Origin of the sequence: Priestia sp. HNGD-A6 (assembly GCF_045784335.1) — a bacterium.
In the GTDB taxonomy this organism is placed as follows: Bacteria; Bacillota; Bacilli; order Bacillales; family Bacillaceae_H; genus Priestia; species Priestia zanthoxyli.
Genome location: NZ_CP138621.1, coordinates 3884729 through 4115414, shown reverse-complemented (window position 1 = coordinate 4115414; position 230686 = coordinate 3884729). Strand labels below are relative to the sequence as shown.

General features: G+C 38.7%; 228 protein-coding genes, 1 tRNA gene, 3 riboswitches and 1 other annotated feature (2 of these 233 cut by a window edge). Of the genes, 51 read left to right on the top strand and 178 right to left on the bottom strand.

Going from position 1 to position 230686, the window contains the following annotated elements:
• A protein-coding gene (locus SCI76_RS21000) for a D-cysteine desulfhydrase (RefSeq protein WP_048019951.1) crosses the window boundary here: on the bottom strand, nucleotides 1–391 show its 5' end (the start). 602 nt of this gene lie to the left of the window's left edge; the window shows 391 of its 993 coding nt (coding positions 1–391); the start codon lies at nucleotides 389–391; its stop codon lies beyond the left edge, outside the window.
• Between the two features lie 150 nt (nucleotides 392–541).
• Here SCI76_RS21000 and SCI76_RS20995 point away from each other — a divergent pair, with 150 nt between their 5' ends.
• The 3 genes from SCI76_RS20995 (at nucleotide 542) to SCI76_RS20985 (ending at nucleotide 2753) form a co-directional block, all read left to right on the top strand.
• Nucleotides 542–1060 carry an acyl-CoA thioesterase gene (locus SCI76_RS20995; protein ID WP_028415022.1) on the top strand — a complete coding sequence of 173 codons (519 nt, stop codon included), beginning with the start codon at nucleotides 542–544 and terminating at the stop codon, nucleotides 1058–1060.
• Nucleotides 1061–1134: 74 nt separating this feature from the next.
• Nucleotides 1135–1815, top strand: coding sequence for a GntR family transcriptional regulator (locus SCI76_RS20990; RefSeq protein WP_255902948.1), 681 nt, complete (start codon nucleotides 1135–1137; stop codon nucleotides 1813–1815).
• Nucleotides 1812–2753: a multidrug resistance efflux transporter family protein gene (locus SCI76_RS20985; RefSeq protein WP_394554113.1), complete on the top strand. Its 942-nt coding sequence runs from the start codon at nucleotides 1812–1814 to the stop codon at nucleotides 2751–2753. Before SCI76_RS20990 ends, SCI76_RS20985 begins: the two co-directional genes overlap by 4 nt.
• Nucleotides 2754–2794: 41 nt before the next feature.
• Here SCI76_RS20985 and SCI76_RS20980 read toward each other — a convergent pair whose 3' ends face one another.
• The 3 genes from SCI76_RS20980 to SCI76_RS20970 form a co-directional block, all read right to left on the bottom strand.
• A complete protein-coding gene (locus tag SCI76_RS20980) occupies nucleotides 2795–3373 on the bottom strand; it encodes a suppressor of fused domain protein (protein ID WP_013084584.1) in 579 nt (192 codons plus the stop codon).
• A 225-nt stretch (nucleotides 3374–3598) separates the two neighbouring features.
• The gene (locus tag SCI76_RS20975; RefSeq protein WP_243495076.1) at nucleotides 3599–4699 is read right to left on the bottom strand and encodes a Xaa-Pro peptidase family protein; all 1101 of its coding nucleotides are present in this window, start codon (nucleotides 4697–4699) and stop codon (nucleotides 3599–3601) included.
• 75 nt (nucleotides 4700–4774) lie between these two features.
• Nucleotides 4775–5449, bottom strand: coding sequence for a hypothetical protein (locus SCI76_RS20970; RefSeq protein ID WP_394554117.1), 675 nt, complete (start codon nucleotides 5447–5449; stop codon nucleotides 4775–4777).
• A 312-nt stretch (nucleotides 5450–5761) separates the two neighbouring features.
• On the opposite strand from SCI76_RS20970, the gene SCI76_RS20965 reads away from it, so the two are divergent.
• Nucleotides 5762–6718, top strand: coding sequence for an LCP family protein (locus SCI76_RS20965; protein WP_372454540.1), 957 nt, complete (start codon nucleotides 5762–5764; stop codon nucleotides 6716–6718).
• A 222-nt stretch (nucleotides 6719–6940) separates the two neighbouring features.
• Complete coding sequence (locus SCI76_RS20960; RefSeq protein ID WP_407544250.1) at nucleotides 6941–7309, top strand: cupin; 369 nt, start codon at nucleotides 6941–6943, stop codon at nucleotides 7307–7309.
• Between the two features lie 27 nt (nucleotides 7310–7336).
• On the opposite strand, the gene SCI76_RS20955 is transcribed toward SCI76_RS20960, so the two are convergent.
• From SCI76_RS20955 to SCI76_RS20935, 5 genes are all read right to left on the bottom strand, one after another.
• Nucleotides 7337–7855, bottom strand: coding sequence for an NAD(P)H-dependent oxidoreductase (locus tag SCI76_RS20955; RefSeq protein ID WP_033579910.1), 519 nt, complete (start codon nucleotides 7853–7855; stop codon nucleotides 7337–7339).
• Between the two features lie 140 nt (nucleotides 7856–7995).
• Nucleotides 7996–8742 carry a TIGR02206 family membrane protein gene (locus SCI76_RS20950; RefSeq protein ID WP_243495079.1) on the bottom strand — a complete coding sequence of 249 codons (747 nt, stop codon included), beginning with the start codon at nucleotides 8740–8742 and terminating at the stop codon, nucleotides 7996–7998.
• Nucleotides 8743–8910: 168 nt separating this feature from the next.
• Nucleotides 8911–10434 (bottom strand): ABC transporter permease/substrate-binding protein, encoded by a 1524-nt coding sequence (locus SCI76_RS20945; RefSeq protein ID WP_048019949.1) that lies wholly within the window; start codon nucleotides 10432–10434, stop codon nucleotides 8911–8913.
• Entirely contained in the window at nucleotides 10434–11384 is a 951-nt protein-coding gene (locus SCI76_RS20940) for an ABC transporter ATP-binding protein (RefSeq protein ID WP_028410979.1), read from the bottom strand. The genes SCI76_RS20945 and SCI76_RS20940 overlap by 1 nt, the downstream gene beginning before the upstream one ends.
• 265 nt (nucleotides 11385–11649) lie before the next feature.
• A tRNA-Thr gene (locus tag SCI76_RS20935) sits at nucleotides 11650–11722 on the bottom strand.
• Between the two features lie 210 nt (nucleotides 11723–11932).
• Here SCI76_RS20935 and SCI76_RS20930 point away from each other — a divergent pair.
• Nucleotides 11933–12985, top strand: a complete 1053-nt coding sequence (locus SCI76_RS20930) for an aromatic ring-hydroxylating dioxygenase subunit alpha (protein WP_048019948.1) — start codon at nucleotides 11933–11935, stop codon at nucleotides 12983–12985.
• 34 nt (nucleotides 12986–13019) lie between these two features.
• Here the strand turns inward: SCI76_RS20930 and SCI76_RS20925 are convergent, their stop codons facing one another.
• Nucleotides 13020–14543, bottom strand: a complete 1524-nt coding sequence (locus SCI76_RS20925) for a DHA2 family efflux MFS transporter permease subunit (RefSeq protein WP_048019947.1) — start codon at nucleotides 14541–14543, stop codon at nucleotides 13020–13022.
• 265 nt (nucleotides 14544–14808) lie between these two features.
• Here SCI76_RS20925 and SCI76_RS20920 point away from each other — a divergent pair, with 265 nt between their 5' ends.
• The gene (locus SCI76_RS20920) at nucleotides 14809–15729 is read left to right on the top strand and encodes a TetR/AcrR family transcriptional regulator (protein WP_048019946.1); all 921 of its coding nucleotides are present in this window, start codon (nucleotides 14809–14811) and stop codon (nucleotides 15727–15729) included.
• 113 nt (nucleotides 15730–15842) lie between these two features.
• On the opposite strand, the gene SCI76_RS20915 is transcribed toward SCI76_RS20920, so the two are convergent.
• The 6 genes from SCI76_RS20915 to SCI76_RS20890 form a co-directional block, all read right to left on the bottom strand.
• Complete coding sequence (locus SCI76_RS20915) at nucleotides 15843–16664, bottom strand: carbohydrate ABC transporter permease (protein WP_048019945.1); 822 nt, start codon at nucleotides 16662–16664, stop codon at nucleotides 15843–15845.
• Between the two features lie 15 nt (nucleotides 16665–16679).
• Nucleotides 16680–17582 carry a carbohydrate ABC transporter permease gene (locus SCI76_RS20910; RefSeq protein WP_048019944.1) on the bottom strand — a complete coding sequence of 301 codons (903 nt, stop codon included), beginning with the start codon at nucleotides 17580–17582 and terminating at the stop codon, nucleotides 16680–16682.
• 23 nt (nucleotides 17583–17605) lie between these two features.
• Entirely contained in the window at nucleotides 17606–18847 is a 1242-nt protein-coding gene (locus tag SCI76_RS20905) for an ABC transporter substrate-binding protein (RefSeq protein ID WP_048019943.1), read from the bottom strand.
• A 72-nt stretch (nucleotides 18848–18919) separates the two neighbouring features.
• Nucleotides 18920–21040, bottom strand: a complete 2121-nt coding sequence (locus tag SCI76_RS20900; protein WP_048019942.1) for an amylo-alpha-1,6-glucosidase — start codon at nucleotides 21038–21040, stop codon at nucleotides 18920–18922.
• A gap of 87 nt (nucleotides 21041–21127) precedes the next feature.
• Nucleotides 21128–22144: a LacI family DNA-binding transcriptional regulator gene (locus tag SCI76_RS20895; protein ID WP_048019941.1), complete on the bottom strand. Its 1017-nt coding sequence runs from the start codon at nucleotides 22142–22144 to the stop codon at nucleotides 21128–21130.
• A gap of 146 nt (nucleotides 22145–22290) precedes the next feature.
• Nucleotides 22291–23565 carry an ATP-binding protein gene (locus SCI76_RS20890; protein WP_048019940.1) on the bottom strand — a complete coding sequence of 425 codons (1275 nt, stop codon included), beginning with the start codon at nucleotides 23563–23565 and terminating at the stop codon, nucleotides 22291–22293.
• 271 nt (nucleotides 23566–23836) lie between these two features.
• Between SCI76_RS20890 and SCI76_RS20885 the strand changes: the two genes are divergently transcribed.
• Both SCI76_RS20885 and SCI76_RS20880 read left to right on the top strand, forming a co-directional pair.
• Entirely contained in the window at nucleotides 23837–24601 is a 765-nt protein-coding gene (locus SCI76_RS20885) for a sulfite exporter TauE/SafE family protein (protein ID WP_028415040.1), read from the top strand.
• 233 nt (nucleotides 24602–24834) lie between these two features.
• Nucleotides 24835–26187, top strand: coding sequence for a cation:dicarboxylate symporter family transporter (locus tag SCI76_RS20880; RefSeq protein ID WP_048019939.1), 1353 nt, complete (start codon nucleotides 24835–24837; stop codon nucleotides 26185–26187).
• A 27-nt stretch (nucleotides 26188–26214) separates the two neighbouring features.
• On the opposite strand, the gene SCI76_RS20875 is transcribed toward SCI76_RS20880, so the two are convergent.
• Both SCI76_RS20875 and SCI76_RS20870 read right to left on the bottom strand, forming a co-directional pair.
• Nucleotides 26215–26610, bottom strand: a complete 396-nt coding sequence (locus SCI76_RS20875; RefSeq protein WP_048019938.1) for a hypothetical protein — start codon at nucleotides 26608–26610, stop codon at nucleotides 26215–26217.
• 70 nt (nucleotides 26611–26680) lie between these two features.
• Nucleotides 26681–27652, bottom strand: a complete 972-nt coding sequence (locus tag SCI76_RS20870) for a nitronate monooxygenase family protein (protein WP_328179562.1) — start codon at nucleotides 27650–27652, stop codon at nucleotides 26681–26683.
• Nucleotides 27653–27821: 169 nt separating this feature from the next.
• On the opposite strand from SCI76_RS20870, the gene SCI76_RS20865 reads away from it, so the two are divergent.
• The gene (locus tag SCI76_RS20865) at nucleotides 27822–29864 is read left to right on the top strand and encodes a catalase (RefSeq protein WP_063248326.1); all 2043 of its coding nucleotides are present in this window, start codon (nucleotides 27822–27824) and stop codon (nucleotides 29862–29864) included.
• 123 nt (nucleotides 29865–29987) lie between these two features.
• The gene (locus SCI76_RS20860; protein ID WP_063248327.1) at nucleotides 29988–30701 is read left to right on the top strand and encodes a YoaK family protein; all 714 of its coding nucleotides are present in this window, start codon (nucleotides 29988–29990) and stop codon (nucleotides 30699–30701) included.
• A 26-nt stretch (nucleotides 30702–30727) separates the two neighbouring features.
• On the opposite strand, the gene SCI76_RS20855 is transcribed toward SCI76_RS20860, so the two are convergent.
• Nucleotides 30728–31225 carry a GNAT family N-acetyltransferase gene (locus tag SCI76_RS20855; RefSeq protein ID WP_028415046.1) on the bottom strand — a complete coding sequence of 166 codons (498 nt, stop codon included), beginning with the start codon at nucleotides 31223–31225 and terminating at the stop codon, nucleotides 30728–30730.
• A 200-nt stretch (nucleotides 31226–31425) separates the two neighbouring features.
• On the opposite strand from SCI76_RS20855, the gene SCI76_RS20850 reads away from it, so the two are divergent.
• On the top strand, nucleotides 31426–32007 hold the full coding sequence (locus SCI76_RS20850; protein WP_033579900.1) for a YitT family protein: 582 nt from the start codon (nucleotides 31426–31428) through the stop codon (nucleotides 32005–32007).
• Nucleotides 32008–32043: 36 nt separating this feature from the next.
• Here SCI76_RS20850 and SCI76_RS20845 read toward each other — a convergent pair whose 3' ends face one another.
• The 7 genes from SCI76_RS20845 to SCI76_RS20815 form a co-directional block, all read right to left on the bottom strand.
• Nucleotides 32044–33012: an LCP family protein gene (locus tag SCI76_RS20845; protein WP_028415047.1), complete on the bottom strand. Its 969-nt coding sequence runs from the start codon at nucleotides 33010–33012 to the stop codon at nucleotides 32044–32046.
• Nucleotides 33013–33099: 87 nt separating this feature from the next.
• Entirely contained in the window at nucleotides 33100–35022 is a 1923-nt protein-coding gene (locus SCI76_RS20840) for an LTA synthase family protein (protein WP_407544241.1), read from the bottom strand.
• Between the two features lie 406 nt (nucleotides 35023–35428).
• Nucleotides 35429–35782: a cupin domain-containing protein gene (locus tag SCI76_RS20835; RefSeq protein ID WP_028415049.1), complete on the bottom strand. Its 354-nt coding sequence runs from the start codon at nucleotides 35780–35782 to the stop codon at nucleotides 35429–35431.
• A gap of 52 nt (nucleotides 35783–35834) precedes the next feature.
• Nucleotides 35835–36734: a DMT family transporter gene (locus SCI76_RS20830; RefSeq protein ID WP_063248328.1), complete on the bottom strand. Its 900-nt coding sequence runs from the start codon at nucleotides 36732–36734 to the stop codon at nucleotides 35835–35837.
• A 151-nt stretch (nucleotides 36735–36885) separates the two neighbouring features.
• Entirely contained in the window at nucleotides 36886–38013 is a 1128-nt protein-coding gene (locus tag SCI76_RS20825) for an NADH-dependent flavin oxidoreductase (protein WP_033579898.1), read from the bottom strand.
• A 195-nt stretch (nucleotides 38014–38208) separates the two neighbouring features.
• Nucleotides 38209–38394, bottom strand: coding sequence for a Fur-regulated basic protein FbpA (locus SCI76_RS20820; RefSeq protein ID WP_033580328.1), 186 nt, complete (start codon nucleotides 38392–38394; stop codon nucleotides 38209–38211).
• A 109-nt stretch (nucleotides 38395–38503) separates the two neighbouring features.
• Nucleotides 38504–39379 (bottom strand): DUF4405 domain-containing protein, encoded by an 876-nt coding sequence (locus tag SCI76_RS20815; RefSeq protein ID WP_328179779.1) that lies wholly within the window; start codon nucleotides 39377–39379, stop codon nucleotides 38504–38506.
• Nucleotides 39380–39625: 246 nt separating this feature from the next.
• Nucleotides 39626–39857 (top strand) — a binding site (T-box leader).
• 67 nt (nucleotides 39858–39924) lie between these two features.
• Between SCI76_RS20815 and SCI76_RS20810 the strand changes: the two genes are divergently transcribed.
• Nucleotides 39925–41295 (top strand): amino acid permease, encoded by a 1371-nt coding sequence (locus tag SCI76_RS20810; RefSeq protein WP_063248330.1) that lies wholly within the window; start codon nucleotides 39925–39927, stop codon nucleotides 41293–41295.
• 42 nt (nucleotides 41296–41337) lie between these two features.
• Here the strand turns inward: SCI76_RS20810 and SCI76_RS20805 are convergent, their stop codons facing one another.
• From SCI76_RS20805 to SCI76_RS20790, 4 genes are all read right to left on the bottom strand, one after another.
• Nucleotides 41338–42564: a DUF819 domain-containing protein gene (locus tag SCI76_RS20805; RefSeq protein WP_063248331.1), complete on the bottom strand. Its 1227-nt coding sequence runs from the start codon at nucleotides 42562–42564 to the stop codon at nucleotides 41338–41340.
• A 130-nt stretch (nucleotides 42565–42694) separates the two neighbouring features.
• Nucleotides 42695–43261: a TetR/AcrR family transcriptional regulator gene (locus SCI76_RS20800; RefSeq protein WP_033579894.1), complete on the bottom strand. Its 567-nt coding sequence runs from the start codon at nucleotides 43259–43261 to the stop codon at nucleotides 42695–42697.
• A gap of 121 nt (nucleotides 43262–43382) precedes the next feature.
• Complete coding sequence (locus SCI76_RS20795) at nucleotides 43383–44021, bottom strand: hypothetical protein (RefSeq protein ID WP_063248332.1); 639 nt, start codon at nucleotides 44019–44021, stop codon at nucleotides 43383–43385.
• Entirely contained in the window at nucleotides 44018–44917 is a 900-nt protein-coding gene (locus SCI76_RS20790) for a LysR family transcriptional regulator (protein WP_328175182.1), read from the bottom strand. The genes SCI76_RS20795 and SCI76_RS20790 overlap by 4 nt, the downstream gene beginning before the upstream one ends.
• Before the next feature lie 156 nt (nucleotides 44918–45073).
• On the opposite strand from SCI76_RS20790, the gene SCI76_RS20785 reads away from it, so the two are divergent.
• Entirely contained in the window at nucleotides 45074–45823 is a 750-nt protein-coding gene (locus SCI76_RS20785; protein ID WP_328175183.1) for a sulfite exporter TauE/SafE family protein, read from the top strand.
• A gap of 21 nt (nucleotides 45824–45844) precedes the next feature.
• On the opposite strand, the gene SCI76_RS20780 is transcribed toward SCI76_RS20785, so the two are convergent.
• From SCI76_RS20780 to SCI76_RS20770, 3 genes are all read right to left on the bottom strand, one after another.
• Nucleotides 45845–46300, bottom strand: coding sequence for a GNAT family N-acetyltransferase (locus SCI76_RS20780; protein WP_407544237.1), 456 nt, complete (start codon nucleotides 46298–46300; stop codon nucleotides 45845–45847).
• Between the two features lie 109 nt (nucleotides 46301–46409).
• Nucleotides 46410–47051, bottom strand: coding sequence for an NAD(P)-dependent oxidoreductase (locus tag SCI76_RS20775; RefSeq protein WP_063248334.1), 642 nt, complete (start codon nucleotides 47049–47051; stop codon nucleotides 46410–46412).
• Nucleotides 47052–47326: 275 nt separating this feature from the next.
• Nucleotides 47327–47989, bottom strand: a complete 663-nt coding sequence (locus SCI76_RS20770; protein ID WP_028415061.1) for an MgtC/SapB family protein — start codon at nucleotides 47987–47989, stop codon at nucleotides 47327–47329.
• 104 nt (nucleotides 47990–48093) lie between these two features.
• Here SCI76_RS20770 and SCI76_RS20765 point away from each other — a divergent pair, with 104 nt between their 5' ends.
• A complete protein-coding gene (locus tag SCI76_RS20765) occupies nucleotides 48094–48903 on the top strand; it encodes a class I SAM-dependent methyltransferase (RefSeq protein WP_063248335.1) in 810 nt (269 codons plus the stop codon).
• Between the two features lie 43 nt (nucleotides 48904–48946).
• Nucleotides 48947–49666 carry a poly-gamma-glutamate hydrolase family protein gene (locus SCI76_RS20760; RefSeq protein WP_063248336.1) on the top strand — a complete coding sequence of 240 codons (720 nt, stop codon included), beginning with the start codon at nucleotides 48947–48949 and terminating at the stop codon, nucleotides 49664–49666.
• Nucleotides 49667–49717: 51 nt separating this feature from the next.
• Here the strand turns inward: SCI76_RS20760 and SCI76_RS20755 are convergent, their stop codons facing one another.
• Both SCI76_RS20755 and SCI76_RS20750 read right to left on the bottom strand, forming a co-directional pair.
• Complete coding sequence (locus tag SCI76_RS20755) at nucleotides 49718–50227, bottom strand: hypothetical protein (RefSeq protein WP_034270643.1); 510 nt, start codon at nucleotides 50225–50227, stop codon at nucleotides 49718–49720.
• A 22-nt stretch (nucleotides 50228–50249) separates the two neighbouring features.
• Entirely contained in the window at nucleotides 50250–51659 is a 1410-nt protein-coding gene (locus SCI76_RS20750) for a PLP-dependent aminotransferase family protein (RefSeq protein WP_063248338.1), read from the bottom strand.
• A gap of 112 nt (nucleotides 51660–51771) precedes the next feature.
• Here SCI76_RS20750 and SCI76_RS20745 point away from each other — a divergent pair, with 112 nt between their 5' ends.
• Nucleotides 51772–52170 (top strand): GNAT family N-acetyltransferase, encoded by a 399-nt coding sequence (locus tag SCI76_RS20745; protein ID WP_048019923.1) that lies wholly within the window; start codon nucleotides 51772–51774, stop codon nucleotides 52168–52170.
• A gap of 233 nt (nucleotides 52171–52403) precedes the next feature.
• Nucleotides 52404–54497 (top strand): TerD family protein, encoded by a 2094-nt coding sequence (locus SCI76_RS20740; RefSeq protein ID WP_028415067.1) that lies wholly within the window; start codon nucleotides 52404–52406, stop codon nucleotides 54495–54497.
• Nucleotides 54498–54562: 65 nt separating this feature from the next.
• On the opposite strand, the gene alaP is transcribed toward SCI76_RS20740, so the two are convergent.
• From alaP to SCI76_RS20725, 3 genes are all read right to left on the bottom strand, one after another.
• Nucleotides 54563–55966: an alanine permease AlaP gene (gene alaP / locus SCI76_RS20735; protein ID WP_028415068.1), complete on the bottom strand. Its 1404-nt coding sequence runs from the start codon at nucleotides 55964–55966 to the stop codon at nucleotides 54563–54565.
• A gap of 316 nt (nucleotides 55967–56282) precedes the next feature.
• Nucleotides 56283–56441 (bottom strand): DUF1540 domain-containing protein, encoded by a 159-nt coding sequence (locus SCI76_RS20730; protein ID WP_016765258.1) that lies wholly within the window; start codon nucleotides 56439–56441, stop codon nucleotides 56283–56285.
• Between the two features lie 100 nt (nucleotides 56442–56541).
• Entirely contained in the window at nucleotides 56542–56886 is a 345-nt protein-coding gene (locus SCI76_RS20725; protein WP_407544236.1) for a hypothetical protein, read from the bottom strand.
• Nucleotides 56887–56949: 63 nt separating this feature from the next.
• Nucleotides 56950–57051: riboswitch (SAM riboswitch) on the bottom strand.
• Between the two features lie 121 nt (nucleotides 57052–57172).
• On the opposite strand from SCI76_RS20725, the gene SCI76_RS20720 reads away from it, so the two are divergent.
• Nucleotides 57173–57469 carry a hypothetical protein gene (locus SCI76_RS20720; RefSeq protein ID WP_155007701.1) on the top strand — a complete coding sequence of 99 codons (297 nt, stop codon included), beginning with the start codon at nucleotides 57173–57175 and terminating at the stop codon, nucleotides 57467–57469.
• A gap of 12 nt (nucleotides 57470–57481) precedes the next feature.
• Here the strand turns inward: SCI76_RS20720 and SCI76_RS20715 are convergent, their stop codons facing one another.
• From SCI76_RS20715 to SCI76_RS20690, 6 genes are all read right to left on the bottom strand, one after another.
• On the bottom strand, nucleotides 57482–57928 hold the full coding sequence (locus SCI76_RS20715; protein ID WP_028415070.1) for a GNAT family N-acetyltransferase: 447 nt from the start codon (nucleotides 57926–57928) through the stop codon (nucleotides 57482–57484).
• An 81-nt stretch (nucleotides 57929–58009) separates the two neighbouring features.
• Complete coding sequence (locus SCI76_RS20710; protein ID WP_028415071.1) at nucleotides 58010–58450, bottom strand: hypothetical protein; 441 nt, start codon at nucleotides 58448–58450, stop codon at nucleotides 58010–58012.
• Nucleotides 58451–58557: 107 nt separating this feature from the next.
• Nucleotides 58558–59547 (bottom strand): glycosyltransferase family 2 protein, encoded by a 990-nt coding sequence (locus tag SCI76_RS20705; protein ID WP_155007700.1) that lies wholly within the window; start codon nucleotides 59545–59547, stop codon nucleotides 58558–58560.
• A 12-nt stretch (nucleotides 59548–59559) separates the two neighbouring features.
• Nucleotides 59560–61245: a DUF6044 family protein gene (locus tag SCI76_RS20700; protein WP_047749965.1), complete on the bottom strand. Its 1686-nt coding sequence runs from the start codon at nucleotides 61243–61245 to the stop codon at nucleotides 59560–59562.
• Between the two features lie 37 nt (nucleotides 61246–61282).
• Nucleotides 61283–61702, bottom strand: a complete 420-nt coding sequence (locus SCI76_RS20695; RefSeq protein ID WP_048019919.1) for a GtrA family protein — start codon at nucleotides 61700–61702, stop codon at nucleotides 61283–61285.
• Between the two features lie 158 nt (nucleotides 61703–61860).
• Nucleotides 61861–63186 (bottom strand): metallophosphoesterase, encoded by a 1326-nt coding sequence (locus SCI76_RS20690; protein ID WP_033579882.1) that lies wholly within the window; start codon nucleotides 63184–63186, stop codon nucleotides 61861–61863.
• 221 nt (nucleotides 63187–63407) lie between these two features.
• Here SCI76_RS20690 and SCI76_RS20685 point away from each other — a divergent pair, with 221 nt between their 5' ends.
• Nucleotides 63408–64793: a protoporphyrinogen oxidase gene (locus SCI76_RS20685; RefSeq protein WP_048019918.1), complete on the top strand. Its 1386-nt coding sequence runs from the start codon at nucleotides 63408–63410 to the stop codon at nucleotides 64791–64793.
• Between the two features lie 474 nt (nucleotides 64794–65267).
• On the opposite strand, the gene SCI76_RS20680 is transcribed toward SCI76_RS20685, so the two are convergent.
• From SCI76_RS20680 to SCI76_RS20665, 4 genes are all read right to left on the bottom strand, one after another.
• Nucleotides 65268–66119, bottom strand: a complete 852-nt coding sequence (locus tag SCI76_RS20680) for a VOC family protein (protein WP_033579880.1) — start codon at nucleotides 66117–66119, stop codon at nucleotides 65268–65270.
• A 207-nt stretch (nucleotides 66120–66326) separates the two neighbouring features.
• Nucleotides 66327–67265 (bottom strand): MBL fold metallo-hydrolase, encoded by a 939-nt coding sequence (locus SCI76_RS20675; protein ID WP_048019917.1) that lies wholly within the window; start codon nucleotides 67263–67265, stop codon nucleotides 66327–66329.
• A 24-nt stretch (nucleotides 67266–67289) separates the two neighbouring features.
• Nucleotides 67290–68216 (bottom strand): DMT family transporter, encoded by a 927-nt coding sequence (locus SCI76_RS20670; RefSeq protein ID WP_033579879.1) that lies wholly within the window; start codon nucleotides 68214–68216, stop codon nucleotides 67290–67292.
• Nucleotides 68213–68695 (bottom strand): N-acetyltransferase, encoded by a 483-nt coding sequence (locus SCI76_RS20665; protein WP_063248345.1) that lies wholly within the window; start codon nucleotides 68693–68695, stop codon nucleotides 68213–68215. Before SCI76_RS20665 ends, SCI76_RS20670 begins: the two co-directional genes overlap by 4 nt.
• 220 nt (nucleotides 68696–68915) lie before the next feature.
• Between SCI76_RS20665 and SCI76_RS20660 the strand changes: the two genes are divergently transcribed.
• Complete coding sequence (locus tag SCI76_RS20660; protein WP_028415080.1) at nucleotides 68916–69536, top strand: LysE family translocator; 621 nt, start codon at nucleotides 68916–68918, stop codon at nucleotides 69534–69536.
• Nucleotides 69537–69813: 277 nt separating this feature from the next.
• Nucleotides 69814–71247, top strand: a complete 1434-nt coding sequence (locus SCI76_RS20655) for a sodium:alanine symporter family protein (protein ID WP_048019914.1) — start codon at nucleotides 69814–69816, stop codon at nucleotides 71245–71247.
• Between the two features lie 60 nt (nucleotides 71248–71307).
• Here the strand turns inward: SCI76_RS20655 and SCI76_RS20650 are convergent, their stop codons facing one another.
• On the bottom strand, nucleotides 71308–71760 hold the full coding sequence (locus SCI76_RS20650; RefSeq protein WP_048019913.1) for a CBO0543 family protein: 453 nt from the start codon (nucleotides 71758–71760) through the stop codon (nucleotides 71308–71310).
• Nucleotides 71761–71917: 157 nt separating this feature from the next.
• Nucleotides 71918–72883, bottom strand: coding sequence for a bile acid:sodium symporter family protein (locus SCI76_RS20645; RefSeq protein WP_048019912.1), 966 nt, complete (start codon nucleotides 72881–72883; stop codon nucleotides 71918–71920).
• 292 nt (nucleotides 72884–73175) lie between these two features.
• Here SCI76_RS20645 and SCI76_RS20640 point away from each other — a divergent pair, with 292 nt between their 5' ends.
• Nucleotides 73176–74282 (top strand): mechanosensitive ion channel family protein, encoded by a 1107-nt coding sequence (locus SCI76_RS20640; protein WP_025750169.1) that lies wholly within the window; start codon nucleotides 73176–73178, stop codon nucleotides 74280–74282.
• Between the two features lie 40 nt (nucleotides 74283–74322).
• Here SCI76_RS20640 and safA read toward each other — a convergent pair whose 3' ends face one another.
• The 5 genes from safA to SCI76_RS20615 all read right to left on the bottom strand — a co-directional run bounded on the left by safA (nucleotide 74323) and on the right by SCI76_RS20615 (nucleotide 78536).
• Nucleotides 74323–74946 (bottom strand): SafA/ExsA family spore coat assembly protein, encoded by a 624-nt coding sequence (gene safA, locus SCI76_RS20635; protein WP_074677042.1) that lies wholly within the window; start codon nucleotides 74944–74946, stop codon nucleotides 74323–74325.
• A gap of 137 nt (nucleotides 74947–75083) precedes the next feature.
• Nucleotides 75084–76448, bottom strand: coding sequence for a hemolysin family protein (locus SCI76_RS20630; RefSeq protein WP_048019911.1), 1365 nt, complete (start codon nucleotides 76446–76448; stop codon nucleotides 75084–75086).
• Nucleotides 76449–77060: 612 nt separating this feature from the next.
• On the bottom strand, nucleotides 77061–77291 hold the full coding sequence (locus SCI76_RS20625; protein WP_016765278.1) for a hypothetical protein: 231 nt from the start codon (nucleotides 77289–77291) through the stop codon (nucleotides 77061–77063).
• Nucleotides 77292–77405: 114 nt separating this feature from the next.
• Nucleotides 77406–78125: an NAD-dependent protein deacylase gene (locus SCI76_RS20620; protein ID WP_048019910.1), complete on the bottom strand. Its 720-nt coding sequence runs from the start codon at nucleotides 78123–78125 to the stop codon at nucleotides 77406–77408.
• A 12-nt stretch (nucleotides 78126–78137) separates the two neighbouring features.
• Entirely contained in the window at nucleotides 78138–78536 is a 399-nt protein-coding gene (locus SCI76_RS20615) for a universal stress protein (RefSeq protein WP_013058676.1), read from the bottom strand.
• A gap of 158 nt (nucleotides 78537–78694) precedes the next feature.
• On the opposite strand from SCI76_RS20615, the gene SCI76_RS20610 reads away from it, so the two are divergent.
• Nucleotides 78695–78838 carry a hypothetical protein gene (locus tag SCI76_RS20610; RefSeq protein ID WP_013058677.1) on the top strand — a complete coding sequence of 48 codons (144 nt, stop codon included), beginning with the start codon at nucleotides 78695–78697 and terminating at the stop codon, nucleotides 78836–78838.
• Nucleotides 78839–78864: 26 nt separating this feature from the next.
• Here SCI76_RS20610 and pfkA read toward each other — a convergent pair whose 3' ends face one another.
• The gene (gene pfkA, locus SCI76_RS20605; protein WP_028415086.1) at nucleotides 78865–79824 is read right to left on the bottom strand and encodes a 6-phosphofructokinase; all 960 of its coding nucleotides are present in this window, start codon (nucleotides 79822–79824) and stop codon (nucleotides 78865–78867) included.
• A gap of 345 nt (nucleotides 79825–80169) precedes the next feature.
• Between pfkA and SCI76_RS20600 the strand changes: the two genes are divergently transcribed.
• Both SCI76_RS20600 and SCI76_RS20595 read left to right on the top strand, forming a co-directional pair.
• Nucleotides 80170–80847: a C40 family peptidase gene (locus SCI76_RS20600; RefSeq protein ID WP_016765281.1), complete on the top strand. Its 678-nt coding sequence runs from the start codon at nucleotides 80170–80172 to the stop codon at nucleotides 80845–80847.
• 134 nt (nucleotides 80848–80981) lie between these two features.
• Nucleotides 80982–81524, top strand: coding sequence for a 5' nucleotidase, NT5C type (locus tag SCI76_RS20595; RefSeq protein WP_028415087.1), 543 nt, complete (start codon nucleotides 80982–80984; stop codon nucleotides 81522–81524).
• Nucleotides 81525–81674: 150 nt separating this feature from the next.
• Here SCI76_RS20595 and SCI76_RS20590 read toward each other — a convergent pair whose 3' ends face one another.
• The 3 genes from SCI76_RS20590 to SCI76_RS20580 all read right to left on the bottom strand — a co-directional run bounded on the left by SCI76_RS20590 (nucleotide 81675) and on the right by SCI76_RS20580 (nucleotide 83016).
• Nucleotides 81675–81800 (bottom strand): hypothetical protein, encoded by a 126-nt coding sequence (locus tag SCI76_RS20590; RefSeq protein WP_013058681.1) that lies wholly within the window; start codon nucleotides 81798–81800, stop codon nucleotides 81675–81677.
• A gap of 583 nt (nucleotides 81801–82383) precedes the next feature.
• Nucleotides 82384–82509, bottom strand: coding sequence for a hypothetical protein (locus tag SCI76_RS20585; protein WP_016765283.1), 126 nt, complete (start codon nucleotides 82507–82509; stop codon nucleotides 82384–82386).
• Between the two features lie 102 nt (nucleotides 82510–82611).
• Complete coding sequence (locus tag SCI76_RS20580) at nucleotides 82612–83016, bottom strand: secondary thiamine-phosphate synthase enzyme YjbQ (RefSeq protein WP_048019909.1); 405 nt, start codon at nucleotides 83014–83016, stop codon at nucleotides 82612–82614.
• 118 nt (nucleotides 83017–83134) lie between these two features.
• On the opposite strand from SCI76_RS20580, the gene SCI76_RS20575 reads away from it, so the two are divergent.
• From SCI76_RS20575 to SCI76_RS20565, 3 genes are read left to right on the top strand one after another with little or no spacing between them, the layout of a single operon-like run.
• Complete coding sequence (locus tag SCI76_RS20575; RefSeq protein WP_048019908.1) at nucleotides 83135–84571, top strand: spore germination protein; 1437 nt, start codon at nucleotides 83135–83137, stop codon at nucleotides 84569–84571.
• A gap of 15 nt (nucleotides 84572–84586) precedes the next feature.
• Nucleotides 84587–85684, top strand: coding sequence for a GerAB/ArcD/ProY family transporter (locus tag SCI76_RS20570; protein WP_048019907.1), 1098 nt, complete (start codon nucleotides 84587–84589; stop codon nucleotides 85682–85684).
• A complete protein-coding gene (locus tag SCI76_RS20565; RefSeq protein WP_048019906.1) occupies nucleotides 85681–86808 on the top strand; it encodes a Ger(x)C family spore germination protein in 1128 nt (375 codons plus the stop codon). Before SCI76_RS20570 ends, SCI76_RS20565 begins: the two co-directional genes overlap by 4 nt.
• A 5-nt stretch (nucleotides 86809–86813) precedes the next feature.
• On the opposite strand, the gene SCI76_RS20560 is transcribed toward SCI76_RS20565, so the two are convergent.
• On the bottom strand, nucleotides 86814–87182 hold the full coding sequence (locus tag SCI76_RS20560) for a hypothetical protein (RefSeq protein ID WP_033579870.1): 369 nt from the start codon (nucleotides 87180–87182) through the stop codon (nucleotides 86814–86816).
• A 230-nt stretch (nucleotides 87183–87412) separates the two neighbouring features.
• On the opposite strand from SCI76_RS20560, the gene SCI76_RS20555 reads away from it, so the two are divergent.
• Nucleotides 87413–88015 carry a DUF3885 domain-containing protein gene (locus SCI76_RS20555; RefSeq protein ID WP_013058688.1) on the top strand — a complete coding sequence of 201 codons (603 nt, stop codon included), beginning with the start codon at nucleotides 87413–87415 and terminating at the stop codon, nucleotides 88013–88015.
• Between the two features lie 38 nt (nucleotides 88016–88053).
• Here SCI76_RS20555 and SCI76_RS20550 read toward each other — a convergent pair whose 3' ends face one another.
• From SCI76_RS20550 to SCI76_RS20530, 5 genes are all read right to left on the bottom strand, one after another.
• The gene (locus SCI76_RS20550; protein WP_033579869.1) at nucleotides 88054–88749 is read right to left on the bottom strand and encodes a hypothetical protein; all 696 of its coding nucleotides are present in this window, start codon (nucleotides 88747–88749) and stop codon (nucleotides 88054–88056) included.
• Nucleotides 88749–89618, bottom strand: coding sequence for an ABC transporter ATP-binding protein (locus SCI76_RS20545; protein ID WP_028415094.1), 870 nt, complete (start codon nucleotides 89616–89618; stop codon nucleotides 88749–88751). The genes SCI76_RS20550 and SCI76_RS20545 overlap by 1 nt, the downstream gene beginning before the upstream one ends.
• Nucleotides 89615–89983: a GntR family transcriptional regulator gene (locus SCI76_RS20540; RefSeq protein WP_328179558.1), complete on the bottom strand. Its 369-nt coding sequence runs from the start codon at nucleotides 89981–89983 to the stop codon at nucleotides 89615–89617. Before SCI76_RS20540 ends, SCI76_RS20545 begins: the two co-directional genes overlap by 4 nt.
• Before the next feature lie 105 nt (nucleotides 89984–90088).
• The gene (locus SCI76_RS20535; protein WP_328179557.1) at nucleotides 90089–90844 is read right to left on the bottom strand and encodes an alpha/beta family hydrolase; all 756 of its coding nucleotides are present in this window, start codon (nucleotides 90842–90844) and stop codon (nucleotides 90089–90091) included.
• Nucleotides 90845–91058: 214 nt separating this feature from the next.
• Entirely contained in the window at nucleotides 91059–91949 is an 891-nt protein-coding gene (locus SCI76_RS20530; protein ID WP_013058693.1) for a YitT family protein, read from the bottom strand.
• A 260-nt stretch (nucleotides 91950–92209) separates the two neighbouring features.
• Between SCI76_RS20530 and SCI76_RS20525 the strand changes: the two genes are divergently transcribed.
• The 3 genes from SCI76_RS20525 (at nucleotide 92210) to SCI76_RS20515 (ending at nucleotide 94586) form a co-directional block, all read left to right on the top strand.
• Nucleotides 92210–93019 (top strand): DUF4397 domain-containing protein, encoded by an 810-nt coding sequence (locus SCI76_RS20525; protein ID WP_048019902.1) that lies wholly within the window; start codon nucleotides 92210–92212, stop codon nucleotides 93017–93019.
• Nucleotides 93016–93639 carry a class F sortase gene (locus SCI76_RS20520; protein WP_048019901.1) on the top strand — a complete coding sequence of 208 codons (624 nt, stop codon included), beginning with the start codon at nucleotides 93016–93018 and terminating at the stop codon, nucleotides 93637–93639. Before SCI76_RS20525 ends, SCI76_RS20520 begins: the two co-directional genes overlap by 4 nt.
• A 128-nt stretch (nucleotides 93640–93767) precedes the next feature.
• Nucleotides 93768–94586 (top strand): glycerophosphodiester phosphodiesterase family protein, encoded by an 819-nt coding sequence (locus SCI76_RS20515; RefSeq protein ID WP_048019900.1) that lies wholly within the window; start codon nucleotides 93768–93770, stop codon nucleotides 94584–94586.
• Nucleotides 94587–94613: 27 nt separating this feature from the next.
• Here SCI76_RS20515 and SCI76_RS20510 read toward each other — a convergent pair whose 3' ends face one another.
• The 12 genes from SCI76_RS20510 to SCI76_RS20455 all read right to left on the bottom strand — a co-directional run bounded on the left by SCI76_RS20510 (nucleotide 94614) and on the right by SCI76_RS20455 (nucleotide 104817).
• Nucleotides 94614–95300: a hypothetical protein gene (locus SCI76_RS20510; protein WP_028415100.1), complete on the bottom strand. Its 687-nt coding sequence runs from the start codon at nucleotides 95298–95300 to the stop codon at nucleotides 94614–94616.
• 1 nt (nucleotide 95301) lies between these two features.
• Complete coding sequence (locus SCI76_RS20505; protein WP_028415101.1) at nucleotides 95302–96144, bottom strand: ATP-binding cassette domain-containing protein; 843 nt, start codon at nucleotides 96142–96144, stop codon at nucleotides 95302–95304.
• Nucleotides 96145–96263: 119 nt separating this feature from the next.
• On the bottom strand, nucleotides 96264–96773 hold the full coding sequence (locus SCI76_RS20500) for a GNAT family N-acetyltransferase (RefSeq protein ID WP_033579864.1): 510 nt from the start codon (nucleotides 96771–96773) through the stop codon (nucleotides 96264–96266).
• Between the two features lie 35 nt (nucleotides 96774–96808).
• Nucleotides 96809–98014, bottom strand: a complete 1206-nt coding sequence (locus tag SCI76_RS20495) for a hypothetical protein (protein WP_034328202.1) — start codon at nucleotides 98012–98014, stop codon at nucleotides 96809–96811.
• Nucleotides 98015–98115: 101 nt separating this feature from the next.
• Complete coding sequence (gene yidC, locus SCI76_RS20490) at nucleotides 98116–98934, bottom strand: membrane protein insertase YidC (protein ID WP_048019899.1); 819 nt, start codon at nucleotides 98932–98934, stop codon at nucleotides 98116–98118.
• Nucleotides 98935–99439: 505 nt separating this feature from the next.
• Nucleotides 99440–100819, bottom strand: coding sequence for a sucrose-specific PTS transporter subunit IIBC (locus SCI76_RS20485; RefSeq protein ID WP_028415103.1), 1380 nt, complete (start codon nucleotides 100817–100819; stop codon nucleotides 99440–99442).
• Between the two features lie 178 nt (nucleotides 100820–100997).
• Nucleotides 100998–101825: a PRD domain-containing protein gene (locus SCI76_RS20480; RefSeq protein ID WP_048019898.1), complete on the bottom strand. Its 828-nt coding sequence runs from the start codon at nucleotides 101823–101825 to the stop codon at nucleotides 100998–101000.
• Nucleotides 101826–101862: 37 nt separating this feature from the next.
• Nucleotides 101863–102360, bottom strand: coding sequence for a PTS glucose transporter subunit IIA (locus SCI76_RS20475; RefSeq protein ID WP_028415105.1), 498 nt, complete (start codon nucleotides 102358–102360; stop codon nucleotides 101863–101865).
• Nucleotides 102361–102594: 234 nt separating this feature from the next.
• Nucleotides 102595–102792 (bottom strand): hypothetical protein, encoded by a 198-nt coding sequence (locus SCI76_RS20470; RefSeq protein ID WP_372452798.1) that lies wholly within the window; start codon nucleotides 102790–102792, stop codon nucleotides 102595–102597.
• A 134-nt stretch (nucleotides 102793–102926) separates the two neighbouring features.
• Nucleotides 102927–103553: an FMN-dependent NADH-azoreductase gene (locus tag SCI76_RS20465; protein ID WP_014458563.1), complete on the bottom strand. Its 627-nt coding sequence runs from the start codon at nucleotides 103551–103553 to the stop codon at nucleotides 102927–102929.
• A gap of 140 nt (nucleotides 103554–103693) precedes the next feature.
• Nucleotides 103694–104113 (bottom strand): transporter, encoded by a 420-nt coding sequence (locus SCI76_RS20460; protein ID WP_328132242.1) that lies wholly within the window; start codon nucleotides 104111–104113, stop codon nucleotides 103694–103696.
• Nucleotides 104114–104271: 158 nt separating this feature from the next.
• Nucleotides 104272–104817, bottom strand: a complete 546-nt coding sequence (locus SCI76_RS20455; RefSeq protein ID WP_048019897.1) for a hypothetical protein — start codon at nucleotides 104815–104817, stop codon at nucleotides 104272–104274.
• Nucleotides 104818–105483: 666 nt separating this feature from the next.
• Between SCI76_RS20455 and SCI76_RS20450 the strand changes: the two genes are divergently transcribed.
• On the top strand, nucleotides 105484–106650 hold the full coding sequence (locus SCI76_RS20450; RefSeq protein WP_014458560.1) for an FtsW/RodA/SpoVE family cell cycle protein: 1167 nt from the start codon (nucleotides 105484–105486) through the stop codon (nucleotides 106648–106650).
• A gap of 243 nt (nucleotides 106651–106893) precedes the next feature.
• Here the strand turns inward: SCI76_RS20450 and SCI76_RS20445 are convergent, their stop codons facing one another.
• The gene (locus tag SCI76_RS20445; protein ID WP_048019896.1) at nucleotides 106894–108342 is read right to left on the bottom strand and encodes a SulP family inorganic anion transporter; all 1449 of its coding nucleotides are present in this window, start codon (nucleotides 108340–108342) and stop codon (nucleotides 106894–106896) included.
• A 214-nt stretch (nucleotides 108343–108556) separates the two neighbouring features.
• Complete coding sequence (gene deoD, locus SCI76_RS20440; RefSeq protein ID WP_013058711.1) at nucleotides 108557–109261, bottom strand: purine-nucleoside phosphorylase; 705 nt, start codon at nucleotides 109259–109261, stop codon at nucleotides 108557–108559.
• A 194-nt stretch (nucleotides 109262–109455) separates the two neighbouring features.
• Here deoD and SCI76_RS20435 point away from each other — a divergent pair, with 194 nt between their 5' ends.
• Complete coding sequence (locus SCI76_RS20435; protein ID WP_013058712.1) at nucleotides 109456–109608, top strand: hypothetical protein; 153 nt, start codon at nucleotides 109456–109458, stop codon at nucleotides 109606–109608.
• Between the two features lie 51 nt (nucleotides 109609–109659).
• Here SCI76_RS20435 and SCI76_RS20430 read toward each other — a convergent pair whose 3' ends face one another.
• From SCI76_RS20430 to SCI76_RS20410, 5 genes are all read right to left on the bottom strand, one after another.
• Nucleotides 109660–109983: a hypothetical protein gene (locus tag SCI76_RS20430; protein ID WP_221832105.1), complete on the bottom strand. Its 324-nt coding sequence runs from the start codon at nucleotides 109981–109983 to the stop codon at nucleotides 109660–109662.
• Nucleotides 109984–110229: 246 nt separating this feature from the next.
• Nucleotides 110230–110856 (bottom strand): phosphatase PAP2 family protein, encoded by a 627-nt coding sequence (locus tag SCI76_RS20425; protein ID WP_028415110.1) that lies wholly within the window; start codon nucleotides 110854–110856, stop codon nucleotides 110230–110232.
• Between the two features lie 235 nt (nucleotides 110857–111091).
• The gene (locus SCI76_RS20420; protein WP_028415111.1) at nucleotides 111092–111862 is read right to left on the bottom strand and encodes a sporulation protein; all 771 of its coding nucleotides are present in this window, start codon (nucleotides 111860–111862) and stop codon (nucleotides 111092–111094) included.
• Entirely contained in the window at nucleotides 111849–112682 is an 834-nt protein-coding gene (locus SCI76_RS20415; RefSeq protein WP_047749946.1) for a serine/threonine-protein kinase, read from the bottom strand. Before SCI76_RS20415 ends, SCI76_RS20420 begins: the two co-directional genes overlap by 14 nt.
• A 6-nt stretch (nucleotides 112683–112688) precedes the next feature.
• Nucleotides 112689–112904 carry a hypothetical protein gene (locus SCI76_RS20410; protein ID WP_221832103.1) on the bottom strand — a complete coding sequence of 72 codons (216 nt, stop codon included), beginning with the start codon at nucleotides 112902–112904 and terminating at the stop codon, nucleotides 112689–112691.
• A gap of 117 nt (nucleotides 112905–113021) precedes the next feature.
• Between SCI76_RS20410 and SCI76_RS20405 the strand changes: the two genes are divergently transcribed.
• On the top strand, nucleotides 113022–114083 hold the full coding sequence (locus SCI76_RS20405; protein WP_033579858.1) for a DUF2515 family protein: 1062 nt from the start codon (nucleotides 113022–113024) through the stop codon (nucleotides 114081–114083).
• A gap of 58 nt (nucleotides 114084–114141) precedes the next feature.
• On the opposite strand, the gene SCI76_RS20400 is transcribed toward SCI76_RS20405, so the two are convergent.
• The 3 genes from SCI76_RS20400 to SCI76_RS20390 form a co-directional block, all read right to left on the bottom strand.
• Entirely contained in the window at nucleotides 114142–114312 is a 171-nt protein-coding gene (locus SCI76_RS20400; protein WP_013058720.1) for a YozD family protein, read from the bottom strand.
• A gap of 265 nt (nucleotides 114313–114577) precedes the next feature.
• Nucleotides 114578–115264, bottom strand: coding sequence for a hypothetical protein (locus tag SCI76_RS20395; protein WP_013058721.1), 687 nt, complete (start codon nucleotides 115262–115264; stop codon nucleotides 114578–114580).
• 230 nt (nucleotides 115265–115494) lie between these two features.
• Nucleotides 115495–115710 carry a YozE family protein gene (locus SCI76_RS20390; protein WP_013058722.1) on the bottom strand — a complete coding sequence of 72 codons (216 nt, stop codon included), beginning with the start codon at nucleotides 115708–115710 and terminating at the stop codon, nucleotides 115495–115497.
• A 408-nt stretch (nucleotides 115711–116118) separates the two neighbouring features.
• On the opposite strand from SCI76_RS20390, the gene SCI76_RS20385 reads away from it, so the two are divergent.
• Together SCI76_RS20385 and dat are read left to right on the top strand one after the other, a co-directional pair.
• A complete protein-coding gene (locus tag SCI76_RS20385; RefSeq protein ID WP_013058723.1) occupies nucleotides 116119–117156 on the top strand; it encodes an acyltransferase family protein in 1038 nt (345 codons plus the stop codon).
• Nucleotides 117157–117277: 121 nt separating this feature from the next.
• A complete protein-coding gene (dat, locus tag SCI76_RS20380) occupies nucleotides 117278–118123 on the top strand; it encodes a D-amino-acid transaminase (protein ID WP_028415114.1) in 846 nt (281 codons plus the stop codon).
• Nucleotides 118124–118158: 35 nt separating this feature from the next.
• Here dat and SCI76_RS20375 read toward each other — a convergent pair whose 3' ends face one another.
• The 13 genes from SCI76_RS20375 to SCI76_RS20315 form a co-directional block, all read right to left on the bottom strand.
• The gene (locus tag SCI76_RS20375; protein WP_013058725.1) at nucleotides 118159–118437 is read right to left on the bottom strand and encodes a YokU family protein; all 279 of its coding nucleotides are present in this window, start codon (nucleotides 118435–118437) and stop codon (nucleotides 118159–118161) included.
• Between the two features lie 14 nt (nucleotides 118438–118451).
• Nucleotides 118452–119864, bottom strand: coding sequence for a lysine 2,3-aminomutase (gene ablA / locus SCI76_RS20370; protein ID WP_028415115.1), 1413 nt, complete (start codon nucleotides 119862–119864; stop codon nucleotides 118452–118454).
• A 67-nt stretch (nucleotides 119865–119931) separates the two neighbouring features.
• The gene (ablB, locus tag SCI76_RS20365; RefSeq protein WP_063248363.1) at nucleotides 119932–120780 is read right to left on the bottom strand and encodes a putative beta-lysine N-acetyltransferase; all 849 of its coding nucleotides are present in this window, start codon (nucleotides 120778–120780) and stop codon (nucleotides 119932–119934) included.
• A gap of 26 nt (nucleotides 120781–120806) precedes the next feature.
• The gene (locus SCI76_RS20360) at nucleotides 120807–122072 is read right to left on the bottom strand and encodes a peptidase (RefSeq protein ID WP_221832101.1); all 1266 of its coding nucleotides are present in this window, start codon (nucleotides 122070–122072) and stop codon (nucleotides 120807–120809) included.
• 13 nt (nucleotides 122073–122085) lie between these two features.
• Entirely contained in the window at nucleotides 122086–122748 is a 663-nt protein-coding gene (locus tag SCI76_RS20355) for a 3-oxoacid CoA-transferase subunit B (RefSeq protein ID WP_029715086.1), read from the bottom strand.
• Nucleotides 122733–123434 carry a CoA transferase subunit A gene (locus SCI76_RS20350; RefSeq protein ID WP_028415119.1) on the bottom strand — a complete coding sequence of 234 codons (702 nt, stop codon included), beginning with the start codon at nucleotides 123432–123434 and terminating at the stop codon, nucleotides 122733–122735. The genes SCI76_RS20355 and SCI76_RS20350 overlap by 16 nt, the downstream gene beginning before the upstream one ends.
• Nucleotides 123435–124784, bottom strand: coding sequence for an aspartate aminotransferase family protein (locus tag SCI76_RS20345; RefSeq protein WP_048019888.1), 1350 nt, complete (start codon nucleotides 124782–124784; stop codon nucleotides 123435–123437). It abuts the gene before it with no gap.
• A gap of 108 nt (nucleotides 124785–124892) precedes the next feature.
• The gene (locus tag SCI76_RS20340) at nucleotides 124893–126128 is read right to left on the bottom strand and encodes a dicarboxylate/amino acid:cation symporter (RefSeq protein WP_063248364.1); all 1236 of its coding nucleotides are present in this window, start codon (nucleotides 126126–126128) and stop codon (nucleotides 124893–124895) included.
• A 180-nt stretch (nucleotides 126129–126308) separates the two neighbouring features.
• A riboswitch (cyclic di-AMP (ydaO/yuaA leader) is annotated at nucleotides 126309–126463 on the bottom strand.
• A gap of 602 nt (nucleotides 126464–127065) precedes the next feature.
• Complete coding sequence (locus SCI76_RS20335) at nucleotides 127066–128535, bottom strand: NAD(P)/FAD-dependent oxidoreductase (RefSeq protein ID WP_221832099.1); 1470 nt, start codon at nucleotides 128533–128535, stop codon at nucleotides 127066–127068.
• A 280-nt stretch (nucleotides 128536–128815) separates the two neighbouring features.
• The gene (locus SCI76_RS20330; RefSeq protein ID WP_407544216.1) at nucleotides 128816–130153 is read right to left on the bottom strand and encodes a PAS domain S-box protein; all 1338 of its coding nucleotides are present in this window, start codon (nucleotides 130151–130153) and stop codon (nucleotides 128816–128818) included.
• A 153-nt stretch (nucleotides 130154–130306) separates the two neighbouring features.
• Complete coding sequence (locus SCI76_RS20325; RefSeq protein ID WP_080518349.1) at nucleotides 130307–130480, bottom strand: YjcZ family sporulation protein; 174 nt, start codon at nucleotides 130478–130480, stop codon at nucleotides 130307–130309.
• An 87-nt stretch (nucleotides 130481–130567) separates the two neighbouring features.
• Nucleotides 130568–130993: a hypothetical protein gene (locus SCI76_RS20320; protein WP_230624675.1), complete on the bottom strand. Its 426-nt coding sequence runs from the start codon at nucleotides 130991–130993 to the stop codon at nucleotides 130568–130570.
• A complete protein-coding gene (locus SCI76_RS20315) occupies nucleotides 130983–131144 on the bottom strand; it encodes a hypothetical protein (RefSeq protein ID WP_168761226.1) in 162 nt (53 codons plus the stop codon). Before SCI76_RS20315 ends, SCI76_RS20320 begins: the two co-directional genes overlap by 11 nt.
• A gap of 214 nt (nucleotides 131145–131358) precedes the next feature.
• Between SCI76_RS20315 and SCI76_RS20310 the strand changes: the two genes are divergently transcribed.
• The gene (locus SCI76_RS20310) at nucleotides 131359–132114 is read left to right on the top strand and encodes a DUF4397 domain-containing protein (RefSeq protein WP_014458542.1); all 756 of its coding nucleotides are present in this window, start codon (nucleotides 131359–131361) and stop codon (nucleotides 132112–132114) included.
• Between the two features lie 32 nt (nucleotides 132115–132146).
• Here the strand turns inward: SCI76_RS20310 and SCI76_RS20305 are convergent, their stop codons facing one another.
• The 7 genes from SCI76_RS20305 to ilvA form a co-directional block, all read right to left on the bottom strand.
• A complete protein-coding gene (locus tag SCI76_RS20305) occupies nucleotides 132147–132719 on the bottom strand; it encodes a YpmS family protein (RefSeq protein ID WP_028415126.1) in 573 nt (190 codons plus the stop codon).
• Between the two features lie 12 nt (nucleotides 132720–132731).
• Nucleotides 132732–133616, bottom strand: a complete 885-nt coding sequence (locus SCI76_RS20300; protein WP_048019887.1) for an SGNH/GDSL hydrolase family protein — start codon at nucleotides 133614–133616, stop codon at nucleotides 132732–132734.
• 236 nt (nucleotides 133617–133852) lie between these two features.
• On the bottom strand, nucleotides 133853–134431 hold the full coding sequence (locus SCI76_RS20295) for an SCO family protein (RefSeq protein ID WP_028415127.1): 579 nt from the start codon (nucleotides 134429–134431) through the stop codon (nucleotides 133853–133855).
• 24 nt (nucleotides 134432–134455) lie between these two features.
• Nucleotides 134456–136072 (bottom strand): ATP-binding protein, encoded by a 1617-nt coding sequence (locus tag SCI76_RS20290; protein ID WP_328179556.1) that lies wholly within the window; start codon nucleotides 136070–136072, stop codon nucleotides 134456–134458.
• A gap of 150 nt (nucleotides 136073–136222) precedes the next feature.
• The gene (locus SCI76_RS20285; protein ID WP_048019885.1) at nucleotides 136223–137065 is read right to left on the bottom strand and encodes a DegV family protein; all 843 of its coding nucleotides are present in this window, start codon (nucleotides 137063–137065) and stop codon (nucleotides 136223–136225) included.
• Nucleotides 137066–137234: 169 nt separating this feature from the next.
• Nucleotides 137235–137486, bottom strand: coding sequence for a YpmP family protein (locus SCI76_RS20280; RefSeq protein ID WP_013058743.1), 252 nt, complete (start codon nucleotides 137484–137486; stop codon nucleotides 137235–137237).
• 161 nt (nucleotides 137487–137647) lie between these two features.
• The gene (gene ilvA / locus SCI76_RS20275; protein WP_013084697.1) at nucleotides 137648–138919 is read right to left on the bottom strand and encodes a threonine ammonia-lyase IlvA; all 1272 of its coding nucleotides are present in this window, start codon (nucleotides 138917–138919) and stop codon (nucleotides 137648–137650) included.
• Nucleotides 138920–139150: 231 nt separating this feature from the next.
• Between ilvA and SCI76_RS20270 the strand changes: the two genes are divergently transcribed.
• Nucleotides 139151–139369 (top strand): hypothetical protein, encoded by a 219-nt coding sequence (locus tag SCI76_RS20270; RefSeq protein WP_048019884.1) that lies wholly within the window; start codon nucleotides 139151–139153, stop codon nucleotides 139367–139369.
• A gap of 294 nt (nucleotides 139370–139663) precedes the next feature.
• On the opposite strand, the gene SCI76_RS20265 is transcribed toward SCI76_RS20270, so the two are convergent.
• The 12 genes from SCI76_RS20265 to SCI76_RS20210 all read right to left on the bottom strand — a co-directional run bounded on the left by SCI76_RS20265 (nucleotide 139664) and on the right by SCI76_RS20210 (nucleotide 153923).
• Complete coding sequence (locus SCI76_RS20265; RefSeq protein ID WP_016765324.1) at nucleotides 139664–140149, bottom strand: dihydrofolate reductase; 486 nt, start codon at nucleotides 140147–140149, stop codon at nucleotides 139664–139666.
• Entirely contained in the window at nucleotides 140146–140940 is a 795-nt protein-coding gene (locus SCI76_RS20260) for a thymidylate synthase (RefSeq protein ID WP_013058746.1), read from the bottom strand. Before SCI76_RS20260 ends, SCI76_RS20265 begins: the two co-directional genes overlap by 4 nt.
• Before the next feature lie 268 nt (nucleotides 140941–141208).
• Nucleotides 141209–142111, bottom strand: coding sequence for a formyltetrahydrofolate deformylase (gene purU, locus SCI76_RS20255; RefSeq protein WP_063248368.1), 903 nt, complete (start codon nucleotides 142109–142111; stop codon nucleotides 141209–141211).
• Between the two features lie 284 nt (nucleotides 142112–142395).
• On the bottom strand, nucleotides 142396–144201 hold the full coding sequence (locus SCI76_RS20250; RefSeq protein ID WP_221832097.1) for an IucA/IucC family siderophore biosynthesis protein: 1806 nt from the start codon (nucleotides 144199–144201) through the stop codon (nucleotides 142396–142398).
• Nucleotides 144198–145352, bottom strand: coding sequence for an MFS transporter (locus tag SCI76_RS20245; protein ID WP_221832095.1), 1155 nt, complete (start codon nucleotides 145350–145352; stop codon nucleotides 144198–144200). Before SCI76_RS20245 ends, SCI76_RS20250 begins: the two co-directional genes overlap by 4 nt.
• 3 nt (nucleotides 145353–145355) lie before the next feature.
• Nucleotides 145356–146645, bottom strand: coding sequence for a lysine N(6)-hydroxylase/L-ornithine N(5)-oxygenase family protein (locus SCI76_RS20240; protein ID WP_407544208.1), 1290 nt, complete (start codon nucleotides 146643–146645; stop codon nucleotides 145356–145358).
• Nucleotides 146624–147217, bottom strand: coding sequence for a GNAT family N-acetyltransferase (locus tag SCI76_RS20235; protein WP_063248372.1), 594 nt, complete (start codon nucleotides 147215–147217; stop codon nucleotides 146624–146626). The genes SCI76_RS20240 and SCI76_RS20235 overlap by 22 nt, the downstream gene beginning before the upstream one ends.
• Nucleotides 147214–148968: an IucA/IucC family siderophore biosynthesis protein gene (locus tag SCI76_RS20230; protein ID WP_063248373.1), complete on the bottom strand. Its 1755-nt coding sequence runs from the start codon at nucleotides 148966–148968 to the stop codon at nucleotides 147214–147216. The genes SCI76_RS20235 and SCI76_RS20230 overlap by 4 nt, the downstream gene beginning before the upstream one ends.
• Nucleotides 148946–150466 (bottom strand): aspartate aminotransferase family protein, encoded by a 1521-nt coding sequence (locus SCI76_RS20225; protein ID WP_063248374.1) that lies wholly within the window; start codon nucleotides 150464–150466, stop codon nucleotides 148946–148948. The genes SCI76_RS20230 and SCI76_RS20225 overlap by 23 nt, the downstream gene beginning before the upstream one ends.
• 1 nt (nucleotide 150467) lies before the next feature.
• Nucleotides 150468–151832, bottom strand: a complete 1365-nt coding sequence (locus SCI76_RS20220; protein WP_063248375.1) for an aspartate aminotransferase family protein — start codon at nucleotides 151830–151832, stop codon at nucleotides 150468–150470.
• Nucleotides 151833–152094: 262 nt separating this feature from the next.
• Nucleotides 152095–152787 (bottom strand): copper homeostasis protein CutC, encoded by a 693-nt coding sequence (locus tag SCI76_RS20215; RefSeq protein ID WP_014458532.1) that lies wholly within the window; start codon nucleotides 152785–152787, stop codon nucleotides 152095–152097.
• Nucleotides 152788–153038: 251 nt separating this feature from the next.
• Nucleotides 153039–153923 carry a hypothetical protein gene (locus tag SCI76_RS20210; RefSeq protein ID WP_168761230.1) on the bottom strand — a complete coding sequence of 295 codons (885 nt, stop codon included), beginning with the start codon at nucleotides 153921–153923 and terminating at the stop codon, nucleotides 153039–153041.
• A 165-nt stretch (nucleotides 153924–154088) separates the two neighbouring features.
• Between SCI76_RS20210 and SCI76_RS20205 the strand changes: the two genes are divergently transcribed.
• On the top strand, nucleotides 154089–155516 hold the full coding sequence (locus SCI76_RS20205) for a deoxyribodipyrimidine photo-lyase (protein WP_168761231.1): 1428 nt from the start codon (nucleotides 154089–154091) through the stop codon (nucleotides 155514–155516).
• Between the two features lie 239 nt (nucleotides 155517–155755).
• Complete coding sequence (locus SCI76_RS20200; RefSeq protein ID WP_048019872.1) at nucleotides 155756–156961, top strand: ATP-binding protein; 1206 nt, start codon at nucleotides 155756–155758, stop codon at nucleotides 156959–156961.
• Nucleotides 156962–156997: 36 nt separating this feature from the next.
• Here the strand turns inward: SCI76_RS20200 and SCI76_RS20195 are convergent, their stop codons facing one another.
• Nucleotides 156998–157492, bottom strand: coding sequence for a metal-dependent hydrolase (locus tag SCI76_RS20195; RefSeq protein WP_407544204.1), 495 nt, complete (start codon nucleotides 157490–157492; stop codon nucleotides 156998–157000).
• A 107-nt stretch (nucleotides 157493–157599) separates the two neighbouring features.
• Nucleotides 157600–157767 (bottom strand): hypothetical protein, encoded by a 168-nt coding sequence (locus SCI76_RS20190; RefSeq protein ID WP_165573659.1) that lies wholly within the window; start codon nucleotides 157765–157767, stop codon nucleotides 157600–157602.
• Between the two features lie 123 nt (nucleotides 157768–157890).
• Here SCI76_RS20190 and SCI76_RS20185 point away from each other — a divergent pair, with 123 nt between their 5' ends.
• Nucleotides 157891–158133, top strand: coding sequence for a hypothetical protein (locus SCI76_RS20185; protein ID WP_028411356.1), 243 nt, complete (start codon nucleotides 157891–157893; stop codon nucleotides 158131–158133).
• A 36-nt stretch (nucleotides 158134–158169) separates the two neighbouring features.
• On the opposite strand, the gene SCI76_RS20180 is transcribed toward SCI76_RS20185, so the two are convergent.
• The 3 genes from SCI76_RS20180 to gabT form a co-directional block, all read right to left on the bottom strand.
• The gene (locus SCI76_RS20180) at nucleotides 158170–159594 is read right to left on the bottom strand and encodes an NAD-dependent succinate-semialdehyde dehydrogenase (RefSeq protein WP_028411357.1); all 1425 of its coding nucleotides are present in this window, start codon (nucleotides 159592–159594) and stop codon (nucleotides 158170–158172) included.
• 31 nt (nucleotides 159595–159625) lie between these two features.
• The gene (locus tag SCI76_RS20175; RefSeq protein ID WP_028411358.1) at nucleotides 159626–160996 is read right to left on the bottom strand and encodes a sigma-54-dependent Fis family transcriptional regulator; all 1371 of its coding nucleotides are present in this window, start codon (nucleotides 160994–160996) and stop codon (nucleotides 159626–159628) included.
• Nucleotides 160997–161144: 148 nt separating this feature from the next.
• Nucleotides 161145–162500 (bottom strand): 4-aminobutyrate--2-oxoglutarate transaminase, encoded by a 1356-nt coding sequence (gene gabT, locus SCI76_RS20170; protein ID WP_028411359.1) that lies wholly within the window; start codon nucleotides 162498–162500, stop codon nucleotides 161145–161147.
• Between the two features lie 276 nt (nucleotides 162501–162776).
• Here gabT and SCI76_RS20165 point away from each other — a divergent pair, with 276 nt between their 5' ends.
• Nucleotides 162777–163202 (top strand): DUF2621 domain-containing protein, encoded by a 426-nt coding sequence (locus SCI76_RS20165; RefSeq protein ID WP_028411360.1) that lies wholly within the window; start codon nucleotides 162777–162779, stop codon nucleotides 163200–163202.
• A gap of 31 nt (nucleotides 163203–163233) precedes the next feature.
• Here SCI76_RS20165 and SCI76_RS20160 read toward each other — a convergent pair whose 3' ends face one another.
• From SCI76_RS20160 to SCI76_RS20150, 3 genes are all read right to left on the bottom strand, one after another.
• On the bottom strand, nucleotides 163234–163725 hold the full coding sequence (locus SCI76_RS20160) for a CcdC family protein (protein WP_013084715.1): 492 nt from the start codon (nucleotides 163723–163725) through the stop codon (nucleotides 163234–163236).
• A 103-nt stretch (nucleotides 163726–163828) separates the two neighbouring features.
• Nucleotides 163829–164386 carry a DUF2179 domain-containing protein gene (locus tag SCI76_RS20155; RefSeq protein ID WP_013058767.1) on the bottom strand — a complete coding sequence of 186 codons (558 nt, stop codon included), beginning with the start codon at nucleotides 164384–164386 and terminating at the stop codon, nucleotides 163829–163831.
• A gap of 211 nt (nucleotides 164387–164597) precedes the next feature.
• Entirely contained in the window at nucleotides 164598–165305 is a 708-nt protein-coding gene (locus SCI76_RS20150) for a cytochrome c biogenesis CcdA family protein (protein WP_033579815.1), read from the bottom strand.
• A gap of 139 nt (nucleotides 165306–165444) precedes the next feature.
• Here SCI76_RS20150 and SCI76_RS20145 point away from each other — a divergent pair, with 139 nt between their 5' ends.
• Nucleotides 165445–165621: an aspartyl-phosphate phosphatase Spo0E family protein gene (locus SCI76_RS20145; protein ID WP_013084718.1), complete on the top strand. Its 177-nt coding sequence runs from the start codon at nucleotides 165445–165447 to the stop codon at nucleotides 165619–165621.
• A 22-nt stretch (nucleotides 165622–165643) separates the two neighbouring features.
• Here SCI76_RS20145 and SCI76_RS20140 read toward each other — a convergent pair whose 3' ends face one another.
• From SCI76_RS20140 to yneA, 8 genes are all read right to left on the bottom strand, one after another.
• Nucleotides 165644–167449: an ABC transporter ATP-binding protein gene (locus tag SCI76_RS20140; protein ID WP_048019871.1), complete on the bottom strand. Its 1806-nt coding sequence runs from the start codon at nucleotides 167447–167449 to the stop codon at nucleotides 165644–165646.
• A complete protein-coding gene (locus SCI76_RS20135; RefSeq protein ID WP_048019870.1) occupies nucleotides 167439–169202 on the bottom strand; it encodes an ABC transporter transmembrane domain-containing protein in 1764 nt (587 codons plus the stop codon). Before SCI76_RS20135 ends, SCI76_RS20140 begins: the two co-directional genes overlap by 11 nt.
• A 90-nt stretch (nucleotides 169203–169292) precedes the next feature.
• Nucleotides 169293–169505, bottom strand: a complete 213-nt coding sequence (locus SCI76_RS20130) for a YneF family protein (protein ID WP_013058772.1) — start codon at nucleotides 169503–169505, stop codon at nucleotides 169293–169295.
• Nucleotides 169506–169595: 90 nt separating this feature from the next.
• On the bottom strand, nucleotides 169596–170036 hold the full coding sequence (sirA, locus tag SCI76_RS20125) for a sporulation inhibitor of replication protein SirA (protein WP_028411364.1): 441 nt from the start codon (nucleotides 170034–170036) through the stop codon (nucleotides 169596–169598).
• A 149-nt stretch (nucleotides 170037–170185) separates the two neighbouring features.
• The gene (gene tkt / locus SCI76_RS20120) at nucleotides 170186–172192 is read right to left on the bottom strand and encodes a transketolase (protein WP_013058774.1); all 2007 of its coding nucleotides are present in this window, start codon (nucleotides 172190–172192) and stop codon (nucleotides 170186–170188) included.
• A gap of 167 nt (nucleotides 172193–172359) precedes the next feature.
• On the bottom strand, nucleotides 172360–172590 hold the full coding sequence (locus SCI76_RS20115; RefSeq protein ID WP_013058775.1) for a DUF896 domain-containing protein: 231 nt from the start codon (nucleotides 172588–172590) through the stop codon (nucleotides 172360–172362).
• A 69-nt stretch (nucleotides 172591–172659) separates the two neighbouring features.
• Nucleotides 172660–173328, bottom strand: coding sequence for a recombinase family protein (locus SCI76_RS20110; RefSeq protein WP_028411365.1), 669 nt, complete (start codon nucleotides 173326–173328; stop codon nucleotides 172660–172662).
• 53 nt (nucleotides 173329–173381) lie between these two features.
• A complete protein-coding gene (yneA, locus tag SCI76_RS20105) occupies nucleotides 173382–173711 on the bottom strand; it encodes a cell division suppressor protein YneA (RefSeq protein ID WP_028411366.1) in 330 nt (109 codons plus the stop codon).
• Between the two features lie 146 nt (nucleotides 173712–173857).
• Here yneA and lexA point away from each other — a divergent pair, with 146 nt between their 5' ends.
• Nucleotides 173858–174475, top strand: coding sequence for a transcriptional repressor LexA (gene lexA, locus SCI76_RS20100; RefSeq protein WP_013058778.1), 618 nt, complete (start codon nucleotides 173858–173860; stop codon nucleotides 174473–174475).
• Nucleotides 174476–174684: 209 nt separating this feature from the next.
• Entirely contained in the window at nucleotides 174685–176130 is a 1446-nt protein-coding gene (locus SCI76_RS20095) for a hypothetical protein (RefSeq protein ID WP_034270839.1), read from the top strand.
• 67 nt (nucleotides 176131–176197) lie between these two features.
• Here SCI76_RS20095 and SCI76_RS20090 read toward each other — a convergent pair whose 3' ends face one another.
• A complete protein-coding gene (locus SCI76_RS20090) occupies nucleotides 176198–176398 on the bottom strand; it encodes a hypothetical protein (protein ID WP_168761232.1) in 201 nt (66 codons plus the stop codon).
• 278 nt (nucleotides 176399–176676) lie between these two features.
• On the opposite strand from SCI76_RS20090, the gene SCI76_RS20085 reads away from it, so the two are divergent.
• The 3 genes from SCI76_RS20085 to SCI76_RS20075 are packed head-to-tail and all read left to right on the top strand — an operon-like array spanning nucleotide 176677 to nucleotide 179569.
• Nucleotides 176677–178182, top strand: a complete 1506-nt coding sequence (locus SCI76_RS20085) for a glycosyltransferase family 39 protein (RefSeq protein ID WP_240962118.1) — start codon at nucleotides 176677–176679, stop codon at nucleotides 178180–178182.
• 20 nt (nucleotides 178183–178202) lie between these two features.
• The gene (locus SCI76_RS20080) at nucleotides 178203–178595 is read left to right on the top strand and encodes a GtrA family protein (RefSeq protein ID WP_028411369.1); all 393 of its coding nucleotides are present in this window, start codon (nucleotides 178203–178205) and stop codon (nucleotides 178593–178595) included.
• Nucleotides 178592–179569 carry a glycosyltransferase family 2 protein gene (locus tag SCI76_RS20075; RefSeq protein ID WP_028411370.1) on the top strand — a complete coding sequence of 326 codons (978 nt, stop codon included), beginning with the start codon at nucleotides 178592–178594 and terminating at the stop codon, nucleotides 179567–179569. The genes SCI76_RS20080 and SCI76_RS20075 overlap by 4 nt, the downstream gene beginning before the upstream one ends.
• A 39-nt stretch (nucleotides 179570–179608) precedes the next feature.
• Here SCI76_RS20075 and SCI76_RS20070 read toward each other — a convergent pair whose 3' ends face one another.
• The 7 genes from SCI76_RS20070 to hflX form a co-directional block, all read right to left on the bottom strand.
• Complete coding sequence (locus tag SCI76_RS20070) at nucleotides 179609–180586, bottom strand: cation diffusion facilitator family transporter (protein WP_028411371.1); 978 nt, start codon at nucleotides 180584–180586, stop codon at nucleotides 179609–179611.
• A 109-nt stretch (nucleotides 180587–180695) separates the two neighbouring features.
• Entirely contained in the window at nucleotides 180696–182522 is a 1827-nt protein-coding gene (locus SCI76_RS20065) for an APC family permease (RefSeq protein WP_028411372.1), read from the bottom strand.
• A gap of 162 nt (nucleotides 182523–182684) precedes the next feature.
• Nucleotides 182685–182826, bottom strand: a riboswitch (cyclic di-AMP (ydaO/yuaA leader).
• Between the two features lie 191 nt (nucleotides 182827–183017).
• On the bottom strand, nucleotides 183018–184070 hold the full coding sequence (locus tag SCI76_RS20060) for an N-acetylmuramoyl-L-alanine amidase (protein ID WP_048019868.1): 1053 nt from the start codon (nucleotides 184068–184070) through the stop codon (nucleotides 183018–183020).
• A gap of 859 nt (nucleotides 184071–184929) precedes the next feature.
• Entirely contained in the window at nucleotides 184930–186264 is a 1335-nt protein-coding gene (gene glnA, locus SCI76_RS20055; protein ID WP_013084732.1) for a type I glutamate--ammonia ligase, read from the bottom strand.
• 83 nt (nucleotides 186265–186347) lie between these two features.
• Nucleotides 186348–186755 (bottom strand): MerR family transcriptional regulator, encoded by a 408-nt coding sequence (locus tag SCI76_RS20050; protein ID WP_014458504.1) that lies wholly within the window; start codon nucleotides 186753–186755, stop codon nucleotides 186348–186350.
• Nucleotides 186756–186936: 181 nt separating this feature from the next.
• Entirely contained in the window at nucleotides 186937–188199 is a 1263-nt protein-coding gene (locus SCI76_RS20045; protein WP_033579808.1) for a methionine gamma-lyase family protein, read from the bottom strand.
• 14 nt (nucleotides 188200–188213) lie between these two features.
• Nucleotides 188214–189476: a GTPase HflX gene (hflX, locus tag SCI76_RS20040; RefSeq protein WP_080968623.1), complete on the bottom strand. Its 1263-nt coding sequence runs from the start codon at nucleotides 189474–189476 to the stop codon at nucleotides 188214–188216.
• A 277-nt stretch (nucleotides 189477–189753) separates the two neighbouring features.
• Between hflX and SCI76_RS20035 the strand changes: the two genes are divergently transcribed.
• Entirely contained in the window at nucleotides 189754–190365 is a 612-nt protein-coding gene (locus SCI76_RS20035; RefSeq protein WP_013058789.1) for a trimeric intracellular cation channel family protein, read from the top strand.
• Nucleotides 190366–190396: 31 nt separating this feature from the next.
• On the opposite strand, the gene spoVK is transcribed toward SCI76_RS20035, so the two are convergent.
• The 35 genes from spoVK to dapA all read right to left on the bottom strand — a co-directional run.
• Entirely contained in the window at nucleotides 190397–191353 is a 957-nt protein-coding gene (gene spoVK, locus SCI76_RS20030; RefSeq protein ID WP_016765353.1) for a stage V sporulation protein K, read from the bottom strand.
• Between the two features lie 187 nt (nucleotides 191354–191540).
• Entirely contained in the window at nucleotides 191541–191765 is a 225-nt protein-coding gene (gene hfq / locus SCI76_RS20025) for an RNA chaperone Hfq (RefSeq protein WP_013058791.1), read from the bottom strand.
• Between the two features lie 32 nt (nucleotides 191766–191797).
• Entirely contained in the window at nucleotides 191798–192748 is a 951-nt protein-coding gene (miaA, locus tag SCI76_RS20020; protein WP_048019986.1) for a tRNA (adenosine(37)-N6)-dimethylallyltransferase MiaA, read from the bottom strand.
• Between the two features lie 100 nt (nucleotides 192749–192848).
• Entirely contained in the window at nucleotides 192849–194726 is a 1878-nt protein-coding gene (gene mutL, locus SCI76_RS20015; RefSeq protein ID WP_028411376.1) for a DNA mismatch repair endonuclease MutL, read from the bottom strand.
• Nucleotides 194727–194744: 18 nt separating this feature from the next.
• Nucleotides 194745–197402, bottom strand: a complete 2658-nt coding sequence (gene mutS, locus SCI76_RS20010) for a DNA mismatch repair protein MutS (protein WP_028411377.1) — start codon at nucleotides 197400–197402, stop codon at nucleotides 194745–194747.
• A 163-nt stretch (nucleotides 197403–197565) separates the two neighbouring features.
• Nucleotides 197566–198963, bottom strand: coding sequence for an amino acid permease (locus SCI76_RS20005; protein ID WP_048019867.1), 1398 nt, complete (start codon nucleotides 198961–198963; stop codon nucleotides 197566–197568).
• Between the two features lie 177 nt (nucleotides 198964–199140).
• Entirely contained in the window at nucleotides 199141–199686 is a 546-nt protein-coding gene (locus SCI76_RS20000) for an outer spore coat protein CotE (protein ID WP_013058796.1), read from the bottom strand.
• Nucleotides 199687–199922: 236 nt separating this feature from the next.
• Nucleotides 199923–200354 (bottom strand): RicAFT regulatory complex protein RicA family protein, encoded by a 432-nt coding sequence (locus SCI76_RS19995; RefSeq protein ID WP_013058797.1) that lies wholly within the window; start codon nucleotides 200352–200354, stop codon nucleotides 199923–199925.
• A gap of 1 nt (nucleotide 200355) precedes the next feature.
• Entirely contained in the window at nucleotides 200356–201885 is a 1530-nt protein-coding gene (gene miaB, locus SCI76_RS19990; protein ID WP_025601388.1) for a tRNA (N6-isopentenyl adenosine(37)-C2)-methylthiotransferase MiaB, read from the bottom strand.
• A 254-nt stretch (nucleotides 201886–202139) separates the two neighbouring features.
• Nucleotides 202140–203006, bottom strand: a complete 867-nt coding sequence (locus tag SCI76_RS19985; protein ID WP_013058799.1) for a 2-oxoacid:ferredoxin oxidoreductase subunit beta — start codon at nucleotides 203004–203006, stop codon at nucleotides 202140–202142.
• Nucleotides 202993–204750, bottom strand: a complete 1758-nt coding sequence (locus SCI76_RS19980; RefSeq protein ID WP_048019866.1) for a 2-oxoacid:acceptor oxidoreductase subunit alpha — start codon at nucleotides 204748–204750, stop codon at nucleotides 202993–202995. Before SCI76_RS19980 ends, SCI76_RS19985 begins: the two co-directional genes overlap by 14 nt.
• Nucleotides 204751–204767: 17 nt before the next feature.
• On the bottom strand, nucleotides 204768–204944 hold the full coding sequence (locus SCI76_RS19975; protein WP_014458494.1) for a hypothetical protein: 177 nt from the start codon (nucleotides 204942–204944) through the stop codon (nucleotides 204768–204770).
• Between the two features lie 185 nt (nucleotides 204945–205129).
• Complete coding sequence (locus SCI76_RS19970; RefSeq protein ID WP_048019865.1) at nucleotides 205130–206047, bottom strand: dipeptidase; 918 nt, start codon at nucleotides 206045–206047, stop codon at nucleotides 205130–205132.
• Nucleotides 206048–206122: 75 nt separating this feature from the next.
• Nucleotides 206123–206383 (bottom strand): stage V sporulation protein SpoVS, encoded by a 261-nt coding sequence (gene spoVS / locus SCI76_RS19965; RefSeq protein WP_003181955.1) that lies wholly within the window; start codon nucleotides 206381–206383, stop codon nucleotides 206123–206125.
• Nucleotides 206384–206606: 223 nt separating this feature from the next.
• Complete coding sequence (locus SCI76_RS19960) at nucleotides 206607–207404, bottom strand: TIGR00282 family metallophosphoesterase (RefSeq protein WP_028411380.1); 798 nt, start codon at nucleotides 207402–207404, stop codon at nucleotides 206607–206609.
• A gap of 81 nt (nucleotides 207405–207485) precedes the next feature.
• Nucleotides 207486–209045, bottom strand: coding sequence for a ribonuclease Y (gene rny, locus SCI76_RS19955; protein WP_013058803.1), 1560 nt, complete (start codon nucleotides 209043–209045; stop codon nucleotides 207486–207488).
• 281 nt (nucleotides 209046–209326) lie between these two features.
• Nucleotides 209327–210364, bottom strand: coding sequence for a recombinase RecA (gene recA, locus SCI76_RS19950; RefSeq protein ID WP_013058804.1), 1038 nt, complete (start codon nucleotides 210362–210364; stop codon nucleotides 209327–209329).
• A gap of 199 nt (nucleotides 210365–210563) precedes the next feature.
• Nucleotides 210564–211805 (bottom strand): competence/damage-inducible protein A, encoded by a 1242-nt coding sequence (locus tag SCI76_RS19945; RefSeq protein ID WP_048019864.1) that lies wholly within the window; start codon nucleotides 211803–211805, stop codon nucleotides 210564–210566.
• A gap of 16 nt (nucleotides 211806–211821) precedes the next feature.
• Nucleotides 211822–212406, bottom strand: coding sequence for a CDP-diacylglycerol--glycerol-3-phosphate 3-phosphatidyltransferase (gene pgsA / locus SCI76_RS19940; RefSeq protein ID WP_028411382.1), 585 nt, complete (start codon nucleotides 212404–212406; stop codon nucleotides 211822–211824).
• A 144-nt stretch (nucleotides 212407–212550) separates the two neighbouring features.
• Nucleotides 212551–213543 carry a RodZ domain-containing protein gene (locus SCI76_RS19935; protein WP_234419915.1) on the bottom strand — a complete coding sequence of 331 codons (993 nt, stop codon included), beginning with the start codon at nucleotides 213541–213543 and terminating at the stop codon, nucleotides 212551–212553.
• Nucleotides 213544–213555: 12 nt separating this feature from the next.
• Nucleotides 213556–214347: a DUF3388 domain-containing protein gene (locus SCI76_RS19930; RefSeq protein ID WP_013058808.1), complete on the bottom strand. Its 792-nt coding sequence runs from the start codon at nucleotides 214345–214347 to the stop codon at nucleotides 213556–213558.
• A 213-nt stretch (nucleotides 214348–214560) separates the two neighbouring features.
• Nucleotides 214561–214821 carry a DUF3243 domain-containing protein gene (locus SCI76_RS19925; protein ID WP_013058809.1) on the bottom strand — a complete coding sequence of 87 codons (261 nt, stop codon included), beginning with the start codon at nucleotides 214819–214821 and terminating at the stop codon, nucleotides 214561–214563.
• 65 nt (nucleotides 214822–214886) lie between these two features.
• On the bottom strand, nucleotides 214887–215612 hold the full coding sequence (gene ymfI, locus SCI76_RS19920; protein WP_048019862.1) for an elongation factor P 5-aminopentanone reductase: 726 nt from the start codon (nucleotides 215610–215612) through the stop codon (nucleotides 214887–214889).
• 63 nt (nucleotides 215613–215675) lie between these two features.
• A complete protein-coding gene (gene yfmH, locus SCI76_RS19915) occupies nucleotides 215676–216959 on the bottom strand; it encodes an EF-P 5-aminopentanol modification-associated protein YfmH (protein WP_025750276.1) in 1284 nt (427 codons plus the stop codon).
• Nucleotides 216946–218241: an EF-P 5-aminopentanol modification-associated protein YfmF gene (gene yfmF, locus SCI76_RS19910; protein ID WP_028411385.1), complete on the bottom strand. Its 1296-nt coding sequence runs from the start codon at nucleotides 218239–218241 to the stop codon at nucleotides 216946–216948. Before yfmF ends, yfmH begins: the two co-directional genes overlap by 14 nt.
• Before the next feature lie 258 nt (nucleotides 218242–218499).
• Nucleotides 218500–219459 carry an ABC transporter permease gene (locus SCI76_RS19905; RefSeq protein WP_048019861.1) on the bottom strand — a complete coding sequence of 320 codons (960 nt, stop codon included), beginning with the start codon at nucleotides 219457–219459 and terminating at the stop codon, nucleotides 218500–218502.
• A complete protein-coding gene (locus tag SCI76_RS19900; RefSeq protein ID WP_014458483.1) occupies nucleotides 219456–220517 on the bottom strand; it encodes an ABC transporter permease in 1062 nt (353 codons plus the stop codon). Before SCI76_RS19900 ends, SCI76_RS19905 begins: the two co-directional genes overlap by 4 nt.
• On the bottom strand, nucleotides 220514–222043 hold the full coding sequence (locus SCI76_RS19895) for an ABC transporter ATP-binding protein (RefSeq protein WP_048019860.1): 1530 nt from the start codon (nucleotides 222041–222043) through the stop codon (nucleotides 220514–220516). Before SCI76_RS19895 ends, SCI76_RS19900 begins: the two co-directional genes overlap by 4 nt.
• Before the next feature lie 119 nt (nucleotides 222044–222162).
• A complete protein-coding gene (locus SCI76_RS19890) occupies nucleotides 222163–223251 on the bottom strand; it encodes a BMP family protein (protein WP_028411388.1) in 1089 nt (362 codons plus the stop codon).
• A gap of 133 nt (nucleotides 223252–223384) precedes the next feature.
• Nucleotides 223385–224110 carry a GntR family transcriptional regulator gene (locus SCI76_RS19885; protein ID WP_028411389.1) on the bottom strand — a complete coding sequence of 242 codons (726 nt, stop codon included), beginning with the start codon at nucleotides 224108–224110 and terminating at the stop codon, nucleotides 223385–223387.
• Nucleotides 224111–224750: 640 nt separating this feature from the next.
• The gene (locus SCI76_RS19880) at nucleotides 224751–227108 is read right to left on the bottom strand and encodes a DNA translocase FtsK (RefSeq protein ID WP_310884073.1); all 2358 of its coding nucleotides are present in this window, start codon (nucleotides 227106–227108) and stop codon (nucleotides 224751–224753) included.
• A gap of 138 nt (nucleotides 227109–227246) precedes the next feature.
• The gene (locus SCI76_RS19875; RefSeq protein ID WP_028411391.1) at nucleotides 227247–227456 is read right to left on the bottom strand and encodes a YlzJ-like family protein; all 210 of its coding nucleotides are present in this window, start codon (nucleotides 227454–227456) and stop codon (nucleotides 227247–227249) included.
• Nucleotides 227453–228205: a ClpP family protease gene (locus SCI76_RS19870; RefSeq protein ID WP_013058820.1), complete on the bottom strand. Its 753-nt coding sequence runs from the start codon at nucleotides 228203–228205 to the stop codon at nucleotides 227453–227455. Before SCI76_RS19870 ends, SCI76_RS19875 begins: the two co-directional genes overlap by 4 nt.
• 105 nt (nucleotides 228206–228310) lie before the next feature.
• The gene (locus SCI76_RS19865; RefSeq protein ID WP_047749913.1) at nucleotides 228311–229978 is read right to left on the bottom strand and encodes a ribonuclease J; all 1668 of its coding nucleotides are present in this window, start codon (nucleotides 229976–229978) and stop codon (nucleotides 228311–228313) included.
• Between the two features lie 194 nt (nucleotides 229979–230172).
• Nucleotides 230173–230686: the 3' portion of a 4-hydroxy-tetrahydrodipicolinate synthase gene (dapA, locus tag SCI76_RS19860; protein ID WP_407544176.1), read on the bottom strand. It continues 359 nt past the right edge of the window; only the last 514 of its 873 coding nucleotides appear in the window; the start codon falls outside the window, past its right edge; it ends in the stop codon at nucleotides 230173–230175.

Genomic DNA, 230686 nt, shown 5'->3' with positions numbered 1-230686 from the left:
CCGAACCTTCAGCGACAAACCGCATGTCATGAGCGCCTAATAAATGATAAAGAAAATAGTTTCCCGTCGGCTGATCACTTGCTTTATTTTCCCCTTCTTCTAATACGAGCACGCATTTCATTTGCTCTTTTACGGCAGCAGCAAGCGTCAAACGACAGTGATTGGATTGTATCGCACCGCACGTTACAAGCACGTCTGCCCCTTTTGCTTTTGCATCAGCTACTAGATATTCAAGCTTACGCGTCTTATTTCCGCCCCCTGTCAGTCCAAGCATATCATCGCGCTTCATATAAATTGAAGGTCCGTTTAACTGCTGAGATAAAACCGATAGCTTTTCTAAAGGTGTAGGGGAATCCGTATATTTTCTTCTAGAAAATTGCGTTAAGTTCATGCTCTCATCCTCTCTTTCATATTTGTTCTATTTTACCATATAGAAGCTTTTGAAGAGCTTTTTACGAAAGGGCTTTCTATAACTTGTATACATAAGAACAAGTAGTCAACATACATTAAACCATATAAACAGTTTGAAGGAGTGTTTTCAATGAGTGAAAAAGCAGTACTTTGCAGCGTCTCACGAGTAGTCAAATCACAGCACATTTTTCCAAATGACCTAAACAATCACCACACCCTTTTTGGCGGCAAAATTGTCGCTGACATGGACATGACGGCTTCTCTTTCAGCAGCTAAACATTCCAGAAAGTCGTGTGTTACAGCTTCCATTGATCATGTTGACTTTATCGAGCCCGTCACAGAAGAAGATTTTATTTCATATGAGGCATTCGTTGTTGTCACAGGAAAAAGTTCCATGATTATTTTTGTTAAAGTCATTGCCGAAAATTTGTTAACGGGCATTAAACGTATTGCTGCTACTTCTTTTCTTACCTTCGTCGCATTAGAAAATGGGAAGCCTGCTCCCGTTCCCCAAGTTATTGCTCAAACTGAAGAAGAAAAAAGCCTTCAAAAAGTAGCTCTTGAACGAAAAGAGTCCAAAAAAACGCAGGTTGAGCACAGCAAAGCAATTGCGCGCATCTTATCTAAATCTTTGCGCAGCAGTAATTAAGCTCTTCATCTAAAAAGCAGCTGTCTGCTTTTTAGACGAAGTTTTTTAGATTTCACATTGTTATTTAATATGATATGCGATATATTGGTTTTATGAAAAATAACATTCAACCTCTCAAACGACTTTCCCTACGGGAGGAAGTCTATCAAACACTTAAACACAATATCGTTATGCTTGAATTTCAGCCGGAACAAAAGCTTCAGGATAAAGAACTGGCTGAGCAATTTGGAGTTAGCCGCACTCCTGTTCGAGAAGCATTAAAAAGGCTCGAAGATGAAGGCCTTGTACAAACGACACCTGGTTCTTCTACAAAAGTGGCTCCATTAAACCTTGAGGAGGCAAAACAATCCTTTATTGTCGTCGCAGCTCTTCATGCACTTGCTGCTAAGCTGGCTTGTACTTCATTGCAAGAAGAAGATATGGGCGAACTAATCAAACATAATCAATCTCTAGAACATGCAATCAAAACACGAAATGTACTGAAAGCAATCGAAGCGGATGAAGCATTTCATTCCGTTTTTTTAAACCGGGCGAATAATTTAGAGCTAGAACGTGTTGTAAAACAAACAAGCGCCAAAATTCAACGTCTGGAAATCGCTCGCTTTTCTTCTCTTGCTAGCCTTTCTTCCGTTGATCAGCACAAAGAAATCATAAATGCTTGCCGTCAAAAAGATTCCGCACTGACATCACAGCTTGTCGAAACAAACTGGCTGACACTAGGTGAAGCGCTGACAAGTGAGGAGGAAGCAAAGTGAAGCCTCTTTTATTAGGCGTTGCTGCATCATTCTTTTTTGCTTTTACATTCGTTTTAAATCGAGCGATGGATTTATCTGGAGGCAGCTGGGCGTGGAGCGCATCTCTGCGCTATTTTTTTATGGTACCTCTTTTGCTTATGCTTGTTTATTTTTGGGGTGGCATCAAACCTGTGGTGGCAGAAATAAAAGCCCAGCCGCAAAAATGGCTGCTATGGAGCACGGTCGGATTTGGCTTATTTTACGCTCCTCTTTGTTTTGCTTCCGCCTACGGTCCCGGCTGGCTTATTGCAGGAACTTGGCAAATCACGATTTTATCGGGGTCTCTCCTAGCTCCTTTGTTTTACAAGGAAGGAAAAAAGCGAGGAGCCATTCCTTTCAAGCAGCTAGGTTTTTCGTTTATTATTTTAATAGGAGTTGTGCTCATGCAGCTTGAGCATGCGACTGAACTGTCGGCGGCTACTGCCTTGCTTTGTACGATTCCCATTTTAATTGCGTCTTTTGCGTATCCGCTTGGCAACCGTAAGATGATGGAGCTGTCGTCGCTTAATACGTTTCAGCGCGTGCTTGGAATGACGCTTTCAAGCCTGCCGTTTTGGATTATTCTTTCTGTCTATGCCTACTTGGCCGATGGACTACCAAAACCAACTCAGATGTATCAAAGCAGTTTAGTTGCTTTACTTTCAGGAGTGTGTGCAACGATTTTATTTTTTGCGGCAACTGACCTTGTGAAAAAAGATTCTCACAAGTTAGGTGCAGTTGAAGCTACACAATCGATGGAAGTTTTATTTGCCCTGCTAGGAGAGGTCTTCCTTCTATCAAGTCCTTTGCCATCGATTCTTTCTTGGGTTGGAATGGGAGTTATCGTAGCAGGCATGGTGCTTCACAGCTACCAAACGAGTCATAAAAAAGCTATACCTCAAAAAGAATTGACCTACTAATTAATAACAAAAAAGAGCGTCTCAGTCGGCGCTCTTTTTGTTTATACAACAGATCTTCTTTCTAAATTGAAGACATTAACCTGCTCAGCATCAAAGCGGCTTAGCAACGAATCTACTCCGTACTCAAGTGCAAAAGCACGTTCATTTTCTGAAATCGGAACGGCCTGCAGGAACGTTACTTTTTTATCAGATAGTTCAATCGTTGAAAAATTATCCCATAAAAACGGCGGAATCAGCAAAATGTGCTGCATATGAAAGCTGTCATCAAGGACTGCAATAACGTCTTTATAAATAGCTCCTGGGAAAATGGAGACATGAGATTTCATCATATGGAAAATACAGTTTGCTAAAATAGCAGAATAAATACCGAACTCCTCATGACAAGCCCCAACGATTTCAATTCGAAGCGGGATCCCTCCAACTGTATAACCTGTCGGACATTGATGTCCACCGAGCGTTGCATACGCGGTTACGTCTTGACGCGGATGATTTTCACATGCCACAACGTGAATACCATGCTTTTTTCGTTCATCTGAATAATCTTCAATTCGGTCCTTTTGACCAAATACATCTATTGCTTTATGTATAATTAATTCTTCATCTTTTGTAAAATTACTCATAAAAAACCTCCTTGCTTGCGACCTTAAAAAGTCCCCTACTGTACAGCATATACTACCGCACTCGCTTACGATATAGTTTTTAGAAAATGTGATAGAAATGTTATCGTTTCGTAACATACTATGAAATTGTCTCAAGAAGCAAACAAGAAACCTTAACCAATTTTTTCTTTTCCCATAAAAAAAATAGAGCCTGCACCATGGCAGCCTCTATTTTTTATGACATTATTATGAAATAATTTGTAATTCTTTTTGGTACTTCGTTAACGTTTCGTATCCATCTTTTGTGATGATCACATCATCTTCAATACGCACGCCTCCGAGTCCTGGAATATAGATACCCGGTTCAATCGTATACACCATGCCTTCTTGAAGCACATCATCATTGTTGCGGCTCATTGAAGGAAACTCATGCACGCTGATACCAAGGCCATGACCAAGACGATGCAAGAAATACTCTCCATACCCTGCTTCTGTAATAATATTGCGTGCTACCATGTCCAAGTCGCCAATGCGAGTGCCAGGCTTGGAAGCTTCAAGAGCTGCCTGCTCGGCGCGCTGTACCGTTTCATAGATTTCTTTTTGCTTATCATTAATCGACTTGTACGCGACTGTACGCGTAATATCTGAACAGTATCCATCTAGCACTACACCTAAATCGAAGAGAACCATATCTCCTGGCTTTAACGTGCGAAGACCTGGGTTCCCGTGCGCTTCTCCCGTTTTTTCACCAAATAACACCATCGTTGAAAACGACATCTCACGAATTCCTTTTCGCTTTAGCTCGTATTCAATTTTAGCCAGAACATCCATTTCCGTAACGCCTTCTTTTAAGGCAGCTACGCCTACTTCCACGCCAAAATCAGCTAATGCAGCTGCCTTTTGCAGAATCTCAACTTCACGCTCATCTTTAATTAAACGCAGCTGATTTAATTTCTCTTCTGCTCCGACTAGCTCAGCATTTGGATATAAATTAAGCAGTTCTTCAGCTCTCGCATACAGCAGCTGCTCTTTCTCTACAGCAACTTTTTTCACATCCATTACGTTTCGTTTATGTAAAGCTTCTTTAATAAGTTCCCAAGGATTTTGATGGTCTTCATATCCGATCACATCAAATTTCCAGCCGGCTTCTTTTGCTTGACCCACTTCCATTGATGGACAAACAAGCATCGGCTCCGCTTCATTAAATAAAAATAAACCAAGCAGACGCTCATGCGGATCCGTGTGAAATCCAGTTAAATAAAATACGTTTTCAGTTGACGAAATAAAGGCCGTTTCTACATTCTTTTCCTTCAGCCATGATACGACTTTTTGCAAACGTGCTTCCATTAAAAAAACCCCTTTCATTGTGCAATATTACTATTATAACATAGTTATTTAGCAATATTGTACAATGAATAGAGGTTAAGACAAAGCCGCGTGAAGAGTAGTAAGCTGCTCTTTAATCGCTTTTCGCTGAATACTTACTTTCATCAGCCAGCCATTTTCTCCGTATCTATAAATAAATTCGTACGTACCTTTAGAAAAATATTCTTTTACCAGCATGTCTCGGTTTTCAACAAATCCCGGATCTCCAATAAAATAGCTACCTTCTTCAAGCGGGAGCTCATGAACTTTTTTTTCTAGCTGCTTCTCTTCGTCTTCGTCATCATCTATCACAATGTGAAGACCACCTTCATCACGTACAACGTCAAATTCACCGTTTTGTTCAAGCTCAAGCACCGGTACCACTTGTCCATTTACCGTTAGCAGCTGCTTGGTTCCTTCAAGGACCTGGGACCAATGATCATCGTATAAAGTAGAAGAATAAAAAATATAGCCCTGAGATTTATATAATAAAAGCAGCTGTTCAAAATGATTTTTCACTTGTTCTTTATCAAATAGAATAACAAAATGCTTTCGATAGAAAAAACTTGTAAAAGGCAGAATAGACGATTGATTAAGCTCTCTAATTATTTCAGCACTATCCTTACCTGAAATAATAGCTCCGGTCAATTCCCCCGCGCCATAAGGTTTCCAATGACTTAACGCCGCTTCTGGAATCAGCACAAGGTTCGAAGATGACACATATATACTCATTCGCTTCACTCCTTTTTTCTGCACTTAGACCTATATTTAATTCTCAACAAACAGAGACTTTTCTCTTATACCCTTCTTAAAAGACAGAACTTTTTCCCTAACTATGATAGATTATAACAAATATCCTCGAAAAAAATAACCTTTATTTCCTCTTTCTTCTATTTGTACACTTCTCTTATTTTAGCTGTCTTCGCAGATTTACTAGTGAACGTACTTGCTAATCTAATTCCTTAGTGTTAATTTTATTATGTCGTTTTATAATTTTTTGCATAATTGGTTTTAGACAAAAAAGTATTAATATTTTTGAATGCGATGGTGAGACATTTGGAAGAACGTACAGAACGTAAACAACATAAAAGAAAAAAGCAAAGAAAAAAGAAACGCTTTAGAAAGCTACTTCTTTTCTTTCTCATTCTTGTAATCGCCGCTGGTGCATATGTGTATTATCAATACCAACAAGGATTAGCAGAAGCAGACGGAGCTTTTGGGAAAGATGGACAGTTTGATTTTAATGGTGCAAGTGCCAATTTAGATAGCATGAATGTGCTGCTTCTCGGAATTGACTCTCGCGGTGAAGAACATTCGCGTGCCGATACAATCATGATTGCTCATTATGACAAAGACAGCAATCAGCCTAAAATTGTTTCTTTGATGCGTGATTCATATGTGGATATTCCTGGACATGGCAAAAACAAATTAAATTCAGCCTATGCATTTGGCGGGCCCGAATTAATGCGTAAGACAATTAAAGAAAATTTCGGCGTAGATGTAAACTATTATGCCGTTGTTGATTTTAAAGGTTTTTCTAAAGTTGCCGATACGATTGCCCCTGAGGGAATTACGGTTACCGTGCCACACGAAATGTCGTCAGGAATTGGCATGACGCTAAAACCTGGAAAACAAACTCTTCACGGAGATAAATTACTAGGATACGTGCGATTCCGCCATGATAGCCAAAGTGATTTCGGGCGCGTGAAGCGTCAACAAGAAGTGATTGGTAAATTAATGGATGAAGCTCTTCAAGTAAAGACACTGGCGAAAGCTCCTAAGCTGTGGGGTGTCATTGATCCATATGTGGATACAAATATTCCGCCAAAAACATTTATTGTGATAGGAAAAGATTTTTTAGTTGGAAATCAGCCAGATTTAAAATCTCTTCGTTTACCGGTTGAAGGTTCCTATTCAAATGAACGAATATCCGGTATTGGTGCTGTTTTAAGCATCGACCTTGAAGAAAACAAACAAGCGTTACAGTCATTTTTAAATTAGGAAAAGGTGTCCATTAGAGGACACCTTTTTTTATACTATTCAAAAAAACTTCTGTTTTTCCTCCCTATCCTTCAAAAAATTTTCAGATTCGACAAAAAATGGAGATAAAATGGAGTTGTTTTCTAGAAAACAGCTGTTTCTTTGGAGTTCTATTTTTTCTCCTGTATGCGTATATGAAAAGAGAAGGACTTCTTTTTTATATTTTTTAGTCAAGGAGATGAAATGATGAAATTATATGGTTTTCAATCTGAAGAAGAGCGTTCCTTTCTTCATTCTACCTATAAAGTAAACCCATTGCTTTCTCATACTGGAGATGTCAAAATCAGCTTTTTATCTTTTCAAGAAAATGATTATACCCCCCGTCAAGAAGCTACGATTCCACAGCTTCTTTTAGTCGTTCACGGGGAAGGCTGGGTAGATGGCGATAACGGACTGAAAATTTATATCAAACAAGGTGAATCAGCATTTTGGAGAGCTGGGGAATCTTTTGAAGTCGGGAGTCTAACGGCTATGACAGGACTACTGATTGAAGGATTAGATATTGCTCCTCAAAAGCTGCTTACTTCTTTCTCACGAACAAACGCAAATTAAAAAGCCGCTTTGACGCGGCTTTTTTTATTATCTTAGTAATTGAGCGTAGCTTTCTGCGCTATCTTGAATAACTTTGTCACTCAGGTCACCGCCTGCTCCTTGAAATAAAAATGGAGTTTGGAACTTCATACCTGTTAAATTTGCCATAGCTTGGAAAGGAAGAAGCAGATGATTCATTGGGTAACGGTTGTATCCCCCTTCTTGATAAGCTTCTGCAGGGCCTCCTGTCGAAGTAGCTACGACAAACTCTTTTCCCTGAAGTTTAGTACCTTTGCTTCCATAAGCCCATCCGTATGTTAAAACAACATCTTGCCACTCTTTTAAGAGTGCTGGTGAGCTGTACCAGTAAAATGGAAATTGAAAAACAATACGATCGAATTGAACAGCTAACTCCTGCTCTTTTTCTACATCAATTTTGAAATCGGGATAGTTTGCGTATAAATCATGAACGTACACATCCTCCTCTTTTTTTACTCGCTCTGCCCACGCTTTATTAATACGAGAAGATGCTAGATTTGGATGCGCTAAAATAACCAGTGTTTTCATTTGGATACTCTCCTTCTGATGTCTGTGCTTGCTTTTTTCTTTTCTATTTTTTACGCTTGCCTCTCACGTCTTGTTCACTCATTCTTTCCTTTTCCTTCAGGAAATCCGAGTTCGTTTACACTTATAAATTACCAGTATTATCATTCTGCTTCAATAAAATTGACTTTGCTTTTATCACCTTTAATTTTTTTATGTACCCAAAACGGAAGATAAAGGACAAGAAAGCTAAGAATCATGATTCCTTCAATCCATACTAAATACCAAGGATGAGGTCCAAGAACATCTAGCAAGGAAGCGTGCTCTGGCTTTTTCATCATGTATAAATAATTCGCACCGAGTAAACGATTCATGACATAGATAAAACCTCCGTACAGATTAACAAATACTACGCTTACCCATAAAGAACGAAGCGTCGGCTCATATCTGCAGGCAGCAATTAGCATACAGCAAGCAAGTACCACACCGCCATGCGATACATAGAACTGCACATAGCGAAACTGGGCATACGCATAGCCGCCAAGGTCTGGGGTAATCATCGCTTGAACAGAGCTGCTGATTCCTGCGAAGTACACAAAATAAAAAAGAAATCTGCTTTTGGTTATCAGCATAACAGCAGCCAGCAGCACGACTATATCACTCAGCTGAAGAGGCAAAGAAGTTTCAACGGACCACTGATGACATCCGATTTCCCAAGCCTGGTAGGCCGTTTCTGAAGCAATTAGAACGAGTGAAAGCAAAACGAACGCAAACCTCTTTTTTCGCAGCTGCTTTCGACACAAAAAAATAACTGTTCCTATGATCACGATAATGGCTAAAGTTACAAGGTGTTCAACTGAAAAAAGCTGAAAAGAATGTTGTACAGGATGACACGCAAAAAATGAATTCATAACGGCGCCTCCTCTCCATCAGAAAACAAATTTGGTACCTTTAGCTTGTTCATAAGACCTCATTTTCATTAACGCTTCTCTCACATTAAAAAGAGATTGAAACATAACGAAATCACGCCTAAAAAAAGATCCGAACGATAAATCGTTCGGATCTTTTTGTCTTCATTTTTATTTTTTAATTAATCCTTTTTTCACTAAGAATTGATGAGCGACTTCTTCAGCCGTTTTTCCTTTTGCGTTTACTTGATAGTTCATTTCACGCATTTCGTCGTCACTGATTTTACCACCCAGTTGATTTAAGATTTTTTTCAGTTCAGGGTGCTCTTTTAGCGTATCTTCACGAAGCACAGGCGCTCCTTGATACGGTGGGAAGAACTGCTGGTCGTCTTTTAAGACTTTTAAACCAAACTGTTTGATTTCAGGATCCGTTGCATAAGCATCAAGCATGTTAATATCGCCTTTTTCTACAGCGCGATAGCGAAGCTTCGGCTCCATCGTCTTAATATTCGGGAAGGTAAGGCCATATTCTTTTTGAAGGCCTACGTAGCCGTCTTCACGATCTTTAAACTCAAGCGTAAATCCTGCTTTTACTTTATCTGTTGCATTTGCCAAATCTGAAATGGTCGTTAGATTATTTTCTTTAGCAAATTCTTTTGTAACGGTCAATGTGTACGTATTATTAAACTTCATTGGATCTAAATAGACAAGCCCGAATTTCTTTTGAAATCCTTCTTTTGCCTGCTTGTACACCTGTGTTTCATCTTTGCTGTCCGGCTGTTCCTTTAGATGCGTCACAATGGCTGTCCCCGTATATTCAGGGTACAAATCAATTTCCTTGTTACGCAGAGCCTCAAATACAAATACTGTTTTTCCAAGCGACGAACGAAGATTTACTTTCATATCGGTTTGATCTTCAATTAATTCTTTGTACATATTAATTAAAATATCTTGTTCTGCGCCAATTTTCCCTCCGATAACAAGGTCTGGTTTTGTTGCGCTCATTGCTGCAAACGGAGAAACAAGAATAAGTATTAATACGATGATCATGATGAACGAGCGTTTTTTGGACCCTTTTTTAGCAGAGTGTTCAATCGTTCGCAGAATTCCATCAAAAATAAGCGCTAATAATGCTGCTGGAACGGCTCCTAATAAAATCAAACTATTATCGCTTCGGTCAATACCAAGCAAAATTAAGCTTCCGAGTCCGCCTGCTCCGATAAGAGCCACGATTGTCGCTGTACCAATAATGAGTACCATCGCTGTGCGAATTCCGGCCATAATGACAGGAAGCGCTAGAGGAAGTTCTACTTTGATTAATCGTCTCCACGAGTTCATCCCCATGGCTTTGGATGCTTCAATTAAAGATGGGTCCACTTCTTTAATTCCGGTATATGTATTTCGTACAATAGGAAGAAGCGAATATAAAAACAGTGCAATAACCGCGGGAAAGGTTCCAATTCCGACAAGAGGAATCAGTAATCCTAATAAAGCGAGTGAGGGAATGGTTTGCAGTACGGCTGTTACGCCAATGATCGGTTCAGCAATGCGGTCATGCCTCGTTAAGTACAGTCCAAGCGGCACTGAAATTAATACGGCGATCACAAGAGCCAGTACTGAAATTTGAATGTGTTCAAGAAGAGCTTGAAACAGGGCATCTCCTCGTTGATCTAATAATGTGCTTAGTGCATTCATTACAGCGTTCCTCCTTCTTTCGTTTTATCAGAAAGAAACGCTAATAGAGTTTTGCGCGTTACAACGCCAATGCGTTTGCTCCCTTTTTTCACAGCTATTGCTTCATGGTCGTAAAGGGCGTCCATTGCCTGCTGAACAGTGGCGGTTGAAGCTAGCTCTTCAGTAGGTTCTACGTCTGGCTGTTCACTTTCTTTGACAAACATATCCAATGTCTCAAATAAAGTATTTCCTTGATTTCCAATAAATGTTTTTACAAACTCATTTTTAGGCTTTTGAATGAATTCCTCCGGGGTGCCAACTTGAACAATTTCCCCATCTTTCATCAGGCAGATACGATCTCCAAGCGTCATGGCTTCGCTCATATCATGCGTAACAAACACAAATGTTTTTTTGATTTTTTCTTTTAAGCTAATAACATCTTGTTGAAGCTGTTCGCGGCTTAACGGATCGAGGGCGCTAAAGGGTTCGTCCATTAAAATAACGGGGGGATCAGCTGCGAGGGCACGTGCTACACCTACACGTTGCTGCTGGCCACCTGAGAGCTCAGACGGCTTTCGGTTTCGATATTGCTTTGGGTCTAGTCCTACCAAGGTAAGCAGTTCATCAATACGCGTTTTGATTTTGTTTTTCTTCCAATGCTTCATCTCCGGTACAATGGCTATATTCTCAGCAATGGTCATGTGAGGAAAAAGAGCAATCTGCTGTAGCACATAACCAATGTTCCAGCGTAGCTCATGTATGTTGTGGTCCGATACGAGCTTATCTTTTATGTATAGTTCTCCTTCGGTAATATCATGAAGACGGTTAATCATTTTTAAGGTGGTTGTTTTCCCACATCCACTCGGACCAATTAAAACGAAAAACTCTCCTTCTTTTATTTCTAGATTAATATTTTTCACGGCGGTCGTACCGTCTGGATATTGCTTTGACACATTCTTAAACGTAATCAAATTATCGTTCACACTCCCTGTTGAAATTTAACCCCTAGTTTCGTGTACCCAATACTTAGAGGCAATAAACATTCTTTTAAGAATATTTCTAAATATGATTCATAAGACATAGTGGAAAAGATACACATGTTTTCTAACAGCCTCCTAATAAGGCTATCAAACTGTTAAAGTTTTCACAAGGCGGGGAAGAATAATTCGGAGAATAAATTTAAAGCCAATTCAAATAAAAAAACCTTCTTTCAACAAGAAAGAAGGTTTTTGAGTATGCTAGCGACAGGGATCGAACCTGCGACCTCTTGCTTACCATGCAAGTGCTCTACCTACTGAGCTACACCAGCGTCTTGGAAAATTATATCACGTTTAAATTTATTTAGGAAGCGCTTTTTTAAATTTTTTTATTGGTATATTCTCTAATTGGCGTCTTCTGAAATTCGCACTTTCTACAAAGTTCCATATTTTATGTTAGAACTTCTCACATAAATTGTGTGAATTTTCTTTTTTTATATTACCCTTAGTAAAAGAGCTTACAAAAGAAAGGAAGAAAATAGATGGAACAACAACCAACCATGACCAAATCAAAAACGGCAACTCCCTACCCAAGAGACTGCACGTTCAGCCTGGAAGATTGGACGACGCTCGCTAAGTATTGGTACCCCGTCGCACGCTGCAGTGATGTAACTGAGAAACCAACGTCTGTAAAACTGCTAGATGTAAATCTAGTTCTATACCGCACCACACACAAAGTTGTAGCGGCACGCGATTTATGCGTTCACCGAGGGACCCCGCTTAGCATGGGCTGGGTGGAAGATGATGAAATTGTCTGTCCTTACCACGGCTTCCGCTACGCAACGGACGGCGCATGCACGTCGATTCCAGCTCACCCTGACGCCAACATTTCTCCCCGCCTCTGTATGGCCGTCTATCCAGTTATTGAACGATTTGGATTAGTTTGGACTTCCCTGACAGGAGAACAAGATAACCTGCCTTACTTCAATGCGTGGGAAGACCCTGATTTTCAGCAAATTGTTTGTCCGAGCTTTGATATCATGGGTTCAGCCGGTCGTCAAATGGAAGGCTTTTTAGACGTAGCTCATTTTGCTTGGGTTCACACGGACACATTTGGTGATCGAAACAACGCCTTTGTGCCTAAATATAAAGTAAGCGATACAGACTATGGGCTTCATGTAGAATATACGAGCACCGTGAGCAATTATTCCAAAGAACAGCAGCATTTAAATCCACCTGATTTTAAATGGCTTCGCGTCTTTGATGTTTATCCGCCGTTTACAGCTACGCTAAAAGTATACTTCCCAGAAGGCGCAGAGCTGTGGATTATGAATGCAGTCTCTCCTATTTCAGCCCGCGAAACACGTTTATTCGCGCCAATCGCTCGAAACTTTGACAAAGATTCTCCCGTTGAAGGTGTGTATGACTTTAACCTTCGCGTCTTTGACGAAGACCGTGAAATGGTTGAAAATCAAAAACCTGAAGACTTGCCTTTAGACCTGCAGATGGAAGCGCATATTATGGCTGATCAAACGTCTATCGGCTACCGGAAATTATTAAAGAAAATGGGCTTAAGCTTTAGATATACAAGCTGAAAAAATCCCCGCTGTCTCAGCGGGGATTTCTTTTTTATTTAGCAAACTGCTCGCGTCCTGCTTTTTCCTTTATCATTTCATCTTCACTTGCCGGCGTTGCTCGTTTCATAAACAATGAAAGAATTAAGGCAACCACCACTAGGACTACAGAGATAGCAAACGCATCGTTAATCCCTTGTACCATTGCCTGCATCCCAATCTGCTCTTTCATTTGAGCTGCCCCGGCTGCGGTTGCATTAGCTGCTCCTGCTCCGCTCATTGCATCTTGAGCGAGCTCTTTTGCATGAGTAGCTGTACGGTTTGACATCACCGTTACTAAAAGAGCCGAACCAATAGCTCCCGATACTTGTTGAAGCGTATTGTTCATGGCAGTACCATGCGGATTAAAGCGCTGCGGCAGCTGATTTAATCCGTTTGTCATAACCGGCATCATCACCATAGACATTCCGAACATGCGAAGCGTGTAAAGCGTAATGAGCGTTGTATACGTCGTATCAAGCTCTAAGTTACTGAAGAAATACGTCGTAACAGCTGTAATCGTTAGACCCGTTACAGCCAATGCACGCGCTCCGAATTTATCAAATAATTTTCCGGTAATCGGTGACATTACACCCATTAGCAGCGCACCTGGAAGCATTAGTAATCCTGAATGAAGCGGAGAGATGCCTCGTACCGTTTGAACATAAATTGGCATTAGCAGCATGGCTGAGAATAATGCCATTGTGATCACCATCGAAATCGTTGATGATAAAGCAAACATTGGATATTTAAAAATGCGGAATTCAAGCATCGGTGTTTTAAGCTTGAACTGACGTGTAATAAATAAAATCAGCGCCACAGCTCCTACGATAATGGTACCGTATACTTCCACAGAATCCCAGCCTTTATCCCCTGCTGAGCTAAACCCGTATAGAAGTCCGCCAAATCCAATTGTAGATAGCAAAAGGGATAAAAAATCCAAATTGATTTCCACTTTTTCTTTTTTGTCTTTTAATAGGAAGAAAGCGCCTATTAATACAATGGCTGCGATTGGCGTAACAAGGTGGAACAGCATTCTCCACTCATAGTGTTCAATTAGCCATCCTGATAATGTAGGACCAATTGCCGGAGCAAAAATCATAACTAAACCGAAAATCCCCATCGCAGCTCCGCGTTTTTCTAATGGAAAACTTGTGAGCAATACGTTCATTAAAAGCGGCATCATAATAGCTGCGCCTGACGCTTGAATAATACGAGCGGTTAACAACACAGAAAATACGGGCGAAGCACCTGCAAGTATTGTTCCTGCTGTAAATAAAGTCATCGCCGTTAAAAATAAGCCTCTGACAGAATAGCGCTGAATTAAAAAAGCGGTAGTTGGAATCATAATACCATTCACTAACATATAACCAGTAGAAAGCCACTGGACAGTTGACGTTGTCACATCTAAGTCTTTCATAATAGACGGCAGCGCCACATTTAATAACGTTTCATTCAATAATGAGATAAAAGCGCCAATTAACAAAATAGCAATTATGCCATAAGGCGGCTTTTCCATTTGATTTATCGATCGACTCATTATTGTACCTCCTTATACTTTAGGTTCATTTTTTTAGACACGTGTTCTACATAGAGTATATTATACTGTGAGTTCAATTTATGCAAGTGAAAAATCTTACGTTCACGTTCTTTACTTTCTCAACTTTTTTAGTCCTATAATCCTTTTATACCAATATATTGTCGTGATATCGTTCAGTTTTCTGAAAAGAACATTTGTGTAAACGCTTTAAATCATGTATCATAAAGTTGGACCATGAGTCTAATTTTATATTTAGGTGATAATAATGAATAACCGAAAACAGCAAGTTGTAAAAAATGCACACCATCTCTTCGTTGAAAAAGGATTTCAAGCTACGTCTATTCAAGACATCATTGATTATAGCGGCATTTCAAAAGGAACATTCTACAACTATTTTTCTTCAAAAAATGAATTATTAATCGCTGTTTTTACATGGCTTCATACGACCATTGAACAAGAGCGGAATCAGCTGCTGGTTGGTAAAAGTCTGACCGATGTAGATGTATTTATTAAACAGATCGATGCACAGATGAAAAACCATCACAAACATAAATTTTTTACATTACTTGAAGAAGTATTTGTTTCCAATGACCCTGATTTAAAAGCATACATAAAAAAAACCCAGTTTATTGAAGTAAACTGGTTCTACAAACGGTTCATTGATTTATTTGGTCAAGAAAAGAAACCTTACCTGCTAGATTGTGCAATTATGTTTCTTGGCATGCTTCATCGCAACTTTCACTATAACTTTATGGTCAATGGTACAAAGACTGATCCCCATGAGATTATAACTTACAGCGTTAAGCGTCTGCTTCCTCTTGTAGACGAAGTAGCAAGTTCAGGAGACATTTTGCTCGATCCGCAAACGATCAAAGAATGGCTTCCATCTTGCCCAAATACTAAAAATCAAATAGAACAGGATATTTCCGCAGCACTTATCGATTTAAAAAAGCAAGTTCACAAACAATTTACGGATGAATTCGAACGTCAAAAATGCACAGAGCTTATTAGTTTTATTGAAGAAGAGCTGTTTAAACAATCAAATCCCCGCAAGTTTGTTGTGGATAGTGCCCTTCATTCATTAAAGCAGCTGCCTGTTAACAACAGTAAAACGAACCTAGAGGAACTGCAAACGATGATTGATCAGTATGTGAGTGAACTTCAATCAACAGCTAGAAGCAACTAAACATATGAAATTCACGCTCACCATAACAACAAAAAACGAACGATTATGATTTTTTAATTAATCGTTCGTTTTTTTGTAATTCCAACTAAAATACTTTTATCCCAGCCTCTTTTTTATTTTCCTCCAGTAAACGAAATTCCTTTAATGAAATATTTGTTAAAAAACGCATAAATGAGCAAAATTGGAAGTGTAAAAACCATGGAAGCTGCCATAATATAGTTCCAATAACTGATATACTGACCTTTAAATGTGTTAAGGCCTAAAGTCAACGTGAACATATTTTCATCAGACATCACAATTAAAGGCTTCATAAAATCATTCCAAAACCCCATAAATACAAAAATCGTTTGTGCTGCTAAGGCAGGTTTTGCAAGTGGAAGGACTATTTTGAAGAATGTTCCAAACTTCGATAACCCATCCAACTCCGCTGCTTCTTCAAGCTCTTTTGGGAAATTAATAAAAAATTGACGCATCATAAATATAAAAGTCGCATTTACCATTCCCGGTACAATCATTCCCTGATAGGTATTTAACCAGCCTAACTCTTTTAAAATTAAAAAATTAGGAATCATCGTTACTTGTCCAGGAATCATAAGCACCGCTAAAATAATAATAAATAAACTTTTCTTTCCCGGGAAACTGAGGCGTGCAAGGGCATAACCAGCCATTGAGTTAAATAGCAAATTCAGAGCTGTTCCTACTACGGCAATAAATAAGCTATTAAACATCCAGCGAGGGAACAGCTTTTGTTCCACAAAAATTTGTTTATAGTTGTCTAGCTTAAAGTGTTTCGGAATAAAGTTCACCGTACCTGACACAATTTCTTCTAGCGTTTTAAAAGAAGCGGACAGCGCCCAAATAAATGGAATCAGAGTAATCAGCGCGTATATGCTTAAAATCGTATATAAAATGAGGACTCCTGTTTTTTTCTTCATCTTTTTCTCCCCCCCTTAGTACATACTTTCTTCTTTTGAAAACTTTCTCTGAATAACCGTTGCCACCAAAATCACGAGCGCCAGCATAAAGGCTAGTGCTGCAGCATACCCCATAGTACCTAAATTTTTAAATGCATATTGATAAATAAGCAGAACAACAGTCAGAGTCGAGTTATTAGGACCTCCTGAACCTCCTGAGAAAATAAACGATTGATCAAATAACTGAAACGTACCAATCAGTCCCATGATCACTACGAATGATGTAACCGGTCGCAGATTCGGAACTGTAATATGCCAAAATCGTTGAAATACATTAGCCCCATCTAACTGAGCTGCTTCATAAAGCGAATCTGGTACGTCTTGCAAAGCTGCCAAATAAATAACCATAAAAAATGGAGCTGTTGCCCAGATGTTCATAATCATAATGGCAATCAAAGCGACCTGAGGATCTCCAAGCCAATTGTAAGTTGGAAGACCAACAAACTTTAAAAACTCGTTCACAATTCCATTTTGATTGTACATCCACATAAAAATAAGCGTTAATACAGCCGATGATGTAAGTGTAGGTAAAAAATAAATAATGCGAAAAACTTTTTCTGCTTTTAGCCCTGCATTTAATGTGGCAGCCAGTATAAGTGCCAATGCGGTTTGTACCGGTACAACAATTACTACATACTTCACCGTATTCCAAAGAGCAATTTTAGCTTTCTCATCTTCAAGAACCTTCATGTAGTTCTCAAGCCCTCGAAAATGGAACTCAGTTCCTCCCAGCAATTGAACTTTATGTAAAGACAAAAAGATGGCATAAAAAATAGGTGCAATAACAAACAGCAATAGTACAAACAGTGTAGGCGTCATAAAAGCATATCCTTGCCCTACATCACGAGGTTTGTACGTTCGTATTTTTCCGTTTTTCATTTCCTCCACTCCCCCGCCGAGCCTTATTCGTAAATACTAATCTCTTGATTTGCCTGCTTTTGTGCTTTTTTCAAAGCTGTCTCTAAATCACTTTGTCCCAAAAAGGCGCTTAAAAACTGGTTATTAAAGTTATTCATGATAATAGGCAAATACGGACCATCTTGCCAGACAGTTGCATAAGCAGCTCCTTTTACTAATGGACCTCGTTTTTCGTCTTCAGCAAAACCAAGCTTATCCGCTACGGATTTTCTTGTTGGCAATGCATAACCCTTGCTTGTCCAAGTTTCCATTCCTTCTTTCCCGGTTAAGTACTGAATGAGCTCCCAAGATGCTTTTTTCTTTTTTGAGTCAGCATTCATTACATACGCGACCGTAAATGCCATCGTATTTTTATGACCGTTTATTGTCGGAACTTCCGCTGTACCGTAATCAAGTTTTGGGAAGGACTCCTGTAAAAATGGAATCATCCAATTCCCTTCAATCACCATAGCTACTTTTTGTTGTGCAAACATGTCCGTACCTGAATTTGCGCCTACATCAGAGGGCTGTACAGACGTTTTATCTTTTAAATGCTGATCGATGAGCGGCTGAAGAGAATCCACGACTTCTTTCGTAGCAAAGTTTGCCTTATTGCTCTTTACAATGTCTCCTCCGTTTGCCTGCGCCATGTAGAAGATACGCGCTAATTCCGGCGTAACACCAAACGCTTGAATCCCTTTCTTTTTAAATACTTTTGAAACTTCTTTAAACTCATCCCATGTTTTTGGTACTTCTACTCCTGCTTCTTTAAATAGCTTTTTGTTGTAAAATAAGCCTAATGTGGAGTAATCTTTTGGAAAACCATAAGTCTCTCCATTTTTTTGAAACGCTTTCAATAATGGTTTCTCAAAATCCTGAACATCAAAATCAGATTTTACATAAGAATTTAAAGGTTCTAAAACCCCTGTATTAATAAGACCCGGCGCTTCAAGTGCATCAAGATAAAAAACATCTGGACCATTTCCACCTATTAAACGCGTTTTTAGAATATCCATGTATTGATCAGTGATTACTTCATGCTTCACATGAATTGATGGATGGAGTTTTTCAAAGTCTTGAATAGTTTGATTAAGCAGCTTCGTCTCTGTTGGGTTGCCTCCCCAGCCGGCTAATACAATTTCGACTTGACCATTTTCCCCGGAAACTTCTTGTACATTTGAACATCCAGTTAAAGCTGCTCCAGCCACTGCCAGAACCAAACTTAAAGCGAGTATCCACTTCTTCATTAGCTGTCTCCTTTCATTTCATTGACCTGCGGCTTATTAATTGACGCTTAATAAGCCGCGGTCGAAGTAACATTAACCTACATAATTTCTTACCTTACATTGAGATAGAAGCTCGTATTTTGTCGTATTTTCTTTCACGTAAATAATAGTTTCGCTTTCTTCTTTTTTAACCGTTAATGAAAGTTTCCCACTGCCAATCACAAGGTTTTCTACAGAGATTTCATTCATATCGTCTATGAGCAAAGGATTTATCTGTATAGTACCTGCTGTACTATCAGGAAACAGTCTTAGCATCGCCTGTACGAAAGCTAAAGGCGTTCCGGCTGCCCAAGCTTGAGGTGAGCAGGCAACGGGATATTTGACAGGCTTGCCAAGGTTACTTGAATAGCCGCAGAATAACTCTGGAAGGCGGTCGTATTCAAAATGCTCAGCTGCATCAACCAGCCCTTTTATCACTTTATTGACTTCTGTTTGCTTGTTCGCTTTACTCAAACCGAGAACAATTAAACTATTATCGTGCGGCCAAATGCTCCCGTCATGATAACTCATTGGATTATAACCCGCTTCTCCTTCTGCCATTGTACGAATTCCATATCCCGAAAACATAGATTCTGATACTAGCCTTTCCGCTACTTTGTTCAGCTTCTCCTCATCCATCATCTCGGCTAAAAGTACATGACCTGGATTTGACGTAATCGTTCCTACTTGATGTTTATGTTCATCAAGTGCAATGGCATAGAATGACACGTCTTCCATCCAAAAGGCTTCATTGAACTTTTTACGCAGCAGCTCAGCTTCTTCACGTAAACTATTTGCTTCATTTGTTTTGTTTAACTGATCATACAAAGAAGCAATACCCATTTTCGCTTGATATACGTAGCCTTGTACTTCCACTAAAGCAATAGGAGTTTTTGCATATTCACCGCTGCGATGGACAACAGAATCCCCTGAGTCTTTCCATCCTTGGTTAGCAATTCCTTTACTTGATTCTTGATGGTATTCAAGAAATAAATCACCGTCTCGATCTCCATATTCATTGATCCATGTCAAAGCTCCATCGACAGTCATTTGCATTTCTTTTACAAACTCGAAGTCTCCCGTCCACTTCACATATTCCGTTAACAAAATCAAAAATAATGGTGTCGCGTCAACTGTTCCGTAATATGGAGTAAAAGGTATTTGATTTGTGTTGGCTAGTTCTCCGTAACGTATTTCATGCATAATTTTACCCGGCTGTTCATCACGCCATGGATCATTTGCCGTTCCTTGATATGCTGCCATAGTACGTAGCGTTCCTTTTGCTACTTCCGGATTAAAAGCCAGCATTTGAAGCGCTGCAATTAGACTATCCCTTCCAAATGGCACACCAAACCAAGGCAATCCAGCTACAGGAAAAGCACCGAATCCTACATCCGTTAGCAGTACGCGCAGGTCGTTAAGTCCTCTTGTAATAAGGCGCTGCATTGTCGGATGATCGGTTGTCACTTTTGTAGAAGATTTTTCCCACTTTTTATATGACTGCGTTAGTAAACTAAATGCTTCACCAGCTGATAAAATATTTTCATTGATGTCTTCGCCCATTTGCGGCTGAACCATTAATGTAATTTCTTCTTCTTCCTGATGGTTCAGTTCGAAAGAAAACATAACCTCTCCTTGTTCATACACGTGTGAGGCTTTTTTATCCCAAGAAATCCATGTCGAACGCTTGATATCATCTGATCCTTCGTATGTATATATTAAACTGCTTTCCCCTTTTATTTGCCCTGTTCGTTTTCCGACATTTCCAGTTTGAAAACCTCTTACGATAAACATATCGTTAAAATCGACATCTGCTTGGATACTTAATGTAAAAGCAATTTTTTTAGGAAAATAACTTTTCAATTTTATTTTTTCATAGAAAACACCCTCATATATAAAGCGTTTTCTTTCTATTTCTACAGACTCTCGCCACAGCGATAGTTCTCCTTCTTTTTCCATATGCGGATTAGTAAGAAGAATTGTGGCTAACAGGTTTTCGTCGGCACTTGAGGACAATAACACAGGATCTGTACCGTTAATTTTCAAATGAAATTTGCTCAAAAAACGCGTATCTTTCATATATAGCCCTAAACCATACTGATGGTTTTCAGTGATATTTCCTGCTTGATCTGTTAGTAAAAATAAGTCATTTTCTTTAATCACACGGTAATCCATTTCCATCCCCCTAAATTTTACCGAAACGTTTTGGAAAAACGAAGCACAAAACCGAAACGTTTCGGTTTTTACATTATATAAAAACCACTAGCCGTGGTTTTTAGCTGTTGATTCTCGAATAATCAGCTGTGTATCAAGATAACGCTTCATATTTGTTTCTTTCCCTTCTAGCATCTCAATTAGTAAATCTGCAGCTTCATAGCCAATCTGATATACTTCCTGCCCTACAGTCGTCAAATTTGGAGACGAGTAAGAAGCAAGAACAATATTATCATATCCGACAATCGAAACGTCTTTTGGTACATCAAGGCCAAGTTCTTTGCATGCTTTTAATGCTCCCAGTGCCATTAAATCACTTGCACAAAAAATAGCGGTGAGCTCTTTATACTTATTTAAAAGCTCACTGGCAGCTTTCTCTGCTTTCTTTTCTTCAAACTTTCCGCTTACAACCCATTCAGACCGAAACGACAAACCGCATTCTTTGAGGGCTTGTCTGTATCCATTGAGACGTTCTTGGCTGACAAATGCGTCTTCATGTCCGTTAATCATCCCAATATTCTGATGGCCAAGACTCGCTAAATGTTCAACCGCTTTTTTAGCTCCCAAAGCATTATCGGTGGTGACATAGCCTACTGAACTAGAATGGACGGGAATATCAACTAAAACACAAGGAATATCGCTTTCTACTACTTCTTTTAAATAAGGATCTTCTTTTTTGATGCCCTGAATAATTGCCCCGTCCACTCTTCGCTCTCGACAAAGCTGAGTATACGTTTTTTCTCGCTGCATCATCGTGTTTGTATTAAATAAAATCAAGTCATACCCCAAAGTAGATGCACGCTCATTTACACCGCACAATACTTCAAACGTGAAATTATCTTTTACGCTCTCTCTGCTGATGCCTGAAACTAGTAGTCCAATTGTCTTTGACTTTTGCATAACCAATCCTCGAGCTAACGTATTGGGGCTATAGTCCAGCTCTCTTGCTACGGCTGCAATCTTTTGCCTTGTTTTTTCATTTACATCTGAATAACCATTTAAAGCCCGAGACACCGTTGTTACAGATACGCCGGCAACTCGCGCTATATCTTTAATCGTTGTCAATCAAAATTCCTCCAAAACGTTTCGGATAACTTTAAATAGATTGTAACGCTTTCATTTCTTAAATTCAATACTTTTTTAATAATCAGTTTACTTTTATCTATTTTTAAAATTTTTGCATATAAAAAGAGCAGCCCTAAAGCTGCTCTTTACTCACAAAGGGGAAATTGAAGTGAAAAGCACGTTTCTTTTCCTTTTACGCTAGACACACTTACTTTTCCCTTCATATAATGAATAATACTGAAAGATACCATCGTTCCAAGCCCCGTACCTTTTTCTTTTGTTGTAAAATACGGTTCGCCTAACCGGTTGATTTGTTCTTGCGTCATACCGCAGCCTGTATCCATAATATCAACGATCACAACTCCGCCTTCTTTTCCTACTTTAATAGTTAACGTGCCTCCGTTTTGCATGGCTTCAATACTATTTTTAAATAAGTTGATTAGACACTGCTGAAGCTTTCTTCTTTCTCCCATTACGAAGAACTTCACTTCTTCATCGAATGTAAAATCAATCGCGACTCCGTTCATATTGGCAAGAGGCGTCATAATATGGGTGACGTGATGAATTTCTTCTGACATATTCATTTTTTCATTTCGTTCTGGAGCGGAATTGGCAAATAGCAAGTAATCATCAATGATTTCTTTTGCGCGGTCTAGTTCATTAATAGCAATCGAAATGTAGCGTTTTTTAGCAGGTTCTTTTTCATCTTCTTGCAGCATTTGCATAAATCCTCTGCTTGCAGTTAGAGGATTTCGCACCTCATGAGAGATGCTGGCGGCTAAATGACTGACAATTTCTAGCTTTTCTGCTTTCATCAGGCGCTGCAGCACTAATAAATTTGCCCGTATCGCTTCCCACAGTATGGTAATCACAAACATGCCTGCCACATCTAAAACAGCGAACTGAACCCACACGCTAATAGGAATGCTTGTTACGTGTAAGATGAAAATAGATACAAGCATAGCTAATAAAGAACCAATTACACTAAGACAGGTGCTCACGATAATTCTATTTTTTAATGAGAAATGTAAAAAGTATTTTGTTATGAAAAATAAAGGAATGGATAAAATCGGAAGAGCAATTAATGTTGATAAAAACCCTACATCGTACCCGCCAATTAGCAAGCGCAGCAGTAAAATAAAGACAAAAAGCAAGCTTCCTAGCGGCCAGCCTCCATATAACGTTCCTAAAATATAAGGAATTCTTCGTAAATCCATTCGATAGTCATCCGGGACATAAGCTCCGTTAACCGGAAACAAAAGGCAAAAGGTAATAGCTAAAATCGGAAATACCGCGATATAGTGATCTTTCCACCAATGAACTTTTTTAGCATACTTGATCAAATAAAACATCTGCACTAAAAACAGCGCCAATAAAATAAATAAAAAATTAATTAACAAATCTTTCGTAACAAAACTCATGCATTCACCGGTCTTTCAAATGAGATAAAAATAAACTCTTTTATTGCATTTACATTTGTAACACAAATTAGAGCGTAATCATAGATAAATAAACGTATTCTATTTACTTTTTTATAACTTCCTATGACTTTATCGTCCGTTCCCTAAAATAGTGAAGACTAAGAAAACCTTTTCAACTTCACTAAAAATATTCAGAATTTTATTTACATATGAGTTACAATGCTCTATAATCAGATCAATGTACTTGGTTTTGAGAGTAGGAGGACAAAATATGGAACTATCAATTACCTTAATGGGATTATTCGTTGGAACCCTTGTAGGCTTAACGGGGGTTGGAGGTGCCGCTTTATTAACACCTTTACTGATTGTACTCGGCATTAACCCTTCCATTGCCGTAGGAACAGATCTTGTCTACAATTCTATCACAAAATTATTCGGAGTCGCTCAGCACTACAAACAGCGAACCATTAACTTTAAATTAGCAAAATATTTAGCTTTCGGAAGTATTCCGAGCGCTGTGCTGGCTATTGTCACACTTCATGCATTCCCATCTTTTCACGAGCATCAAGAAACGATTATTAAGCACGCTCTCGGGTACGTCATGACGCTGGTTGCCATCTCAATTATCTTTCGCGTCTTTTTTGATAAATTAATTCGCCCAAATCGGTTTCAGGAAATGGACTTAAATCAGAAAAAAGGATTAACAATCGGAATTGGCGTAGTCTTTGGGTTCATTGTCGGACTAACATCGATTGGTTCTGGCTCATTATTTGCCATTGCAATGCTGTACTTATTTAAGTTAAAAACATCTGAGCTGGTTGGTACTGATATTGCACATGCGTTTCTTCTCGTTACGGTGGCTGGTATTTTAAATGCAAGCTTTGGAAGCGTTGATTATATGTTGACTGCTAACCTATTAACTGGATCTATTCCGGGTGTGTTACTCGGAAGCCGTTTATCAACGAAAGTGCCTTCAAGACCGCTTCAAGCCATTATGGCGACCATCATTTTAATTAGCGGAATTAAACTAATTTAATAAATAAAAAGCACATGCCTTTGCATGTGCTTTTTATTAGTTTTTTTAAAGATCTACATTAAAAATAATAATGTTTTAAACCACCCTCTTCCCTTCTTATACACTTCAACTAATATCTTTATTGAATTTTAGTCAAAGAGACCAATGACACCTCAAACAACCTTACGTTAAAATGTAAAAAAACATAACATCTATTGTAACATCAAAAAAATTGTACGACGAAGGGAGAACACATGACACAAACAGCGGCAAAAAGTAAGAAAAAACCTTTTTATAAAGGTCTTTTCTTTCAAATTATGATGGCAATTGTACTTGGCGTAGCCGTAGGATATCTATGGCCAAGCTTTGGAAATGCTGTGAAACCGATTGGAGACGGTTTTATTAAGCTCATCAAAATGCTGATTGCTCCTCTTATCTTTGGGGTAGTCGTTGTCGGAATTGCCAAGGTTGGAAACATTAAAACAGTTGGGCGTATCGGTGGAAAAACCATTCTTTACTTCGAAATTGTCACAACATTCGCTCTACTTATCGGTCTATTAGTAGCAAACGTAATGAACCCCGGCGCCGGTATGAATGTTGATCCTTCAAGCTTAAGCACAACTGAAGTGGACGCGAAGACAAACGGCTCCGAACTTCCGAGCGAAGGTGATTTTTTTCTTAATATGATTCCAGACAGTGCAGTTGGTGCTTTTTCAAACAACTCCATGCTTCAAGTGCTTTTAATTTCGTGTTTGTTCGGAATCGCTCTTGTCCATATAGGTGGAAAAACAGCGGAGACCCTTCTACACGTATTAGAAAAAGTAAATGATGTGTTATTTAAAATTATGGGATACATCATGAAGTTAACGGCTCTTGCCACGTTTAGCGCCATGGCATTTGCGGTTAGTCAGTACGGTCTTGGAACACTTGCTGCATTTGGAAAGCTATTTATCGCTATGACAATTGCTTGTCTAGCATTTGTTCTTGTTTTAGCTGTTATTTTACGAACCTATTTAAAATTAAGCTTGTGGAAAGTTATTCTATATATACGAGAAGAAATTATGCTGGCATTTGCTACGGGTTCTACTGAAGCCGTTATGCCGCAGCTCATGGATAAATTTGAACAAGCAGGATGCAACAAAGCAGTCGTTGGCCTTGTTGTGCCTACGGGCTATTCGTTTAATCTAGACGGTGCTTCTATCTACCTGTCTCTTGCTCTCGTCTTTTTAGCACAAGCAACGGGCGTGGACTTGAGCCTCACTGATCAGCTTTTAATGCTTGGTGTTCTTCTTCTTACGTCTAAAGGAATGGCTGGCATTCCAGGATCAGCTTTTGTTGCTCTTTCTGCTACCGCAGCAGCAACTGGATCCATTCCGGTAGCTGCCGTTGCTCTGATGCTTGCTCCTGATCGCTTTATGGGTAATTACCGGACCACAGTTAATATTATTGGTTATGCGGTAGCTGCTTTTATTATCGCACGATGGGAAAATTTATTGGACCTACAAAAAGCCAATGATGTGCTGGACGGAAAAATTACGTATCAGCCCAAAAATGCTGAAATTCCTCTCCCTGAGAGTATTCCAGCAGCCAATGAAAAAGCATTTTAATAAAAAAAATTCCTGGCCGAGACAAGTCTATTTTGCTTGTTTTTCGGGCAGGAATTTAATTGTTACATGAAAGGCCTTTTGCTGAAATTTATTTTCTTCCAGTATTTTATATACCATTTGTTTAATCGTTTCTTGCGTTTTGGCATCAGCTGAAACGGAAGGCTCCATATACACATCCAGCTCTACTCTGTCTTTTGAATAAAGGGAAGAATTCACACCCCTTGATTCATAGCCCGCTTCAGTTAAACCGCTGCTGATTTTATGCCAAATATCCAGTTTGTCCATTTGTTTAATAACAGGCTTTGCTTCTTCGTACACTTGTGCTTGCTGAGTCTTGGAAACTTCTTCTTTTTTAATAAAAACTGCATATCCTGAACCTACTACTAAAAACGTCATGATAGCAAATGCTCGCATTCTTTTCATTCTCTCACCTCATTTAGAGATATAGATTATAAATATGCGAATAATTGCTACAGTATGACGGCTTGTATCTCTACTTCTTTTCCATTATACTCAGCAGTCGTTTAGAACCGGCGTGCACTTCTTCTATCATACTGTCAAACAGCTCTTGCACCGTTGGAATACTATCAATCAGTCCAACGACTTGGCCTGCCCATCCATAGCCTTCATCGATTTTATTTTCATAAATATACCGGCAGTTTGCCCCTCCGCTAATGACGTCTTTTAACTCTTCGTACCTCTCTCCTTGCTCCTCACGCTTAATAATGTCAAGAGTATAGTGGGACTTCAATACGCGTCCAGGTGCCCCGAACGAACGTTTAATAACCACGGTATCCGTTTCTTTTGCTTCCACAATAGCTTGTTTATACGCATCATGGGCATCTACACATTCTTTTGTCGCGATAAAACGTGTTCCCATTTCTATCCCTTCAGCGCTTAATGATAACGCTGCCAATAATCCTTGTCCGTTTCCAATCCCTCCGCTTGCCAAGACCGGAATTGACACAGCCGCAGCTACTCGAGGAATTAATACCATTGTGCCTAGATCCTCACGTCCAATATGCCCTCCGGCTTCTTGCCCTACTGCCATGACAGCATCTGCTCCTAGCTTCTCAGCTTTTTGAGCTTGACGTACGTTGGCTACCAGCACGAGCGTTTTAATTCCCGTTCCTTTTAATCTTTCAAAAATAGGTGCGGGATTTGCTCCTGTTATGGAAATAACCGGAACACCTTCTTCTACTGCTGCGTCGAGAAGTTCTTTATAAGAACCTTCTGTTTGACCTCCAACAGCAAAATTAACGCCAAAAGGACGCTCAGTTAAAGAACGTACTTTCTTAACTTCAGCTCGAAGTTTCTCAGGTGTTCGGAGCGTCATAGCTGTAATTTGTCCAAGCCCGCCTGCATTTGAGACAGCAGCCGCAAGTTCTGCGTACGCTAGATACGCAAGACCTCCTTGTACAATTGGATATTGAATTCCTAATAAATCTGTTACCCGTGTTTTCATCTATGTATCCCCTCTCCTTTTTTTGTATTTATGAATACTTATTCATAATCATAACAAGAAAATAACGGATTTCCTACGAAAAAATTCCAACATTTCTGTTTGCTTCAACTTTTGATAGGGTACACATTTTGTAATGATTATTAACTGAAGATCAAGGAGGAAGACAAGTATGACAAAAAAGCACCCTGTAAATGAAAAAAGCAAGCAAGAACAGCTCGAGCAGTTTAAAACAGACGATCGAAACCAAGCACTCACAACCAATCAAGGGTTAAAGCTTTCCGAAGATGAATTTTCTTTAAAAGCAGGCGAACGTGGTCCAACCCTTATGGAAGACTTTCATTTCCGTGAAAAAATGACGCATTTTGACCACGAGCGCATTCCTGAACGCATCGTTCATGCACGAGGCTTCGCTGCTCACGGAGAATTTGAGCTGTATGACTCGCTCAGTGAATATACAAAAGCTAAATTTTTACAGAATCCGTCTGTAAAAACACCTGTATTTGTCCGTTTTTCTACTGTAGCAGGTTCTAAAGGTTCAGCTGAAACGGTTCGCGACGCACGTGGTTTTGCAACAAAATTTTATACAGAAGAAGGAAACTATGACTTAGTTGGAAATAACATTCCCGTGTTCTTTATCCAAGATGCGATTAAATTCCCGGATTTAATTCACGCTGTTAAGCCTGAGCCACACAACGAAATGCCTCAGGCGGCTTCAGCACATGATACGTTTTGGGATTTTGTCGCTAATAACCAAGAGTCTGCCCACATGGTCATGTGGACAATGTCAGACCGTGCAATTCCTCGCAGCTTGCGTATGATGGAAGGCTTCGGCGTACATACTTTTCGCTTAGTTAATGCAGAAGGAAAAGCTCATTTTGTCAAATTCCACTGGAAGCCTGTGCTCGGCACGCATTCCCTTGTTTGGGACGAGGCTCAAACAATTTCTGGGAAAGACCCTGATTTTCATCGCCGCGATTTATGGGAGTCAATTGAAAACGGAGACTATCCTGAATATGAGCTAGGGCTTCAAATCATAGCTGAGGAAGATGAATTTAAATTCGACTTTGACATTCTCGATCCAACTAAGCTTTGGCCAGAAGAAGACATTCCCGTCAAATTGGTTGGAAAAATGACCTTAAATCGAAATGTAGACAACGTATTTGCGGAAACAGAACAAGTCGCATTCCATCCGGGGCATGTAGTACCGGGAATTGATTTTTCCAATGATCCTCTCTTACAAGGAAGATTGTTTTCATACACGGATACCCAGCTTATTCGTCTTGGCGGTCCGAATTTTCACGAACTTCCAATCAACCGTCCAGTATGCCCGTTTCATAACAATCAACGCGACGGTTACGGACGTCAAACGATTAACAAAGGGCCTGTCAGCTATCACAGAAACTCTCTTGCAGCCAATACCCCGGCTCCTGTACCAGAGTCAGAGGGCGGTTATGCTCACTATCAAGAAAAAGTGGAAGGAAGAAAAGTTCGAAGCCGAAGCGAAAGTTTTAAAGACCACTTTTCACAGGCAACGCTATTTTGGAATAGCATGAGCGACCCTGAAAAAGAGCATATTATCAGTGCTTTCAGCTTTGAGCTTGGAAAAGTGAAAAGCAAGTCTGTTCAGCAACAGGTTGTTGATATGTTTGCCAACGTCAGTACAGTGCTAGCTAAACAAGTGGCACAAGCGATTGGTGCAACGCCTCCATCAGGAGAAGACGCGCTAGTGACCAAGTCATCTCCAGCTCTTAGTCAGGAACAGACGATTAAAAAGCCAAATACGCGTAAAGTAGCTGTCATTGTAGCTAATGACTTTAGCGGTGACCTACCACAAGTGTTAAACAGTTTAAAACAACAGGGCATTCAGCCTGAAATTGTAAGCACAACCCTCCAAAACGTAAAAGGAACAGACGGGTCAGAACTTGAAGTACAGCACACGTTCTTAACAAGTGATTCTGTCTTATTCGATGCGGTTTATGTTGTCGGAAGTTCGTCAGCTGATGAGAAGTTTCGTAAAGAAGCACTGACGTTTGCTCAAGAAGCATTCGAGCATTTTAAACCAATTGGCGCCACAGATGAAGGTGTTAAGTGGCTAAAAGCTGCTGGCTTAGATAGTAGTCCCGGTGTCGTAACTGGAGATTCTACACGTTTTACAGATGAATTTGTTGAAGCTGTTTCAGCTCACCGCCACTGGAATCGTCACGTTATATAAATGACACAAAAGATAGGGATCTTCCCTATCTTTTTTACATGGAGTCACAGCAATTGAAGAAAAGCCGATTTTTTGCTTATACTAGATAATGCACCTTAGATTTTCAGGAGGCAGAAAAAAGACATGCTCACAAACAAATCATCTTACTTTTTACAATTAACGAAACGATTCAAAAAAGCTGCAACGGCAAATTCAGTTATCCTTGGAATTTTGTTAGCTATTGTGGGAGGTTTTCTTGATGCTTATACGTATATAAGCAGAAACGGAGTATTTGCAAATGCACAAAGTGGAAATATCGTTTTATTAGGTGTAAAGGCAGCACAAGGTCAATGGACAGAAGCTTTTCTTCATATTCCGCCTATTTTAGCCTTTATCCTAGGCGTTGCTGTAACCGAAACATTTAAGCAGCCGCGATTTGTATCTGTACTCCCTGATACTTCTCGTATCGTATTGCTTTTAGAAATTGTCGTACTCATTATTGTTGGGTTTTTACCACCTAGTGTTCCTAATATGTTGGTTACAGTAACAATTTCATTTGTTGCTGCTCTTCAAGTTTCTTCATTTAGAACTTTGATAAAATGGTCATATAATACAACAATGACAACTGGAAACCTTCGTACTGCTTCTCAAGCAGCATACTATGCTATATTCAAACGCGACGAAAATGCTGCTTATCAGTGCCTTCGTTTTACGGCCATTATCCTCTCTTTTTTAAGTGGTGCATTGTTAGGCTCTATTTCTACTTTCACCCTCGGAACAAAAGCAATTTGGCTAGCTTCTGCTATTCTTTTTCTCGCTTTTGTCATTTTAAATTCAGAATCTCAAAAAAGCCTTTGAAGTCAATGATTTCAAAGGCTTTTTTATTAAACTGATTTTCTAAATGCCATAACATGCAAATCTTTTACCGGATAAAAATCGTTATCAGGAAAACGAACGTAACCTCTTTTAGTGTATAGCTTAATGGCATGTTCCATTGAATGATCTGTATGTAAACCTAAATAAGAACACCCTAGCTCCCGAGATTTTTTTTCACACGCTTCAAGAAGCGCATTGGCGACTCCTTTTCGGCGATGAGATGGAGCAACTGCCAGCAGACGAATTTCAGCCCATGGAAATGGTTTTAATAACCCTCCATATACATCCGTATTCGGCGGATAAAACAAAACGCTTCCTGCCATTTCTCCATCGATTTCAGCTACCATGCATTCAAATTTCTTTTCTTCACTCAGGGTATGTAAAATTCCCTTTCGATATCTTTTCCAGTGTGCTTCCGATTTTACAGCTGCATATTGCTCATAAGCAGCAAGCGTTACTGTTTCAATAGATGATGTTTCTTCTTCTCTAGCTTTTCGAACGATCAATTTTTTCTCCTCCATTTACCTTCTTCGTTAATTCTTATTGTCTATGGTGAAGAATGTTTATGCAACACATTTGCATTACGAAACAGCTTCCTTTGCATATATTTAATCCGTGTATTATCGTTTCTGAAGCAGTCTTTGTGCTGAAACTCTGCTTGTCTTCATATACATATAAAGAGATTCATAGACAAGGATGAGACAGCATGTACAAAAAATTAATTGCAATTGGAATTGGCAGTGTGTTTGTTAGTATCGGAATTAACGTTTTTATTCTTCCGCTTCAGCTTGTAACAGGAGGCATTACGGGAATTAGCTTAATCATTAATTATTTACTTGGCTATAAAGTAGGCGTGATGATTTTTTGCTTAAACTTGCCGATTTACCTTCTCGCTCTAGGTTTTAACCGCTCTTATTTTTTAAATGCTATCTATGGCATGGTTCTCTCAGCCGTTATGATTGATTTGCTGTTTCCGCTTCACGGGATTTTTCATCTTCCCATTATCTTAAGCGCTTGCCTTGGAGGCATTTTTAACGGAATCGGAACCGGCATCATGCTCCGGCAGCACGCAAGTCAAGGCGGGGTCGACTTATTTTCTCTGATACTTGCGAAATGGTTATCGTTAAACCCTGGCATCATCATTTTAGTGATTGACGCATCTATTATTATTTCAGGTATTTTACTGCTTCAAAACGATACAGCTATTTATTCATTATTCATTGTTGTATGCTCTGGTATAGTGACCAGTTTAATCACGTCATTCAAACGCATCATCGTCTATGTATAAAGAAAAGCCTCGAGACATGCGTCTCGAGGCTTTTCTTTATTTGTCATTTAAGAATTCTTGCAGCGCTTCTTTATTTTTATCTAAATCAATATCAAGCACCATACCAACGCCGCTATACGTTTTGTTTTCAAATGATCCGTCTAAAGGCAGTCGCAGGCTTTGAACGTCTTTCATGTTTCCTGTTACCACATCTTTAGCTAGAAGCATCATGCTTTTTGTATCTAAATTTGTATCGATGTAAGGATCCATTACGCCGAGAAGCTTCGGTATTTTAAACACGCTGTTTAGGCTTGCTACTTCATCTTTGAGCTTTAAAACGACTTCTTGCTGACGCTGAACGCGTCCAAAATCACTCATGTTATCATGGCGAAAACGTACGTAGCCAAGCAGCTGTTCACCGTGTAAAACTTGGGTACCTTTGTGAAGCGTCATACCAATTCCCGAAGACATATCGTGAGGCACGGTTACTTCAATGCCATCAGGCGCAATCGTATCTACAATTTTTGAAAATCCTTCGAAGTCCACAACTGCATAATAGTTAATATCAATATCAAAATTTTGTTTGATCGTTTGACGCAGCAGCTCAGGACCTCCGAACGCGTAAGCAGCATTCAGCTTTTGCTTGCCGTGTCCTGGAATATCCACGTACATATCCCTCATAAGAGAAACAATTTTCGGGTGTTTGCTTTTAGAATCGTAGTGAGCAATTAAAATAGAGTCTGTACGAGAATGCTTTTCACCGCGCGAGTCACTTCCTAACAGCAGCATATTTACTTCTCCGTTATTCGGGAGACTGCCTTGAAACTGTTCAAATGTCGTGCCGTCATCCGCAAATTTACCATCGCTTGCTATCGATAGCCCTTGCTTATATTGGAAATAGCTGTATATGCCCCCAACGATAATAAAAAGGAACAACAAAGCAAAGAACACTCTGCCCCATCGAACTCTTCTTCTTCTTTTGCGTCTTGTTCGCTCCACGTTTCTGTCACCAGCTTTCTTTTTCAATGAAGTTCTCATAAAACAAGCAAGTAGCTAAGCTTTTAAAAAGCTCCTCTACTTGCTTGTTTGGATTGTATGGTGTGAAAGCTTACATTATTTTTCTGTTTCTTGGTCTTTTCCATACATGTATTTTGATGGATCGACCGGTTTAAAGTCATCTAATTTATTAAATCGTAATAAATCACCGTATAACACTTTATCAGAAAGTTCTAGCTCTCTTCCAACTTTCTTTTTATAAGCTTTCGCTTCATCTGTTGCTGTGATTCTTTCTCCTGTGTTTGTATCGTAATACTTGCCGTCAATTGACGTGTATTTCGGAGAAACATAATCACCGTTTCTAAATGCTACTACCTGATCATGGTCTTTTGATAATAAATCTGTACCGAATTGAACATACTCTTTACTATCAATTCCCACTAGGTGAAGAAGCGTAGGCACTACGTCAATTTCACCGCCGTACGTATGGTTCACTCCACCTTTTACACCTGGTATGTGAAGGAAGAACGGTACGCGTTGAAGCTGAGCGTTTTTATATGGCGTGATTTTCTCGCCAAGAACTTTTTCCATTGCTTTGTTATGATTTTCAGAAATACCGTAGTGGTCACCGTAAATCATAATAACTGAGTTGTCATATAAACCTGAAGCTTTTAGCTCTGTAAAGAATTCTTGTAGTGATTCATCCAAATAACGAGCCGTTTGGAAATAACGGTCTACCGTTCCATCTCCTGTGTTCGCCGGTTCAATACTAGCATCACCTTTATCAAGAACGAATGGGAAATGGTTTGTTAATGTAATCATATGCGCATAGAACGGCTGCTTCAATGACTGCAGCATTGGCATAGATTCTTTGAAGAATGGCTTATCTTTTAATCCATAGTTTACTTTGTTATCACCAGTCATATTGTAATAACTTGCATCAAAGAATTTATCCACACCGAACTGTTTGTAAATTTCATTACGGTTCCAGAATGTTTTATAATCTCCGTGTAACACAGCACTTGTATAGCCGCCCTCTTGATCTAAGATCGCTGGTGCTGCTTGGTACGTGTTGCGGCCTTTTAAGCTAAATGCTGATCCTTGAGGCAAGCCATATAATGACGTATCCATCATAAGCTCTGCATCAGCTGTTTTACCTTGTCCTGTTTGATGGAAGAAGTTATCAAAATACATAAATTCATTTCCATTTGCTAATGAATTTAAAAACGGCGTTACTTCTTGTCCGTTTAACTTGTAATTAATTAGGAATGACTGAAATGATTCTAGATGAATTTTAATAATATTTTTTCCTTTTGCTTTACCCGCATACTCAATATTCGGAGCTGCATAGTGACTTGTACTGAAGTTTTTCACTGTTGTTAAGTCATCACTGCTTGCGAATGCTCGTTGCTTTGAGTTTTGAAACGTTTGAACTGCATCATACACCGTGTAGTTGTATGCTCCTAAATATTTCACTAGGTAGTTGCGATCAAATGTTCTTGTTAATAATTCAGGGCGATCTTTTTCAGCATAGTGCAAGTTAATTGCAAATGCGACAGCTCCTGCCGCTAACACCATGAACGTATAGCGGAATTTAAGACGTGCTTTTGGCCATTCGATTTTTCTAACAAACAATAGCGCAATCAGTAAAATGATATCTACAAAGTAAAAAATATCGTGAGCTTTTACTAAATCAGCGATACTGCCTCCCAAATGACCCACATTGCTTGTTTGCGTTAAAGTAGGCAATGTCACAAAGTCATTGAAGAATCGATAATATAAAATATTGCTGTACAAAATGACCGTCATGATTGTACTAAGGATAAGCGTCCAAACGATGGCTCTTTTTCCTTTTGCAAACAATGCTAACCCTAAAAAGATCAAAGTTGAACTAATTGGATTAATAAACAATAACGTTTTTTGCATTGAGTCACTTATATCTAAGTTGAACTCCACTTTGTAAGACATGTAAGACTTGATCCACATGAATAAAACCGCTATAAAAAAGTAAAACAACGGCTTTGAAAATAGTTTTTTCATTTTCAAATTCCTTTCACTAAAAAGTAGAGATTTCATGTTCAGCTAACCTCAGGAAAGTCCCCTACATTAAATCGTAACGGTTACGTCCTGCAAAAGATTACCTGAAAATGATTCAATTTGTCAAACAATATCATCTTCATCTCTTTTTTTAGTCATCTACAAAATTTACATTTTAACTTGCAATCTCTTATTTTTTATCGTGATGTTAATATTACACAATTGTTAATTTGTAAATTTTGTTCTCCCTATATTGCATACATATTAATTTACCACATTTCTGCTCTGCAATAAAAGTATTTTTATTTTATTAGGCATAATATTTCACTTGCTGAATGAAAAGGTACTATTGTACTGGATGGCATTCTTCGCTTACTGTTAGGACTAGTAAAAATAGACCTATCTATGCTTAGTCTTTATCTTCATCAACAGCTATGCGGTCTCCTTGTGCAAAAGGCTGTGAAATCACAAGAAACTCGATCTCCTCACTCGAACGATTCATCATTTGATGAAGAATCGAAGGAAATACTTCTACTCCTTCGTGTGCTTTTACATCGTAAATAACTCCGTCTATTTCTAGAGCAGCTGTTCCTTTTAGTACAAAGAAAAATTGATGTGCTTTCAAGTGATAATGCCTTACCTCTTCCGTATAAGGGGGCATGCGCTCATGAATAATACTTACGTCTTTATTTTTCACTAGGTGCCACCCATCGCATTTTCCTCCCCACACGTAGTGTTCTGCGTTTTGCTTACTAACTTTCATGACTAGCTCCCCTTTTTCTAATAAATGAACACCTGCAGATGAAATAGAAATTCTATGTGATCTTTTTAATCTTGCTATTGGAAATATTTTTTTCAGATGAAGGCTTTGGCTTCAAAGTAAAAAGCATTCCTAAAAAGATCAAAACAATGCCTGCAAGCTGCAAAAGCGTAGGACGAAATCCCGTGAATGCTGTATCTAATAAAATGGCAACGGCTGGATCTAAAAACACCAGAACCGAAATCACCTGAGTTTTTAAATAGCGCAGGCTGTCGAAAAACAAATAATACACTAAACCAGTATGTACAAAGCCTGTTACTAAAATAGATGTCCAGTTGGTCGTTGTTAGGAAATGAAAATCAGTAAAATGAACAAACGGCAATAATAGAAAAATTCCTAAAAAAGTCTGAAGAAATGTAACAGCATAAGCACTCGTATGAATAATGCCTTTACCAAGCAGCGTCGTGCATGCATAAAACAAAGCGGCTAAAAGCGCCCAGAGTATTCCTGAAGACATGAAGCCGTCAATCGTAAGTTGCTCCACTCCAATAATTAGAAGTGTTCCTCCAAAACAAATGAAGATAGACATCACGCCAAGAACCGTTAATTTCTCCTTAAACATAAAGCTCCCCAGAAGCAATACTAAAACGGGTGCAAGATGATAAATAGAAATAGCAACCGTAACGGACATCATTTCAAATGCTTTAAATAGAAACACCCAGTTAAACACAAGAAATATCCCACACAGTAAAATCTGCTTTATTTCTTTGGCATTCCATTTTTCTCTTTTATATTCACCTGTTACAAACCAGCATATTCCGAGAAAAAGCGTTGCACAAATACAGCGAACAAATACTAAATCAAAAGAAGGCAGTCCAGTTTGTGTGGAGAAAAAGCCAATTGAACCAAAAATACTCATTGAAATCATCATTTTCACCATTGGCCCTGCTTTCATTCTCTCACCTCACTTTCAGAAAACTATTACTATTCAAACATAAAGAAGCCCATTTGTAAATTAATGGTTCAAAAGCGCTATTCCATGAAAAAGCAAAAAGCGCAAAGACATGGGATCAGTCCCATCGTCTTTGCGCTTTTCTGCCTTTCTTTTAATCTTCAACCGGGAACCAGCCTGGTGTGTTAATAACGGCTTGCCACAGCGGGTCAGGAATCACAAGCTTTTCCTGATCTTTTTTGCTTAATGTTGTCACAATTTCATTTTCACGGCCTTCTTTTACTTTTTGAACCCAGTCTGGATCCATAATTAATTCGCGGCCAATCGCAAGCAGTGGAATGCCCGTTTCAAGAGCGGCTGCTGCTTCGTCTGCTGTATGAATAGAACCTACGCCCATCACAGGTACGCGGCTTCCTACTCGCTCTTGAATAATTTCAATACGTGAACGAGTATCTTCCACGCCTCGGCGCGGTTTTGACCAGAATTCCATTAGCGATACGTGAAGGTAATCAAGGTCTTTTTCTGCTAGTGCATCGACTAACTTCAACGTATCAGCCATTGTAATTCCTGGCGTTTCAGGCTCTTCTGGCGAGAAGCGATAGCCTACTAAAAATGATTCTTTTGCATGCTTAGAAACGGCTTGCTTTACTTCGTCTACGATTGCAAGCGGGAATGTTAAGCGTTTTTCTACGCTGCCGCCCCATTTATCTTCGCGGCGATTAGAATGCGGAGAAAAGAACTGCTGAATTAAATAGTTATTTGCTCCGTGAATTTCAACTCCGTCAAATCCTGCTTCAATGGCACGGCGCGTCATTTCACCAAAATCGTGAATAATGCCTTCAATTTCTTCATTTGTTAACTCTCGAGGTACCGGAGCTCCTTCTTGTTCTGCAGCAACAGCACTTGCGCTAACAACCTCTCCATTCGGAACAAGCTCAGGCGGACACATGCGGCCTCCGTGAAAAATTTGAAGAACTGCTTTTGCTCCTTGATCTTTAATGGCTGTTGCTAATCGACGCAGGCTAGGAATCATTTCATCGCTGTCTGCAGCAAACTCTCCGTGAAATCCTTTTCCGTTCGCCGTTCCGTATGTACATGCTGTAATGACCATGCTAACACCTTTTGAACGTCGTACGTAGTAGTCTACTTCTGCATTTGATACTGTCCCATCTTCATTTGATGAAAAATTTGTCATAGGAGCAAGAATAACGCGGTTATCTAATTTGATGCCATTTGAAAAAGTAAATGGCTGTAAAAGCGGCTCATACTTTTTATTTGTCATTTTATTTCCCTCCAAAAATGATACGGTCAAAAATAGTGGCATATTATAGGTAGAGACTGTTTTCCTTCCTAATAATATGTGTCATTTAAAACTGTAACTTTAAAATATACTGTGATTTTAATCTGTACAGTTTTACCTGTCAAAGAATAAGACTTTCTAACACAAAAAAGCACTCATATACTGAGTGCCTTTTTATCATTGCGAAAGAGGTTCCTGATTATACATGAATGATTTTACTTTTACGTATTGAGCTTCTAACTCTTGAAGTGTCAGTTCGTATAGATGCCGATTTCCTTTTTTATAAATACCAAAATTCAATAGCGCATTAATAAACCAATTTTTCTTATGTTCCGTTTCAGGCTGTGTATGTTGTTTCACGATCTCCACCACCTAAGGTTCTCTCATTTTAATTTTGCAAAGCATTCGCTTTTACATAAATGATTTTACTTCTATACGATGAAAAAACGGTGAAATAGAAAGCTTTTTCATTTTAAATTTCCGCAGCAGGACCCGTTATTTTTTTACGTCTCTTCACACCTGCTAATATTTTTTCAATATAATAAATAACAATAATAAAAACTGACATAATAGCAAAATAAGTACCGATTACAACAAAAGGATTTGGACTTTCAAAACCGCTTTCTTTTCCTTTCATTCCTCTTTCCGGATCTCCGCCATCGTGATCAAAGTTTGGAAGTTCGTGACCAGCAGATGCCGTCGCAGAAGATTTGTTCTCGCTAAATGAATGGCGATCAAAATCCGGCTTCCCACCGCCTTTTTGCGGCATATCTGAGGAACTTACATTCAGTACTCTCGCTACTCCTCCAAGTTTTCCAAGAAAACCCGTTTCATTTATTTCGTATATGCCAATGACTAACAGCGCAGCGGTTGTGAGCTTAGCTGCTATGCTCAAGCTTTTCTTTGACTTTTTGAATTTCGTCATATTTTTACATACGTTTATAACCCATTGCCAATGAAGACCTATGTGAGCGGCTACTAAAATTAACACTAAAAATGATACGGAAATATGCGAAACCTTAAACCACTGTTCGTTCCCAACATTAATATTTGGAAATACTACTCTTGAAATAAAAATACCGCTAATCATAATAAATGACATCGTAATCAACAGCATGATATTTAAAAAGTAACCGAACTTTGTTCTGCGCGGAAGCCTGCGGTCAAATAATTTAACCGTAACTTTCTTTACCCACTGCCAGTTTAGCAGCACGTGGGTAAAAAAGGCGACGGCAATCGCCAACCCCGCAATTTCATGAAATGTTAACCCTCCCAATACTTGCTTGTTAAAAAACAAAACAAACGTAACGGCCATTAAAAGATCCAGTCCAAACCGGACGTACATCATCTTTTTCACTCTATTCATTCTCCTCACCTATGTATTTGTCAAAACAACTCCTTTTTTATATTTCTTAATGTAAGCAGAGTTGGTGAAAATTAGGTGAAACGACTGATTTTTTTACCAAAATAACCAGTCCTGAGTTCTATAAAAGTAGAATGGAATCATTTTTACTTTTTCGAAAATAGCTGTTGACAAAGAAAAAAGAAGCACGTATAGTAATGGTTATTCATCAAGAACTTTCAGATTTTAATCAAAAACACAGCGATTGGGAGTAGTAAAAGCTTATTATTCGGTCAAGAGAGCTACGGGTTGGTGTGACGTAGTCCAATAATACTTTGAACTCGCCCAGGAGTGGTAATTCAGAAAGAATGCAGAAGTGTTCTCTAAGTTTTAACGTCTAACCTTCGTTATCAGGTTTTAAGCAGGGTTCTTTAAGAGCCAACAAGAGTGGTACCGCGGTTAGCTAAAGCTTATCGTCTCTTCTCTCATTTGATAATGAGGTAGGAGACGATAAGCTTTTTTTATTTTATAAAAAAGTGGAGGGAAAAGTCATGAAGAAGGACAACCAAGGTTTGCAGCGAACAATGACTTCACGTCACATTATGATGATGGCGCTAGGTGGAGCAATTGGCGCTGGTTTATTTAAAGGAAGCAGCTCGGCTATTGATATGGCAGGACCATCAGTTATTATTGCCTATTTAATTGGCGGAATTATTTTACTATTCATCATGCAAGGTCTTGCTGAAATGGCGGTTCGAAATAGTGAAGCACGAACGTTTCGTGATTTAGTTCAGTCGATTTTAGGAAGCTATCCCGCTTACTTTTTGGACTGGATTTACTGGAAAATGTGGGTGTTAAACATTGCAGCTGAAGCCGTTGTAGCCGCTATTTTTATTCAGTACTGGCTTCCTGATTACCCAATTTGGATGCTTGCTTTAGGCGTATCCGTTATTGTTACAGCCATTAACTTGCTTTCAGTTAAAACATTTGCTGAAACGGAATACTGGTTAGCTTTAATTAAAATCACGGTCATTGTGATCTTTATTATCGCTGGACTTTTATTATTGTTTGTATCATTCGGTCATCATACCGCAGCGGGTTTTTCAAATTTAAGCGATCACGGCGGTTTTTTCCCAAAGGGACCAACCGGGCTAATTACGGCGATGTTAGTTGTCATCTACTCATACGGTGGAACTGAAATCATCGGAGTAACGCTAGCTGAAACAAAAAACCCTGAAAAAGTAGTACCTAAGGCTGTGCGCAGTACATTAACGCGTATCATTGCTTTTTATCTGTTCCCGTTTTTTATCATCGTGAGCTTGATTCCTTGGAATGAAGTGAACGGCGTTTCTCAAAGTCCTTTTGTAATGGTATTTAAAATGATTGGCATTCCCGGAGCAGATCATATTATGAATGCCGTGATCTTGTTAGCCGTTATTTCTTCTATGAACTCAGGACTTTACGGTTCATCACGTATTTTGTATACGCAAGCAGTAGACGGTCGAGTGCCGAAGATATTTTCGAAACTTTCTGTTAACAAAGTTCCTGTCTATGCAATTTTAATGTGTACATCATCCCTTTATGTCGGCGTATTGATTTCCTTATTTGCAGGAAGTAAGACATTTGATTATTTGATGGGATCTTTAGGGTATACGGTATTGTTTATTTGGTTGATTATTGCGATTGCACACTTAAAGTCCCGCAAAGTTCAGCCAGAAGCATCGAGCAGCTACTCTGTTAAATGGTTTCCTTATACAACGTGGGCTGCCCTTATTGCACTAAGCGCTATTTTAATTGGTGTTATCTGCACAACATCCGTTGTTATTACGACTATTACATTAGCTATCTATTTATTTATTACAGCTACGTATATCTTTAAAGGTCGCTTTTATCAATCTTCAGCAGTCAAGCACGCTAAATAAAAAAACGCCTCCTTTGAGTCATCAGAGGAGGCGTTTTTTTATTTAAAATGTTAAGTACCAATAGCCAAGTGCAAAGCCGATATAGTTACCAATAATATAGCCAAGCGTTCCTACTACCAAGATAGGACCAACCAAACTTCCCCATCCTTTAGCAATCGCCATCGCGCTTGCTGTCGTAGGTCCCCCTACCGTTGCATTGCTCGCCAGTAAAATATGTTCTAAATCAATTTTAAATACTTTTCCTAAAAGCAGTCCCACTATCAAATTACTCATCCCCACAATGAGCACAAATAGAATCAAAAGAGGTGCTTTTTCAACAATTAATGGAATGGACGCCGGCACTCCAATGACAACAAAGAAAATATAAATGAAGTATGTGCCGATTTCTTGGCTTCCGCTAATGTTTTTAAAATAAGAAGGAAACAGATAAATGACAAGAAACGTAAGTGTGGAAAGCAATAAGTATTTTTCGCTCAAAATAGTATGTAATAACGTTTGAACTACGGAAGCATTTGGACCGGCTGGAACGATTGTTCCAAACCATTCGGCTAATTTAAAAGATGCAACCACTAGAAAAAATGATGTACCAATGGAAGCCGCCACGTCTTTTAACGAAATTTCTTTTTTTGCCCAATATTTTTCTGCAAGCGTATGACGATCATTTTCTCCATATTGCCCCGCCTCTACTTCTTGAATATGAGGTGTCTTAAAATGTTTCCTAAAAAACTTCATAGAAGGAACAAACATATACACGGCAAACAGTAAAGCCATGACCATATTATCAGCAACCACCGTCGCGGAAACCATTTGACTTGATGGTTCAAATTTGGCCGTAACGGTAGCAAAGTTAACCCCTCCGCCTACATAAGAAGCGCCAATAGCAGCTGCAATTTTTGCTAGTTCAGGAATATAATCTTTTAACAACAAGAAGCCTGCTGTGCTCCCTATGACCGTTCCTACCGCACAGATTAAGAAAATAAAAAGCAGTTTCCGGCTTTCTTGAAATAATTCTTTCATATTGACTTGAAATAACAATAATGGAATGGCAAGCGGTACTAGATACGCCCAAACCGCATCATAGACCGGAGACTCTGTTGGAATAATTTTTAAATTTGATAGGATAAGCGCTCCTGCTAGCGCAATAATAGCTCCTGACAGAAAAGAAGCCCACTTATACTTTTGTTCGAGAAAAATACTAACAGAAGCCCAAATCGCTAGAATTCCCCATAGTGCCCACGTATCATCAGCTTGAATAATAGTAAAAATCACGAGCTACTCCTTTCTTTCTTTTTAAAGAAATATAATTTTCAGAAAATATACCTTTAAATTTTATCAATATATGCCAAATTCCGTCAATCCATAAAAAAAGCTTTCCACTCTAAAAGTGAAAAGCTTTTTTTTATTTGCGAATCAAAACCGGAATTTGCTGCTGAATCTGCTGCAAAGGAGCACCTGTTTTCTCTGTTAACGAACGCAAGATTCCTCCTTCGATCATACAGTTAATCACAACTGCAAGCTCTCCTGCCTGCTTATCTTGAAATCCGCTCTCTATCATTTTTTCTCTAAAAAGTTTTTCCCAATCTTGAAACGCTGCATAGCAGACTTCGCGAAGCGGTTCATTAATAAGCGCCGTTTCTCCAGCCATCAGCCCAACAGGCATACCAGCAATACTTTCTTCGTGTTCAAACTGCTTGGACAATTCTTCAATAAAATACTGAATAGCCTGTGCCGCGTCAGAAGATTTATTTAAACTTTCTTTAATTTGAACTTGGACGTATTTATTCGTATATTGAACAGCGTGAATCGCCAGTTCTTCTTTCCCTTTTGGAAAATAATAATAAAGAGACCCTTTTGGTGATCCGCTCTCTTTAATAATTTGATTTAATCCCGTTGCATGATAGCCTTGCAGCTGAAAAAGCCGCGATGCTGTTTCTAAAATCTTATCGCGTGCATTTGCTTTCTTCACAAAACGATGCCTCCCCTATATAATAAGTGGTTTCTATAACACTACTTATCATATAAGGAAATGAAATTTTTGTCAAAATAAAGTGAATATTTTACCATTTATTTTTCCTTATTTTCATTTCTTATGACCTAATAATTGTTTTTCTTACTTCTTCCGCTAACGGTTGAAGAGGCGTAATAATACGGTCGCTTACCTCCTCAGCCGCTTCTACCATCGAGAGCTGCGCCACTGAAACAACAGTGTTGTGGTCTTTTACTAGCTCATCTAAGACATGTTTCACCTTCTGTTTATACTTCTCTAGGTTTCCAGTCATTACTAGTTCAAAAGCACCTTCTATCACAACAGGGTGAACTTTTATCTTTACATTTTGATAAAATGCAAATTCGTCTAGACGCTTCATCGTTCCTTCTACGGTCTCCGGATTTGTAAACACGATAAGCTGCGGTTCTTCTATTTCACATATTCGGCGAAAATAAGGCTCATCGATTTTAATAATTGGAACATCACTTGTAAATGCTTCTGGTAAAAGAGCAATGTAATTCGTACACGTAAGTAAAATGGCATCCGCTGAACATTCTTCCATCCACTTTAACTGCTTCTCTACTTTTGCACCTGCTGACTCCGCTGCAAATTTAGGATCGGTTTTTACCCGATGTACAAGTCCAGGGTCTACGAAATGCATACAGCTCGCAAACGGCAGCGCTTTTTCTATATAAGAGATGTTCGAATGATGAGCGTGCAGGCAAGCAATTTTCTTCATCGTTTTCCTCCTGTATGATGGTCTTTGAAATACTGAATTAAAAATTCCTGGAACTTTTTCGCAACAGGAGTTAAGTATTTATCCTTGTTCCACGCAATCCCAATTATCCTTGAAGCTGTGTCTTCTTTGAGCTTTATTTTTTTAATGCCTCGCAAGTCCACTCCCTTTATTTCAGGAAGCAAGGCAACCCCTAAATGAGCCGCTACAAAACCAATCACCGTCAAAAATTCTTCTCCTTCAAACGTAATATTTGGGACAATTTCAGCTTCTTCGAACAGCTGATCAAAAATTGTTCGGCTTCCGTATCCTTTTTTTAACGCGATAAACGATTCATGAGCCAACTCTGAAATCGAAAGCACTTGTCTTGAGGCAAAAGAATGCGTATCAGGGACATACGCGTACAGCTCGTCTTTCCATAAATATTCCCACTGAATTCCTGCCCTAGATTCCGTTACGGAAGACATACAAAAATCAATTTCTCCCGTTTGAAGCTGATCGAGCATGATGTTCGTAGCGTTCTCAAAAATTTGAAATTGAACGTTCGGATACTCTTGTAAAAAAGCATGAACTAGTTTCGGGACGGACGAAGCGCCTAATGATTTTAAAAAAGCAAACGAAATGCTGCCGCGATGAGGATGAATCAAATCTGAAAGCTCACGTTTCGCTTCTTCCATTTCTTTTAATACTTTAGCCGTTCGTTCATAAAAAAGCCTTCCGTATCGATTTAAAATAACTTGCCTTCCTTTTCGTTCAAATAGCGGTACGCCAAGCTCTGATTCTAATTTAGAAATTGAGCGGCTGAGCGTAGGCTGCGCGATTGATAATTTTTCTGCGGCCTTTGTGAAATGTTCCGTTTGAGCTACAACATTAAAATATTCGAGCTGCTGCCATTCCATTTTTTTCACATCCTTTACTTATTACATAATACTATCGATTTCATATAAATTATACATTGGACGTCATAAAAAATTCATGTTTAAATGAAGAACGTAGCACTTGCCGAAAATGTTATGTGTCTGCATAGAATAAGTGTTGAAAGAAGGAATTCGTTTATGGATGTTTCAATTGTTTTAACGATGTTAGCCGTCGGACTGATCTTAGGATTTGTCGGAGCAGGCGGATCAGGTTTTATTATTTCAATTTTAACGCTGCTGTACGGCGTATCTGTACACGTTGCACTCGCAACGGCTCTTACCGCAATGATTTTCTCTTCTTTATCTGGCGCCGTCAGTCATTACCGTGAAGGTAACGTATCTTTAAAATCCGGTATCTCTGTTGGTATCCTCGGTGCATTAGGCGCTTGGATTGGGTCTAACCTTTCATCCTTCATCCCAGAAGGCGAGCTAAAATGGCTCACAGCCGGCATGCTTTTATTATCTGGTGTTTTACTTTGGCTGCGAATGTTTTTATTTTCCCGTCAGCAAAAAGAACGTACTGTTCCAACAGGAGCTAAATTTGTCGTCTACTCTTTACTAATCGGCTTAATTACGGGCGCTCTGTCCGGAATGTTTGGAATTGGCTCAACTCCATTTATCCAGCTTGGCCTTATGATGGTGTTAGGCTTGTCTATTCGCCAGTCCGCCGGAACGACGATGCTCGTTATTATTCCGATTGCAATTGGCGGAGGAATGGGCTATTATCAGCAGGGCTTTTTAGATATCCCGCTGTTGATTCAAGTAGTTATCGGCACAATGGTCGGTTCATATATTGGAGCAAAATTTACAAATCGTGTACCTGCTCCCGTATTAAAAACGTCCCTTGTAGCGCTGCCTATTTGCTCTAGCTTTCTCCTTGTTATATAAGAAAAAAGCTTGAACTCTTGTTCAAGCTTTTTTTATGTTCATCTGATAAACAAACTGCTTTCCTTGGCTTCCAAAAACATGCCGGTCTGTATCGACAAAGCCGCATCGTTTGTATAGGTGCTGCGCCGCCGTGTTTTTATGGTTCACGCCTAGCACCACTTTATTTTTAGTGCGAAAGTGATGGTTGATAAAAGAAGGAAGAAGTTTCAATGACTTTTTGCCAACTCCCTTTCCTTGATAATCAGGATGAATGGAATAAGACCGTATTAAAAGCGCGCCGGATCCCTCGGTATATTCTTTAACGGCTTCCCCTGCGTCGAGCACGAAAAAGCCGGCTAGTTTGTTTTCTGCCAAAATCAAAACGGGCGTTCTATCTCTTTCCTGCTTACACTTAGCTATAGCTTCAGCGGGAAGTGCCGTGTAAATGAGCTGCTCTTCAGGCAGCGTATAGCTATATAGGTGACTCGTAGGCTTCACTATAAAACGTTAAGGCTACGTTTTCTTTATTCTCCATTTTCTGCTGGACTCCTTTTCTTTTTCCATAGTATAACATGCACAAAAAAAGCCGCATAAAGCGGCTTTTCCTTTATCTAGCGTCGGATACAACGGTAAAGCGTTCGTTTACATGCTCTCCTCGCTCAATTTCATCAATAACTGCAATGGCGTAATCCGCATAGCTGACATGGCTGTTTCCTTCTGAGTTTAAAATAACATGATCTTTCCCTGTTTTATAAGCATCCGTTCGTTTTCCTGAAGGATTAAAAAATGCTGCTGGGCTAATGAACGTCCAATTAATATCGCTTGTACTTTCTAAGTCTTTTAAATTTTGGGCTTGGTTGTCAGCTGTCGCTTTGTACTCTTTTGGAAAATCAGGCGTATCTGCTAGACGCGTCGTTTTCTCTTCATCTACAAACAAACTTCCTGCTCCTCCTACAACAAGAAGACGAACGTCCGGAGCTTGTTTAAATACATGAATTAACGATTGCCCCGCTTCTACATGCAGATGTTCCTTTCCTTCAGGAGCTCCAAACGCATTCACTACCGCATCGAAACCTTCAATATCGTTTGCCGTAATATCGAAGATGTCCTTTTCCAGTGTACGAACATCCTTTTCTTCTACTTTGCCCGCATTACGTACAATTGCCGTCACGTCATGCCCGCGATTTAAGGCTTCTTTCACGATAAAACTTCCTGCTTTTCCTGTAGCACCTACAACTCCAATTTTCATTTTATAACCTCCAGTAAAATTCTCTATATTTAGGTAATAGCCTTTTTTTGCTATGATAAAACACAGCAAAACGGTTTAAGCAAGATAGAGAGAACAAATTGGATAAATGAGTTAGTATGGATTACTTTTAACACCGAGGTTAATTCCCGTGCAAGGCTTCGCTTTCCGCGGGCGGCCGCTGAGCCTCTTCGTCACTTACGCTCCTGCGGGGTCTCACCTGTTCCGCCAACTAACATACGTTTCTTCCAGTCTCTTTTGAAAAAATAAATGAGTGCTTATTCAATTTCAATAAATAACACGTGAGCCATAGAGTGAATCGATTTAATCAATTCTACTTTATTCCCTTTCTTTTTTGCCTTTCCTTTTATTTCAACAAAATAGAGCAGCTCACCTTGATGATGATCTTGGTGAATTTCGTAAGACGAAATCATAATATTTTCTTTTTCAATCTTATCAAGCAGCTCATAAATATCCTCTTGATTTGCTGCACGAAACTTAATTAAAATGGAATGAGTAGAAAGAGATGTAAACATTACGTTCAATATTTCTAAGCCAATCAGCACTAATATAGTTGCGCTAATGCCGACTGTATACATACCGGCCCCAATGGTTAAACCAATTCCCGACGTTGCCCATACGCCTGCGGCTGTTGTGAGCCCTCTAATATGCTGCTTTTGAATAATAATCATACCTGCTCCTAAAAAACCAATACCGCTTACTACTTGTGCGGCCACCCGGCTCGGATCAAGAGCCATATGATCTTGATGAAGCACATCTGAAAAGCCATATTTCGAAATTAGCATAATCAGCGTGCTACCGACAGCAACTAAAAAATGAGTGCGAAACCCCGCTTCTTTTGCTCTAAACTCTCTTTCTAAACCAACCAAAGCCCCTAACAAACCTGATAGGGCTAGACGACTAATAAAAGCTGCGGTCATTTTTTCCCTCCTTTCTCTTCACTTTTTCACAAATGCACCTATTAACTATTTCTATTTTTGTTATAATTTACTATAACTAATTTTTAAAGTGGAGGCTAATCAAAGTGGATAAAGTTATCGATTATTACAGCAGATTTGATGAGTGGGGACGGTTAGAACGAGAACCTATTGAGTTTCAAGTAAACTGGCATTTTATAAAAAAACACCTTCCTCCTAGGGGCCATATTTTAGATAACGGTGCCGGACCGGGAAGATATGCCTTGAAACTAGCAGAAAACGGCTATGAAGTAACTTTAACTGATTTGACACCGCAGTTGGTTGAAAAAGCCAAAGAAAAAGCTTTAGAACAGCAAGTATATAATGTATTTCGTAATTTTCACGTGGCAGATGCACGAAACCTTCACTATTGTTCAGATGAACAATTTCATGCGGCATTAATGCTTGGACCAATGTATCATTTACAGAAGAAACAAGACCGTATTCAAGCCGTTCGAGAGCTGTATCGGGTAACAAAGCCAGGCGGAACTGTTTTTATTTCATTTATGCCGCGCGTTCAGCACCTCATTTCTTCTTTAACATCGCCGGAGCGTTTAAAACCAAACAACACGGCAAAAGCGCTTCATGATTTTTATGAATCAGGCTGCTTTAATCATGCAGAAGAAAGGCGATTTACTCACGCTTATTACACTAAAATTGAGGATATTATTCCGTTTTTAAAGAAGCATGGATTTCGATGCATCGAGCTGATTGCCTCTAACGTTGCCTCGTCAGTTAATTCAAAAGAGTGGACGTACTGGCAGGAAACTTCTTCTGAAGAAATGAACAACATCGTTCAGCTCCTTATTCAACAAGCATCGAACCCTTATCACCTTGGACTGTCTTCTCACTTACTTTATATCGGGCGAAAAAATTAATAATCACCTCTATTTATCATAGAATAAATAGAGGTGATTATTAATGAACCGTTTATTCAAATGGAGTACAAGCATTTTGCTATGTTTTATGTACTGCTTTTTGATTCCCCCTCCTTCTTATGCAAGCGGTGACTATTACTCTTCCTATGCAGAACTGCAGCAGCACGAAATTCTTCACCAAGACTACGACATTCGCTACGAGCAGCGCTTTAGCTATTTATCCATTATGGCCATTCACGGCGGCGGAATTGAACCAGGTACATCAGAAGTTGCCAAAGAACTCGCTGATCGCTTTTCTGCTTCTTATTATTTATTCGAAGGCATCAAGTCCACTAACAATGGAGTTCTGCACATAACCTCAGAAAACTTTGACGAACCGATTGCTAGAGGAATGGCTCAGCAAAGCATGTCCGTTTTGACGATTCACGGCTACAGCGGCAGTCAGCCTATCGTGTATATAGGTGGAAAAAATCAGCTTTATAAAGAGCTGATGAAGCAATCACTGCGCAAAAACGGCTTTACCGTCCGTGACGCTCCTTCTAACATAGCGGGAACAAGCGAACAAAACATTGTGAACGATAACCTGTTAAAAGCCGGCGTGCAGCTTGAACTCACAGCCGAACTAAGAAAATCATTTTTCGCAAACCATGACTGGTCAAGAAACAACCGCATGAATGTAACACCTCTTTTTTATACATTCGTATCTTCCTTACAAGAAGCATCCTCTTCCTATCAAACTTTCCTTTACCTACAGATCCACTAATTTTCAAAAATTCTCGATTTCCAGACAAAAAAACCAGCGCAGTCTGTGTAATCAAACGCGCTGGTTTTTATCTATTTCTCTCGCTAAAATAGATCGTTTAAAGCCTTTTTGCTCAAAAAATTCTTTGATTTCACTTGGACTTTGATAAGAAAGTCTAATCACATAGTAGTTAATATATTCAATCCAAGCAAACGCGTAAAGGCCTAGAAAAAAAGCAAGTCCCTTAACCCCTAACTGCATATAGTGGTAAATGAGTACACCTAAACCTAACGTAAGAAGAATTTTATTCATTTTTTTAAAAAGCAGAAACAACTGAATGTAGCTGGAGGGCAAATGAGAATCTTCTTTTCGGCTCACCCGCCTCCATTTCATAAACCAGTACAAGCTTCCTTGAAACAGGATAAACTCAAGTATAATAAAAGCATACACACTTGAAAACGTTGTTAAATAAAAAGCCAGATGAGAAAACTCATTTAAGTACCCTATCCACAGCGCAGCAAACAGTAAAGCTGCCGTAAGCTCCCCTGTCCATAAACCAAACAATTTCCGCTTTACTTTCATAGAAATCCCCCCAGCGTACCTCTCAATCCTTCTGTTCAAACCAAGCTTTAAACAGCAGGTTTACACCTGTTTTTATTTCTCCATCAGACAGTCCTGCAAATCCAAGCAATACATAGGGCGTGTTGCTTTCACCCGCACTATGATAATAAATAGATGTTGGATAAATCGTTACCCCTTGTTTGGCAGCTGCTTCAATTAGTTTCTGTTCACTCATTCCTTTTTTTACCTTAAGAAGAATATGCAAGCCAGAATGTTCTCCAATAACATCTACACGTTCTCCCATAATAGTAGTCAAACAATCTAGCAGCAGCGCTTGTTTTTTACGGTATGCTGTTCTCATTTTATTCAAGTGACGTTCCCAGTGCCCTTCTTTCATAAACAGAAAAAGCGTATGCTGATGAAGCCTTGAAACAGGCTGTTTAAAAAGTCCACAGTGTTTCATATAACTTGTAAGAAGACGGTGTGGCAGCACGGCATAACTTATTCGAAGAGAAGGCATCAACGATTTTGAAAACGTACCCGTATAAATAACGCGATCGTCTTGATCTAATCCTTGAAGGGCCGGAATCGGTTTTCCTTTATAGCGAAATTCCCCGTCATAGTCATCCTCTATGATATAGCCATTCGTTTCTGCCGCCCACTCTAATAGTTCAAGTCTTCTTGCTATCGGCATGACCATCCCAACAGGAAATTGATGAGACGGCGTAATGTACACCGCATCCGCTCCGCTTTCTTTCAGTTCCTTCACTTTCAAGCCAGAACTATCAAGAGAAATAGGGACGACCGACATGCCTTGTTCTTGAAAAACGTGCCTCGTTCGGTGAAAGCCTGGGTTTTCGAACCCAATTATCTTTTCTTTTCCTAGAATGACAGAAAGCAGCCACATGAGGTACTGTGTACCTGCACCTATCACAATTTGCTCCGCTGTGCAGCGCACTCCTCTTGAATGATAAAGATACGCTGCAATTTCTTGACGAAGAAGCAGTTCGCCCTGTGGATGTCCGCTATAAAAAAGCTGGCTTTCATCATGATAAATTGTTTGAACCGTTAGCTTTTTCCACGTGTTATACGGAAATTTTTCTACGTCTACCTTTCCATGGCTAAAGTCAATGACAGTTGATTTCCCTTCTTCTTGCGGTAAAGAGACATAGGCGGGAGGCTGTTTTTGAAGCACGACTTCATTTTTTATCTCTTTTACAAATGCTCCTTTCCTGGCTAGTATCTCGATATAGCCTTCAGCTTCTAACTGTACATAAGCCGCTTCAACCGTATTTTGGCTAATGCTTAAATGAAGAGCTAACTTTCGTTTAGAAGGCAGTTTTTCATGAGGCGGAATGGTGCCTTTTTGAATTTGTTTTTTTATGTAAGTATAAAGCTGCATGTATAAGGGATCTGCTTTTCTTTTATCGAGCAAAGGCATTAACTCTAACATGATGTTCTTTCCTTTCTAACTGACACTATTAAATTTACTGTTTCTGACACTTATTCTCAGTTCAGATTCTTCATATACTGGACTATATCTTATAAATCAAGGAGATGACACAATGACCATTACTTACAAAACCAACGTCTCAATCCGTGCCGAACAAGCTGCTGAAGTGTTTGTATATTCAGGTATTAAACGTCCGGCACAAGATCTTGATCGGATTCAAAGAATGCTTGATCATGCTTCCCTTACCATTACCGCTTGGAAAGACAGCGAACTCATTGGCATAGCCAGAGCGTTAACAGATTTTAGCTACTGCTGCTATTTATCGGATTTAGCTGTCGTAAAAGACTATCAAAATCAAGGAATTGGCACACAGCTCATCAAGCACGTTCAATCAGAAATCGGTGAAGAAGCCGCGCTCATTTTACTTTCCGCTCCTTCTGCTATGAACTACTATCCAAAAGTCGGCTTTCATCAGATTGATAATGGGTTTAAAATTGGGAGAATTCAATAGATAAAAAAGATAAAAAATTCCTTTTATTACTAAACTATTATTATTTTACATCTTTTTGATATGATGTTACAATATTCAAAGATTAAGGCTATGATACTTCTTCCTTCTCATCCAACTCTTAGAATTTAGAGGTATCGCTTTCCTTAATCTATTAACTTAACTATACATATATTCAAAGTCAGGAAGCACAGCGCCTGGCTTTTTCTGTGCAAATCATACATGGTGGTGTTTGAATGAAAAACGATATTTTTTTAAGAAGACAGTCTAAAGTAATTGTGAAGCAAGGATCAGATATATTACCCCCTGCTTATGTAGCTTCCATGTTAAAAAACATTGAGGCATTAGGATTTACAGCTTCAACTTCTTTAATTGATCGGTTACTCACTCTTCCGTTCTACGAATTTATGTCTTTTTATGAGCAGCTTCTCTTATCTTTAAAAAGACTTGTTGGCGCTCATGTCAAATATAAACCGATGTATCCTAACTTTCCAAACGAAGTCATGCAAGCTTCCGAAGCAGAACTATACATAAATGCCGTACTTCACTATCTGACTGGGGTTTTACCAAACAGTGAAAAACAAGATGTTTTTCCACTGTTAGATACTACAGATTTACGGATTATTGACCTCGGAACAGATGAAGAATTTGACCTTATGATATGCCAATTAATTGGTGCAAATACCTCATTATCGCAAACGGATCGAGCAGACATCGAATGGTCTCTTATCAATTTACCGGCATTAGATCTACTTCCAGCAGTCATTCCTCAAAAAGAAAATGCTGCATTTGTTAGCTCAGTGTTAATTAAGACAAAAAAACTACCTATTGATGTCTTGTCTTCTTATTTTAAAACAGCAACAGATGTCTTACGTTTGGCAACCGCTTTATCTGATGGCGATATTAGTCTTTCATCACCCACTTTATTTAAGAAGTTTAGTCGTTTTGAACGCCGAAGCTTGTTGCAGCTGCTAGAAAGCACTCCAAACGTAGAAGAAGATATGTTTCGTTATAAAGTAAAGTGGATTCGTTTAGGTGAAATTTTACATCCTGGAGAATACAAACATCGATTTCCTCATGCTGCTAAAGGATTCGATACTGTTCGGAATCATAAAAGACCATTGACGTTCTATAGTAAATTAGAGAAAGCACTCGAGCAACAAGACGTCTCAAAAGCAGTTTCACTTTTAGAAAAACGTCCAGGTGACTTTGCTAGACGAATTGACCATTTGCTGCGCTTATCTACTGGGGAACAAGAAGCTGCTTCTATTATTACAGCATTTGCAGCGGTCGCTCATCACGTCTCTACGCCAGTACTGCTTCAGCTCTATTCACATATGAAACATCGACATCATAGACAAGATATGCGCGTAGTGTTTCCAAAAGGGAATGTGTCCAAAGTAATGGCGCTTGATAATCCCTTACCCTCTCTTCGTAAAAATCTTTGTGATGGTGTAATAGATGCATGCAAAGATGCTTTACATGACCGTTTTGCTAAGTTGCCACCTCTTGGAAATGTATGGCTTGATGAACGTTTGCGTGAACAAACTATACCGTTTTCACAGCGTTCAAGCAGCAAAACATTAAAAACGATTAGCAGGGGAAGTAAATTAACAATTCCTGAAGGCGATACGCTTCGTTTTTTCATTTGGTGGAAAGAAGGCTTTGCAAATGGTGAACATACCGGTAGTGTAGATATTGATTTATCTGCCGGAATTTACGATGAAAACTGGCAGTATAAAGAGCATATTTCTTATACAAACTTATCTTCAAAAAGCTTCAAAGCTTTTCACAGCGGAGATATTACATCTGCTCCTAACGGGGCATGTGAATTTATTGACTTGCATATCCCTACGATTCTAAAAAAAGGCGGCCGTTATATATTGATGAACGTTTATTCATTTTCTGTCCAGCCTTTTGTTATGCTTCCCGAATGTTTTGGAGGATGGATGATGAGACAGCACATAGAGTCCGGCGAGATATTCGAACCTTCTACCGTACAAAATAAAGTAGATCTTGCTAGTGATTCCACCATCTCCATCCCTTTAATTTTTGATTTACAAGAGCGAAAATTAATCTGGACGGATATTTCGCTGCATCACCATGTTGAATTTGAAAATAATCTTGAACAAAACAATGGTTCGGTCTCTCTTATGGGAAAAGCCATGACAAAGCTGTTAAAGCCAACGCTTTATGATCTTTTTTCATTTCACGCACAAGCTAGAGGAACACTTGTCCATGACAAACAAAAAGCTGACACTATTTATTCGCTTGATGAAGGTGTTACTCCTTATGATATTGAAACAATTATTGAAACCTACCTAAACTAATTATTTATAGGAAAGTAAGAACAAATAAACGAAAAGACCTCTTTCCAAGAAAGAGGTCTTTTCGTTTACTTCACTAGCTTTTGCTCAGTCCCAGCTGAACCTTGACTTCGTTTATGAAATCCTTTTGCGTAGTACGCGATAATAAGACCGATAAACCATAGTGGTCCGATAACAACTGCAATTCTTGTATCTGGATTGTACGCCATAAGAACAACCACCAGCGCTAGGAACGCAAGTGACACATAAGACGTTAACGGAAATAAAGGCATTTTGTATTTTAACTTTGCCTCTTCACCTTTTTTTAGCGTTTTGCGATACTTAATTTGAGAAAGCAAAATAATTCCCCATGTCCAAATCGCACCGAATGTTGCAATGCTTGTTACCCACGTAAATACTTTGGCAGGCACAATGTAGTTTAACGCTACTCCGACTAATAACGCACCCGCTGATGCTAAAACAGCTTTTCCAGGTACGCCGCCTTTTGTCAGCTGACCGTATCCTTTTGGAGCTTCTCCGTGCTCTGCTAAGTTAAACAGCATACGGCCTGTACTAAAAATACCGCTGTTACAAGAAGAAAGAGCTGCTGTTAGCACCACAAAGTTAATAATGCCTGCCGCTGCTGGAATCCCGATTTTTTCAAATGTTAATACAAACGGGCTTCCCTGTGAACCAATTTCTTGCCAAGGATAAATTGACATAATGACAAATAATGCACCAACGTAGAAAATAAGAATACGCCAAAAGACCGAATCAATCGCTCTTGCTAGAGATTTTTCTGGATTTTTCACTTCTCCCGCGGTAACGCCGATCATTTCAATTCCTAAATATGCAAACATAACCATTTGCAGCGACAGTAAAATACCTTTGAATCCGTTCGGGAACAGCCCGCCGTTGTCCCATAAGTTTTTAATACCCGTCGCAACGCCGCCGTTCCCGATTCCAAACACAATCATTAATAATCCAACGGCAATCATTAACACAATCGCTAAAATTTTAATAAGTGCAAACCAAAATTCCAGTTCACCATATGCCTTAACAGCTAAGAAGTTAACTGTTGTCATGATGACAAGCGCCGATAACGCCCAAATCCAGTTTGGTACATCCGGATACCAATATCCCATATAAATACCAACGGCTGTAATTTCAGCCATACATGTTACAACCCATAAAAACCAGTAGTTCCAACCTGTTAGATAACCAGCAAGGGGCCCTAAATAGTCGCGCGCGTACTTGCTGAATGAACCTGCAACAGGTTTTTGAATCGCCATTTCTCCAAGTGCTCTCATAATAAAAAACATAATCATTCCGCTAAATCCGTACGCCAATAATATTCCCGGCCCTGCTAATTTAATAGCAGATGCAGATCCAAGAAACAGCCCTACCCCTATGGCTGCTCCTAAGGACATCAGCGTCACATGTCTTTCTTCTAACCCGCGTTTCAATTCTTTCCCCTGAGTTTTCCCCTGCATAAACGTCTCCCCTTTTTCCAATCTGTCAAAACGAGATGAATACAGCTTTTTGTTAGCGCTTTCATATAAATTTATGCTAAAAGTCAGCTAGGCTGTATATTTGTATTCTATCACCTTTCTCTCCCTTTTCTTTTGTCGAAAAACAAAAAAATTATCGTATCATTTTGTTTAAACGCACAATTAGACGTAGACACTGCTTTTTTACTATGTATTTATTATCGCACCTAAGTAATAGTATTTTTTTTAAAAATAGAAAAACGCCGACTCAACTCCGTCAGCGCATCGTTCATTTTATGCTTTTTTATAAAACTAGCATTTATCTCGCGGGTTCAAAAGTTTTACAGCCAGGTTCTTCCGTTTCAGAAACATGGTGACTACTTTCAGGACTCACAACGTAAATGGACTCTGCACTGCATTTATTTCCCGATTTCCAATACATGCACTCATTCACTTCACATAATACACCTTGGGCCACTGTTATCCCTCCTTTTTTTGTCTTATCTATTTACTACCCGAAATAGAACGCTTCTAACATTCACATGCAAAAAAACCGCTTGTTTATCAAGCGGATCCTTTTACTGCGTGTGTTCAACATACTGTTTTTTAGCTAAATATAATTCACGACTCAGCGTGATCCGCCGTTCTCTCAAGTTCCTTAATTTAACTTGAAACTGTTCATTAGTTGGCTCTTCTTGAATTAAGCGATACGTAAAAGAAATATCTTCATTTAACTGTTTAAAATCTTCCCATATTTCTTGAACGAGTGCGGATTGTTTGTCTTCAAATGAACGATTTTGCTTCTTTTTTAGCGCGGCTAAAATTTCCTGCTGCCACGTTTCGTCTTTTAGTTCTTTTGCTAACAAGTATAGATCTAAATAATCATCAACGCTTAGCGCCTGTTGTGTATTTTTCAATGTCATCACCTTTTCTATACGAAATGTTTCTTCCTAAGAAGAGGATTTCATCATAGAAAAAGATTCCTCTTCTTATCTGTCAGAGCTAGGCTATGCTGGAATTAGCACCATTCAATAATTGTGGTTGCTGAGGCTTCAAAGGGCCAGTCCCTCCACCTCTCTAGATAAGAATATTTCGTTTTTAAATTATTTCTGACTATTCTAATATGTTTTATATGTTATGTCAATAGCTTTTCAATAAAAAGAAAAAAGAAGTAAAATATGGTATGCTTTCATAAAGGATGGTGAGCACATGAAACGATATATGTTATCTGCTTTTTTGGGAAGCTTGCTGCTGCTTCTTAGCATTGCTTTTTCATCTACTTTCCATATTGCAATTGTCAAAACAACCGGAAGCATTGGAGGGATTATTTTAGCAGCGGCGGCTCTGATTATGAACGCACTTGAAGATCCCCCCGCCTCAGATCATACAGGTAGAGGAGCTGTTGAAGTACTAGATAAAGGCGCCGTTTGGGCTACTTATTTACTTTTACTTTCATTACCGAACCTCATCGCATGTATAACATCTTATGTTTTATGGACTCGCTGACATTCACCAACATTACGGACGTTTTGCCACCTGTAGGCTCATTGATATTTGTTTATCTACAAATCCAAGTTCACGGTACACATGCTGTGCAAAATTCCCAGCATGAACGCTGAGTCTGATTTCAGGGTATCCTTTGATAGACAATTCATCAATTGCTTTTTGCATTAACGGCTTGGCTAGACCTTGCCCGCGGTATTCTGGTAAAACATATAACTCGTAGATAAAGCCAATTTCTGCTTTTGAAAAGAAGTCGGCAGATGGACCGACAAAAACCCAGCCTGCAAGTTTATTTTCTTGTCTAGATACTAAATAATAACACCCTTTTTCAAGGGCATTATCAATTAGTTCATTTACGCGTTCAGTTGACGGTTGAAACTGATGCGTTGTTCCTTCAAACAGCGCATCAGCAGATTTCGTCCGAATTTCCTGTATTTCTTCTTCAGTAGCTTTTGCAATCATCACAATCTCTCCTTTCGTGTTCGTTTTCCACATACAGAGATAAATTCCTGCAAAAAAAAGTCTTCGCCTAAGCGAAGACTTTTATTTAAATTCAAAATGTTCTTGATGGTTGCCTTGTTCATCCGTCCAGTTAATCATGATGTCTAAGCCTGCCGCTTTTCCAGGAACAGCAAAATTGGCATAGCGAAAACGCTGACCGCTTTTGCTTAAGTTAGACCTTTCAATAGGAGAAAACAAGCTGTATTTCGCCTTATTTTTTCCTTCGTGCCGAAAAGCTTGGACCTGCACACGCTCTACGTCTTTTCCAATGTTTTCAACGGTTAATCCATATGTATGATAGACGTTATTTTTCCACTTTAGCTGATTATCTCCCGTCATGCTCGCTTTTGTCAGTTCGACCGACCATTGTTCAGATGATTTCTTCATTGGAAGTTTCTCAATCGAAAGAGCGCTGACATGAATGGTTGCAAAAGCAAGCCAAACAAAACAAAAAGTGCTGACTGTATAAAGTAGTCTTTTCATAGATTTTGATCTCCTTAGAAATTTTAGTAGTAGCATCTCCTATTACCTTAAAAATTATGATAAACACTTTAACAAAAAAGCCTCTCCATTCAGGAGAAGCTTCTTAATTAATGCATCAGCAAATCTTTTTGTGTGTCTAACGAGTGTTTTGTATATAAATCTCTTTCAATCGCATATTTAGGACGCTGTTTCACTTCGTTGAAAATCTTGCCAATGTATTCTCCGACAAGACCTATTCCCATTAGCTGCAGGCCGCCTACAAGCCAAATTGATAAAATAAGAGACGTCCAGCCAATTTGCGTATGATCTAAATATTTTTGAATCAGCGCATAAATGCCAAACAAAATACTAAAGAGAAACGAAGCTCCTCCAAGCAGCGTCAGTAAGCGTATAGGTGCTACGCTAAAAGACGTAATCCCGTCAAATGCAAAAGCGAGCATTTTCTTTAGCGGATATTTTGACTCACCCGCCGTCCGTTCTTTGCGGTCATATGTGACTTCCGTGGAGCGAAATCCTACTAATGGTACAAGGCCCCGCAAAAAGACGTTTCCTTCTTTATATTTCATGAGTTCACCAAGAGCACGTTTGCTCATAAGGCGAAAATCAGCGTGATTTTGAACGAGCTGAATTCCTAGCTTGTTCATAAAACGATAAAACCCTACTGCCGTGGTTCGTTTGAAAAATGTATCGGTTTCTCTGCTGTCTCGAACGCCATATACAACTTCATACCCAAGCCAATATTTCTCTACAAAAGTACGAATGACGCTGCTATCATCTTGCAAATCCGCGTCAATGGAAATGACGCAGTCAGATTGCTTATGAGCTACTTCTAGTCCTGCAAGCAAAGCATTTTGATGTCCTACATTTCGCGCTAACTTTAACCCTTTTACAAACAAATTGCTGCAGCTTTCTTTTTCAATAAGCGACCACGTGCTGTCTTTACTTCCATCGTCTACAAATAAAATGGTACTTTCACTTGATACAAGTCGTTCATTAATTAGTTCTTTTACTACAGTAGTTAATTGAAAAGACGTCTCTGTGAATACTTCTTCTTCGTTGTAGCATGGAACCACGATCGTTAAAATAGGTCTGTTCATGTTATTGCCCCCTTACTTTGCTTCATATACATACACTTTCCAAGCGGACTGTTTATCGTTAAATGCTTTTAAAAAGTGCAAACCGTCGCTTTCAGCATTTTCAATTGGCACAGCTGAAAAAATATAGCGACCGCCCATTTTCTTAAATTGGCTGATATTAAGCTGCAAATGACGGATTTTTTTCGTTGAGTCTTTTCGGTAATCATATTTTTTCCCTAGCTCACTAACAAACACATAGCAGCGATTGCCCCAATGATCATAGTAGCTTTCTAGTTTTTTATTTTTATCAAGCTCTTTGGCAATAATTTTGCGAAACTCATGTTTATATGTTAACGGATAGAAGTTGTTATACGTATCTAGCGTATAAAAGCCGTTATACTGAGCAATTGATGGATGAAGCCCTATGCTCGCTACGCGATAAGATGATTTAGGTTTTCCAATATATCTGCTTATTTCATCAAATTGATGCACAGCATAAAATTCTTTGACTGAAGGCTCGTGATTGTAGCGATAGTAAAGTTCAGGATTTGCTATAAATAACACAAGCAGCTGTAAAATCAAACATACCCACACAAACTTTTTCCACGCCTTGCTCCTTTTCCATAAAACATAGCTGCCAACGGCAAACATCAAATAAATAATGAGCGGGCGTAAAAAGTGAAATCTAGCAAAGTTGAACGTATTAAAAAGCTGATATTTTTCTTTTAGCGGCTCCCATCCTTTATAAAACCAAAACGCATACCAAATCGACAGTAGTAGATTAAGAATAAATAACTGCAAAAACGTTTTTTCAAGCTTTTCCTTGCGATTTCGAGCAACAAACCACAATACGACAAAAGAAAGCGGTAAAATGACAAAAGTATGAAGCGTCATTACATGCGTATGCCCGAGCGTATAGTTCTTCAAAGCAAGGCGAACGGAATGTCCAAAGCTTAGAGTAGAGCTTAAAAATTCATTTCGACTCGTCGGGGCCTCCGGAAATAAAAGCGAATCAACAAGCCGGTATTCAATGAGCAGAAAGACAGCAGTCATCGCTGCAATACTGCTTAAAAAAGGAATATTCCACGCTCGTTTTTTTACTACGTCTCTTAGCCATAGCAGCCCCATCGCTGCTAAAAAGAAGAAAAACCCGAGCACAAAGCTCGCGTAAAACGGGAGCAGTAAAAGTGTAAGCCATTCCTTCCACGTTCCTTCGCGGTTTCGAATGGTTAAAAACGCCCACAGCGCCAGCGGCTGTCCTAATGTACTCAGCATGCCCGAAGGCCAAAATGGCGTAAGTGCAAAAGCAAGCGATACAAGCACTCGAATCGCATACGCATCCTTGCTTTTAATAAAATGCTTTTTTAATAATAAATACATTCCAATTAAAGCAAATACGCGCGTGATCGTTTGACTCAGGCTGTATGCAAGCATGGTCGGGAATACACCATACAGCCACTGAATACCGCTAAATTCTGTTCCAAACGTATTCCTCGGCAATCCGTTAATAATTTGAGGTAATACGGCATGACTGGAGCCAAACAGCTCTCCGCTTCGATGCAGAACTTTATACCACGTAATATTTGAGTCTAAATTATCATGCACGCGTATATGTGAATTTTCCCCAAGCAAAAACATAGGAGATACATACGCAAGCAGCAAAAGGAAAGCGATAATAAGCAATGTTTTTTCTTTATTCATAGCTGTTTCTTTCTTCATCTGTTAACACCTATTTCCATTTCATAATGACTAAAAGCTAATCGTGGACGACTGCTTCTTTTTTTGTATTAAATACAAAGTATTTTTGACCCGTATAATTTAAAAGCGTATACAGACCTGTTCCAATTAATATACCGACGTCTTTTTTGAACGGACGCACCGCAACAGGAAGTTGATGCAATAACCAGCTGGAGAACTGCAGTCCAATATAGTAAGACAAGCCGTAGCAAATACCAATAACTAAAATAAAACGCAGTATGCTTTTTGATAAATGAACTCCGCTTTTAAACGTAAATATTCGATTTAACACGTAGCTGACGACTGCCCCCGCTGCATTGCCGACGAACGTCGCTATCCAGTAATGATGAAAGATATGAAGCAGCACATACATAATGGAGAGACCTACTGTTGTATTGACCAGTCCCACTACTAAAAAACGTACAAAAGATCCTTTCATATAAACTCCTTTTGATTTTGATACTTTCATAAAAATTACATATTATGACTTTAAATACAGTTTCAGTGTAGCAACTCCACTTAAAAATCTAATGAAAATAACATTAAAAACAGATGAAAAAAAGCTAAAAGAATCAATAAAAATCAGGATTCTTTCAGCTATTTAGTAGAGCCTTCAATCATTAATTTTTGATCGCTTTGATTATCAAACGCATCCACTGCCGCTACTTCTATTTGATACGCAGTATGAGGCTGCAAACCGGATAACGGAAGACTTAAAACATCCGGAACAGGATCGCTGTAATATTGAGAAAATGCATTATATGTTTTGACCACTTTTCCAGTTTCTTTATTTTTGACGGTAATGCGATAAGAATGAACCATCAGATTATCCACCGCTTGCGTAAACTGGATATAAAGCTGATTTGCTGAAGCTTTTTCTTGTATAACAGAAATAGTAGAGCTTGGAAGAAAAATCGGTTTTACTAAATCTCGCTCATTCGTGTAGTGAAATTTTTTTGTATCTGCAGGTATGTCAATTTCCCACGCTTCTCCCGTCCACTTATTTGCGTGAAAATCCCGCCTTTTAACGACTACTTTTCGATTATAAACCTCTACAAGAAGACCTTGACTCACATCTCGGTAGCCAGGAGGAAGTTCACCTTGTAAATATCCAGCACCAGGCCATATATACCGAACAGAAGACGTTGCAAGAGAAGTGAAATCTCTTTGAAAAATAGTACGAGGGTCGTCCAACGGATGGTGGGTATGACCAGAAAACGTAATGACCTGCGGATAAGGTTTTAACGTATTGTAAAGAAGCTGTTCATTCACTTCTATCCCCCATCTGTTTTTCCCGTACAATGTATTGTTAATAGGCTGATGAATAAAGACAAAAATCGGTTTTTTAGGATCATCTCGCTTTGCTATCTTCAACTGTTCAGCAAGCCAGTTAATTTGTTTGATTGAATAATCACCGGCGGTCAGACGGCTTTCTGTTCCAAGCATGATAAAATGATATCCTTTTATCACTTGATGAAAGTAAAGAGACTTCATTTTGGTTTTAGATAAAAAACGCTGCTGCGCTTGCTGATTGGTTACACTGTCCCGGTATTCATGGTTGCCAATTGTAAAAAGAGACACGGCCTGCGACTGTTTATTTTGATTATAAATAGAAAAAAAGCGATCGTATTCTTTTAACGCGCCTGTGTCGGCCAAATCTCCTACGACTACAAATGCATCTTGTTTCGGTGCCTGTTCATTTAATTGCGTTAATGCATGTTGAAAAGTACGCAAATCAAGCGTTCCTGTTTCCTTAATATGAACATCACTGATCACAGGAAAAACTAGCTTTGGTTCGATGTATCCGCTTCGTCCGCTCTTCTCTTCAGCTCGTACATTTAAGGTAATCCCGCATATAAGAACACTTATTAATACTAAAGCGAGCCAGTCTTTTTTCAGCGTTTCCATAAAACCGCCGAGCATGATGCTTCCTCCTTCCTTCACTGCTGCGTCTCAGTCATTTTCTCTACGTGTATGAGCTTTTATTTTATGTAATTTCAAAATATCTAATCGTATAGTTTCAATATTTCTTTTCGTGTTTGCATACACTATGTTCACAATCAATTCATTACACTTTTCCTAGTCATAGTGGTATGATTTTCGTATATTACAGACTAATTGTTGAAAATGTAGGAGTGAATATTTTGAAAACGGTCGCTGTTATTGGAGGAGGAATTACGGGCTTAACCACTCTGTACTATTTGCAGAAACTAAAACGAGAACGTAATCTTCCGCTTAAATTATTATTACTAGAGAAACATCCCCATCTAGGAGGGAAAATCAATACGCGTGAAGCTGGGGAATTTATTATGGAAACAGGGGCGGATTCTATTGTGGCTCGAAAAGAAAACGTTATGCCTCTGCTAGAAGAGCTGTACTTAACAAACGATTTAGTCTATAACGAAACGGGCAAATCATTTATTTACTCTGCTAATGAGCTGCTTCCAATTCCTGAAGATACCATGTTCGGTATTCCAACAAGCGTGGAATCTCTTTTTAAAAGCGAGCTGATTTCTTCAAAAGCTAAAATTACAGCTTTAAAAGACTTAATTACTAAAAATACAACGTTTACGAAAGACAGCTCGATTGGACTCTTTTTAAAACATTTTTTAGGAGAAGAGCTAGTAGAAAAGCAAATTGCACCTATTTTATCGGGCGTCTACTCTGGCGATTTAGACAAGCTCACGATTTCTTCGACTCTCCCGTATCTGCTCGACTACAAAAACACGTACGGCAGCATCATCAAAGGAATGGGCGCCAATGAAAAAAAATTTAAAACGGCAGGAAATAAAAAATTCATTTCGTTTAAACAAGGTTTATCAACGATTATTCACCGCTTAGAAGAAGAGCTTTCTGATGTAACGATTTTAAAAGATACGCCAACCACCAGCATAAAACAGTACGATGAGCGCTATCAAATCACTACGCCGGGGCAAGCCTATTCAGCGGATTACGTGGTGTTAGCTACACCGCACACGGCTGCTCAGCATCTGTTGAACGATCCCGAACTAAACGAAGACTTTGAGCAGTTAAAAGATTCTTCTCTCATTAGCGTGTACATCGGCTATGACGTTCCAGACGAATACCTTCCCGCTGAAGGCACCGGGTTTATTACCTCTCAATCAAGCAACTTAATTGCCAATGCCTGCACGTGGACGAGCAAAAAATGGGCTCACACCTCTAAGCGAGGGAATTTGTTAGTTCGCCTGTTTTATAAAAGCACGAGTCACCACTTTGACAGCCTGCGGACGATGTCAAAAGAAGAGCTGCTAGCAGTGGCACAAAAGGACATTAAAAACAGCTTAGGGATCAAAGAGCAGCCCATTGAAAGCGACGTAACAAATTGGGATAAATTGATGCCTACCTATCACCTTAAACACGGTGAACTCGTACGCAGCTTGACTCAAAAATTGTATGACAAGCACCCCGCTATTACATTAGCCGGCTGTTCTTACTATGGAGTGGGGATTGCAGCGTGTATAACAAACGGCAAACAAACGGCCGAAGCTATCTCTCAACAGTTGACTTAAACAAGGTTTGAAAACAATAAAAGGCCTGAAAATAAATATATTATTTTCAGGCCTTTTATTACCTTTTCGTTAGCATATAAAGCTACTTTCCTTACTATTAACAACTCTTTTATCGCTTTTCTTTTTGCAAAGCAGCAGTAGCAAACAATACAAGATAGCGCTCGTCTGAAGTTAATCTAAGCCAATGTTTCACTTTATATCTCACAGGTTTCCGCTCCCTTCCTTCAAGGTTTTATATGGAAAGACTTTATATAAAGATTCAATAATGATAAGAAATGATGCTTGATATGTATTTTATTCCCACGCACGCTTGTTTACAAACTTTTTTAAGCATAAGACTCTTCGTTTATTTCCCTGAAAATAACACTATTTTCGCCATTATCATCTTACTATTTGAGAAAAAAGTGTACATTTCTTGCCTATTTTGACGAACATTGCGATAAATAAAAGCTGCCAACTGCGGCAGCTTTTATGTTAAAGGACTAATCTAATTATATTTCCTGATGGATCTTTTGTGATGAAATCTTGGTTTTCTTTAGACACAGCTGCTCCGATTTCACGAAGCTGATTTATTGCCTGTTCCCTTGCTTCTTCAGCTGGAAAAACAAGTGTAAATGAGTCCAAACCAACGCTGTTTTCAAGAGGACTAGGCGCTCCAATTCCATTCCAAACGTTTAGTCCGATGTGATGATGATAGCGCCCAGTTGAAATAAACAAGGCTTGATTATGGTAATTGCTCACAACCTCAAAACCTAATCCATTTCGATAAAAGTTTTCCGTTTGCTCTAATTCAGAAACGTGAAGGTGAATATGTCCCATTAAGGTAGCTGAAGGTAATCCTGTCCATGGTTTACCGTTTCCTTCAGATAATATCGCTTCTGCGTCTAAAGGTTTTGTAGCCATTACTACTTCACTGTCATTCCATTCCCATGTACTTGACGGACGATCTCGATAAATCTCTATGCCGTTTCCATCTGGATCTGCCAAGTACAGCGCTTCACTCACTAGATGATCAGACGCCCCTTGAAGCGGATAACCGCTATTTAACAGATGCTGCAGAATACTTCCTAAATCAGAACGAGTCGGCAACAATAGAGCAAAATGATATAAGCCTGTTGTACGAGGCTGTTTTGCTGTAACGCTTTCCGGCTGTTCAATCGATAAAAGCGCCGTGCGTCCATCAGCTGTTAACAAGGCTTTGTTCTCTTTTCTCCCTAAAAGTTTAAACCCGATTATTTGCTGATAAAAAGCAAGTGAACGCTCTAAATTTTCTACTTTTAAATTTACTTTCCCAACAAATACATGGGGTGCACGGTGAAAGTTCATGATTATTTCTCCTTTTAAATAGATCATTTTTTAATTAACTTACTTTATGTAACTTATTATATTTTTATAACTTTGTTTCGTCAAGTTATTTATTTTAGTATCATAACTTAAAACTCATATTACAGCATAACCAATTAAATAAGCCCGCCTGCTCATAATATAGTATGAACAGGCGGGCTTATTTACCATTAGGCTATGCATAAACTATCAAAACAGTTCTCTGCTTTTACGTTTTGCATTTCCATTAACAAAATACTGTATTCTCTCTTTTTGCTCATTTGTTGGCTTCTTATACGTTTCACATTCAAACTGAAAACATGCTTTTTCTAAATCGACTTCATTTCCTACAATTTCTCCAATCGCACTCAATTGGTTTAAATCTCTCCAAAGTTCCTCAGAAGTTTCAGGGTCAAAATGAGATGAAAGATAATACTGCGCATCATATTTTTTAAGTTCTCTCTGAATCCGCTCAAGGTCTTCTTTATCATAACTCCAGTCACCGCTATAAAAATCTGGACATAGACAATCACCTAAAAACAGTACTTTTTCTTTGGGGACGTAGACAACGGACGAGTCCTGCGCGTGTACCCCTCCAATATGCTGAATGCAACAAGTGATTCCACCTAGGTCAACTTCCATATGATGATGAAACGTTACGTCCGGCTCCCGTAAAATTAACGTCTCTCGACACGGCATTTCTTTCTTTATCATATCCCGGCAAAATTCGATTTCCTCCCCTTCCTGGACGCGTTTATCCAAGGAATCATCGTCCCAGCGCAGTGTCTTTAAATAGGCCAGCTTTTTCTTCGTCAAATGATGGCTGATTGTATATTTGTTCATTGCATGAATGCCAAATGTATGATCCCAGTGCCAATGCGTAATAGCTACTCCTTTGATTGGAGGGGCTCCCATTTTTTCCACTTCTTCTAAAAATGATGATGCATGCGCAGGAGAATTCCCAGCATCTACGACGAAACTATACTTTTCCCCGCATATAAGCCCGAGCACCGGCCGATCCGTTTCTTCAGAATGAGGAAAGTAATAAACGTGGTCCGTTAGTTTTTTCAGCATATTTACACCTGCTTTATGTAGTTTAATAAAAACCTCTTTACTAAATGGTAAATAATGATAAATAAACTGTATCATACTCGGTGCTGCTTGCCTATCCCACTAGCTGATATTCGACTTTTCTTGAAAAGCTATAACTTTTTCGGGCTCTGCTGCTTTGTACTTTAAGAAGATCATCACACTAATCATCACAATCATGCCTCCCGCTAGCTGAGAAATGGTTGTCATTTCTCCAAGCAAGAAATAGGCGAGAATGATGGCACCAATTGGCTCGCCTAAAATAGCCATCGAAATCGTTGTAGCACCTACATACTTTAACAGCCAGTTAAATAAGGCGTGACCAAAAATATTAGGAATAAGCGCTAAAAGCAAAAAGATCCACCAATCCTTTGTGTCATACTGAGTCAGCGATACGTTTGTACAAATATTGTAGACAAATAGAACCAGTCCACCGATTAAAAAAACGGCGAAGCTATAGATGATTGGAGGCATTTTCCTGCATAGATCTTGCCCCGCCAGCATATGAACAGAAACGGCCACTGTACCTAAAACAGAAAGTAAGTCTCCGTAAAGAGCCGTTTTAGATACTCCGATATCGCCTGATGCGATAATCACCGAGCCGCTAACAGCCATTAAAATACTGATGACTCCTACTTTGCTTGTTTTTTCTTTAAATAAAAAATAAGCTCCAATCACTACGAAGACCGGCTCGAGCGCAGTCAAAATCATCGCGCTAGCAACTGTTGTATGTGAAAAAGATTCCATCCAAAACAGAAAGTGAAGCCCTAAAAACACGCCTGATACAGCTAGCATTAGCCATTCTTTTACCGTGCTGTTTTTAAAAAGAATTTTCATTTTTCTCCATGGTAAAAACGGTAAAAATAAAAGGACGGTAAACAGCAGTCTATACATTCCTAAAATAGAAGCAGGCGCATCCGACCATTTAATTAAAATAGAAGAAAAGGAAACGGCTAATACACCAATTAAAAGAAAGACAGGAGGCGGTAAAGGAAGAGTTGATTTATTCATGCCATTACTCCTTTTAAAATCTCTTTTTTCATATTTACTACGGGAATATTCACTCCCCCTCTATGTACGATTTCTTTTTTCTCTATGTAAAAGCCGATTGATTCATACAAAGCTATATTACGAGAAACACTCATTCTCACCTTGCATGATAAACTTTCCTTACCACACTCTTTGGCGTATGTTTCTAACCATTGAATAAGCCGTTTAGCCAGTCCTTTTCCTTGAAAAGCAGGAATAACAGACAGACGGTAAAAATATAAGCTCGTTTCTTCTAGCGTAAAACGCGCCATCGCTACGGGCTTATTTTCAACGTATAAAATGACAGCTTCTTTTCCATGCTTTAACGATTGCATAATAGATTCCGTTGTTTCATCAAGAGCACTGGAAGGTGGGACAGAATCGCGATAGACGGAGAAGGCTTGCAGCATAAGATCGTGAACTGTAGCAGCGTCCTCCAGCTGTGCTAAACAGTAGTTCATAAATTTTACCTTCTTTCTATAAAAATTAAGTATATCGAATTATTATACAACACCACCTATTTTTTTCCTACACCTTTTATTGATTTTTATTAAGGAGAGTAACCTCTTTTTACGCCCTTATATCCTCTTAGCTTTACTCCATTAAACTATTAATTCATTAGCACACACTCTTGAGAACTTTTTGTCGAAATTGTTAAAATTCTGTTGGGAGGGAATCATCATGACATTTTCTTGGCTTATACCTTACATAGCCGTGTCACTTATCATTGTCTTAATACCAGGACAAGACATGATTTTTGTAATGACACAAAGTATTGCTTCAGGCGTCAAAGCAGGCATCAAAACCGTACTGGGATCCATTACGGGAACATTTGTACATACTCTTTTAGCCGCAGTGGGGCTATCTATTATCTTTCAAAAATCAATTATTGCCTTTACGATTCTAAAGGTTGTAGGTGTTCTGTACCTGCTGTTTTTAGCCTACCAATCGTTTCGCGAAAAAAGCGGTCCGTTGGAATTAACAGAAAACGTTCAGCACCACCATCACTTTAGAAAAGGATTTGTTAGCAACTTAACCAATCCAAAAGTAGCTATTTTCTTCATTACGTTCTTACCGCAGTTTGTTAATTCGTCTCTTGGACATGTAAGTTTGCAGATGATTTTGTTTGGGATCATCTTTATCGCCGAAACGCTCATCATCTTTTCACTTATTGCGCTATTTGCTTCTGGCCTTGGGAAGAAAGTCAAAAAAAGCCGTATCTTTCAGCACACATTAAAATATGTAAAAGGAACCGTTTTTGGGGTACTTGGCCTAAAACTTTTATTTTCTAGCAACAATTAATTAAAACAAAATGAAATTTCTTTCATCCCTGCTGTTATCACCTTTTCATACCCGCTTCATTTGTCATATCACCCTATTTTTCCATGTGAGGTTAGTTGACAAAAGACCAAAATTATTATTTTATATATATATAAGGTTCAGATTTAGCAACAAGATTCGACAAGGATAATGAAGAAAAACAGCGGGGAAATAGGGAGATCTATCTAAATAGAGGGAAAATTCTATAAATTCACGTTTTTTATTATTATTCTACTATAATTTATGAAGAGGTGAAACTATGCAAGAAGTAGTTCAAGGTTTTGTTAGTTCAATCAACGAATTTCTTTGGTCCTACTTACTGATTGCGATGCTGATTGCATTTGGTTTGTTTTTTACATTCAGGTCAAAGTTTTTACAAATTCGGTTATTAAAAGAAATGGTTCGTGTATTAAAAGAAGGTGCGGATAGCTCTTCTAAAGACGGAATTTCGCCATTCCAAGCGTTTTGTATCAGTATGGCAGCCCGCGTTGGTACGGGGAACATTACAGGTATTGCGATTGCGATCGCTTTAGGGGGACCTGGTGCTGTATTTTGGATGTGGGTGCTTGCCGTTATCGGTTCAGCTTCAGCATTTATCGAAAGTACGTTAGCACAAATATACAAAGTAAAAGACAAAGACGGCGGCTTCCGAGGCGGACCGGCTTACTATATGGAAAAAGGGTTAAAAAAGCGCTGGATGGGCGGACTGTTTGCTGTCTTAATCACTTTATCATTCGGCTTAATTTTTAATGCTGTACAATCAAACACGATTACTCTTGCGTTTGAAAATGCGTTTGGAACAAATCGTTTAGTGTTAGGAATTATTATGACAGTGGCTTTCGCTGCCATTATTTTTGGCGGAGTTAAGCGTATTGCAAAAATGTCAGAATACATTGTTGTGGTACTAGCTGTTGCCTATATTGCAGTAGCACTTTTCATTATTATCATGAACATTCAAGAAATGCCTTCTCTTATTGCGTTAATCGTTAAAAATGCATTTGGTTTCGATCAAATTGCCGGAGGTTCTCTTGGAGCAGCTCTTATGCAAGGAATTAAACGCGGATTATTCTCAAACGAAGCGGGTATGGGTAGTGCGCCAAACGCAGCCGCAGCTGCAACAACAAGCCACCCGGTAAAACAAGGATTAATTCAAGCCTTTGGTGTATTAACGGATACGCTTATTATTTGTAGTAGTACTGCCTTTATCATTTTACTTTCAGGTACTTATACAAATAAAAATTTAAGCGGTATTGAATTAACACAAGCTGCTTTAAGCACTCATATTGGTTCTTGGGCAACAGGTGCTCTTGCAATTATGATTTTCCTATTTGCGTTTAGTACATTAATTGGTAACTACTACTACGGAGAAACAAATATTGAGTTCTTGAACACGAATAAAGCTTGGCTGATGACTTATCGTGTTGCTGTGCTTGCAATGATCGTGTTCGGTTCTATTTCTCAAATTCAGCTTGTATGGGACTTAGCAGACCTGTTTATGGGCTTTATGGTAGTAGTCAACTTAATCGCAATTCTCCTGCTCTCGAAAGTGGCCTTTGCCGCACTCAAAGATTATCTTGCCCAAAAGAAAGCTGGAAAAGACCCTGTCTTCTATCAAGACAGCATTTCTGGACTTGATGATATTGATGCATGGGATCATTCAAAAGATAAATCTAGCTCGAAAGAAGCGATCTAATAAAAAAAGCCGTGAATATTCACGGCTTTTTTATTGTGCAAATTTACTTCTTTTTTTCTTCTAGTGAAGCAGTCTAAGACTAACCAAATACCTATAGTATAAATAAATTACGCTGTACGGAATCCAGTAGGAAAAAAATGTCCAGCCGAGATTCCATCCGTTTCCGTATATAACTCTTTCCATATACATATACGTTCCTTCTAAAAATGTTGTAAACAGCGCTATAAGAAAAATAAAAAAATGAGGCTTTCCAATTCGCTGGATTAAAAAAATCATATAGCTGGCCAATACAGGATAAACACCTAAATTAAAAGGCAGCGCTTCTAATGCTTCATTTTCTAAAGAAGTCCGGAGTTTCCAAAAGCCATAATAGCTCCCTAATTCATTGATAACGATTGCTAAAATGCAAAAAGCAGTTCCTACTAAAGGCAGTAAACGACGATTTCTAGGATGTAAATAGAGGATGCCAAAAATCCAAGGTAAAACAAACGCCAGCGCTATATTGATAAGCAAGAATATCCGACCTTTTTCTTTCTAGTATGCCACACCGCAGCTTTTTCTAATCATCTCATTATCTTGAACGCAGCAAGTGTAAAAGTATCTTATCTCTGATCGTTAAACCAGAGTGCTTACTTTATGATTACTGTGGTTCGTCCCTTGCTTTTTTCATTTATTTTAATGAAGCAAATTCAGCGTCTTTTTTCTGGTAATAGTTTTGAACTAAACGCCCTGATAAAGCAGCTAATACCTGCTGAAATAACATCCCTAATACGACCGGTACAGCAACGGGAGCTGGAAAATAAGATACGGCTAATACGGCTCCGGCGCTAATATTTCTCATGCCTCCGCAAAACGTAAGCGTCACAACTTTTGCTCGGTCCCATCTTAGCCATTTGCCAATCATCCAGCTGAAGAAATAACCAGCTGAACTCATTAAAAAGACAATCACGATAATAAACAGCAGTTTTTTATCAATATGTTTTAAATAAGGTGCAATCACTCCCCCGTTTACCATAACCATCACACTTAACCCTATTTTCGAAACAGGTGCCAGCTTTGGTCCTAAGGTCTGCTTAATTGTTCCTTTTGTATATTGATTTAAGCACATGCCTAACAGAGATGGAAGGACAATCATAAAACATAAATCTTTGACTAACTTTAGCGCTTCCAAATGTACGGTGTCTCCAACCACCAATAAAAGCGTATAAGGAACGATAAGCGGTGCTAAAAGAGTATCAATTAAAATAATGGATAGTGCAAGAGGAATGCTTCCTTTGTAAATCGAGACCCATATAAAACTAGTCACTCCCGTTGGAATAATTGCTGCTAGCAAAAGACCCGTGCTTGTAAATACATCATGTGGAAAAATCACTTGGCCAACGCTCCAAGCCCATGCCGGCATAAAAATATGTAAAACAAACAGAGCCATAATGATTGGAAATGGACGGTGTATCGTGGCATTTAACTGGTGAAAGTTTGAATTCAAACTTCCGGCAAACGTCATTAATGCAAAAAGCCATGGAATTAAGAAGGTATACTGACTTAATGATGAACCGATAAGAACTCCTATGAGCAAGCTGACCGGCGTAATAAACGGCATCAATTTTTCTAGCATTCTATTTAATTGACTTAACAAAGCTTTCTCCCTCCAACGAACGTTTTAAATAAATAATAAGATAAATTAATGGTTATAATATCACCTATTTATTATACAACTTATTTTCAGACTATTGTCTGTCTCTTTTACTAAAAAGAGATATATTCATAATTATCACTTAAATAGATTTACAGGTATTTTTGTGCTATTTTAATAGGGAAGAAGCTTTTAAAAAGCATGAATTTAGGGTAAAGAACACTCTACATAGGAATGCTTTCAATTGACGGATATAAATGGACTGTAGCACAGTTTTGGTAACTAGGAGGATTGTATGGATTTTTTGAAATCTCTATCATCATTAGATGATTGGAAAAAAATCGTGATTGCGATTGGGATCTTTTTGATCTTTTTAATTCTTCGCAAACTTTTCACGACTTATTTGTTTAAGTTTATTATTGGTTTTGTCAAAAATAAAAAAATCAATTTAATTACGAGCGTTTTAGAAGCTTTTGAAAAGCCGCTGCGCTGGATTTTTGTGATTATTGGTTTCAAGCTTGCTCTTCCCTATCTTCCCTTTGATGTTTTAACAGCCGATACGGAAAGACATTTAGTTCGTTCAGCTTCTGTTGGCCTTGCAGGATGGGGCTTGTATAATTTAGCTGCTTCTACCAATTTATTTTTTGCAACGTTTGCCAAAAATTTTGATATCCAAGTGGATCGAATCATTATTCCTTTTATTGAAAAGTTTATCCGCATCGTTGTTGTTATGCTTTCTATCTCCATTATCGCAGAAGAATGGGGTTTTAACGTAAATGGCTTTGTAGCGGGTCTTGGCTTAGGTGGTCTTGCTTTTGCCTTAGCCGCAAAAGACACCGTTAGTAATTTATTCGGCGGAATCGTAATTATTACTGAAAAGCCTTTTACCATTGGAGATTGGATTAAAACACCAAGTGTTGAAGGCGTTGTAGAAGATATTACGTTTCGAAGCACCAAAGTTCGAACGTTCGCTCAAGCAGTCGTAACGGTTCCAAATGCTACTCTTTCTAATGAACCTATTATTAACTGGGCTAAAATGGGGAAACGTCAAATTGCCTTTCATTTAAACTTGAATTATAATACACCAAAAGAAAAGTTAGAAACCGTAGTGGCAAGAATTAAAAAGATGCTGACTGAGCACGAAGAAATTCACAATGAAACGATTCTTGTAAATTTTGACGGTTTCTATGAATCTAGTTTAAATATCTATCTGTATTTCTTTACAAATACAACCGTTTTTGCTGATTACTTAGATGTAAAAGAAAATATAAACTTCGAAATTATGGACATTCTTGAAGAAGAAGGCGTAGAATTTGCTTTCCCTACGCGCACACTCATCGTTGAGCAGGACGGAAAGCTTTCTGGCAATCCAAAAGAATTTCTAGAAAGTGCTCGAAGCTAAAAAAAGCTGACTTAGTAGTCAGCTTTTTTTCCTTTCTTCTTTAGTTTGAAATGAACATTTGAGTCCAGTAATGACCGTAGCTTCCGCCTTTAGCGTAACCTACTCCGATTTCGGTAAATTGACTTGATAGTATGTTTTTACGGTGACCTTCGCTATTCATCCATGCGTTAACCACTTCTTTTGGAGTTGCTTGTCCAGCAGCGATATTTTCACCTGCTGTACTGTATGTAATACCAAATTTTTTCATCATGTCGAACGGACTTCCATATGTAGGCGATGTATGACTGAAATAGTTTTTATCAATCATATCCTGCGATTTATAGCGAGCAACGCGAGCTACTTCCCAATTAGATTTTAAAGGTTTAAGCCCTACTTTAGCACGTTCTTGATTCACTAGCTGAACCACTTGCTCTTCGTATGAACTTCCCGCTTTATCTGTTGGTATGGTAATTTTTTGTCCCGGGTAGATAGAATTAGGATTTTTAATAGCAGAGTTCGCTTCAATCAGCTCGGAAACGCCAACCTGATATTTTACTGCTATTTTCCACATCGTATCGCCCGATTGAACGGTATGTACGGTTGCTGCTTGCGCAGTGTTATTAAGACCAAAAGCTAGAGTGACAGACAACAATGTTACTAATAAAAGTTTTGATAGAGTTTTCATACTTTTATTAAAGCAAATTGATTTCAAGATTCATAGCGGTAATATTATCCCATAGTTCCATCATATTACTTTGTCATCTTCCCTCCACATTTTCTTTATAAAAAAGGCGCACTGCTCTTTCGCAATGCGCCTTCTTATTATGAAGATAAAGCCTGTGACTGGTTCATGTCCGACACATTAACCGCTTCATCCGTACTTTGATGCACCTGACGTTTTTTGATCACATCAATATATTGAATGTGATGGCCTTCCATTTTCGTAACAGTAAAGTCATACTGATCAAAGCTAAGGCTTTCTCCTTGCTTGACGTCATATTTTTCCGTCAAGACCCAGCCTCCAATTGTATCAACATCCGTATCATCAATTGTTGTGCCAAGGAGCTCGTTAAGCTCACTTACTAATAGCTTTCCATCTACAATATAATGATCGGGTTTGACTTTCTGAATTAATGGAAGTTCATCCGCATCAAATTCATCCCGAATTTCACCGACAATTTCCTCTAAAATATCCTCTACTGTTACAATCCCTGCAGTTCCTCCGTATTCATCGATTAAAATAGCCATATGGATGCGTTCACGCTGCATCTTAAGCAATAAATCATGAATAGGAATCGATTCAATTACTTCAATAACAGGACGGATATACTGTTTTAAATTTATTTTTTCCTTGCTGTTGTTCATAACAATCTCGGTTAAAATCTCTTTCATATTGACCATTCCAATAATATGGTCTTTATCTCCATCAATGACCGGATAGCGGGTAAACCGCTCTTCTTGGACCATCTCAAGGATGTATTCGACCGTATCTTCCTGGTCAATTGAAACGACTTCCGTACGCGGCACCATAATCTCCTTGGCAACGCGATCATCAAAGTCAAAAATTTTACTTACATATTTAAACTCCGATTGATTGATTTCACCGCTTTTATAGCTTTCTGATAACAAGATGCGAAGCTCTTCTTCACTGTGTGCAAGCTCATTTTCTGAAGCAGGCTTTAGACCAAATAACCCTGTTATTAAACGAGAAGAACTGTTTAATAGCCAAATGAAAGGATAGGTTACTTTATAAAAAAGTATAAGCGGACGAACAAATAATAAAGTGACTTTCTCTGCTTTTTGAATTGCAAATGTTTTCGGAGCAAGCTCTCCGACCACAACATTTATAAATGTAACAACCGCAAAAGAAATCGCAACAGATAGTACTTTTGTTAAAGCTCCGCTTATCCCTAGTTGATCAAGTAATGGTGACAGGAGATGCGAAATTGTAGGCTCTCCTAACCAACCAATTCCCAGCGCAGTAATCGTAATACCAAGCTGACACGCAGATAAGTATTCATCTAAATTTGAAATAACTTGCTTCGCAGCTTTTGCATTGCTGCTCCCTTCTGCTATAAGCTGATCCACTTTGGAACTCCTCACGCGAATAATCGCAAACTCGGTAGCAACGAAAAAAGCAGTTAATGCAATCAGTACCGCTAGTAAAATCAAGTTAAATATGTCCAATCAAGTTCCTTAGCTCGTTTAAAAACGAGTAAGGACTCACCTCCTAAAAAATAAAAAATTTGGATAAAGAACTCTATCCCTGTACTGATCACATGGAAAAGTGCATATAAGGAGGAATCACATGATAAATGTATAAACATCTTTATATGGAGCAAAACTGCCAGCCTTTCTTCCTTATCTCACGTTTCACTCGTTAATGTAGCAGGTCATTCTTTATTCAGCTGTTCTAGATGTGAAGCAATGGCTCACATCGCTTCATTTCATGATGTTGCTTCAGCGCTGATTCTCTCTTCCATTCATTTATAAAAAATTTAGTAGTTTCCAATCTTTATAAAGTTAAAGTCTGTTAACGCCTTAAAAGAGCGATTATGTGATAAAGAGCGATATGCGTGAAGCAAATGTAGGTTTATATAATAATGTATTGTACGCTTTGACACTGGTGCATATAATGCTACTTCGCCAACGTGGTACACTGCCCCATCCAATCACCTCTATTTCCGTATATCTAAAAAGATTCAGGAATAATTATCCTATTTCTTTTTAAACTTATTGACTTTATTTTAAATGTTAAAAACTTTGCAGTCAAACGTTTTAGTTAGTCTCCTGCCCTTGCTATTTACTGGTGCGGCGATTTTTAGCAGGCAAATAAAAGCTTGCTGCTACACAAAAAAAACCAAGGACAAAACAGATAATGGGGAGTTTCATACCTATCGCTTCAGCATAATAAGTGAGACTCCTTCCGTGAATAGGGACAAGATTCATTTCAAAAATCAAAGTCAAAACAGCTGTCACTTTGAGTGCAATACCAACAATGAAAAGACAAACTCTCAGGCCTCCACTCATATGCAAAAACATCCCTTCTATCCATTAGCGAATGGATGATGTACTACACCATATGATACATCCCTACACTTTATCACTAAATGCTAAAAAAGCGCTATGTCCATGCATAGACGCTTATAAATTTGCAACCACTTGTCCAATGGAATCATAGATAACCAAATCAAACAAATAATCGTAATGCGTAGGTTCTTTATTAATGATCACCATATTTGTACGATTGTACCGGCTCACAAGCAGCGGAATCTGATTAATCGGTGCTACTTCAAGCGATGAACCAAGCACGATGAATAAATCAGATGACAGCGCTGCTGTAACTGCTTCATCGAACTGATGAATGGCATCTCCAAAGAGAACGACATTTGGCTTTAAAAGGCGCTCACACGCTGTACATTGTGGGAGAGCTGACTGATTTAAATACGCTAAGTCATACTCTTTTTTACACCTCGGACAATGAGCTCTCTTAATGGACCCATGAATTTCAAAAACGTTCGTGCTTCCTGCATCTTGGTGCAGCCCATCGATATTTTGCGTAATCACATGCACGGTTTTGCCGTCTTCTAGTTCAGCAATAAAGCGATGGCCCTTATTTGCTTTATACTGATGCAGCATTTTAATATGAAAAATCTCTTTAAACAGCGGCCAAAATTCATGAGGATACTGTTCATAGAAGTCAGCGGCTACTATGTCCACAAAGCTTTTGTTTTGGCGATATAAGCCATTTTGAGAGCGAAAGTCGGGTATGCCCGACTCTGTGCTCATTCCTGCTCCCGTAAAAAAACAAATGTGTTTAGCATCATCAATGAGCTGTTTTAATTCTTTGTACTGGTTTGACATTGCATTTCTCTCCTATTTAACAATTAGCACAGGAATTGTTACTTGCTGTGCTATCTTAGAACTAACGCTTCCAAGCAGCATGCCTTTTACAGGATTTAACCCTCTGCTTCCTATTACTACAAGGTCAAATGAATTTTGATTAGCAAATTGAATCACTGTTTTAGCCGCGTCTCCGTGCATAAAGGTAATCTCATACTCCACGTTTCCTTGCTTTAAAATTTCATCCGTTGTATGTATCCGACTTTCCCGTTCCTCGTCGCGGCTAAGTGATTTTAATCTTGAATCACCTTCTACTGCATAAATAACTTGAATAAAACTGTTTTCCGTAAGCTGAGCCAACTGAACGGCTTTTTCTGTTGCTTTAGCTGCATGCTCTGAGCCATCTGAGGCAAGTAAAATTCGTTTAAACATCACGCTTCCTCTCCTCTTTTATAAAATGGTCTTCTCTCTTTACTATATCACTCGCTGTTCAAATGTAATCATTTTTTTGATTATTTCTATAATTTTTAAAATTATTTGTCTACTTTTATGATAAACTGAAAGAAAACGTGTACAGAGGGGATGAACCAATGTTTGGTTTTGAATTAATTTGCACTTTTTGCAAAGGGCTCGGAAAGCTAGCTGTTATTCCTGGTATCGGTTACATGAAAACATGCAAACACTGTGAAGGGACAGGCATGCAATCAAAAAAAGACGAAACTCCTTCTATATAAGAAGCTTCGCCTCAGAAACACTGGGATTAAATTGAAAGTTCTTTAGATAAACGGTACATATCAGCATTGATATGATGAGGTTCACCTAAAATTTCCATAATATCATAATCTACAATTTCATTTTTACGGATACCGATTGCACGGCCGCCCTTACCTTCTAGTAGAAGTTCGACTGCGCGACCGCCGAAACGGCTTCCTAGCACACGATCTTGAGCAGTTGGAGAACCACCGCGCTGAATGTGTCCTAATACTGTTACACGCGTTTCAATACCTGCAGCTTCATGAAGCTGCTTCGCTACTTCATTACCATTAGCTACACCTTCAGCTACTACGATAATGCTGTGCTTTTTACCGCGCTCTTGTCCTTTTCTCAAACGATCAACCATTTCTTGGAACTCATCTTTTGCTTCTGGGATAAGGATTGTTTCCGCACCTCCAGCAAGACCTGACCAAAGAGCAATGTCTCCTGCATTACGCCCCATAACTTCAATAATGAACGTACGCTCATGAGAAGTCGCCGTATCACGGATTTTATCAATTGCATCGATAACCGTATGAAGAGCCGTATCAAATCCTAATGTAAAATCTGTTCCTGGAATGTCGTTATCAATCGTTCCTGGGATGCCGATACAAGGGAAACCAAGCTCTGTTAGTTTTACAGCTCCCATATATGATCCGTCTCCACCAATAACTACTAAGCCTTCAATACCGTGCTTCTTAAGGTTTTCAATACCTTTTAAACGCCCTTCTTCTGTTTTGAATTCTGGACATCTTGCAGAATAAAGCATCGTTCCGCCGCGTTGAATGATGTCACCAACATCTCCAACTTCTAGCTTTTTAATATTTCCTTCTATTAATCCTTGATATCCTTGGAAGATACCATAAACTTCCATACCTTCATGAATTGCTTTACGCACAACAGCACGAACCGCAGGATTCATACCTGGAGAATCTCCGCCGCTTGTTAATACACCTATTCTTTTCATTACTTTCACCTCATCAAAGTCACATATATGACTACTATATTATAGTTCTACATTTTACCCGAGTTCGAACTTTTTGTGTAGTAATTCACAACATATTTCTTTGTTAAATTTTAAATGTACATACTTTTTCATATCTTTTAGTTATTTACCGTCAAATATTCAAAGTTTTTCTAGCAATATTACACATCTAAAGAACCCTTTTAATTACAGCTTTTATAAGACTATATTCACCTTTATATTTCATTTTTTTCATATATGTAATGAAATTGTAACGTAGAACACTGTCGAAAGATGATATGATGAATTTACTCAAATCAGGAAAAATTTTCAGGGGGTACTAGTTTTATGAAAAAAGTAATAGCAGCTCTTACGCTTGCTGGCGTTATTGTTTCTACTAGCCCGATTGTCAGCCAAGCGGCTCTAGGCGACCAAACGCTTCGCCAAGGCATGAATCACCAAGATGTTAAACAACTACAACAAACGTTGAAAAATAAAGGTTATTTTAAAGGGAATACGACTACATACTTTGGGACTGTTACAACTTCTGCTGTAAAATCATTTCAGCGCAAAAATGGACTAGCAGCAGATGGTATTGTCGGAAAAGGAACGTACGCTAAACTAGGCGTTTCAGCAAAGGGCAAATCGCCTTCTAGCTCAGCGCGCTATAACCCTAACGCAGTGATTAACAAAGGAAAACAGTACATGGGCGTTCGCTATCGCTGGGGCGGAACAACGCCAAGCGGCTTTGACTGCAGCGGTTTTATTGGCTATGCGTTCAAACATGGCGGCGGGGTCCAGCTCCCTCGGACAGTAGCTCAGATTTATCAAAAAGGAACGCGCGTCTCAAGTCCAAAAGCTGGAGATATTGTGTTCTTCCAAACCTATACAAAAGGGCCTTCCCATGCAGGAATTTATTTAGGAAACAACCAGTTTCTTCACTGTTCTTCATCTAAAGGTGTGAGCATCTCTTCTCTAAAAGAGAGCTATTGGAGCAAACGCTATTTAGGTGCTAAAAGAATGTAGTTTCGATAAAAAGGGCAAGCTGTGCGATTTTGATGCGGCTTGCTCTTTTTCTGCATGTAAAAGATTTGGTATAGTAGAAGCAGCGCATTGCAAAACCAAGCGTGTAGATGAATACTGTAAAGGAAGTTGAATAAATGCACACCCTTTTAATTGACATGGATTCTGTCATTTGTGATCTTATGACGGATTGGCATAACCAATATAACAAAGATTATTGCGACAGCTTATCGGTTGAAAAGTTAAAATGCTGGGAATCAGAAAAGTATGTAAAGCCGGAATGCGGCACAAAGATTTATGACTACCTCGATCAGCCGGGGCTTTTTTTACATTTACAACCTCTGCCTCATGCTGTTGAGGTTCTCAAACGACTTTATGAAAGGTTTTCCATTTTAATTGTCACAAGCAGCCGTACCTATGCTTATACAGAAAAAGAGCAGTGGGTTGAAAAACATCTTCCGTTTATCGGAAAGTACAATATCGTGTTTACACACCAAAAAGATAAAATATACGGAGACTTGCTATTTGATGATGCACCTCATAATTTGAAGGCTTTTCAAGCTACAGGTCGCCATGCTGTTGCCATGAGCTACCCGTATAACGAAGAAGTAAATGTCCCTCGCGTGGACGATTGGCTTCAGTTTGAACAGTACGTAAATACTTATTTTAACGAATGTTAATCAAAAAAACACGTAGACTTTGTTATCAGAGAATGAATGCAGTGCGTTTGTGAGCACAGCTATAAGCATAAAAAAACCGCCTTTTGGGCGGTTTTTGACGGATAGCCCCCTAAGGGTTATCCGCTTTTTATTTAAAAAAGATATCGTTTTTTAGTACTTATCAGCTGATGAAAAAAAGTCCATAATTGCATGGATAATTTCAACGGACTGAAAAGAAAACAATGATATGGCTGTTAGTGAAAAGAAACCAATCATGGCCATACGTACAAGTAACATAGACTAATCGCCTCCCTGTTTTGAACTAAATGAACGCACCCAAAACAATTCGCTATCTGTCTTTGTTTGTACGACGTTTTCGCCAAGCAAAGGCAGCTCATTCACTGCGTGTAACAATGACAATGAATCTTCATCTTTCTCTTAAAGACTAAGCGTATAGTTAGTATATCAAATGAAACTTTTTCTTCAAGGCTATACTAGCGGTAAAAAAGGAAATAGTATGAAACGATGCGTTTTATCTTTATTTCATACAATTCAGTACCCTAATATTTATTATATTAAACCTTTTAGAAAAATTGCTACTATTATATCTTTTTTATAAAAAAGATATTAAGACCTAACTAAATTATTCCAAAAAGACGAACAAACGGGATAAATAATCTCAACTGCTTGCTACGTTGCTGTTGATTTCCTTGTAAGACTTCGCTTTCCCCAGGCGGCTGATGAGCCTCCTCGTCTACATACATAAAATCTACGTTCACTATATCAATGAAAAAATCCGAATGCGTTGGATTCTCCAGCAGGAATCAAACGCGTTCGGATCTTCCTTCAACTAAAATAATTTTGCCCCAGATTCTTCACATTATCGACACGTACTGTAATACTCATTAACAATGTCTAAAATAGTTGGGTATTCTTCCACCCATGTAAAGTTTGTTTTTTCGTTTTCTTTTTTTACTGTTTCTTGTTCTGCACCGATCTTTTCCATTGTTCAATCTCTCCCTTTAACTGTTATATAACATTTATATTAACTAAACTTTGTTTTATAACAACTTTAAAAAGAAAGTTGGACAATGAGTATGAAAAAAAGTTATTGCAGGGATAAAATTTTCACATAATACGTACGGTTCCTCGGTCCATCAAACTCACAAAAATAAATTCCTTGCCACGTTCCTAGCAGCAGCTGCCCATCGTGAATGATTATATGCTGAGAGGAGCCGACCGTGCTCGATTTGAGATGAGCCGCCGTATTTCCTTCCATATGAAGATCTAACTGATGTTCCCAAGGATATACTTCATCGAAGCGTCGGATCATATCCGTTTTTACATCCGGATCCGCATTTTCATTAATTGTTATACCAGCGGTTGTATGAGGACAGTAAACAACTACAGCCCCTTCTTTTAATCCTTCTGTTCTTATTACTGCTTGTACCTGACTCGTAACGTCGATCATTTCGTCACGCTTATTCGTTTTTAACGTAAATGAATGTAGCATACCATCACCTCTTTTCTTTACCATAACATATCTTTTCTATTCTTCCACATTTTTCGTATAACTCGTTTTTACATCGCAAACACTAAGCTCATTAACACAACAGGCGGTGAGTTTATTTATGCTCGATTCAAAATTTCAGCCCAATGCAGACTACACCGTTCAAACGTTTCTAGATTTGGTGGGTCAAAATACAGATGTTGGTTCCAAAAAATTATGGCTGTCCCCCACAAAATATATATGCATTATTTACCTCCAAGGATTAGTAGACGGAGAAAAGCTTGATAATCTTACTCAGCATGTTGTTGAGACCAAAGCAAAAAGTGAAACGCAAACACTCGATGACATCGATTCATTTATTTCTGTCATTAAAGACAAAGAAGTTTATACATACAAGCAAGCAATCTCGTGTTTTTTTAAAGGTCAGCCCTTGCTGTTTATTAGCGAAAGCACCACGGCATATTCGCTGAATATGTCTATGACCAAACAGCGCTCTTTAAGTGAACCTACCACAGAAAAAGTAGTGCGTGGCCCTAAAATTGCGCTTATCGAAAACTTAGATGAAAACCTTGGTCTTTTAAGGCAGCGTTCTACCGAAGAAGAAATGGTTATTGAAGACATTTACATTGGAAATGCAAAGGAACATCGAACAAGTATCGTTTTTCATAATAAACACTGTCAAACTCACATCGTGAATCAAGTCCGAGAGAAATTATTAGATATTCCTTTAGATAACATTCAAGACTCAGGAATGATTGAAGAATTTTTAGAAGAAGCACCCTACTCACCGTTCCCTCAAGTACAAAATACAGAAAGACCGGATCGCGTTCTCGCTGCGGTGAATGAAGGGCGAGTAGCCATTTTAGTAGATGGTTCTCCTTTTGCTCTTTTAGTGCCTACTACTTTCGATATGATTATGAAATCACCCGATGATTATTACGAAAGATGGATAGCGGGTTCATTGCTAAGATTGCTGAGATACTTGTCTATTTTTATTACGTTGTTCTTTTCAGCTATTTATATTTCACTCGTTTCGTTTAACCAAGGTCTGCTTCCGACAGAGCTGGCTATTACTATTGCAGCCACACGAGAAAACGTTCCTTTTTCTCCTTTTATCGAAGCAGTGGTCATGGAAGTGACGCTTGAATTGTTGCGCGAAGCCGGGCTGCGTCTCCCTACTCCTGTTGGACAAACAGTTGGACTTGTAGGAGGCGTTGTGATTGGTCAAGCAGCGGTAGAAGCACATATCGTTAGTTCCGTGATGATTATTGTTGTATCCGTGTCGGCAATCGCGTCCTTTACCGTTCCTCAGTACGGAATTGGCCTTTCGTTTCGAATTTTGCGTTTCGTATCTATGATGATTGCAGCAATTTTTGGATTATACGGAGTTTCCATGTTTTTCCTTGTGCTCGTCATCCATTTAACCAAACTCGAAAGTTTTGGTATAGCCTACTTTAAACCGTTTTTTGCGTTAAATAAAAAAGCGTGGAAAGACTCTTATGTTCGTCTTCCAAACAAAAGCCTAAAACAGTCTAAAAATAAATCAAAACAAAACTAACAAAAGGAGGACCATATGCAACAATCACAATCAAGCAAGCTTCTTTCAGATTTTTACGCCATTTCAATTATTTCTTCAACTATGCTTGGCGTCGGTTTATTAACACTGCCAAGCAGTATTACAAACCAGACAAATAATGCAGACGGATGGATTGTACTGATTATGGACGGTCTTTTGTTTATTGGAATTGTTCTTTTTTTAGCCTGGATGGTTAAGTATTTTACAATCAGCTGTATGTTTGATTTTACACAGGAAGTAACCGGCAAGATAATTGGAAATATCTTCAACTTTGCTATGGTCGTTTATTTTACATCTGTAGCAAGTTTTGAAGTAAGAGCTATGGCAGAAATGATTCATTTTTATTTACTGGAAACGATGCCCATTGAATTAATTATTCTTTCGTTTATTTTGACAGGCGTTTATTTAATCACGGGAGGTATTGATTCTATTGGAAAAGTAATGGCACTATGTTTTCCTGTAACGGTCATCATTCTTCTTACCTTATACGCTCTTAGCATCGGTATGGTGGATTTAAAAAACTTGCAGCCTGTATTAGCTGACGGATTCAGCCCGCTTCTTGCTGCCTTTACAACCGTCTCTGTTTCTTTTTTAGGGATTGAAACCATTGTATTTCTTCCGAAGCATATGAAAAATAAAAATCACTTACGAAAAGTTTCGATCATCGGATTTTCTATTCCTTTACTTTTATATATTATCACTTACGTATTAGTTGTCGGCGCGTTATCCGTTCCGGAAGTAAAAACGACCGTCTGGCCTACGATTGAATTTGTTCAGACGCATGAAGTAAAAGGAATTTTCTTTGAGAGGCTTGAATTATTTTTACTTATTGTCTGGCTTCTTCAGTTTTTTTTAACCTTTGTAATGTATTTCTTTTTGGCTGTTTCAGGATTTAAAAAGATTTTCAAAAACCGATCAACTACCAATATTATCTTTCTTGTGCCCATTTTATTTATGAGCTCGTTAGCCCCCAAAACAGCAAGCGACGTGTCCCATTTTTCAACGGTATTAGGCTGGGCATTTTTAGTGACATTTTTAGTTATCCCTCTTTTTTTCAGCACGTTAATGAAAATAAAAAAGGTTGTGTTCAAATGACGAAAAAATGTCTTCCTGTCATGATGACCGTTTTTTTATTATGCGGCTGTATGAGCCATCGGAATATTGAACAACTTGCTCTTGTTATAGGAGTGGCAATGGATATTACACCAAAAATCGAACCAAAAACAGGAAAAAATCAGCTTGTGCTGACTCATCAAACGTTGACCGAAACGGAATCCGGAAATATGTCTTCTTCCATTCCATACAAGAACATTACAACAGCTGGTCCTACCATTCATGAAATCACGCGAAATATTTCGCTGAAATCTGACCCTATATACAGCCAGCATCAGCGAGCGCTTTTAATAGGAGAAAAAGCAAGCAAGACGATCCCTCTGGATGCGCTTATCAATCAGTTTGTCCGTGATAATGAAATACGGCGCAGCAGCCTTGCGTTTGTTACAAAAGGCGATGCTAAAAACGTTTTAACGATTCAAGGAATGTCTGTGCCTCCAGTCAACTTAATTTATGAGCTTGTTTACAATAAATTCAAGACGAATAAAATTCTAAATCCCTTAACCATGGGAGAGCTATCGGCTAAGTTAAAAACCGATCAAAGCTTTTTAATACAGCGGCTTTCTAAAATAAAAAACAGCGTTGAACTAGACGGTGCGGCGATCATCAAAGATAAAAAAGCAAAATTCATCTTAACTCAGCACCAAGTAGAGGCTTTAACGTGGTTAACGGGGAATATTAAAGGCGGAATTATTTACGGCAAACACGGTCCATATCCCTTTTCCTATGAAATTGGAGATGTTCAGCAAGATGTGAAGGCCCGCATTGATTCAAATCACTCCGTTCATTTTGACATCAACGTCCAAACAAGAGGCAGACTATCAGAAGATTGGGAGACTTCAAAACAGTCTCTTGCCGCCTCTAATGTAAAAAAGATCGAAAAAAAAATAGAAAAAATCATTCGAAAAGATGCGAAAAAAACACTCGGCTTACTGCAAAATAACTACAAAGCTGATGTGATTGACCTGCATGATTACGTACGAATTCATTATCCTCGTTTTTGGAAAAAACATCAGCATGAATGGGATGAAATATTTAGCCAGTCGACCATCGACTATCATGTTCATGTTCAAATTAAAGATTTTGGGACACAGGGCAGAGATTAGTCTTATTACTCAACGCCAGCTTCAGTCAGCTCTTTTTTCTTTAGTTCCATAATCGTGAACTTATCGGTATAGTTTTTGCTGACGAACAGCTGGCGTTCATCGTCGTTATTAAAATAAAACTTTTTATCGTCTTGATATTGAAAATTCACTTTTTTCTTTTTCATTTGTTTAATAAACGTTAAATAGTCATTTGAATGAATGAGGTACCTCTTAGGCTTATCGGATATTTGAACAACATCTTCACCTGAAGACTTTAGTTTTACAATACTCCATGCAATGGGAAGAGGATTACCTTCTTGAAAGATCGTTTTGTGAAAAATAAGCACAAAGAAAGCAGCTGTAACAATTGAAATAAGAACAAGCTGTTTTTTCACCGTCTATCATCCTTTCTTCACGTCGTTACTACGTTAAGTAATACGACAGCCGTATGAAAAAACCTGTTCATCCGCAAAGGTTGTGTAAAGAAATAATGCAAAATCAACAAAATATAACAGTTTGGTTACCTTTTGATTAAATAACATTACTTCTTTACAAATTTAGCTAATCACGTGATAGACTAAATTCAACATATTAAGTCAGGACTAAACTAAATGAGGTGTTGCGTATGACCACAATGCGGCTTCAATCATACTTAACAACAATGTTTCCAAATGTTCAAATGAAGAGACCTCTTTTTTATAACGCGCCGGCAGGCATCCGTTTTACGCTTACCAATCAAAAAGGCGTATGGGAACGAGAATACATGAAAAATGTGTACGCACGCGCTTACGAAATTTTTGAGACACTCCATGAAAAAAATGATGAGCTGCTGCTTGTTTTCAAAGCGAATGCTGCACAGGATGATTTACTTTTAAAAAAGAAAAAAGAAACAGCTATTAAAAAATTCATCCGCTCTCGCCTGAAGAAACAAGAAGTTCAATCCGTAGCATTATTAAATAACGCTGAGTATATTATTGCTTGTAAAACAAATGATGTGAAAGAAAAACTTCTTTTACAATCAATTGCCAACCGTGATCTTCATATTCATCCGGCTATTGAAGAAGAGTGTTACATTGTGAATTTGAATAAAGAAACCATCTTCCACCTATACGATGAGCGCGGACTGGACATTGTATCGAACAATCAGTCTTCTCTTCAACTTCTTCAGCAAAAGTTTCACGACTGGATTCTAGATATTGATGCAGCTTGTTCAAAAAAAGTACAGTAAAAAAGCAATCATTCAGTAAAGGAATGATTGCTTTTTTATTAGGCTTGATGGACAGGAGACGCTTTTTTTAAAAACAGCCAGTTGATAAGAAAGAGTAGGAAGCTTACGATAACCATTGTTCCGAATGTAAGCAATAACGACCCGCTCGAAAAGCTTTTTATAAAATGAATAATCGGTTCTTTTGTTACTGGAATTGTGAACAGTAACACCAGAACAGCACCGCTGATCATCCCTCCTGTTTGCCCGAATTTGTAGACAATGCTGCCAAGCAAACACGCGGCTGCTGTAATAAAAAAGATAAAGACAGCGTCCGTTAAAAAGTGAACAGCGAGAGTAGGATCATGGAAGATAAAATCACTTGCATAATAAAGCTGAACATTCATTAAATTTAAACTATTAATCACCTTCATTGAAATGCTCATGATGACAACATTGATAAAAGACATTACAATTGCAAATAGAGCAAAAACACAGGTCATCGTTGAAAGATATGCTTTACGAGTAGCCCCTAACTTTAAGCAAAAGGAAAAACTTTTTCGAATGATAATAAAACTTACAATACCTGAAAAGATATACTGCGGCATACTTGTTACTAACAGAAGATGCTCATTCACCTGACTGAACACTAAAATATCTACTGCAACAAAAGCTAGCAGAATCGTCCAAAAGCGAATCATTAAATACTTTAGTTCAACGTAGAGCGAATAACTAATGGCTGCAAACTGTCCTTTCATTACGCTACACCTCCACGATTGGCTGTAAGATAAATCATAATATCCTGTATGTGAACGGCTTCTACATGAAACGAACTGTCGACAAGTTCTTCAGCATAAATATCTTCATTAAACAGCACTATTTTTTTCTCTCCCCCGAATACTTGTTCATGGATGACTTGCTTTCCTTTTTCATACTCTTCAATTTGACTTTTAGGTCCTTTCACACTTACACAGCGCTGCTGCAAATTTTCTGCCGTGTCCTGAAGAATCAGCTTTCCTTTTTGCATAATAAGTACTTCTTCAAATAAATTACTTACTTCATCAATTAAGTGCGTTGAAATAATGAACGTGCGAGGATACTCTTCATATTCATCCAATAAAAGCTCATAAAAGCGCGCTCGCATCGCAGCATCAAGTCCAATATAAGGTTCATCAAAAATTGTGATGCTTGTGCGAGAAGATAACCCAACAATAATTCCTAACGCTGATTCCATACCTTTAGACAATGCTTTCACTTTCCTATTACAATCTAAATCGAACTCTTCCATAAGCCTCTCAGCAGCTTCCTGGCTCCAATAAGGATAAAAAAAGGAGGCAATTTTTAGCACGTCTTTGACTTTTAATGTTTTTTTGAAATTTCCGCTTTCGTTAATTAAGCAGATGTTTTGTAGAACAGAGCGGTTTTCAAACGGAGATTGATTTCCCACTTTTACCTCTCCTGTTGTAACTGGAATATGTCCGGCTACAATTTGCATCAGAGTCGTTTTACCCGCTCCGTTTCTACCTAGCAGTCCGTATATTTTATTTTGTGCTAGCGTAAGTGAAATATCCTTTAACACTTGCTTAGATCCGTAGCATTTATTTAACAGCTGCGCTTCTATATTCATTCTATTTCCCCCTTGTCTAACAGCTCTTTTAACTCGGTTACCGTAATTCCTAAATGCTGTGCTTCTTTTTTCAGCGGAACGATAAAACGGTTATAAAATTCTTCTTTTCTTTGTGTAAGCAACACTTCTTTGGCACCCGCACATACAAACATCCCGATCCCTCTCTTTTTATACAATATTCCGTGGTCAACTAGCTGATTAATTCCTTTAGCTGCCGTTGCAGGGTTAATGCGATACATTTTGGCAAAGTCATTCGTAGACGGTACTCTTTCTTCTTCTGGAAAAGCATCATTCAAAATATTCTCTTCGATGGTTTCTTTGATTTGTTGAAAAATTGGTCGCTGATGATCTAATGATTGTTTCATTTTGACTACCTCACTTAAGTGGTTCATTACTCATGTAACTAACTATATAACTAACTGGTTATTTTTTCAAGTATTATTTCCAAAAAAAGAAAAAAAGTCCGTCAGTTAGTTACTGACGGACTTTTTCATTTGACTGTTTAACCACTTGACCGTTCTTTTTACTAGCTCATCCTGCTGCTCTTTAGGAGAAATACTGGCTTTGTTGTCGCCTTTTTGTTTCCCGTACATTCCAAACTGTGCGTGATTAGCTCCTTTTACTTGGACCAGCTCCGTATTTTTTGAAAGTAAATGCTTGGTTTCTTTAATTTTTTCAGGCGTCGACAAACCATCTTTCTCACCGGTTAAAGACAAAATAGGGTAAGTGGAGGTTGAAAAATCATTTTTATTCATCGGATACGATGCTAAAAGAACTAAGCCTTTTATTGAGTTTTGATGATCATACGCATAAGACGCTGCACTCACTCCTCCAAGGGAATGCCCTCCGATAAACCATGCGGCAATCTTCGGGTAGCTCTTCACAATATCCGTCGCTTTATTTTGACTAAAGAAGCTCATATTAAACGGAGAATCTACAACAGCAACAAGATATCCTTCATTTGCAATTTGCTGAGCATAATAGCCATATGCTAACGGCTCTACTTTAGCACCTTGATAAATAATATAGCCGGCCTTTATCTCTTTGTTCGTTTGAGGCTTAAATACGTAATAATCGTCTTTTTTCACTACTTTTTTCTCATCTATCAGTGAGTGAAGCTGTTTTGAAGGTTCATAATCAAAACCCGACCATATAACAAAAAAAGCCGCGGTTACTGCAACAAGAACGGCAAGACTGACTCCTAGTATTTTTAACGTTTTTTTCATGTCACTCCCTCTTTCTGTTTTTTTACTATGTACTCTTTTTATATCTTTTAGACATTTTACATGTTTGTTTCAAAGACATACAAGAAAAAAGAGGGGCTCAATATGCATGAAGCAGCAAAAGTAACGTAAACCATTACAAACAATCAAGCAGAGAAAGCTAAAAATTCGGCTGTAAGCTATAATAAGGGGCAGTCTCATTAGCAGACAACCTTCATTAATGAATATCTCGTTTCTTAAACCTTCCTCCCCTGACTTCAGCAATAGCTGCTACAGCAAAAAAAGCAGATGGATCTATCTCATCGATAATCGCTTTTAACTTTGCTTCTTCAAGCCTGGTAATAACACAAAAAATCACTTTTTTATCATCTCCCGTATACGCACCTTCCCCGTTTAAATACGTGACGCCTCTCCCTAAACGAGCAAGAATTGCTTCACCAATTTGTTCATATTGTTCGCTAATAATCCAAGCTGACTTGGACTCATCTAAACCTTGAATCACAATGTCAATCGTTTTAAAAGCAATGAAGTAAGCCATTAAAGAATACATAGCGCGATCCCAGCCAAATACAAAACCGGCACTTCCCAAAATAAATAAATTAAAAAACATAATCGTCTCACCTACGGAGAACGGCGTACGCTTATTAAATAAAATAGCTAATATCTCGGTGCCGTCTAAAGAACCTCCGTATCGAATAACAATTCCTACTCCCACACCAAGAACAATTCCGCCAAACACAGTTGCTAAAAGAGGGTCGCCTGTTAAGACCGGCAAGTCGTGAAAAATAGAGGTAGCAATGGATAGAATGATAACACCTAATAGCGTAGATAGCGCAAATGTTTTTCCAATTTGCTTGTATCCAATAAAAAAGAATGGAAGATTTAATACGAAGATATAAAAGCCGATTTGAACATCCGTTAAGTGGGATAAAATAATAGATATACCTACAATTCCACCGTCAATAACCTCATTAGGGACAAGAAAAAATTCTAGCCCGACGGCCATTAAAAGGGCCCCCACTAAAATAAATAGCATACGCTTTACAATCATTTTAGCTGATAGCGAACGATGAACAACCTTTTTTATTTCATGATTCGTTTGCAGCACATAACTTCCCCTCCTTTTTGTGATAGAGACATCAATTACTAACTAAACGCTCTATTTTAATATTATCACAAAATTCAAACTATTTATCTGCTCTTTTACAAAAATTTCATCTAATGAAATAAATTATGCATATATTGGATAAAATTGTAGATGATAACAAGTGAATAAATGCCCGAGTACGTTCAAAAGTGAATGCACCCCGACCACTTTTCATACGGGATTAACAGGACAAACTTAGATTAAAAGGAGAGTAAAACGTTATGAACCGTGTAAAGATTATTGCTGCTTCTTTACTCGCAGTTTTATTGCTAGCTTTTTCAGATAATTTCACTTCTGCAGCTGTGCAGGAGGCAATGATACGAGTTGTGCATGCATCACCTGATGCACCTGAAGTAGATATATATGTGGACAATCAAAGCATCGTAGTCGGCGCATCGTTTAAAGATGTGACAGATTACCTTAAGGTACCTGCGGGGTCTCATAAAGTAGAGGTATATGCTATAGGTACAAAAGGAAAAGAAAAACCTGTCATTTCCACTAATGTAACCGTCGAAGCAAACAAAGCCTATACCCTTGCTGCTATTAACCAAGTTGCACACTTAGAATTAAAAGTAGCTCAAGATGATATGAACGTAGCTAAAGGAAAGAGTAAAATCCGAATTGCTCACTTTTCTCCAGATGCTCCCGCTGTTAATGTAGGTATTAATCACGGCCCTACTTTGTTTAAAGACACTGCTTTTAAACAAATGACAAATTATTCTGAAGTAGATGCCGGAACTTATGATTTAACCATCGCAACTAGTCAAGACAACAAAAAAATACTGGAAATTCCAAAGCTTAATTTAGAAGCCAACACGGTCTACACGGTGCTCGCTATTAACAAAGCCGACAGCCTTGAAACACTGTTATTAAAAGATAATACCGCTATGCCTTCCGAAATGCCAAAAACAGGTATGGGCGGTGCTTCAGAGGATAATTATAATTCAATTGTGCCGGTTCTTACTTTATTGGGAATTGGAGCGGTCGCTATATTTGTTGTTCGTCGTCACAGAGGATACGAAAGCGAATGAAATGGATAGGAGGGGTTTTCACCTTTTCTTTTATACTATTCATGAGCAGCTGGTTTGCCCAATCAGCATTTGCAAACAGCTCGACGGATTTTGTTGTGAAGATGGCTGAAACAAAATCGGCTCAATCCTTGAATTCTTCAGGGACCGCTTCTACACCTCTTCCATCTCAGCTTATTATTCCGAAGCTTCATATCAAGGCTTTTATAAAAGGAATGGGCCTTACTAATCAAGGTGAAATGAGCGTTCCTGATAACGGTCATGATGTAGCATGGTTTAAGCTTGGAGCAAGACCCGGAGAGGAAGGAAATGCGGTCATTGCAGGACATGTTGATGACCAAAAAGGACCCGCTATCTTCTATCATCTCGACAAGCTCACAAAAGGAGATGAAATTTTTGTAACCGATCAGCAAGGTCAGCAGCTGGCCTTTGTTGTTACCAATAAAGCTTCTTACCCCCGAGAGTCTGCTCCTATCAGAGAGATTTTCGGTCCAACTTTTCAACACCAGCTTAATTTAATCACCTGTACGGGAACATTTGATCATAGACAGAAAACTCATGAGCGCAGACTCGTTATTTATACAAGCCTCCGCCCGGAAAAAACAGCCGATGTTTCTCACTAAACATCGGCCTTTATTACTTTTAATTACACACTGGTTCGTTTTATTTAAATATTTACACAGCCTTAATATGAACACAACATCTCGCTGGTAAACTAATGCACGACCCCTCAATAAAAAGGAGTTTTGATATGAGACGAAAATGGTGGTTTGTAAGCTCAATCACTTTTTGTTTATGCGGTATTTTTATGTTTATACATACGCAGGCAGCTTCTACTCAAGCAGAAAAAGTAGCCATTATTGCTCATCGAGGCGCATCAGGATATGAGCCAGAGCATACGATGCAATCTTATCTCACGGCCGTCCAGCAAAAAGCGGATTACATTGAACTTGATCTTCACATGTCTAAAGATCAGCAGCTTGTAGCCATTCATGACTACAAAGTTGACCGCACGACAAATGGAACAGGATATGTAAAACAGTATACAGTGAAGCAACTTCAGCGTTTGAACGCAGGAAAAGGTCCTAAAAAAGCGGTCATTCCAACTTTAGAAGAAATATTCCGTACGTTTGGCAATCGAACAAACTATTATATTGAAACAAAATCTCCTCATGAATATCCAGGTATGGAAAAAGAATTGTTAACGCTGATGGCTAAGTACAACATTCATACCAGTCACGTCATTGTACAATCATTTAGTCCTGAAAGCTTAAAAACCGTCCATCGATACCGACCTACTATGAAACTAATTCAACTGATTCGTTCCAAGCAAACCAATATGTTAACAGATCAGCAGTTCAGACAAATTAAAACATACGCGAACGGCATCGGTCCTAACGCAAGCACGCTGACAAAACCATATGTACAAAAAGCTCGCTCGTATGATTTAGACGTCCACCCGTATACAGTAAATGATGAAAAACAAATGAGAACACTTATCGAGTGGGGCGTAACCGGCATGTTTACTAATTACCCGGATCGTCTTTATAACGTGCTTCATAAAAAATAAACACTTGCCGCGGCAAGTGTTTATTCTTTATACATCTCTTCTATTCGCTCGCCACAAGTACAGGCTAATTAATGCTATGGCATAAAGCAAAGCCCAGCCAAACACCAAAAATTTATTTAATCCTTCGTTAATAAATTGAATGATTGCAGATACGGGCGGCAGTACATACAGCAGCAGTCCGCCTCCTTGATACGGAAATGAAACGCCTGCCGCTGCAAGCGTAATGATTAAAATAAATAGAGGTCCAAACCATGATAAGCTGCCTTCTCTTACAACATCTCTTGTAAAAACAAGACCTATGCTCATACCAAGCAAACTAAACGTCCAGTGAATAATAAACCCAAACACCATTTGCTTAGTGGATATATCCACTTCAAACATATCAAGCAGCACGGGATAGGCAATTGAAACCGCTGATAAAAATGTAAACAGCAGAACACAGCTAATAAGTTTGCTCGTAAAGTACTTATTCTTTTTCCCTACGTGAAGTTTTGTAATAACTTCTTGACTGGAATCTTCCGCGTGAAACAGCGACATTGTAAACCAAGTGGTTAGAAAAAAGAGGAAAAGCGCCGTATTAAAAAAGCTATCAAGCACCGGGTTCGGTCTATATGTATAGTTCATACACAGCGAAATAATATAAAGTGCAAGCGGCGGAATATATCGATACGATTTAATATATGTAATAAAATGATAGCGAATCAATGCACCCATCTTAAATTTCTTCCCTTTCCATATGATATAGCTTTACAACTTCACCTTGAACAGCAAGTAATTCTGCAAGAAACTCGTTTACATATTTTTTATCTATATAAAAAATCCAGTAGTTTCCGTGCTGTTCAATTTTCGTGCACTTTTCTTTTAATAAACGAAGTGGCTTATTAAGAATCACATTTGCCTCAATAACCGTTAAATGCTCAATGAGTTGAACGCGCTCATTTTTTAAAATGCGCTGTGACCCAATGGTGATAACACGATCTGCTACAGCATGTATGAGCCTTTCTTCATGACACGTAAATACAATGGTCATCCCTCGTTCTTTTAGCTTTGTAAAAATTCGTTCTACTTCTAGCTGAGCACGCGCATCTAATCCTGATAGAGGTTCATCAAGTAATAGCAGCTTAGAAGAACTCAGCAGTGCTTGCATCATGTTGACTTTTTGCTTCATTCCTTTTGAAAAAGAAACGATTTCTTCATGTCTAAACTCTACCATTTCGAAAGTTTCGAGCAGCTCTTCAATTCTAGAGCTGCGCTTTTTCTTAGACAATCCTTGAATTCGTCCCATGTGCTGCAAATAACCTACTAGGGTAAAACGCAGCTCCTGAGGAAATTGCTCTACCACAAATCCAGGCGTACCGGTTTCTTTATCAAGGTGAATTGTTCCTTTAGTCGGTTTAGATAATCCGCCAATTAGCTTTAAAAACGTACTTTTTCCCGCCCCGTTTTTTCCAACAATCGCAACAGTCTCTCCTTTATAAAGGGTCGTATGAATGTTTTCTAATACGGTATGTTTTTTGTATACTTTTGCAACATTTTTTAATTCAATCAGTTTTTCCATCCGCTGCCTCGCCTCTCCATAATCCTATATGTTAAATCATAGCATATTTATGGGGAATGTGCTTCCATCTCTATACGTTTCAGCTAAATTTTTCCCGTACAAAAAAGCCTTTGATATGGTCAAAGGCTTTTTATAGACAATACCATATGCTCTTCATCAATAAATTCACCATCTACTTGAAGAGCTCTTTTTTCATACGCATAAGAAGTAAAACCGAGGCTTTTGTATAGGGCTTTTGCCCCTTCATTTTTAGCAGCGACAGCTAGGTAGATTTGCAAAACATTCGTTTTGGAAAAAGCTTGTTCAACAGCGGCTTTTAACAGCTTCTTCCCAAGACCTTTCCCCCTTGCTTCAGGGGCTACGTACATGCCCCAAATATCTCCTTTATGCTGAACTTTTAAAGGCTTTTGCTGCTGAAACCCTACAATCCCTACAAGCTGGCTTTCCATAAAAGCTCCTACTACAAATTCTGATTGGCTGCTTGGAAAATAATTTCTGATATCAGCAATTTCTTTTTCATATTCTTCTTCATAACTTAAAATAAAACTTTCGGGATGATCTTTTAAAGCACGAAGACGGAGTTCAAAGTACACGTCAGCGTCTTCTTTTGCCAACAATCGTATATTCATCTTTTCACCTTAGTTTCTTATGTTTTAATTAGCTATTAAGGACTGTACACGCTAAATACTTCATTCCACCGATACAGCTCATAATAATTTCCAGGCAGGTCTAAATCTGAAATGAGTACCTTGTCATTTTTCGTATCTTTTACGCGTGTTAAAAGATTTGCTTGTTTTCGATTTGTACGAATCCACATCGTTTGATTCGTTGCTTTATGATAAACAGGCGCGTAATCGCCTAAGCCTTTTTGCGGAAATGTGAACTGACTTTGCTTATTGGTCTTTACATTCATGCTATATAAAAAAGGCAGCGGCCTCTTTTTTTCATCATTCGACCACCCTGCTTCGGGCACACGTGAAATGATGATGTTATCTTTTTCTGTCCAAGTGAAATCCCAATCTGCGAAGCCTTTTGGCGTAAACACATGTTCTTTAAAAACGGGCATCTCTTTTAAAGTGAACTTTTTATTTTCGGTGGCAAATCTTCCTTCTCCATTAATAAATGCCAGTACTTGCTCTTCATTACTCCACTTAAACCAATTGGGTACATTAAGCATATCTCCCACCACTTGAAAAGCTTTTCCTTCTTTTGTAATGATGCACAGCTTATTTGCATCTGCAGACATCGAAGCCGTTGGAATAGCGATAAAACTAATCCATTGACCGTTAGGAGACCATTTAAAGCTGCTTGTTGTATACGCAAAAAATGAATCATTCTCTGCTGGCAGCGTCGTAAAAGCCTCTACTTTTTTCACGTCTAACCCTGCATATTTGCTCACTGTATATAGCTTTACCGGTCCCCATCCCGTGGGCGCCAGCGCAGCAGCTGACGTAATTAAAAATCGATCTCCTTCCGGAAACCATGAAAACTGATCAACTCCTATGGCTACACGCTTCTTTTCATGCGTTTTAACGTTGTAATATACTAAGATTCCATTCGAAATATACGCAAGCTCCTCGGCAACCGGTGACCATTGATAATGAGTCACATCATGTTCAACAAGCAGCGGTTTTCCTTTTAACGGTGCAATCATTAAAGAATCATTTTCTGCATACGCAACTATATCTCCATGTGATGACCATTGAGGCATAGAGGCATGACGGGCATAGGATAACTGCCTTTCGGTACCGTTATCATATACCCATAGGTTTCCTTGCCGTATAAAACTGACCTTCACTGTATTGGCAGCATTTATTTGCATAGGGAACAACATAAGAAAAAGCAGACATAACGCTATTTTTTTCACCATGTTCACTCCTGTCTTTTTTTATAGCGTTACACAAATCTCCTCATCTCATCACATTTTTGAAAAAATAAAAAAGCGCAGCGGATAGCTGCGCTTTTTGTATATTATGATTTTGACTTAGATTTTGGTGATGGCTTTGTTTTAGCTTGTGCTGCATTATTAGCCGCATCTTTTTCTTTTAATAAACTCATACGTTTTTTCAAGTAGTAACCTTGTCCAATTCCGAATAAGTTACCAATTACCCAATATAGTGCAAGAGCAGATGGAAGTGAAATTCCCGCTACTAAGATGAAGATTGGCATAATGTTCATCATCATTTTCATTGGAGGTTGAATTTCATCCGTCATACTTACACGAATTTGTAAGAATGTCGTAATCGCTGCAACTACCGGTAAAATGAAGTAAGGATCTGGCTTTCCTAAACTTACCCATAAGAATGAATGCTGCGCAATTTCATGCGTTCGTGCAATGGCATTATAAAATGCGATAATAATAGGCATTTGAATAAAGATTGGCAAACATCCGCCAACCGGATTAATTTTATGCGTTTGGTAAAGCTGCATCATTTCTTTTTGCTGCTTTTGCTGTGTTTCCGGATCTTTTTTACCAGCATATTTCTTTTGAATCTTTTCCATCTCTGGACGAAGTGCTTGCATAGCCATCGTGCTCTTTTGCTGTTTTAAAATAAGTGGCAATAGAACTAAACGAATGATAATCGTTGCAATAATAATAGACAGACCATAGCTTCCGCCTGCCCACTCGGCAATTTTCGTTAATGCCATAGATAAAGGGTAAACAAAATAATGATCCCAGAATCCGCCACTTGTAGCCGTAACCGGTGTTTTTGTACTGCTACAGCCGGCTAGAGCTAAAAGAAGCGCTCCCATTAAACCAAGCAATAATAATTTTTTATTTCTTTTCATATTCTTTCCTCCTAATAATGACTAAATGTATGAAGTGTTTTTCAGAAGGAAAGGATCTTCTTCATCATTATTCTTCTCTTTAACTGGTGTTTTTCTATACACATGTATAAATACATTTCGTCTTTTCCATATCGTTAATACTGAAGGATCGATCCCTGCATTCACATGGTCAGTGACAGGTTCCGCATGAAAAGCCGTAAACCTAGCTTCACGAAGCATATAATAACAAAGGATGTATAAAACGAAAGCAGATAAATACGGCGCATATAGAAAAAGATCGTGATAAAATTCCATGTGCCAGCTCTCTTTCTGACTATAATAGTACAATCCAATATATGTAGTGTAGCATTTACGTTCCTGTTACACAACATCAACTTATCTCTTTGACTGTTCTACGTATTACTTTTTAAAAAGTTTCATATTTACGACACAAAATTTGCTCATCATAAAATATGATGAGCAAATCTAATCCCATTCTCTATTCTCGTATGCTTAGCGCTGGTTCTCAGTCTTCTTTTAGTTTCATGAACCACGTAACGCCGAATGCTACACCCACAGAAATAATCATACCGATGATATAGTGAATTAAATTGCTCATACCAAGCGGTGCGGCGATTGCCATCATTGGAATACCTGTGAGTCCGTAGGCGTTAGCTACTACGTGCATAAGTACCACGTAGCCTCCCCCCGCTGCTCCGCCTATAGCTGCAGCAATAAATGGCTTGCGAAGTCGTAAGTTGACCCCAAAAATAATCGGTTCTGTAATTCCTAAGAAGGAAGAAATAGCAGCTGGAATCGCAATTTTTTTCGTTTTGGCATTTTTCGTTTTAAAATAAACAGCCAGCCCTGCTCCTCCTTGCGCCACATTCGCACAGGCCCAAATAGGAAGTAAGAAGTTAACGCCAATCTTCGGATTAGCAAGCAGTCCTGCTTCAATAGCATGAAAACTATGCTGCAAGCCTGTTAATACAATGGTTGAATATAAGCCACCAAACAAAATTCCTGCAAACACTCCGGCTACATCGTATAGAGACTGAAGGCTAATGGAAATTAAATCTCCAATATAGCGACCGAAAGGACCAATAAACACAAGTGACACAAAGCCTGTAATAATAACAGTTAAAAAAGGCGTAACAAGTAAATCAACCGAATTCGGCACAATTTTCCGGAGTCCCTTTTCAATTTTGCTCATGACGTATATAGCCAATAAAATCGGAACGACCGTACCTTGATAGCCAATCAGCGGAATACTTAAGCCAAACAAATCCATATATTCTGGCTTAGCATCTGCTAATGTCCATGGATTTAATAACATCGGATGCGTCAAAATTCCTCCGATAACCGCTCCAAGATAAGGGTTTGAACCAAATTCTTTTGCAGCTGAAAACCCGATTAAAATCGGTAAAATGATAAATGCTGCGCCTGAGAACATGTCCAATAAAACAAATAACGCACTATCTTCTGAGACCCAGTGGAACGCTTTCATCATACCGAGCAATCCCATTAATAAACCGCTTGCTACAATGGCTGGAATAATCGGAACAAAAATATTGGAAAGCATGCGAGCAAAACGGGCAAATGGGTTCATCTTCTTCTTCATTTCTTCTTGGTGATCTACTGGGGCAGCAGCCTCTTCAGCGCCTAATTCTTTAACAAAAGCAGCGTGGATTTTATTAACGAGACCGGTTCCAAAAATGATTTGAAACTGTCCTGAATTTGAAAAAGCCCCTTTTACATCCTCTATTTCATCCAAACCTTTTTGATCGATTTTGCTTTCATCTCGAATAACGAGGCGCAAACGCGTAGCACAGTGCTGGGCACTAGCAATATTTTCTTTTCCTCCCAAAAGCGGAACAAGCTTTTTAGCAATTTCTTTTACGTCCATCTTACTTCCTCCTTGTTGTATGTCATAAAAAAAGCAAGACCTAAAACACGCTTATAAAAGACACACTTGTCCTTTATGCGCATTCTAGGTCTTGCCTGCTTTACCAGTCACAATCCCGATTATTCAATTAATACGCTTTCATTGTACTCAATGCAACAATATTCGTCAATGCTTTTTTCTATATTCTTTGCTCTATTCGGCAAATGTGAAGCGTGATGTAGCCTAACTCCGCTTCTGGAAAATTAATGTCGTACTCCTCTTTGACAAATTGCTTTATCGTTTCAGCACACTGATACGATTTTTTATATTTGACTTTTAATACGTCGAGCATCTCTTCATCCATCTCATGAAAAGGTTCATTTTGCGCTAAACGATTTAACGCAAAGCGCAAGTGAGTCAGCAGACGCTGATAGGACATGCTGTTTTCATCAATCTCCATATTCAGCTCTTTTTTTATAATCGTAACCATTTCATTAATAATCGTTGTATTCATCATGAGCTGCTGCATTCCTGGTGAATTCAGTTTCGCCGTATGAATATGAAGCGCAATATATCCCGCTTCATCGATCGGCATCGTGATGTCTAACCTCTTTTTGATATGCTGAAGAGCCCACACTCCTATTTCATACTCAGGCTGATAGAGTGATTTAATTTCATTAAGCAATTTATTTTGGATAGAAATTCCGCGGGCTATCCTTTCGACAGCAAAGGATAAATGATCGCTCAAAGCAATATGCACATGATGACTTAGCGTAGCAGAAAGCTGCTGCTCAGCATACGAAATGATTTCTTCCGCCACTTGAATATGCTCTTCAGGAAGATTTTTTAATAGTTCTTGAAACTTTTCCTGTTCTTCTTTCATGACAAAGACTTTCTCCACTTTTGCAGCATTAATAAGATCATTTTTACCTTTTTGAAAAGCGATGCCGGGACCCATCGCAATCTTTTCAACTCCGCCTTCCTTAAAGACAACGGCGTTGTTATTTAACACTTTTAAAATCTTCAAATGCGCTCTCCTTTCTTAAAGGAAAAGGCCTTGCTTATTACTTCATCGTTACTTTTGCACAAGCAGTTTCGCCTTTTTGAACCGTCCCTTGAGCCAAAATTTCGAAACTTTCACTTGCATCACTATTTGTAATAACAATTGGTGTGATAATGCTTTTCGCTTTTTCTTGAATAAGCGCTAAATCAAATGTAATAAGAGGTGTTCCTACACTTACTTTGTCACCTTGTGTTACGTGAGCTTCGAATCCTTCGCCTTCCATTGCCACTGTTTCAAGGCCGATATGTATTAATACTTCTGTACCGGCTTCTGTTTTTAAGCCTACCGCATGTTTTGTATGAAAAAGCTGAACGACTTCCCCAGCAACGGGTGAAACAACTTGTCCTTCTGAAGGTTCGATTGCAAAACCGTCTCCCATCATCTTCTGTGCGAACACTGGATCTGGCACTTCGCTGATTGGCAGGATATTACCTGAAAGCGGAGCTAGAACGGTTGTTTCTTTTGATTTTGTCTTATTACCAAATAATTTTTTAAACATCTCAATCACCCTTTTTTAGATTGTACTTGTAGCATACCCCAATGATTCTGCAGAAAAACTTCCCCTATCCTGATGGTACATTAACATGGTCATTATTTAACCATGCTTTTTTTATCTTGTAAATAAAAATGTATAAGCGCTTTTATAAGAAGCACGTTCCCTATGCTGCACTTTATGTAACCCTTTCTACATCTTCTGAAGGGTGGATATTGAATTTCAACCCTAAAAAAGAGGTTAAGACATAAACAAATGAATCCAATCTAAAGACGAATAACTCGTATACATGAGCCGAACCGCTTTTGACACCGCAGTTGATTTCCGTGCAAGACTTCGCTTTCCGCGGGCGGATGCTGAGCCTCCTCGTCGCATACGCTCCTGTGGGGTCTCACCTATTCCGCTTTTCCCGCAGGAGTCTTCGGCTTGCCCTCCCATCAACTGCTAGAAAGACTTACAAACATGAAACCTACGTTCACCGTAACAAAAAAAAACGAACCACTAATCAAACATCTTGATCAGTGGTTCGTTTTTCACTTCGCCTAAAATCCTTTTGTCCCAGCCTCTTGAGATTAGAACGTTGACGCAACTTCTTTTGCTTTTTCAGATGCTTTTGCTAGAATATTGTCTGCTTCTGCTGGCGTGTAAGCCATGCCTTCTGCAACAACCAGTTGGAAATCTTGAACACCAATGAATCCCATTACTGTACGTAAATAGCTTTGAGTAAATTCGAGCTCTGCCGCAGGGCCTTCTGAATACACGCCTCCACGAGCTTCTAGTAATACTACCTTTTTATCTGAAGCTAATCCTACTGGACCATTTTCAGTATATTTAAACGTTTTTCCTGCAATTAAAATGTTATCAATATATGCTTTCATTAGTGGAGGGAAGCTTAAGTTCCACATTGGAGCTGAGAAAATAACTTTGTCAGCTTGTAAAAACTGCTCTACTAATTCACCCATACGCGTTACTTTTTCTAACTCAACAGCTGATAATTCTTCACCAGCTCCAGCTTTTCCCCATGCTGCTAAAACATCTCCATCAATGAATGGAACTGTTTCTTTATACAGATCAAGCGTTGTCACTGTATCAGTCGGGTTTGCTGTTTTATACTCATCCAAGAAAACCTGTGCTAAACGAGTTGAAAATGATGCTTCATCAACCTGCGGATTTACTTTTACATATAATACATTTGCCATAAATGTCATCTCCTAAAAAGTGTCTATTATCATCAATTCGAGATATTACTAAACAAATTATCTTTAATTCGAGATTTATTATATAACGCCATTTTTTATGCGTCAACCCTTTCGCACAAAAAAACTCCGCAAGCGGAGTTTTATACACATTGAAATTCTCGAATTTGATTTACATCTACCCCAGCATACACCCAGAAAGATCCTGTCCAGCGATATCCTGCAACTGAGCGTCTGCCCACAAAGGTTGGGTAAAACCAGTAAGGTCGACCATTTCTCGGCCATATATAGGTGTATCGGTATAAGCATCCTGAAATAGCGCCTGGATCAACAGCATAAAGCGATGGACCTCCTGAACCTAGCTTTGGTGCAGGTGTAAAACCTGGCGGCGGACTTGAAGGTGGCTGCGCTCCTCCCTGCGGCGGAAACCCTTGACCTCCTCCTCCAGGTGGTGGCGGCGGAAAGCCCTGACCTCCTCCTCCAGGTGGAAACGATGGAAAGCCTTGGCCTCCTCCAGGTGGAAACAAATTTTGAAAACGTGGATCGTATTGATATGGATACATACGCACTCCCCCTTTATAATGCTTGCTACGTTACAATATGCATCATAATGAAGATAGGTGAATGTCTACTTTTACCTTCTATAGACTAATGGAACGATGTCAAACTTGGTGAGCTTAAAGGAGGCTTACCCGAAGAAATAATAAATCCAACACGGAAACTACTTGCGTGTTGGATCTGCTTGCGGAAAATATTTTTCAATAAAATTATACAGCCAAAATACGGTAATCAAAATAGGCGCTATCAGAAAAGGATGTTGAACCCACATTTTCACCAGTACCTTTTCAAATGACGGAATCGATTTTAACACTTGAAATAACGAGCTTCCGCTAAAAATAACGCTCGTTCCTATCAATAAAAAAGACAGCGAGTTAAATTGATCTATCCACATACTCATAGAGATATAAAAACTAACACCGGTTCCTATGCCCCCCATTATTCCGCTTAAAATACTTTTTACCGAAAAAGGAATCCCCACAAACCATCCGGCTCCTAGTCCTGCACACCCTGCTAAAATGCTAGAAAAAAGCAGCGGCTGCTCAAGCCAGAGACATGCATTCACTCCAACCACTAAGGTAACATGTATTCCTACGTGAAGGGAAATTCTTTTGCCAACAGGCTCTGAAACATAATGATGGTAGCGCCCGATATAAAAAATTGTCCACCATAATAATAAAAATGCTGTCAAACTTGCCCCTATAATCATAAACACACCTCTCTACGTTATGATTCTATTAATCTCTATCTATTATTTTCCTAATATCCTGTGTCTCTTATTCGGTAATCTACCCTATGCCTTCCATACGTTCATCAGTAAGAAAGTAGACTATGACTGTTTACTTGTAGGGAGCTAAGAAGTTGAATGTCTGCATGTAGAAAAAGATAGTGTAGAACACTTTCTCTTACCTTTACTATTATTCATATGTATAGCTTGCTAGATTTAGTCCTTGCAGTTTAGAATTTTTCAGTCGTTCATATGAAACTATTTGCCCCTTTCTTTCGTTATATATATACATGTTTCTTTATCTTTTCACGTGCAAAAAAAGATAAATTCCTATAATATGTTTTCATATTAACCTTTAAGGAGATAAAGAAGATGAATTGAATAAATCCTTACAAATAGAGTTTTTAGAAAAAAGAAATTGTTATCATTTCTCCTATTTATGTTATAGAATAATTCATGTATAATAAAAGGCTGTATGGTAACGCAGCTTGCGACATATCTTTTCTTACTTTTAGCAAGTCTATATTCAAAGCAAAAACTGCAAAGCGGGGTTAGTGCGACTCTTCATTAATCGACTTTGCATTAAAAACCAGCATTTTTCTTTTATCATAAAGAAAGAATGAGATTTAATAGTGACAGGTGAATAATATGGGTGAAAATCAAAGAAATGTTAGTAGATTTGACTGGAACTTGGCTTTCCTAATCTTCCTATTGTTTTGCGTAAGCGTTGTGGCAATCCATAGTGCTGAAAAAATTGGGCAGTATGATAAGAACTTCGTAGCGCAACAAGTTGTTTTTTATATTATTGGAATGGTGATTATAGGATTTGTCATGCGTTTTGACTCCGATCAGCTTCAAAAGCTAACGTGGGTTTTTTATGGATTTGGGAACTTTTTATTGCTTCTTTTACTAGTGGCTCCTTCAAGTATTGCCAGAGAAATTAACGGGGCAAAAAGTTGGTTCACACTTCCCGGCTTCTCGTTGCAGCCATCAGAGTTTATGAAAGTGTTTTTGATTATCACACTGAGTACGGTCATTGTTAAACACAATGAAAAATATCGTATCCGAACAGTAAGAGAAGACTTTTTACTGCTTGGTAAACTAGGCGCTGTACTTGCTTTACCTTTATTGTTAATCATGCAGCAGCCTGACTTAGGTACCGCTCTTGTGTTCTTAGCAATCACAGTTGGACTTGTATTTGTTTCAGGCGTAAGCTGGAAAATCATCGCGCCTGCATTTTTAGGTATTACAGCGGTTGGTTCTGTTATTTTGGGACTTGTTGTTTATGCACCTAACTTATTAGAAAAGTATCTAGGGGTTAAGCAATACCAATTTGGACGTATTTATTCTTGGCTTGATCCTGAGTCGTATAGTTCGGGAGAGGGCTATCATTTAAAGAAATCGTTAGATGCGATTGGGTCAGGAATGGTAAACGGTAAAGGGATCGGAAATGGAGTTGTCTATTTGCCAGAAGGACAGACCGACTTTATTTTTGCGGTTATTGGAGAAGAGTTTGGCTTTATAGGCGCCAGCATTGTTATTAGTCTTTTCTTCGTACTCGTTTATTACTTGATCAAGCTAGGGCTTGAAACAAAAAATGAATTCAATTCTTACTTATGTGTAGGCGTTATTTCAATGCTTACGTTCCACGTATTTCAAAATATCGGTATGACCATTCAAGTCTTGCCTATTACCGGAATTCCACTTCCTTTTATTTCATATGGAGGTAGTTCACTGATGGGGAACATGTTTGCAATGGGTCTGATGTTTGGAATCTCATGGCATCACAAACGCTATATGTTTGGAAATGATTAAAGAGAGACAATGGTCTCTCTTTTTTCTTTTATCTCCCTATTAAGCATGCTACAATAAAGAGAACGCTTTCAAAATCTGTTTTAAAAGGAGTAGATATGCATGCTTGATTACCAATATCGGCGCAAAGCCTATGCTATTTTGTTAAAACAGACATCCGCACCTTCATCTACAACTTCTTTTTCCACCTGGCTCATACAGCTACTAAAACGAAACAAGTAAAAAAGGTGTGCTACTGCACACCTTTTATTTGTTCGACAGCGACGTTAAGCCAATCTGCCTAACGATTTTTTTACTCTCTTCATTTAATCCTTTTACAATAACCTTTTTATTCAATCGCTCGTACTTATCGATAATTTTCGAGATGCCAATCACGGCCGATTGATCCCATATATGAGAAGAACTAAAATCAATAATGATGGTATCTGGGTCTGTTTCATACTGAAATTCATCCATAAAGAAACTGATGGTAGCAAAAAATAATTGCCCTGAAACTCTGTATTGCTTCGTATTACCTTCTGTTTGTGAAGTTGTTTTGATTTTAGCCATCTTCCAGCCAAATACAATCGTACTTAAAACAATACCTACCATTACTCCTAATGCTAAGTTATGTGTAAACAATACGATAACCACCGTAACAACCATTACAATGGCATCCGATAGCGGATATTTCGTTAAGTCTTTAAGGGACTGCCAATCAAATGTACCGGCAGCTACCATAAACATAACGCCTACAAGAGCAGCCATTGGAATTTGTTTAACAACATCGCCAAGCACCATAATTAAGAACAATAAAAAGACTCCGGCGACTAAGGTAGATAACCTTCCACGTCCCCCTGATTTTACATTAATCATAGATTGTCCAATCATGGCACAGCCAGCCATTCCTCCAAAGAAACCTGTTACAATATTAGCAATGCCTTGACCGCGCGCTTCTTTATTTTTATTCGAAGGCGTATCTGTAATTTCGTCCAGTACCGTTGCCGTTAGCATAGATTCAAGTAGGCCTACAATCGCCAAAGGAAGCGAATAAGGTAAAATGATGAGCAGTGTCTCCACTGATAAATCAACCTTTGGAAAGTGAAGAACCGGCAATGAACGCGTAATATTCCCCATATCTCCTACCGTTTTTAAATCTAAATGAAAGACAATCGCTACAATCGTCATCAAGACAATCGCAACAAGCGGAGATGGTATTGCCTTGGTCATGAGCGGAAATAAATAGACGATGAGCAGCGTTCCGGCTACCATGGCGTACATCATCCAATTTGCTCCTTCAAAATGCGGAAGCTGTGCGGTAAAAATCAAAATACCGAGCGCATTTACAAAGCCAATCATCACTGTTTGAGGAAGAAACGATAAAAACCTTCCTACTTTCAAAACACCAAGTAAAATTTGAATAATTCCGGTTAAAACAGTAGCTGCAAATAAATACTCAATGCCGTGATCTTTGACTAAGTTAATCATCAATAAAGACATTGCTCCTGTTGCAGCTGAAATCATAGCTGGTCTTCCACCTGTAAAAGCAATCACAATTGCCATACAAAAAGATGCATACAGACCAACCATAGGATCGACACCGGCGATAATGGAAAAAGCAAGGGCTTCTGGAATAAGCGCAAGAGCAACTGTCATCCCTGACAAAATGTCTGCTCGAACATTTGAAAACCACTGCTGCTTAATACTTGCCATCATGATGGTTTATCACCTCTTATGAATTTTTTATACGATTTTCGACTTTCACGAAAATCAAGGCCGTTTTTAACGTATCAAATCGTACCATACAATTTCCTATTTGGAAACAATTAATTTTCGCAAATAAAAAGACGAGAAGCTTGATTGCTTCTCGTCTTTTTATTTGTTACGCGGCAGCATTTCGCTTCCATTCAGCAAATAAATGAAATTATGTTCATTCATTAATTGCTGCTTCAAGCGCAACAACAATCATATCGTTGAACGTCGTTTGACGTTCTTCTGACGTTGTTTCTTCACCAGTGAAGATGTGATCACTTACTGTTAAAACCGACAAAGCATTACGGCCGTATTTAGCGGCTAGCGTATACAGAGCCGTCGTTTCCATTTCAACTGCCAATACGCCGTGAGCTGCTAATTTTTCTAGCTGGCCGTCTTCATTGTAAAATTGATCAGATGTAAATACACTTCCTACTTTTAACTGAAGGCCTTTTTCAACACCTGCATCATAAGCGCGCTTTAATAAATCAAAGTTAGCTGTCGGTGCATAGTCAATAGGACCAAATTTAACGCGGTTCATTTGTGAATCACTTGACGAAGACATGGCTAAAATAACGTCACGTACTTTTACATCTTTTTGGATTGCTCCGCATGTACCCACGCGAATTAGGTTTTGAACACCATATTCATTCATTAGTTCATTTACATAAATAGCAATCGATGGTACACCCATTCCCGTTCCTTGAACAGAAACGCGCTTTCCTTTATATGTTCCTGTAAATCCAAGCATACCGCGCACTTCGTTATAGCAAGTTACGTCTTCTAAAAACGTTTCTGCAATGTATTTTGCACGAAGTGGATCACCTGGAAGTAAAATCGTTTCTGCAATATCACCTTGTTTTGCCCCAATATGTACGCTCATTTCGTACCTCCTATATGTAAAAAATCTTACGCTTTCACTATACCATATTGTATCCCTTGCATGTCTATTTACTTCTAAAATTATGCGTCAAAAATAAAAAGACATACTGCCCAAAAAATGGCGTAGTATGTCTTTTTATATAAGGGTACGCTAATAGCGCAAGGGATTTACTAACTTTAGCTGAGGTGATATGTATGGGAAAAAAACATCGCAACCGAATTAATTCGCCTAAAAAGAATAATCACATTCCAAAAGAAGCAATTATAGCAGAACATGAAGCCCATGGAGATGAATATTCAGCAACAAACCGAAAAAATGGCCCTGGTCATCATACTCGTGATTACTAAGAGTCAACATATAAATAAAAAGCGGCCAGATAGGTCGCTTTTACCTTATGTTTAACGTACATGCAGGCGATTCACTTTTTGCCATCCGTCTGTCCATAGCTTGTAGTAATATTTCCCTCGAGTACCTTCATCAATTAACAAAATATCGCCTGTGCTAATAAATCTCGCATCACAATCTTTTGGCAAATTATCAGCAATATTAAACATCTGAAATACTTGTGTTGCAGCGTCTTGATGATCGAGTGCTGTAATCGTTAGACGATGGACAGGCTTATATCCACGCTTTTCGCCTTTTTCTTCTGTTTGCATAATGGTTACATCATATTCTGTGCTAATATTAAATTGTTTTTTTATTGTGGTCCACACACTCAACATTCTTCCCTCCACCCAAAAGCAAGTATTTACTCTTTTACGTCATGTATTCTTATATAATTAGTGATAAAATCCGAAAACCCTTTATCGAATCAAAACGTTTTTTGTCGAAATTACTAGTTTTTTCTTATTAAACATGTACATAAAATATTTGTTTCCCATTTTATCATTAGTTGTTTTTGAATGGATGAATCAATAGGCCTACTTAAACAAAATGAAATATTAACGAAAAAAATGTAACCATTGCTCCTATTTTTGGTTATATAGGCGCTTAGAAAGGAGGTAGACTCCTAATGACCAAGCAAGTCCTACACAATATCCTGCTAGTATATCCGTTAAAAAGTGTACGCCTAAATACAAACGGCTAAATCCAATTAATAAAATAATAATAGCAATTACGCATGCAGCTGCCGTTTTAATAGCCCTGCTTCTTGTATACATCCATATTAACAAAAGCACTCCGCTGTAAAACGCCATTGAGTTCATGGCATGTCCGCTCGGAAAACTATAGTGAGAGGCGGGAACGACTTGACTCCAATCAGGTCTTGGTCTTGCAAAAATCTCCTTCAATCCCCAATTTAAAGCGCGAACTCCCCAAAAAACAAGCGTGATATATAAAGCGAGCAATCCTTTTCGTTTATAAAGAAGAAATACTATAATGGCAAACCATATTGGCGCAGTGACATACCAAGATCCTACAGTTGTTATAAATATGATGATGGGTGTTAACGTATCCGTCCTCCATCCTTCAATGGTATGAAGTACATTAAAGTCAAGCTGTTTCACCCAAGGTGTATTAAACGTAAATAAAATGAGTAAAAAGAAAGCTAAAAGCGATACAATAAATAGAGAATATTTTGTAGTGCGATTTACCATTTTTTATTTCCTCCAACCTATTAAAAGAAAAAGCATGTAGCGTGCTACATGCTTTACTTATTCACACGTTTTGGCTGAATATAGTCTTCCGGCTTGGGAGCTTGATGAACGACAAATTCAGCCGAAAATTCCTCTTTTGCATTTATTTTTTTCGTTTGTTTTGATTGCGGCATATACCTCTCTCCTTTCTTTTTACTGTCTTTAATATACGAAAAATAAAGGAGAGCTATGCACGTTAGCTATAGCGTGAAATAATATTGGTTAATCTATTTTTTAACTGAGGAATTTCTTTTTCAGAAACATGAACATGAACGAGCGACTCATCTGCATCCAGCATTTCAGATAAAAACCCCCCAAACCCTCTGGCCCGTCGATCTACTTCTATAAATAAATCGTAGTCATGTAAGCCGCTCGGCTGCACGATGATTTCAATTTCATCTACTTTCCCAGCGTACACTCCACCGCTTGGAACAAATTCAAATTCTTGAACAAAAGGAAGTCTTTTTCTCATCCTGCGAGGAGCTTCTTCGCACTCGACTTGGCGCAAGCGAAAGCCAAGCTGTTCCATCGCTTCAATTGTGCTTGTTACCATAAGGTTAGGGAGCACTTTTACATGATCAATATCCGACGGATCAACCGCATCTTTAATATCGAGGCTCGTCGCCACCCACACTCGGGTTCTCCCTAATGTAACAGGCGTATCATCAGGTAGCTGAAAGGTAAAAGGAATAGACTTGGTTTCAGATGGTTGGATCGTAAACGGGTCGTTAATCTTAAACGTATTAAGTTCAATGTCCTGCTTGTATTTTTTATCGTCTCTTTCTTTTACATAGGTTGTGAATAGACGCAGATAGATGCTGTCAATTTTCTGCTCAACATTTCCGCCGTACACTTCAACAATCCCTTCAATCGTTTCACCAGCACGAAATTCATCATTGACAAGCTTAGCATCCACTCGCGCTGCACCAATTCCAATGCGGGCTAACGCTTTATTAAATAGCGCCATGCTTTTCCCTCCCCGAGTTCTTACTATTTATATAGTCATAAATGTCTTTTTGTAAACTTTTAATACTTTCATACGCTTCATCTGCTCTCAGCATTTTTTGAATGATGGTTTTAATGGGCGCCGACAAGCTTAGCTCTTGTTCCCAGCTTTTTTCTTGTTTATCCGTCGGCTCATAACCAGAATACAATAAAAATAAAAGAAAATGACCAAGCGCATAGATATCGCTTGCAACCGATGTTTGTCTCATAAACTGCTGTTCTTCTATAAGGCTGCTTGTTTCTTCATGAGCTCCCAAAAATCTTGCAAGACCAAAGTCAATAACATAAATGGTCCCGTTAACATCAATAATGTTTGGAATACGAAGATCACGGTGAACGATTCCTTGCTCATGAATAACGGAAACTACTTTTAGAATATCAAGTAAAATGTCAAGCGCTTTTTCTTCTGTATATACGCGCTTCTCTTCAAAAATTAAATCTTCAAACGTTTTTCCTTGAATCAACTCCATCACTAGAAAACACCCTTCATCTATTTCAACAGCTTCATACAGCGAAGGAATTTGAGGATGATCTAGTTGAGACAGCAGTTTTGCTTCATAATGAAAAGACTTCAGCCCCTGAGGCGTGCGCTGCTTCGTTTTGCGGAGTTGCTTTATTACTACCTCTTTTTGTTGCACAATGTCACTAGCAACATATGTTATACCATAGCTCCCCATTCCCAGTACATTTATGATTTCATAGCGCTCACAAATGACTGTTCCTTTTTTAAAAGGACGGTCAACTAGCCAGCGATGAAAGTGTTTGAACATTCGATTTTTCATTCCAAATCAACTTGAGAAAAAGCTTGAGAAGAAGCTTCCGCTTTTGCGTTTACGCTTGTAATGGTGATGGCCATATTTTGAATGACTGTGGCTGTCATAATATTTGCTTCGTTTATAATCGCTACTGCTGCTATGGTGACGCGGACGTCTGTGATGATGATCACTGCTGCTGTAGCGGCGATGTTTAGATCCAGTTAATGATTCAAATATTTTTCTGAACATAAAGAAAACCTCTTTTCTTAACATTTGTTACCCTTTATACGTACGAAATGTTATAAAGGTTTCAAAAAGTCCCTTACCCTTTTTTAAAATAGTTAAACGTTTCAAAGGAGGCTTAACATGACTTCTACTGACACAAATCCCCTCATTAGATTGGAGGATGTTCTTCGTCTGCAGCAGATGATGCAGCACAAACCTCCTGCTATTCTCCCGCTCTCTTTTATTGGAGAAGATGTAAAATGGATTAAAGAAATTCGAAGAAAAGTGAAAAAAGCTAATCAAAACAATGTTACACGTACACAAGCTTATTTGGACTATTATCAAAAACACCCTGAAATTCACTGGGCTCTTTTAGCACACTTAGTTTCACGAAACGGCGGCTATTATATGACAGATCTCTCCACTACCTTAATAAAATCCCTGCTTTCATCAGAGAAACAGCACGCATACTTCTTGTTTTTAGAACATTCCAACTCAGCGATATTTCATGATGCTTACGCTCAGCTGTTACTCTATGAAAAAAGCAAAGAGCAAAACAGCAATCTGTTTCATTTACTCCCCGCCTTTCACATATCTTCTTTTATGAAAGCTGTTTGGAATGACTTTTGGCAGCATAGAAACAAAACGCTCTTATCAATAGCCCTGATTGTGAACGAACAGTATCATATCGAAAAAAATGTTCTCTTTAAAAAAGAGTTTCAGCGTAATGTTCTTCACTCTTGGCAGTTTCACACTCAAAATTTTCTCGGTATGACTCAAATCGTCTTTCCCTATTATTCAGGTAATAAAATTGATTTATGTGGAACGAAAGTGTACCATTTTGAGTCTGTGATAAGACGGATTGAAGTGGGAAAAACCCTATACGTTCTTCTTTTTTATTCAAACTTGCATGATGCTATTTATACCTTTAGCCTTAAACACCCTCATACAGGGTCTCGAAGCGATTATAATTCAGATATATTTACAAATGACAGAACTCATTCCAAAAAGCTCTATAGCCCGACTTTAACTATGAGCTGGGGAGACCGCGTACATCTTTTTTTAAGAAAAGAAGAATGGTTTGAAGACGAAAGCATATTTTCTCTTCTTGACTCTATTCCCGCTTCTTCAGTTAAAAAAATTCCCCTTCAGCATCATATAAAAGTGCAATCCGCTATAAAAGCTGCTAATCCTTTTTCATAACCGCTGTCTCATAAACAAAACGACGAGTTTCCCCGTCGTTACAGATGTATCTATCTTTTTATTCTTCATCTTGCTCATCAATAATACATTTATCAATGAGATAATCAAAAGTTATATCCGCTAATTCGCCTAGCTCTTCTTCAGCGGGAACATAGCCTCGCTTGACTAGTTCATTGTAAAAGAACTCCGCAATTTCTTCCGTATCAATGACCACTTCGATTTCTTTCACAATATCACTCCTTATCCCGTTTGAACGGATTAGCGTACCTTATTTTTCTTAAAAATAGGTTCACTCCATCTTCTGCTTGAAGTTTTACCTTATACACATTTATGAACAATTTGGCAATAGTATGTCTAAAATTTCAGCAGTTTAAATAGAAAGGTAATTATACCCATTCTTTTTTCATTACCATCGCCGTATACACAATAAAAGATAGCTAAGAGAGATGTGATGATCTATCTCGGCTATCTTTTATTTATTAGGCATCTACCTGCTATTTTCCTTGTTCGGATTTTGCTATCTTTTTTAAATGTTTCAGCACTAAGTTCATGACTTCAGCGTATTCTTCATCTTCAAAAAGCTCATACAAAAATTTATAATCATTGTACACATCTAAAAGACCGTTTATAATCTCATGCTTTTCTTTAGTTAACCTCACTTCTTCTTTTTCAGAACCGTTTTGTTTTTTCATCTTTGGTAGCAACTCCGTCTTTTTAATTTCTTTACCTAAATACAACATATCAACACTTTGAGCGTAATTTTCTGTTTCCTCATGAGGAGTTACGAGAATGAGTTCTTCTTCACTAGCCTCAAGCCATTCTCCATCTGTTACACGTGACAATTCATAGACAATATCTTCCCATGAATCCTCTTTATAACGCCATATTTCTGTTCGAATACCAATGATTTTAAATAACTCTTTTCCATAATTAAAAACCTGGACGATATCGCCGAAGAAAAATTTATATTCAAGCTCTACTCTTTCCTGTACTAATATTTGACCTTCATATTCTTCTAGAAGTTCAATTGTATCTTCTAAAAAAAGACCTTCACTATGGTTGATTTCATATACAAAAATCCCATCCATCACTTTTATATCGGTAATAGTGCCAACGGTCCCGTATATTGTTACAACGACTGTTTCACCAATTCCGTATTTAGGTTTTTTCTTCCCTGCCATCGTCGCACCTCCTTAGTAAACATACACCTACTGAAAAGTTACAATATTATATGCAGTAACTAAAAAAGGGGAAGTATAACATCTTTAGAACCAAGCCTTTATTATCTATTGCCCTCTATCATTTTTTTCTGCTTATTGTACAGGCTAAGGAAAATAAAAAGATCCGAACGATGAATCGTTCGGATCTTCCTTCAACTAAAATACTGTTGTTCTAGCCTCTTTTTATTTTCTCACGCATTATTTTGATAAAGCTCCCATGCTTCATCAAATACGGTCATACTTGATAAATAATGTCCGTTGAGCTCTAAATAAGAACTCAGTTCGTCATAGTCTGTTGAAGATTTCGGGAAGCTGTGATCATCATAAGCACTTCGCGCAAACTCTCCCATTCGATCATGTTTTTTATTTGATCGGAATTTCATTATATAGTGATAAAAGGATTTCATCGTACTCCCCCTCCAGCGGTATGTGTATCTTTTCTATCATTTTTTCAAGAAATCTACAACTTTCTTCTGTGATATGTAGATGTCGAACACTGCAATATGAGTGTTTTACTGGACAAAAAATATTAAATTCATGTTACAGTTGCAAAACAAATTTCACTATTAGCGTAACGAATAAATATTGTTATATCAATATTTTTCTTTTTTCAAAAAGACATTTGTAACAAAAACACATCGTTTTTATAACAAAAGCGTTGATTCGACAGGTTTCTCAAGCCTTTATGTAATTGCAAAAAAGAAGAATTCATGTTTTAATTCCGTAGTGAAAGGTTATTCTAACAATAATCGCCATTTAAATAAATCTTGTTGGTGGGAGGTTTACATCAGCATATGTTGAGGAAAAATAATACTATGAATACTCGAAATGCTTACTTTGATAATGCTAAATTCGTATTAATTTTTTTAGTTGTATTTGGGCACATGATTTCTCCGTACCGAACAGATAGCAGCGGAATGCTGTCCATTTATCACTTTATCTTTATTTTCCATATGCCTGTCTTTATTTTACTAGCAGGTTATTTCTCAAAAAATTTCCATAAAAAAGGATATTACAAAAAAATATTTACAAAGGTGGCTCTTCCTTACTTAGCTTTCCAAACGATCTATACTCTTTATTATAGTGTGCTTTATACAGATGAAACGTACACGCTTCAATATTTGGTTCCTAGATGGGCAATGTGGTTTCTGCTGAGCTTAATTTTTTGGAAATTAATGCTTCCTTTCTTTGCAAAATTCCCAATGTGGATTAGCTTAACTGTCTCTATTTCGCTTGGACTTGCAATGGGCTTCATTGATATTGACGGATTTGATAAAATTCTAAGCATTAGCAGAATGTTTGTCTTCTTCCCGTTTTTCCTTTTAGGCTACTATTTGTCACAGCGACAAGAGCCTTTTACAAATCTTTTGACAGCGCGAAATCGAATCATTGCATCCATCGTATTACTAGTTACATTAATTGGAAGCTATTCTTTCTTAGACGACACGGCTTACACAGATATGCTGTATGGAACGAACACGTACGACAATGTGGCCGAATTTTTAATGCGCGTTTCTCACTATGGAATTGCTTTTCTTGTATCTTTTGCCTTTATGGCTTTAATTCCAACGCGCGGTTTTGCTTTAACAAGCATTGGACAGCGATCACTATACGTGTATTTATTGCACGGCTTCATTTTAAAATGGTTCTTTACAACTGACTTCTCAAAAAGTCTAGAGCCAACATCATGGGGTATTATCGTCTTAATCGCACTGTCCATTTTAGTAACGATGCTTCTTGGCAGCCGTATTGTCGATTGGTTCATCACCGGTACCAAGCTCATCGTTCAGTTCGTTACACCTAAAAAAGCCATTCAGAAATTTTCATTAGCATTCAAACGTACGTTTTCATAAAAGTCATACTCCTAAAGGAGTATGACTTTTTTCATTTTCTTTAGAGAAACCAAGTAAATAATTTCATTTTGCTGAATTTTATGTTAACGTTTTAATATCTAAAGGAAGGGAGTTTTTCAAGATGGAATTAGCATATTATGCTGGAGAGTTTAGAGATATTAACGAGGCTGTTATTCCAATTGATGAACGCGGTCACCAGTTTGGAGACGGTGTTTATGAATTTATTCGTGTATACAAAGGAGTTCCGTTTTCGATTGAACGTCACTTAGACCGCTTAGAAAGAAGTGCAAAGGCAATCTTTATTGAACTGCCGGTTTCAAGACAGGAACTAAAGGACATCATTCGTCAAGGAATGGAAAAATCAACGTTAAAAGACGCTGATATTTATATTCAAGTTACGCGCGGGATTGCTCCTCGAAATCATTTATTTCCTGATGTACCTGCACAATTAGCACTCACAATACGCCATCCTCGCCAAACACCTGAAGAAGCCTATGAAAAAGGCATTTCCACTCTTCTATTGGAAGACGAACGATGGGCTAATTGCTATATCAAATCATTGAACCTACTTCCTAACCTTCTGGCCAAACAAGCTGCGGCTTCTAAAGGGTGCAAAGAAGCTATTTTAGTAAAAGACGGATACATAACCGAAGGGTCGAGCAGCAATGTATTTGCGATAAAAGACAACGTCTTGTTCACGACTCCTGCCACAAGAAAAATTCTATCCGGTATTACGCGCGCTAACGTACTGGAATGTGCGCAGGAACAAGCCATTCAAATCCGAGAACAAAATATGACTCCTTCCTTTTTAAAAGACGCTGATGAAGTTTTTATTACGAGCACGTCTGTGGGTCTTTTACCCGTTTCGAAAATAGACGAAGTCGAACTTCCAACTGTTCGTCCTGTTACAGTAGCTTTAAAGCACGCATACAGCCTACGTACTGCTGGAACAAAGGCTTATCAATAAGAAAATCCGCCCCTTACAAAATAAGGGGCGGATTTTTAGAATTTAAAGTAGTTGCGCTTTAATAATCTTGGTACTTTTAATAGCTCATCATACCGAATGGATTCATCAAGTTTTTTTGTATCGACAAGAAGCAGCTGTGTTTCCACTTCTTCTATGATCTCTTCTTCTTGATATGACATCCCGCAACCTGAACAGCTGATACATGGCATATGAGTAATTTCAATACTTCTCGTTCCATCTGGCAATTCCCAGTATGCGGTATTGGTTGTTTCTACCGCTTTTTCTTCTTCGCACCATGCGCATTGAACAGTCATATTACAGGACCTCCTTAAGATGATGGAGCATCGTCGCTTTTACCGTCTTTTTTCAATTGAGCTTTAAACTTTTTATCTTTTAATTCATCTCTTTTTTCACGTTTGTCTTTTAGGCTTTCGTGAGCACTGTCACTTTCATATGTTTTACGTCTTTTTACTCTCCCTAACCCTTCCGGTACAAGGTTGAATTGAGCATCATTCATAAGACCTGAGATGCCGATGGAAGAATCTTTAGCATCCGATTCTGGATAAACAGCTCGAAAATAATCATCTGCACGCCCAGGCACATAGCTTTCTGGCTCCGGATACGTCGTAATCACGCCTTCAAAGTTTCGCAGAACAACTTTACTTGCGCTTTGACTAATAATATAGTTTGGTTGAACGGCAATCTTTCCTCCACCTCCTGGCGCATCAATAACAAACGTTGGAACAGCGTAGCCAGACGTATGACCTCGCAGCCCTTCCATAATTTCAAGCCCTTTGGAAACAGGTGCTCGGAAATGTCCAATTCCTTCTGATAAATCACATTGATAAATATAGTAAGGACGAACGCGTATTTTTACTAAATCGTGCATAAGCTTTTTCATGATAGCTACGCTGTCATTAATCCCAGCTAAAATAACCGCTTGATTGCCAACTGGAACGCCTGCATCGACAAGCATTTCACATGCTTTTTTTGTCTCTTCCGTAATTTCAATGGATGTATTAAAGTGAGTATTTAACCACACTGGATGATATTTCCTTAAAATGGCACATAAATTTTCCGTTATTCGCTGTGGAAACACAACGGGTGCTCTGGTGCCAATTCGAATAATTTCCACGTGGGGAATAGCTCTTAAATTTTTCAAAATATATTCTAAAATGTTGTCATTAATCAGCAAGCCATCACCGCCTGAAATGAGTACATCTCGTACTTCAGGTGTTTTGGCGATATAAGCAATCGCAGCATCTAACTGCTTTTTTGGAACGCCCATTCCAATTTGTCCTGAAAACCTTCTTCGAGTGCAGTATCTGCAGTACATGGAGCATTGATTGGTAACTAAGAACAAAACGCGATCCGGATAGCGATGAGTCAATCCTGGCACTGGAGAATCTTCGTCTTCATCTAGCGGATCTTCCAGATCGTATTTTGTTTTATGAAGTTCTTGGCCAACCGGAACAGACTGCATACGGACGGGGCAGCGAGGATCATCTGGATTCATTAAAGATGCATAGTAAGGCGTAATATTAAGCGGAATGGTTTTGGTTGAAATGCGCACTCCTTCTTCTTCTTCAGGAGTTAAATTAATGACTTTTTTTAAATCATCTAGCGTTCGAATTGTGTTTGTTAATTGCCAAATCCAATCGTTCCACTTTTCCTCGGGCACATCTTTCCATAATTCGATATCTTTCCAATGTCGGGACGGCTTATATAAATCATATAACATACAATCGCTCCTTTATGAAGATTTACTATTGTTATATGTTACAGCCCATAAATTGGTTAATTATTTCTCATCCTTTACTTTTTGATAGATCCTTCACCCATACGTTCATATCTTCTAACGATTTATAAATGTAACAATTATTCGTTAACCGTCCCGTATAGGTATACCCAAGCTGATGAAAAGCGGCATTCATCCCAAATGAAAGCGCTCTCGCTATTGTGTATGCACAAAAAATATGCCTCTGTTTTAGCTCCGCCTCTAGTGCGCTTAATAAATGCTTCATGAATCCATACTTTCGGTAAGCAGGGAGAGTCGCACAATCCGTTAGTTCAGCATTGTGATAGACATAGTCAATTTCAGCAGAAGCAGCGCTAACGATATCGTTCTTGTCAACGATGATATAAAACAAACTATCTTCTTGAAGCAAACTAGAGAGATACTCTTCTTCATAGAGGGGAGTCGGATACACTGTGAAGATTTGACGGTAGAGCTGAGAAAGTTGTTTAGCGTCAGATGAAATGGCTCGGCGCATGATCAGTTGATTCGATAAAGGAGAATAATCAGATGTCGGCAAATTCAAAACATCTTGAAGCAGCTCTGTTTCTTTTAACGTCTCCCCGCTGTCTCGGCGGGATTGAGACGTATAGTAGCATAAAAGATACGCGTCGCTTCCGTTAAAATAGTAGGGAACAGTTGCTTCTAAAGAAAATCCCAAGCTCATCCAGTCCAACAGATGTTCGGCACGTGCTTTTATAATCCACTTTTCGTACGTTGCCTTATCCATTTCTTTATATATATAGCTGTAAATATCGTTCACATTTCCCCGGTAATCATCCATTCTCAGACGCTTGTTACATTCATCTAAAAAAAGAGTCATAGCAAAGGTTGGTTGACAAATAGTTTCTTGTTTCGCCATTTGTTTGTATCCTCTCCCTTTTTAGCTTAGTCCGCAATACTGCACCAGTCTGCTACGGTGAGCGCAATAATTTCTGCTGCATCAAGCATCGTTTGAATACAAATATACTCATTCGGAAAGTGGGCTACTTCTGTTACTCCTGGTCCAAACACAACTGTTGGAATATCTCCAACTTGTGACAATATCCCTCCGTCCGTTCCCCAAGGAGATGCTTCAATGATCGGCTGTTTCTGTTTCACTTGATAAAAAGAGGACGAAAGAGAGGTCATAAGCGGATGCTCTAATTCAATTTCACTAGGAAGCCAGTGGGCCCCAAACCATTCCAAGTCGACAGGATGCTCAGCAAACCACTCATCACACTGAGGCAAAAGTTCAAGCCACGATTTCATTTCCGCTCTGACATTTTTCATTTTTTCATGCGGAGCAACTCCTATCCTGCCTTCTAATACTACTTGATCAGCAACTGAAGAAGGCCACGTTCCTCCTTGTATATTTCCAATATTAATGGGCACGGGAATGGGAATTTTATTATAGAGCGGGTCTGTAATTCGGCTGTTTCTCTCTTTTTCAAGACCCTCAATATGTGTAAGCACAACAGCTGCTTTTTCAATGGCACTCACGCCTTCATACCGAGTCCCTCCATGTGCTGCTACTCCATGTACGGTCACGCGAAACCACATCGAGCCTTGCTGTTTAGGAAAGATCTTCATGTTGGTTGGTTCTGGAATAATGGCACCATCTGCTTTATACCCTCTAAGCACGCAGGAAAGTGTTCCTGCCCCTCCGCTTTCCTCTTCTACTACGCTTTGAAAAATAACATCTCCTTTTAATGAAATACCTAGCTCTTTTAATGCTTGAATCGCTAAAAGTAACGACACATTCCCTCCTTTCATATCCGTTGCACCGCGCCCATATAAGTTTCCATCTTTTACAACGGCCGTATAAGGGTCTTCCTTCCATTGTGAAAGATCGCCGGGAGGCACAACATCAATATGTCCGTTTAAAATGATGGATTTTCCCCCACCTTTTCCTTTTAACACGCCTACCACATTCGGGCTATCTCGGAAACTAGAACGGTTGGAGGCAAAAGCTTCATGGGTACGAAGTGTTTTTTCGTCTGGTTCCCATATATCAATATCTAACTGCAGCTGTCGAAGGCGTTCAATGACAATTGCCTGGGCATGCTTTTCAGAACCCTGTACGCTTGCTTCTTCTACGAAACGCTTGAGTAAACGCACTGCACTTTGACGATGCTCTGTCATCCAGTTATGAATAGATTGCTGTATGTTCATGTAATGGTCCTCCTTATGGTATCGTAATCAATTGATCACTCAGGCGAACTGTCGCTTCTGTTGAACTCAAAATATCCTCTACGGTATAAGGAGACATTAACTCGGTTAGAAGAAGCGCATCTTTTTCTACTTTAAAAACCGCCCGATCCGTAATAACTAATCCCACGCAGCCCGAAGCAGTAAGAGGTAAAGAGCATGTCTTGACCAGTTTTGGTTCTCCTGTCTTGCTCGTATGATTCATTAGCACAATGACTTTTTTCGCTTTTTGAGCTAATTCCATCGCTCCTCCCATCCCAGGAACTCGCTTACCTGGAACAATCCAATTAGCTAAATCCCCTTTTTCACTCACTTCTAACGCACCAAGAATGGTCATATCGACGTATCCTTTTCGAATCATCGCGAAGGCTGTAGCACTATCACAGTATGAAGCCCCTTGAACAGTAGTTGTTGGATAGCCTGCTGCATTGCAGACATTCTCATCTTCTTCACCTAAAGGAGGCGAAGATCCTAACCCTAAAATTCCGTTTTCAGCATGAAACATCACATGAACAGCGCTTGGTACATAATTAGGAATAAGAGAAGGAATGCCAATCCCTAAGTTAACAATCATGCCGTTTTTGATTTCAGCCGCAGCACGTCTTGCAATACGATGACGAATATCTATTCCCAAACCCATTTCCAATTCACTCCTTTTGAAGGCACAATATAATCCACAAATACGCCTGACGTCATCACATTCTCTGGGTCAATGTCGCCAAGAGGAACGATTTCCTCCACTTCAGCAATAGTTATACGACCTGCCATAGCCATTAATGGATTAGTGTTTCGAGCGCTTTTATCATAGAGCAAGTTGCCGAATGGATCTGCTTTTTTTGCATATACAAAAGCCACGTCGGCTGTGAGCGGTTTTTCAACTAAAAATGTCTTGCCGTCTACTTCCACTTTTTCTTTTCCAAATTGAATAATGTCATTTTCTATTCCTACATCAATCAGTACTCCTCCAAGTCCAACTCCCCCCGCTCGAATCCGTTCAGCAAGCGTTCCTTGAGGAGAAAACTCAACTTTCAGCTTTTCTTCTGTCATCAGCGTTCCAGCCACAGGATTCGATCCAATGTGAGAAGCGATCAGTTTTTGAATTCTTCCTTGACTTACTAATTTTCCCGCACCAATATGAGGAAAGCCTGAATCATTGCATATCAGTGTGAAATTTGATTTTTCGCTTTCAATAAGGCCGTCAATGAGAGAAGGCGGACTGCCTACGCCTCCAAACCCTCCTATCATCAGCGTAGCAGCATGATCCACGTATTCAATTGCTTGTTCCACAGTTGTAATCTTTTGAAATGAGTTTTCGACCTTTGTCACTTATTTCACCTCATCTCCCTGTTTTTCATTTTGTACTTCATACAATGTTTTCGAAAGCAACACGACCGCTTCATCAAGTTGGCGATGAGTAATCGTAAATGGTGGCGCAATAATAATACCGTCTCCTTCTACTCCATCTGTTCCTGCTTGTGAAGGATAAAGGAGAAGACCATTTTTATGGGCTTTACTTATTACGCGCGCCGTCATATTTTCGGAGGATGAAAAAGGCTCCTTCGTTTTTGGATTTTGTACAAGCTCAAGACCAACCAGTAAGCCTTTGCCACGAATATCACCAATGATAGGGTACAGAAGTTGAAGCTCCTTCAATTTTTTTACTAAATAGGCTCCTTTCAGCGCTACTTGTTGAACAAGATCGTTCTTTTCAATATAGGCTAAGACAGCTAGCCCTACAGCCGCTGACAGCGGATTAGCGCTTAGCGTATGGCCGCTCATAATTAATTTGGATCCGTTCATGATAGGTTCAATCGTTTTGCTGCTAGCTAACGTAACGGCTATCGGTGTATATCCTGCTCCCACTCCTTTTCCAAGCGTCATGATGTCTGGTTTAGCTCCCCAGTGCTCATATGCAAACATCACGCCTGTACGCCCAACTCCAGTCATGACTTCATCGGCTATCCATAACACATCATATTTATCACAAATTTCTCTTATCACTTCATAATAACCGGGTGGAGGTGTAAGAGCTGCTCCGGCAGCTCCTACAATGGGCTCTGTAATAAAAGCAGCAATATGTTCAGGGCCGGTTCGTTTGATAACTGTTTCCAATTCGTGTGCACAAGCAAGATTACAGGATGGATAGGTTTGATGAAACGGACATCGATAGCAATAAGGAGGTGAAACCGAAGGATAATCTTCAAGCAAAGACGAGAAACGTTTTCGTCTTCCAACGTGCCCTGACATAGACAGCGCTCCTATTGTAATACCGTGATAGCTCATCCAGCGTGACAAAACCTTTGTTTTGGTTGGCTTTCCTTGCTCTTGAAAATGCTGAATGGCTGTTTTCATAGCCGTTTCAGTCGCTTCTGTCCCGCTGTTAACAAAAAAGCTCCACTGGAAATGATTGCTGCTTAATTCACATAGTTTCTTAGCTAAGGCTTCCGTCGGATCGCTTGTAAACTGCGACCGATATACAAACGCAACTTTCTGTGCCTGATCCGTCATCGCATCAATAATTTCTTTTACGCCGTGTCCGATACTTGCTGTAACTGCCCCTGACGAAGCATCTATGTACTTTTTTCCATCTTGGTCGTACAAATAAATTCCTTTTCCATATGAAATAACTGGGTAGTCGTCGTCGAGCAGCGGCTTTATCACATGGGTTTTATTCATTTCCGCACTCTCCTTTCAAACACACACTCTTATTAAACTGTATGCTGAAAAGAAGAGTTTCTTGCCAATAAAAAAAGCCCTAGCATATAGCTAGAACTTTTACACATATTAAGCTGATTGCGTTACAGATTTATCGATACGCTTTGCTTCTGACTCAGCCACAATAACGGCACACGCAGCGTCTCCTGTAATATTTACAGACGTACGAAGCATATCAAGCAAGCGATCAATTCCGATAATTAATCCGATACCTGCTACAGGCAGGCCAACCGAACTCAGTACCATCGCTAGCATAATAAGACCAACTCCCGGCACGCCTGCTGTACCAATACTAGCAAGCACCGCTGTCAACACAACCGTCACAAGAGCGCCCAACGACAGATCAACCCCGTATACTTGCGCAATAAAAATAGTCGCTACACCTTGCATAATTGCCGTTCCATCCATGTTAATAGTTGCACCTAATGGCTGAACAAAACTGCTGATAGACTCGGGGACACGAAGATTTTTTTGCGCCACATTCATTGAAATCGGAAGCGTTGCATTACTGCTTGATGTACTGAATCCAACTGTCATCGCAGGAGCAAAACCCTTAAAAAAATCAATAGGGTTACGTCTGGCCATAAGAGCGACTGATCCCCCATATGTTACGATTGAATGGATGAACAGCGCGAGCACGACTACAATCATGTATAGCCCCATCGCTTTAATTGCCTGCCAGCCTTGACTTCCAACCGCGGTTGCAAGAAGCCCAAATGTTCCGTACGGAGCAAACTTCATCACTAGATTCACAAGGTACATCATCAATTCATTTCCTTGCTCAAGTAAATTGTAAAGTCCTTTTGTTTTACTTCCAAGCATCGTGATACCAAAACCGATAAAGATAGAGAAAACGATAAGTTGAAGCATATTCCCTTCAGCCATCGCTTGAATTGGATTGACTGGAATCATATTTAAGAATGTCTCTCCAACCGGTGGTGCTTTTTCAGCTTCAAAAGAAGCGTTTTGTGTATCAAAAGATCCAAATGTACCCGGTTTAATTGCATACGCTAAAATTAAACCGATAATAATTGCAACGGTTGTTGTCACTAGGAAGTAGGAAACTGTTTTTGCCCCGATTCTTCCTAATTTTTTGGGATCTCCTAAACCTGCTACACCTAACGTGATAGAGAAAAACACAATTGGTACAACAAGCATTTTAATTAAGCTTAAGAAAATTTGGCCAAGCGGTGTAAACAAGTACTTGTCCAGCGGAGCAAAAGCACTTGGAGCAAAAGCATTGATTAACACTCCTACAATAGCACCAGCAATTAGCGCGATAATAATCTTTGTCGATAGCTTCATAGATTTACCTCCCGTAAATAAATTATATTAGAATGATTCTAACTACCATACTTATTTTACCATGCATTGAGGGCGATAACACTCAAAATATACAATATATTAAAAATTTTCAGATTAATAGTTTAGGAATATTTTTAGCTATACAAAAAACCATGAGAATATCATGGTTTCATAGACCTGTTATTCCCTCACTGAATGCTTACGGAGTTAGCTGTCGGATTCGGGTATGTGAGTTACCCTACTTGATTCATTCAAGATTCACCCCAAGTACATTACGCACAAATATGGGTCCTCCGTTCTCTTATAAAGCAAAAGAGATTAAGCAAATAATTTTCTTTAATATTTTTGCATGATAATAATTGTTACTTTAATTAAAATTCATTTTATATGTTTCTGTCAAGTTTTTATTCAAAAATAATGCATGATTTTATCGTAAAAAGTTGAGAATTGTTATATTTTAAAATATTTACATCATATTTCAATAAACCAAAAACACCTATTTAACAAGACTTACAATCTAATGGATAAAAAATTAATTCAAAAAATAGTTTATAAAGTGAACTTTCTTCTCATTAATACCATTCATAAATATGTATAATTATTCTAATATCCATGTGCTTTACTGCTTCCATAAATATTTTACTTATCAAAAAAATAACTCTTTCCAACTGTTGATTTTATCCTTGTACTGCTTGATATACACTCCTTAAAATTTCACTGACTTTATTGATGCGAAGAAATCGACACTATCAATTCCCCTTATTCTACTTAATTCTGCTCAAGATAGAAGTATAGATTTCCTACTATCTTTTAAAAAAGGAGCGGGTAATTATCATATAAAACTATCGGAGTTGGAGCGGTACAAGTTCTTTACTTTTTACTTATTCCCTCTCGTTGATTTAACCCATAAAAAAAGAGGCCGTGACGGCCTCTTTTTTTATACAGTAACAGGTTCAGAACTTGCTTTACGATTCTTTAATTTTTCAACAATGTCACGAGCTACCCACACACCACACGCACTTGCCTGCGCGAGTCCTCGCGTAATACCAGCTCCGTCTCCTCCCACGTATAAACCGGAAATTTCAGTTTCAAACTTATCGTTTAACTTCGGACGGGCGGAGTAAAATTTCGCTTCCACACCGTAAAACAGCGTATGTTCAGATGCTAACCCAGGCGTTACATGATCCAGTGCTTCTGTCATTTCAATTAAGCTTTTCATTGTATTGTATGGAAGCACTAAACCCAAATCACCAGGGACAGCTTCTTTTAACGTTGGTTCTAAAAAGCCTTCTTTAATTCGATTCGCTGTTGAACGGCGCCCCTTTAAAATATCTCCATACTTTTGAACAACTAAGCCTCCGTTTGACAGCATATTAGCTAATCTTGATACTTCGTGCGCATATTCGTTCGGCTGATCAAATGGATCCGAAAATTTATGAGAAACAAGCAGCGCAAAGTTCGTATTTTGACTTCCAAGCTTCGGATCTTTGTATGCGTGTCCATTTGCTAACATAATCCCTGAATGATTCTCTACTACCACATGCCCTGAAGGATTGCTGCAGAACGTTCTGACTCTTGTACCTACAGACGTATTGTAAATAAATTTCCCTTCGTACAAGTGCTTGTTGATTTCTTCCATAACAACGTTAGATGTTTCTACTCGAACACCGATGTCTACTTGATTGTTAATCATTTTCAAACGGCGTTTTTTTAGTAAGTCGCTCATCCACTTCGAGCCGTCTCGACCTGGTGAAACCACGACTTTATCAGCCGTAATTCTGTCACCATTCTTCAATTCAATACCGCGCACGATATGCTGACCATCTTGTTTGTCTGTTATTAAATCGGCTACTTCCGTTTTATACTGCATATCAATTTTTTCTTTTAAGTATTCATAAATGCTTTTTAAAATTTCTAAATTTTGCTCTGTTCCTAAATGACGCACTTGGGCACGCAATAGCTTTAATCCTGCTGCGTATCCGCGTTTTTCAATTTCACGAACTTTATCAGTTAACGGATCCGTAATCGTATCGGTTGCTCCGTGTTTTAAATTAATTTCATCCACGTATTTAATTAAATCTACCACCTGTGATTCAGACAGATAATCCGTCATCCAGCCTCCAAATTCACTGGTGATATTAAACTTCCCGTCTGAATATGCGCCGGCTCCACCGAAACCATTTGTGATAGAACAAGCAGGCAAACAGCCAGCAAACTCTTTTCTGCCAACTGCAGGCGGACATTTTTCAATTTTTTTCTGAAGAATCGGACAATTACGTCGATAGATATCGTGTCCTTTATCGATTAATAAAATAGTTGCTTCCGGTAATTTTAACGTTAGCTCATAGCAAGTAAAAATCCCAGCGGGTCCTGCCCCTACCACAATAACATCATAATTTGAGTTCATTGTACATTCTCCCATCATCTTTTTTCTTTGGGTAAAAGATAAAAGTTATTGACCGAATTTTCTTTTTTTATTATCATTCGGTTATTTTCTAGCCATTTGATAATATATCAAAAACAAACCCTTTAGTCAACAATATACACGAACATTAAAATAAAAAAATAAAAAAAACATTCGTTTTTATTTTAACCAAATAAAAACCAGCGAACGAATAGCAAGCGCTACGAAATGTTCACTGGTTCTTTAATATACGGAAGAGCAATTTCTACTTTTGTTCCTACTCCTACTTTACTCGCAAATGAAATATGCCCTTGATGCTGTTGATTATTCGGTAGCTAATCATTAATCCTAGCCCTGTTCCTGTTTGTTTGGTGGAATAAAATGGTTCACCTAGCCGAGCTAAAGATTGCTCATCAATTCCACATCCTTCATCCTCGATAATGACCATGCCGTATTCATTTCTTTTCTCAACGGTAACTTTAACTGTACCTTTGCTCATTGACTCAAGCGCATTTTGAATTAAATTAATAAAAACTTGTTTAAGCGCATTTTCTTCACAAAAGATTGTAATCTCATCACTAATCTCATTAATAATACGACAATTTTTATAATTGGCGTGTGTATCTAATAGTAATGTCACGTGACGTATGATTTGATTGAGACTTTTCGGATGGTATGAATTTTCAATTTTAGGCTTGGCCAGCGTTAAAAATTCTTGAATAATGGATTCGACGCGATTCAATTCTTCAAGCATAATATCATTGTATTCTTCATTATACTGTTTCGATGCTTTTAGCAGCTGAATAAACCCTTTAATCGCCGTCATTGGATTACGGATTTCATGTGCTACTCCTGCCGCTAGCTTGCTCACCATTGTAAGCTTTTCAGATTTGCTTGCCATTTCATCATATTTTTTTCGATCCGTTACGTCGCGAATAATATACTGAATGGCATCCTGTCCTTCAAACTTAATTTTGGTTGCCGAAGATTCAATAATGACGACCCCTTTTTTAGTCAATAATTTCACATCAACACGTGGCCTCACGGACATTCCATTCATCAGCTGAACCATTCGTTCTTTTACAATTTCTAAATGTTCGGGGTGAATAAAGTGAAGCCAAGGACGCCCGATATACTCTTCTTTTTTCTCGCCGCCAAGAAGTTTAACACCAGCGGGATTCAAATATTGAATTCTGCCTTCTCTCGTTACAATAAATGCATCTTGACTTTGCTGGACAAACTGCTTATATTGCTTCATTTTCCGAATGACTTCCTCTTGCTTTTCAATGCTTGAGGAAAACTCTTTCCACTGAACAACTAAGAGCGGAATATCTTCTTCCGTGCGCTGAATATGGATATGCATCGGAAACTGCTGATCTACTTTTTTCTTAAGTAAAACAACTTCTTCCTCTTGCTTTCTTAACGGTTCCACTTCATGCTTTTCAATAAAAAAGCGATTTGGCTCTTCAAATACATTACAGGAAAGAAGCCGTTCCTCCGTCGTTTTAAAAAGGTGGCAGCAAGCTTCATTTAAAATTTGAATATCGCCATCCATATTCATTACGAGCATTGGTGTAAATGACATTGAAAATAGCTGTTGAAATACTTTTTCCTTTTCCATATATTCACCTTCGCTTATTGAGTTACTAGCTATAGTATAATATGGTAAATGTTGATTTGGCAAAATTTTTTTATTATTTAAACAATTTATATGTAAGTTTGTCCTTTTCCATCTTTTATAAAAAGCTCGCACATGCGAGCAAATGAGACCTAATCAGCAAAAACAAGTGCAGCCAATGATGATTAATAAAATAAATAGTACAACAATTAATGCAAATGACTGGCCCGTTCCGCAATGATGATAACCGCCAATTGGATAGTGGCAAGTATCATATAGGTGGTGATAGCCTCCGTGATGGCATGGGTCGTAACAATCGTAGTTATACATAGCAATCTCTCCTCTTGTTTTTTTCATTTCGTACACTGTACTTTATATGCGTTAGTTGATTGTCCTGTATGTGCATTCGCCCATTTTTTACTTTCTCTTACGCCATATTCGCCTTTTGGGCTGCAGCGTATACGAAAACAACAAAAGTAAAATACTGCCCATCACCAGTAGCGTAGTAAAATCTTTCATAAACTCAATAATGACCCCTATATACGGGAGATGGTATGCGTAGCTTCCAATCACTTTAAAAGAAGCAGGCAAAGAATTTCTTTGAGCTGTAACCAGTACATCAGGGTCTTGATTATGGGCCAGTACAAGTTCATTCTTTGAAGAAGATGATTCGTCTCTAAAGACAACTATATCTCCGCGATGCAGGTGGTGATAATCCGTTTCTTGAACAGTCACGGTGAAACCAAATAGGCTTGGAACTGTACTAACAAATAAAAATGTAAAGCAAATTGCATAAAGAACAAGTACATATCGAAACGCAGAAAACATACATTTATTGATCATAGGTAATCATCTCAATTCGCTCGGTTACTTTATTTAGCGCGGGGGTAATGTGATTAAATGAAGTAGAGCGCTCTGTAAATTGAATTAAAAGTAGCAGCAGTAAAAAACTTAACATGATTAACCGTAGCATCCGAGCATAAAAATCACGCATGCTCTCACTCCTTTTTCCTATACTAAATTCGGTCGTACAATAAGCCTTCAGTCAATAATTTGATTCAGTATATGCACATAGAGGGCGTTTGGCTCATTGTTTCTTCTTGGAGGTCTCGAGAGTGATCAGTGATCGGCATAAATTATGAGTTTTAGCATATGTTTGGTTACGTATGGAAATGTTTTTATACTCCGACAATAAGGGAGCTGAACATATGGCTAATTATTCCTTTGATCAATATATTAAAAAAGCAATGAAATACGATTTTCTAGCTAACTACTATAAGTATAGTGATCCATCTAAGCATATTCATTATTATCAAAAGCATTTGTACTATATCCAGCAGGCCATCTTAACTTCTTCTGAAAATACGAATTTACGCGTAAATCCGCCGCAAATTCGTATACTTCACGCTTCTCCAGATTCTCCATCTGTAGATATTTATATTAACAACAAACGAGTGATTCGCAACTTAACTTATAAACAAGAAACAGATTATATTGAATTACAAGAACCTGGAAGATACACAATTTCTATTTATCCCGCTGGAGAAACGGGAAGACCTGTTTTAACGGAATCATTTACATTTGAAGGAAACCAAAATTACACGGTAGCGGCGGTAGATGAGCTAAACAAGCTTGATTTATTATTTATCTATGACAATACGGATGTACCAAGTGGAGAAACGAAGCTTCGGTTTGTGCACCTTTCTCCTGATGCTCCTGCTGTGGATATTGCGGCTAGAGGCGGAGACGTCATTTTTTCTGGCGTACAGTTTAAAGAAGTCACAAAATATTTGCCTTTATCCCCCATGCATGTTCAACTTAGTGTGCGCATAGCAGGAACCAAAAATGTAGTACTCGAAATCCCGGCACTGAACCTTCGCCCGAATCGAACATATACGGTATATGCCGTCGGATTTGCTAAAAACCGTCCTGCATTAGAAGCGCTGATTTCCCAAGACCGTTAACAAAAAAAACCTTCCAAATTGGAAGGTTTTTTTTATTCACTGCGCGAAATTAAACGTACGCGAATATCATCATTTTTCAAATCAAACTTTTGTACTTTTACAGCAAAATCACTCTCTAACTTCATCTGCTGTAACGCTACGTATACTGATTCATTCTTTGGATCGATTGTTACCCATTCTGGTAGCGCAAAATTATTATTTACGTATCGAAGCACTGTGCGGACAGGCAGCTGCAGCTTCCCAACAGAAAGTGACTGCTGTTCAAGCACAATATCTCCATTTTTTTGTACGATCGGATCAAATGTCATTCGAATATTAATATCATCGCCGAATACTTGAATCGTTCCGTCTACTCTTACTACATCGGTAAGAGTAATTTTGTAGTTAAGCGGCTGATTCTTAAATTCTTTTTTTAAATATTTATCAATCAGTACATTTAAGTCCGCTTTTTTAGCCAAAATAGTTAGTTCTGCGTCTCCTTCTACTTTTTCAGAGGGAGTTGGATTGACCTTGTCAACCGGTTGAAAAATAAACGCAATAATAAGGATAGCCCCTAGAACATTAATCCCTAATAACGCGATAAATAGGGTTTTCCACTTCTTCATATAACAATCTCCTTACTCGTTCCCACTCTCTTTCGTGTTTTTCTCTTTTTCATCAGATGTAACTTCTTCTGCTGTTTCCTTTTTCTGGTCTCCAACGAGAGGATCTTCTTCCTCCATTGATTTACTAATGCGCTCAGCCATTAGTTTGTACCCTTTTTTATTAGGGTGAAACTCGTCTTTCCCTAATAAATTTACGTCAGAATCATAAAAAATATCATCAATTTTTACATAACTTACATTATCATATTTAGAAGCAATTTTCTCGCTTGCCGCATTCCATTCATTAATAACGACATTAATTTCTTTCACATCACTTAACGATTTAAAGAATGGATTATAAAAACCGATTAAATAAATATGGGCATTAGGATTAAGCTTACGTATGCGTGAAAACACGTCATTAAGACGTTTTTCATATTTTGACTGCTGTGATTCAAACGTCTTAATTGAGATATTGTAAAAGTAATCCCTTACCACTTTCATCACGTCATTGCCGCCAATCGTCAAGAAAACGATGTCTGCTCTTGATACTTCAGCTGCTACTCCCGGCTGATTTAACCTCGCTAATAGCTGATCCGTCCGGTTTCCTCTTTTGCCTAGATTCTCTGTTCGTACATTTTGCACTTCATTTTGTTTAGAAAGGTATTTAGTTAAGTATGGTACATAACCGCCTTTTTTAGACTCATCTCCTACTCCTTCAGTTAATGAGTCGCCAATGGCTACAATATCTAAATCTACAGGGAAAAAGCCTTTCGGAATATGCTTTTTAGGTGTTAAATCCACTTCTTTCTGAACGGCTTCTTCTTTATTGTCCGTTGGCAAAAAAGTCGTCGTCGAACAGCTCGCTAACACCACCGCACTCATACTGCTTATCACTATACTTTTCCATTTTCTCATCATAACACCTACTAACTATGCTGTATTCTCGCTGTCACAAGCAATACTGCTTACCGCTCTGAATAACTATATCTTTATATCTTATCATACTATGTCAAGTTGATATTTTACTACGTTTCTTATATATAGTATATGTAAAAAAAAGGATAAGCATGTTTCTTTCATAAAAATATCCGCTCACACATCACTGTAAAGATAGCTGTGTTTGGCGGATAGATTTGACGATTTTATAGCTCTTACTGAAGGGTTTTAATATCTTTTATCATATCATCATAAGGAGGATCAGTCACTCCCTGATAAGATTTTTGAACCACTCCATCTTTGTCAATTAGAAAAAAATACGTACCGTGAATAACCTGCGGATCTTCTTGCGGCTTTTTCACAATCATCTTAAATTGATCCAGCGCAAACTTTTCAATTTCCGCTTGTTTATAGCCCGTTAAGAAATCCCAATTCGAAAAATCAGCGCCAAATTTAGTCGCATAGTCCTTCATTTTCTGAGGAGTGTCCACTTCAGGGTCTACGCTAAATGAAACAAAGCGAACGTCCAGACCTTCATCCTTAGCCATTTTTTGTAATTTAGCCATATGAGCCGTCATTGGGGGACATACGGTTTCGCAGCTTGTGAAGATAAAGTTAGCTACCCAAACGTTCCCTTTCAGCTGACTTAGCCCTACTTTCTTTTGATCTTGGTTAACATAAGAAAAAGAGTCCATCTTCCAATTAAGCGGATTTTCTATTTTGGAACCACAGGCTGTTAACATCATGCAACTAATAAGCAGTAAAAAAAACAATTTATAAGACCAGCTTTTCATATGTTCCTCCTGCACGGTTAAAGTTTAGTCATAGCTAGGGAAAATCAAGATAAACGTTGAACCTTTTCCTGGTATGCTTTCCACTTCAATTCTTCCATTCATTTGTTCCACCAGTTGATAAGAAACCATCAGACCAATCCCTGTTCCTTTTTCTTTTAAAGAATAAAACGCTGTTCCCAGCCGCTTTACTTGTTCACTGGTCATGCCTATACCAGTATCTTCAATTTGAATATGTACATGCCCTTCTCGCTTGTAAAGCCCCACTCGAAGCGTTCCCCCAGCCCTCATGGCTTCAATTCCATTTTTCATAATATTAAGCAGAACTTGATTCAATTCGTTTCGGCTGCCGCGAACATACATCTCTTCTTTTGCGTCTAATTCTATGAGTATATTGTTTGTTAATAAAGCATAAGAAGATAATAAATCTACTAAGCTTGTAATACACTCCAAGCAGTTAATAAAACGATGCTGGTGAACATCCGGCTTGGCTAACGATAAATAGTCATGAATAATCGCTTCTGCTCTGTCCATTTCATTAATCATAAGATGAATGTAACTTAATTCAGTGTTTGAAAGCTTTGTGTTATCTTGAAACAGCTGCAAAAACCCTTTTACCACCGTCATAGGATTTCGAATTTCATGCGCTACAGAAGCAGCTAATTGGCCAATTGCATTCATTTTCTCCGCTCGCTGCAATTCCTTTTGCATCCTCGTTTTTTCCATAATAACTTCCAATTCATCAATCGCTTTGGTAATTCCGTCTTTTGTATGACTGAGATCTGTTTCTACATTCAGGTGTTCTTTTGTTACTGACACTTGATGAAAAAGCTGCTGCAGCCGCTCGGTCATTTCATTAAATCTTGTGTGTACATTCCCTAACTCAGAATCATCTTCGTGTGTCAGCTTCACATCAAATTTCCCTTGACTCACCGCTTGAATTCCTTCTATTAATTCCCCAAGGGGCGACATTAATCGCCTTAGTCCCCAGTCTTGAATCACAATAATGAAGGTAAACAGAAGCGTAAACGCAACGACCAAAGACACAATTAAACGTTTTTGATAGATATAGATAGCGCTTGCATCTACATCTACACCAAGAATAGCCACAACTTTTCCAGAGCTGTTTGTAATAGGCGATAAAACGGTTATCCACGTCCCGAATTCGTCTTTGTATGTAGATGTTACGATATTTTTCTTTTTTCGTTCTGCTTCCTTAAATGATTTGTAAAATTCTTCTCCCCCATAATAAATCATGGACGGCTCTAGCGATTGCTTAATTTTCTTATTCGCTGTTACGATAATCTTATTTCCATGCGATTTGAATTTTTCGGTCGTCATAATATATCCCTGCAAGTACGACGGATGCAATTCATAAATCTTTCTGAACTGCTTTTCTAGCTCGGCTTTTTCAGGAATCGGCCCGTTCCTTGAATCCACTGCTGCTATTACGTCTTGTTTAGATAAAGACTCCCTCCATAAATCGGCCATAATTAACACATGCTGTGTTAACGTCTCTTTTGCCATTTTTTTTTGAACTTGATAGCTAATGGCTAAAGAAATGACTCCAAGGGCAACTACAATTAAAGTAGAAAATAAAACCGTTTTGTTAAACACACTCAAATTTCGAATATATTTTTTCATCGGTATACTCCGGATTCAAAAGAATAGTAACCAGCACAGCATTCGCTGGTAGAAAGTTGATTCTATTATATCACACGTTCGTCCACTTCTCTTTCTCCTTTTTCCAAAAAAGAGAAAGCCAAAAAAGTGACTTGCAAAAAGCAACTCACTTTATTCAGCAAAATACATAAAACCAATTGCACCAATACCCGTATGCGTCGAGATAATAGGCGTCGTATCTTCAATCGAAAATTGCGTATAGCCTCTTGCCTTCACGATTGATTCTTTTAGCTTAGAAGCGAGCCCAAGTCCATCTGCATGTACAAGCCCTACTCCTTTAATACTTTTTCCTTCTGTATGCTCTTCGAACTGCTTCGTTAAAAACTTAACAATTTGAGAATGACTGCGCACTTTAGCAACAGGAGTGTATACTCCGTCAGCTAGGGAAGCAATTGGCTTAATATTTAAAAGAGAACCGATTAGCCCTTTTCCACGTCCAATACGTCCACCTTTAACCAAATTTTCAAGCGTATCGACTACGACAAAAAGATTCGTATTTTGACGCACCTCTTCCAAGCGCGCGACAATTTCTTCTACCATATGCCCCTCTTCAATCATTTTCACCGCTTCAAAGACTTGAAAAGAAAGAGCTTTTGTAATGTACATAGAATCAACAACGGTGATATTTCCTTCCACCATTTGAGCCGCGCTTTCAGCTGCTCGAACGGTTCCGCTCATTCCTCCAGTCATATGAATGGAAATGACGTCATACCCTTCACTCACTAATCGTTCATATACTTCAACAAAAGAACCAATAGCCGGCTGAGAGCTTTTTGGTAATTCTTTTGAATTTTTCATTTTTTCAATAAAATCTGTCGGCGTTAATTCCACGCGATCCAAATATGTTTCATTATCAATATTAATACATAAAGGTATCATCTCAATACCGTATTTTTCAGCTTCTTCCAACGTTAAATCAATTGTTGAATCCGTTACCACTTTAATTTTCGACATGTGTTCACCCCTATAAGATGCATTGCAAACTAGTATAACATGAACGCTTACAACAATATAGTTATAATAGAATGCAAGTTTTGCTAATTCGTAAAATGCATGTTCAACCTTTTAAGTCAACAAAAAAAGTTGACTCTGCTGAAATATTCAGAAAAGTCAACTTTTACGTTTATGCATTATGCTTTAATACATGAGACTTAAAGAGCTGTTCGTAATCTTTCCATTTCAGCACGCGTTTTAAATATTCTTGAAACGAGTAGGTTTGCTTCGGAACTGATTCGTTCGTGATTTGTCTAATAAATAAATCAAGTTTTGCAGATAACATGAACCGAAACGTGCTATTTTCCTCTAAAACTGGAATTTCAGTAATTTTTACTTTTTGACCACTGACATGTTTAAATTCAAGGCTTTTTAATAGCAAGGCGATCAACCCTCTTTTTACCCGTTTATTTTATTATAATGCTTGAGGTACTTTCTGTCTTGATAAAACAAAAAGAAAACACAAATATTTTTTAAAATAAAAATGCTTCATCAACTTATTCGACAGTTGATGAAGCATTCCTTTTTAAAACGACCTTCTATTTAAATAAATAAGTGAAACAAGTTGCTTTCTTTATTAATTTCTGTGTAAGGAAATCCTTTTTTATCCATACGATTAATTAGTGGATAATAATCTTCTTTATGCTTAAGCTCGATTCCCACAAGTGCAGGCCCGCTGTCTTTGTTATTCTTTTTCGTATACTCGAAGCGTGAAATATCGTCTGTCGGTCCAAGCACTTCGTCTAAAAATTCACGAAGAGCTCCTGCGCGCTGAGGGAAGTTAACGATAAAATAATGCTGTAATCCTTCATAAATCATCGAACGTTCTTTGATTTCTTGCATACGTCCAATGTCATTGTTGCCTCCGCTGATGACGCAAACAACCGTTTTTCCTTTAATTTGCTCACGGTATGAGTCAAGAGCAGCAATCGAAAGAGCTCCTGCTGGTTCTGCTACAATCGCATTTTCATTGTATAGAGATAAAATGGTTGTGCAAACCTTGCCTTCAGGAACAACTACAATATCGTCCACAAGCTCTTTACTGATGTCATACGGAAGCGTTCCAACTGTTTTAACAGCCGCTCCGTCTACAAATGGATCGATTGCCGGTAGCGTCACTACATTTCCATTTGCTAAAGATGTCTGCATACCAGGCGCGCCTGCTGGTTCTACCCCAATCACAGCTGTTTGAGGCGAGATGCTTTTTACGTATGTGCCGACACCGGAAATTAATCCGCCCCCGCCGATACCCGCAAATACGTAGTCAATTTCATCTTCACAGTCATTGAACATTTCAACGGCTACTGTACCCTGTCCTGCAATAACGTCTACATCATTAAATGGATGAATAAATGTTCGATGCTCCTCTTCACTGCATGCAATAGCTTGTTCATAAGAATCATCAAACGTATCCCCGATTAGCACGACCTTTACGTTATCTTTGCCTAGAAATTTCACTTGATTAATTTTTTGGCGTGGCGTTGTGCTCGGCATAAAGATTTTACCATCGATATTTAAATGACGGCACGCATACGCTACACCTTGTGCGTGGTTTCCTGCACTTGCACAGGCAATTCCATTTTCTAATTCTTCTGGGGATAACTTTTTGATTCGATTGTACGCACCGCGGATTTTAAATGAGCGCACCACCTGTAAATCCTCACGTTTTAAATAGATATTACATTCATATCGTTCAGACAAAACGTCATTACGCTGTAGTGGTGTATGCACAACAACATCTTTAATCAATTGATTTGCAATCATGATGTCCTCTAAATGTACGTGTTTTGTTCGATTATCTACTTGTTGTTTCATAACCAACTTCCTTCCTGTTCTACCATTATTAATTTGTACATTATATCACATAAAATTTAGAAAAATCATTATTTTTCATTAATAATGACTAAAAAAACTTTTCCAACTATTTTACTGTCCACATACTTTACATATGTTTAGCAAACGCTAAATAGACTTACAAAATTGCCCATACTTTCTACATGCAGCTGATGCTATAACAGGTATAAATTAAGAAAGGTTGTGGAATAAATGGAGTTTTCACTTCAAAGTTATGAAAGTGCCATTCCGTGCGAAGTAGTTGCAGATGAAGAAAACGGTAGATATATGCTTCGCAAAGCAGACACAAGCGGAGAAGTTTTTAATACACCAAGCGAGCTGATTCAATGGATTGAAGCAAACTGGAGCGCTGAACAGTTTGTTAGCACAGCCGCTTTTCACGAAATGATAAGGCAATTAAAATCCATATAAAAAGAGATTGAGACATAACGAAATCATTCCCACCTAAAGACGTCTAATATGAATCGGTTTTTACACCGCAGTTGATTTCCGTGCAAGACTTCGCTTTCCGCGGACGGTGAGCCTCCTCATTGCTTCCGCTCCCGCCTGAGTCTTCGCCTGGCCCTTCAATCAACTGCTAAAAGCACCTACATACATGAAACCTACGTTGACCATTACAAAAAAAGATCCAAACGATAAATCGTTCGGATCTTTCTTCAACTACCATACTTTTGTCCCAGACTCGCATTTTTTTAATAAGGGAAATCAGCTTCGCTCGTATACGGTAAAATAATACGTGTAGGGATTTTTTTCATCTTTAATTCCTTGCTGCTTCGAAATAACTTTCCATTCGCTCAAATCAATCGCAGGAAAATGTGTATCTCCTTCGAACGATTCTTCAATATGCGTAATATAAAGTCGGTTTGCAACGTCTAATGTTTGCTCATATAGAGTAGCTCCACCAATCACAAAGAGCTCGTCTTCTTTTTCAGCATCTAATGCTTCTAGTTCCTCAACTGAATGAATAACGGTAGCTCCTTCTTGCTGATAATCTTTTTGACGCGTAAGAACCACATTTTCGCGATTAGGGAGCGGTCGTCCAATTGATTCAAATGTTTTTCTTCCCATTACAATCGTATGACTCGTTGTGATGCGCTTGAAATACTTTAAATCTTCCGGAAGACGCCATGGCAAATCATTCTCTTTACCTATCAGCCTATTTTGATCCATTGCGACAATGAGGGAAATCATACGCTCACAGCTCCTTTGATATGAGGATGCGCATTATAATCTACTAACTCAAAGTCTTCAAATTTAAAGTCAAAAATTGACTTTACGTCTGGATTAATTTTCATTTTTGGTAATGCATGAGGCTCACGCGTTAACTGCAGGTTTACTTGTTCGATGTGATTGCTGTAGATATGCGCATCACCAAACGTATGAACAAAATCACCTGGCTCTAAATCACACACTTGTGCCACCATCATTGTAAGCAGCGCATATGAAGCTATATTAAACGGTACGCCTAGGAAAATATCAGCTGAGCGCTGATACAATTGACAAGACAATTTGCCGTCCGCTACATAAAACTGAAATAAGCAGTGACAAGGCGGCAAAGCCATATTGTCTACATCAGATACATTCCAGGCGCTTACCATTAAGCGGCGCGAATCAGGATTGTTTTTGATTTGATTAATAACATTTGTAATTTGATCAATTTTTTCGCCGTCCGGCGTTGGCCATGAACGCCACTGATGACCATATACAGGGCCAAGCTCGCCGTTTTCATCCGCCCATTCATTCCAAATGCGCACGCCGTTATCTTGTAAATACTTAACGTTTGTATCTCCTTGTAAAAACCAAAGCAGTTCATGAATAATTGATTTCAAATGAAGTTTTTTTGTCGTTAATACCGGGAAACCTTCTTGTAAATTAAAACGCATTTGATAGCCAAATGTGCTAATTGTACCTGTTCCTGTCCGATCTTCTTTTTTTGTTCCATTTGCTAACACATGCTCGCAAAGTTCAAGATATTGTTTCACTTCCGACACTTCCTTTATTAAAAGTCCTTTTCTATTGTATAAGTGTTCACGGGCTAAGTAAACAACTAAATCTCAGCTCATATAGAAAAGTTCTTTATCATGTAGGTACGCGATTTCCCCTAAAAAAAAAACGAGAATGAGACCTAATGAAACCTACGTTTACCATGACCATAAAAAAATCCGAACGAATTTCATTCTCTCTCAAGAATCTCAATTCATCGTTCGGATCTTCCTTCGGCTAAACTACTTTTTAACAGCTTAATCTTTGTTAATTAAATACAATTGTGCGGTTTTCATGCACTAAAATGCGGTCTTCTAAGTGCCATTTCACAGCGCGTGCAAGCACCGTACGTTCAATTAAGCGGCCTTTTTTCTTTAAGTCATCCGCATCATCACGGTGATTCACGCGTTCAATATCTTGTTCAATAATTGGTCCTTCATCCAAGTCGTCCGTTACATAGTGAGACGTAGCACCAATTAATTTTACGCCTCGTTGATATGCACGTTCATATGGACGTGCTCCAATGAATGCCGGTAAGAATGAATGGTGAATATTAATAATGCGATACGGATTTTCAGCCACAAAGGTCGGCGTTAAAATTTGCATATAACGCGCTAAGATAATTACATCAATATCATAATCTTTTAATACTTGAAGCTGTTTTGCTTCTGCTTCTTGACGAATGTCTTTTGTCGCTGGTATATACTTAAATGGAATGCCAAACGATTCAACTACTTCGCGCGCATCTTCGTGATTGCTTACAACGACAGCGATGTCTGTCATCAAGTCTCCGCTTTCCCACGCCCACAGCAGCTCTAGCAGACAGTGAGGCTCTTTTGACACAAAAATAGCTGTTTTTTTCAAATTATGAGCATATGTAAACTGCCAGTTCATCGAAAATGTATCGGCAATCTTTTTGAAGCTTTCTTCTAGCTTTACTTCTTTAGCTAATAAATCCTCACATTCAAATTCGAAACGGATAAAAAACATGCCGCCTTCATGGTTTGTTGAATGTTGACTTGATTCTACAATATTTGCACCGTGCTCATGTAAAAACGTAGACACAGCGGCTACAATACCCGGTTTGTCCGGACAGCTAATTAGCAGCCGACCTCGGTTTTTATATTTCTCTTTATATGAAGTTAAATGTTTTTGAATATGCGATTTCATGTAATTCCCTCTCTTTTTTTAAATATACAGACAATTGTACCATTATCCTTGTAGCGATGCGACATTGAAATAAGGCTTTGACAAAAGAAAGCCGAAACGTTTGCTTCGGCTTGCGTATTTGTTGTTCTACCATCTACTCCATCAAATCGTTCATTCACTGATCTTTACGTTCTACACATACATAAAATGAGTGTTTCCTAAAGTGCTGCAGCTCATCCCCTTCGCTTCCTGCTTTTGAATTAACCATAAAAAGCCGCTGGCACAACACCAGCGGCTTTTCCTTATTATTGCACGGCTTTTTCACTAACTTCATGCAAGGCATTCCTCACCGTACCATATTCGCTTGCGTGAGGACGATCTCCGTCATCTTCGTATCCGTAATCAAACATTCGATTTCGATTTAACGTTAATTTCGTAATGGTTGGACGTAATAAATCAAACAGTTCAAATCGTTTTTTCAAATGTGGAAATGATGCTTGATAATGCAAGATTTCTGCTCGTACACTTTTCCAAAAGTCTGCTTCTTCTACACCTTCATGCTCTTCTAAGATGCTTGCTAAATAGCGGAAGTGACAAACAAATAACCCTGTTAAAATAAACTGCGTCAATCCTTCCGGCTCTTCGCTGCGCAGCACTTCTTTTAATTCAAAAGATAGCTGCTGCAGTTCTTCAAACGGCTGATCGCTAATATTCACGTCGTCTACAAAATCCTTCATAATAATTCGAACGGGCTTGTTGTTTTTAAGAACCAGTACCGTATTTTGACCGTGCGGGGAAAATACAGTGCCGTATTGATACAAGTAATGAAGTAGCGGCGGCAACACAGCGCTGGTTAGCGCATCAATCCACTCGTTAGGAGTTAAGCCTGACTTTTCAATATATGACGAAACTAAAGCTTTCCCTTTACTGTCAACATGTAAAAGCGCAGCTAGCGTAATCGCATGCTCTCCTTCTTCTAGCTCTTGATAAATGCTTTCACGCCAAACGACTCCAAGCATCTCTAGATACTGATAAGGCGCATTTTTAATAGAAGCGAACGTCGGCTGAGTTACGTTTAACGTAGCCACTTCACCTAAAAGTCCTACTTTGCACGTATCTTTTAAAAACGCATCGCGATCTCGTATGCCTTTAATGTGCTGAGTGACTTGAGGTGCAATGACCGTCCGCTCACTTGGAAGCCCTCTGTATACAAGGGTATTTAATATACTCATGGGAAGCTTTACATGATATTTATCTCGATTTGTTGTATTCACAAATGTACGAATCGACTGCTGAGGCAAGTATTGATCTTCACCTTCTCCTAACGGAACAATTAAATTATTTGCAATGTATTCAGCGAATAAAGGAACAATTACATTCAGCCACTGCCATTCATGGACGGGAATATAATAATAGTCCGCAGGTAAAAAACTTTGGCTTGTTAACTCTTTTTCAAATTCAGCTAGCGTCTCAGCGCTTAACTCCTTCTTCATGACATCATCAAAACCAAGGGTATCCAACGAATGAAATGAAGCAATTTGCTTCTCTACAGCAATCCATGAAAGCTGAATTTCTTGTTTTTGCTCAGGCGCAAACCGAAGATAGTCATCATAACCAAACCCAATGCGCCCTTTATTATACGTAATCCAAGGATGTCCCGTCATTTCACCTTCTAGCTCTGCATAATCCATATCTGCTAATTCATCAGCTGATTTTCGATTTTGTAAATGCAAATCTGCTACTAATGTATGAAAATATTCTTTTGCTAAGTGGCCTGCAGTTGAGCTAGACATTCCTTTGTCTTCAGATAAGCTAATTAACAGCTGCAGTGCTTCTGAAAATGTGGGGTTTGACGTTTGAGATGTTAGTTTAATACTTTCTGGCAGTACAGAAAAACTATCAAACATTCGCTGTTGAGCTTGATATGTATACGTAACGCCCCGATGGTCTTCCCATTGATACATAGCAATCGCACCCTGTTTTTGCAGTTGTTTCGGCTCAATAATATTTTCATACATAAATTCCTGCAGCATTTTAGCTAAAAGCTGTCGATTTGCTTTTTCCCATGATTGCTTATTAAATACGGAAAGATTCGTTTCTTTGATTTTCATCCTTCATTCTCCTTTACTTGTCTTAGAATAGGGATTGTTTTATTACGCAGCGGCATTACAGCGCTAGCAGCTAGCAAAGCAGCTGCTCCCGCTACTAAAGGAAATGCCAAATCCACTTTGCTGATTTCTAATGCTACAATCGGTGCAATCAGCAGAGCGATATTTTGAACAGCAATAAGCCAGCTGTAATAGTAAGCAGCCGCTTCTTTACTTTTTCGAAATAAATAGATATCCAGTATAACCATGCTGAGATAAAACCCGGATCCATATAAAATTCGGCTGATAATAAACACGCTGAGATGATCAGCATATGCCTGCAAACACAGCACCAAAACACTAGCACCCGTTATGCCATAAAAAAGCGGTATAACGTTGCCGTTCAATAGTTTGGTAGGTACCGTAAGCTTTAAGACAATCGCCATAATACTCGGCATCGCATACAGCAAAGCGCCGCCTTGACTGCTCATGCCATATGTTTCATGTGTAAACAATGTAAAATAAGGGCGAATGACATTGTGCCCAAGGTAAAAAAAGAAAATCGCCAGCAAATAAAAAAAGATGGGCTCGTTTATGCTTTGAATGGATGGCGTTTTTTCTGCTTTTAAAGGTAATGCTTTTCTTGTTAAGAGCCATACGGCCAGTACCATATCAATTAAAGCAAAGTATTGATATACGTTAAGCGGCATTTCCCATGCAATAACCGTACTTCCAAACAAGCTAGCGACAATAATCGCCGTATGAACAATAAATACATACGTTGTTGCAGCACTTGCCTTTTTCTGTCCTTTTTTCATGCCGCCTACTAAATAGGGGTACAAAAGATATAAACTGCTTTGAAATAGGAGCAGCACTAAGGAAGTAGCTAAAAATCCATAAAAAGTAGAAACTTCGCTCAAAATGACTTTAATTAAGGCCGTCATTAAAAGTGACGTTACAACTACATATTTTACGTTCCATTTCTTAAACAGCATTCCCCATAAAGGTGTCATAACAATGACCACAATCCGGCAGCAAATAATGAAAAAAGACGTCATCGCCACTCCATCTACATGAAATGCATGTGTAAAATACTGTGGATAAAATGGTGATAATAATACTTCTGACGTCATGGTCATAAACAAGCAGATAAAAACAAAGCGCGGAGAAATCATTTCTTAAAATCCGAACTTTTGGAAAACAGTATTTTTATATATTTTGTACACGCTTTTGCCTGCAATTTGGTTAATCAAAACAGCATTGCGATGAGCGCCTAAACCTAAGTCCGGTGCTCCAACTCCGTGTGTATGAAGCTCTCCGTTTTGCACAAATAGCGGGGCTCCTTTCTTCTTCATCTCAACTTGATAGCGTTCGTTAATTTTCAGCTGGCCTTTTTCATCGAATAGTACATGTTCTTTTAAACCTTCCATAAAAGCAGGCTCTTTTGCATGATAGCCAGTAGCCATAATGACAATTTCACTTTCTTCTTTTTCAAATGAGTCCTGCTCGTATTGGTGAAGAGTCAGAAGATGTGTATCGTTTATCTTTTCAACACCTGCAAGTTCCGTAAGCGCGCGCATCATTAGAGGCACTTCTTTTCCTCCAATTGTTCGTTCGTAAATCAAATCATAAATATTCCCGATTGTTTCAAAGCTTATTCCTTTATAGAGGAGAGCTTGATTTCGTAAAACGCTCTCTTTTTTCTCTTCGGGCAATCTGTAAAAATAGCGGGTATAATCCGGTGAAAAATGTTCAAGACCAAGCTTTGAATATTCCATTGGATAAAAACCTTTTGAGCGCGTATACCAATTCAGCTTATACTCAAACTCAGGCTGCTGTTGAAGTAAATCATAGACAATTTCAGCTGCACTTTGACCAGAGCCAATTACGGTTATGCTTTTAGCCTGCAGCGTTTGCTGACGCTTCATTTTGTAATGAGCGGAGTGATAAAACGTATCGCTTGCCACTGTTTGAAAGTCTCTTGGCACTACGGGCTGCGTACCTACTCCAGTAACAAGATGATAGCTGTAATAGGTATAAAGCTTTCCTTCTTTTTCAACTGTTACTTCGTAGTAAGGCTTAGCATCTTCATGCATTTTTACTTCTTTTACTGTGCTGTTAAATTCAAGCCCACTCAGCTGGCTCGCTACCCAGCGGCAATAGTGATTGTATTCATTTCTCGGAATATGAAACTTTTCAAAGAAATAAAACTGATACAAGCGCTCATGCTCATGCAAATAATTCAAGAAGGTGTATGGACTCTTCGGATCCACCATCGTGACCACATCTGCCATAAACGGCACTTGAAGTGTTGTTCCTTCCAAAAGCATTCCTGGATGCCAATTAAACTCATTCTTTTGTTCAAAACATTTATATGTACAATCTGTTTTATCGATTAAAGCGGCTAATCCTAAATTAAATGGACCAACTCCTACTCCAATTACGTCTAAAATGTCCCGTTGTTCCATTCGTTCCACCTTCTTTCAAATACTTCTCTTTCACATTTCAGCAGTACACCCGTTTTATCAGGCAGCGACACTTCTTTCATGAATTGAAACCCACATTTTTTAAATACTGCAATCATTTTTTCATTTCGTCTATCTGGCTCCGCTATTACTTTAGCAGTATCCGCTACCTCGAACTTGTGCTTTAGTAAACTAAGAAGGAGCGGATAAATATAGCCTTTTCCTAAAAAATCAGGTTCTCCAATTAATAAATGAATCCCTTGATCTCCTTTTTCATAAGGATAATAGTTACTGATTATGTCGCCTTCAACCATATAAGATTCCCAATAGCTCATAGGTACACCATCAATTTCTCCGATTAGCAGTTTTTGATGGGAATCAGCGAGAAATGTTTTTAAATGCTGCTCGTACGCCTGTTTTGAAATATTTAAATTCCAATACGGAATAACATGCGGTTCATGCATCCACTTGTACAGCCGTTCGAAATCTTTTGCAAAAGAAACAGAGCGAAAGGTAATGCTCTGCTCCTTTTGCTGAATCATAAATGGATACTGCGTTTGCAAGGCTGATTTCATACACGTACACCTGCAGATTCGAACAATGGATTCTCGACATTTACATAAACAGACTGTGTTTCAAGAGATCCTACCAGCTCATCCATATCATGAACGCGCGTTAAGAAGTTGGCTTTGCAAGGAAGCACTTTCTCTTCTAACATTGATGAAACAAGCCCTGTATGATCTTTTTCTTTGTACATCTCGATCTCTTGTCGCAAAATCAATAGCAGATCTGATTCTTGAGTGAGGCCAGCTGCACCAAAAGCGTTAACTAATCCTAAAATATGATTAAAAAATACGTAATAACGAAATCTTTCTTCTGCTATAGCGTCATCACAGACCGTATCGCTTTCTCCGTTTAAGAAAGGAAGCAGCTTGCGAAGCTCTTGTTCCTTTGATTTCATAAAGTAATAGCCTTGGTTATCGCGGTAGTAAAACACCGATGGATGTCCGTTTTCATCAAGTTTAATAACGGAGTTTTGCTGATGAGCTTCCAGCGCAATTCCTTTTTGAGTGTAAAGCCACATCATAGGATGAAAAGATACGTCTAAATAGCGTTTAAACCAGCGCTTGCTTACATCTTCAGTCGTGCTATTTTCACTTGCAGCAATGTGATGAATAATATTTTCAATTTGAGAAGCTTCTCCAAACACATGATCTTGACACAAACTGGCTAGAAGTGTTGTACGATCCCCTTGCTTACCTTGAAAAGGATTGCTTCGAATCATAACTTCAAATCCAAGCTCCTTTTCTCCAAGCGTGATGTAAGCAGGGTCTTCAATTACTTGAAAAGCCGGATGATTTTCGTGAAGCTCCGCCTGTAATCCCTTTTGCAATAAACGGCTAACTTCTACCCCTCTGCTTAATTCTTTGCGTTTGTTCACTCTCAGTGAATTAGTGATCTTTACCGGAATGGAAAATTTGTACATCACATCTGCATTGTTACTGTATACGGTTCGAACAGACGAAGTCGGATAAAACGGCTGACCGTGTGGCCCTAGATAAGCAAGCCTGCCTTTTTGAATCCATTGGCACACTTCTTCTTTTCCTAAAAGATAACGAGCTTGCAGCGGATGCATAGGTATAAGTGAATAATCGTCCGCTTGGCAATAAGAATGTATGAATTCTTCAGAAACCGTCTTATCTTTTTTCAGCTGCTCTTTAATAAGCTGTGAAGCGGTTTGATTTCCAGCGGACTGTTCTGCAACGAGAGATGCATGCGCTTTAAAATAATGAAGCTGAAATTCCCCGTTCACTTCAGGTCCAAATACCTCTTCTTCTTCAGGTAATATCCCTTGGCGGCTTTTAGGTGTTGGATGCAGCTGGTGCCCAATAAGCAGGGACTGTTCAGATTCTAAGAACGTTTTGTCCCATTTATAGCACGTCTCTAACTCTTTCTGCCTTTTTTCAATGAATAATTTCATATTTTCATAGCTTAATAGAACACGTATAATTAGCTCATTTACTTGTACTAAATGATCCGTTACTTCTTTTAAAAGAAAGGCCAAAAGAGTGACGATATCTAACTCCTTAATCTCCTCTTGCTGAATACGATAAGAAAAGTTTGAAAAGAACAAGTGACGTCCGGTGGCTGAGCGGTACTTTACTGGAAAGTAAAGAGTTACCGGCTGTTTTTCTAGTCTAAGAACGAGCGTTTCCTCACTTTTTATTTCTGAAACGGACTGCCATACTCCCTTACCTGTCTCTCGAATATAGCAATTAATAATGTTTTGCATCGTAATAAAATTAGCCGATAACTGAGCGTTCACGTAATCGCTCCTCCTTTTTCTCCAACTGTTTGCCTAAAGCAACAACTTCTTCTAAATGAGTGACAACAGAATCAAATGTAATCATAGGATTTAACATCGTTAGTTTTAAATAGACTCGCTCTTTATGCTTTGTTTTTGCCATGATAAACGTGCCTTTTTCGTATAAGTGCTGCTGAATACGCTGATTCAACCTATTTTCATAATGCTGCTGCTTTTGACAATCACTATATAAAATATCTGGTACATAGCGAAAGACAACCGCGTTCATATAAGGGTCATTTAACACTTCTACATTCCTTTGTTTTTGTAAGTAGTCAGCTGTTTGCTTAGCAGTTTCAATCGTGTGGTCAACCATTTCTCCGTATTCATTTGCACCTACTGCACCGAAAGTAAGCCAGAGCTTCAAGGCGTCAAACCGCTTTGTCGTTTGAATGCTGCGGTCTACTAAGTGCACATGCTCATCTTCTTCAGGATTTAAATAATCTGCATGAAGCTGAATGTGTTTAAACATAGCTGAATTTTTCAGCAAAAATGCTCCGCAGCTTACAGGCTGATAAAACCATTTATGAAAATCCATCGTGATAGAATCCGCTTGTTCAAGAGCTTGTAAGCGTTCACGGTACTTATGGGAAAACAGCAGCCCTCCTCCATAAGCGGCGTCAGCATGGAGCCAGAGCCCTTCTTTTTTAGCAAGCTCACTTATTTCAAAAAGAGGATCTACACTGCCAAAATCTGTTGTACCTGCCGTTGCTACAATAGCAAAGGGAAGGTTGCCCTGAGCTTTCACTTCCTGTATTGCTTCTTCTAAGCTTTTTATATCCATTTCATGCTGCTCATTGCACTTTACACTCACCACTGCACGCATGCCCAGCCCAAGCTGAGCTGCAGATTGTTGCACCGTAAAGTGCGCTTTTTCCGAGCAGAAAATCCGCAGTTTTTTAGCTTGGAACGGTAAGCCTTCTTTACTAACATCCATTGAAAAGGCAGAATGGCAATATTCATTACGAGCAAGCAGGAGTCCCATATAATTTGACTGCGTCCCTCCGCTTGTAAAAATGCCTGAAGATGAGCTTGGATAACCAATTTGTTGTGTTAACTCATCAATCACTTTATCTTCTATATACGTAGCTGCCGGACTTTGATCCCACGAGTCCATAGATTGATTCAAAGCAGAAATCATCACTTCCGCAGCAAGAGCGGGTATAATCGGAGGGCAATGCAAGTGCGCCATTGCTCCGGGATGCGAAATATGAAGCGAATGATTCATCACTACTGCTTGTACGTTATCAAATAAATCTTCTAGCGGCTGTTCGTGCTTGCTAAAATAGACAGAACGATTGACTAAGTTTGACAACTCTTCAACGTCGATGTGAGTATAAGCGGACTTTAATTCACAGTAGTGACGTTTGATCATCTCAGTCATTCCGCCTATCATCGCTTCATAATTCTCGAGGCTTTCCTTTGATGATGATAAAAACCACTTTTCAAACGGTGCCATTCTATTTATTCACCCACTTCTCTTCTGCTGCTTTTACCGCTTCTTCAAATTTCGTTAATATTTCATCCGTTTGTTGTTTCGTTAAAATTAATGGAGGAAGCAAACGAATAACAGCACCATGCCTTCCACCGACTTCTAAAATGACGCCTCTGTCAAAACATTCTTTTTGAATCAGCTTAGCTAACTCACCGTTTGCAGGATGACTGCCGATTTTATTAGCCGGCTTTGTCGCGTCGATGATTTCAACACCCAGCATCAAACCTCTTCCGCGTACATCTCCAATCGACAATACTTGCTTTTGAATATGTCTTAGCTGGCTTTGAATGTAGGCTCCCAACTCGTGAGCATGCGCAGGTAAGTTTTCTTGTTTTATAAATTGCAGAGTAGCCCGCCCTGTAGCCATTGCAAGCTGATTTCCTCTAAAGGTGCCGATATGTGCACCTGCTTCCCATTGATCAAGCCTTTTATCATACAGAACAACGGATAATGGAAGGCTTCCTCCAATGGCTTTAGACAGTACTAATACATCTGGTTCGATATCAGCGTGCTCAAATGCATACAGTTTTCCTGTTCGTCCAATTCCAGTTTGAACTTCATCCACAATAAGCGGAATATTTCGTTCTTTTGTAATTCGACGAAGCTCTTTTAACCATGGAATCGGTGCTGGAACAGAGCCTCCTTCTCCTTGTACAATTTCTACTACAACACCGGCAGGAGTAACAATTCCGCTCTCAGGATCATCCAGCATATTTTCAATATATGTACTAATATACGTGTGTCCTTCAGCACCTATGCCAAAAGGGCAGCGATATTCATATGGGTAGGGTAAAAAATGTGTATCTGGCACTAGCGCATGAATGTGCTTTTTTGGACTCGTTGTACCGCTGATACTTAATGTTCCGTGTGTGGAGCCGTGATATCCCCCTTGAAAAGATAAAATCGTTCGGTTGCCTGTTGCTGTTTTCACAAGTTTCAAAGCCGCTTCAATTGCGTCTCCTCCAGTGGGACCGCAAAACTGAATTTTCGCTTTGCTTGCGAAATTTTCCGGCAAACTAGCGAATACTTCATCGATAAAAGCTTCTTTTACAGGCGTTGTTAAATCTAATGTATGTAAAGGAATAGATTTTGCTAAAACGTCTTGAATTGCTTCATGAACTACGTGATGGTTATGACCAAGAGCAAGTGTGCCGGCTCCTGCTAAACAATCAATATACTCTTTTCCATCCATATCCGTGATCACGGCGCCTTTTGCCTGTTTAATCGCAATAGGAAGGCGTCTAGGATAAGATCTTGCATTGGATTCTCGTTCATTTTGCATAGCAAGCAGCATTTCGTTTGATGTAAGTTGTTTCGTTGACGTTGACATATCATATCCTCCTGTTTGTTCAATTGATAATGATTTTCATTAACAATTACAACAATAAATGATAATGATTATCACTGTCAATAATTATTCTGAAAATATGAAATTATTCCTATTTCACTCTACAGTCGCAAAAACTCAGTATTTCTCTTGTGTATCAAGGGTTGAAAGAGTTTTATGTTGTTTTCCAATTAGGGAAAACTATGTAATAAGTCCCTTTCTATTTCCAAATAAAAAAGTGCTACAATTTCTTGTAGCACTTCTGTTACTTTTGCTTATTCATCGTTTCTTTTGCAGCTTTTACACTCCTTGGGTCAAGCGGTTTCGTATATTGACAATTTACTCGAACCCCTGAACCAATACGAATTTCTTTCACGGGAGTAACGGATAAGAACGCTTGAAGATTTTCAGGCTTCAGCCCTTTTGTCCCGATTAAAATAATATCTTTATCTTTCATTCTTCTTAACAGCTTTTTAATATGAGGAATACCGTTTAGCGCACTTTTATCCGCTCCTGAAGTCATGACACGCTGAATTTGCTTATAGCTTAAAAGCGTTTCAAGCGCCTTTTCTTGATCACTGATTTCATCAAATGCTAAGTGGAACGTTACGTTCATTTCTCCTGCCGCATCCAGCAGTCGCTTTAAAGCTTGCTCATCGATAATTTTGTCTTCTGTTAAACAGCCAATTTCAATTCCATCAATGCCAATTTCTCTTGCATAGTGAATATCTTCAATCATTGTTTGCAAATCATCTTCATCATATTGAAAAGATTGATTATGTGGACGAATCATCACAAATATTGGGATATGTATCGTTTCTTTCACTTTTTTCATCAAACCGTAGCTTGGGGTTAAGCCGCCTTCACCGATTCCAGTTACAAGACTTATACGATCGGCACCATGTTCCTGGGCAACTTTAGCATCATGCAAGGTTGCAGCTGTGACTTCTAATATCATTCTAAAAACACCCTTTCCCCTTTAATATAGAGCTTTTGCCTTCTTTTCCCTGTATTTATACTTAAAAAACTCTACCAAACTCTCTTATGTAAGAAAACACCCAAAAGATGTGATTAATATTTTCAAAAAATTGAATGTCATGGAAAAAGAGTAAGAACTATTCTTTTTCTCATGACGTTTCAATCAATAAAATTCTATATTTATACTAAAGATCCAAAAATACATCCCTTTTATCTAGGGTAAAGGGTTTATTAAAAAGAGCGTGGATTTGTTTGTTGCATGAACATCCACTCATTTAAAGAATGAGGCTGCTGATGACCAACAGGTGCTGAGACATCGCGGCATCCGCAATCATGCATCGGCATTTGACCCATCCCTCCGTGCATTGGCGGCATTCCACCTTGCATCGGCATTTGACCCATTCCTCCGTGCATTGGCGGCATTCCTTCTTGCATCGGCATTTGACCCATTCCTCCGTACATTGGCGGCATTCCACCTTGAATTGGCATTTGACCCATTCCTCCGTGCATTGGCGGCATTCCTCCATGCATCGGCATTTGACCCATTCCTCCGTGCATTGGCGGCATTCCACCTTGCATCGGCATTTGGCACATTCCTTCGTGCATTGGCGGCATTCCACCTTGCATCGGCATTTGACCCATCCCTCCGTGCATTGGCGGCATTCCACCTTGCATCGGCATTTGACCCATCCCTCCGTGCATTGGCGGCATTCCTCCATGCATTGGCATTTGACCCATCCCTCCATGCATTGGCGGCATTCCGTCTTTCATGGGCATTTGATCCATCCCTCCATGCATTGGCGGCATTCCGTCTTTCATGGGCATTTGATCCATCCCTCCATGCATTGGCGGTAGTTCTCCGTACATTGGCATTTGATTCATGTCTTTTTGCATAGTTGGCATTTGACTCATTCCGCCATGCATCGACGGCATTCCGTCTTTCATCGGCGGCATTTCTCCGTGCATCGGCATTTGCTTTGTGCCTTCTTGTATCGGCATTGCCTGCATTTCCTTTGCAGAAGGCATCGGCGGCATTTTAGCAGGCTTAGGTGCTGCTTGCATATATGGATTGGATATCGGTTGTCCGGTTTGTTTCATTCCATACGAATTTCTCATTTTTAAGGGCTCCTTCCCATTCTCTTACTCTGTTTACGTTATTCTTTTTACCATCAATCTGAAATTCGTCCATAAGAAAATAGGCCTTCTACACATTCAAAATTGTATAACGTATGAGAAAAAAGCTATAATCGAGGCAAATTGCAGATAGAAAGGTGGCACATGATGAATAAAACCATTATCGTATGGATTCGAAAAGATTTTCGGCTGGTTGATAACCCAGCTCTATTTCACGCAGCTAAAGAAGGAATGGTTGTACCTGTTTATATCCATGACGACCATGAAGAAAACTCAATGGGAAGTGCAAGTAAATGGTGGCTTCACCATGCGCTAAATGACTTTAAAACTTCGATCGAACAAATACAAGGAACGCTAATTGTACAAAAAGGAAACCCTACAGATGTGTTGCAAAAATTACTCCATGAAACGAATGCACAAGATATTTATTGGAACAGACGCTATGAACCACATGCGCTCAAAAGAGATAAAGAGCTTCAAGCTTTTTTTTCAGAGCAACAAATAAATATTCGCACATTTGAAGGATTTCTCCTTCATGAACCTTGGAAAATCACAAAAGAAAATGGAGATCCTTATAAAGTATTTACAGCTTACTATAAAGCTTCTCAAAAACATTCCGTATCTTCTGCTGTAAAAAAAGTTACTTCCATACAGGCCTTCTCTAAACCAATTGAATCTCTTTCGGTCTCAGATCTCGATTTACTTCCAAGCATCCCCTGGGACGAAACGATTAAGTCGACGTGGGAAGCTACGGAAAAAGGCGCTGTTAATGCCTTTAAAACGTTTTTAAAGAAGAAGTTGCTTCACTATGAAAAAGGACGAGATTTTCCCGCTGAAGCATTAAATTCATTTCTATCTCCTTATTTTTCTACAGGACAGCTCTCAGTTCGAGTACTTTATCATTATTTGAGAACTAAAGCAGAAAAAGTAAGCTCTGATGCCTTTGACCATCAAGCTGAAATGTTTATTCGTCAACTTGTATGGAGAGATTTTGCTTATCAGCTGCTTTATCATTTCCCACATACTACAAGTGAACCGCTGAATGAAAAATTCAAGCAATTTCAGTGGGCGGACGGCAATGAAGAGCTTCAAGCTTGGAAAAATGGAAAAACCGGCTATCCCCTTGTCGATGCCGGAATGCGGGAGCTGTGGGAAACAGGTTTTATGCACAATCGAGTTCGAATGGTAGCTGCTTCCTTTTTAGTAAAGCATCTTTTAATTCATTGGAAACACGGAGCCAATTGGTTTTTGGATACCTTAGTAGATGCAGATTTAGCTAACAACACAATGGGCTGGCAGTGGGTTGCAGGCTCGGGAGCAGACGCCGCGCCATATTTTCGTATCTTTAATCCAACTGCTCAATCAGAAAAATTTGATAAAGAAGGAGAATATATTAAAAAGTGGCTTCCAGAGCTTAGAGATCTGCCTTCCTCCTACATTCATAAACCTTGGGAGGCTCCAGCAGACGTATTAGAAAAAGCAAACGTTACGCTTGATAAAACATATCCGACTCCAATTGTCGATCATAAAGCAGCTAGAGAGCGTGCGCTAGAGCATTATCAAGACATCAAATAAGAGGTATTATTCACCTCTTATTTGACGTCTTAATTTTTTAAATGTGTAAAAATTCCCATTTCGCATCTATTTGCAACTAAAAACATGTATTTGAAATCCATTTATAGGGTTTTCAAGCCCAGTTTCCCTCTCTATAGCACATTTGATTTTTCATATTTTTTCCTATAATTTGAATATATAATAATGATTATATGTGCTTGAGAACTCTCTCACTGCATAGATCTGATTGGAGTGATTCGATGCCCGTTTGTCCTTCTTGTAACTATAAGGAAGATTATAATTTTTGCAGAATGTGCGGCACTCAAGTTCGTCACACCTTCACCAACCAAGAAGATCAGCTTTTTTATCCATTAAAAGATCGAATCATTGCCGATGACAATGAACCAAAGCATCAAGCTATTTTATCTCATACCCATGATTTAGTATGTGCTATTACTGAAGATGGCATTTATGAATACGCTTCTCCTTCTTACGCTAAAACATTAGGGGTTTATCCTGATGAACTTATTGGACAACATGTGCTTATCAATGCGTATCCTGAAGACAAGCACCTAATCTCGACTATTTTAGCTAACATGAGCAAAACAAAAGATGCCTCCACATTTGAATACCGAAAGTTTCACGTGAATGGCACCATCGTTTTATTAGAATGTAAAGGCGCTCCAATTATTACAGCTACTGGAGAAATCGAAGGGTTTGTATTTATCTCACGAGACGTAACAGAGAAAAGACAAGCAGAGAAAAAGATCCAGAATTCAGAAAAACTCTCTGTCATTGGTCACCTTGCTGCAAGTATCGCACACGAGGTTAGAAATCCTTTGACAACCATTAAAGGGTTTATACAACTGTTCAGTGAGACACAGCAGCCGAAAAAAACAATGATTTATCGAGATCTCATTCAGCACGAACTCTCACAAATTGAACATATTATCGCAGAATTTATGAGCTTAGCTAAACGAGAGTACGCTTATACAGAAAGCCTTATTATGACAGACTTGCTAGATGAGGTATTAAAGCAATTTGAACCGGTTACCGAAGTCAAAAACATCCACATCATTCGCCATTATCCAAAAGAATATCCCCTGCTCATTAGTGGGCAAAAAACACAGCTAACCCAAGCATTTATTCATATTATACAAAATGCCATTGATTCTATGGAAAGCGGCGGCAAGCTGGCTGTATCGATTGAAAAATCAGCTAGAGAAACGCTATGCATTGTGATAAAAGATAGCGGATGTGGAATTGACTCAAAGCGTATCCCTCATATAGGAGAGCCTTTTTATACAACCAAAGAACGAGGAATAGGCCTTGGACTAACCATTTGCAACAAAATTATTAACGAGCATAATGGTTTTTTCCACGTATCAAGTGAAGAAAATGACGGCACAAGCATTACCATTACCCTGCCTATGAAAACGCCTGAACTTTATGTGGTAGAAGTGTAAAAGAAGCCATCTAATTTACTCAGATGGCTTCTTTCTTTAAAACAGCTGGTTGTACAGCTGATACTTATAAAGCATATAGAAACTTCCTATCACTGCCAGGTAAAAGATGAGAGTCTCTGCTCCACCACCTGTTTCATATGTTAAAGGAGGCTTAAACTTCTTCTTGCTAAGAGGAGAGAAAAAAGGTACCCCTCGTTTAGAAAAGAAATCTCCAAGAATATGAAAAGCGTATCCATAGGCTATCCCTAATGTAAAATCGTTGTTATACATCGTATGTAAATAAAAAATAAGTCCACTTGCAAGAATAGAATGCGTGATACCTCGGTGTCCAAAAATAGATTTAATGACTTTTGCGAGACCAAGAGATCTTCTACCAATATATGAATTTGGTTCATCTATATCAGGAAGCAGCGCTCCAATCGCAATGCCTACAACATAAGGAAATGTAAACGAAGCGTCTCCTGTTATAGCCACACCGGCACCGGCAGCAATCGATGTTGCAATATGTGTGTGATATCTCAAATATGCCACCTTCTTTCTTTTTCAACTTAAGGCAAGCACCGTAACCAAAATCATACATATGTTCGCCCAACGTTAACTATAAGTGAAGGTGGTAAAAATGTCAAAATAATCTATAGTTATGTAAACTGCATACCGACTAACCCGATAAGCATCACAAGAAAACTAATAAGAGTACCCTTTCCATTTTTCTTTGCTCTTCCATCTTTTTTGACAATGGAATAAATCCACGTACTCGAATACACAGCGAATCCAAGAAAACCAAATAACGTAATATATGTAAACATGCCGAAACTCCTTTGCTTGTCATTACTATTAACTATACGAGATTTTTTCAAAAAAACAAAGTAGTATGACGGCTTGTTTAATATCTCTTTCTTTTTCTTATACTAAGAAGAGGAGGGATGGCTATGCACCAAAAGCAGTTGGAAGATATATTTGACTTTTATGGACTGAGCGAGGTTTATCGAGGCAAATTTGAAGATGTTGAACACCACTGGTTATTTAAAGACGCCGAACCAACTATACTAGAAGATTTTTTTAATTCTCACGATTGCGAAGACCTTGCATGCTGTACTCTTGAGGAGTTTTGTTTTTTATTCATGAATTTTCAATCAATCCATGCACAAATTCCCCACGTGTACTATTACTAAAAAAGTGATTTCGCAGGAAAGCGAAATCACTTTTTATTAAAAGCCTAAAGAAATATATTTTACTTCTAAATATTCTTCAATTCCGTAATGTCCGCCTTCACGTCCAAGTCCACTTTCTTTAAAGCCGCCAAACGGCGCTTGTGGTGTAGAAGGTAGTCCATCATTTAGTCCTACAATACCATATTCTAAAGCTTCAGCAATACGAATAGCTTCTGAAATATTTTCAGTGAACACATAAGCTGCTAATCCGTAAGGCGAGTTATTTGCACGGCGAATAACTTCTTCTTCTGTTTGATACGTCGCAATTGGAGCAATCGGTCCGAATGTTTCTTCGTACATACAAAGCATATCATCCGTTGCACCATCTACAACCGTAGGCTCAACAAAAAGTCCGCTTCCCTCTTCGCGTACAGCCCCTCCAGTTAAGACGTTTCCACCTTTTGCTACAACATCATCTAAGTGGCGCTTTACTTTTTCTAACGCTTTTTCATCGATTAAAGGTCCGATATCCGTACCTTCTTCTAAGCCGTTTCCGACTTTCAGCTGACTAACGGCTGCTGCAAACTGCTCTGCGAACGGTTTAGCAATAGACTCGTGCACGTAGATGCGGTTTGTACATACGCATGTTTGACCAGCGTTACGGAATTTAGAAGCAATTGCATTTGTTACTGCTTTATCTAAATCAGCATTTGCTGTTACGATAAACGGAGCGTGTCCTCCTAATTCTAAAGACACTTTTTTAACCGTATCAGCTGCTCCGCGCATTAACAGTTTACCTACTTCTGTAGAGCCCGTAAACGATAGTTTGCGTACGCGTCCATCTTGAAGCCACGCTTCTCCAATCGCTTTTGCATCTCCTGTAACTACATTCATTACGCCTTTTGGAATACCTGCTTCCTGCGCCAACTCTGCTAGACGAAGAGCCGTTAGTGGCGTTTGTTCTGCCGGTTTAATAACCGCTGTACATCCAGCTGCTAGAGCTGGGGCTACTTTACGCGTAATCATAGCTGCCGGGAAGTTCCAAGGTGTAATAGCTGCCATAACTCCCACAGGCTGCTTATGAGCAAATAATCGTTTATTAGGAGAAGAAGCTGGAATTGTTTCTCCGTAAATGCGTTTTCCTTCTTCTGCGTACCATGAAACGAATCCGTTGGCATAGCCAATTTCACCTTTTGCTTCTTTAAGAGGCTTACCTTGCTCGACTGTCATGATTTCAGCCAGTTCATCCGTGTGTTCTTCGATCAGCTGATGCCATTTAAATAATAATTTACCGCGCTCTTCTGCTGTTTTTTTAGACCATGTTTGAAACGCTTCATAAGCAGCATCTGCTGCTAGCTTTGCTTCTTTTTCTCCGCCTTTTGCAACGGTAGCTACTACTTCATTTGTTGCTGGATTTACTACTTCGTATGTATCATTTGCCGAAACAAATTCTCCGTTAATATATAAGTTTGCTTGCTTCATATTTCTTCACTCCCTGCTTAAATTTATCTACTCACTGTTCGGTACTGTCCGACACATATTTTCGAATTTTACGGCTCGCTTGTGATTGACTAATACCAAGCTGTTCGGCTACTTTGTAAGATGACCTATGCTGTTCAAACGCCTTGATGACCATTTCTTTTTCCACATGTTCAATCATTTCAGGAAGCGTATGCACAGGTGGATCGATAGCAAACTCTTTTGCAAATGGCAAGTCTTTAAGCGTAATCATTTCTTCTCCTGTAACAACCAGACGCTCAATGATATTTTCCACTTCGCGAACGTTTCCTTTCCATTCCTGCCCTAAAAATGCGTCTAATGCCTTTGGTGATAAGCGTACATTACGTTCGTATACCGTATTAAAATGATGAAGAAACTGATAGACAAGAGGCAGAATATCTTCTTTTCGCTCTCGTAAAGGTGGGATCGTAATTGGCACCACGTTAAGTCGATAGTACAAATCACGTCTAAACTTTCCTTCTTCGACCATTTGCTCCAGGTTTTGATTCGTAGCAGCAATAATTCGTACGTCTATTGATACTGCTCTTGTTGAGCCCACGGGACGAATTGTACGGTCTTGCAGTACATGGAGCAACTTACTTTGTGCTGAAAGAGAAAGTTCACCAATCTCATCTAGAAAAAGCGTGCCTTCGTTCGAAAGCTCAATGATCCCTTTTTTCCCTTCGCGAAATGCTCCAGTGAACGTACCGCCTTCATAGCCAAATAGCTCTGACTCAATAAGCTGTTCAGGAAGCGCTGCACAATTAAGTTCATGATACGGCTGCTGTTTTCTTGTACTAAGCTGATGAAGCAGTTTTGCTACTCTGCTTTTTCCTACCCCTGTTTCTCCAAGTAAGAGAACGGTTGTATTTACAGAAGCCACTCGTTGAATGGTTGAAAAAACTTTTTTCATCGCTTCGCTTTTTGTTACGATTCCTTCTAAATCTACGGATTCGTTTAACTCTTTCTTATAGTTTTCAAGCTGTTCTTCCATCTCTTCTACTTTTCGTTTTAATTCCATTAAGTCTGTGAGATCTCGAGAATAGCTAATAACACTTTTCAATTGCCCGTCATTAGTAAATACTGGCCTAGTCCGCACATGAAGATATCGGCCTGAGTTTGTTTTTTGAACCAATTCAATTGCTTGATTAGATTCAATCACCTTTAACGTGGCCGAAGGATAAAAGATGCCCATTTCCTGAAGTTCTTTTACGTGCTTTCCAATAAAATCTTCCACTTTCAAAGCATAATTTTTTTCACACTCTGAATTTACAACTAATACATACCCATTTGCATCAGTTACAAAGATTTCATCAAATGATGACTCAAATATATCGTAAAGTTCGTCGTTAATTTGCTGAATCTGCTTTTTATGAATGGTCATTTGAATCACCTTTTCGTCAAAAAATAATTATTATTTTATTTTATCAGAAAATGAAAAATCTATAAATAGAGTGTCCAAACATATCCATTCTTTGTGATTCATGAAGAATGAGTGAAGAGTTCTCTCTTCACTCATGCCTCAATTTCTCTTATACTTCAACCGTTTGCTGCACGCTTGCTTCTAGTGCTGCTTCAAAAATAGCTAAGCCTTCTTCTAGCTGCTCATCTGTAATAACAATTGGCATTAAGATACGAAGAACGTTTCCGAATACTCCCGCGCTAAGCAGTAATAATCCACGTTTGTTTGCTTCTTTTACGATGCGCTGTGTAAGCTCTTTATCCGCTTCTTTTGTTTCGCGGTCTTTCACAAGCTCGATAGCAGACATAGCTCCTAATCCGCGGATATCACCGATACAGTCATATTTTTCTGCTAATTTTTCAAATCGTGATGTTACCACTTTTCCAAGGTACTCACCGCGTTCATTTAGCTTTTCTTCTTCAATGATATCAAGTACAGCTAAAGCCGCTTCACATCCAAGAGGGCTTCCGCAGTACGTTCCGCCAAGCTCACCAGGATTAGATTCATCCATGATTTCAGCGCGGCCGATGACACCACTAATCGGTACACCAGCTCCTAGTGATTTAGATACTGTAATTAAATCTGGTGCAACGTCAAAGTGTTCAATACCGAAGTAGCGGCCCGTACGTGCAAAACCAGCTTGAATTTCATCTGATACAAATAAAATTCCGTGCTCTTTACATAATTGATACACTTCTTGCACAAAACGTTTACCTGGAACAATGAAACCACCTTCACCTTGAATTGGCTCCATTACAACAGCTGCAATCGTTTCTGGTGCTACTTCTGTATTTAAGAAGTTTTTGAATTCAGTAATCATAAACTCTTCGTATGCTTCAACTGATAATCCTTGTGGGCGGCGATACTCATAAGGATATGGAGCTTTGTATACTTCAGGAGCAAACGGTCCAAATTCATATTTATATGGCTTTACTTTACTTGTCATTGTCATTGTCATTAATGTACGGCCGTGGAAACCGCGGTTAAATGAAATAATTCCTTGACGCTTTGTATATTTACGAGCAATTTTCACTGCATTTTCTACAGCTTCTGCTCCGCTATTTAAAAGTAATACTTTCTTGTCAAATTCACCAGGAGCAATTGCTGCTAGTCTTTCTGCAAGCTCTACATATGACTCATACATCATGACATTAAATCCTGTGTGAATAAAACGGTCTACTTGCTTGTGAAGCGCTTCTTTCACTTTTGGATGACTATGACCTACATTAATTGTGCCAATTGCCCCTACGAAATCAATAAACGTATTGCCATCGACATCTTTAACGATCGCCCCTTCAGCCGTATCAGCAAATGTCGGAATGCCATAACTTACACCTTTCGGAATGGCACGGTGTCTTCTATCTAATAATTGCTTTGCATTTTCTCCCGGTAAATTTGTTGCTACTTTGCTAAAAGTTTGACTCATTTTTTATCTTCCTCTCATATTAAATAATTCTTCAATTAGTTTATATGCAAAAATCGTGCCAACTTTTAAAAGGCGGAAAAATAAGCATTTTTAGATAATTCTAACGATAATTCACTTATCGATAAGTCAATATAAACTTATCGATAAGTCAAAAATGACTCTCTTTTCACATAAAGTGCAGGAATTTTATATTGCCATAAAAGGAACAAGGCTTTTATAATAAATGTATAAATATAGTAATGTTATGATTAATCTCTTTATAAAGGAGTGAAAAATATGCTAGAGGGCTGGTTTTTATGGGTTATTTTATTTTGGGTTGTCTTTTTAATGAGCATGTTTGCTATCGGCGGATTTTTTATGTTCAGAAAATTTTTAAAGCGCTTACCAAAAGAAGACGGCATGTCTGAACTTGATTGGCAAGATCACTATCTTTCCAAAACCATTCACCTTTGGTCAGCGGATCAAAAGCAGCTATTAAACGTTCTTGTTGAACCAGTACCTGAACTATTTCGCGATGTGGCCAAACAAAAAATTGCAGGGAAAATTGGGGAACTCGCACTTGAGGAACAAGCCGCCTCTATAACAGAAGACTTAATCGTACGTGGATACATCTTAGCTACGCCTAAACGTGATCATAAATTTTTATTAAAAACATTAAAAAAGCAAAAAATAGATGCCGTCCCCTATCAGCATTTATTTTAAATCAAAAAAGGTGGCTGCGTAGCCACCTTTTTTAATTTAATATCGTTGTATTTCCAAGACGATCATTGTGCAGCTTTCGTTCGAGCTTTTTGTACGATGTGTACATCGCAATGCGCCAAGGTACAATCATACCAAATGCTAAAATCCAGAACATACCGCCAAGCTGGCCAACATCAATTGAAGAACTTAAATATATTTTCATTGCAATTCGAATAATAAGCAAACCAATAATAATGAATGCAAAAGCTTTTGAACGCTTCAAGTAAATATGATCGTCACGAATTTCAAATTTAGACGTTTTAATTAACAGGATTGAGAAGATCATGCCTGCTATTAACGCCTCAAGCAGTTCTGCACCCGTTACTCGAAACATTGGAAAGATAAACATTAACGCTCCCGTACTCATAAAAAAAGGCGGAAGTATAATTTTTTTTGCATTCGTTGGTTTATCAGCGGCTTTCATTCGAACAACTAATATGAAAGAAGCCATAAAAATTGCGACAAGTGTTGAAGCAATAACCAATGAAATCCTTCCTTTACTATAGTTTAGTGTGTACTTATATTATAATCCAAAAAACATCAGAAGTAAAAGTGCAACAAAAAACAGAAGAGGATCTCTTCTGTTTTTATTTAGTAGAGGTAATATCTGCTTTTGCTTTTTGCTTTTGTTTTTGCTTTTTCATTGCTTTTAGTAAGAACCCGCCTTTAAATTTACGCGGCTCGTATGAAATAATGAAAGCACGAGGCTCATATTCTTCAATGAATGCTAATAGCTCTTCTTCTCTACTTCTTTTTGTTAAAATGTCTAATCTATAGCGTGCACTGTCTCTTCCTTCACCTTGATACACAGTAACACCAAAACCTTCCTGTCGAAGGCGGTTAATTAACTCTTCATTTTTGGTCATAAGGTTAACTAAGAATGTTGTATATCCGATAGCAAGCCTAGATTCGATATAACTTCCAAGTATAATTCCCACTCCAAATCCAACTGCGTATACAACCATAGCAAGCGTGCTTTGATCTCCTGAAAATACTAGGGATAAGCCAAATACATAAATTAACGCTTCAACAAATCCAAAAACCGAGGCATACATACTCATACCTTTGACTAAAAAAATTGTGCGCAGCGTCAAGATCGGTACATAGATCAGTTGCAAAAGCAAGATTAACAAAATATCTTTCAATTTATACACCTCTTTTTAACAATTAAAAATATGACGATTTCATTGTATCACTCCGTATTTATAGAAGATATAGTAAAAATAAATTTTTTCTATATATTTTTTCGAGTCATATTCTTGCTTATTTCCTAAGAGCTAAAATGAACGTTTGGTCTTTAAAAAACAAAAAAGAACCTGCCAACTTCCAGATTCTTTTTTGTATCATTTTCCCTTTTTAAAAGCCCGTAAACCCTCCAAATACGCTCGTTGTATAAATAATAATTTTTGTCATCCAGTCAAAATATAAAATAAACCCCATGCCAATCATTGCGTATCCGCCAACTTTCATCATGGAATTCATATGTTTTTTTAACCAGTTCATTTTTCCAATAAAGAATGTCATGATAAAGAACGGAATAGAAAACCCAAGTGAATACGTTATCATGTACAAAAGACCGGAGCCTGGGTTTGTCGCTGCAAGCGCCATAACCGATACTAAAATAGGTCCCGTGCAAGGAGTCCAGCCGGCAGCAAAAGCCATACCAATAAAAGAAGAACCTAAGAGTCCAGCCGGCTTATTGGCGAATTGAACTTTATGTTCCTGCATAAGAATTCGAGGCTTAAAAATCCCTAGTACAACTAGACCAAAGAAAATAATAAGAATAGCGCCAATCTGCCGAATTAAATCTTTATAGTTAAAAAACCACTGACCAATAAAGGATGTCGCAAAACCAATCATAATAAAGATAACAGAAAATCCCAGAAGAAAAAAAGCTGTGTGAATAAAAGCTTTGCGCTGATGTGACTTAGCGCCTTCCTTTAGCTCGCTGACTGATACTCCCGTTATGTACGATAAAAAAGCTGGATACAAAGGCAAACAGCAGGGTGAAATAAACGATAAAAAGCCTGCGCCAAATGCCAAAAATAAATTTAAATCTCCCACATTTCCCACTTCCCTTTTTTGTTCTTTTTGTTCTTTTTCGTTACCATTTTGTAACCAAATTGTCTTATCTCACTTCTTTCAAATAGTACCATTATCTTGTATAATTAGGTAAACGACTTGTTAGAAGGGATACATAGCATTGGCCAAAAAAGATATTCTATTAGCGATTGAAAAGAAACGAGAAGAACTCATCCGCATAGTCCGAGTAAGTGGATTAAACTCTCCACCTGCTATTAAACATAGTCAAGAATTAGATCATTTATTAAACGTTTACAATGAATTCCCTGCTCAAACAACAGAAACAACCTCTTCATGAAGGTTGTTTCTTTTTTTCACCTTCACTCTATCAATTCTTTATAAATCTCTTTTACTCCTGTTTCTTTATTGAAATTTTCCTCTTTTTCACTGTGCTGAAGCTGATACATATTATAGTACAAACCGCCTTTATCTAGCAGTTCAGCATGCGTTCCTTTTTCGACGATTTTCCCTTTATGCAATACTAAAATACAATCGGCGTGTTGAATAGTTGATAAACGATGTGCAATCGCAATCGTTGTGCGGCCTTTTCCCATATCTCTTAACACTTCTTGAATCGCTTCTTCCGTTTCTGTATCGATATGGGCTGTTGCTTCATCAAGAATAAGGATTTTAGGGTTTCGAATCACCGTTCTTGCAAATGCTAAGAGCTGACGCTGACCGCTTGATAAAGTTGAACCTCTTTCCACTAGCACTTCATTATACTTATTAGGAAGAGCTTCGATAAATGCGTGAGCTTGCACAAATTTCGCCGCTGCTTTTACTTGCTCATCAGAAAAATGGTCTTCATGCAGCGTAATATTTCGCTTTACGGTATCGGCAAATAAAAAGGCATCTTGCAGCACCAGCCCTACCTGATCTCGAAGCTGTTTATTTGAAAAGGACGACAGTGGTTTATTATCGATCAAAATGTCTCCTTTTTGCTGCTCATAAAAACGCATTAATAAATTAATGATGGAGCTTTTCCCGCTTCCAGTATGGCCTACTAAAGCCACTGTTTCTCCTTCGTTTACCGTAAATGATATATCAGAAAGCACATCTCGAACACCGTCATAGGAAAACGTGACGTTTTTGAATTCTACCGTTCCTTTTTGTACCCCCTGCTTTTGTTCTCCTGTCATCACTGGATTTTTTTCTTCCTCATCCATCAAATCAAATACCCGGGAGGCTGATACCATCGCTTGCTGATACATAGAAAGACGCTGCATCATTTCATTAACGGGCTCAAAAAAACGATCCAAATAGTTGATAAACGCGTAAAGAACACCAATTTTAACAGGACTGTCAGCTACGGAAATGCCAAAATAACTGAGCACAAGAATAACGGCTAAAATATAAAGAATTTCGACAGCAGGCCTCAGTAGCAAACCATCTAACTTAATATTGCGCATGCCCGCTTTGTAGTGCTCATCATTAATTTCTTCAAATTCCGAGCGAAGCCGCTTTTCTTGACGAAATAATTGAATAATGGACATGCCTTGTAAAGACTCATGAAGCTTGGCATTTAACTGACTTAGCTTTTCTCGGAGCTGTCCGTAGTAAATAGCGCTGTAATGCTGATAAAGCTTCATAAGTCCCCAAATAAACGGGAGAAGAACTAAACAGTAAAAAGCCAGCTTCACATCTAGCATAAACATCGCTATAAAAATACCAATCAAAAATACCCCATTTTGAATAAAAACCGCGATGACTTCTACAAACATTTCTTTCATAGCTTCCGTGTCATTTGTAATTCGAGAAACAAGGCTTCCCGTTGGCGTGTTGTCAAAAAAGCGAAGCGCCAGACGATGAACATGAGAAAAAACGTCAATTCGAATCTGCTGAATAATTTGAAGCGCAATTTTCTGAAACTGCAGAAGCTGAAAGTATTGAACGACAATTTTTAAAAGCTGTAAAAGCAAATAACTGCTTGCAAGCCACACCAGAGGCTGAAAAGGCAAATACTTAGGAGTTAAATAATCGTCAATGAAAATTTTAATCAAAATGGGCCCTAATAAATCAGCAGCCGTAGCAATTAATAATAGAGTGAACGCTAAAAAAAATGATTTTTTATGCGGAATTGTATAGTGAAACAGACGTTTATGTACCGAAGAATGCTCAATTTTCATTTTTCGTCTCTCCTTCTTCTACCGCACGTTCAAGCTGCTGTCTATCGTACATATCCTGATACCAGCCGCTCACGCTAAGCAGTTCCTCATGAGTTCCTCGCTGAATAATTTTCCCTTTATCAAGGACAAGAATCAGGTCTGCATGAGTAACCGAGCTCAGCCGATGCGCTGTAATAATCGTTGTTCGATTTTGACGTTTTTGCCTCAACGCTTGTAAAATACCCGCTTCCGTTTTTCCATCTACCGCTGATAGCGAGTCATCTAAAATTAAAAGCTCAGGATCTAATAGAAGAGCTCTTGCAATCGAGATACGCTGTTTTTGTCCACCAGATAACGAAACGCCTTTTTCACCTACTATTGTTTGATAGCCATCTGTAAAATCGAGGATGTCTTTATGTACATTTGCAACTTTAGCCGCTTCTTGGATTTCTTGATTGCTTGCGTCTTCTTTTCCGAACGCGATATTAGCAGCGACTGTTGTTGAAAACAAAAAGTGATCTTGAGGAACATATCCAATGCTTTTGTACAGTGAATCAAAAGCATAATCTTTAATGTCTTTTCCTCCCCATAAAACAGCTCCGTCGCTTACATCAAATTCACGAAGCAACAGCTTTAAAAGCGTGGTTTTCCCAGCACCCGTCTTTCCGACAATCCCTAACGTTTGACCGCGAGAAAGTGTAAAGTAAATTTCGTTTAACGTGTATTCGTCTTCTTTACCATACGAAAACCTATGAATAACAGCTTCAATATTTCCTGTTGGCAGTTCAACACTAGGATGCGCTGCTTCTTCAATCGAATTTTCTTCTTTTAATAAAGAAAATACCCTGTCATATGATGCTCTTCCTCGTTCCACAATGTTAAATAGCCAGCCAAACGCGAGCATCGGCCAAATAAGAAGGCCCAAATAAGTTGTAAAGGTAACAAGCTGTCCCAGTGTTAACTCTTCACTAATCACCATCTTGCTGCCAAAAATAAGAGCAAGTAAAAAAGAAAGTGCTACAATAATCGAAATGGTCGGATCAAACAATGCATCTACTCGTGCTACTTTCATGTTCTTTTGAACAACATCTGCAGACTTCATACGAAATTCTTCGACATCAGCTGCTTCTTCCCCAAACGTCTTAATGACTTTAATTCCGCTAATGCTTTCTTGAACCTTATCATTTAAAGTAGAAAATGCTGCTTGTGCGTGATGAAACCGCGCATGAAGCAATGTACCATAGTAACTTGTTAAAACGGCCATAAGCGGCATAGGAATAAGGCAAATAAGCGTTAATTTCCAGCTGATTGTTAGGGCCATTGTGCATAGAACAAGCCCTCCTGTGACAATGGAATCCACGAGCGTCAAAACGCCCGAACCTGCAGTTTGTTGAATAGCTTGAATATCATTCGTTGCATGGGCCATCAAATCCCCAATTCGCCGCCGCTGATAAAAGGCCTGATTCATCCTGGTAAAATGAGTGTAGAGGGTATTTCTCAGCTGCTTGGCTAGTTTAACAGATGAACCAAATATCATAATACGCCATATGTATCTTGTGAAATAGGCCACAACAGCAGCTCCTAGCAAAATGCCAACCATCTGCATTAAGCGCTTTCCATTCAGCGTCCCTTCTTTAATGCCATCTACCGTTAAACCAATAATTTTAGGCGGGAGAAGTTCTAATGCTGCCACAATAATAAGCAGCGCTATCCCCGTTATGTAAGACTTTTTTTCCTGTTTGAAAAACCACCATAACTCTCGAAAAATTTTCATCGTATCCCCCTAGCCCTACAACCATTTTCTTATCTCTATCATAAAACAAAAGACACCCTTCTGAATAGAGAGTGTCTGTCCAATTAACCATTATTTAATTTGGCCGTTCATTGCTTTCATCATTTGGTTAATTTTTTTCTGCGATGGTTTCATGCCCATTTGCATCATCATCATTTTTAACATTTGTTCATTAATTGGTGGATTTTTCTTCAGATAGCTCATCATATACTTACGAGCAATGAAAAATCCTAGCGCTATCCCAACAATTAATGCTAGAACACCAACTAGAATATACATTCCCATGGTATTACTTCCTCCTTCGTGTTGTCTAACTTACAGTGTACTAGACCATACGCTATTATACAATATTTCCGTTCCAATTTCCTTAAATAATTACACAAATTTTCTTGTTTTCACAGGCCTCAGCCAGCCGTATTCATCCGTTCCATAATTCACTGCTAAAAAACAAGGATCTAGCTTGCGTAATACTTCAAAAAAAGCTGTCTCAGCATCAACATTGCCATCTCCTTCAATTGTTATACAGCGATTCGTTAATTTTATAGATGCTCGACTTTTTTTATGAGGATACTCCAGCACAAACGTCTCTTGATGAGTAAAAAAATGAGGATAATGAGAAAACGCCTGAAGTAATTCTCGTTGAATAAATGAATTGGGCAGTTGGCGAGTAATGTAATGAACTTGTTTTTGTAAATGCGTTTCCTGCAAGTGACGTTTCATTTTATATTCAATCAGCAGCTGATAAATGAGCTTTTCTCTTCGAAAATAGGATGATGCAACTTCTTCCTCCATTAAATATACTTCATACGTTCTCACGATTCATCCTCCCTTTCGGCTCGTTCTTTTTTGTACTATTATACCGAATGGTGTACGCAATGCTTGTCTATCGATGAAAAAATTTCTTTGTTTTTTTGTCGAAAAAAAAGAGCAGACCATAGGAGTCTGCTCTTTCTTGTGAAAAAGAATTATGCATTAAGCAAGCTTTTCACTTTTGCTACTACATTTTCAACTGTAAAACCAAATTCTTTCATGATTGTTTCACCAGGAGCAGATGCACCGAAGTGATTAATACCAAGAACTTGTCCCTCGTCTCCAACATAGCGTTCCCAGCCAAGTGTAGAAGCCATTTCAATACCTAAACGTTTTTTCACTGATTTAGGGATAACACTTTCTTTGTACTCAGCAGATTGCTCTTCGAAACGATCCCATGCAGGCATACTTACTACAGATACATCAATGCCTTCTGCAGCTAATGCTTTTTGTGCTTCTACTGCTAGGCTTACTTCAGAGCCTGTTGCAAGTATTAATGCATCCGCTTGGTCTTTACCAGCTTTAGATACAACGTACGCGCCTTTAGACACGCCTTCGTATGCATTTTCTTTTGTACCTTCAAGCGTTGGCAAGTTTTGACGAGTCAATACAAGCGCCGTTGGGCGGTCAGTTGATTCTAATGCTAAGCGCCATGCAGCAGCTGTTTCATTTGCATCTGCAGGACGAACCACTGAAAGACCTGGCATTGCACGAAGTGATGGCAATTGTTCAATTGGCTCATGTGTTGGGCCGTCTTCTCCAACTGCGATACTGTCATGTGTGAATACATATGTTACAGGAAGCTTCATTAAAGCTGCTAAGCGAATTGCTGGGCGAAGATAATCAGAGAATACAAAGAATGTTCCTCCGAATACTTTTACACCGCCGTGTAGAGCCATACCGTTTAATGCAGCTCCCATTGCAAATTCACGTACACCGAACCAAATATTACGTCCGCTGTAATCAGCTGCAGTGAAGTCTTCTGAACCTTTAATCATTGTTTTATTTGACCCAGCTAAGTCAGCTGAACCGCCGAAGAATTGAGGTACAGCTTGTGCTACTGCGTTTAATACTTCTCCAGAAGAAGCACGGCTAGCTAGGCTTGAACCCGTTTCGTATGCTGGAAGCGTTTCTTCCCAGCCTTCCGGTAACTTTCCTTCTACTGCTAGTTCAAATTGACGACCTAGTTCAGGATATTTTTCTTTATACTGTGCAAATACATCGTTCCATTCGTTTTCTTTCTTTTGGCCATCTTCAGCAATTGTAGCTTTGAAGTGAGCATACACTTCTTCTGGCACATAGAAATCTTCTTCAAATGTCCATGCATAAGCTTCTTTTGTTAATTTTGTTTCATCGGAACCTAATGGAGAACCGTGCACGCCAGAAGTACCCGCGTGGTTTGGAGAACCAAATCCGATTGTTGTTTTTACTTCAATTAGCGTTGGGCGTGTTAAATCGCCTTTTGCTTCTTCAATTGCGTTTGCAATCGCTGTCAAGTCATTGCCGTCTTCAACACGAATTACTTGCCATCCGTAAGCCTTGAAACGATCTTCTACGTTCTCAGAGAACGAGCGATCTAAATCTCCGTCTAAAGAAATATCATTTGAATCGTATAAAACAACTAAGCGTCCTAATTTTAAGTGTGCCGCTAATGAAGCTGCTTCAGCAGATACACCTTCCATTAAGTCTCCGTCACCACAAATACCATACGTAAAGTGGTCTACAATTTCTAAACCTTCTTTGTTGTATGTTTCAGCTAAATGACGTTCTGCCATTGCTTTACCAACAGCCATTGCAATACCTTGTCCTAGTGGACCAGTTGTTGCATCAACACCTGCTGTATGACCGAACTCTGGATGACCTGGTGTTTTGCTTCCCCATTGACGGAAGTTTTTAAGGTCTTCAATTGATAAGTCATATCCAGCTAAATGAAGCAAGCTGTATAATAGTGCCGATCCGTGTCCTGCTGATAATACAAAGCGGTCACGGTTGAACCAGTTTGGATTCTTTGGATTGATGTTCATAAATTTTGTCCACAATGTATACGCCATTGGAGCAGCTCCCATTGGCATACCTGGGTGACCTGAATTTGCTTTCTCAATCGCATCGATTGATAAAGTACGAATTGTTGCAATCGAAAGATCTTCAATACGTTGTGTCATACTCTTCATTCCTTTCAAAACTATGTACATATGTTATCATACTAATGATTTGCTTATTTGTACAATACTTGAACCAAAAAAATTTCCACTTTTACAGTTTTTGTGTGCCTTATTAAAAATATACAAAAAACTAGAGGGAACTCTCCCTCTAGTTTTACTAGAACGTCTTAGTGAAGACGCTTCTTTTTGCTCTCTTTTAACTTCTTAGGCGTAACATCTTTACCTTCCTCGTCCACAACTTTAATCGTATGAAGGTGGTTTGTCATAGATTGTCGGAAAACTTTTAAATATTCCTGACGTAGCTCTTGCTGTTCTTTCGCTTCAGATTCTGTCAGACCTTCAGCCTTTGCCTTTTTTGAAAGAGCATTAATACGAGCAAGTTTATCTTTTGATAGCATATAAAACCTATCTCCTTATAATCAATAATTAAAATTACCGAACAGTTCCGGCAACATGTAGTCATCTTACTAAATCTCTTTCGTTTTATCAAGAGATTGAGCACTCTCTTGATACTCTTGATAGCGACGATGTACCGTTGCTTTTGAAATATTATAACCAAAACCTTTTAGCGTAACTGAAATTTCAGCAAAGGTTAAGCCGTTATGACGAAGGCGGACAATTTCTTCAATCGGCGCTTCTTTTTTTTCTCTTCCTGAGTTAACTCCTTGATTTTTTAAATTTTGCTGCGGACGATAACCGTTTTCTACGGCTCTTTTCATTCCTCTTTTAATTTTAGCGTTATGTAATTTCCGCTGATGCTCTTCCACTAAGCTAATAATATCTAACACCATCGAATCAGATTCTGAAAGCTGAAGCTGACCTTGATGACTAATCGTATAGATCGTAGCATTTTCTTTATGAAAAGCATGAAGAAGCGCGATTCGGGCATTTCCTCTGCCTAATCGCGTTTCGTCTTGAATGAGCAGCACAGATATTTTTTCTTCTTTCATTGTATGAAGAACATCCAATATACCCTCTCTGTCTACGTCATATCCGCTTGCTTTTTCCATTACGACTTTTTTTACGTTTAGATGGTGAAGATCAGCAAGCTTTTTTAATTCTTCTTGCTGGCGCTGTAAAGATGTTTCTTGGGTTTTTTTATCCGTACTTACACGGCAATAAATAATGGCGTCCACTTTTATCACGACCTTTTCGGCTTCTAACAATATTCAGGAACGGCCGTTACACACTACTGTTCAATTGCCACTTGATTATGTAACTCTTTTTTTAAAACAGGAATATATAATTTATCTCCAGGAGATAAAGACTGGGCAGTGTCTGAGTTTAGATCATTGACGTCTTCAACCCATTTGACAAATTCATTGGTGGTCAAATGATGGTGATTATGATACTTGTTGGACAAGTCCCAAAGCGTATCTCCTTTTGTAATAGTAACCGTTGAATATTTGTCTAAATCTACTTTATCCGCTCCTAAAACCAGCGTCAATACATATGTAAGTGCAGCGATAACTGCAAAAAAAATAGCGTAATGTTTCATAGAATGTAAGAATTGGTGCATATTATGATCCCCCTATCAGAATATATGTTCTTATTTTATTGAGAACATTTGTTTCTGTCAATGGAATTCTTCGAACTTATGTTTGTATATTGACACATCACGTGGTATAATTCACCTAAAGAATAGCTAAAATCGAGGTGAAAAATATGAAGCTATCAAAACGTCAACAAGACATACTAGATTTTATTAAGCACGAAGTAAAATTAAAAGGTTATCCGCCTTCTGTTCGTGAGATTGGGGAAGCGGTGGGATTAGCCTCTAGCTCCACTGTACACGGGCATTTAGCTCGTTTAGAAAGCAAAGGGTTAATTCGCAGAGATCCAACAAAACCAAGAGCAATCGAAGTTCTTCAACTAGACGAAGTAAACATCCCTAAAAGCAATGTCATTAATGTTCCTGTTATCGGTAAAGTAACAGCGGGTCTTCCTATAACAGCCGTTGAAAATGTGGAAGAATATTTCCCTCTTCCAGATAAATTCGTTTCTCCAGATGATCATGTATTTATGCTTGAAATTATGGGAGAAAGTATGATTGAAGCAGGTATTCTAGATGGCGATATGGTAATCGTACGTCAGCAGCAAACTGCTAATAACGGAGATATTGTGGTCGCTATGACCGAGGACAACGAAGCAACGGTAAAACGTTTCTTTAAAGAAGAAAATTTCGTTCGTTTACAGCCTGAAAATTCAACGATGGCGCCTATTATTCTTCGCCACGTAACGATTTTAGGAAAAGTCACTGGTGTATATCGCACGATTCACTAATTACACACTGTATGTAAAACCAACTAATCATGATGTTAGTTGGTTTTTTACGTTTGTTTTCTAAAAAAATTGGCATATTATAAATGATACGTCGAATCATTACAGGCAGGTAGAGCGGTTTTTATAAAGCCTGTTTTACCTTTTACTTTCTGTCTGCATTTTTTCGACTCTCAAAAAAAATACAACCGACTATAAGAAGGATGTAGTTTATGACCAATACACCAAGGAAAACAGAACCATTTCAAACTATTATGCCTACCAAAGCAATGAACATGTTTCTTTTTCCTTTTTCCTTTGATCGAAAAAATAAAGAGCAGCTTGTTCATGCACTAGAAGCAAATATGTTTGAGTTTTTTTCCATTCAAAACAAACATGTAGAAAAAGAATACTACGGAGAACAGTATTACGTATCTCATGATAGCTTGGATCAATATTTTCTTCCTTACATTGAATGTATTCTATTTCCTGATTCGTGCGAAAAAGAAGGCTTGCTTCGATTTTCAAAAAAAATAGACCATACCGTTACGCTACAAACTTCCTCCACCACCGTGTCTAGCAACGTGCTGTCTGTGGATGTTTTTTTATGTCCTTTTGAAATTGGCGTCATGACCATTCGCACTGAGATGAGTCATAATCATTACACCTATGATGACATTTTAGAATTCATGAATCATTTTCGTGTATTAGAACCGAAGCTTGCTGAAGAGCATGGATCCACCATTACCTATGAACATCATCGCTATAGCAAAGTACAGGATTATATTTTTTCACAGCTCGCGCCATTTTTGAACGAACACATTAAAAAAGAAGCGACGCGTGAACAGCACGTCGGGAGTCTTCCTTATTTTATCGATGAACGGATGTTTGTATTAAGTTATGTAACGGTAAATCAAGAGCAAGAAATTAACTCCACAACTTTATTTCGTACTGGGCAGCTAAATAGCTATACGCCTGACGGGAAACCGTTTATCTCTGCACACAACCATGAGTATATTAAAACGTATAATACCAAACACGTGTATTCCAGATGGGCTCCTGAAACCTATTACGTTATAACAGACCATGTGTTTTCGTGTATTTCTAAATCGACAGACTCTAAAACGGATCAGCTTTTGATGAATCATCTATTTGGCCAGCATTACTATAATTTATTTTTGCATTTTTTCTATAAAATCGTGTTGCTAAAACTATCCTATGAGTATTCTCAGCTCACGTTTCATAAAAATTCAGAGGGCATCGAGCGACTAATTCGCTCTATTACTGTATTTTCAGGTAAATATTTATTTTTAGAAATTAGCTCTCGCACGGAAGGTCAAGAGTTTTCTGAGCTCTTTAAAAAAATCTTCCACATCAATTCTCTTTATCAAGAAGTCAAAGAAACCCTTGGTACTTTGTATCAAAATCAAGAGAAAATCGCGGCCAAGCGTCACAATTACTTATTATTAATTTTAACGATTTATACCGTTCTTTCCGGTATTTACGGAATGAATTTAGTTATTAGCAAGCTAAAGGGAAACATCAATTGGGATAGTATGAAGCAGTTTTCTATCTTTGAATATATCGCTTTAATAGTAGCTTTATCAGGAATTCTGATCAGCATTAGTCTCGGAGTGAGTTCCCTATGGAATTTATTAAAAGATCGATTTAAAACATAAAAGCTGTTCCCATCAGAAAACACATGATAAAAAAGAAGAGATTGAGACATAACTAAATCAAGCGAGTCTAAAGGGAAACAAATGAAATAAATAAGCTAGCAGGGATTGCTTGTGACACCTCTGTTGATTTCCGTGCAAGACTTCGCTTTCCGCGGGCGGCCGGTGAGCCTCCTCGTCGCTTGCGCTCCTGCGGGGTCTCACCCCTTCCGCTTTTCCCGCAGGAGTCTTCGTCTTGCCCTCCAATCAACTGCTGGAAAGAACTAAACAAATGAAACCTACGTTCACCATAAAAAACGAACCATCAAACATGATGATTAATGGTTCGTTTTTCCCTTCGACTAAAATCCTTTTTTTTCAACCTCTTTTATCTATTACTAAATCACTGTCTACTCCGCTGAACCTTTTATTACACGTTGTGCCGCTGTTGTAATTTCAGAACAATCTAATATTATACTCTATAAGAAAAATATATACAAAATAATAAAATATGGTATCATAGGGTAGGAATTTTGTACCTTATCTTTGAAATAATTTGCAGGAGGTAATATGCTTAACTCATTTTTATCCAAAAGCCTGATTCTTTTATGTGTCATGATTCTTACATGGTCTCTATGGGGCAGTTATAGTGCGATGACAAATTCATTGGACTTAAAAGGCTTGGCTTTAAGTAATTCATTTATTATTGAAGGAATATGTATCACTTTCCTTGTCATTTTTCTAATAGCTATTGCAAGTAGATACATGAACAAAACTGTTTTTTTTATTTCACTGATTGTTTTGACCTTAGGTGTTCGATTAGCATGGATGCTTTCTGTTCAAACACCTGTAAAATCTGACTTTCTTGTCATGTTAGATGCCGCACGTAATATCGCAAAGGGAAATTATGAATTTAACCAAAGCGTTTATTTCACTACATGGGTATATCAGCTAGGCTTTTCATTCTATGAATCTATTGTTATTCGCTGTTTTGGAGATAGCATTTTCACATTAAAATTGTTAAATATTTTTTATTCTACTGGAACCGTTATTTTTATTTATCTAATTGGCGCTAAAGTATTTAACGAACTTGCTGGGAGAATGGCAGCTTTCCTATATGCGTTCTACATTCCGAACATTCTCTACAGCTCAGTGTTAACCAATCAGCATTTAGCTACTTTTTTATTTTATGCAGCTTTTTACCTTATTATAAAAAGATTTGCTCATAACAAGTTTAGCTGGCTTTATATTGGTCTTCTATTGTCGTTAGGAAATTTAATGCGCCCTCTGGGACCCATTATTATCGTTGCTGTTTTCATTTATTTCATCTTGCAAATTCTTCAACCTTACATTAAAGCGAAGGATGCTGCTGAGTTAAAAACTCGTCGAAAGAAAATAGGAAAAAACCTCGTAGGCGTACTGGCTACTTTTTTTATTGCAAATGCGCTGATCAACTACTCTTTTGTAGCGAGCGGTATTTCTAAATATCCTTTAAGTAACAGAGATCCTTTATGGAAATTCGTTATTGGCTTTAATTATGAAACAAGCGGTTCTTATTCTTCAGAGGATGCTAGTCGTTTTATGGGTATGCCAATTGGAGAAAAACGAGCTGAAGCAGAAAAAGAAGTAATTAAAGAGCGAGTAGCAGATAAAGAGCAGCTTTTAGATCTCTTTCACATTAAATTCCTGAATATGTGGGGAGGAACGGATGCATCTACATTTTGGAGTATTTCATTAACTCCTCAAGAAGATGTACCTTTTAATAAAGAGAAATTAATTAGTGCTGCTCAAAGTTATGAAAGAATCATTTACGTTTCAACTACTATTATTTCCATTATTGGACTTATATGTTTATTCCTGAAGAAGCAGGATAAATATCCGTATACACTGTTTTTATTACTAATCATAGGATACGTTCTTATTCACTTGCTTATTGAAATTCAAACTCGCTATCGATTCTTTATTTTTCCAAGCTTTATGCTGCTCGAAGGGTTTGGTATTTCAGTGATTCTATCTTATTTACTAGTACGGTTTACTAAAAATAAGCCACAGGCAAAATGTGAAGAGATAAATTAAATGGAAGGGATTATGCAACCGTGATAAAATTCCTGAAATTCGGATTCGTAGGTATAATGAATACCCTGCTCACTATTATCAGTTACTTAGCACTCATTCATTTTGATATGAATTATATATTGGCTAACGTACTATCCTATTTCATTGGCGTCATAAACAGCTACTATTGGAACAAATCGTGGGTGTTTCAAGCAACTGTACATAAATGGATGTTAGCTCAATTTTTCATCGTAAACCTTATTACTTTAGCAATTAATACATCTTGCTTATTCCTTCTTGTACACTATACACCTGCTAATCCGATAATTGGACAACTGTTGTCTACTTGTATAGGAATGTTTTTTAATTTTTTTCTTAATAAAATATGGACGTTTAAGCACACAAACAATCACTCGATAGGAGGTAAAGCATGAAAGAACTAATTTCAATCGTGGTACCTATGTATTTTGAAGAAGAAGTAGCTAATGAATGCTATAATCGCTTGCTTTCCGTCATGCATGAAAATCACATTAACTATGAATTCATTTTCGTCAATGACGGCAGTACAGACCGAACAATTGAAATCTTAAAGGACGTAGCAGCTATGGATTCTAACGTAAAAATTATTGATTTTGCCCGTAATTTCGGGCACCAAACTGCCGTCACAGCAGGTATTGACTATGCTCAAGGTGATGCTATCGTAATTATTGATGCTGACTTACAGGATCCGCCTGAAATGATTCCTGAATTAATTGCTAAATGGCAGCAAGGCTATGAAATTGTATACGCAAAGCGCAAGAAGCGAAGCGGAGAGACCTTTTTTAAATTGACAACGGCTAAGTATTTTTATCGCTTTTTAAATTATATGTCCGATATTGAAATCCCAAAAGACACGGGAGATTTTCGTATTATCGACCGAAAAGTTGCGGACGTATTCAAAAAAATGACTGAACGCAATCGTTTCGTAAGAGGAATGATGTCTTGGATCGGCTTCAGGCAAACATATGTAGAATATGAGCGCGATGAGCGTTTTGCTGGTGAAACAAAATATCCTTTAAAAAAGATGATCAAGTTTGCTTCAGATGGAATTATTGGGTTTTCAACGAAACCTTTACGTTTAGTAATGGTTATTGGCTTGTTATCAGTTTTTGTATCACTTCTCGTTTTAAGTTATTCGATTGTTGTTTGGCTGATAGGTGAAAATATTCAGCCTGGCTGGACTTCGATTATGGTAGCTATCACTTTCTTTAGCGGTATTCAGCTACTTGGTTTAGGTCTAGTGGGACAATACATCGCAAGAATTTACGATGAAAGTAAAAATAGACCTATTTACGTTGTACGTGAAACTATTAACTTTTCTGCGGCTTCAACAGATTCTCAAAACGTGCGTGAAAAAGTATATAGCTAAAAAAACAAGGAAGAAAACAACTGTTTTCTTCCTTGTTTTTTATTCTTTTTGAAGCTGTAAATCGCTTGTCACCCAGTCAGGAATTCCATCATCTTCATCAAATTCAATAATGACATCCGTTATTCCTTTTTCCTGTAAAATACGATTTTCCAGACGATCTTTAATATCATCCGCTTCTGCTACTGTTAAAGAAGGATCAATTTCTACTTTTAATTCAACGTGAAGCTCTTCTCCTTCTTTCATCACCATTAACGTTTGAATATCACGCACTTGTACATCTTGCATAACAATGGCACCAATTTTCATTTCCATTTCTTTATCTGCTTCACCAAGCGCTCCGGCAGCGTTATCTAAAAATACTCGTCCTACTACAAAAAACATCATAAGACCAATTAGCATAGAAGCAATTCCTTCAGCTTGATGAAAAGGCGTAAATCGCGAAATAAAAACGGCGATTAAAGCCAATACGCCTCCTCCAGTGGCTACCAGATCTTCCATAAAAACAAGCTTAGTTGCTGGCTTTGCTTTCTTTAGATGAACAAAGCTTTGCGTAAAAACATTGACCTCTGCAGTATTCATTCCGACATCGTGCAAAATTTCTTTCATTGCCTTAAAGAGGACAAACATCTCAAGTAATACCGAGATGCCAAGTACTGCAATATTTAAAATAAAGCCTGAAGACTTCGTCGGATGAAGAATATGATGATACCCTTCTTTAATCGTTTCAAATGCCATAATTCCTACTACAAGAACCGCCCCTAATAAAACGAGATTAACCAATCGTCCAAATCCGTTTGGAAATCGTTTGGTCGGAGCTTTTTTGCTTAATGCTGAACCTATAAAAACAAAGAACTGATTTGCTGCGTCTCCTAAGCTGTGCATCGTTTCAGCAAACATCGCTACATTTCCCGTTAAAGCAAAAGCAATCCCTTTAATAATGGATATAATGGTATTAACTATAGCGGCCATCATGGCCGATTTATTTCCTTTTCGCAATAACTTAATTAATTCACTCATGCAATCCCTCCGTTTGTGCCTTTGATGAGATTCAATTATGGTTAGTGTATGTGAATTTAAAAATTAAAAACCTCCAACATATAAGTTGGAGGTTTTTAGTCATGTTTCATTATTTTTTAAAACGATAAGGTACCGTTGTAACGATTACGTTTTTACGGTAAAGCAAATGTGCTTTTAACAGCAGACTGGACTGATTATGAAGGATGTTTTGCCAGCTTTTTTTCGTGATGAACTGCGGAATAACAACCGTAATAGCCATATTATTTTCCCGGGCTTTTTCTTCAGCCATATCGATGAATCGAAACAGCGGACGCACAAGACTGCGGTATTGAGAGTGAAACGTAACAATACGAATATCAGGCTGCCACTTTTCCCACTTCTCTTCCATTCTCTTTTCGCTTTCTCGGTCAAAAGCAACGTGCACCGCAATAACGGTATCACCAATCGTTCTTGCATAGTTCAATGAATTTTCCACTACCTTTGTCATTCCTGCTACAGGAACAATGACCACACTTCCTTCAAGCTTTCCAATCTTTTCTCCTTGCTTAATACGAAGCTGCTCTCCTACCGCTTCATAGTGCGTATGAATGCGATGAAAAATATAAACGATAACCGGTAAGAAAACGAGCACGGACCATACTTGTGAAAACTTCGTTGTAAACAAAATGATTAGCACCGTTAAGGTAATGAGGGCACCAATTAAGTTAATGGTTAGCTTTCCTTGCCAGCCGGCCGGCTTTTCTCTAAGCCATTTGACAATCATGCCTGTTTGAGAAAGCGTAAATGGAATGAACACTCCAACTGCATAAAGAGGAATTAATTGTTCCGTCGCTCCTTTAAAAGCGACAAGTAAGACAATAGAAGCAATTCCAAGGGTCACAATTCCATTTGAATAGCCTAGTCGATCGCCGCGAATTTGAAACATTCTTGGCATGTATTTATCAGACGATAAGTTTACGGCAAGCAAAGGGAAAGCTGAAAAACCTGTATTCGCCGCTAGCACTAAAATCAGAGCTGTGGTGCCTTGAATAAAATAATAAAACCCATTTCGTCCAAATACACTCGATGCAATTTGTGATACAACCGTTTCATCTGCTTTTGGAGAAATGCCAAGCCAATAAGCTAAAAACGTGATGCCAGAAAATAAAACGGCTAAAATACCGCCCATCAGCATTAATGTATGAACAGCATTTTTTGCACCTGGATCTTTAAAGTTAGGCACTGCATTCGAAATAGCTTCTACACCAGTCAATGCCGAACAGCCTGATGAAAAAGCTTTTAATAATAAAAACAAACTAATACCTGGCACCACGGTACCGAGAGATGTATGAAGCTCAGGTGAAACTTGACCTGTCACTATTTTGAAGAAGCCCACCGCTATTAACAAAATAAGAGCAATCACAAATAAATAAACCGGATAAGCTAAGACAGAAGCGGATTCTGTTACACCTCGTAAATTTAAAACCGTAATAAAAATCACCAGCAAACACGCAATTACTACGTTATAGTGATGCAGCGTTGGAAAAGCCGAAGTTAAAGCATCGGTTCCTGCTGAAACACTCACGGCAACTGTTAAAATATAATCTACTAACAGTGATCCCCCAGCGATAAGTCCAGGATTTTCTCCTAAATTGGTTTTCGAAACAATATAAGCTCCTCCGCCTTGCGGATACGCATAAATAATTTGACGATATGAAAGAATTAAAGCCGTCAGCAGCACCAATACCCCAATCGCAATTGGAATCGAATACCAATAGGCAAGCACGCCCACTGTTGCAAGGACAATCAAAATCTGTTCTGTTCCATAAGCCACTGAAGATAAGGCATCTGATGATAAAATAGCCAGCGCTTTAAGCTTACTAAGCTTTTGATCGCCTAACTCTTTTGTTTTGAGCGGCTTTCCAATCAATAATCTCTTGAGAACTGAATAGTTCACGTAATTTCCCTCCGATGATTGCTTAGCTACTATTCACTGTTCGTTGCTAAGCTCCGTTACAAGTTCATGAATAAGTGATATTATCCCTAAAAAATACCTTTTTATGTTAAAAAAGCGCACAAAAAAAACACTAAGGGTTCTCAGCGTTTTTACACAGCTTAAACCTCCTCTCCAAAACGCTTATGGGGTTAGCTGTCGGATTCGGGCTATGAGAGTAGCCCTACCTTTTAAAAAAGGATTCACCCCAAGTGACAATGCACAAATTTGGGTCCCCCACTTCTGACGAATTAAGCGATAACAGGTCAATATAATTTTCGGTTAAAGAGTATGATCGATAACATGTTTCTTTCATAACTATCCTTTGTTCTTAGATAATATACTCCCGTACAAATGGTTTGTAAAGCATTATTTTACGTAAACGATAAAATAGTACTTAAGGCGCTTTTAAGGGGAAAACAAAAGGCCTTCTGCCTGCTTACAGAAGACCTGCTTTCTTTAACTTTTTGCTTTTAAAACGGCTGCTAGCTTGTTTTTCGTTTGAGGACCATAAATGCCATCTACATCATAAGGAAGATACACAAGCTGAAAACGTCTGACTGCATCTTTCGTTTGTACTCCATATATTCCGTCTACTGACCCTACTTTAAAATTAACCGCGTTTAATGCTCTTTGAAGCTGTTTCACTGCTTCTCCAGAATCGCCTTGTTTTAAAATTCCATTGGGAAGTGGATATTGTTCAGAAGGTGGAGTTGGTGACGGTGTTGGAGATGGGTTTGGTGAAGTTCCTGAAGGAATAACAATTGTTTTTCCAACCTTTAGGGTTAAAGGATCCGAAAGCCCTGTATTTGCTTCTTGAAGCTCCTGTACTGTTATGCCGTACTTCTGTGCAACACTGTACAGCGTATCTCCTTGCTTAATTGTATACGTTTTTTCACCTGGTTCAGAAGGTGATGGATTTGGTGTCGGTGTTGGAGATGGCGATGGATTTGGAACTGCACGACGAGGTAAATTTAAATATACGGCAATTCCTTTTGCATACGATTCACCCATGCTTTTTAAAAAAGCTTCATTTTGAAGAAGTGCTGCATCGGCGCTCCTATCAATAAAAGCTATTTCAGTTAATACTGCAGGCATATTTGTTAAGCGAAGCACCGCATAATTGGCCGATTTTCGTCCGCGATTCGGATGATTATACGACAGCAGCGTTGGCTGTACTTGCCCGTGCACAATCGATTGAAACGTTTTACTAGCATTGCTAGCGCTTCTATAAACATAATCTTCGTATCCTGTTCCTCCACCGGCATTTACGTGAATAGACATAAATGCATCTGCTCCCCACGAGTTAGCTTGAGAAGCTCGCTGAGATAACGATAAAAAAGTATCTGTGGTACGGGTGGTTTTAATCGTAAAGTCACTGTAAGTGCTATTTAAATAGCTTATTAAATATTGTTGAATTTTTAACACTAAGTTTTTTTCATACAGTCCGCTTGCTCCAACTGCTCCTGCATCTGCCCCACCATGTCCTGCATCAAGATAGATTTTTTTCATATTACTTGTCCCTCCTTATTGTTAACATATGCATGAGGGAAAAAAGTGCTACGTATACTAGCCTACTTAGTGAAAAATTACTAAAAAAGGAGATTGAGACATAACGAAATCACTTCAATCTAAAAACGAACAAATAGGATAAATGCGCTAGTATGGATGGCTTGTTACATCGCTGTTGAATTCCGTGCAAGGCTTCGCTTTCCGCGGGGGGGCTGGTGAGCCTCCAATCAACTGCTAGAAGCAACTAAATAGATGAAATCTACGTTTACCCTACCAATAAAAAAATCCGCACAATTCATCGTGCGGTTCCCTCCCCCCTAACATACTTTTGGTCCAAATTCTATTCTGGTTGATTAAAGTATAGATCAGGAGGGTCTATTATTTATAACGTTAGGACCTATTTAAAAAGCAGAACGCCTACAACAATGAGAATAATCCAAATTGGAATGCTTATCAATATCCCTATCACTAAACCTTTAAAGAAATTTCCTTCTTTCATTTTTATTACATTCCTCTCCAACAGTATTTTCTAACGATACTATGATTGGCTGAAAACTCTCTGAAGTTATACTGAAATACAGTGCAGAGTGAACACATAAACAATCTCACTATCTGTTATACACTACTTTTACTTATAGATTCAATGAGACAAAAAGCTCATCCTTTTTGATTCATGTAAACAAATTCTTTCTTGTATGTAACAAAACAATAAAAAAGCTCCCTGTAAATTATACGACAGGCAGCTTTTTTATAAACAAGCTATATTATTCAATTTACGTATGCAGAATGTTATTTATTCATTGTGAAAAACAAAAAAAGTCGGAGAGAACGTACAAACGATCTCTCCGACTTTTAAAAATTAATATTGGCTCATGTATTGGTCACGTTCCCAAGGATGAACTTGTGTACGGAACATATCCCACTCGATTTCTTTCGCTTCAACGAAGTGCTCTGCTAAGTGTTCACCTAATGCAGAAACCATCACTTCGTTTGATTGGAAGCTATCTAAAGCTTGAGCTAATGTTGCAGGTAAATCTACGATACCTTCTTCAACACGCTCTTCTTTTGTCATTACATAGATATTACGATCAATAGGTTTTGGAGCTTCAAGATTGTTCTTGATTCCATCTAAACCAGCTTTTAATAGAACAGCCATTGCTAAATATGGGTTAGCAGCTGGGTCTACGCTACGTACTTCAACACGAGTTCCTACGCCGCGAGAAGCTGGGATACGGATTAATGGGCTACGGTTGCGAGCAGACCATGCAACATAACAAGGAGCCTCATATCCAGGTACTAGACGCTTATAAGAGTTTACAGTAGGATTTGTTACTGCTGTAAAGCTGTGTGCGTGCTTGATGATACCTGCGATAAATTGACGAGCAGTATCACTTAGCTCTAGATTACCGTTCTCATCATAAAATGCGTTTTGGCCATCTTTGAATAATGAAACGTTACAGTGCATACCTGAACCGTTCACACCAAATAATGGTTTTGGCATAAATGTAGCATGTAAGCCATGTTTACGTGCAATTGTTTTTACAACAAGTTTGAACGTTTGGATATCATCACAAGCTTTTAATGCAGCAGCATATTTGAAGTCGATCTCGTGTTGTCCAGGAGCTACCTCATGGTGAGATGCTTCAATTTCAAAGCCCATTTCTTCAAGCTCTAATACGATGTCACGACGGCAGTTTTCACCAAGGTCAGTTGGCGCTAAGTCGAAGTAGCCACCTTTATCATTTAATTCTAATGTAGGTTCGCCTTTTTCGTCTAATTTGAATAAGAAGAACTCTGGCTCAGGTCCAAGGTTAAAATCAGTAAATCCTAACTCTTCCATCTCTTTTAACACACGTTTTAAGTTATTACGTGGATCGCCATCAAACGGAGTTCTATCTGCATTGTAGATGTCACAAATAAAACGTGCTACTTTACCTTTTTCAGATGTCCAAGGGAAAATAACAAATGTATCAATATCCGGGAATAGGTACATATCTGATTCTTCAATACGTACAAACCCTTCAATAGAAGAACCGTCAAACATCATTTTGTTGTCTAACGCTTTTTCTAATTGACTTACTGGAATTTCAACGTTTTTAATTGTTCCTAAAATGTCAGTGAACTGAAGACGAATATATTTTACATTCTCTTCTTGAACTTTGCGGAAAATATCTTCTTTTGTGTACTTTGCCATCGTGTGATCCTCCCCTAAATCTCTATATAATATTTATAATCTATACCCCTCATATACGAACGGCATAAATATTGATAACTTTATTAATGAAAGAACCTGGACATATCTCCTTGATTTAAAGTTGCTCGATTAAAACGGCCTGCTTGCATAAGTTCTGCACGAAGCATTTTTCGCAACTCATCGTCCGTTAATTCTGGCTTTGCTGTTTCTGCCACAACTTTTTCTTCTTGCTTATGCCCTTTTTGCTCCTTTTGAAGATGAAACAGCTGTTTTACACCTGCTAAGTTTACACCTTGTTCGATTAGATCGCGGATTTCAAGCAGCTTATCAACATCGTTAAATGAGAATAGTCGTCGATTTCCCTCTGTTCTTACCGGTGCAACTAATTCATGTTCTTCATAGTAGCGAATTTGGCGAGCAGACAACTCAGTTAACTGCATCACAATTCCAATCGGGAAAAGTGGCGTATTTCTTCGAATGTTGTCACTCATTTCAGTTCCTCCTTTGGATTAACTATTTACATTGTATGCTATGTTAGTTCACCTGTCAACCGAATGTTAGTAATTCTAACATAAATTTTTCTGAACATTTTCTCTATACAAATAAATAGCACTTCGTTTATTTTTATAGCTTATTTTTTCCTTCTTAACGGGGAGAAATAATCTTTCTATCTTATAAAAGTTCTTTTGTCAGTAATTGATCTACCGCCATGCATATTGCTACTTTTACATGAGCATACGTTAATCCGCCCTGCACGTAAGCGACATAAGGCGGCCTGATAGGACCATCTGCCGTAAGTTCGAGGCTCGCTCCTTGTATAAACGTTCCTGCTGCCATAATCACATCATCTTCATACCCTGGCATATAAGCAGGATACGCCGTTACGTGTGAATTAATTGGCGAAGCGAATTGAATTGCCTGACAAAAAGCCACCATTTTATCGCGGTCATCAAACTGAACGGATTGAATTAAATCTGTTCGTTCACTGTCCCACTTCGGTTCACTTTGCATACCAAGCTCTTCAAACATAGCGGATGAGAAAACCGCTCCTTTTAAGGCTTGACCTACTACATGCGGCGCCAAGAAGAACCCTTGATACATTTCTTGCAAGCTATACAGCGTCGCTCCAGCTTCTGCACCGATTCCAGGAGTTGTCATTCGGTATGAACAAGCTTCCACTAGGTCTTTTCGTCCTGCAATATAGCCACCGATTTTAGCGAGACCTCCACCAGGGTTCTTAATAAGCGACCCCGCCATCAAATCTGCTCCTACATGCGTTGGCTCGATTGTTTCTACAAATTCACCGTAGCAGTTGTCAACAAATACAACAACGTCAGGCTTAATGCTCTTTACAAACGAAATCATTTCTTTTATTTGAGCGACTGTAAAAGAAGGACGAATGCCGTACCCTTTTGAACGCTGAATGCCTATCATCTTTGTATGCTCATGAATAGACGCTTTCACTTCTTCAAAATCCACTTGACCTTCCTCAGTTAAATCTACTGATTTATAGCTAATGTTATATTCTTTTAAAGAACCTACACCGCTTCCTCGTATGCCAACGATTTCTTCAAGCGTGTCATAAGGCTTTCCGGTTATATATAATAGTTCATCTCCAGGACGCAGTACACCAAACAGCGAAATGCCGATTGCATGCGTGCCTGAAATAATTTGCGGACGCACTAGACATGCTTCTGTTCCAAAAACGTCCGCATATACTTTCTCCAACGTATCGCGGCCTAGATCGTCGTAGCCATACCCCGTTGTCGGATTAAAATGTGAATCACTCACTCGGTTTTGCTGAAAGCTTTGCAGCACTCGAAATTGATTTGCTTCAATACGCTCGTCAATTTTCTCATGTACGGGCTTAATCTGCTTTTCTACTTTTGCAGCAAGTTCCCGAATGCGTGCCCCGTTTTTTAACTGATCAAACATCATTTCTTTGTTCCTCAACTTTCTTCAAGCGTTTGTAGCTTTTTGTAAAGGGGATGCTCTTTTGCAATATACCCTTTGCACTGATACTTCTCAGTTTCTTCATTGAACTTTAACGACTCAAGAATAGAGACCGTTTTTAGTTCAGCGAGCATTTTTCCTTCATAAGCCGGCAGCAGCACATGAAAAAACGCCATTTCTTTTTTCATTTCTTCTTGAATTCTTTCCCCAAGCTTCACTAAATCCGTAGCTTTAAAAGCGCTCATTGATAACGATGTTGAAGCGGATGGGACAAATAGTTCATGCTGCATATCTTCTTTATTGTAAACTGTCAGCATCGGAATGTCCGTTACGTTAAGCTCTTCTAGTAAGCGATGCACTGTTTTTTCGTGGTTGTTGTAATCTGGATTAGATGAATCTACCACGTGCAGAACAAGGTCAGCTTCAGTTACTTCTTCAAGTGTTGAACGGAACGCGGCTACTAACGTTGTTGGAAGATCTTGAATAAATCCAACCGTATCCGTTAACAGCGTGGTTAATCCTGACGGAAGCGTATACTGTCTTGTCGTTGGATCAAGAGTTGCAAACAGCTGATTTTCTTCAAAAATACCAGCTTCTGTTAAGCGGTTAAAGATCGTCGATTTACCAGCGTTCGTATAGCCCACAATTGCAATTTGATAGACATGATTACGCTTACGTCTTTCTCGATAACGTTCGCGGTGACTTACCACTGTCTTTAACTGACGCTTAATTTCATCAATTTTACGGCGAATATGTCTGCGGTCACTTTCAAGTTTCGTTTCACCAGGACCTCTTGTTCCAATTCCGCCTCCAAGACGCGACAAAGCGGTACCTTGTCCTACTAACCTAGGCAGCAGATAATTTAATTGAGCAAGTTCCACCTGCATTTTTCCTTCTCGCGTTTGAGCACGCTGTGCGAAGATATCCAAAATCAGCTGCGTGCGGTCAATAACACGCGCAGATAACCCTGCTGACAAATTGCGGATTTGACTCGGTGACAATTCATCATTAAATACAATTAAATCAGGCTCTAACTCTTCTTCAAGAGCTACAAGTTCTTCTACTTTCCCTTTTCCAATATAAGTAGCTGGATGAATGCGATCGCGCTTTTGCGTTAACCTTACCAGCACTTCGCCTTTTGCAGTCTCAGTTAAAGATGCTAGCTCATCCATTGAATATTCAAAACGTTCGTCATCGTCATGAAGCTGACATCCGACTAAAATTACGCGTTCAAGTTCAGTATTCATTTCTGCTGTCAAAGATTTTTCCTTCCCTTACTATTAAATTGACAAATCATTCATATCATATCAAAAAAATCTCCATTTCTCCATCTTTGCAAAAGAGACAGAATACATTGTCTTTTACTAGTTTAACACCCTTTTTAAAATCTATAAAACGATGATTAAAAAAACATTGAAATATCACGAAATTCTGTATACAATTTGAATTGGTTTACTTATCGAAATTTGAATCAGGCTGCCTGATTTTAAAATAATAGTCGCTACTTGGTGAAAACAGAATAAAGGGGATAGCATCATGACTTGGGACGTACTTAGCATTATTGGAACGATTGCTTTTGCAATCAGCGGAGCTTTCATTGCGATGGAAGAGGAATATGATATTTTAGGCGTTTACATACTCGGAATCGTAACGGCTTTTGGCGGAGGAGCCATTCGAAACCTGCTTATCGGTGTACCGGTGTCTGCCCTTTGGGAACAAGGACTCTTTTTTCAAATTGCTTTATTATCTATCACTGCCACTTTTTTATTTCCAAACAATATCTTAAAACATTGGAAGCGATGGGGAAACTTTTCGGACGCCATTGGCCTTGCAGCATTCGCGATTCAAGGAGCGCTTTATGCCACTCATATGAACCATCCGCTTAGCGCGGTTATTGTAGCTGCGGTCTTAACAGGAAGCGGCGGGGGGATTATCCGAGATTTATTAGCACGCCGAAAGCCTACTGTTCTTAAGGATGAAATTTATGCCGTATGGGCGATTATCGCAGGATTTAGCGTAGGGCTCCATATTACAAACACGCCTGTAGAACTTTATACGTTATTTATCTTGCTTGTAGGCCTTCGGATGTGTTCATACATTTACAAATGGCGCCTGCCGATTAAAACGATTCGACAACCAAATATGTAAAAAAAAGCCTTTCATGACGAAAGGCTTTTTTTTACAGCTGAATATCGCTTGACGTTAAAGTTAAAAGCTCGTTACGTTCAAAGCTTTCTTCTTCTAAAAGCCTCATGGATTGAGTACGTATGGAACGTTCAATAATGTTTCGCACATATCGACCGTTACTAAAATCCCTAGGCGTCTGATTGTACTTCACGTCCATAAAATGATCTTTTAGCTTTTTATAGGCCTCTGTACTAAACTGATACTGCCTGTCATTCATCATATGACCCGCAATGTCCATCAGTTCATTAACATCATAATCCGGAAAATCAAAAATAAACGGAAACCTAGAGCGCAGTCCTGGATTAAGACTTAAGAAATTTTCCATTTCTCTTGGATAACCAGCTAAAATCAATACAAACTTATCATTTGAATCTTCCATATGTTTGACCAATGTATCAATCGCTTCTTTTCCAAAATCTTTTTCTCCCCCTCTTGCAAGAGAATAAGCCTCATCGATAAATAAAATACCTCCAAGCGCTTTTTTTACAAGATCTCTCGTTTTCTGAGCGGTATGACCAATGTATTCTCCAACTAAATCTGCACGCTCTGCTTCAATTAAATGTCCTTTAGACAAGATGTTCATATTCAAAAATAATTTACCCAGCAGGCGGGCTACCGTCGTTTTCCCTGTTCCTGGATTTCCTTTAAACATCATATGCAGCGCCTGCTTTCCCGCTTTTAAGCCCTGTTCCTCTCTTTTTTTGTTAATATATAGCCACGCATATATTTCTTTTATCATTTTTTTCAATTCTTCCATTCCAACCAGTCCGCTCATTTCTCGTTCAATTTCCCGAAGCGGCTCATGATTTATCACAGCTTTTTTGGCAGGACGCGGAATTGATGTCGTATACGATTTTTCCTTTTTTGTTTCATTATTTAAAATGATATTAATTTGCCCATTATTTTTAAGAGTTATCGGCTGTTCCACCATGTTCACCTCTCGTTTCATCCCACTTCTCTGTATCGCATAGCTGCATGCGATGAACGATACGAAGACAATGATCTCTTATTACCGAAGAAATAATCGTCTATTATAAGGTTTATGTTCAATGAGTAAAAACAATGTTAAGAAACTTTTCTAAGCCTTTATTTACATAAAAAAAGCATCCGAATATGCGGATGCTTCTCTTTAATCTCTATTCAAGTTCTACTGTAATATTTTTATTTGGTACAAATGTCGAAATCGCATGTTTATAAATCAGCTGCTGTTTTCCTTCAGATTCAATTAGCACAGTAAAATTATCAAATCCTTTAATTAGTCCTCTTAATTGAAAACCATTTAAAAGAAATACCGTCACATAGATATTTTCTTTACGTAATTGATTTAAAAATTGATCTTGAATATTAACTGATTGTTTCATTATTCGGCCTCCTCGTTTCTCTATCTGTTTACTTAATTCGCTTCTTTCTTCAGCTTTCCTGCAATATATGTAAAAATTTCAGCAAACTTTTCGGGAAATTTGTCAACTTCCATCTCTATCCATTTTACAGGCATTTTATTTCGAAACCATGTTAACTGACGCTTTGCATATCTGCGTGAATTTTGTTTCAACTGTTCAACGGCTTCTTCGAGCGTACAGCGTCCCTCAAAATAAGCATAAAGCTCTTTGTAGCCGATAGCTTGAATTGATTGTACATCATGCAGACCACTTTCGTACAATGATTTGACTTCCTCAAGCAGTCCAGCCTGCATCATCATATCGACTCGGTGATTAATTCTCTCATATAATACGTCTCGATCCATTGTAAGTCCAATAATGGTTACATCGTATAATAACTCTTGCGACTGTTCTTTTGTATAGTCACTGAATTTTTTGCCGGTTACTTCATAAACTTCAAGCGCTCGAATTACACGGCGATGGTTATTTTTATGAATAGCAGCCGCACTGTCTGGGTCAATTTCTTTGAGCTTCTCATACAGGGGGTCAATGCCATGAGCTTTAATAAATACTTCCATTCGTTCACGAACTTTTTCATCACTAGGCGTTTCTGTGAACTGATAATCATAAATAACGGATTGAATATAAAGACCCGTCCCTCCAACAATCATCGGCATTTTTCCTCTAGCATGAATATCATCGATTTGTTTTCTTACAATCTCTTGAAATTCTGCCACAGAAAACGATTCATCCGGCTCCTTAATATCGATCAGGTAATGGGGAACACCCTGCATCTCTTCTTCTGACACCTTTGCTGTTCCGATATCCATCCCTTTATAAATTTGCATCGAATCACCTGAAATAATTTCTCCGTCTAACTGTTTGGCAAGTTCAATGCTTAATTTTGTTTTACCAACCGCAGTTGGTCCAATAATGACAATAAGTTTTGGTTTCTCTCCCGTCATAACAACACTACTTTCATCTATAGGCATTCACATCATTCCATTTTATCCAAATGGTCATGATTTATTCAACAAAGCGGCTAGCTGCAGCTAGCCGCTTTGCCTACATCACTCGCTTAAACATTTTTTCCATTTCATACGTCGAATGATGAATAATAATTGGTCGTCCGTGCGGACACGTAAATGGATCCGTTGTTTTTCTTAACGTTTCAAGTAAAGCAAAAATCTCATCGTTTCGCAAATGATGATTCGCTTTAATCGATCCTTTACAGCTCATCATAATAGCCGCTTCTTCTCGTAACTTCTCGATATTGACTCGTTTCATCGTAAAGATTTGCTGAATCATTTCTTCAATGGTTTCCTGTTCCTCTCCTTTTGGAAACCACTGCGGATGTGAGCGAACGATATAGGAGTTTTGTCCAAACGGTTCTAAAAAAACTCCTACTTCAGCAAGCATGTCTTTGTATTCTTCTAAAATCAAGGCTTCATTTCCCGAGAACTCCAGCGTAAGCGGCATAAGCAGTTCTTGAACTTCTGAATCTACTTCTCCAAGCTTTCGCTTAAAATATTCGTACTTAATTCTCTCCTGCGCCGCGTGCTGATCAATAATAAATAATCCTTTTTCATTTTGTGCCAAAATATACGTTCCGTGCATTTGTCCAATTGGGTACATCGCAGGAACACGCGGTTCTGGCTGCTCTTTAGCTGAACGGTTTGGTTCTGGAATAGGTGCGTTTTCTTCCACCGATTCTTCATAGTGTTCTATTTCTCGAAACGTTGGCTCAAGTTCTTCATCTTGACGTATGACCTCTGTTTTAACAGGCGGCATGATCTCGTCTACACGAGCGGTAGTCTCCTTAAAGCTAGGCTCGCGAACCGTATCAGACGGCTGATAGCCAGACGGTTTAGACTGATGATCAAATGTAAAGGTCTGCTGCTCAGTTGGCTGCACAGCTGATTTTGACTTGGTTGGTACTACAGCATCCGGAATTAACTGCTGCTTTTTAAAAGCAGCTTTTACTCCTTGTTCAATAAGCTCAAACAGCTCCGCTTCTTTACTTAAACGCACTTCTAGTTTCGCTGGATGAACATTCACGTCCACTAACAAAGGGTCCATTGTAATGGTTAAAAACACGATTGGAAAACGGCCGATAGGTAAAAGGGTATGATAGCCCTGCTGTACCGCTTTTAACAACCCGTAGTTTTTAACAAAACGACCGTTAATAATGGTGGACATATAGTTGCGAGAAGCTCGTGTAATTTCAGGAAGAGCAACGTAACCATTCACTTCATAATCAAGAGACTGAACGTTAATCGGAATCATTTTTTTAGCCACTGCCATTCCATAAATAGCTGCAAGCACTTGGCGCACATCTCCGCTTCCGTTCGTATACAGAAGCTGTCTTCCTTGATGCATCAGCCGAATTGAAACTTCAGGATGAGACATCGCAAGGCGATTGACGACATCCGTTACGTTACCAAGCTCCGTGTTTACCGTCTTCATATATTTTAAACGTGCAGGTGTGTTAAAAAATAGGTTTTCAATAACAAGTTCGGTACCTTTTCGGCTTGACGTTAATTCGTGATGAACGATTTCTCCGCCTCTAAGTTTAAGGTGAGTGCCGGCTTCTTCTCCCGTACTCGTTTTGAGTTCAAGCATTGAAACCGAAGCAATACTTGGCAAAGCTTCACCGCGAAATCCTAACGTTCGAATTCGAAATAAATCTTGTTCTGTTTTGATTTTACTTGTCGCATGTCTTTTAAAAGCGGTCAAGCAGTCTTCAGAAGCAATGCCGTCTCCATTATCCAATATACGAATTTTTGAAAGCCCAGCTTCTTCTAGTTCAATTTCAATAACTGTACTGTTTGCATCAATAGCATTTTCGACTAGTTCTTTCACCACCGAAGCAGGTCGTTCAACAACCTCTCCGGCAGCAATTTTATTTGAAAGTTCGTCTGAAAGCTGCACAATTTTACCCACAGACTCACTCCTCTCAATCTATTTCTTTTTTAATGATTTTTGCAGTTCATACATCGCATTCATTGCGTCTAAAGGCGTCATTTCTAAAATATCGAGCTCTTTTAAACGATCGATAATTGCTTTTTCACGTTTTGAAAGCGCAGGCTTTTCTTTTTTCTCTTCTATTTCAAAGAACGAAAGCTGATTGGCTTCATCTGCTTTTTTACGATCTGCACGTTCTTCTTGAACCAAAGAAGCACCTTCTTGTGGAACTTGTTGTGTTATCTCTTCTCTTTTTGGAGCCTGACGTACAGGTTCACGCTCAGAAAATTGTTCTAAATCGTGTAAGATGACGCGAGCTCTCTCCAGAAGCGGATCTGGAAGTTCTGCTAGTTCCGCTACGTGAATACCATAGCTTTTATCTGCGGCACCATCTTTGATTTTGTGTAAAAAGACGACTTTCCCATTTTTTTCAACCGCGCTTACATGAACATTTTTAAGCGCAGGAAGCGACTCATCGAGTACGGTTAATTCATGATAATGAGTAGAAAATAGTGTCTTACAGCCAATATGTTCATGAACGTATTCAATAATTGCTTGAGCAAGAGCCATTCCGTCATACGTAGACGTGCCCCGTCCAATTTCATCTAACAGAATCAGACTCGACTGAGTGGCATTTGTCACTGCATTCTTCGTTTCTAGCATCTCGACCATAAACGTACTTTGGCCTGAAATTAAGTCATCAGCCGCTCCGATACGCGTAAACACTTGATCAAAAATCGGCAGAACCGCTTCGTCAGCTGGCACAAAACAGCCAATTTGAGCTAATATCGCCGTTAAAGCGACCTGACGCATGTACGTACTTTTACCAGACATATTTGGTCCTGTAATCAGTAAAATTGAACTATCATCCGTCATTTGACAGTCGTTTGGCACATATTCCTGCGAATTCATTACTTTTTCTACTACTGGATGGCGTCCATTTTGAATCGAAATGTCTTCACTTGAAAAAATAGGCTTCGTGTAATGACGTTCTTCACTGATTTTTGCAAAGCACTGCAGTACGTCAAGCTCACTTACTTTTTTAGCAAGTTCTTGCAGCCTTGGAATATATGCTTTTACTTCTTCACGAATTTGTAAAAACAATTCATATTCCAGCTCTACAATTTTCTCTTCCGCTTCTAAAATCAGCGCTTCTTTTTCTTTCAGCTCAGGCGTAATAAAACGTTCTGCATTGGTTAACGTCTGTTTTCGTTCATACATTCCTTCAGGCAAAAGATGCAGATTTGCCCGCGTTACTTCTATATAATAGCCGAACACGCGATTATAACCAATTTTCAGTGAGCGAATCCCTGTTTTCTCACGCTCTTGCTGTTCAAGTGACGCAATCCACGTTTTTCCGTTTCGGCTTGCATCTCGGTATTGATCAAGCTGTTCATGATAGCCGTCATTAATAATGTCTCCTTCTTTAATTGACAAAGGAGGGTGCTCTTTTAATCCTCTTTCAAGAAGATTAGCTAATCGCTCACAAGGATCAATGTCTTCAACAAGCTTTGTGGCATAAGGATGATTCAAACGATTCACAACCTCTTGAATATGAGGCACATTTTGCAATGATTTTTTTAATTGAATTAAATCACGAGCATTTACATTCCCAAAAGCTACTCGACCAGCTAAGCGTTCTAAATCATATACGTCTTTTAGCAACTCACGCAGTTCTTCTCGTTCAAAAAACTGTTTCATTAAGACATCTACCATATTCAAACGATTATCAATATCCGCTTGTTTTAAAAGCGGACGGTCAATCCAATTTTTTAATAAACGGCCGCCCATTGCCGTAACGGTCTGGTCTAATAGCCATAGAAGCGAGCCTTTCTTTCCTTTTGAACGAATCGTTTCGGTTAACTCTAGGTTTCGCTTAGAGAACAAATCAATTTTCATATATTCATTGATTTGATAAAACTGCACGGGCTGTAAGTGCTCAAGCGAACGCTTCTGCGTGCGAGTTAAATACTGAAGAATACGCGCAAACGTTGTAATAAGCTTTTGCTGCTGAAGCGACTCTACTAAATAATCTAGTCCTTCTACTTGATCTGTACTATTCTCATAAGAAATGGTAATCGTCATGCGCTCTTTTAGTGTTTGTAATAAGTCAGCAGGAAACTCAGAGCTTACAACAACTTCTTTTGCTTCTTTTGCATAAATTTCTGAGACGATATCGTGAAACGAACTAACAAGCGTTACGCTGTTTTCTCCTGTAGACAAATCAGAAAGAGCAAGACCAAACGTTTGATCCTCGAACGCAGTAACAGAACAAATATAGTTATTTTCCTTTTCATGCAGTCCGCGTTCGTTCATCAGTGTTCCGGGTGAAATCACCTGCACCACTTCTCGCTTTACAACACCTTTTGCATGCTTAGGGTCTTCTACCTGCTCACAAATAGCTACTTTAAATCCCTTTTCAATTAAACGCTCGATATACGTAGGAGCAGAGTGATACGGAACCCCGCACATCGGAATTCGCTCTTGTCCTCCTCCGTCTCGACTTGTTAATGTTATTTCAAGTTCTTGAGAAGCTGTCGTAGCATCTTCAAAGAACATTTCATAAAAATCACCTAATCTAAAAAATAAAAAGGCATCTTGATACTCTGCCTTAATTCTCAAATATTGCTGTATCATTGGCGTATACGCTGCCATACTATTCCTCCATACCACATCTAGTTGTGCGTTTTTGCTACACGTATTATAACATAAGTCTTTCTTAAACTTAATTTATTCAAATAGAACAATCTTCAATTTCTTTTCATCAAACAAATAAAAAAGCTTCGGACGAAGGAAGAAGCTTGTCCGAAGCTTTTCATTATTTACTGCTGTTCAAATGACTATGCTTACGTCCGTATAAGAAGTAAACCACTAGCCCTAGTACAAGCCAAATTACGAAACTAATCCATGTTAACTTTGGAAGCTGAAGTGCTAAGTATAAACAGAACACAAAAGCTAAAATTGGAATCACCGGCACGAATGGTACGCGGAAACCAGTCGATTCTGAAGTTTGTTTTGATTTACGTAAATATAAAATTCCAATTGATACAGTCATGAAAGCAAAAAGAGTACCGATATTTGTTAACTCTGCTAATCTTCCTAATGGTACTAAACCAGAGAAGATAGATACTAGTAAACATGTAATCCACGTATTTACTACTGGCGTTTGTTTTTTCTCACTGATTTTTGAAAAAGGCTTCGGCAATAGACCATCTCGACTGATCGCATAAAATAAACGAGTTTGTCCATACATCATAACGAGTAATACCGTTGTAATACCAACAATTGCACCTAATGAAATAAATCCTGCTACCCAGTCTTGGTTAATGTAGCTTAAAGCAAATGCTACAGGGTTTTTGACATTTAATTCTGTATAAGGTACGATCCCTGTTAAGATAAGCGATACGACGATATAAAGGACTGTACAAATCGCAAGAGATGCAATGATTCCGATCGGCATATCTCGCTGAGGCTTACGTACTTCCTCGGCCGCTGTTGCTACAGCATCAAATCCAATGTAGGCGAAGAATACAGTTGCTGCTCCTGTCGCTACTCCCGAGAAACCAAACGGCATAAACGGCGTCCAGTTTTCTGGCTTAACATAGCTAACTCCTACTACGATAAACAGAAGTACAACAGCCAGTTTAATAATAACCATGATAGCATTAAAACGTGAAGATTTTTTTACTCCTTGTGTTAAAAGCAAGGTAATTAAGAAAACAATCATAATTGCTGGAATATCAACGTACGTGCCGTTTGCAGGATTGTATGCACTTGTTAAAGCTTTTGGAAAATGTATGCCAAACCCTGCTAACAATCCTTGGAAATATCCCGACCATCCGCTCGCTACAGCAGAAGAAGCAAGACCGTATTCCAAGATCAGATCCCACCCTAAAATCCAAGCGATTAATTCACCAAATGTTGCATAACTGTAAGTGTATGCACTTCCTGAAACGGGAACTGTTGAGGCAAACTCCGCATAACAAAGAGCTGCAAACACACACGCAAGTCCTGACATAATGAAAGATATAACTAAAGCTGGACCGGCATGTTCAGCGGCGGCTACGCCCGTTAATACAAAAATTCCGGTTCCGATAATGGCTCCAATTCCTAACATTGTTAAATCGAAAGCGCCTAAATCCTTTTTTAATTTAACACCTTTAGAGTTGGTTTCACTAATTAACGTTTGAATTGATTTTTTACGAAATAAGCTCATAGTAAACCCCCAAAAAATACTTATCTGATATAACTAAATTTTCTGAAAATTAATGCATTATTTTCTTTAGATTTACTATACACTGCGCATTCGACAAAAAGCAATATATTTTTTTATTTTTATAAGAATTTTCTTAAAATAGTAAAAATAAAAAAACTAGGAAGAACTTCTTCCTAGTTACTCATCGTCTCCTAATATAAAATCAGGATCTAAATCTTCAAATTCATCGTCATCTACGTCTAAATCAAACTCGTCTTCATCATCGCAGCCTTTCGGATTTACTGCAACACAAACCTTGGTTTCGCCAATCACTTCCGCCAACAATTCTCTCTCTACTTGAACAATCGTTTTATTGCCATTTGGTGAAATTGTGCACTCTAGGCAATTTGGCTGCTGCAGCACGCGAACAATTACTTCGTAATCGTCTCCAATCGAATCTTCGTCTTTATAGCGCAGCTTAATATTATCTTTGTATGATACGGTTTCCGTCCAAACTTCGGTTTTTGTATTATTATTGTAAGAATACCAGATGTTAATATCATATCTGCCGTCAACTTCTACATTGCTGCCGCTTTTCTTTGCTTTGTACTCATGGTTAATCACCCAGCATCCTAAGATGCTTGTTGGTCGATTTTTCGGTGCAAGCGTATGAGACGATTGTGTAAACTTGCGACCTTTACCTACGACTGCTTTTGTAATAATTTCTCTATAGTGTTGTGACATGTGAGCATACCCTCCTCAAACTATCTTCATTTCATCCTATGCAGGCTCATTCACTTGTTTGCACATTATTTTTAAGAAACTAGGTTTAAGGCATAAAAAACCTATGTTCCATTGTATGCAAGGATATAGAAAAACGTGACAATTATTAGAGAGAAAATCTGCCCAATTTTCATGCCACATAATGCACACGTGATGCACAAAAAAATGCCTCAGCAATTTGCTAAGGCATTTTTTCTTTATGAGCAGCTAGATCCAGGGCTGTTTCGCACCTGTGAACCTGTTTCACCACGCAGTAAATCACCATCTGTTGACACAATAATTTCATCTGTTACTGTGTTTGAAATAGTGTTAGCGACAAGTTGAAGCAAATCATTCACGTTTATTTGAGACTCTTGAAACTGCTGAATAATCGGCAGTTCATCCAGTTCTTCCTGTAAACGATCGATTTTTGCCTCCACTTGTTTTAACGCTTCTGTTTTACCATAATGTTGGAAATTAACAGCTTGTTTTTGCAAACTTTTAATGCTTGCAATGGTTTCACGCACTTTTTGATTTTCGTTAAGCTGAGCTTCGGCACGCTTGAAGAAATCTACTTCTTCCGTTTCAGCAATCATTTTTGCCAGCTCTTGAGCACGTTTAATTACGTCACTCTTGTTATACTGCGCCATATTACTTCACCTCTGCTGTTTCTTCTACCATTTCCCCGTTTAATGTCCATGTTTTGGCTTTTGTAACTTTTACTTTTACAAGTTGCCCAATCACTGACTTAGGTGCTTTGAAGTTTACAAGCTTACTTTTTTCCGTGTAGCCTGCTAGTACTTCCGGATTATTTTTACTTTCACCTTCTACTAATACTTCGACAACTTTACCTTCATATTCCTTCAATTTCTTTGCAGAAATTTCATTTACAAGAGCATTTAAACGCTGAAGACGCTCTTTTTTCACTTCCATTGGTACGTTGTCTTGCATCTTAGCAGCCGGCGTACCTTCACGAGGTGAATAAATAAACGTATAAGCACTATCAAATTCAACCTCACGATATAGCGACATTGTTTCTTCAAACTGCTCATCCGTTTCATTTGGGAAACCAACAATAATATCAGTTGTTAATGATGCCGTTGGAATGGCTTCTTTAATTTTACGAACAAGCTCTAAATAATGTTCACGAGAATATTTTCGTGCCATAATTTTTAAGATATCACTGCTTCCTGATTGAACAGGCAAGTGAATGTGATCGACAAGATTTCCACCTTTAGCAAGAACTTCAATTAAACGATCATCAAAGTCACGAGGATGACTTGTTGTAAAACGGATACGAGCAACGTCAATTTTACGGATTTCGTCCATTAAGTCGCCTAAGCCGTACGTCATGTCTTCAAAATCTTTTCCGTATGCATTAACGTTTTGGCCTAGAAGCGTAATTTCTTTGTAGCCTTGAGCAGCTAAATGACGTACTTCTTGGATAATATCTTCTGGACGGCGGCTTCGTTCTTTTCCTCGCGTATACGGAACGATACAGTACGTACAGAACTTGTCACAGCCGTACATGATGTTAACCCATGCTTTGACGCTGCCTTTACGTGCTCTTGGAAGGTTTTCAATAACGTCCCCTTCTTTAGACCATACTTCAATCACCATTTCTTTTGCTAAGTATGCTTCGTTCAAAATGTGAGGCAAACGGTGAATGTTATGTGTACCAAAAATCATATCCACGTGCTGATGTTTTTGTAAAATTTTATTTACAACTGACTCTTCTTGAGACATACATCCGCAGACGCCGATTAATAGCTCAGGACGCTCGCGCTTTAAGGCCTTCAAGTGTCCTAATTCACCAAACACTTTATTTTCCGCATTTTCACGGATCGCACACGTATTCAATAAAATAACATGAGCATCTTCAACAGAGTCAGTCGGCTCGTAGCCAAGGCCTAGAAAAATACCAGCCATTACTTCTGTATCGTGCTCATTCATTTGACAGCCGTACGTACGGATATAAAACTTACGTCCCTGTCCCATTCCATGAAACTGTTCATCGATTGCAAAATCGTTGTGATAGGAAACTTCTTCTTTTCCTCGTTTTTTCGCATCTTTTAAAGAAGGTGGCATGTATACTGTTTGAAAATATTTGCTGTAATCCTTTTCGGATTTTTTGTCCGCTGGATTAACTTGGTTGCTTTCTAAACGTTGTTTTTCGTTCATAAAAAAATCTCCTTTCGCCATGACAATTGTCACGTTGCACCTGTAAATCGCAAAAAAATGTGACAGCCTTATGCTTATGCATAAAACTCATCACATTAACATAGTATATAACTTTCAAGTAGCGAACACAATCATATACCTATTTTCTATACCTATGACTATGAAAAAATCCGAACGAGCTGAATTCTCCATTAAGAATCTCAATTTACCGTTCGGATTTTCCCTCTACTAAACTGCTTTTATTGCAGCCTCTTTTACATAAATTCAGCCACTAGCTCATCAAATTTTTCCTCAGTCATACCTAAGTCTGCTTTTGACAGCGGCTCTTCACTATAGCCGTGAACAAGCTGCTGATACGACGGCTGATGCGCATTTTGATAAATAAGCCCTGTTACTAAGCCATTATGCTCCATTAACGTCTGCATAGCTTGCATACGATTGTTTGCATCATAACCTTCAATTGTGCTAAGACTAGTTAGATTTTCTTTAAACCAATCATACGTGTTCACTTTGTTATACGTTACGCACGGGCTAAATACGTTAATTAAAGAAAAACCTTTATGCTGAATGCCTTGTTCAATTAAGCTTGTTAACTCTTTTAAATTCGTTGAAAAGCTTTGCGCTACAAACGTTGCTCCAGAAGTTAACGCCAGCTCCATGACAGATAAAGACGACTCGATTGATCCTTCAGGCGTACTTTTTGTCTTGAATCCTACTTCACTGCGAGGAGATGTTTGTCCTTTTGTTAAACCATAGATTTGGTTATCCATTACGATATACGTTACATCGATGTTTCGGCGAATCGCATGTACCGTGTGTCCCATACCGATAGCAAACCCATCTCCATCACCGCCAGATGCGATAACGGTTAAGTCACGATTAGCCATTTTTACACCTTGAGCGATTGGAAGCGCACGTCCGTGAATACCGTGAAAACCATATGAATTAATATAACCAGAGATACGTCCAGAACATCCAATACCTGAAATAACAGCAAGCTCATGAGGTTCTAAACCTACGTTAGCAGATGCGCGTTGAATGGCTGCTTGTACGGAGAAATCTCCACACCCCGGACACCAGTTAGGTTTTACACTGTTACGAAAATCTTTAAACGTTGCCATTTAACACAAACATCTCCTTACTTTTTGCGTATACTTCTTGCGGAAGAAATGGATTTCCATCGTACTTCAATACGCTTTGAATTTTATCATGACTTGCGATATTCATTTTTAAAATATTAGCAAGCTGTCCAGTAGCATTGTTTTCAACGACGACTACTTTTTTAGCTCCTTGCACGTAAGGAAGCAGTTCGTCAGCTGGGAAAGGATGAATCAAACGAATGTGAGCATGGTTGACTTTTATACCATCCTGTTCCAAACGTTCCATTGCCTCTTCAATGACTCCACGCGTCGAATTAAATCCAACAAATAAAATATCAGACTCTTTTTCTTGAGAGTGAACATGAATTGGCGTATTAAAACGAATTCCTTTTGTTTTACGAAGACGCTTATTCATTTGATCATCGCGGTTCACCGGAGATTCAGATGGCTTTCCTGTCTCATCATGTTCTACTCCCGTTACGTGATGAATGCCATGCTTCATTCCTGGAATGACGCGTGGTGATACGCCGTCTTCTGTTACGCGGTAGCGCTTGTAGTATTGTTTTTCTTCCAACTCTTCTAGCTCTCCTTGCTGAAGCTTGCCGCGGCGGATTTCAACGCGGTTATAGTCAAGCGGTTCTACCGACTGTTTCCCAAGTGAAAGCTGTAAATCCGTTAGCATAATAACTGGACACTGATATTCTTCTGCTAAGTTAAACGCTTCAATCGTATCGTAGAATGCTTCTTCAACCGTACTTGGCGCCATGACGATCTTCGGAATTTCACCGTGCGTACCGTAAATCATAGCCATTAAGTCAGACTGTTCTTGCTTAGTTGGAAGCCCTGTACTTGGACCGCCGCGCTGCGTATCAATAATCACAACAGGCTGCTCAGTGATGCCCGCTAATCCAATCGACTCCATCATTAATGATAGACCAGGTCCAGCTGATGCTGTCAGCGCACGTACGCCTGCATAGTTAGCTCCGATAGCCATCGTACATGCTGCGATTTCATCTTCTGTTTGAATAACGGTTCCACCGAATTGAGGAAGCTTTTTAATTAAGTATTCCATGATTTCTGAAGCAGGGGTAATTGGATATGCTGGCATAAAACGAGCCCCACCGGCTAAAGCACCTAGTGCAATCGCATCGTTTCCAATCATAAACATACGTTTTTTACCATCCGCTGGATCTAGTTTCATTGTTTCTAATTGTTCGCCTAACTGTTCACGAATGTAATCTGCACCTTTTTTAATAGCTTCCATGTTTTTTTGTACAACTTTTTGGCCCTTTTTACCGAAGATTTCAAGCACTACTTCTTCAAATATTTCTGTGTCAATATGAAGCACAGCACTTGAAGCGCCTACAGCAACCATGTTCTTCATTAGCGACGTTCCTAGTTCCGTTGCAATTTCTGTAAACGGAACAGCGTATAGCGTAGCAGTTGTACATGTTTCGGGCAGACTTGGGTTGAATTTCGCATCTGCAATTACAACGCCTCCTACGCGCAGCTCATGGACGTTTACATCGATTGTTTCCTGATCGAACGCAACTAAAATATCTAAATCATCTGACACAGATCGAACCTGAGTTGTACTCACTCGGATCTTATTATTTGTATGTCCACCTTTGATACGAGAAGAAAAATGACGATAGCCGTATAAGTAATAACCTAATCGATTTAAAGCGGTTGAAAAGATTTCTCCCGTGCTTTCGATTCCCTCACCCTGCTGTCCGCCAACTTTCCATGAAAGTTGCTGTACCATAAATCAACGCCACTCCTTTAATTGCTCTTAATATAGAAATCTATTTTATTGATAAAAACTGAAAAAAGTAAATTAGCAAACGATTTCATTTGCTTCTGCATTTCACGAACCAAAATCATTCGCAAAACTCCCACAGCACCTTGTCGCTGTACAGGATACGTTTCTGCTTGAGCAGCTCCATAATCCGTTTTCAATTTTATTCCGATTGCCAGAAAAATGCAACCCTTTCCATTGAATTCTCAATCGTTTTAATTATATTTATATTTAATGAATAAGATGAAGTTTTTTAATGATCTTTTCTGTCTTCAAATGAGGCATTAGTATATAAATATCTTCTATAAAAAAAGAGCTTTCCCAAGAAGAAAAAGCTCTTTTTTTATTAGCTGCATACACGATCAGCAAAGTTTTGAAACAGAAAACGTTTTACCTGCTCCTCAGTGTAATGCTTAAGGAGTTCTTCGATTAAATTCGTATACTGTTCATATCTTCCGAGACGATGAACCGTTTTGTCAATGCCGTCAAAGTCAGAGCCAAAACCAACGGAGTATTCGCCTCCTCTTTCACACATGTAATCAAGGTGACGGATCACATCCGCTATTTGCGCTTTGGCAGAGCTCGTTAAAAATTCAGGGACAAACGTAATGCCAATCACGCCGTTTCGCTTTATTAAAGCATGAATTTGATCGTCTCTTAAATTCCGGGGATGAGAACACAATACGTGTGAATTGGAATGAGTAGCCACTACATATTGCGCTAGCTCAATCACATCCCAAAAACCTCTTACCGATAAATGAGAGACATCCGTCCACACTTTATGTTCATTATTCAATTCAACAACTTCTCTTCCAAAAGAAGATAACCCCGCGCCTCGAGGTTCTAAAATACCGTCACATACAGCATTGCTGTAATTCCATGTCAAGCCTACTGAACGTACACCCAGTGAAAAAAGTGTCTTTAAGCGAACTAAACTTGTATCAATGACATCGCACCCTTCAAGCGTCAGCATGGCTCCAAGTTCACCTTTTTTCAAGCTATCTATATCGTGCTTTGAACGAACCCATTTTACACCGGGAAGCGATAAAATATGACTCTGAAACAGCTGAATCATTTCTAACACAACATCAAAGCGCTGAGCTGCCGGAACCGCTTCTGGAATATAAATAGCGAATAGCTGAACTTTCCCTTTTGCTTTTTTTATGCCTTCTAACGTAACATGCAGCGCTGAATCATATGTAAAAGATAAACGTTTATTTAACCAGAGCTTCATTAATACATCGCAATGAGCATCAAATATCACAACCAACACCCCTTTAACTCTATACAAAAAGGACCTGTTTGGCTTCTATGCTTTACAGGTCCGTGGTTTTTATAATTATCGCGGCTCTACAATTAATTTAATGGCTGTTCGCTCTTCTCCATCAATTTGAATATCTGTAAAAGCTGGGATGCAGATTAAATCAACCCCACTTGGTGCAACGAACCCTCTTGCGATTGCTACAGCTTTTACTGCTTGATTAAGTGCCCCGGCCCCAATGGCTTGAATTTCTGCTGCGCCGCGTTCGCGCAGCACGCCTGCTAAGGCACCAGCAACTGAATTTGGATTAGACTTTGCTGAAACTTTTAATATTTCCATATCTAGCTCCTCCTTATTCTTTACAATGTATGATGAGAGATCATTAGACCAATGACTTAATTGATTTCAATGTTACTATATTCACGATATGTCAAACGTATTCCTGCTTGTTTTTCCTAAATATTCAAAAACTTATATTTCTACACCTTTCTTTTTTCTTTTTACGTTTTTGACAAAATAAAAAAGCCAATGTATTGCCTTTCGACACATTGACTTTTTCCCTTTATTCAAAAAACGGATGATCTTCGTTAATTAAAATTCGCTCTGTTTTTGTTGCTTTCCCCGTCTTTTGATCAATATCAATAACGATTCCACTAAGCTGCGTTCTTCCTTCTTTTGGCACTTCAAATCGAACAGGAAGAGACGTTAAAAAACGCTTAATAACTGCTTCGCGCTCCATCCCTAAAATGCCGTCATAAGGTCCCGTCATTCCTACGTCAGAGATGTAGGCTGTTCCTTTTGGCAATATACGATTGTCAGCTGTTTGAACATGCGTATGAGTGCCGACAACAGCGCTGACACGACCGTCCACATACCAGCTAATCGCTTGCTTTTCACTTGTTGTTTCAGCATGAAAATCAATAAAAATAAGCGGAGTGCGCTGGCGTGCTTCTTCAATTAATTCATCTGCTTTTTGAAATGGACAATCGAGCGGAGCCATAAACGTACGCCCTTGTAAATTAATCACGGCTACCTCAAGCTGATTGTACGTAAAATACGTAATTCCTTTGCCAGGTGTACCTTCAGGAAAATTTGCTGGACGAACAAGATTTTTTGCATCGTCAATAAAATCAAAAATTTCACGTTTGTCCCACGCATGGTTACCAAGAGTAATAATGTTAGCCCCTGCTTGTAAGAACTGACGATAAATCTTTTCGGTAATTCCTTTTCCTGAAGCTGCATTTTCTCCATTCACAATTGTAAGTCCCGGAGAGTATTTTCTTTTTAATCTCGGTAAATATTCTTCAACCATTTCACGGCCTGGAGAACCAACTACGTCTCCAATAAATAAAATTCTCATGTAAAAGCTCCTATACTTCATTCTTAATCTGCATCTTCATCTCTACGAAAAAAAATAAAGTGGCGAAACGCCACTTCATTTTTATTTTGCATACTCTACTGCTCTTGTTTCGCGAATAACCGTTACTTTGATGTGGCCAGGATAATCCAGCTCATCTTCAATTCGTTTTCGGATATCTCGAGCAAGTCGATGCGCTTCTAGATCACCAATCGTATCTGGTTTCACCATAATACGAACTTCACGCCCTGCTTGAATTGCAAATGATTTTTCAACGCCTTCATAAGACTCTGAAATTTCTTCTAACTTTTCAAGACGACGAATGTAGTTTTCTAACGTCTCACTGCGAGCACCTGGTCTTGCAGCAGATAATGCATCCGCTGCTGCAACTAGTACAGCAATGATTGATGTTGGTTCTGTATCTCCATGGTGAGAAGCAATCGCATTAATAACAACCGGATGTTCTTTATACTTTGTAGCTAATTCAACACCGATTTCTACGTGGCTTCCTTCTACCTCATGGTCAATTGCTTTACCAATATCATGTAACAACCCTGCTCGTTTGGCTAACGTTTCATCTTCACCTAATTCAGCAGCCATAAGTCCTGATAAATGCGCTACTTCCATTGAATGTTTCAGCACATTTTGACCATAGCTTGTTCTGAATTTTAAGCGACCAAGAATTTTCATCAAGTCTGGGTGCAACCCATGAACACCGACTTCAAACGTCGTTTGTTCACCGACTTCACGAATATATTCGTCCACTTCGCGGCGAGATTTTTCAACCATTTCTTCAATACGTGCGGGATGGATACGACCATCTTGAACGAGTTTATCAAGTGCAATTCTTGCTGTCTCACGACGAATTGGGTCAAATCCTGATAAAATAACTGCTTCTGGCGTATCATCAATAATAAGATCAATTCCTGTCAAAGTTTCAAGCGTACGGATGTTTCGACCTTCTCGACCGATAATTCGGCCTTTCATTTCGTCATTTGGCAAGTTAACAACTGAGACAGTCGTTTCAGCAACATGATCTGCTGCGCAACGCTGAATAGCAAGTGAAAGAATTTCTTTCGCCTTTTTATCGGCGTCTTCTTTTGCACGGTTTTCTGTTTCTTTTACCATTATTGCAATGTCGTGAGAAAGTTCATTTTCAACACGATCTAAAATAATCGCTCTTGCATCTTCTCTTGTTAAGCTTGAAATGCGCTCTAGCTCTGTTTGCTGTGCACGTACTACTTCTTCAACTTTGCTTTCCATCTCTTCAATATGCTGTTGTTTAACAGTAAGAGAATCATCTTTCTTTTCAAGTAACGCTTCACGTTTATCAAGTGATTCGTCTTTACGATCAAGATTTTCCTCTTTTTGCATTAATCGATTTTCTTGTTTTTGAAGTTCTGCTCGACGATCACGAATATCTTGTTCTGCCTCTGTACGAAGCTGATGGATTTCATCCTTCGCTTCTAGTAAAGCTTCTTTTTTCAAAGCTTCCGCCTCGCGGGTTCCTTCATCAATAATTTGTTCTGCACTAGACTTTGCTCCCGCAATTTTAGCTTCAGCAATCGATTTACAAACAAAAAAGCCAACAACTGCACCGACGATTAGGCCAAGCAAAGCGAAGATGATTGTATTAGTATCCATCATTTCACCTCCCCTTGCTATAAACTTGTAAGTTTTAAATTTCATGTCGGCATGTACATCGTATTCACCTTTCAATATACACACAAAGGCTTTTAAACGCTAAAATGTTTTAAAAAGGGAAAATATACATCTTAATTGTAAATCTGTGCATTTTTATTGTCAAGCCTGCCTCTACAGTATATATTGAAATTTCGCATGTTACTTTTCTAGCATTAACAATTTTTACAAAAAAAAGACCCCTTCTTTGAAATAGAGGAGTCTTTTTTTTATCTCGCAGCAAATTAAATATTTAAATCGCCTTGATCGTCATCCTCAGGAGCTGGCTCTCCATCTTGGTCTAAACCATGATGTTCACGCACTTGTCCCGCAATTTCCTGACGAATATCAGTATTTTCTTTTAAGAATTGCTTTGCATTTTCACGGCCTTGACCTAGACGCTCGTCATTATATGAATACCAAGATCCACTTTTTTGGACAATATCTAGTTCAGAAGCGATATCCAAAATTTCACCCTCTTTTGAAATACCTTCTCCGTACATAATATCTACTTCGGCAGCACGGAAAGGCGGAGCTACTTTATTTTTCACAACTTTAATTCTTGTTTTGTTACCTACGATATCATTTCCTTGCTTTAACTGCTCTGCACGACGCACTTCTAGACGCACTGAAGAGTAGAATTTAAGCGCACGTCCACCAGGAGTTGTTTCAGGGTTACCAAACATTACGCCGACTTTTTCACGAATTTGGTTAATAAAGATAGCGATTGTTTTAGACTTGTTGATAGCTCCAGATAGTTTACGCAATGCTTGAGACATTAAACGAGCTTGTAGACCCACGTGAGAGTCTCCCATTTCTCCTTCAATTTCCGCTTTTGGCACTAACGCTGCTACTGAGTCAACAACAATAATATCTACTGCGCCGCTTCGAACTAAAGCTTCAGCGATTTCTAAAGCTTGTTCTCCTGTATCAGGCTGAGATAATAACAGCTCATCAATATTAACACCTAATTTTTGAGCATATACAGGATCTAACGCGTGCTCCGCATCGATAAATGCAGCCTGTCCGCCCTGCTGTTGAACTTCTGCAATCGCGTGAAGAGCAACTGTTGTTTTACCTGAGCTTTCTGGGCCATATACTTCCACCACACGTCCACGTGGATATCCACCTACGCCTAAAGCTATATCTAATGCTAATGAACCACTTGGAATTGTAGAAATTCTTTTTTCCGTTTGTTCACCTAATTTCATAATTGAACCTTTACCAAATTGCTTTTCAATTTGCTTTAAAGCCATATCAAGGGCTGCTTGACGATCGTTCACTCAATTTCCTCCTCTATCTCTTTGAAATCATCTATAAACTGCAAACTTACTACGATGTAGTAGCAATGTCGAATTAACAACTTTCTATAACTTACTATACTAGTTTTTGGGTCGTTTGACAAGCAAAAAGCGAATAAATGTTCGTTTTTTATAAAATTAAAAAAAGGCTGCTTTGGTAAAACTAAGCAGCCTTTTTTCTTTATTTTTTTATCGTCTTCAATACGTAATGACAGCCGTAATTAACCGTTCGTGAACGAATTCCTTGGCGCCTTCCAGATAGCTGCAAACTGTAAACTTGAGGAGTTTGATCCTTATAAGCGACCCCTATATGCACTGTTCCTACAGGGTGTCCTTCTTGTTTAGAGGGTCCAGCTACACCCGTAAAACCGATGCCAATATCCGTTTTGTATAACTGTTGAATACGCTGAGCCATTTCAGCCGCGCACTGCTCGCTAACGGCTCCGTACTGATTCAGCGTGTGTTCGCTCACTCCGAGAATATTTTGCTTGATTTCATAATGATAGGCTACCAGGCTGCCTTTAACAACTTCTCCAGCACCTGAAACAGTTGTTAAACGTTCGCTGAATAACCCGCCGGTTAAACTTTCGGCTGAAGCAATCGTCAAACCTTGTGCCGTTAATTCTTTTACCAATTCATTATGTAAAGAAGTTGCTTCGTATCCATATAAATACTCGCCTACGCGCTCTGAAATGGTTTTTTCCACTTCGTCTAACATGCGCTGTGCTTCAGCAGCATCAGCGTGCTTAGCAGTTAAGCGAAGCGTCACTTCTCCATCTCCTGCAAGCGGTGCAATCGTCGGGTTTGTTTGCGCATCAAGCAAATCTTCAATTTCCGTCTCAAGCTGTGATTCTCCTATTCCGAAAAAACGAAGAACGCGTGATTCAATACTTTCTTTTAATTCAAGCTTTTGAGCTAAAAATTCTTGACCATATGCTTCATACATTGGATAGAGCTCTTTTGGCGGCCCTGGGAATAGCATATAGTGTTTTCCCTCTACTGTAAGCCCCATACCTGGAGCCATTCCGTAATCATTAGGGAGCACTGTCGAACCTTCAAGTACAATTGCCTGTTTTTTATTGTTAGGTGTCATGATACGATTTGACTGTTTGAAATAGGCTTCAATGCTTTCAAGTGCTTCCGCATTTGTTGTCAACTCTACTCCTAGCACACTCGCAATTGTTTCTTTTGTTAAATCATCTTTTGTAGGACCAAGCCCGCCTGTGAAAATAATTAACTCTGCACGTGTTTGAGCTGTAACAATCACTTCTTTCAAGCGCTGTGCATTATCTCCTACTACTGTATGATAGTAAACATTAATTCCAAGTTCGGCTAATTTTTTCGATAAATACTGAGCGTTTGTATTGGCAATTTGCCCAAGCAGCAGCTCAGAGCCGACTCCAATAATTTCAGCGTTCATCATATCATCTCCATCTTACTTATTTTGAATTAACAAAAGCCTGTTTGTTTTTAGCAAAGTAGTCCCAGCCTGAAATAACCGTAAAAATCACTGAGATCCAAAGCATTACGCTAGCAAACGGAATGGAAATCCATTCAAAAGGCAAGTTGTACAACAGAATAGCTGAAATAGCTAAAATTTGAGTCCATGTTTTAATTTTACCTAACATATTGGCTGCTACAACTTCTCCTTCCCCTGCTAGTACAAGTCTTAAACCTGTGATAGCAAATTCACGGCTAATAATGATGATAGCAGCCCATCCTGCACCTGCAATTAAATCTAAGTCAACAATAGCTACAAGCGCAGCTGAAACCAACAGCTTGTCTGCTAGTGGATCTAAAAACTTGCCCAAGTTCGTGACTAAATCGTACTTTCTTGCATAGTATCCGTCGATCCAGTCTGTTGTAGATGCAATAATAAATAATGCCGCCCCTAATAGATGAGCGATCGGAATCTCTTTTCCTGCTGCCTCCACTGTGCCAAATGGTAGCGGCACCATCATAAAAATGAGGAATACGGGAATTAGAAAAATTCGCGAAATGGTAATCTTGTTTGGTAAATTCACTTCTTCTGCCTCCAATTACTGTTACAAACTGAAAGCGTGCAAACGAAGTTGTTTGCACGGCTTTGGTTTTATTATAGCGTGAATGAGTGTTTAATTCACATATTATCTTTATTTACACCCTGACCACTTTTTAAAACAGGCTGTTTACTGTGCTTCTGCCGGCTGATATTGAATCGTTACAACTTGTCGAACTTGCTTGGATGAATCAAACGGCAAGTCAACCGCTTTTCCATTTACTTTTAACTCTACTCCAGGTGAATAACCGATGTTGACACGAGCTTCCGTTTCTTTCGTCAAATCAAATTCTTTTGTTTCACCTTTTTTTAGAATGGAGCTAAAGAAAGCATTTCCTTTTCCATTTTTCACATCTAACCAAGTATCTGCTTGAGTGGATGTTACTTCTAGGTTAAATGCATCTGTACCGGAAAGAGCATACGTAGCACTTCTGCCTGTTTTTTGAACTTCCTTGTATTCTTGTTTACCGCTGTCTTTCTTTTCTTTTTCAGCTTTTTCTTTCTCAGCTTTTTCTTTCTCAGCTTTTTCTTTTGCGGCTTTTTCTTTTTCAGCTTTTTCTTTTTCTTTCTTATCAGCAGCACTTTGTTCATCTTCTGACTTGCTATTGTCATTTTTTGCAGTAGTTTCATTCGTTTCTTCCTGCGTGTTAGACTGCTGAACTTCGCTGTTTGGAGCTTCTTGATTAGCCTGCTCCTTGTTTTTATCCGAGACGATATTTTGAGCGATTACCCAAATAATAATCCCAACAACTACAACTCCCGCCACCACTAGAACAGTTGGAAGGTAGTCATATGCTTTTGAAACTCCTTTTGTATGCTGAGGAATTTCTTTGCGGCTGCGAACGCGCGAAAGCTGCTGCGGCATGTCTTCTGTTTGAGTTGAAGGAATGTCTGATTTGTATTCTTCAAAAATAGCATCTGTGTCCAACCCAATTGCTTCGCAGTATTGCTTAATAAACGCTCGTACGTAAAATTTCCCTGGCATAACCTCATAATTGCCTTCTTCAATGCCAAGTAAATAGCGTTTTTGAATTTTCGTTAGTTTTTGTAAATCCTCTAACGACAATCCTTTGCTTTCTCGTTCTTGTCTTAACCTTTGTCCTAACTCTGTCAATGCTAACACCTACCAATTATGCTAAAAATCAAACATCGATAATCCACCGTCTTGAAACATTTGAGGACCTTCCATTATTTCATATGTAATCTTCTCATTGGGGTCATTTCTTATTTCAATAATGTAGGCAAAATCATCTAACGAATACTCGGTATTTTGTACAAATACATCCGGATGCTCCACGATTTTTGTCGCGGGTACATTCATTACTTCTCGAACAAGCTGCCAGTGCTTTTCATTCGCTCGTTTTGTCGATACAATCCCGTCAATGATAAAAATATTATCAGCGTTGTATTCGTCAGCAATAAGCTGACTGCGAATCGTTTGTTTTAAGAGTGTAGAAGACACAAAAAGCCACCTTTTGTTCGCACATACGCTAGCTGCTACAATCGATTCGGTTTTGCCTACTCGCGGCATACCTCGAATACCGATAAGCTTATGACCGTCTTGTTTAAACAGTTCCGCCATAAAATCTACGAGCAAACCTAATTCATCTCTTACGAAACGGAATGTCTTTTTATCATCTGCGTCACGCTGAATATAGCGACCGTGACGCACTGCTAACTTATCACGCAATTTAGGCGGTCTCATTTTTGTCACAATGATATTATCCATTGTTTTCAAAATAGATTCAAGCCTGTCTATTTGCTCATGTGAATCACAGCGCAGCAATAATCCACGGCGAATATCATCCACTCCATTAATTGTGACAATATTAATTGACAACATTCCAAGAAGCGATGAAATATCACCTAAAAGACCCGGACGATTTTTTTGTATTTGATATTCTAAATACCACTCAATTTTCTCCATCAAACCCCTCCCATTTCTTGGCTGGCCTTCGAGAGGTGCCCCCTTTTTTTCACCTAGTTTAACTATAAATGATTTCCATTATATTATAAACCCTAAAGGCAAGTAGTTCTACATTTGTTATGTATGTAAGCGCTTATTTATTTGTACTATTTAATTCTAAGAAAAAAGGAGCTTTCACACGCGGTGAATTAGCTCCTTTTTAGAAACGATAACTTATTTTACTGATCCGTTATTTTGAACTAATTTCACCATGCTGCTCGCAATCGCATGCTGCTCTTCTTTAGAAGCAACGCTCCAAAGGTCTGCTAAAATTCGCTCTTGATCATTTTTTGCATCAACTTGGTTTGCTAAATATCCACCAATTTGATAAGCAAGATCATGAATAACTTCTTCTTGCATTCCTTCGTTTTGTGCATGATGTAAACGGTCGCCTAAAAAATCTTTCCAGCTATCCCAGTTTTCTAATACTGACATGAGTAGCCCTCCTTAAGGTTTATTCATATCATAGTTTGTACCTTGTTTTTAATTTTATGCACACTTTATATGTACCAACCGCCATTAACCGATAATATTTGTCCAGTTATATACGAAGCACGTGAAGATATTAAATATGAAACCGCATCTGCCACTTCTTTTGGATATCCTATTCTTCCTAAAGGGATCTCTTCAGCCAGCTCTTTAACCTCTTCTTTTGAATAGCTGGCCATCATATCCGTTTCAATCGCTCCGGGCGCAACTCCATTGACGCGAATTCCACTTAATGCAACCTCTTTTGCCAAAGCTTTTACAAACGTATTTTGGGCGCCTTTTACCATTGAATAAAGAACTTCAAACGAAGCTCCTGTAAGTCCCCAAATGGAAGAAATCATGATAATTTGTCCGCTTTTAGCACTGATCATTTTAGGCAGCAAAGCTTTTGTAATAACAAAGGGAGCCGTGATGTGAAGATAGATCATTTCTTCGGTTTCATTTGCCGAAGCATCTGTCATTAACCCGCTAACGCTTCGTCCGCTGTTATGAATAATAACTTCTACCGGAACAATAATCTCCTTTAAAAACTTCTCCATTCCCTCTTTACATGATAAATCCGCTTGTACTGTAAACACGGTTTTCACCTTTTCAGCTAGCTCATGTGCAAGCGCCTCTATTTTGTCTTTTCGTTGATGATAGTGCAAAATAAGCGAGTATCCATCTTCAGCCAATTGCTTAGCAATCGCTGTGCCAATTCCTCCGCTTGCACCTGTCACAAGGGCAAATTTCTCCATAGCCTTCTCTCCTTTACATGCAAAAAAGCTGATGAACATCAGCTTTTTTGGCAACAATCATCTTTATTTAGGTACTACTTCACAAACCGTAAAGTTCTTTTCATCAATAATCTCGTTTAGCACATCTTTTATTTCGTTTACCTTCAGTTTTTCTAGCGTTTCAACAATATCAAATAAATTCATATCATTAAACGCATAGCGTGTAAACTGATTAGCGATAAACTCAGGTGAGTTTAATGAACGTAAAAATCCGCCGATTTTCTTTTTACGAATACGTTCAAGTTCCTCTTCTGTTAGTGATTTCGTTTTCATTTCAAGTAAAATTTGTTTAACTCGATCATACAGCTGTTCCGGTTGATCCGTATCTCCTCCGATAAGAGCAAAACCAAATCCTCTTTCCTCCGTATAATCATACGCAAACGTTTCATCAATGAGTCCGTCTGCATACAACTCCTCATAGTACGAAGAGCTTTTTCCAAATGCATAATCTAAAATGATATTCATTGCTAACTCGTATTTAAGCATTTCTCCGCCTGAACGCTGCGGATTTTTCGCTTTTAGACCCACCATACATTTCGAAGACTGCACCGGCATTTTTAATACTTGTTTTTCTTGATCCACCGTTTCAGGCTCTTCGTCAAAATGACGCTGTATGTCAGAGATTTCTTTATAATCTTTTTTCTGCTGATTGTCTCGAACTTGCTTCATTACTTTTTCCGCATCAACAGGACCTACAATGAACAACAGCATGTTGCTCGGATGATAAAACGTTTCATAGCATGTGTACAGTAAATCTTTATTAATATGTGAAATCGATTCGATCGTGCCAGCAATATCAATTTTAACAGGATGGTTTTTGTACATATTTTGAATGGTACCAAAATACAAGCGCCAGTCCGGATTGTCGTCATACATTGTAATTTCTTGACCGATAATGCCCTTTTCTTTTTCTACCGTTTTTTCTGAGAAGTACGGCTCTTGTACAAAGTCCACTAATGTTTCAAGATTTTCTTCAAAGTTAGATGTACAGCTGAATAAGTAAGCTGTGCGGGTAAAAGAAGTAAATGCATTGGCCGAAGCACCTTGTTTACTAAACTGCTGAAAGACATCTCCGTCTTCTTTTTCAAATAATTTATGCTCTAAAAAGTGGGCAATTCCATCCGGAACTTTTGTCATTTCATTTTCATTTAGCGGTACAAATTGATTGTCAATCGATCCGTAGTTTGTTGTAAAAGTGGCAAACGTTTTGTTAAACTCCGGTTTTGGCAAAATGTATACCTGCAGCCCGTTATCCATTTTTTCATGATACAGCTGTTCTTGAAGCTGCGAAAATTCAATTTTCTCCATTTTCTTCACCGCCCGTTCCTGTTAAGAAATAAATTGTATCCATTTCAATTTTCTCAGCCACTTTAATAATTTCCTGCTTAGATACCGCATCAATATGCTTTAAGTATTCATCAATTGAAATATCTTTACCCGTTAATTCATTATGATACATAACCTCTACTAGTCCTCGTGGAGTATCCACCGTTTCAAGCAGCTGGTTGTGAATAACGGCTTTCGTTTGAGCGATTTCGCCGTCTGTAAACGATCCTTGTTTCATTTCCTGCATTTGTTCTTTAATAATCGTAACAGCTTGGTCGTAATTTTTAGCATCAATACCCGACATGACCATTAGTAATCCTTTATGACTCTCTACTCTCGAAGCAGCATAGTAAGCTAAGCTCGCTTTTTCACGCACGTTAATAAATAGCTTGGAATGTGAGAACCCTCCGAATATCCCATTGAATACTTGAAGAGCAAAATACTGTCTATCTCCGTATACAACGTTTGTACGATAGCCAATATTTAATTTCCCTTGTTTGACTTCTTGTTTTTCCACCACTTCATTTACGTTTGAGATCTCTTTAGACGTGATAGAATCTTCAATGTCTTTTTGCTCGCGCTTTGGTAAAGTAAATGTTTCTTTTACTGTTTGTAAAACCTCTTCGACTTGCAAATCTCCAATAGCATAAAGGTGAATGGCATCTTCTTTTAACACCTGCTGATAATAAGCGTACAAACTTTCACCTGTAATTTCTTCCACATCGTCAATTTGACCGTTTACATGTAAAGAGTAAGGTTCTTCCTTACACATTTCTTCAACTAGTCTTAAATTAGCATAGCGCATTTTATCATCAAATACGGCTTGAATTCGCTGACGAAGCGAACGCTTTTCTTTTGTCATAATATCCGTTAAAAAAGAGTCCCCTTCAACTGCTGGCTTTAATAAAATATCGCCAAGAAGAGCTAACGCTTTTTGCAAAAGCGGAGTTGAATCTTTCAAATATTTTTCATTCGCTATATCAATGCGAATCGTAATATCGTGGTTATCACCTTTTTTTGTTAAGTCTACTTGTAAAGTAGCACCATAAAGCTCATCTAAATATGTACGAAGCTTTGTCGTAGACGGCAGCGACTCGGTAGCGCTTTGAAGCACATAAGGTAAAAGGGCACGCATTGTCACCGTTTTCTTATCTAAAGGGGCATTTAGTTTTAAAATGAACGTGTTTGTTTTGTACTTAGCTGTTTGAATGGTATGAACAGTCAATCCTTCTAGTTCATGTTTTTGTTCAGTCAATAATTTCATATATAAACCTCCTTTTAAATTTTGATGTATTAACTAGACAATACTTCTATTTTGAATCTTTAACGCTAATTTTAGTCTTATAACCACTATATCGAATTCAAGGAAACATTTTCAAGTAACTTGCCGCGCGCTTCCTCATTTCTTTTCATATTCTTTCTCTCAATGAAAAAAAGGCGGAGAAAAGAATATGATTTCTTTGTCTCCACCTTCTATATTTATCCAACTTTAGTCATTGTTAGACCTCGTATAGAGGATTTATTAGCGGCGGCCTTTTTCATAAGGAACGCCCAGCGCTTTAGGAGCCTCAGCACGTCCTACAAAACCAGTAAGCGCTAAGATTGTTAATACGTACGGTGCAATGGTTAAAAGGACGGATGGGATATCTTGAATAACCGGAATCTGAGCTCCCGTGATACTCAAAGACTGTGCTAATCCGAAAAACATGGCTGCACCTAAAGCACCAATAGGATGCCACTTCCCGAAAATCATGGCCGCAATAGCAAGGAACCCTTGTCCAGCAATCGTTCCCGCTGCAAAGTTTGTAGCGATAGACGTGGCATACACCGCTCCGCCAATTCCAGCGAACATGCCGGAAATCATAACGCCAACGTAGCGCATTCTCACAACTTTAATCCCCATCGTGTCTGCTGCCATTGGGTGTTCACCAACTGAACGAAGACGGAGACCAAACGGCGTTTTATAAATGGTGTACCATACAGCAAAAGCTAGCACAATCGCAATATAAGACGTAATAGGAACGTTCGAAAACAGAATTTTACCGATTACTGGAATGTCTGATAAACCTGGAATACTTACTTTATCGATACGGAATTGAATAAAATCTGTTTGTCCTTTCCCAAAAATCTTTTTAATTAAAAAGATTGAAAGACCCGCAGCTAGAAAATTCAGGGCTACACCACTTACAGTTTGATCTGCTTTTAATGTAATGCTTGCAACAGCATGAATCAGCGAGAACACAGCGCAAACAACAGCCGCAATTACTATTGCTACCCACGGGGCCCAAGCACCTAATGAATCCTGAAGTAAAAGGGTTGAAACAATACCTGTGAACGCGCCAAACATCATCAGCCCTTCTAATCCAATGTTCACGACCCCGGAACGTTCACTAAATATCCCTCCGAGCGCGGTAAAGATAAGCGGTGCAGCTGAATAAAGCGCCGCTGGAATAATAATGGCTAACACCTCTAAGAAGTTCATTTTGCTCCCCCCTTGCCTGCACGGCCAAGCACCCAGCGAATTAAATAACTAGATGCAACAAAAAAGATAATAAGCGCAATGACAATTTGAATTAATTCAGACGGTACGCCTGTCATAAAGTTCATTTGAGGAGCCGCAGTTTGCAGTCCTCCGAAAAAGAATGAAGCTAATAAAATTCCAATTGCGCTGTTAGCTCCTAAAAGGGCTACGGCAATACCGTCAAATCCCGTACCCGTAAACGCAGTGAATGTGCCCATATATTGAAATGTTCCAAGCCCTTCCATAGCCCCGGCAAGCCCGGCAAAAGCGCCTGAAATCGCCATGGATAACACAATGTTTCGGCCTACATTCATTCCTGCATACTGTGAAGCATGCTGATTAAAACCAACGGCTCTTAGCTCGAAGCCCTTAGCTGTTTTATTCAAAATAAACCACATTACGACGGCTGCAGCGATGGTAATAAGAATGCCGTAATGAAGGCGGGAGTTATTGGTTAACTGTGCTAAAAAGCTTGATGCTAAAGATGCCGATTCTTTAATATCATACGATTTTTCATTACCCGCGTATAAATACGTACGGATTAAGCTGCTCGTGGTGTAAAGGGCAATATAGTTCATCATGATGGAAACAATTACTTCATGAACATGAAATTTTGCTTTTAAAAATCCTGGAATAAACGCCCAAACTGCTCCAGCTGCAGCTGCTGCTAATACAGCTAAAGGAATATGAATGACTGCTGGTAAATCAAACGCATACCCAACCCATACTGAAGCCAACCAGCCAACTAAAAGCTGTCCTTCTACTCCAATGTTAAAGAGACCGGTTTTATAAGCAAACGCAACCGCAATACCGGCCAGAGCAAGAGGCGTCATGGCACGAATCGTTTCTCCAATGGCTTTTGGCGTCCCAAACATCCCGTCAAAAAGAGATTGATAGCCAAGCATTGGATCATAGCCGCCTAGTAACATAATAACCGCTCCGGCAATGAGTCCTAATATGGCCGATACAACAGGGATCAAAATCATCATTACACGTTCGTTTTTCACAAGTTTATTCATGCTGTTCCACCCGCTTTCTCACGCGTACCGCCTGCCATTAATAGACCTAACTCTTGTTCATTCGTTTCTTTTGGATCTACAATGTCAACTATTTTCCCTTCATAAATAACCGCAATGCGATCGCTTAGATTCATTACTTCATCTAGTTCTAGCGAAACGAGCAGCACTGCCCGTCCTTTATCTCGTTCTTCAATCAGCTTTTTATGAATAAATTCAATGGCTCCTACATCCAGCCCCCTCGTTGGCTGAGCTGCAATTAATAGTTCCGGACTGCGGTCTACTTCACGGGCAATAATGGCTTTTTGCTGATTTCCGCCCGATAGCGATCGCGCTTGCGTATATTCACTAGGGGTTCGCACATCATATTCTGCAATTAACTCTTTTGCTTTTTTATACAGCTCTTTATAATTCAAAATACCTGATTTAGACATCGGCTTTTGATAATACGTTTGAAGACCGATATTTTCACCAATTGTATAATCTAATACAAGCCCGTGCTTATGGCGATCCTGCGGAATATGTCCTACTCCTGACTCCGTAATTTTACGCGTGGATAACGTAGACAACTCTTGATTTTTTAACGTGACCGAGCCCGACTTTATTTTTCTTAGACCCGTAATTGCCTCAATCAGCTCTGTTTGGCCATTTCCATCCACACCCGCGATGCCTACAATTTCGCCTGCTCGAACGCTTAGATCAAGTGAACTTACAGCCTCTACTCCTCGGCTGTCTTCTACTACTAATTCTTTTATTGTTAACACAGCTTCTTTTGGAGTCGCTGTTTTCTTTTCAGTTTTAAAATGTACTTCTCTTCCTACCATTAAAGCAGCAAGTTCATCAGGGTTGGTCTCTCGCACATTTACCGTACCAACCCCGACACCTTTTCGAATAATTGTACAGCGGTCACACACTGACATAATTTCTTTTAATTTATGCGTAATTAAAATAATCGACTTTCCTTCTTGAATTAATTTTTTCATAATTTGAATTAATTCCGTAATTTCCTGAGGTGTTAAGGCGGCAGTAGGTTCATCAAAAATAAGAATGTCGGCTCCTCTGTAAAGCGTTTTTAAAATTTCCACTCGCTGCTGCATGCCAACTGAGATATCTTGAATCTTCGCATATGGATCTACCGATAATCCATATTGATTTGAAAGCTCTTGAATATCTTGAGCTGCTTTTTTAATATTGATTTTCCCCGTTCGCGTCGGTTCGTTCCCAAGAATAATATTTTCTGTGACTGTAAAGTTTTGAACAAGCATAAAATGCTGATGAACCATTCCAATTCCTAAGTCATTCGCTACGTTAGGGTCCGTGATTTTGACTTCTTGGCCGTTTACACGAATCTGTCCTTTTTCAGGCTGATAAAGCCCAAATAAAACGTTCATCAGCGTTGACTTACCTGCACCATTTTCTCCTAACAAAGCATGAATTTCTCCCTTTTTCACTTGGAGTGTAATATTGTCATTAGCGACAATACCGGGAAACTCTTTGCGAATATCTAGCATTTCAATAACATATTCCACTACTTTCACTCCCTATTCCTGCCTGCTACAGGATTCTGTCTTCCGTTTTTTGGCTATGAAAAAGGCTAGTTTTCACTAGCCTTTTATACTCATATAATCATTGCTTAACAGATATCAGCTTATTTTTTAAGCGTTTTTTCAAACTCTTTAAATTCTTTATCCGTTTGAGGCACTGTAATGTCACCGTCTAGAATTTTTTGCTTATACTCATCAACTGCTTTTAACGCATCTTTGCTTACATTATCTTGTGATGGAGCAATTCCCACTCCGTCTTCTTTTAAGCCAAACACAACCTCTTTACCGCCTGGGAATTTGTCGTCCATTGCTTGTTTTGCAACATCTTCTACAGCAAGGTCAACGCGTTTTACCATCGAAGTTAACGTTACGTTTTCAGGCATACCTTCTTCATGCTGATCGCGGTCAACTCCAATTACCCAAACCTTTTTGTCTTTACCGCCTTTTGAACGGTTTTTAGCTTCTGTAAATACGCCGTTTCCAGTACCGCCAGCCGCTTGATAAATAATATCAGCGCCTTTGCTGTAAATGGTAGAAGCGATAGCTGAGCCTTTTTCTGGAGAGTTAAAACTTTCCGCGTATTGAGAAATAACTTCAGCGTCTGGGTTTACAGATTTAACACCTGCTTTAAATCCGTTTTCAAACTTCTTGATTAATGGAGATTCAACGCCTCCGATAAAGCCGATTTTGTTCGTTTTCGTTTGTTTCGCTGCCACTACACCTACTAAGAAAGAGCCCTGCTCTTCTTTAAATAAAATGCTCGCCACGTTATCTAAGTTTTCTGACTTTAGCGTATCGTCTACTAATGCAAAGTTAGCATCTGGATACTGCTTCGCTGCTTTTTTAATGTCTTCTTTTAACAAAAAGCCAATTCCATACGTCAAGTTGTAGCCACTCTCAGCAAATTTAGAAAGGTTGCTCTCGTATTCAGATGCTTTTGTAGACTGCAAATATTTGTATCCAGTCCCTTCATCAAGTCCGTTGTCTTTCCCAAACTTTGTTAGACCTTCCCAAGCAGATTGGTTAAACGATTTATCATCTACCCCGCCCGTATCTGTTACCATTCCCACTTTAAAATCCGCTGCTTTTTTATCTCCGCTGCTCTTATCTGCGTCGTTTGAGCCACACGCGCTTAAAAGTGTTCCTGCCGCTAATACTAGTGATAATGCAAGTCCCGTTTTACGTTTTAACATGTTTTAACCCCCTGAATAGTTTTAAAAGTATAAAGCCAATTTTCTATTTCGTCCCTGTGACCTACATTTGACACCTCCTTAAAAGGACAATGTTAAATAGTTGTAAATTTTCTGACATTTAACCATAAAAAAACTAGACGCGTTTACGCAGTACTTGGAAACTAAATTGATCTGCTTTAAAATAATTGATGGAATATAAAATGGGTTCATCATACTGGTCATAATGCATTTGTTTCAGCACAAGCAAAGCGGTTTCTGGCTCGCATTGTAAAATAGGAGAAACTTTTTCATGATAGCCTAGAGGCTCAATATTTGCCACGGCGTATGAAATGTGCTTTCCTGCTTGTTTTTCAAGAATTTCTAGCAAAGATTCCTGTTTATATTCGAAATTTTCAGGCAATATTTTTTGAGGAACCTTGTCCATGCAATATACAACAGGCTCTCCGTTTGCCGTTCTCACCCGTTCAACAAATAAAATCTGTTCGTCTTCCCCGCAAGCAAAACGTGTTAAATCATTTTCAGACAACTCTTGTATTTGAGAAGATAAGAAGATTGTTCCGGCCTTCATACCAGCTTGTTCAATCATATGTGTTATACTATTTAATTGCTCAATCCCTGACAAAAAAGTAGGCTTCGTGTTGACAAATGTTCCCACGCCGTGTCTGCGAACAATAATATTCTCTTCTTCTAATATGCGAAGTGCCTCACGTAGCGTTGCGCGGCTAACCCCTAGCTGCTTTGATAAATCAAACTCTGAAGGGAGTCTTTCCTTTTCTTTAAAAATTCCTTTTTCTATATTTTGTTTAATTTTATCAATCACTTGTAAATACAAGTGCCGATTATCCGCACGTATAGACATCACTCTTCCTCCATATTAAAAAGTCATCAGACCTCTGATGTTCGACTACTTAATCGAAAATAATATATCATTTTTCGACAGATAAATAAATAGGTTATATTAATTTTTTGTTAAAATTTTTAATATTTTTTTAAAAAAATGAATTTTTGTTATTTTTTAATGTCAGCATACCTAACAACCTACTTTTCTTCTAATATTAGATAAAAACCAAACATTTTAGTCATTAAATTTTTTAATATTCGTTTTTATTTTATTTATTTAGCATGACATATTTTTGTGTAATACTATTCTTACCGTCTCTTCTTCCATAAAAAAATGAGGTTGAGACATAACGAAATAAATCCAATCTAAAGACAAACAAATAAGATACATGAGCTGAAACGCTTGCGACACCGCAGTTGATTTCCGTGCAAGACTTCGGTTTCCACGGGCGGGCGATGGGCCTCCTCGTCGCTTACGCTTTTCCCGCAGGAGTCTTCACCTTGTCTTTCAGTCAACTGCTAGAAGGAACGAAACGGATGAAACCTATATTCACCCTAACAAAAAAAACGAACCGCTAATCAGACATGTTGATTAGTGATTCGTTTTTCACTTAGGCTAAAATACTTTTGTCCCAGCTCCATCTTTTCTAATAACCTTATTAAGATCCAACATCTTCATTTTGCTGAGAAATCAGCACCGAACGCGGCTTACTTCCTTCGTAAGGCCCAACCACTCCACGATCTTCCATCGCATCGATTAAACGTGCAGCCCGGTTATAGCCAATTCGAAAGCGTCGCTGCAGCATAGAAACAGAAGCTGTTTGCATTTCTGCCACAAGCTGAACCGCTTCGTCATATAGCTCATCTGCAAAATCATCGACTTGTTCAGGGGCATCTGTTGGAATCATTTCTTCTTGATACTGTGCTTTTTGCTGTGCAATTACAAAATCAACAATCTCTTCTACTTCTTCATCTGATAAAAAGGCACCTTGCACACGCACAGGTTTTGAAGCTCCAACAGGCATGAACAGCATATCTCCTCTTCCTAGAAGCTTCTCAGCTCCTCCCATATCTAGGATCGTACGAGAGTCAGTTTGTGAAGATACACTAAAAGCGATTCGGGAAGGAATGTTTGCTTTAATAACTCCAGTAATAACATCTACTGATGGTCGCTGTGTAGCAATAATCAAATGAATGCCGGCAGCACGAGCCATTTGAGCAAGACGTGTGATCGAATCTTCGACGTCAGATGAAGCAACCATCATCAAGTCAGCCAACTCATCAACAATCACCACAATATAAGGAAGAGTCGGCTGTTTTGCATCGGCGTCTCCATCATCATTCATACGTTTTACTAAATCGTTATATCCTTCAATGTTTCTCGTTCCGCTGTGTGAGAACAACTCATAACGTCGCTCCATCTCACTTACAACTTTCTTTAATGCTTGAGAAGCTTTTTTCGGATCTGTTACGACAGGAGCCAATAAATGCGGAATACCATTGTACATATTCAACTCAACCATCTTAGGGTCAATCATCATTAATTTTACTTCATGAGGCTTTGTTCTCATTAAAATACTAATAATAATACCGTTGATACACACACTTTTTCCGCTTCCTGTTGCCCCTGCTACAAGCATATGAGGCATTTTATTAAGCTCTGCTAGCACAGCTTCGCCTGAAATATCTCTTCCTAAACCAACTAATAGCTTTTTATCAGGTCGGTTATTTTCAGTCGCTTCAAGTACTTCTCTAAGCGAAACCATCGCTACTTCTTCGTTCGGCACTTCAATTCCTACCGCTGATTTCCCGGGAATTGGAGCTTCAATCCGAATATCTTTGGCAGCTAATGCAAGTGCTAAATCATCACTTAAATTGACAATCTTACTTACTTTTACTCCTACATCAGGATATACTTCATATTTTGTAACAGCTGGTCCAAGGTGAACTTTTGCCACTTTTGCTTTTACGCCGAAACTTTGAAACGTTTTTTCAAGCTTTTCGGCATTTTTATAAATGTTTTTATGCTCTTTTGCCTGGTTACTTTTCTTTGGCATCGTCAATAGCTTGATAGGAGGAAGCTCATACTCTTTATTTTCCGTTTCAGTAAAGGTAATCATAGGAGCTTTTTCTTCTTCCTGTTCCTTTTGCGGCCTTGGCTGTTGCGGTGCAGCAGCTACAGGCTTCGATTCCATAACCGGAGGCACCGGAGCTATAGGAGCAGCAGAAGATTGACTAGACTCTTCCTCTCCATAATCAAAGTGTTCAATAATTGGAGGCGAAGGTGCTTCCACTTCTATTTCCACGCTTTCTTCAGGTTCTTGAACAGCTTTTTCTTGGCGTCTCTTTTTTGTTGTTTTAGGGGCTTTTTTCTTCTTATGTTTCCACGTCTGAATATCTTGCCAGCCTTCTTTTAACTCCGTTGTTAAAAAATTAACTAGAGGTGACAGAAGTTTTAATACCGTTTCGTGAAGCGAACGTCCGGTAATGAGCAGTACCCCAATCACAATAAGCAAGGCAGCGATAAGTTCTGTTCCTAAGCTATCAAACAGATAGTAGAACATGGCAAACATAATAGCTCCTATCATCCCTCCCCCTAAATCACTGTGATTCGATTGTCCCGTTGCTTCGAGCATATACAAATCCCACGTATTCATAATGACAGATGGATCTGTAAACGTTCCGTTTTTCGATAAATTTTCAAATAACGTCACGTGACTAAACAGTAAAATAGATAAAATAATGAGGTATGTACCGATAAGCTGCCGCGTCACTAAAGGAGGCATTTCTCTTTTCCAAATGATATAAACAGATAGAATAACCATTCCGATTAAACACAGCATATACCATTCGCCAATAAATAAGCGGACCACGAGTACAAGAGCCTGTCCTACAGCACCGAGTCCTGCCATGGCAATTAACGTTAACGCTAATAAAAATAAGCCAATAAGCTCAAAGCGCAATATGCGTTTCCATTCATCCTTTTTTATTTGACCTCTTCGTTTTTTCTTTGCCATTTTTCCACTCCAATCAACGTCCAACACCCTATGTTGATTTTGTTTCTTTTATCAGTTGAATAAAAAAGCAGCCAATACAGCGGCTGCCTTCTTCGTCATATTCATTATACCATATTCACCATAATTATACTGAAATCCTTACGACAAAATTTGACCAGGATAATAATTTTCATTCAAATAATCTTGAGGATTCGTGCTTAAAACCCTCACAATTTGCTGTTGTTTTTGTTCATTTTCTTCAACGATAACCGGGATTCCATTATGATTAATAAGCTTTGGCTGAGATTGTTCTTGATGATAAGACTGCTGAAAAATCAGTTCTTGTGGCATCATTGTATATAAAATCATTGCAGCAGCTGCTCCTCATTCTGACGTCCTTGCTCAATCAGTTCATTCAATTTTTTGATTGCTTGAGCAACTCCGCCTACTTCGTTAATTAACCCGTATGAAACAGCATCTCCGCCAACTACATTTGTCCCGATATCACGCGTTAAGTTCCCTTTTGAAAACATAAGTTCTTTAAACTTTTCTTCTGAAATATGAGAGTGTTCTCTCACAAAGTTAATCACGCGCTCTTGCATTTTATCTAAGTATTCGAATGTTTGCGGTACACCAATAACAAGACCCGTTAAGCGAATGGGATGAATGGTCATGGTCGCTGTACCGGCAATATACGAATAATCAGTTGAAACCGCAATTGGAACACCGATTGAATGTCCGCCTCCTAGCACAATGGACACAGAAGGCTTGGATAACGAAGCAATCATTTCCGCAATGGCAAGACCTGCTTCTACATCTCCACCTACTGTATTCAAAATAATAAGCAATCCTTCAATTTTTGGATTTTGTTCAATCGCCACAATTTGCGGGATGACATGCTCATATTTTGTCGTTTTATTTTGAGGAGGCAGCTGCATGTGCCCTTCGATTTGTCCTACAATCGTTAAACAGTGAATATTAGAATCCTGAGGAAGCTGAGCCACGTTGGTCTGTCCCAATTGTTGAATTTTATCTAATATTCCGCCCTTGCTTTCTTCATTTTTATTAGGCTGCTGAGGCGCTTCATCAGAATGTAATCTTTCGTTATTTTCAAACATATTCTAGCTCCTTTCACTTATTGATAGTAGTAGTATGAACTTCTCATAGTTATTACATCCCCATCAGCTGCAAATAAAAAGCCTTCCCAGCGGGAAGGCTTCACATTAGATTTCCATGATAATCGGTAAAATCATCGGTTTACGACGGGTTTTTTCATATAAAAATTGATTTAAACTTTCTCTCATTTTTAATTTTAATGAAGACCACTCGATCACTTTGTCTTCCATACACTTTTCTAAAATTTGCTGAACAATCTTCGTTGCTTCTTCTAAAAGCTTTTCTGATTCTCTTACATAGACGAATCCGCGGGAGATGATTTCTGGCCCCGCTACTACTGTTTTTTGACGTTTATTAATCGTAACTACTACCGTTAAGATTCCGTCCTGTGACAGCAGCCTGCGATCCCTCAGAACGATATTCCCAATATCGCCGACGCCTAGTCCATCAATGAGCGTATTTCCCGCTTGAATAGAACCGCTAGGGTACATGCGAGCATCTTTAAACTCAACTCGCTCACCTTTTTCAAGCAAACAAATATGATCTTCTGATATTCCTAATTGACCGGCTAGCTTTGCATAAGCTTTTTGTTTTCGATACTCTCCATTCACAGGCATGACATATTTCGGCTTTGTTAAGTTAATCATAAATTTTAATTCTTCTTGACTGCCGTGTCCGGAAGCCTGTACTTTCTTCTGAGCAAACACTACGCTTGCTCCTAAACGAAAGATGACGTCAATTGTTTTTGAAAAGGTCGTTTCGTGCCCCGCCACGGGTGTAGCAGCCAGCAGGACCGTGTCATCTTGTTTGATTTGAATAAATTTATGGGACTGTTTAGCCATTCGAGTAAGACCTGAAATCGGCTCTCCGTGATGACCTGTTGTTAAAATAACCGTTTCATGTTCTGAAAGATCCTTTAGCTTTTGCACAGGAACAATTAAATCCTCAGGCAGCTGCAAATGTCCAAGTTTTGCTGCAATATCAATGATTTTCAGCATACTCTTTTCCATAACGATCAGGTTACGGCCATGCTGATATGCGGCATGAATAACTTGCTGAATACGGTGCAGATTGGAACTGTATGCAGCAACAATGATTCGACCTTTGCTTTTATAAAAAGCGTCGGTAATATTTTGTCCGATGACGGCCTCGGAAACTGTATAGCCTGGCTTATCCGCATTTGTACTGTCTGAAAGCAAACACAGGACGCCTTTTTCCCCAATGGCAGCCATTTTTCCAATATCAGCGCTTTGAATGCTGACTGAGTTTTGATCAAATTTAAAATCACCTGTATATACAATCGCACCTTGATTGGTTTGTAAACAAATGCCGACTGAATCTTGTATACTGTGCTGCGTTCTAAAAAATGAAATATCCACTCCTTCAAACGATAAAACCGTTGACGAAGTGATAGGATGTAAAGCCTCATATTTTTTAATTCCATACTCTTTTAACTTTTCTTTGATAAGTGCTAGCGTTAATTCTGTACCATATACCGGCACGTCCAATTTTTGAAGTATAAAGGGAATAGCCCCAATTTGCTCTTCATGTCCATGAGTAACAAAAATGCCTTTTACGTTCTGCTGATTTTCTACTAAATATGTAATGTCAGGAATGACAATATCAATTCCTAACATTTCCCCTCCCGGAAACTTTGACCCTGCATCTAACACATATATGTTTTCATTGATTTCCACCACATACATGTTTTTTCCAAGTTCTCCGACTCCACCCAAGGCTGAAATTTTAATATTTTCTGTCTTTTCTAGTACCATAAGTTCCTCCTACTTACTTTCACCCGTACAATTTCATTTGCTTACATTATAACTGAAGTAAGAATTGGAATACAAGAAATTTCATTCGTCTATTTCCGTCATGTGCTCTTCTATTATCTTATAAGAAAAAAACGTCTCTTCATCAACTCGTATATACGGTCAATGAAGAGACGTTTAAAAAACATACTTATAGCTTATAGCGTATTTAATGTGCTGACTAACGTTTGGCGTTCTTCTTCCGTTAACGGAACTAAAGGTAATCGTACCGATCCTACGTCTAACCCTTTTAGCTGTAAAGCTGTTTTAACAGGCGTTGGACTTGGAGCCGCAAAAAGAGATTTCATCACAGGTGCAATACGCTGATGAATTTTTGCTGCTTCTTTCGGATTTCCTGACTCATACAACTTAACCATCTCTTGCATTTCATTTCCAATAACGTGAGAGGCAACAGAAATAATCCCAGTTCCTCCAATTGCTAATACCGGCAGTGTTAAGCCATCATCACCGCTGTATAAAGCAAAATCATCGCTTGTTTGTGCGATAATAGCTGTCATTGCGTCAAGGTCGCCGCTTGCATCTTTTAACGCTACAACATTTGGCAGTTCAGCTAGGCGTACAATTGTATCCACAGACATATTGATCACGGATCGCCCTGGAATATTGTATAACATGACAGGCAGCTCTGTACTTTCAGCAATTGTTTTAAAG

Excerpts from the sequence above, each read along its gene's own strand:
- SCI76_RS19880 (WP_310884073.1), bottom strand. The coding sequence starts at position 227,108 with ATGGCAAAGAAAAAACGAAGAGGTCAAATAAAAAAGGATGAATGGAAA.
- SCI76_RS20740 (WP_028415067.1), top strand. The coding sequence starts at position 52,404 with ATGAAAAACGATATTTTTTTAAGAAGACAGTCTAAAGTAATTGTGAAG.
- SCI76_RS20825 (WP_033579898.1), bottom strand. The coding sequence starts at position 38,013 with ATGACAAATAAAAAGTATGAGCCGCTTTTACAGCCATTTACTTTTTCA.
- SCI76_RS20770 (WP_028415061.1), bottom strand. The coding sequence starts at position 47,989 with ATGACCGCAGCTTTTATTAGTCGTCTAGCCCTATCAGGTTTGTTAGGG.
- SCI76_RS20265 (WP_016765324.1), bottom strand. The coding sequence starts at position 140,149 with ATGATTTCCCTCATTGTCGCAATGGATCAAAATAGGCTGATAGGTAAA.
- SCI76_RS20240 (WP_407544208.1), bottom strand. The coding sequence starts at position 146,645 with ATGGAACAACGGGACATTTTAGACGTAATTGGAGTAGGAGTTGGTCCA.
- SCI76_RS20580 (WP_048019909.1), bottom strand. The coding sequence starts at position 83,016 with ATGCTACATTCATTTACGTTAAAAACGAATAAGCGTGACGAAATGATC.
- SCI76_RS20620 (WP_048019910.1), bottom strand. The coding sequence starts at position 78,125 with ATGTCAAACCAGTACAAAGAATTAAAACAGCTCATTGATGATGCTAAA.
- SCI76_RS20925 (WP_048019947.1), bottom strand. The coding sequence starts at position 14,543 with ATGAGTCGATCGATAAATCAAATGGAAAAGCCGCCTTATGGCATAATT.
- SCI76_RS20980 (WP_013084584.1), bottom strand. The coding sequence starts at position 3,373 with ATGAGTAATTTTACAAAAGATGAAGAATTAATTATACATAAAGCAATA.
- SCI76_RS19865 (WP_047749913.1), bottom strand. The coding sequence starts at position 229,978 with ATGGTACTAGAAAAGACAGAAAATATTAAAATTTCAGCCTTGGGTGGA.
- SCI76_RS20430 (WP_221832105.1), bottom strand. The coding sequence starts at position 109,983 with ATGTTGAGTGTGTGGACCACAATAAAAAAACAATTTAATATTAGCACA.
- SCI76_RS20910 (WP_048019944.1), bottom strand. The coding sequence starts at position 17,582 with ATGAAAAACGGAAAAATACGAACGTACAAACCTCGTGATGTAGGGCAA.
- SCI76_RS20945 (WP_048019949.1), bottom strand. The coding sequence starts at position 10,434 with ATGAATGCACTAAGCACATTATTAGATCAACGAGGAGATGCCCTGTTT.
- SCI76_RS20690 (WP_033579882.1), bottom strand. The coding sequence starts at position 63,186 with ATGCTCGGCGGTTTTATGGAAACGCTGAAAAAAGACTGGCTCGCTTTA.
- SCI76_RS20950 (WP_243495079.1), bottom strand. The coding sequence starts at position 8,742 with ATGAATTCATTTTTTGCGTGTCATCCTGTACAACATTCTTTTCAGCTT.
- SCI76_RS20625 (WP_016765278.1), bottom strand. The coding sequence starts at position 77,291 with ATGAGTGGAGGCCTGAGAGTTTGTCTTTTCATTGTTGGTATTGCACTC.
- SCI76_RS20000 (WP_013058796.1), bottom strand. The coding sequence starts at position 199,686 with ATGTCACAACACTATAGAGAAATTATTACAAAAGCAGTCGTAGGTAAA.
- SCI76_RS20640 (WP_025750169.1), top strand. The coding sequence starts at position 73,176 with ATGGATTTTTTGAAATCTCTATCATCATTAGATGATTGGAAAAAAATC.
- SCI76_RS20205 (WP_168761231.1), top strand. The coding sequence starts at position 154,089 with ATGAATAAAACCATTATCGTATGGATTCGAAAAGATTTTCGGCTGGTT.
- SCI76_RS20075 (WP_028411370.1), top strand. The coding sequence starts at position 178,592 with ATGAAAGAACTAATTTCAATCGTGGTACCTATGTATTTTGAAGAAGAA.
- SCI76_RS20705 (WP_155007700.1), bottom strand. The coding sequence starts at position 59,547 with ATGAACAGACCTATTTTAACGATCGTGGTTCCATGCTACAACGAAGAA.
- SCI76_RS20880 (WP_048019939.1), top strand. The coding sequence starts at position 24,835 with ATGACACAAACAGCGGCAAAAAGTAAGAAAAAACCTTTTTATAAAGGT.
- SCI76_RS20525 (WP_048019902.1), top strand. The coding sequence starts at position 92,210 with ATGAACCGTGTAAAGATTATTGCTGCTTCTTTACTCGCAGTTTTATTG.
- SCI76_RS20060 (WP_048019868.1), bottom strand. The coding sequence starts at position 184,070 with ATGAAAAAAATCTATCTTGATGCAGGACATGGTGGGGCAGATGCAGGA.
- SCI76_RS20485 (WP_028415103.1), bottom strand. The coding sequence starts at position 100,819 with ATGGACGTAAAAGAAATTGCTAAAAAGCTTGTTCCGCTTTTGGGAGGA.
- SCI76_RS20710 (WP_028415071.1), bottom strand. The coding sequence starts at position 58,450 with ATGAAAAGACTACTTTATACAGTCAGCACTTTTTGTTTTGTTTGGCTT.
- SCI76_RS20515 (WP_048019900.1), top strand. The coding sequence starts at position 93,768 with ATGAGACGAAAATGGTGGTTTGTAAGCTCAATCACTTTTTGTTTATGC.
- SCI76_RS20595 (WP_028415087.1), top strand. The coding sequence starts at position 80,982 with ATGCACACCCTTTTAATTGACATGGATTCTGTCATTTGTGATCTTATG.
- SCI76_RS20135 (WP_048019870.1), bottom strand. The coding sequence starts at position 169,202 with ATGAAAATTTTTCGAGAGTTATGGTGGTTTTTCAAACAGGAAAAAAAG.
- SCI76_RS20870 (WP_328179562.1), bottom strand. The coding sequence starts at position 27,652 with ATGAAAACACGGGTAACAGATTTATTAGGAATTCAATATCCAATTGTA.
- yfmF (WP_028411385.1), bottom strand. The coding sequence starts at position 218,241 with ATGAAATTATTGACTGAACAAAAACATGAACTAGAAGGATTGACTGTT.
- SCI76_RS20655 (WP_048019914.1), top strand. The coding sequence starts at position 69,814 with ATGCAAGAAGTAGTTCAAGGTTTTGTTAGTTCAATCAACGAATTTCTT.
- SCI76_RS20590 (WP_013058681.1), bottom strand. The coding sequence starts at position 81,800 with ATGTTACTTGTACGTATGGCCATGATTGGTTTCTTTTCACTAACAGCC.
- hfq (WP_013058791.1), bottom strand. The coding sequence starts at position 191,765 with ATGAAACAATCAGTTAATATTCAAGATCAATTTTTAAATCAATTACGT.
- SCI76_RS19900 (WP_014458483.1), bottom strand. The coding sequence starts at position 220,517 with ATGAATAAACTTGTGAAAAACGAACGTGTAATGATGATTTTGATCCCT.
- SCI76_RS20210 (WP_168761230.1), bottom strand. The coding sequence starts at position 153,923 with ATGAGAAATTCGTATGGAATGAAACAAACCGGACAACCGATATCCAAT.
- SCI76_RS20470 (WP_372452798.1), bottom strand. The coding sequence starts at position 102,792 with ATGGGAGGGCAAGCCGAAGACTCCTGCGGGAAAAGCGGAATAGGTGAG.
- SCI76_RS19905 (WP_048019861.1), bottom strand. The coding sequence starts at position 219,459 with ATGAACTTCTTAGAGGTGTTAGCCATTATTATTCCAGCGGCGCTTTAT.
- SCI76_RS20175 (WP_028411358.1), bottom strand. The coding sequence starts at position 160,996 with ATGACCATTCATAAAAAGCAGATTCAGCAAATTAACGACGAACTTTAC.
- SCI76_RS20310 (WP_014458542.1), top strand. The coding sequence starts at position 131,359 with ATGGCTAATTATTCCTTTGATCAATATATTAAAAAAGCAATGAAATAC.
- SCI76_RS20285 (WP_048019885.1), bottom strand. The coding sequence starts at position 137,065 with ATGTCGAAAATTAAAGTGGTAACGGATTCAACAATTGATTTAACGTTG.
- SCI76_RS20905 (WP_048019943.1), bottom strand. The coding sequence starts at position 18,847 with ATGAAGAAGTGGATACTCGCTTTAAGTTTGGTTCTGGCAGTGGCTGGA.
- SCI76_RS20460 (WP_328132242.1), bottom strand. The coding sequence starts at position 104,113 with ATGTATCCATATCAATACGATCCACGTTTTCAAAATTTGTTTCCACCT.
- SCI76_RS19925 (WP_013058809.1), bottom strand. The coding sequence starts at position 214,821 with ATGTCAGTATTAGAAAACTGGGATAGCTGGAAAGATTTTTTAGGCGAC.
- miaB (WP_025601388.1), bottom strand. The coding sequence starts at position 201,885 with ATGAACGAAAAACAACGTTTAGAAAGCAACCAAGTTAATCCAGCGGAC.
- SCI76_RS20970 (WP_394554117.1), bottom strand. The coding sequence starts at position 5,449 with ATGAGTATATATGTGTCATCTTCGAACCTTGTGCTGATTCCAGAAGCG.
- SCI76_RS19980 (WP_048019866.1), bottom strand. The coding sequence starts at position 204,750 with ATGGTACAGCAACTTTCATGGAAAGTTGGCGGACAGCAGGGTGAGGGA.
- SCI76_RS20955 (WP_033579910.1), bottom strand. The coding sequence starts at position 7,855 with ATGAAAACACTGGTTATTTTAGCGCATCCAAATCTAGCATCTTCTCGT.
- SCI76_RS20915 (WP_048019945.1), bottom strand. The coding sequence starts at position 16,664 with ATGAAGAAAAAAACAGGAGTCCTCATTTTATATACGATTTTAAGCATA.
- SCI76_RS20555 (WP_013058688.1), top strand. The coding sequence starts at position 87,413 with ATGACCACAATGCGGCTTCAATCATACTTAACAACAATGTTTCCAAAT.
- SCI76_RS20390 (WP_013058722.1), bottom strand. The coding sequence starts at position 115,710 with ATGAAATCCTTTTATCACTATATAATGAAATTCCGATCAAATAAAAAA.
- SCI76_RS20715 (WP_028415070.1), bottom strand. The coding sequence starts at position 57,928 with ATGATTGCAAAAGCTACTGAAGAAGAAATACAGGAAATTCGGACGAAA.
- SCI76_RS20140 (WP_048019871.1), bottom strand. The coding sequence starts at position 167,449 with ATGAAAATTGAGCATTCTTCGGTACATAAACGTCTGTTTCACTATACA.
- yfmH (WP_025750276.1), bottom strand. The coding sequence starts at position 216,959 with ATGGAGAAAATTGAATTTTCGCAGCTTCAAGAACAGCTGTATCATGAA.
- SCI76_RS20245 (WP_221832095.1), bottom strand. The coding sequence starts at position 145,352 with ATGATTTCTCCGCGCTTTGTTTTTATCTGCTTGTTTATGACCATGACG.
- SCI76_RS20660 (WP_028415080.1), top strand. The coding sequence starts at position 68,916 with ATGACATTTTCTTGGCTTATACCTTACATAGCCGTGTCACTTATCATT.
- SCI76_RS20885 (WP_028415040.1), top strand. The coding sequence starts at position 23,837 with ATGGAACTATCAATTACCTTAATGGGATTATTCGTTGGAACCCTTGTA.
- SCI76_RS20720 (WP_155007701.1), top strand. The coding sequence starts at position 57,173 with ATGAAACGATATATGTTATCTGCTTTTTTGGGAAGCTTGCTGCTGCTT.
- SCI76_RS20305 (WP_028415126.1), bottom strand. The coding sequence starts at position 132,719 with ATGAAGAAGTGGAAAACCCTATTTATCGCGTTATTAGGGATTAATGTT.
- SCI76_RS20215 (WP_014458532.1), bottom strand. The coding sequence starts at position 152,787 with ATGATATTAGAAGTCACAGCTGCAACCTTGCATGATGCTAAAGTTGCC.
- SCI76_RS20840 (WP_407544241.1), bottom strand. The coding sequence starts at position 35,022 with ATGAAAAAACTATTTTCAAAGCCGTTGTTTTACTTTTTTATAGCGGTT.
- tkt (WP_013058774.1), bottom strand. The coding sequence starts at position 172,192 with ATGACACAACGTATTGAAGATCTTTCGATTGCAACAATTCGTACTTTA.
- SCI76_RS20220 (WP_063248375.1), bottom strand. The coding sequence starts at position 151,832 with ATGTCAACGTCAACGAAACAACTTACATCAAACGAAATGCTGCTTGCT.
- SCI76_RS20435 (WP_013058712.1), top strand. The coding sequence starts at position 109,456 with ATGGGAAAAAAACATCGCAACCGAATTAATTCGCCTAAAAAGAATAAT.
- SCI76_RS20860 (WP_063248327.1), top strand. The coding sequence starts at position 29,988 with ATGCTCACAAACAAATCATCTTACTTTTTACAATTAACGAAACGATTC.
- SCI76_RS20535 (WP_328179557.1), bottom strand. The coding sequence starts at position 90,844 with ATGAAAAAAACGTTAAAAATACTAGGAGTCAGTCTTGCCGTTCTTGTT.
- SCI76_RS20745 (WP_048019923.1), top strand. The coding sequence starts at position 51,772 with ATGACCATTACTTACAAAACCAACGTCTCAATCCGTGCCGAACAAGCT.
- spoVS (WP_003181955.1), bottom strand. The coding sequence starts at position 206,383 with ATGGAAATATTAAAAGTTTCAGCAAAGTCTAATCCAAATTCAGTTGCT.
- SCI76_RS20315 (WP_168761226.1), bottom strand. The coding sequence starts at position 131,144 with ATGCGTGATTTTTATGCTCGGATGCTACGGTTAATCATGTTAAGTTTT.
- SCI76_RS20270 (WP_048019884.1), top strand. The coding sequence starts at position 139,151 with ATGGAGTTTTCACTTCAAAGTTATGAAAGTGCCATTCCGTGCGAAGTA.
- SCI76_RS20505 (WP_028415101.1), bottom strand. The coding sequence starts at position 96,144 with ATGGAAAAACTGATTGAATTAAAAAATGTTGCAAAAGTATACAAAAAA.
- SCI76_RS20995 (WP_028415022.1), top strand. The coding sequence starts at position 542 with ATGAGTGAAAAAGCAGTACTTTGCAGCGTCTCACGAGTAGTCAAATCA.
- SCI76_RS20680 (WP_033579880.1), bottom strand. The coding sequence starts at position 66,119 with ATGAACTTTCACCGTGCACCCCATGTATTTGTTGGGAAAGTAAATTTA.
- SCI76_RS20070 (WP_028411371.1), bottom strand. The coding sequence starts at position 180,586 with ATGAGTGAATTAATTAAGTTATTGCGAAAAGGAAATAAATCGGCCATG.
- SCI76_RS20045 (WP_033579808.1), bottom strand. The coding sequence starts at position 188,199 with ATGTTTGATCAGTTAAAAAACGGGGCACGCATTCGGGAACTTGCTGCA.
- SCI76_RS20785 (WP_328175183.1), top strand. The coding sequence starts at position 45,074 with ATGGATGTTTCAATTGTTTTAACGATGTTAGCCGTCGGACTGATCTTA.
- SCI76_RS20775 (WP_063248334.1), bottom strand. The coding sequence starts at position 47,051 with ATGAAAATTGGAGTTGTAGGTGCTACAGGAAAAGCAGGAAGTTTTATC.
- SCI76_RS20335 (WP_221832099.1), bottom strand. The coding sequence starts at position 128,535 with ATGAACTCAAATTATGATGTTATTGTGGTAGGGGCAGGACCCGCTGGG.
- SCI76_RS20575 (WP_048019908.1), top strand. The coding sequence starts at position 83,135 with ATGCTCGATTCAAAATTTCAGCCCAATGCAGACTACACCGTTCAAACG.
- ilvA (WP_013084697.1), bottom strand. The coding sequence starts at position 138,919 with ATGAAACAACAAGTAGATAATCGAACAAAACACGTACATTTAGAGGAC.
- SCI76_RS20190 (WP_165573659.1), bottom strand. The coding sequence starts at position 157,767 with ATGTTTACATATATTACGTTATTTGGTTTTCTTGGATTCGCTGTGTAT.
- SCI76_RS20180 (WP_028411357.1), bottom strand. The coding sequence starts at position 159,594 with ATGAAGCAAGCAAACTTATATATTAACGGAGAATTTGTTTCGGCAAAT.
- miaA (WP_048019986.1), bottom strand. The coding sequence starts at position 192,748 with ATGACGGGAGAGAAACCAAAACTTATTGTCATTATTGGACCAACTGCG.
- rny (WP_013058803.1), bottom strand. The coding sequence starts at position 209,045 with ATGGATACTAATACAATCATCTTCGCTTTGCTTGGCCTAATCGTCGGT.
- SCI76_RS20670 (WP_033579879.1), bottom strand. The coding sequence starts at position 68,216 with ATGAATAAATCAACTCTTCCTTTACCGCCTCCTGTCTTTCTTTTAATT.
- SCI76_RS20850 (WP_033579900.1), top strand. The coding sequence starts at position 31,426 with ATGTACAAAAAATTAATTGCAATTGGAATTGGCAGTGTGTTTGTTAGT.
- SCI76_RS20790 (WP_328175182.1), bottom strand. The coding sequence starts at position 44,917 with ATGGAATGGCAGCAGCTCGAATATTTTAATGTTGTAGCTCAAACGGAA.
- SCI76_RS20700 (WP_047749965.1), bottom strand. The coding sequence starts at position 61,245 with ATGAAGAAAGAAACAGCTATGAATAAAGAAAAAACATTGCTTATTATC.
- SCI76_RS20865 (WP_063248326.1), top strand. The coding sequence starts at position 27,822 with ATGACAAAAAAGCACCCTGTAAATGAAAAAAGCAAGCAAGAACAGCTC.
- dat (WP_028415114.1), top strand. The coding sequence starts at position 117,278 with ATGGAATTAGCATATTATGCTGGAGAGTTTAGAGATATTAACGAGGCT.
- SCI76_RS20050 (WP_014458504.1), bottom strand. The coding sequence starts at position 186,755 with ATGAGTGACAACATTCGAAGAAATACGCCACTTTTCCCGATTGGAATT.
- SCI76_RS19890 (WP_028411388.1), bottom strand. The coding sequence starts at position 223,251 with ATGTTAAAACGTAAAACGGGACTTGCATTATCACTAGTATTAGCGGCA.
- SCI76_RS20345 (WP_048019888.1), bottom strand. The coding sequence starts at position 124,784 with ATGAATAAAACCCATGTGATAAAGCCGCTGCTCGACGACGACTACCCA.
- SCI76_RS20320 (WP_230624675.1), bottom strand. The coding sequence starts at position 130,993 with ATGATCAATAAATGTATGTTTTCTGCGTTTCGATATGTACTTGTTCTT.
- SCI76_RS20250 (WP_221832097.1), bottom strand. The coding sequence starts at position 144,201 with ATGAAAATCAAAGAAACGAATCTTTCCGTATTTAATAAGCAATCATGG.
- SCI76_RS20290 (WP_328179556.1), bottom strand. The coding sequence starts at position 136,072 with ATGAAAAAATATATTCGAAATTTGAGTGTGTTTAACAAAACGGTTTTA.
- SCI76_RS20295 (WP_028415127.1), bottom strand. The coding sequence starts at position 134,431 with ATGAAAAGCTGGTCTTATAAATTGTTTTTTTTACTGCTTATTAGTTGC.
- SCI76_RS19985 (WP_013058799.1), bottom strand. The coding sequence starts at position 203,006 with ATGGCAACGTTTAAAGATTTTCGTAACAGTGTAAAACCTAACTGGTGT.
- SCI76_RS20570 (WP_048019907.1), top strand. The coding sequence starts at position 84,587 with ATGCAACAATCACAATCAAGCAAGCTTCTTTCAGATTTTTACGCCATT.
- SCI76_RS20235 (WP_063248372.1), bottom strand. The coding sequence starts at position 147,217 with ATGAAATCAGCCTTGCAAACGCAGTATCCATTTATGATTCAGCAAAAG.
- yneA (WP_028411366.1), bottom strand. The coding sequence starts at position 173,711 with ATGCACCAATTCTTACATTCTATGAAACATTACGCTATTTTTTTTGCA.
- SCI76_RS20835 (WP_028415049.1), bottom strand. The coding sequence starts at position 35,782 with ATGAAAGTTAGTAAGCAAAACGCAGAACACTACGTGTGGGGAGGAAAA.
- SCI76_RS20990 (WP_255902948.1), top strand. The coding sequence starts at position 1,135 with ATGCGATATATTGGTTTTATGAAAAATAACATTCAACCTCTCAAACGA.
- SCI76_RS20600 (WP_016765281.1), top strand. The coding sequence starts at position 80,170 with ATGAAAAAAGTAATAGCAGCTCTTACGCTTGCTGGCGTTATTGTTTCT.
- SCI76_RS20420 (WP_028415111.1), bottom strand. The coding sequence starts at position 111,862 with ATGGCGCTATTTAATAAAGCGTTAGCCCGCATTGGAATTGGTGCAGCG.
- SCI76_RS20455 (WP_048019897.1), bottom strand. The coding sequence starts at position 104,817 with ATGATTATAGGGGCAAGTTTGACAGCATTTTTATTATTATGGTGGACA.
- SCI76_RS20300 (WP_048019887.1), bottom strand. The coding sequence starts at position 133,616 with ATGAGAAAATGGAAAAGTATAGTGATAAGCAGTATGAGTGCGGTGGTG.
- SCI76_RS20355 (WP_029715086.1), bottom strand. The coding sequence starts at position 122,748 with ATGGGTTTGGGAATAGATATTCGTCATCGTATTGCAAGACGTGCTGCG.
- purU (WP_063248368.1), bottom strand. The coding sequence starts at position 142,111 with ATGAAATCGCATATTCAAAAACATTTAACTTCATATAAAGAGAAATAT.
- SCI76_RS20410 (WP_221832103.1), bottom strand. The coding sequence starts at position 112,904 with ATGTTCAGAAAAATATTTGAATCATTAACTGGATCTAAACATCGCCGC.
- SCI76_RS20375 (WP_013058725.1), bottom strand. The coding sequence starts at position 118,437 with ATGACTGTTCAATGCGCATGGTGCGAAGAAGAAAAAGCGGTAGAAACA.
- SCI76_RS20615 (WP_013058676.1), bottom strand. The coding sequence starts at position 78,536 with ATGTTTAAACGAATTTTACTTGCCTCAGATGGCTCAGAGCATGCAGCT.
- mutS (WP_028411377.1), bottom strand. The coding sequence starts at position 197,402 with ATGGCAGCGTATACGCCAATGATACAGCAATATTTGAGAATTAAGGCA.
- SCI76_RS20890 (WP_048019940.1), bottom strand. The coding sequence starts at position 23,565 with ATGAGTTTTGTTACGAAAGATTTGTTAATTAATTTTTTATTTATTTTA.
- SCI76_RS20540 (WP_328179558.1), bottom strand. The coding sequence starts at position 89,983 with ATGAAACAATCATTAGATCATCAGCGACCAATTTTTCAACAAATCAAA.
- SCI76_RS20325 (WP_080518349.1), bottom strand. The coding sequence starts at position 130,480 with ATGTATAACTACGATTGTTACGACCCATGCCATCACGGAGGCTATCAC.
- SCI76_RS20450 (WP_014458560.1), top strand. The coding sequence starts at position 105,484 with ATGGGTGAAAATCAAAGAAATGTTAGTAGATTTGACTGGAACTTGGCT.
- SCI76_RS20545 (WP_028415094.1), bottom strand. The coding sequence starts at position 89,618 with ATGAATATAGAAGCGCAGCTGTTAAATAAATGCTACGGATCTAAGCAA.
- SCI76_RS20930 (WP_048019948.1), top strand. The coding sequence starts at position 11,933 with ATGGAACAACAACCAACCATGACCAAATCAAAAACGGCAACTCCCTAC.
- SCI76_RS20200 (WP_048019872.1), top strand. The coding sequence starts at position 155,756 with ATGCCCGTTTGTCCTTCTTGTAACTATAAGGAAGATTATAATTTTTGC.
- SCI76_RS20130 (WP_013058772.1), bottom strand. The coding sequence starts at position 169,505 with ATGGGAATGTATATTCTAGTTGGTGTTCTAGCATTAATTGTTGGGATA.
- SCI76_RS19870 (WP_013058820.1), bottom strand. The coding sequence starts at position 228,205 with ATGTTTGAAAATAACGAAAGATTACATTCTGATGAAGCGCCTCAGCAG.
- SCI76_RS20760 (WP_063248336.1), top strand. The coding sequence starts at position 48,947 with ATGAACCGTTTATTCAAATGGAGTACAAGCATTTTGCTATGTTTTATG.
- pfkA (WP_028415086.1), bottom strand. The coding sequence starts at position 79,824 with ATGAAAAGAATAGGTGTATTAACAAGCGGCGGAGATTCTCCAGGTATG.
- SCI76_RS20465 (WP_014458563.1), bottom strand. The coding sequence starts at position 103,553 with ATGGCAAATGTATTATATGTAAAAGTAAATCCGCAGGTTGATGAAGCA.
- ablA (WP_028415115.1), bottom strand. The coding sequence starts at position 119,864 with ATGTTATATGATTTATATAAGCCGTCCCGACATTGGAAAGATATCGAA.
- SCI76_RS20500 (WP_033579864.1), bottom strand. The coding sequence starts at position 96,773 with ATGAATATACGATTGTTGGCAAAAGAAGACGCTGACGTGTACTTTGAA.
- SCI76_RS20340 (WP_063248364.1), bottom strand. The coding sequence starts at position 126,128 with ATGAAGCTATCGACAAAGATTATTATCGCGCTAATTGCTGGTGCTATT.
- SCI76_RS19875 (WP_028411391.1), bottom strand. The coding sequence starts at position 227,456 with ATGATTTTATATACAATGATGCCACAAGAACTGATTTTTCAGCAGTCT.
- deoD (WP_013058711.1), bottom strand. The coding sequence starts at position 109,261 with ATGAGCGTACATATTGGGGCAAAACAAGGTGATATTGCAGAAACGATT.
- gabT (WP_028411359.1), bottom strand. The coding sequence starts at position 162,500 with ATGAGTCAAACTTTTAGCAAAGTAGCAACAAATTTACCGGGAGAAAAT.
- SCI76_RS20095 (WP_034270839.1), top strand. The coding sequence starts at position 174,685 with ATGACCAATACACCAAGGAAAACAGAACCATTTCAAACTATTATGCCT.
- SCI76_RS20920 (WP_048019946.1), top strand. The coding sequence starts at position 14,809 with ATGAATAACCGAAAACAGCAAGTTGTAAAAAATGCACACCATCTCTTC.
- SCI76_RS20960 (WP_407544250.1), top strand. The coding sequence starts at position 6,941 with ATGATGAAATTATATGGTTTTCAATCTGAAGAAGAGCGTTCCTTTCTT.
- SCI76_RS20360 (WP_221832101.1), bottom strand. The coding sequence starts at position 122,072 with ATGAACATACAGCAATCTATTCATAACTGGATGACAGAGCATCGTCAA.
- SCI76_RS20165 (WP_028411360.1), top strand. The coding sequence starts at position 162,777 with ATGCTAGAGGGCTGGTTTTTATGGGTTATTTTATTTTGGGTTGTCTTT.
- SCI76_RS20385 (WP_013058723.1), top strand. The coding sequence starts at position 116,119 with ATGAATACTCGAAATGCTTACTTTGATAATGCTAAATTCGTATTAATT.
- SCI76_RS19960 (WP_028411380.1), bottom strand. The coding sequence starts at position 207,404 with ATGAGAATTTTATTTATTGGAGACGTAGTTGGTTCTCCAGGCCGTGAA.
- alaP (WP_028415068.1), bottom strand. The coding sequence starts at position 55,966 with ATGCAGGGGAAAACTCAGGGGAAAGAATTGAAACGCGGGTTAGAAGAA.
- SCI76_RS20795 (WP_063248332.1), bottom strand. The coding sequence starts at position 44,021 with ATGAAGAAAATTGCTTGCCTGCACGCTCATCATTCGAACATCTCTTAT.
- SCI76_RS20405 (WP_033579858.1), top strand. The coding sequence starts at position 113,022 with ATGACTTCTACTGACACAAATCCCCTCATTAGATTGGAGGATGTTCTT.
- SCI76_RS20495 (WP_034328202.1), bottom strand. The coding sequence starts at position 98,014 with ATGGTGAAAAAAATAGCGTTATGTCTGCTTTTTCTTATGTTGTTCCCT.
- SCI76_RS20675 (WP_048019917.1), bottom strand. The coding sequence starts at position 67,265 with ATGATACAGTTTATTTATCATTATTTACCATTTAGTAAAGAGGTTTTT.
- safA (WP_074677042.1), bottom strand. The coding sequence starts at position 74,946 with ATGAAAACTCTATCAAAACTTTTATTAGTAACATTGTTGTCTGTCACT.
- SCI76_RS20550 (WP_033579869.1), bottom strand. The coding sequence starts at position 88,749 with ATGAAAGGACAGTTTGCAGCCATTAGTTATTCGCTCTACGTTGAACTA.
- SCI76_RS20875 (WP_048019938.1), bottom strand. The coding sequence starts at position 26,610 with ATGAAAAGAATGCGAGCATTTGCTATCATGACGTTTTTAGTAGTAGGT.
- SCI76_RS20475 (WP_028415105.1), bottom strand. The coding sequence starts at position 102,360 with ATGTTTAAAAAATTATTTGGTAATAAGACAAAATCAAAAGAAACAACC.
- SCI76_RS20815 (WP_328179779.1), bottom strand. The coding sequence starts at position 39,379 with ATGATGTACGTCCGGTTTGGACTGGATCTTTTAATGGCCGTTACGTTT.
- SCI76_RS20695 (WP_048019919.1), bottom strand. The coding sequence starts at position 61,702 with ATGAAAGGATCTTTTGTACGTTTTTTAGTAGTGGGACTGGTCAATACA.
- SCI76_RS20445 (WP_048019896.1), bottom strand. The coding sequence starts at position 108,342 with ATGATGGCAAGTATTAAGCAGCAGTGGTTTTCAAATGTTCGAGCAGAC.
- SCI76_RS20810 (WP_063248330.1), top strand. The coding sequence starts at position 39,925 with ATGAAGAAGGACAACCAAGGTTTGCAGCGAACAATGACTTCACGTCAC.
- ymfI (WP_048019862.1), bottom strand. The coding sequence starts at position 215,612 with ATGGAGAAATTTGCCCTTGTGACAGGTGCAAGCGGAGGAATTGGCACA.
- SCI76_RS20520 (WP_048019901.1), top strand. The coding sequence starts at position 93,016 with ATGAAATGGATAGGAGGGGTTTTCACCTTTTCTTTTATACTATTCATG.
- SCI76_RS20750 (WP_063248338.1), bottom strand. The coding sequence starts at position 51,659 with ATGTTAGAGTTAATGCCTTTGCTCGATAAAAGAAAAGCAGATCCCTTA.
- SCI76_RS20565 (WP_048019906.1), top strand. The coding sequence starts at position 85,681 with ATGACGAAAAAATGTCTTCCTGTCATGATGACCGTTTTTTTATTATGC.
- lexA (WP_013058778.1), top strand. The coding sequence starts at position 173,858 with ATGAAGCTATCAAAACGTCAACAAGACATACTAGATTTTATTAAGCAC.
- SCI76_RS20725 (WP_407544236.1), bottom strand. The coding sequence starts at position 56,886 with ATGACATTGAAAAATACACAACAGGCGCTAAGCGTTGATGATTATTTA.
- SCI76_RS20425 (WP_028415110.1), bottom strand. The coding sequence starts at position 110,856 with ATGGTAAATCGCACTACAAAATATTCTCTATTTATTGTATCGCTTTTA.
- ablB (WP_063248363.1), bottom strand. The coding sequence starts at position 120,780 with ATGGCGAAACAAGAAACTATTTGTCAACCAACCTTTGCTATGACTCTT.
- yidC (WP_048019899.1), bottom strand. The coding sequence starts at position 98,934 with ATGAAAAGAAATAAAAAATTATTATTGCTTGGTTTAATGGGAGCGCTT.
- SCI76_RS20115 (WP_013058775.1), bottom strand. The coding sequence starts at position 172,590 with ATGCTATCAAAAGATAAACTTGCTCGTATTAATGCTCTTTCAAAAAAG.
- SCI76_RS20035 (WP_013058789.1), top strand. The coding sequence starts at position 189,754 with ATGACTTGGGACGTACTTAGCATTATTGGAACGATTGCTTTTGCAATC.
- SCI76_RS20395 (WP_013058721.1), bottom strand. The coding sequence starts at position 115,264 with ATGGCAGGGAAGAAAAAACCTAAATACGGAATTGGTGAAACAGTCGTT.
- SCI76_RS20510 (WP_028415100.1), bottom strand. The coding sequence starts at position 95,300 with ATGGGTGCATTGATTCGCTATCATTTTATTACATATATTAAATCGTAT.
- SCI76_RS20415 (WP_047749946.1), bottom strand. The coding sequence starts at position 112,682 with ATGAAAAATCGAATGTTCAAACACTTTCATCGCTGGCTAGTTGACCGT.
- glnA (WP_013084732.1), bottom strand. The coding sequence starts at position 186,264 with ATGGCAAAGTACACAAAAGAAGATATTTTCCGCAAAGTTCAAGAAGAG.
- SCI76_RS19885 (WP_028411389.1), bottom strand. The coding sequence starts at position 224,110 with ATGTCTATACGTGCGGATAATCGGCACTTGTATTTACAAGTGATTGAT.
- SCI76_RS19995 (WP_013058797.1), bottom strand. The coding sequence starts at position 200,354 with ATGGCGCAGTATAACAAGAGTGACGTAATTAAACGTGCTCAAGAGCTG.
- SCI76_RS20665 (WP_063248345.1), bottom strand. The coding sequence starts at position 68,695 with ATGAACTACTGTTTAGCACAGCTGGAGGACGCTGCTACAGTTCACGAT.
- SCI76_RS20005 (WP_048019867.1), bottom strand. The coding sequence starts at position 198,963 with ATGAGCTTATTTCGTAAAAAATCAATTCAAACGTTAATTAGTGAAACC.
- SCI76_RS20585 (WP_016765283.1), bottom strand. The coding sequence starts at position 82,509 with ATGGAAAAGATCGGTGCAGAACAAGAAACAGTAAAAAAAGAAAACGAA.
- SCI76_RS19930 (WP_013058808.1), bottom strand. The coding sequence starts at position 214,347 with ATGGAGAAAATTGAGTGGTATTTAGAATATCAAATACAAAAAAATCGT.
- SCI76_RS20185 (WP_028411356.1), top strand. The coding sequence starts at position 157,891 with ATGCACCAAAAGCAGTTGGAAGATATATTTGACTTTTATGGACTGAGC.
- SCI76_RS20085 (WP_240962118.1), top strand. The coding sequence starts at position 176,677 with ATGCTTAACTCATTTTTATCCAAAAGCCTGATTCTTTTATGTGTCATG.
- SCI76_RS20330 (WP_407544216.1), bottom strand. The coding sequence starts at position 130,153 with ATGGAAAAGGAAAAAGTATTTCAACAGCTATTTTCAATGTCATTTACA.
- SCI76_RS20900 (WP_048019942.1), bottom strand. The coding sequence starts at position 21,040 with ATGGATTACCGTGTGATTAAAGAAAATGACTTATTTTTACTAACAGAT.
- SCI76_RS20225 (WP_063248374.1), bottom strand. The coding sequence starts at position 150,466 with ATGGCACCGTTTGAAAAGTGGTTTTTATCATCATCAAAGGAAAGCCTC.
- spoVK (WP_016765353.1), bottom strand. The coding sequence starts at position 191,353 with ATGAAACGAGAGGTGAACATGGTGGAACAGCCGATAACTCTTAAAAAT.
- SCI76_RS19945 (WP_048019864.1), bottom strand. The coding sequence starts at position 211,805 with ATGATGAACGCTGAAATTATTGGAGTCGGCTCTGAGCTGCTGCTTGGG.
- SCI76_RS20965 (WP_372454540.1), top strand. The coding sequence starts at position 5,762 with ATGGTGAGACATTTGGAAGAACGTACAGAACGTAAACAACATAAAAGA.
- SCI76_RS20610 (WP_013058677.1), top strand. The coding sequence starts at position 78,695 with ATGTTTGGTTTTGAATTAATTTGCACTTTTTGCAAAGGGCTCGGAAAG.
- SCI76_RS20975 (WP_243495076.1), bottom strand. The coding sequence starts at position 4,699 with ATGGAAGCACGTTTGCAAAAAGTCGTATCATGGCTGAAGGAAAAGAAT.
- SCI76_RS20755 (WP_034270643.1), bottom strand. The coding sequence starts at position 50,227 with ATGAAAGTAAAGCGGAAATTGTTTGGTTTATGGACAGGGGAGCTTACG.
- SCI76_RS20830 (WP_063248328.1), bottom strand. The coding sequence starts at position 36,734 with ATGAAAGCAGGGCCAATGGTGAAAATGATGATTTCAATGAGTATTTTT.